The 223,123-nt window shown below is 68.7% G+C and carries 224 protein-coding genes, 2 pseudogenes and 1 riboswitch (2 of these 227 cut by a window edge); of the genes and pseudogenes, 119 read left to right on the forward strand and 107 right to left on the reverse strand.

Features of this window, described 5'->3' with window-relative positions:
* The 8 genes from aztB to ACYQ5L_RS13065 form a co-directional block, all read left to right on the forward strand.
* Positions 1-653, forward strand: the final stretch of a protein-coding gene (gene aztB / locus ACYQ5L_RS13030; protein WP_459957603.1) for a zinc ABC transporter permease AztB. It extends 1,345 nt beyond the left edge of the window; 653 of the gene's 1,998 nt are visible here — the last part of the coding sequence; its start codon lies off the left edge, out of view; it ends in the stop codon at positions 651-653.
* A complete protein-coding gene (gene aztC / locus ACYQ5L_RS13035) occupies positions 650-1,573 on the forward strand; it encodes a zinc ABC transporter substrate-binding protein AztC (RefSeq protein WP_459957604.1) in 924 nt (307 codons plus the stop codon). Before aztB ends, aztC begins: the two co-directional genes overlap by 4 nt.
* Before the next feature lie 35 nt (positions 1,574-1,608).
* Complete coding sequence (aztD, locus tag ACYQ5L_RS13040) at positions 1,609-2,778, forward strand: zinc metallochaperone AztD (protein WP_459957605.1); 1,170 nt, start codon at positions 1,609-1,611, stop codon at positions 2,776-2,778.
* Between the two features lie 536 nt (positions 2,779-3,314).
* Complete coding sequence (locus ACYQ5L_RS13045; protein ID WP_459957606.1) at positions 3,315-3,977, forward strand: hypothetical protein; 663 nt, start codon at positions 3,315-3,317, stop codon at positions 3,975-3,977.
* A gap of 71 nt (positions 3,978-4,048) precedes the next feature.
* Positions 4,049-5,065 carry a FecCD family ABC transporter permease gene (locus tag ACYQ5L_RS13050; protein WP_459957607.1) on the forward strand — a complete coding sequence of 339 codons (1,017 nt, stop codon included), beginning with the start codon at positions 4,049-4,051 and terminating at the stop codon, positions 5,063-5,065.
* Positions 5,062-6,147, forward strand: coding sequence for a FecCD family ABC transporter permease (locus ACYQ5L_RS13055; protein WP_459957608.1), 1,086 nt, complete (start codon positions 5,062-5,064; stop codon positions 6,145-6,147). Before ACYQ5L_RS13050 ends, ACYQ5L_RS13055 begins: the two co-directional genes overlap by 4 nt.
* Entirely contained in the window at positions 6,141-6,962 is an 822-nt protein-coding gene (locus tag ACYQ5L_RS13060; protein ID WP_459963422.1) for an ABC transporter ATP-binding protein, read from the forward strand. Before ACYQ5L_RS13055 ends, ACYQ5L_RS13060 begins: the two co-directional genes overlap by 7 nt.
* Before the next feature lie 62 nt (positions 6,963-7,024).
* Positions 7,025-8,041 (forward strand): ABC transporter substrate-binding protein, encoded by a 1,017-nt coding sequence (locus ACYQ5L_RS13065; RefSeq protein ID WP_459957609.1) that lies wholly within the window; start codon positions 7,025-7,027, stop codon positions 8,039-8,041.
* A gap of 10 nt (positions 8,042-8,051) precedes the next feature.
* Here ACYQ5L_RS13065 and ACYQ5L_RS13070 read toward each other — a convergent pair whose 3' ends face one another.
* Together ACYQ5L_RS13070 and ACYQ5L_RS13075 are read right to left on the reverse strand one after the other, a co-directional pair.
* The gene (locus ACYQ5L_RS13070; protein ID WP_459957610.1) at positions 8,052-9,065 is read right to left on the reverse strand and encodes an NADP-dependent oxidoreductase; all 1,014 of its coding nucleotides are present in this window, start codon (positions 9,063-9,065) and stop codon (positions 8,052-8,054) included.
* A gap of 86 nt (positions 9,066-9,151) precedes the next feature.
* On the reverse strand, positions 9,152-9,790 hold the full coding sequence (locus ACYQ5L_RS13075; RefSeq protein WP_459957611.1) for a TetR/AcrR family transcriptional regulator: 639 nt from the start codon (positions 9,788-9,790) through the stop codon (positions 9,152-9,154).
* 156 nt (positions 9,791-9,946) lie between these two features.
* Between ACYQ5L_RS13075 and ACYQ5L_RS13080 the strand changes: the two genes are divergently transcribed.
* The gene (locus tag ACYQ5L_RS13080; protein WP_459957612.1) at positions 9,947-10,930 is read left to right on the forward strand and encodes an oxygenase MpaB family protein; all 984 of its coding nucleotides are present in this window, start codon (positions 9,947-9,949) and stop codon (positions 10,928-10,930) included.
* Positions 10,931-10,973: 43 nt separating this feature from the next.
* On the opposite strand, the gene ACYQ5L_RS13085 is transcribed toward ACYQ5L_RS13080, so the two are convergent.
* The 6 genes from ACYQ5L_RS13085 to ACYQ5L_RS13110 all read right to left on the reverse strand — a co-directional run bounded on the left by ACYQ5L_RS13085 (position 10,974) and on the right by ACYQ5L_RS13110 (position 16,935).
* Positions 10,974-11,588, reverse strand: a complete 615-nt coding sequence (locus ACYQ5L_RS13085; RefSeq protein ID WP_459957613.1) for a TetR/AcrR family transcriptional regulator — start codon at positions 11,586-11,588, stop codon at positions 10,974-10,976.
* Positions 11,589-11,621: 33 nt separating this feature from the next.
* Positions 11,622-12,647, reverse strand: coding sequence for an agmatine deiminase family protein (locus ACYQ5L_RS13090; RefSeq protein ID WP_459957614.1), 1,026 nt, complete (start codon positions 12,645-12,647; stop codon positions 11,622-11,624).
* Entirely contained in the window at positions 12,644-13,627 is a 984-nt protein-coding gene (locus ACYQ5L_RS13095; protein ID WP_459957615.1) for a nitrilase-related carbon-nitrogen hydrolase, read from the reverse strand. The genes ACYQ5L_RS13090 and ACYQ5L_RS13095 overlap by 4 nt, the downstream gene beginning before the upstream one ends.
* 154 nt (positions 13,628-13,781) lie before the next feature.
* Positions 13,782-15,008 (reverse strand): L,D-transpeptidase, encoded by a 1,227-nt coding sequence (locus tag ACYQ5L_RS13100; RefSeq protein WP_459957616.1) that lies wholly within the window; start codon positions 15,006-15,008, stop codon positions 13,782-13,784.
* 102 nt (positions 15,009-15,110) lie between these two features.
* Complete coding sequence (locus ACYQ5L_RS13105; RefSeq protein ID WP_459957617.1) at positions 15,111-16,274, reverse strand: TDT family transporter; 1,164 nt, start codon at positions 16,272-16,274, stop codon at positions 15,111-15,113.
* Between the two features lie 91 nt (positions 16,275-16,365).
* Positions 16,366-16,935: a DJ-1/PfpI family protein gene (locus ACYQ5L_RS13110; protein ID WP_459957618.1), complete on the reverse strand. Its 570-nt coding sequence runs from the start codon at positions 16,933-16,935 to the stop codon at positions 16,366-16,368.
* A gap of 315 nt (positions 16,936-17,250) precedes the next feature.
* Here ACYQ5L_RS13110 and ACYQ5L_RS13115 point away from each other — a divergent pair, with 315 nt between their 5' ends.
* Positions 17,251-18,630, forward strand: a complete 1,380-nt coding sequence (locus ACYQ5L_RS13115) for an ABC1 kinase family protein (protein ID WP_459957619.1) — start codon at positions 17,251-17,253, stop codon at positions 18,628-18,630.
* Here the strand turns inward: ACYQ5L_RS13115 and ACYQ5L_RS13120 are convergent.
* Entirely contained in the window at positions 18,614-20,167 is a 1,554-nt protein-coding gene (locus tag ACYQ5L_RS13120; protein WP_459963423.1) for a flavin-containing monooxygenase, read from the reverse strand. The genes ACYQ5L_RS13115 and ACYQ5L_RS13120 overlap by 17 nt on opposite strands.
* 167 nt (positions 20,168-20,334) lie before the next feature.
* Positions 20,335-21,819 (reverse strand): ABC1 kinase family protein, encoded by a 1,485-nt coding sequence (locus ACYQ5L_RS13125; protein ID WP_459957620.1) that lies wholly within the window; start codon positions 21,817-21,819, stop codon positions 20,335-20,337.
* A 108-nt stretch (positions 21,820-21,927) separates the two neighbouring features.
* On the opposite strand from ACYQ5L_RS13125, the gene ACYQ5L_RS13130 reads away from it, so the two are divergent.
* Positions 21,928-22,695 carry a GntR family transcriptional regulator gene (locus ACYQ5L_RS13130; RefSeq protein WP_459957621.1) on the forward strand — a complete coding sequence of 256 codons (768 nt, stop codon included), beginning with the start codon at positions 21,928-21,930 and terminating at the stop codon, positions 22,693-22,695.
* Between the two features lie 80 nt (positions 22,696-22,775).
* Here the strand turns inward: ACYQ5L_RS13130 and ACYQ5L_RS13135 are convergent, their stop codons facing one another.
* Together ACYQ5L_RS13135 and ACYQ5L_RS13140 are read right to left on the reverse strand one after the other, a co-directional pair.
* Positions 22,776-22,904, reverse strand: coding sequence for a hypothetical protein (locus ACYQ5L_RS13135; protein WP_459957622.1), 129 nt, complete (start codon positions 22,902-22,904; stop codon positions 22,776-22,778).
* A gap of 5 nt (positions 22,905-22,909) precedes the next feature.
* Positions 22,910-23,893 (reverse strand): SDR family NAD(P)-dependent oxidoreductase, encoded by a 984-nt coding sequence (locus tag ACYQ5L_RS13140; protein WP_459957623.1) that lies wholly within the window; start codon positions 23,891-23,893, stop codon positions 22,910-22,912.
* A 92-nt stretch (positions 23,894-23,985) separates the two neighbouring features.
* On the opposite strand from ACYQ5L_RS13140, the gene ACYQ5L_RS13145 reads away from it, so the two are divergent.
* Positions 23,986-24,912 carry an SDR family NAD(P)-dependent oxidoreductase gene (locus ACYQ5L_RS13145; RefSeq protein ID WP_459957624.1) on the forward strand — a complete coding sequence of 309 codons (927 nt, stop codon included), beginning with the start codon at positions 23,986-23,988 and terminating at the stop codon, positions 24,910-24,912.
* Between the two features lie 58 nt (positions 24,913-24,970).
* Here the strand turns inward: ACYQ5L_RS13145 and ACYQ5L_RS13150 are convergent, their stop codons facing one another.
* Together ACYQ5L_RS13150 and ACYQ5L_RS13155 are read right to left on the reverse strand one after the other, a co-directional pair.
* Complete coding sequence (locus ACYQ5L_RS13150) at positions 24,971-26,230, reverse strand: KasA/KasB family beta-ketoacyl-ACP synthase (RefSeq protein ID WP_459957625.1); 1,260 nt, start codon at positions 26,228-26,230, stop codon at positions 24,971-24,973.
* A gap of 24 nt (positions 26,231-26,254) precedes the next feature.
* The gene (locus ACYQ5L_RS13155) at positions 26,255-26,515 is read right to left on the reverse strand and encodes a hypothetical protein (RefSeq protein ID WP_459957626.1); all 261 of its coding nucleotides are present in this window, start codon (positions 26,513-26,515) and stop codon (positions 26,255-26,257) included.
* Positions 26,516-26,779: 264 nt separating this feature from the next.
* Between ACYQ5L_RS13155 and ACYQ5L_RS13160 the strand changes: the two genes are divergently transcribed.
* The gene (locus ACYQ5L_RS13160; RefSeq protein ID WP_459957627.1) at positions 26,780-28,336 is read left to right on the forward strand and encodes a flavin-containing monooxygenase; all 1,557 of its coding nucleotides are present in this window, start codon (positions 26,780-26,782) and stop codon (positions 28,334-28,336) included.
* 36 nt (positions 28,337-28,372) lie between these two features.
* On the opposite strand, the gene ACYQ5L_RS13165 is transcribed toward ACYQ5L_RS13160, so the two are convergent.
* The 3 genes from ACYQ5L_RS13165 to ACYQ5L_RS13175 form a co-directional block, all read right to left on the reverse strand.
* On the reverse strand, positions 28,373-29,467 hold the full coding sequence (locus ACYQ5L_RS13165) for a lysylphosphatidylglycerol synthase domain-containing protein (RefSeq protein ID WP_459957628.1): 1,095 nt from the start codon (positions 29,465-29,467) through the stop codon (positions 28,373-28,375).
* Between the two features lie 427 nt (positions 29,468-29,894).
* Entirely contained in the window at positions 29,895-30,617 is a 723-nt protein-coding gene (locus ACYQ5L_RS13170) for an SGNH/GDSL hydrolase family protein (protein ID WP_459957629.1), read from the reverse strand.
* A 154-nt stretch (positions 30,618-30,771) separates the two neighbouring features.
* Entirely contained in the window at positions 30,772-31,962 is a 1,191-nt protein-coding gene (locus ACYQ5L_RS13175; RefSeq protein ID WP_459957630.1) for an acyl-CoA dehydrogenase family protein, read from the reverse strand.
* Between the two features lie 207 nt (positions 31,963-32,169).
* Between ACYQ5L_RS13175 and ACYQ5L_RS13180 the strand changes: the two genes are divergently transcribed.
* From ACYQ5L_RS13180 to ACYQ5L_RS13215, 8 genes are read left to right on the forward strand one after another with little or no spacing between them, the layout of a single operon-like run.
* Entirely contained in the window at positions 32,170-33,150 is a 981-nt protein-coding gene (locus ACYQ5L_RS13180; RefSeq protein ID WP_459957631.1) for a pseudouridine-5'-phosphate glycosidase, read from the forward strand.
* Positions 33,140-33,847 (forward strand): HAD family hydrolase, encoded by a 708-nt coding sequence (locus tag ACYQ5L_RS13185; RefSeq protein ID WP_459957632.1) that lies wholly within the window; start codon positions 33,140-33,142, stop codon positions 33,845-33,847. Before ACYQ5L_RS13180 ends, ACYQ5L_RS13185 begins: the two co-directional genes overlap by 11 nt.
* Positions 33,844-34,560, forward strand: coding sequence for a uracil phosphoribosyltransferase (gene upp / locus ACYQ5L_RS13190; protein ID WP_459957633.1), 717 nt, complete (start codon positions 33,844-33,846; stop codon positions 34,558-34,560). The genes ACYQ5L_RS13185 and upp overlap by 4 nt, the downstream gene beginning before the upstream one ends.
* A 16-nt stretch (positions 34,561-34,576) precedes the next feature.
* Entirely contained in the window at positions 34,577-38,383 is a 3,807-nt protein-coding gene (locus tag ACYQ5L_RS13195; protein ID WP_459957634.1) for a non-ribosomal peptide synthetase, read from the forward strand.
* On the forward strand, positions 38,371-38,601 hold the full coding sequence (locus tag ACYQ5L_RS13200; protein ID WP_459957635.1) for a tautomerase family protein: 231 nt from the start codon (positions 38,371-38,373) through the stop codon (positions 38,599-38,601). Before ACYQ5L_RS13195 ends, ACYQ5L_RS13200 begins: the two co-directional genes overlap by 13 nt.
* The gene (locus ACYQ5L_RS13205; RefSeq protein WP_459957636.1) at positions 38,601-39,983 is read left to right on the forward strand and encodes an MFS transporter; all 1,383 of its coding nucleotides are present in this window, start codon (positions 38,601-38,603) and stop codon (positions 39,981-39,983) included. Before ACYQ5L_RS13200 ends, ACYQ5L_RS13205 begins: the two co-directional genes overlap by 1 nt.
* Complete coding sequence (locus ACYQ5L_RS13210; protein ID WP_459957637.1) at positions 39,970-41,172, forward strand: questin oxidase family protein; 1,203 nt, start codon at positions 39,970-39,972, stop codon at positions 41,170-41,172. The genes ACYQ5L_RS13205 and ACYQ5L_RS13210 overlap by 14 nt, the downstream gene beginning before the upstream one ends.
* An 8-nt stretch (positions 41,173-41,180) precedes the next feature.
* A complete protein-coding gene (locus ACYQ5L_RS13215; RefSeq protein ID WP_459957638.1) occupies positions 41,181-42,011 on the forward strand; it encodes a nitroreductase family protein in 831 nt (276 codons plus the stop codon).
* A 62-nt stretch (positions 42,012-42,073) separates the two neighbouring features.
* On the opposite strand, the gene ACYQ5L_RS13220 is transcribed toward ACYQ5L_RS13215, so the two are convergent.
* Positions 42,074-43,684 carry an ABC transporter substrate-binding protein gene (locus tag ACYQ5L_RS13220; RefSeq protein WP_459957639.1) on the reverse strand — a complete coding sequence of 537 codons (1,611 nt, stop codon included), beginning with the start codon at positions 43,682-43,684 and terminating at the stop codon, positions 42,074-42,076.
* Between the two features lie 308 nt (positions 43,685-43,992).
* On the opposite strand from ACYQ5L_RS13220, the gene ACYQ5L_RS13225 reads away from it, so the two are divergent.
* From ACYQ5L_RS13225 to ACYQ5L_RS13240, 4 genes are all read left to right on the forward strand, one after another.
* On the forward strand, positions 43,993-44,952 hold the full coding sequence (locus ACYQ5L_RS13225) for an acyl-ACP desaturase (RefSeq protein ID WP_459957640.1): 960 nt from the start codon (positions 43,993-43,995) through the stop codon (positions 44,950-44,952).
* Positions 44,953-45,055: 103 nt separating this feature from the next.
* Complete coding sequence (locus tag ACYQ5L_RS13230) at positions 45,056-45,364, forward strand: hypothetical protein (RefSeq protein ID WP_459957641.1); 309 nt, start codon at positions 45,056-45,058, stop codon at positions 45,362-45,364.
* A 458-nt stretch (positions 45,365-45,822) separates the two neighbouring features.
* Entirely contained in the window at positions 45,823-47,496 is a 1,674-nt protein-coding gene (locus tag ACYQ5L_RS13235) for an alpha/beta hydrolase (RefSeq protein ID WP_459957642.1), read from the forward strand.
* 184 nt (positions 47,497-47,680) lie between these two features.
* Positions 47,681-48,253, forward strand: a complete 573-nt coding sequence (locus ACYQ5L_RS13240) for a hypothetical protein (protein ID WP_459957643.1) — start codon at positions 47,681-47,683, stop codon at positions 48,251-48,253.
* A gap of 59 nt (positions 48,254-48,312) precedes the next feature.
* On the opposite strand, the gene ACYQ5L_RS13245 is transcribed toward ACYQ5L_RS13240, so the two are convergent.
* Positions 48,313-49,014 carry an NAD(P)-dependent oxidoreductase gene (locus tag ACYQ5L_RS13245; RefSeq protein WP_459957644.1) on the reverse strand — a complete coding sequence of 234 codons (702 nt, stop codon included), beginning with the start codon at positions 49,012-49,014 and terminating at the stop codon, positions 48,313-48,315.
* Positions 49,015-49,116: 102 nt separating this feature from the next.
* On the opposite strand from ACYQ5L_RS13245, the gene ACYQ5L_RS13250 reads away from it, so the two are divergent.
* Both ACYQ5L_RS13250 and ACYQ5L_RS13255 read left to right on the forward strand, forming a co-directional pair.
* Positions 49,117-49,830: a TetR/AcrR family transcriptional regulator gene (locus tag ACYQ5L_RS13250; protein WP_459957645.1), complete on the forward strand. Its 714-nt coding sequence runs from the start codon at positions 49,117-49,119 to the stop codon at positions 49,828-49,830.
* A gap of 928 nt (positions 49,831-50,758) precedes the next feature.
* Positions 50,759-51,220: a DUF2231 domain-containing protein gene (locus ACYQ5L_RS13255; protein WP_459957646.1), complete on the forward strand. Its 462-nt coding sequence runs from the start codon at positions 50,759-50,761 to the stop codon at positions 51,218-51,220.
* 68 nt (positions 51,221-51,288) lie between these two features.
* On the opposite strand, the gene lexA is transcribed toward ACYQ5L_RS13255, so the two are convergent.
* Positions 51,289-51,930, reverse strand: coding sequence for a transcriptional repressor LexA (gene lexA, locus ACYQ5L_RS13260; protein WP_459963424.1), 642 nt, complete (start codon positions 51,928-51,930; stop codon positions 51,289-51,291).
* A 366-nt stretch (positions 51,931-52,296) separates the two neighbouring features.
* On the opposite strand from lexA, the gene ACYQ5L_RS13265 reads away from it, so the two are divergent.
* From ACYQ5L_RS13265 to nrdR, 3 genes are all read left to right on the forward strand, one after another.
* Complete coding sequence (locus ACYQ5L_RS13265) at positions 52,297-52,707, forward strand: hypothetical protein (protein ID WP_459957647.1); 411 nt, start codon at positions 52,297-52,299, stop codon at positions 52,705-52,707.
* 210 nt (positions 52,708-52,917) lie between these two features.
* Entirely contained in the window at positions 52,918-54,201 is a 1,284-nt protein-coding gene (locus ACYQ5L_RS13270; protein ID WP_459957648.1) for a hypothetical protein, read from the forward strand.
* 94 nt (positions 54,202-54,295) lie between these two features.
* Positions 54,296-54,772: a transcriptional regulator NrdR gene (gene nrdR / locus ACYQ5L_RS13275; RefSeq protein ID WP_459957649.1), complete on the forward strand. Its 477-nt coding sequence runs from the start codon at positions 54,296-54,298 to the stop codon at positions 54,770-54,772.
* 12 nt (positions 54,773-54,784) lie between these two features.
* On the opposite strand, the gene ACYQ5L_RS13280 is transcribed toward nrdR, so the two are convergent.
* Positions 54,785-55,051, reverse strand: coding sequence for a hypothetical protein (locus tag ACYQ5L_RS13280; RefSeq protein WP_459957650.1), 267 nt, complete (start codon positions 55,049-55,051; stop codon positions 54,785-54,787).
* A 48-nt stretch (positions 55,052-55,099) separates the two neighbouring features.
* Positions 55,100-59,578: an ATP-dependent RNA helicase HrpA gene (hrpA, locus tag ACYQ5L_RS13285; protein WP_459957651.1), complete on the reverse strand. Its 4,479-nt coding sequence runs from the start codon at positions 59,576-59,578 to the stop codon at positions 55,100-55,102.
* Between the two features lie 137 nt (positions 59,579-59,715).
* Here hrpA and ACYQ5L_RS13290 point away from each other — a divergent pair, with 137 nt between their 5' ends.
* On the forward strand, positions 59,716-60,363 hold the full coding sequence (locus ACYQ5L_RS13290) for a Pr6Pr family membrane protein (protein WP_459957652.1): 648 nt from the start codon (positions 59,716-59,718) through the stop codon (positions 60,361-60,363).
* Between the two features lie 7 nt (positions 60,364-60,370).
* Here the strand turns inward: ACYQ5L_RS13290 and ACYQ5L_RS13295 are convergent, their stop codons facing one another.
* Genes ACYQ5L_RS13295 through ACYQ5L_RS13325 form a run of 7 tightly spaced genes read right to left on the reverse strand, consistent with a single transcriptional unit; the run spans position 60,371 to position 64,862 of the window.
* Positions 60,371-60,826 (reverse strand): GNAT family N-acetyltransferase, encoded by a 456-nt coding sequence (locus ACYQ5L_RS13295; RefSeq protein WP_459957653.1) that lies wholly within the window; start codon positions 60,824-60,826, stop codon positions 60,371-60,373.
* Between the two features lie 30 nt (positions 60,827-60,856).
* Positions 60,857-61,525, reverse strand: a complete 669-nt coding sequence (locus ACYQ5L_RS13300; protein WP_459957654.1) for a 4Fe-4S single cluster domain-containing protein — start codon at positions 61,523-61,525, stop codon at positions 60,857-60,859.
* Positions 61,522-61,749, reverse strand: coding sequence for a hypothetical protein (locus ACYQ5L_RS13305; RefSeq protein ID WP_459957655.1), 228 nt, complete (start codon positions 61,747-61,749; stop codon positions 61,522-61,524). Before ACYQ5L_RS13305 ends, ACYQ5L_RS13300 begins: the two co-directional genes overlap by 4 nt.
* Complete coding sequence (locus tag ACYQ5L_RS13310) at positions 61,746-62,546, reverse strand: ComEA family DNA-binding protein (protein ID WP_459957656.1); 801 nt, start codon at positions 62,544-62,546, stop codon at positions 61,746-61,748. Before ACYQ5L_RS13310 ends, ACYQ5L_RS13305 begins: the two co-directional genes overlap by 4 nt.
* Before the next feature lie 32 nt (positions 62,547-62,578).
* Positions 62,579-62,815, reverse strand: coding sequence for a DUF2997 domain-containing protein (locus ACYQ5L_RS13315; RefSeq protein ID WP_459957657.1), 237 nt, complete (start codon positions 62,813-62,815; stop codon positions 62,579-62,581).
* Positions 62,812-63,252, reverse strand: coding sequence for an apurinic/apyrimidinic endonuclease family protein (locus ACYQ5L_RS13320; RefSeq protein ID WP_459957658.1), 441 nt, complete (start codon positions 63,250-63,252; stop codon positions 62,812-62,814). The genes ACYQ5L_RS13315 and ACYQ5L_RS13320 overlap by 4 nt, the downstream gene beginning before the upstream one ends.
* Positions 63,253-63,311: 59 nt before the next feature.
* Entirely contained in the window at positions 63,312-64,862 is a 1,551-nt protein-coding gene (locus tag ACYQ5L_RS13325; protein ID WP_459957659.1) for an AAA family ATPase, read from the reverse strand.
* 202 nt (positions 64,863-65,064) lie between these two features.
* Here ACYQ5L_RS13325 and ACYQ5L_RS13330 point away from each other — a divergent pair.
* A pseudogene (locus ACYQ5L_RS13330) lies at positions 65,065-65,184 on the forward strand (hypothetical protein); the annotation flags it as partial.
* A 52-nt stretch (positions 65,185-65,236) separates the two neighbouring features.
* The gene (locus ACYQ5L_RS13335) at positions 65,237-65,545 is read left to right on the forward strand and encodes a hypothetical protein (RefSeq protein WP_459963684.1); all 309 of its coding nucleotides are present in this window, start codon (positions 65,237-65,239) and stop codon (positions 65,543-65,545) included.
* A 1-nt stretch (position 65,546) separates the two neighbouring features.
* On the opposite strand, the gene ACYQ5L_RS13340 is transcribed toward ACYQ5L_RS13335, so the two are convergent.
* Positions 65,547-65,942, reverse strand: coding sequence for a hypothetical protein (locus ACYQ5L_RS13340; RefSeq protein WP_459957660.1), 396 nt, complete (start codon positions 65,940-65,942; stop codon positions 65,547-65,549).
* A gap of 422 nt (positions 65,943-66,364) precedes the next feature.
* Between ACYQ5L_RS13340 and ACYQ5L_RS13345 the strand changes: the two genes are divergently transcribed.
* On the forward strand, positions 66,365-67,141 hold the full coding sequence (locus ACYQ5L_RS13345; RefSeq protein ID WP_459957661.1) for a DUF5134 domain-containing protein: 777 nt from the start codon (positions 66,365-66,367) through the stop codon (positions 67,139-67,141).
* A 113-nt stretch (positions 67,142-67,254) separates the two neighbouring features.
* The gene (locus ACYQ5L_RS13350; RefSeq protein ID WP_459957662.1) at positions 67,255-68,481 is read left to right on the forward strand and encodes an aminotransferase family protein; all 1,227 of its coding nucleotides are present in this window, start codon (positions 67,255-67,257) and stop codon (positions 68,479-68,481) included.
* Between the two features lie 79 nt (positions 68,482-68,560).
* On the opposite strand, the gene ACYQ5L_RS13355 is transcribed toward ACYQ5L_RS13350, so the two are convergent.
* From ACYQ5L_RS13355 to ACYQ5L_RS13375, 5 genes are all read right to left on the reverse strand, one after another.
* Positions 68,561-70,195: an MFS transporter gene (locus tag ACYQ5L_RS13355; RefSeq protein WP_459957663.1), complete on the reverse strand. Its 1,635-nt coding sequence runs from the start codon at positions 70,193-70,195 to the stop codon at positions 68,561-68,563.
* 147 nt (positions 70,196-70,342) lie between these two features.
* On the reverse strand, positions 70,343-71,035 hold the full coding sequence (locus ACYQ5L_RS13360) for a PhzF family phenazine biosynthesis protein (protein ID WP_459957664.1): 693 nt from the start codon (positions 71,033-71,035) through the stop codon (positions 70,343-70,345).
* Between the two features lie 21 nt (positions 71,036-71,056).
* Positions 71,057-71,806: an HNH endonuclease family protein gene (locus ACYQ5L_RS13365; RefSeq protein WP_459957665.1), complete on the reverse strand. Its 750-nt coding sequence runs from the start codon at positions 71,804-71,806 to the stop codon at positions 71,057-71,059.
* A gap of 152 nt (positions 71,807-71,958) precedes the next feature.
* A complete protein-coding gene (gene ahpD / locus ACYQ5L_RS13370; RefSeq protein WP_459957666.1) occupies positions 71,959-72,498 on the reverse strand; it encodes an alkylhydroperoxidase, AhpD family in 540 nt (179 codons plus the stop codon).
* 48 nt (positions 72,499-72,546) lie between these two features.
* Positions 72,547-73,134: a peroxiredoxin gene (locus ACYQ5L_RS13375; RefSeq protein WP_459957667.1), complete on the reverse strand. Its 588-nt coding sequence runs from the start codon at positions 73,132-73,134 to the stop codon at positions 72,547-72,549.
* Positions 73,135-73,241: 107 nt separating this feature from the next.
* On the opposite strand from ACYQ5L_RS13375, the gene ACYQ5L_RS13380 reads away from it, so the two are divergent.
* The 3 genes from ACYQ5L_RS13380 to ACYQ5L_RS13390 all read left to right on the forward strand — a co-directional run bounded on the left by ACYQ5L_RS13380 (position 73,242) and on the right by ACYQ5L_RS13390 (position 75,473).
* A complete protein-coding gene (locus ACYQ5L_RS13380) occupies positions 73,242-74,150 on the forward strand; it encodes a hydrogen peroxide-inducible genes activator (RefSeq protein WP_459957668.1) in 909 nt (302 codons plus the stop codon).
* An 85-nt stretch (positions 74,151-74,235) separates the two neighbouring features.
* Positions 74,236-75,012, forward strand: coding sequence for an MBL fold metallo-hydrolase (locus ACYQ5L_RS13385; protein WP_459957669.1), 777 nt, complete (start codon positions 74,236-74,238; stop codon positions 75,010-75,012).
* The gene (locus tag ACYQ5L_RS13390; protein WP_459957670.1) at positions 75,009-75,473 is read left to right on the forward strand and encodes a gamma-glutamylcyclotransferase family protein; all 465 of its coding nucleotides are present in this window, start codon (positions 75,009-75,011) and stop codon (positions 75,471-75,473) included. Before ACYQ5L_RS13385 ends, ACYQ5L_RS13390 begins: the two co-directional genes overlap by 4 nt.
* A 37-nt stretch (positions 75,474-75,510) precedes the next feature.
* Here the strand turns inward: ACYQ5L_RS13390 and ACYQ5L_RS13395 are convergent, their stop codons facing one another.
* On the reverse strand, positions 75,511-75,738 hold the full coding sequence (locus ACYQ5L_RS13395; protein WP_459957671.1) for a hypothetical protein: 228 nt from the start codon (positions 75,736-75,738) through the stop codon (positions 75,511-75,513).
* 27 nt (positions 75,739-75,765) lie between these two features.
* Here ACYQ5L_RS13395 and ACYQ5L_RS13400 point away from each other — a divergent pair, with 27 nt between their 5' ends.
* Complete coding sequence (locus ACYQ5L_RS13400) at positions 75,766-75,900, forward strand: hypothetical protein (RefSeq protein ID WP_459957672.1); 135 nt, start codon at positions 75,766-75,768, stop codon at positions 75,898-75,900.
* Here the strand turns inward: ACYQ5L_RS13400 and sigJ are convergent.
* The 3 genes from sigJ to ACYQ5L_RS13415 form a co-directional block, all read right to left on the reverse strand.
* Positions 75,897-76,796: an RNA polymerase sigma factor SigJ gene (gene sigJ / locus ACYQ5L_RS13405; protein ID WP_459957673.1), complete on the reverse strand. Its 900-nt coding sequence runs from the start codon at positions 76,794-76,796 to the stop codon at positions 75,897-75,899. The genes ACYQ5L_RS13400 and sigJ overlap by 4 nt on opposite strands.
* Positions 76,793-77,983, reverse strand: a complete 1,191-nt coding sequence (locus tag ACYQ5L_RS13410) for an NAD(P)/FAD-dependent oxidoreductase (protein WP_459957674.1) — start codon at positions 77,981-77,983, stop codon at positions 76,793-76,795. Before ACYQ5L_RS13410 ends, sigJ begins: the two co-directional genes overlap by 4 nt.
* 63 nt (positions 77,984-78,046) lie before the next feature.
* Entirely contained in the window at positions 78,047-78,484 is a 438-nt protein-coding gene (locus ACYQ5L_RS13415; protein ID WP_459957675.1) for an RpiB/LacA/LacB family sugar-phosphate isomerase, read from the reverse strand.
* Between the two features lie 16 nt (positions 78,485-78,500).
* On the opposite strand from ACYQ5L_RS13415, the gene ACYQ5L_RS13420 reads away from it, so the two are divergent.
* Entirely contained in the window at positions 78,501-78,635 is a 135-nt protein-coding gene (locus ACYQ5L_RS13420) for a hypothetical protein (protein WP_459957676.1), read from the forward strand.
* A gap of 58 nt (positions 78,636-78,693) precedes the next feature.
* Here the strand turns inward: ACYQ5L_RS13420 and ACYQ5L_RS13425 are convergent, their stop codons facing one another.
* Positions 78,694-79,131, reverse strand: coding sequence for a MarR family winged helix-turn-helix transcriptional regulator (locus tag ACYQ5L_RS13425; protein WP_459957677.1), 438 nt, complete (start codon positions 79,129-79,131; stop codon positions 78,694-78,696).
* 51 nt (positions 79,132-79,182) lie between these two features.
* Here ACYQ5L_RS13425 and ACYQ5L_RS13430 point away from each other — a divergent pair, with 51 nt between their 5' ends.
* Positions 79,183-79,782: a TIGR03086 family metal-binding protein gene (locus ACYQ5L_RS13430; RefSeq protein WP_459957678.1), complete on the forward strand. Its 600-nt coding sequence runs from the start codon at positions 79,183-79,185 to the stop codon at positions 79,780-79,782.
* A 119-nt stretch (positions 79,783-79,901) separates the two neighbouring features.
* The gene (locus ACYQ5L_RS13435; RefSeq protein ID WP_459957679.1) at positions 79,902-80,321 is read left to right on the forward strand and encodes a nuclear transport factor 2 family protein; all 420 of its coding nucleotides are present in this window, start codon (positions 79,902-79,904) and stop codon (positions 80,319-80,321) included.
* Between the two features lie 34 nt (positions 80,322-80,355).
* On the opposite strand, the gene ACYQ5L_RS13440 is transcribed toward ACYQ5L_RS13435, so the two are convergent.
* Positions 80,356-81,339: an aldo/keto reductase gene (locus ACYQ5L_RS13440; RefSeq protein WP_459957680.1), complete on the reverse strand. Its 984-nt coding sequence runs from the start codon at positions 81,337-81,339 to the stop codon at positions 80,356-80,358.
* 321 nt (positions 81,340-81,660) lie between these two features.
* Between ACYQ5L_RS13440 and ACYQ5L_RS13445 the strand changes: the two genes are divergently transcribed.
* Positions 81,661-81,921: a S1 RNA-binding domain-containing protein gene (locus ACYQ5L_RS13445; protein WP_459957681.1), complete on the forward strand. Its 261-nt coding sequence runs from the start codon at positions 81,661-81,663 to the stop codon at positions 81,919-81,921.
* A 317-nt stretch (positions 81,922-82,238) separates the two neighbouring features.
* Here the strand turns inward: ACYQ5L_RS13445 and ACYQ5L_RS13450 are convergent, their stop codons facing one another.
* The 5 genes from ACYQ5L_RS13450 to ACYQ5L_RS13470 form a co-directional block, all read right to left on the reverse strand.
* Positions 82,239-82,790, reverse strand: coding sequence for a YdeI/OmpD-associated family protein (locus ACYQ5L_RS13450; protein WP_459957682.1), 552 nt, complete (start codon positions 82,788-82,790; stop codon positions 82,239-82,241).
* Between the two features lie 110 nt (positions 82,791-82,900).
* Positions 82,901-84,118, reverse strand: coding sequence for an adenosylmethionine decarboxylase (gene speD, locus ACYQ5L_RS13455; protein ID WP_459957683.1), 1,218 nt, complete (start codon positions 84,116-84,118; stop codon positions 82,901-82,903).
* Between the two features lie 8 nt (positions 84,119-84,126).
* Positions 84,127-85,227 (reverse strand): type III PLP-dependent enzyme, encoded by a 1,101-nt coding sequence (locus tag ACYQ5L_RS13460; RefSeq protein WP_459963425.1) that lies wholly within the window; start codon positions 85,225-85,227, stop codon positions 84,127-84,129.
* A gap of 171 nt (positions 85,228-85,398) precedes the next feature.
* A complete protein-coding gene (locus tag ACYQ5L_RS13465; protein WP_459957684.1) occupies positions 85,399-87,909 on the reverse strand; it encodes a DEAD/DEAH box helicase in 2,511 nt (836 codons plus the stop codon).
* A gap of 52 nt (positions 87,910-87,961) precedes the next feature.
* Positions 87,962-88,915, reverse strand: a complete 954-nt coding sequence (locus ACYQ5L_RS13470) for a proteasome assembly chaperone family protein (RefSeq protein WP_379197941.1) — start codon at positions 88,913-88,915, stop codon at positions 87,962-87,964.
* A gap of 338 nt (positions 88,916-89,253) precedes the next feature.
* On the opposite strand from ACYQ5L_RS13470, the gene ACYQ5L_RS13475 reads away from it, so the two are divergent.
* Positions 89,254-89,955 (forward strand): sensor domain-containing protein, encoded by a 702-nt coding sequence (locus ACYQ5L_RS13475; protein ID WP_459957685.1) that lies wholly within the window; start codon positions 89,254-89,256, stop codon positions 89,953-89,955.
* A 1-nt stretch (position 89,956) separates the two neighbouring features.
* Here the strand turns inward: ACYQ5L_RS13475 and ACYQ5L_RS13480 are convergent, their stop codons facing one another.
* Positions 89,957-90,898: a helix-turn-helix transcriptional regulator gene (locus tag ACYQ5L_RS13480; RefSeq protein WP_459957686.1), complete on the reverse strand. Its 942-nt coding sequence runs from the start codon at positions 90,896-90,898 to the stop codon at positions 89,957-89,959.
* Between the two features lie 97 nt (positions 90,899-90,995).
* On the opposite strand from ACYQ5L_RS13480, the gene ACYQ5L_RS13485 reads away from it, so the two are divergent.
* Both ACYQ5L_RS13485 and ACYQ5L_RS13490 read left to right on the forward strand, forming a co-directional pair.
* Complete coding sequence (locus ACYQ5L_RS13485) at positions 90,996-91,403, forward strand: VOC family protein (RefSeq protein WP_459957687.1); 408 nt, start codon at positions 90,996-90,998, stop codon at positions 91,401-91,403.
* A 154-nt stretch (positions 91,404-91,557) separates the two neighbouring features.
* Complete coding sequence (locus ACYQ5L_RS13490) at positions 91,558-92,964, forward strand: DUF4192 domain-containing protein (RefSeq protein ID WP_459957688.1); 1,407 nt, start codon at positions 91,558-91,560, stop codon at positions 92,962-92,964.
* Positions 92,965-92,995: 31 nt separating this feature from the next.
* Here the strand turns inward: ACYQ5L_RS13490 and galE are convergent, their stop codons facing one another.
* Both galE and ACYQ5L_RS13500 read right to left on the reverse strand, forming a co-directional pair.
* Positions 92,996-93,976, reverse strand: a complete 981-nt coding sequence (galE, locus tag ACYQ5L_RS13495) for a UDP-glucose 4-epimerase GalE (protein ID WP_459957689.1) — start codon at positions 93,974-93,976, stop codon at positions 92,996-92,998.
* Between the two features lie 3 nt (positions 93,977-93,979).
* Complete coding sequence (locus ACYQ5L_RS13500) at positions 93,980-94,666, reverse strand: iron-dependent transcriptional repressor DtxR (RefSeq protein WP_379197929.1); 687 nt, start codon at positions 94,664-94,666, stop codon at positions 93,980-93,982.
* Between the two features lie 204 nt (positions 94,667-94,870).
* Here ACYQ5L_RS13500 and ACYQ5L_RS13505 point away from each other — a divergent pair, with 204 nt between their 5' ends.
* The 3 genes from ACYQ5L_RS13505 (at position 94,871) to ppc (ending at position 101,701) form a co-directional block, all read left to right on the forward strand.
* On the forward strand, positions 94,871-96,109 hold the full coding sequence (locus ACYQ5L_RS13505) for an acetoin utilization protein AcuC (protein ID WP_459957690.1): 1,239 nt from the start codon (positions 94,871-94,873) through the stop codon (positions 96,107-96,109).
* A gap of 43 nt (positions 96,110-96,152) precedes the next feature.
* Complete coding sequence (locus ACYQ5L_RS13510; RefSeq protein ID WP_459963426.1) at positions 96,153-98,843, forward strand: bifunctional acetate--CoA ligase family protein/GNAT family N-acetyltransferase; 2,691 nt, start codon at positions 96,153-96,155, stop codon at positions 98,841-98,843.
* A 95-nt stretch (positions 98,844-98,938) separates the two neighbouring features.
* Positions 98,939-101,701, forward strand: a complete 2,763-nt coding sequence (gene ppc, locus ACYQ5L_RS13515) for a phosphoenolpyruvate carboxylase (protein WP_459957691.1) — start codon at positions 98,939-98,941, stop codon at positions 101,699-101,701.
* Here ppc and ACYQ5L_RS13520 read toward each other — a convergent pair.
* Both ACYQ5L_RS13520 and ACYQ5L_RS13525 read right to left on the reverse strand, forming a co-directional pair.
* Positions 101,698-102,177 (reverse strand): DUF4254 domain-containing protein, encoded by a 480-nt coding sequence (locus ACYQ5L_RS13520; RefSeq protein WP_459957692.1) that lies wholly within the window; start codon positions 102,175-102,177, stop codon positions 101,698-101,700. The two genes, ppc and ACYQ5L_RS13520, sit on opposite strands and share 4 nt — an antisense overlap.
* A complete protein-coding gene (locus tag ACYQ5L_RS13525) occupies positions 102,164-102,628 on the reverse strand; it encodes a hypothetical protein (protein WP_459957693.1) in 465 nt (154 codons plus the stop codon). The genes ACYQ5L_RS13520 and ACYQ5L_RS13525 overlap by 14 nt, the downstream gene beginning before the upstream one ends.
* A 233-nt stretch (positions 102,629-102,861) precedes the next feature.
* Between ACYQ5L_RS13525 and ACYQ5L_RS13530 the strand changes: the two genes are divergently transcribed.
* The 4 genes from ACYQ5L_RS13530 to ACYQ5L_RS13545 all read left to right on the forward strand — a co-directional run bounded on the left by ACYQ5L_RS13530 (position 102,862) and on the right by ACYQ5L_RS13545 (position 104,677).
* Entirely contained in the window at positions 102,862-103,416 is a 555-nt protein-coding gene (locus tag ACYQ5L_RS13530; RefSeq protein WP_459957694.1) for a GNAT family N-acetyltransferase, read from the forward strand.
* A gap of 72 nt (positions 103,417-103,488) precedes the next feature.
* Positions 103,489-103,848 (forward strand): VOC family protein, encoded by a 360-nt coding sequence (locus tag ACYQ5L_RS13535; protein WP_459957695.1) that lies wholly within the window; start codon positions 103,489-103,491, stop codon positions 103,846-103,848.
* A complete protein-coding gene (locus ACYQ5L_RS13540; RefSeq protein ID WP_459957696.1) occupies positions 103,848-104,222 on the forward strand; it encodes an ArsR/SmtB family transcription factor in 375 nt (124 codons plus the stop codon). Before ACYQ5L_RS13535 ends, ACYQ5L_RS13540 begins: the two co-directional genes overlap by 1 nt.
* The gene (locus ACYQ5L_RS13545; RefSeq protein WP_459957697.1) at positions 104,219-104,677 is read left to right on the forward strand and encodes an SRPBCC family protein; all 459 of its coding nucleotides are present in this window, start codon (positions 104,219-104,221) and stop codon (positions 104,675-104,677) included. Before ACYQ5L_RS13540 ends, ACYQ5L_RS13545 begins: the two co-directional genes overlap by 4 nt.
* Here ACYQ5L_RS13545 and ACYQ5L_RS13550 read toward each other — a convergent pair.
* Positions 104,674-104,928, reverse strand: coding sequence for a Rossmann-fold NAD(P)-binding domain-containing protein (locus tag ACYQ5L_RS13550; RefSeq protein WP_459957698.1), 255 nt, complete (start codon positions 104,926-104,928; stop codon positions 104,674-104,676). The two genes, ACYQ5L_RS13545 and ACYQ5L_RS13550, sit on opposite strands and share 4 nt — an antisense overlap.
* Between ACYQ5L_RS13550 and ACYQ5L_RS13555 the strand changes: the two genes are divergently transcribed.
* Entirely contained in the window at positions 104,927-105,187 is a 261-nt protein-coding gene (locus tag ACYQ5L_RS13555) for a helix-turn-helix domain-containing protein (RefSeq protein WP_459957699.1), read from the forward strand. The two genes, ACYQ5L_RS13550 and ACYQ5L_RS13555, sit on opposite strands and share 2 nt — an antisense overlap.
* Here ACYQ5L_RS13555 and ACYQ5L_RS13560 read toward each other — a convergent pair.
* Positions 105,184-105,921, reverse strand: coding sequence for an HD domain-containing protein (locus ACYQ5L_RS13560; RefSeq protein ID WP_459957700.1), 738 nt, complete (start codon positions 105,919-105,921; stop codon positions 105,184-105,186). The two genes, ACYQ5L_RS13555 and ACYQ5L_RS13560, sit on opposite strands and share 4 nt — an antisense overlap.
* A gap of 118 nt (positions 105,922-106,039) precedes the next feature.
* On the opposite strand from ACYQ5L_RS13560, the gene ACYQ5L_RS13565 reads away from it, so the two are divergent.
* Complete coding sequence (locus tag ACYQ5L_RS13565) at positions 106,040-107,005, forward strand: GlxA family transcriptional regulator (RefSeq protein WP_459957701.1); 966 nt, start codon at positions 106,040-106,042, stop codon at positions 107,003-107,005.
* A gap of 42 nt (positions 107,006-107,047) precedes the next feature.
* Here the strand turns inward: ACYQ5L_RS13565 and ACYQ5L_RS13570 are convergent, their stop codons facing one another.
* The 3 genes from ACYQ5L_RS13570 to ACYQ5L_RS13580 form a co-directional block, all read right to left on the reverse strand.
* Positions 107,048-107,440 carry a DUF1801 domain-containing protein gene (locus ACYQ5L_RS13570; protein ID WP_459957702.1) on the reverse strand — a complete coding sequence of 131 codons (393 nt, stop codon included), beginning with the start codon at positions 107,438-107,440 and terminating at the stop codon, positions 107,048-107,050.
* A gap of 179 nt (positions 107,441-107,619) precedes the next feature.
* The gene (locus tag ACYQ5L_RS13575) at positions 107,620-108,588 is read right to left on the reverse strand and encodes a sigma-70 family RNA polymerase sigma factor (RefSeq protein ID WP_067547695.1); all 969 of its coding nucleotides are present in this window, start codon (positions 108,586-108,588) and stop codon (positions 107,620-107,622) included.
* A gap of 491 nt (positions 108,589-109,079) precedes the next feature.
* On the reverse strand, positions 109,080-110,597 hold the full coding sequence (locus ACYQ5L_RS13580) for a DUF7782 domain-containing protein (protein WP_459957703.1): 1,518 nt from the start codon (positions 110,595-110,597) through the stop codon (positions 109,080-109,082).
* Between the two features lie 390 nt (positions 110,598-110,987).
* Here ACYQ5L_RS13580 and ACYQ5L_RS13585 point away from each other — a divergent pair, with 390 nt between their 5' ends.
* The 5 genes from ACYQ5L_RS13585 (at position 110,988) to ACYQ5L_RS13605 (ending at position 113,545) form a co-directional block, all read left to right on the forward strand.
* On the forward strand, positions 110,988-111,365 hold the full coding sequence (locus ACYQ5L_RS13585; protein ID WP_379197893.1) for a hypothetical protein: 378 nt from the start codon (positions 110,988-110,990) through the stop codon (positions 111,363-111,365).
* Between the two features lie 92 nt (positions 111,366-111,457).
* Positions 111,458-112,153, forward strand: a complete 696-nt coding sequence (atpB, locus tag ACYQ5L_RS13590) for a F0F1 ATP synthase subunit A (RefSeq protein WP_379198232.1) — start codon at positions 111,458-111,460, stop codon at positions 112,151-112,153.
* 51 nt (positions 112,154-112,204) lie between these two features.
* Positions 112,205-112,453 carry a F0F1 ATP synthase subunit C gene (locus tag ACYQ5L_RS13595; RefSeq protein ID WP_379197891.1) on the forward strand — a complete coding sequence of 83 codons (249 nt, stop codon included), beginning with the start codon at positions 112,205-112,207 and terminating at the stop codon, positions 112,451-112,453.
* 7 nt (positions 112,454-112,460) lie between these two features.
* Positions 112,461-112,970, forward strand: a complete 510-nt coding sequence (locus ACYQ5L_RS13600) for a F0F1 ATP synthase subunit B (RefSeq protein ID WP_459957704.1) — start codon at positions 112,461-112,463, stop codon at positions 112,968-112,970.
* Positions 112,967-113,545, forward strand: coding sequence for a F0F1 ATP synthase subunit B family protein (locus tag ACYQ5L_RS13605; RefSeq protein ID WP_459957705.1), 579 nt, complete (start codon positions 112,967-112,969; stop codon positions 113,543-113,545). The genes ACYQ5L_RS13600 and ACYQ5L_RS13605 overlap by 4 nt, the downstream gene beginning before the upstream one ends.
* A 7-nt stretch (positions 113,546-113,552) precedes the next feature.
* Here ACYQ5L_RS13605 and ACYQ5L_RS13610 read toward each other — a convergent pair whose 3' ends face one another.
* Positions 113,553-114,281: a VOC family protein gene (locus ACYQ5L_RS13610; RefSeq protein WP_459957706.1), complete on the reverse strand. Its 729-nt coding sequence runs from the start codon at positions 114,279-114,281 to the stop codon at positions 113,553-113,555.
* 88 nt (positions 114,282-114,369) lie between these two features.
* On the reverse strand, positions 114,370-115,377 hold the full coding sequence (locus ACYQ5L_RS13615) for a GlxA family transcriptional regulator (RefSeq protein WP_459957707.1): 1,008 nt from the start codon (positions 115,375-115,377) through the stop codon (positions 114,370-114,372).
* A 91-nt stretch (positions 115,378-115,468) separates the two neighbouring features.
* Between ACYQ5L_RS13615 and ACYQ5L_RS13620 the strand changes: the two genes are divergently transcribed.
* Positions 115,469-116,812 (forward strand): MFS transporter, encoded by a 1,344-nt coding sequence (locus ACYQ5L_RS13620; protein ID WP_459957708.1) that lies wholly within the window; start codon positions 115,469-115,471, stop codon positions 116,810-116,812.
* On the opposite strand, the gene ACYQ5L_RS13625 is transcribed toward ACYQ5L_RS13620, so the two are convergent.
* Positions 116,783-117,220: a DUF3099 domain-containing protein gene (locus ACYQ5L_RS13625; protein ID WP_459957709.1), complete on the reverse strand. Its 438-nt coding sequence runs from the start codon at positions 117,218-117,220 to the stop codon at positions 116,783-116,785. The genes ACYQ5L_RS13620 and ACYQ5L_RS13625 overlap by 30 nt on opposite strands.
* A 77-nt stretch (positions 117,221-117,297) precedes the next feature.
* Here ACYQ5L_RS13625 and ACYQ5L_RS13630 point away from each other — a divergent pair, with 77 nt between their 5' ends.
* The 3 genes from ACYQ5L_RS13630 to ACYQ5L_RS13640 are packed head-to-tail and all read left to right on the forward strand — an operon-like array spanning position 117,298 to position 118,886.
* Positions 117,298-117,540: a DUF3039 domain-containing protein gene (locus tag ACYQ5L_RS13630; RefSeq protein ID WP_459957710.1), complete on the forward strand. Its 243-nt coding sequence runs from the start codon at positions 117,298-117,300 to the stop codon at positions 117,538-117,540.
* A gap of 38 nt (positions 117,541-117,578) precedes the next feature.
* Positions 117,579-117,959, forward strand: a complete 381-nt coding sequence (locus ACYQ5L_RS13635) for a hypothetical protein (protein ID WP_459957711.1) — start codon at positions 117,579-117,581, stop codon at positions 117,957-117,959.
* Between the two features lie 39 nt (positions 117,960-117,998).
* Positions 117,999-118,886 carry an LLM class flavin-dependent oxidoreductase gene (locus ACYQ5L_RS13640; RefSeq protein ID WP_459957712.1) on the forward strand — a complete coding sequence of 296 codons (888 nt, stop codon included), beginning with the start codon at positions 117,999-118,001 and terminating at the stop codon, positions 118,884-118,886.
* A 16-nt stretch (positions 118,887-118,902) separates the two neighbouring features.
* On the opposite strand, the gene ACYQ5L_RS13645 is transcribed toward ACYQ5L_RS13640, so the two are convergent.
* A complete protein-coding gene (locus ACYQ5L_RS13645) occupies positions 118,903-119,628 on the reverse strand; it encodes a haloacid dehalogenase type II (protein ID WP_459957713.1) in 726 nt (241 codons plus the stop codon).
* 117 nt (positions 119,629-119,745) lie between these two features.
* Between ACYQ5L_RS13645 and ACYQ5L_RS13650 the strand changes: the two genes are divergently transcribed.
* Positions 119,746-120,300, forward strand: a complete 555-nt coding sequence (locus tag ACYQ5L_RS13650; RefSeq protein ID WP_459957714.1) for a GNAT family N-acetyltransferase — start codon at positions 119,746-119,748, stop codon at positions 120,298-120,300.
* A gap of 65 nt (positions 120,301-120,365) precedes the next feature.
* On the opposite strand, the gene ACYQ5L_RS13655 is transcribed toward ACYQ5L_RS13650, so the two are convergent.
* The gene (locus ACYQ5L_RS13655; protein WP_459957715.1) at positions 120,366-120,986 is read right to left on the reverse strand and encodes a UdgX family uracil-DNA binding protein; all 621 of its coding nucleotides are present in this window, start codon (positions 120,984-120,986) and stop codon (positions 120,366-120,368) included.
* Positions 120,986-121,978 (reverse strand): TIGR03557 family F420-dependent LLM class oxidoreductase, encoded by a 993-nt coding sequence (locus ACYQ5L_RS13660; protein WP_459957716.1) that lies wholly within the window; start codon positions 121,976-121,978, stop codon positions 120,986-120,988. Before ACYQ5L_RS13660 ends, ACYQ5L_RS13655 begins: the two co-directional genes overlap by 1 nt.
* Before the next feature lie 185 nt (positions 121,979-122,163).
* Positions 122,164-122,254, forward strand: a riboswitch (glycine riboswitch).
* A 163-nt stretch (positions 122,255-122,417) separates the two neighbouring features.
* Between ACYQ5L_RS13660 and ACYQ5L_RS13665 the strand changes: the two genes are divergently transcribed.
* A complete protein-coding gene (locus tag ACYQ5L_RS13665) occupies positions 122,418-122,810 on the forward strand; it encodes a glycine cleavage system protein H (protein ID WP_459957717.1) in 393 nt (130 codons plus the stop codon).
* 17 nt (positions 122,811-122,827) lie between these two features.
* On the opposite strand, the gene ACYQ5L_RS13670 is transcribed toward ACYQ5L_RS13665, so the two are convergent.
* Positions 122,828-123,898 (reverse strand): YihY/virulence factor BrkB family protein, encoded by a 1,071-nt coding sequence (locus ACYQ5L_RS13670; RefSeq protein WP_459957718.1) that lies wholly within the window; start codon positions 123,896-123,898, stop codon positions 122,828-122,830.
* Positions 123,899-124,020: 122 nt separating this feature from the next.
* On the opposite strand from ACYQ5L_RS13670, the gene ACYQ5L_RS13675 reads away from it, so the two are divergent.
* Positions 124,021-125,736: a DEAD/DEAH box helicase gene (locus ACYQ5L_RS13675; RefSeq protein ID WP_459957719.1), complete on the forward strand. Its 1,716-nt coding sequence runs from the start codon at positions 124,021-124,023 to the stop codon at positions 125,734-125,736.
* A gap of 178 nt (positions 125,737-125,914) precedes the next feature.
* On the opposite strand, the gene ACYQ5L_RS13680 is transcribed toward ACYQ5L_RS13675, so the two are convergent.
* Together ACYQ5L_RS13680 and ACYQ5L_RS13685 are read right to left on the reverse strand one after the other, a co-directional pair.
* Positions 125,915-126,214, reverse strand: coding sequence for a DUF1905 domain-containing protein (locus ACYQ5L_RS13680; protein ID WP_459957720.1), 300 nt, complete (start codon positions 126,212-126,214; stop codon positions 125,915-125,917).
* A gap of 50 nt (positions 126,215-126,264) precedes the next feature.
* The gene (locus ACYQ5L_RS13685) at positions 126,265-127,032 is read right to left on the reverse strand and encodes an AraC family ligand binding domain-containing protein (protein WP_459957721.1); all 768 of its coding nucleotides are present in this window, start codon (positions 127,030-127,032) and stop codon (positions 126,265-126,267) included.
* 56 nt (positions 127,033-127,088) lie between these two features.
* Here ACYQ5L_RS13685 and ACYQ5L_RS13690 point away from each other — a divergent pair, with 56 nt between their 5' ends.
* Positions 127,089-127,655, forward strand: coding sequence for a class I SAM-dependent methyltransferase (locus ACYQ5L_RS13690; protein ID WP_459957722.1), 567 nt, complete (start codon positions 127,089-127,091; stop codon positions 127,653-127,655).
* A 26-nt stretch (positions 127,656-127,681) separates the two neighbouring features.
* Here the strand turns inward: ACYQ5L_RS13690 and ACYQ5L_RS13695 are convergent, their stop codons facing one another.
* Positions 127,682-128,395 (reverse strand): SDR family oxidoreductase, encoded by a 714-nt coding sequence (locus ACYQ5L_RS13695; RefSeq protein ID WP_459957723.1) that lies wholly within the window; start codon positions 128,393-128,395, stop codon positions 127,682-127,684.
* A 90-nt stretch (positions 128,396-128,485) separates the two neighbouring features.
* On the opposite strand from ACYQ5L_RS13695, the gene ACYQ5L_RS13700 reads away from it, so the two are divergent.
* Positions 128,486-128,908: a winged helix-turn-helix transcriptional regulator gene (locus ACYQ5L_RS13700; protein WP_459957724.1), complete on the forward strand. Its 423-nt coding sequence runs from the start codon at positions 128,486-128,488 to the stop codon at positions 128,906-128,908.
* A gap of 6 nt (positions 128,909-128,914) precedes the next feature.
* Here the strand turns inward: ACYQ5L_RS13700 and ACYQ5L_RS13705 are convergent, their stop codons facing one another.
* From ACYQ5L_RS13705 to ACYQ5L_RS13725, 5 genes are all read right to left on the reverse strand, one after another.
* Positions 128,915-129,493 carry a hypothetical protein gene (locus ACYQ5L_RS13705; protein WP_459957725.1) on the reverse strand — a complete coding sequence of 193 codons (579 nt, stop codon included), beginning with the start codon at positions 129,491-129,493 and terminating at the stop codon, positions 128,915-128,917.
* A complete protein-coding gene (locus tag ACYQ5L_RS13710) occupies positions 129,493-131,217 on the reverse strand; it encodes a DEAD/DEAH box helicase (RefSeq protein WP_459957726.1) in 1,725 nt (574 codons plus the stop codon). The genes ACYQ5L_RS13705 and ACYQ5L_RS13710 overlap by 1 nt, the downstream gene beginning before the upstream one ends.
* A 345-nt stretch (positions 131,218-131,562) precedes the next feature.
* Positions 131,563-131,760, reverse strand: a complete 198-nt coding sequence (locus tag ACYQ5L_RS13715; RefSeq protein ID WP_084530084.1) for a DUF7455 domain-containing protein — start codon at positions 131,758-131,760, stop codon at positions 131,563-131,565.
* Positions 131,761-132,106: 346 nt separating this feature from the next.
* Complete coding sequence (locus tag ACYQ5L_RS13720) at positions 132,107-133,885, reverse strand: acyl-CoA dehydrogenase (protein WP_459957727.1); 1,779 nt, start codon at positions 133,883-133,885, stop codon at positions 132,107-132,109.
* A 91-nt stretch (positions 133,886-133,976) separates the two neighbouring features.
* A complete protein-coding gene (locus tag ACYQ5L_RS13725; protein ID WP_459957728.1) occupies positions 133,977-135,014 on the reverse strand; it encodes an AraC family transcriptional regulator in 1,038 nt (345 codons plus the stop codon).
* Between the two features lie 135 nt (positions 135,015-135,149).
* On the opposite strand from ACYQ5L_RS13725, the gene ACYQ5L_RS13730 reads away from it, so the two are divergent.
* The 4 genes from ACYQ5L_RS13730 (at position 135,150) to ACYQ5L_RS13745 (ending at position 138,671) form a co-directional block, all read left to right on the forward strand.
* Complete coding sequence (locus ACYQ5L_RS13730; protein WP_459957729.1) at positions 135,150-136,475, forward strand: aldehyde dehydrogenase family protein; 1,326 nt, start codon at positions 135,150-135,152, stop codon at positions 136,473-136,475.
* Between the two features lie 48 nt (positions 136,476-136,523).
* Complete coding sequence (locus tag ACYQ5L_RS13735) at positions 136,524-136,904, forward strand: DUF952 domain-containing protein (RefSeq protein ID WP_459957730.1); 381 nt, start codon at positions 136,524-136,526, stop codon at positions 136,902-136,904.
* A gap of 65 nt (positions 136,905-136,969) precedes the next feature.
* Entirely contained in the window at positions 136,970-137,452 is a 483-nt protein-coding gene (locus tag ACYQ5L_RS13740) for a cation:proton antiporter regulatory subunit (protein WP_067547783.1), read from the forward strand.
* Positions 137,453-137,456: 4 nt separating this feature from the next.
* Positions 137,457-138,671: a cation:proton antiporter gene (locus tag ACYQ5L_RS13745; protein WP_459957731.1), complete on the forward strand. Its 1,215-nt coding sequence runs from the start codon at positions 137,457-137,459 to the stop codon at positions 138,669-138,671.
* A gap of 123 nt (positions 138,672-138,794) precedes the next feature.
* On the opposite strand, the pseudogene ACYQ5L_RS13750 reads toward ACYQ5L_RS13745, so the two are convergent.
* Positions 138,795-139,457, reverse strand: a pseudogene (locus ACYQ5L_RS13750) (rhomboid-like protein); the annotation flags it as partial.
* Positions 139,458-139,705: 248 nt separating this feature from the next.
* On the opposite strand from ACYQ5L_RS13750, the gene eat reads away from it, so the two are divergent.
* Genes eat through ACYQ5L_RS13775 form a run of 5 tightly spaced genes read left to right on the forward strand, consistent with a single transcriptional unit; the run spans position 139,706 to position 144,415 of the window.
* Complete coding sequence (gene eat / locus ACYQ5L_RS13755; protein WP_459957732.1) at positions 139,706-141,130, forward strand: ethanolamine permease; 1,425 nt, start codon at positions 139,706-139,708, stop codon at positions 141,128-141,130.
* Entirely contained in the window at positions 141,127-142,533 is a 1,407-nt protein-coding gene (locus ACYQ5L_RS13760; RefSeq protein WP_459957733.1) for an ethanolamine ammonia-lyase subunit EutB, read from the forward strand. The genes eat and ACYQ5L_RS13760 overlap by 4 nt, the downstream gene beginning before the upstream one ends.
* 1 nt (position 142,534) lies before the next feature.
* Complete coding sequence (locus ACYQ5L_RS13765) at positions 142,535-142,723, forward strand: hypothetical protein (RefSeq protein WP_459957734.1); 189 nt, start codon at positions 142,535-142,537, stop codon at positions 142,721-142,723.
* Positions 142,724-142,770: 47 nt separating this feature from the next.
* A complete protein-coding gene (locus ACYQ5L_RS13770) occupies positions 142,771-143,742 on the forward strand; it encodes an ethanolamine ammonia-lyase subunit EutC (protein ID WP_459963427.1) in 972 nt (323 codons plus the stop codon).
* A 25-nt stretch (positions 143,743-143,767) separates the two neighbouring features.
* On the forward strand, positions 143,768-144,415 hold the full coding sequence (locus ACYQ5L_RS13775; protein ID WP_459957735.1) for a YdcF family protein: 648 nt from the start codon (positions 143,768-143,770) through the stop codon (positions 144,413-144,415).
* On the opposite strand, the gene ACYQ5L_RS13780 is transcribed toward ACYQ5L_RS13775, so the two are convergent.
* Positions 144,375-145,967, reverse strand: coding sequence for a Na+/H+ antiporter (locus ACYQ5L_RS13780; RefSeq protein WP_459957736.1), 1,593 nt, complete (start codon positions 145,965-145,967; stop codon positions 144,375-144,377). The genes ACYQ5L_RS13775 and ACYQ5L_RS13780 overlap by 41 nt on opposite strands.
* 73 nt (positions 145,968-146,040) lie before the next feature.
* Positions 146,041-147,171, reverse strand: coding sequence for an MHYT domain-containing protein (locus ACYQ5L_RS13785; protein WP_459957737.1), 1,131 nt, complete (start codon positions 147,169-147,171; stop codon positions 146,041-146,043).
* Positions 147,172-147,523: 352 nt separating this feature from the next.
* Here ACYQ5L_RS13785 and ACYQ5L_RS13790 point away from each other — a divergent pair, with 352 nt between their 5' ends.
* Together ACYQ5L_RS13790 and ACYQ5L_RS13795 are read left to right on the forward strand one after the other, a co-directional pair.
* Entirely contained in the window at positions 147,524-148,891 is a 1,368-nt protein-coding gene (locus ACYQ5L_RS13790) for a DoxX family protein (RefSeq protein WP_459957738.1), read from the forward strand.
* A 48-nt stretch (positions 148,892-148,939) separates the two neighbouring features.
* Positions 148,940-149,569 carry a LysE family translocator gene (locus tag ACYQ5L_RS13795; RefSeq protein ID WP_459957739.1) on the forward strand — a complete coding sequence of 210 codons (630 nt, stop codon included), beginning with the start codon at positions 148,940-148,942 and terminating at the stop codon, positions 149,567-149,569.
* Between the two features lie 9 nt (positions 149,570-149,578).
* Here ACYQ5L_RS13795 and ACYQ5L_RS13800 read toward each other — a convergent pair whose 3' ends face one another.
* Both ACYQ5L_RS13800 and ACYQ5L_RS13805 read right to left on the reverse strand, forming a co-directional pair.
* On the reverse strand, positions 149,579-150,706 hold the full coding sequence (locus ACYQ5L_RS13800; protein ID WP_459957740.1) for a TfoX/Sxy family DNA transformation protein: 1,128 nt from the start codon (positions 150,704-150,706) through the stop codon (positions 149,579-149,581).
* 50 nt (positions 150,707-150,756) lie between these two features.
* Positions 150,757-151,716, reverse strand: a complete 960-nt coding sequence (locus ACYQ5L_RS13805; protein WP_459957741.1) for a GlxA family transcriptional regulator — start codon at positions 151,714-151,716, stop codon at positions 150,757-150,759.
* 110 nt (positions 151,717-151,826) lie between these two features.
* Here ACYQ5L_RS13805 and ACYQ5L_RS13810 point away from each other — a divergent pair, with 110 nt between their 5' ends.
* Complete coding sequence (locus ACYQ5L_RS13810; RefSeq protein WP_459957742.1) at positions 151,827-152,489, forward strand: DJ-1/PfpI family protein; 663 nt, start codon at positions 151,827-151,829, stop codon at positions 152,487-152,489.
* Positions 152,490-152,504: 15 nt separating this feature from the next.
* Here ACYQ5L_RS13810 and ACYQ5L_RS13815 read toward each other — a convergent pair whose 3' ends face one another.
* Complete coding sequence (locus ACYQ5L_RS13815) at positions 152,505-153,167, reverse strand: molybdopterin-dependent oxidoreductase (RefSeq protein ID WP_459957743.1); 663 nt, start codon at positions 153,165-153,167, stop codon at positions 152,505-152,507.
* Between ACYQ5L_RS13815 and ACYQ5L_RS13820 the strand changes: the two genes are divergently transcribed.
* Positions 153,111-153,581: a DUF1330 domain-containing protein gene (locus ACYQ5L_RS13820; protein ID WP_459957744.1), complete on the forward strand. Its 471-nt coding sequence runs from the start codon at positions 153,111-153,113 to the stop codon at positions 153,579-153,581. The genes ACYQ5L_RS13815 and ACYQ5L_RS13820 overlap by 57 nt on opposite strands.
* 388 nt (positions 153,582-153,969) lie before the next feature.
* Here ACYQ5L_RS13820 and ACYQ5L_RS13825 read toward each other — a convergent pair whose 3' ends face one another.
* Positions 153,970-154,329 carry a hypothetical protein gene (locus ACYQ5L_RS13825; RefSeq protein WP_459957745.1) on the reverse strand — a complete coding sequence of 120 codons (360 nt, stop codon included), beginning with the start codon at positions 154,327-154,329 and terminating at the stop codon, positions 153,970-153,972.
* A gap of 237 nt (positions 154,330-154,566) precedes the next feature.
* On the opposite strand from ACYQ5L_RS13825, the gene ACYQ5L_RS13830 reads away from it, so the two are divergent.
* The 3 genes from ACYQ5L_RS13830 to ACYQ5L_RS13840 all read left to right on the forward strand — a co-directional run bounded on the left by ACYQ5L_RS13830 (position 154,567) and on the right by ACYQ5L_RS13840 (position 156,496).
* Positions 154,567-155,148 carry a DUF7691 family protein gene (locus ACYQ5L_RS13830; RefSeq protein WP_459957746.1) on the forward strand — a complete coding sequence of 194 codons (582 nt, stop codon included), beginning with the start codon at positions 154,567-154,569 and terminating at the stop codon, positions 155,146-155,148.
* 149 nt (positions 155,149-155,297) lie between these two features.
* Entirely contained in the window at positions 155,298-155,639 is a 342-nt protein-coding gene (locus ACYQ5L_RS13835) for a hypothetical protein (RefSeq protein ID WP_459957747.1), read from the forward strand.
* A 116-nt stretch (positions 155,640-155,755) separates the two neighbouring features.
* On the forward strand, positions 155,756-156,496 hold the full coding sequence (locus ACYQ5L_RS13840) for a hypothetical protein (protein WP_459957748.1): 741 nt from the start codon (positions 155,756-155,758) through the stop codon (positions 156,494-156,496).
* A gap of 71 nt (positions 156,497-156,567) precedes the next feature.
* On the opposite strand, the gene ACYQ5L_RS13845 is transcribed toward ACYQ5L_RS13840, so the two are convergent.
* On the reverse strand, positions 156,568-157,989 hold the full coding sequence (locus ACYQ5L_RS13845) for an RNA polymerase sigma factor (protein WP_459957749.1): 1,422 nt from the start codon (positions 157,987-157,989) through the stop codon (positions 156,568-156,570).
* 146 nt (positions 157,990-158,135) lie between these two features.
* Entirely contained in the window at positions 158,136-158,894 is a 759-nt protein-coding gene (gene ppgK / locus ACYQ5L_RS13850) for a polyphosphate--glucose phosphotransferase (protein ID WP_459957750.1), read from the reverse strand.
* A 77-nt stretch (positions 158,895-158,971) separates the two neighbouring features.
* Here ppgK and ACYQ5L_RS13855 point away from each other — a divergent pair, with 77 nt between their 5' ends.
* Positions 158,972-159,889: an inositol monophosphatase family protein gene (locus ACYQ5L_RS13855; RefSeq protein ID WP_459957751.1), complete on the forward strand. Its 918-nt coding sequence runs from the start codon at positions 158,972-158,974 to the stop codon at positions 159,887-159,889.
* 93 nt (positions 159,890-159,982) lie between these two features.
* Here the strand turns inward: ACYQ5L_RS13855 and cei are convergent, their stop codons facing one another.
* Entirely contained in the window at positions 159,983-160,663 is a 681-nt protein-coding gene (cei, locus tag ACYQ5L_RS13860; RefSeq protein ID WP_459957752.1) for an envelope integrity protein Cei, read from the reverse strand.
* Between the two features lie 397 nt (positions 160,664-161,060).
* Between cei and ACYQ5L_RS13865 the strand changes: the two genes are divergently transcribed.
* Entirely contained in the window at positions 161,061-161,363 is a 303-nt protein-coding gene (locus tag ACYQ5L_RS13865) for a DUF4193 domain-containing protein (protein WP_379203088.1), read from the forward strand.
* Between the two features lie 105 nt (positions 161,364-161,468).
* Here the strand turns inward: ACYQ5L_RS13865 and ACYQ5L_RS13870 are convergent, their stop codons facing one another.
* Positions 161,469-161,942: a DUF3093 domain-containing protein gene (locus ACYQ5L_RS13870; RefSeq protein ID WP_379203191.1), complete on the reverse strand. Its 474-nt coding sequence runs from the start codon at positions 161,940-161,942 to the stop codon at positions 161,469-161,471.
* 79 nt (positions 161,943-162,021) lie between these two features.
* Here ACYQ5L_RS13870 and dut point away from each other — a divergent pair, with 79 nt between their 5' ends.
* Positions 162,022-162,513, forward strand: coding sequence for a dUTP diphosphatase (dut, locus tag ACYQ5L_RS13875; protein ID WP_459957753.1), 492 nt, complete (start codon positions 162,022-162,024; stop codon positions 162,511-162,513).
* A gap of 3 nt (positions 162,514-162,516) precedes the next feature.
* The gene (locus ACYQ5L_RS13880) at positions 162,517-163,392 is read left to right on the forward strand and encodes a DUF3710 domain-containing protein (RefSeq protein WP_459957754.1); all 876 of its coding nucleotides are present in this window, start codon (positions 162,517-162,519) and stop codon (positions 163,390-163,392) included.
* Between the two features lie 90 nt (positions 163,393-163,482).
* On the opposite strand, the gene ACYQ5L_RS13885 is transcribed toward ACYQ5L_RS13880, so the two are convergent.
* A complete protein-coding gene (locus tag ACYQ5L_RS13885) occupies positions 163,483-164,220 on the reverse strand; it encodes an alpha/beta fold hydrolase (RefSeq protein ID WP_459957755.1) in 738 nt (245 codons plus the stop codon).
* A gap of 164 nt (positions 164,221-164,384) precedes the next feature.
* Between ACYQ5L_RS13885 and ACYQ5L_RS13890 the strand changes: the two genes are divergently transcribed.
* The 3 genes from ACYQ5L_RS13890 (at position 164,385) to ACYQ5L_RS13900 (ending at position 166,430) form a co-directional block, all read left to right on the forward strand.
* Positions 164,385-164,777 carry an OB-fold nucleic acid binding domain-containing protein gene (locus tag ACYQ5L_RS13890; RefSeq protein WP_379203080.1) on the forward strand — a complete coding sequence of 131 codons (393 nt, stop codon included), beginning with the start codon at positions 164,385-164,387 and terminating at the stop codon, positions 164,775-164,777.
* A 5-nt stretch (positions 164,778-164,782) separates the two neighbouring features.
* Positions 164,783-165,571, forward strand: coding sequence for a DUF3159 domain-containing protein (locus ACYQ5L_RS13895; protein WP_459957756.1), 789 nt, complete (start codon positions 164,783-164,785; stop codon positions 165,569-165,571).
* A 160-nt stretch (positions 165,572-165,731) separates the two neighbouring features.
* The gene (locus tag ACYQ5L_RS13900) at positions 165,732-166,430 is read left to right on the forward strand and encodes a sigma-70 family RNA polymerase sigma factor (RefSeq protein WP_459957757.1); all 699 of its coding nucleotides are present in this window, start codon (positions 165,732-165,734) and stop codon (positions 166,428-166,430) included.
* Positions 166,431-166,452: 22 nt separating this feature from the next.
* Here the strand turns inward: ACYQ5L_RS13900 and ACYQ5L_RS13905 are convergent, their stop codons facing one another.
* Positions 166,453-167,142 (reverse strand): potassium channel family protein, encoded by a 690-nt coding sequence (locus ACYQ5L_RS13905; protein WP_459957758.1) that lies wholly within the window; start codon positions 167,140-167,142, stop codon positions 166,453-166,455.
* A 2-nt stretch (positions 167,143-167,144) separates the two neighbouring features.
* Positions 167,145-167,810, reverse strand: coding sequence for a potassium channel family protein (locus ACYQ5L_RS13910; protein WP_459957759.1), 666 nt, complete (start codon positions 167,808-167,810; stop codon positions 167,145-167,147).
* 219 nt (positions 167,811-168,029) lie between these two features.
* On the opposite strand from ACYQ5L_RS13910, the gene ACYQ5L_RS13915 reads away from it, so the two are divergent.
* The 3 genes from ACYQ5L_RS13915 (at position 168,030) to ACYQ5L_RS13925 (ending at position 172,747) form a co-directional block, all read left to right on the forward strand.
* Positions 168,030-170,018: an APC family permease gene (locus tag ACYQ5L_RS13915; protein ID WP_459957760.1), complete on the forward strand. Its 1,989-nt coding sequence runs from the start codon at positions 168,030-168,032 to the stop codon at positions 170,016-170,018.
* A 256-nt stretch (positions 170,019-170,274) separates the two neighbouring features.
* Positions 170,275-171,795 carry a class I SAM-dependent RNA methyltransferase gene (locus ACYQ5L_RS13920; RefSeq protein ID WP_459957761.1) on the forward strand — a complete coding sequence of 507 codons (1,521 nt, stop codon included), beginning with the start codon at positions 170,275-170,277 and terminating at the stop codon, positions 171,793-171,795.
* Positions 171,796-171,940: 145 nt separating this feature from the next.
* On the forward strand, positions 171,941-172,747 hold the full coding sequence (locus ACYQ5L_RS13925) for a hypothetical protein (protein ID WP_459957762.1): 807 nt from the start codon (positions 171,941-171,943) through the stop codon (positions 172,745-172,747).
* Between the two features lie 221 nt (positions 172,748-172,968).
* Here ACYQ5L_RS13925 and ACYQ5L_RS13930 read toward each other — a convergent pair whose 3' ends face one another.
* Together ACYQ5L_RS13930 and glsA are read right to left on the reverse strand one after the other, a co-directional pair.
* Positions 172,969-173,643, reverse strand: coding sequence for an SIMPL domain-containing protein (locus ACYQ5L_RS13930; RefSeq protein WP_459957763.1), 675 nt, complete (start codon positions 173,641-173,643; stop codon positions 172,969-172,971).
* A 152-nt stretch (positions 173,644-173,795) separates the two neighbouring features.
* A complete protein-coding gene (glsA, locus tag ACYQ5L_RS13935; RefSeq protein WP_459957764.1) occupies positions 173,796-175,664 on the reverse strand; it encodes a glutaminase A in 1,869 nt (622 codons plus the stop codon).
* Positions 175,665-175,812: 148 nt separating this feature from the next.
* On the opposite strand from glsA, the gene dxs reads away from it, so the two are divergent.
* Positions 175,813-177,834 (forward strand): 1-deoxy-D-xylulose-5-phosphate synthase, encoded by a 2,022-nt coding sequence (gene dxs, locus ACYQ5L_RS13940; RefSeq protein WP_459957765.1) that lies wholly within the window; start codon positions 175,813-175,815, stop codon positions 177,832-177,834.
* A gap of 117 nt (positions 177,835-177,951) precedes the next feature.
* Positions 177,952-178,755 carry an enoyl-CoA hydratase gene (locus tag ACYQ5L_RS13945; protein ID WP_459957766.1) on the forward strand — a complete coding sequence of 268 codons (804 nt, stop codon included), beginning with the start codon at positions 177,952-177,954 and terminating at the stop codon, positions 178,753-178,755.
* Positions 178,756-178,857: 102 nt separating this feature from the next.
* On the opposite strand, the gene ACYQ5L_RS13950 is transcribed toward ACYQ5L_RS13945, so the two are convergent.
* On the reverse strand, positions 178,858-179,694 hold the full coding sequence (locus tag ACYQ5L_RS13950; protein ID WP_459957767.1) for a class I SAM-dependent methyltransferase: 837 nt from the start codon (positions 179,692-179,694) through the stop codon (positions 178,858-178,860).
* 60 nt (positions 179,695-179,754) lie between these two features.
* Here ACYQ5L_RS13950 and ACYQ5L_RS13955 point away from each other — a divergent pair, with 60 nt between their 5' ends.
* Positions 179,755-180,351, forward strand: coding sequence for a TetR/AcrR family transcriptional regulator (locus ACYQ5L_RS13955; RefSeq protein WP_459957768.1), 597 nt, complete (start codon positions 179,755-179,757; stop codon positions 180,349-180,351).
* Between the two features lie 138 nt (positions 180,352-180,489).
* Here the strand turns inward: ACYQ5L_RS13955 and ACYQ5L_RS13960 are convergent, their stop codons facing one another.
* The 3 genes from ACYQ5L_RS13960 to ACYQ5L_RS13970 all read right to left on the reverse strand — a co-directional run bounded on the left by ACYQ5L_RS13960 (position 180,490) and on the right by ACYQ5L_RS13970 (position 183,109).
* Positions 180,490-180,780, reverse strand: a complete 291-nt coding sequence (locus tag ACYQ5L_RS13960; protein ID WP_379203056.1) for a DUF2277 domain-containing protein — start codon at positions 180,778-180,780, stop codon at positions 180,490-180,492.
* A gap of 111 nt (positions 180,781-180,891) precedes the next feature.
* Positions 180,892-182,151 carry an HRDC domain-containing protein gene (locus ACYQ5L_RS13965; RefSeq protein ID WP_459957769.1) on the reverse strand — a complete coding sequence of 420 codons (1,260 nt, stop codon included), beginning with the start codon at positions 182,149-182,151 and terminating at the stop codon, positions 180,892-180,894.
* A gap of 328 nt (positions 182,152-182,479) precedes the next feature.
* The gene (locus tag ACYQ5L_RS13970; protein WP_459957770.1) at positions 182,480-183,109 is read right to left on the reverse strand and encodes a DUF3000 domain-containing protein; all 630 of its coding nucleotides are present in this window, start codon (positions 183,107-183,109) and stop codon (positions 182,480-182,482) included.
* Positions 183,110-183,183: 74 nt separating this feature from the next.
* Between ACYQ5L_RS13970 and hemE the strand changes: the two genes are divergently transcribed.
* Both hemE and ACYQ5L_RS13980 read left to right on the forward strand, forming a co-directional pair.
* On the forward strand, positions 183,184-184,251 hold the full coding sequence (hemE, locus tag ACYQ5L_RS13975) for a uroporphyrinogen decarboxylase (protein WP_459957771.1): 1,068 nt from the start codon (positions 183,184-183,186) through the stop codon (positions 184,249-184,251).
* A gap of 79 nt (positions 184,252-184,330) precedes the next feature.
* Positions 184,331-185,677: a protoporphyrinogen oxidase gene (locus ACYQ5L_RS13980; protein ID WP_459957772.1), complete on the forward strand. Its 1,347-nt coding sequence runs from the start codon at positions 184,331-184,333 to the stop codon at positions 185,675-185,677.
* 577 nt (positions 185,678-186,254) lie between these two features.
* On the opposite strand, the gene ACYQ5L_RS13985 is transcribed toward ACYQ5L_RS13980, so the two are convergent.
* Complete coding sequence (locus ACYQ5L_RS13985) at positions 186,255-187,205, reverse strand: threonine/serine dehydratase (protein WP_459957773.1); 951 nt, start codon at positions 187,203-187,205, stop codon at positions 186,255-186,257.
* A gap of 119 nt (positions 187,206-187,324) precedes the next feature.
* Between ACYQ5L_RS13985 and ACYQ5L_RS13990 the strand changes: the two genes are divergently transcribed.
* Positions 187,325-187,975, forward strand: a complete 651-nt coding sequence (locus ACYQ5L_RS13990; protein ID WP_459957774.1) for a TetR/AcrR family transcriptional regulator C-terminal domain-containing protein — start codon at positions 187,325-187,327, stop codon at positions 187,973-187,975.
* Positions 187,976-188,042: 67 nt separating this feature from the next.
* Positions 188,043-188,738 (forward strand): hydrogen peroxide-dependent heme synthase, encoded by a 696-nt coding sequence (gene hemQ, locus ACYQ5L_RS13995; RefSeq protein WP_459957775.1) that lies wholly within the window; start codon positions 188,043-188,045, stop codon positions 188,736-188,738.
* 149 nt (positions 188,739-188,887) lie between these two features.
* Here hemQ and msrB read toward each other — a convergent pair whose 3' ends face one another.
* From msrB to ACYQ5L_RS14015, 4 genes are all read right to left on the reverse strand, one after another.
* Positions 188,888-189,328 (reverse strand): peptide-methionine (R)-S-oxide reductase MsrB, encoded by a 441-nt coding sequence (gene msrB, locus ACYQ5L_RS14000; protein ID WP_459957776.1) that lies wholly within the window; start codon positions 189,326-189,328, stop codon positions 188,888-188,890.
* Between the two features lie 144 nt (positions 189,329-189,472).
* Positions 189,473-190,765, reverse strand: a complete 1,293-nt coding sequence (locus tag ACYQ5L_RS14005; RefSeq protein ID WP_459957777.1) for a glycosyltransferase family 87 protein — start codon at positions 190,763-190,765, stop codon at positions 189,473-189,475.
* A 499-nt stretch (positions 190,766-191,264) separates the two neighbouring features.
* Positions 191,265-192,830, reverse strand: a complete 1,566-nt coding sequence (locus tag ACYQ5L_RS14010; protein ID WP_459957778.1) for an alpha/beta hydrolase — start codon at positions 192,828-192,830, stop codon at positions 191,265-191,267.
* A 32-nt stretch (positions 192,831-192,862) separates the two neighbouring features.
* Positions 192,863-193,627, reverse strand: coding sequence for a pyrimidine reductase family protein (locus tag ACYQ5L_RS14015; RefSeq protein WP_459957779.1), 765 nt, complete (start codon positions 193,625-193,627; stop codon positions 192,863-192,865).
* 44 nt (positions 193,628-193,671) lie between these two features.
* Between ACYQ5L_RS14015 and zapE the strand changes: the two genes are divergently transcribed.
* From zapE to ACYQ5L_RS14030, 3 genes are all read left to right on the forward strand, one after another.
* On the forward strand, positions 193,672-194,697 hold the full coding sequence (gene zapE, locus ACYQ5L_RS14020; protein ID WP_459957780.1) for a cell division protein ZapE: 1,026 nt from the start codon (positions 193,672-193,674) through the stop codon (positions 194,695-194,697).
* A gap of 40 nt (positions 194,698-194,737) precedes the next feature.
* On the forward strand, positions 194,738-195,565 hold the full coding sequence (locus ACYQ5L_RS14025; RefSeq protein WP_459957781.1) for a tyrosine-protein phosphatase: 828 nt from the start codon (positions 194,738-194,740) through the stop codon (positions 195,563-195,565).
* Positions 195,566-195,709: 144 nt separating this feature from the next.
* A complete protein-coding gene (locus ACYQ5L_RS14030) occupies positions 195,710-196,180 on the forward strand; it encodes a flavodoxin family protein (protein ID WP_459957782.1) in 471 nt (156 codons plus the stop codon).
* Here ACYQ5L_RS14030 and ACYQ5L_RS14035 read toward each other — a convergent pair.
* Positions 196,173-197,126 (reverse strand): oxygenase MpaB family protein, encoded by a 954-nt coding sequence (locus ACYQ5L_RS14035; RefSeq protein ID WP_459957783.1) that lies wholly within the window; start codon positions 197,124-197,126, stop codon positions 196,173-196,175. The genes ACYQ5L_RS14030 and ACYQ5L_RS14035 overlap by 8 nt on opposite strands.
* Positions 197,127-197,279: 153 nt before the next feature.
* Here ACYQ5L_RS14035 and ACYQ5L_RS14040 point away from each other — a divergent pair, with 153 nt between their 5' ends.
* Entirely contained in the window at positions 197,280-197,951 is a 672-nt protein-coding gene (locus ACYQ5L_RS14040) for a TetR/AcrR family transcriptional regulator (RefSeq protein ID WP_459957784.1), read from the forward strand.
* Positions 197,952-198,074: 123 nt separating this feature from the next.
* A complete protein-coding gene (locus tag ACYQ5L_RS14045) occupies positions 198,075-198,578 on the forward strand; it encodes a hypothetical protein (RefSeq protein ID WP_459957785.1) in 504 nt (167 codons plus the stop codon).
* A 59-nt stretch (positions 198,579-198,637) separates the two neighbouring features.
* On the opposite strand, the gene ACYQ5L_RS14050 is transcribed toward ACYQ5L_RS14045, so the two are convergent.
* The 4 genes from ACYQ5L_RS14050 to ACYQ5L_RS14065 all read right to left on the reverse strand — a co-directional run bounded on the left by ACYQ5L_RS14050 (position 198,638) and on the right by ACYQ5L_RS14065 (position 202,321).
* Complete coding sequence (locus ACYQ5L_RS14050) at positions 198,638-199,147, reverse strand: GbsR/MarR family transcriptional regulator (protein ID WP_459957786.1); 510 nt, start codon at positions 199,145-199,147, stop codon at positions 198,638-198,640.
* Positions 199,148-199,218: 71 nt separating this feature from the next.
* On the reverse strand, positions 199,219-199,998 hold the full coding sequence (locus ACYQ5L_RS14055) for an ABC transporter permease subunit (protein ID WP_459957787.1): 780 nt from the start codon (positions 199,996-199,998) through the stop codon (positions 199,219-199,221).
* Positions 199,999-200,047: 49 nt separating this feature from the next.
* Entirely contained in the window at positions 200,048-200,938 is an 891-nt protein-coding gene (locus tag ACYQ5L_RS14060) for an ABC transporter ATP-binding protein (RefSeq protein WP_459957788.1), read from the reverse strand.
* A 105-nt stretch (positions 200,939-201,043) separates the two neighbouring features.
* Positions 201,044-202,321, reverse strand: a complete 1,278-nt coding sequence (locus ACYQ5L_RS14065; RefSeq protein ID WP_459957789.1) for an ankyrin repeat domain-containing protein — start codon at positions 202,319-202,321, stop codon at positions 201,044-201,046.
* A gap of 292 nt (positions 202,322-202,613) precedes the next feature.
* On the opposite strand from ACYQ5L_RS14065, the gene ACYQ5L_RS14070 reads away from it, so the two are divergent.
* On the forward strand, positions 202,614-204,356 hold the full coding sequence (locus ACYQ5L_RS14070; RefSeq protein ID WP_459957790.1) for an ABC-F family ATP-binding cassette domain-containing protein: 1,743 nt from the start codon (positions 202,614-202,616) through the stop codon (positions 204,354-204,356).
* Positions 204,357-204,664: 308 nt separating this feature from the next.
* On the opposite strand, the gene ACYQ5L_RS14075 is transcribed toward ACYQ5L_RS14070, so the two are convergent.
* Together ACYQ5L_RS14075 and ACYQ5L_RS14080 are read right to left on the reverse strand one after the other, a co-directional pair.
* The gene (locus tag ACYQ5L_RS14075; RefSeq protein ID WP_459957791.1) at positions 204,665-205,207 is read right to left on the reverse strand and encodes a GNAT family N-acetyltransferase; all 543 of its coding nucleotides are present in this window, start codon (positions 205,205-205,207) and stop codon (positions 204,665-204,667) included.
* The gene (locus ACYQ5L_RS14080; RefSeq protein ID WP_459963428.1) at positions 205,204-206,418 is read right to left on the reverse strand and encodes an MFS transporter; all 1,215 of its coding nucleotides are present in this window, start codon (positions 206,416-206,418) and stop codon (positions 205,204-205,206) included. The genes ACYQ5L_RS14075 and ACYQ5L_RS14080 overlap by 4 nt, the downstream gene beginning before the upstream one ends.
* Positions 206,419-206,856: 438 nt before the next feature.
* Here ACYQ5L_RS14080 and ACYQ5L_RS14085 point away from each other — a divergent pair, with 438 nt between their 5' ends.
* Positions 206,857-207,807 carry an OTU domain-containing protein gene (locus tag ACYQ5L_RS14085; RefSeq protein WP_459957792.1) on the forward strand — a complete coding sequence of 317 codons (951 nt, stop codon included), beginning with the start codon at positions 206,857-206,859 and terminating at the stop codon, positions 207,805-207,807.
* A gap of 206 nt (positions 207,808-208,013) precedes the next feature.
* Positions 208,014-208,226: a hypothetical protein gene (locus tag ACYQ5L_RS14090; RefSeq protein WP_459957793.1), complete on the forward strand. Its 213-nt coding sequence runs from the start codon at positions 208,014-208,016 to the stop codon at positions 208,224-208,226.
* A gap of 130 nt (positions 208,227-208,356) precedes the next feature.
* Here the strand turns inward: ACYQ5L_RS14090 and ACYQ5L_RS14095 are convergent, their stop codons facing one another.
* The gene (locus ACYQ5L_RS14095; protein WP_459957794.1) at positions 208,357-209,265 is read right to left on the reverse strand and encodes a helix-turn-helix transcriptional regulator; all 909 of its coding nucleotides are present in this window, start codon (positions 209,263-209,265) and stop codon (positions 208,357-208,359) included.
* Between the two features lie 908 nt (positions 209,266-210,173).
* Here ACYQ5L_RS14095 and ACYQ5L_RS14100 point away from each other — a divergent pair.
* From ACYQ5L_RS14100 to xdhC, 3 genes are read left to right on the forward strand one after another with little or no spacing between them, the layout of a single operon-like run.
* Positions 210,174-211,847 carry a xanthine dehydrogenase small subunit gene (locus ACYQ5L_RS14100; RefSeq protein WP_459957795.1) on the forward strand — a complete coding sequence of 558 codons (1,674 nt, stop codon included), beginning with the start codon at positions 210,174-210,176 and terminating at the stop codon, positions 211,845-211,847.
* Positions 211,844-214,225 carry a xanthine dehydrogenase molybdopterin binding subunit gene (xdhB, locus tag ACYQ5L_RS14105; RefSeq protein ID WP_459957796.1) on the forward strand — a complete coding sequence of 794 codons (2,382 nt, stop codon included), beginning with the start codon at positions 211,844-211,846 and terminating at the stop codon, positions 214,223-214,225. Before ACYQ5L_RS14100 ends, xdhB begins: the two co-directional genes overlap by 4 nt.
* 1 nt (position 214,226) lies before the next feature.
* On the forward strand, positions 214,227-215,042 hold the full coding sequence (gene xdhC / locus ACYQ5L_RS14110) for a xanthine dehydrogenase accessory protein XdhC (RefSeq protein ID WP_459957797.1): 816 nt from the start codon (positions 214,227-214,229) through the stop codon (positions 215,040-215,042).
* A gap of 19 nt (positions 215,043-215,061) precedes the next feature.
* On the opposite strand, the gene ACYQ5L_RS14115 is transcribed toward xdhC, so the two are convergent.
* Positions 215,062-215,937, reverse strand: a complete 876-nt coding sequence (locus tag ACYQ5L_RS14115; protein WP_459957798.1) for a CE1 family esterase — start codon at positions 215,935-215,937, stop codon at positions 215,062-215,064.
* A 207-nt stretch (positions 215,938-216,144) separates the two neighbouring features.
* Here ACYQ5L_RS14115 and ACYQ5L_RS14120 point away from each other — a divergent pair, with 207 nt between their 5' ends.
* The 3 genes from ACYQ5L_RS14120 to ACYQ5L_RS14130 all read left to right on the forward strand — a co-directional run bounded on the left by ACYQ5L_RS14120 (position 216,145) and on the right by ACYQ5L_RS14130 (position 220,545).
* On the forward strand, positions 216,145-217,215 hold the full coding sequence (locus tag ACYQ5L_RS14120; RefSeq protein ID WP_459957799.1) for an extracellular solute-binding protein: 1,071 nt from the start codon (positions 216,145-216,147) through the stop codon (positions 217,213-217,215).
* Positions 217,216-217,312: 97 nt separating this feature from the next.
* A complete protein-coding gene (locus tag ACYQ5L_RS14125) occupies positions 217,313-219,460 on the forward strand; it encodes an ABC transporter permease (RefSeq protein ID WP_459957800.1) in 2,148 nt (715 codons plus the stop codon).
* Positions 219,457-220,545, forward strand: coding sequence for an ABC transporter ATP-binding protein (locus tag ACYQ5L_RS14130; protein ID WP_459957801.1), 1,089 nt, complete (start codon positions 219,457-219,459; stop codon positions 220,543-220,545). The genes ACYQ5L_RS14125 and ACYQ5L_RS14130 overlap by 4 nt, the downstream gene beginning before the upstream one ends.
* Here ACYQ5L_RS14130 and ACYQ5L_RS14135 read toward each other — a convergent pair.
* Positions 220,517-220,819, reverse strand: a complete 303-nt coding sequence (locus ACYQ5L_RS14135; RefSeq protein WP_459957802.1) for a hypothetical protein — start codon at positions 220,817-220,819, stop codon at positions 220,517-220,519. The two genes, ACYQ5L_RS14130 and ACYQ5L_RS14135, sit on opposite strands and share 29 nt — an antisense overlap.
* 183 nt (positions 220,820-221,002) lie before the next feature.
* Between ACYQ5L_RS14135 and ACYQ5L_RS14140 the strand changes: the two genes are divergently transcribed.
* Positions 221,003-221,893, forward strand: coding sequence for a helix-turn-helix domain-containing protein (locus ACYQ5L_RS14140; RefSeq protein WP_459957803.1), 891 nt, complete (start codon positions 221,003-221,005; stop codon positions 221,891-221,893).
* Positions 221,890-222,087, forward strand: coding sequence for a DUF397 domain-containing protein (locus ACYQ5L_RS14145; RefSeq protein ID WP_459957804.1), 198 nt, complete (start codon positions 221,890-221,892; stop codon positions 222,085-222,087). The genes ACYQ5L_RS14140 and ACYQ5L_RS14145 overlap by 4 nt, the downstream gene beginning before the upstream one ends.
* Positions 222,088-222,167: 80 nt before the next feature.
* Here ACYQ5L_RS14145 and ACYQ5L_RS14150 read toward each other — a convergent pair whose 3' ends face one another.
* Positions 222,168-222,401 (reverse strand): EF-hand domain-containing protein, encoded by a 234-nt coding sequence (locus ACYQ5L_RS14150; RefSeq protein WP_459957805.1) that lies wholly within the window; start codon positions 222,399-222,401, stop codon positions 222,168-222,170.
* Between the two features lie 150 nt (positions 222,402-222,551).
* Between ACYQ5L_RS14150 and ACYQ5L_RS14155 the strand changes: the two genes are divergently transcribed.
* A protein-coding gene (locus ACYQ5L_RS14155; RefSeq protein WP_459957806.1) for an HAD-IB family phosphatase crosses the window boundary here: on the forward strand, positions 222,552-223,123 show its 5' portion. Its footprint extends 199 nt past the window's final position; 572 of the gene's 771 nt are visible here — the first part of the coding sequence; its start codon is at positions 222,552-222,554; its stop codon lies off the right edge, out of view.

Genomic DNA, 223,123 nt, shown 5'->3' on the forward strand with positions numbered 1-223,123 from the left:
TGCCCTACGCCGAGAAACTCGTGGTGGTCCGGACGGATTCGGGCCGGGCGGAGATCCGCGACCGTGACGACGCGGCCGTGCGTGCCCTGGGCGAATCCTGCCCGGTCCCGCGTGGATCGGCGGTCACGCGACGAGGGGTCGTGTTCGGTTGCGCCGATGGGGCGCTCGTGGTCTCGCACACCGAGGACGGTTTCGCGGCGGCCAAGATCCCGTATCCGCAACCGGTTCCGGACGGCGAGCGCGCCGCCGCTTTCGCGCACCGGCCGGGCAGCACCACGCTGGTCGCTCCGGCGGGCGCGCGCGGCGTGTGGGTGCTCGATATCCGCGCCAGGACATGGACTTTGGTGGAATCCGGCCCGGCGGTGTCGGCGAATACGGCCGGTGAAGGGTCCGCGCTGCTGGTGCTGACCCGCGACGGCGTCCTGCACGGCTACGACCCCGCGACGGGAGCGCCGACCGGCCGATTGCCGGTGCTGTCCGGACCCGTTCCCGACGGCAGCGCGCCGGTGATCGAGATCGACACCAATCGCGCCTACGTCAACGACCCGCGAGCCCGGGTCGTGCACGAGATCGACTACCGCGACAACCTGCGTGCCGCCCGCACGCTCCCGGTCGAGAGCACGCCGAGCTACCTGGTGGAGACGGGCCGATGAGCACCGCGATCAGAGTCGTCCTGGCGGCGCTCACCCTGACCCTGTCGCTGACCGCGTGTTCGGGCGGCGACGGGCGCGGCGGCGAAATCATGGTCACCACGAATATTCTCGGCGACATCACCAAGGCGATCGTCGGCGCCGCGGCCGAGGTGACGGTGCTCATGCCGCCCGACGCCGATCCGCACCAGTTCGCGCTCACCGCGCAGCAGGCCGCCGGACTGGAACGCGCCGGGCTGGTGGTGCACAACGGGCTCGGGCTCGAAGAGGGCGCCGGGCGCGCGGTGGCCGCCGCCGCGGATGCGGGTGTACCGACGCTGGCCGTCGGTGAACACGTCGATCCGATCAACTACCGGGCCATCGAGAACGCGGCCACCGCCGACCCGCACTTCTGGACCGACCCGGTCCGGGTGCGGCGCGCGGTCGAGGTGATCCGCGACGAGGTCGTCGACCGCATTAACGGTATCGACGCCGCCGCGGTGCGCGCCAATGCCGACCGCTACCTGGGCGAGATCGACCAGCTCACCACCTGGATGACCGAGCGCTTCGCCGCCATCGCGCCCGAGAAACGCAAACTGGTCACCAATCATCACGTATTCGGTTATCTGGCACAGCGATTCGGTTTCGACGTGATTGGCGCCGTCATCCCCAGCGGGACCACCCTGGCCTCGCCCAGCGCCACCGATCTCGCCGGATTGGCCGACGCCGTTCGCGCGGCCGGGGTGAACGCGGTCTTCGCCGACTCCTCCCAGCCCGACAAGCTCGCGCGGGTGCTGGCCGATCAGGTCGGGCTGCACGTGAAAGTCATCGCCCTGCACACGGAGTCGCTCACCGCGCCCGGCGGCGGGGCCGGCACCTACCTCGACATGATGCGCGCCAATACCGACGCCATCGTGCGCGGTCTCACCGCGCCCAAACCCTGAAGTGTGCCGTGAGGGCACGAGAGATGGAGCAGCACATGCAACTACGTTCGCACGCCACCACGGCGGCGGCCGGTCTCGCCACCGTCCTGCTGGCCGTGACCGGTTGTGGCGCAGACGATTCCAAGTCCGGCCACGAGTCCGGGCACCAGGAGATCTCGAATCCGCTCGCGGTCACCTATGACGGCGGCGTCTTCCTGCTCGACGGCGATACCCTCGCCCAGGCGGCCGACCTGAAGCTGGACGGCTTCAACCGCCTCAACCCCGCCGGCGACGACCACCACGTCATGGTCACCCACGGCGAGGGCTTCAAGGTGCTCGACGCGGTGCACGGCGAATTCACCGATATCGAATTCCCGGCCGCCAAGCCCGGACACGTGGTGCGCCATGCCGGCAAGACCGTGCTGTTCGCCGACGGCAGCGGCGAGGTCACCATCTTCGACCCGGCCGCGCTCGAGGACGGCAAGCCGCCGACCGACACCTACAAGTCCGCCGCGCCCCACCACGGCGTCGCCGTGCAGCTCGCCAACGGGAATCTGCTCGTGACCCTCGGCACCGAGGAGAAGCGCACCGGCATCGCGGTTCTGGACAAGGACCGCAAGGAGATCGCCCGCAACGAGGACTGCCCCGGCGTGCACGGCGAAACCATTGCCGCCGATGAGGCCATCGTGGTCGGCTGCCAGACCGGCGCCCTCATCTACCGCGACGGCAAGATCACCAAGGTCACCAGTCCGACCGCCTACGGCCGCATCGGCAACCAGGCCGGCACCGAGATCTCCCCGATCGTCCTCGGCGACTACAAGCAGGACAAGGACGCCGAACTGGAACGCCCCCGGCAGGTCTCCCTGATCGATACCCGCACCGGCACCCTGCGCCTGGTCGACCTCGGCGGAGCCAGCTACACCTTCCGCTCCCTCGGTCGCGGCCCCGCCGGCGAAGCCCTGGTCCTGGGCACCGACGGCAAGATCCACGTCATCGACCCCGGAGCCGGAACCGTCACCCGCACCATCCCGGTCATCGGCTCCTGGGAAGAGCCGCTGAAGTGGCAGTCCCCGCGCCCGGCCCTGTTCGTCCGCGACAACAACGCCTATGTCACCGAACCTGCGACCAACAAGGTGCACAAGGTCGACCTGACCTCCGGCACCATCACGGCCACCGTCGCCCTGCCCGGCGCGGTGAACGAGATCAGCGGCGTCATCGCACACTGACGCCCCTGATCGGCAAGGGCTCGCGGCCCACCCCGGACCGCGAGCCCTTCGCCATGGGCGGAATCGGCCGGCGACCACCGGGCCGTGTGCGATGTGACCAGGGTGCACACGTGACTTCGCGAGCAATACCCTCGTCACCTTCGTCGCCCACGTCATTCCGGCGCGCTTTTGGCCGGAATCCACAGCCTGCCAGGGCGGATCCCGGCCAAAAGCATGCCGGGATGACGACGGGATGACTGGTGACATGCGCGTGCACAGGGTGGTCGTGCATGGGTGCGTTCGGTGTGGAGCGGGCCGGTTCGGTGTGAAAAGGCATCGACCGGGAACTGGTGGCGGGGGCTACTCGCACAATGCCGCCACCAGTTCCCGGTGATCGGCTGTCCATGTCGGCGGCGTGTGGCGTGTGATGGCGTGGCGGGGCGGGAGCCTGTCGCGGGGCGGTTGGTGCGGCGTGGCCGGGGGCGGCATGCCGGGCGGGAGGTTTGGCATGGCGAAAGTCGGCTTGTGGGAAAGGGTTCGGGCCTACCATCTGACGCATGTCTGACCGCCGGGACGACTCGATGATGATCGAGGGGCGGGTGGCGCCTGGATTGGGCGCTTCCAGGGCCCTGCGCATCATGTTTTCCGTGGGGCCGGACGAGCCGTTGGCGGTGGGGGTGCAGGGGGCGGGGAACGGGGTGGGGGCGCGGGCGGCGATCTTGTTCGGGTTGCAGAACGTGGGGGTGGGGCGGCATCTGCTGACCTATACGGACGGGTCGGTGGTGTGGGTGGACTCGCATCGGGAAACGCCCACTGTGGTGTCGCGGGGGGATGGGGCGGCCATCGGGAAGATCGTGCGGGCCGAGACCTCCACGGCCGTGGGGGCCACGGCGGGAACGCTTTTCCACTTCGTGCCGGATCCGGAGCATCGGGATACCGATGATCTGTTCCATCTGCTGGTGCTGGATCGAATGGGCGAGGAGGCCGGGCGGCTGGATGTGGTGCGCACGGTGGCGGGGTGGTCGGCGGGGCGGCTCGCCAATGGGGCGGGGGACACCTTTCTCTGGTGGGATCGGACGGGGCCGCCGCTGCGGGCCCCTGTTCTCGGGACGCGGTTGGTGATCGGGCACGCGCTCGACCGGACCGAGCGGGATGTGCTGCTCGCGGCGTGTGTGGATATCGCCCTCGGATTGCGGCCGTATGTGGGGTCGATGAGATAGCCCACTCGGCGGGCGCGGGGTGAACCAGCGGCTTGACAGACTTAGGCCCGCCTAACCTAAGCTGTCGGCTCGTGACTTTGGTTGACGCGACACGTACCCGTGCCGTGCGCAGACGAATACCGTTGCTCGGCATCGGATTGCTCGCACTGCTGGTCGTGGTCGTGCTGAGCCTGGCCCTCGGGACGCGGTCGGTGCCCGTCTCGACGGTGCTCGGAGCGCTGTTCGGTGATGACCACAGCCGCGACGCGTTGGTCATCACCGGAATGCGGCTGCCGCGGACGGTGGTCGGTATTGCCGTCGGCGCGGCGCTCGGGCTGGCGGGCGCGGTGGTGCAGGGCATCACCCGCAATCCGTTGGCGGCGCCGGTGACCCTCGGCATCAATGCCGGGGCCGGATTCGCCGTCGTGGTGGCGATTTTCGCGCTGGGGCTGTCGCATCCGGTGCAGTACATCGGCTTCGCCTTCGCGGGCGCGGCCGCCGCCGCGGTGTTCACCCTCGCGCTCGGCCGGCGCTCCGGCGATCTCGATCCGGTGCGCCTGGTGCTCGGCGGCACGGTGCTGCAACTGGTGTTGGTGTCGTGGACCTCGGCGGTCATGCTGTTCAGCGAGCGCACCCTGGACGAGGCGCGCTTCTGGCTGGCCGGTTCCATCTCGGAACGCAACTTCGATGTGCTGGTGCCCATGCTGCCCACGCTGATCATCGGCGCCCTCGTGGGACTGGCGCTGGGGCCCGCGCTGAACGCGTTGGCGCTGGGCGACGAATCGGCCCAAGCGCTCGGCGTGCCGGTGGCGCGGATCCGGTTCGCCGGCATGGTGGCGGTGGTGCTGCTCGCCGGTTCGGCGGTCGCCATCGCCGGGCCGATCGCATTCATCGGTTTGGCCGCACCGCATCTGGTGCGCCTGGCGGTGGGCAACGATCATCGCCTGCTCATCCCCGGCTGCCTGATCGCGGGTCCGCTGCTGCTGCTCTCGGCCGATATCCTCGGCCGGGTCATCGCGCGGCCCTCGGAGGTGGAGGTCGGCATTCTCACCGCCTTCCTCGGCGCGCCGCTGCTGGTCGTGCTCGCCAAGCGGGGGAGGGCGCGATGAGCGCTCTCGCAACCGTCGAGCGGGGACCGCGAAAACCGTTCCGCGGCAGCGCGACGCCGCGCACCGGCGCGCCGACCACGACGGCCCGGCGGCGACGGCGCACGATGGCGCTGGGCGCCGCCCTGGTGATCGCCCTGGTGACCCTCACCGCGATCGCGCTGACCTCCGGCGAAATGAACATGCCGGTGGGCGCCGCGCTGCGGGCCGCCTTCGGATTCGGCGACGCCGGTGACGTTTTCGTCGTCCAGGAGTTCCGGATGCCCCGGCTGGCGGCCGGTGTGGTCGCCGGCGCCGCGCTGGCCATCGCCGGTTCGGTGCTGCAACGGCTGCTGCGCAATCCCCTTGCCTCACCGGATGTCATCGGTGTTACCGGCGGCTCCTCGGTGGGCGCGGTCGCGGTGCTGGCCCTCGGCGCCGGGCAGACCCTGGTGCCCTTCGGGGCGGTCGGCGGCGGCCTGTTCGCCGCGCTGCTGCTCGGCGTGCTCGGCCGGGCCGGGCTGCCGATCACCCGACTGATCGTGGTGGGCCTCGCTGTCCAGGCCGGATTGCAGGCCGCGGTGAACCTTTTCATCGTGCGCTTCCCGGCGGAGCTGGCGAGCGCGGCCAAACAGTGGACCACCGGCTCGCTCTACGGGCGCACCTGGACCGAGGTGGCGGGCGCCGCCATCGCCTGCGTGCTGGTGATCGCGCTGCTGTTCCTCCAGTACCGCACCCTCGCGGCCCTCGATCTCGGCGACGAATCGGCGGGCGTGCTCGGCATTTCCGCGTCCCGGGCCCGGCTGCGGCTGCTGGTGACGGCCGTGGTGCTGGCCTCGCTGGCGGCGGCCCTCACCGGCCCGATCGCCTTCGTGGCCCTGGCCGTTCCGCAACTGGTGCGCCTGCTGGTCGGCCCGCCCACCGCCGCCACCATGGCCGTCACCGGGCTCATGGGGGCGACTCTGCTGGTGGGCTGCGATCAATTGGCGCAACACGTGCTGCCCGGCGGGGTGCCGGTGGGCGTCGTCACCGCCACGGTCGGCGCGCCGTGGCTGCTGTATCTCATGCTGCGCGAGAGCGGCCCGGCCCATCGGAGGACATCGTGAGCGACAATGTGCTGGCCACCAAGGATCTGGCGCTGCACTACGGCGACCGGGCGATCATCGACGGGCTGGACCTGGAACTGCCGGGCGGCGCGGTCACCGCCATCGTCGGACCCAATGCCTGCGGCAAATCGACGCTGCTGCGCGCGCTGTCGCGGCTGCTGCGCCCTTCCGGCGGCACCGTGACCCTGGATGGCGCGGACCTGCACCGGATGTCGGCGCGCGCCCTCGCCCTGCGGCTGGGATTGCTGCCGCAGCAACCCATTACGCCCGAGGCGATCACCGTGGAGGCGCTGGTCCGGCTGGGCCGCTATCCGCATCAGCGCATGCTGCGGCCGTGGTCGGAAGTGGATCAGGCGGCCGTCGAGGAGGCCATGCGCCGCACCGGAACCGACGGCCTGCGCGATCAGCAGGTCGATCAGCTCTCCGGCGGTCAGCGCCAACGCGCTTGGATCGCACTGGCTCTGGCGCAGGACACCGAGCTGCTGCTGCTCGACGAGCCCACCACCTTCCTCGATCTGCGCCACCAGCTCGATGTGCTCGATCTGGTCTCGGAGCTGCATGCCGAGGCGGGCCGCACCGTCATCATGGTGCTGCACGATCTCGGGCAGGCGGCGCGCTATGCCGACCATCTCGTCGTCCTGCACGACGGCCGGCTCGCGGCCGCCGGGCCGCCCGCCGAGGTGCTCGACGCCGATCTCGTGCGCACCGTCTTCGGCGTCGACTGCCGGGTGATACCGGATCCGGAAACCGGTACCCCCCTTGTCGTTCCGCGCAGCCGCGCCGCCCGGCACCGTCCCGAACTCAGCCCCGCCTGACCCCCCACACCGTCACCCACACCGGGTGACGTGGCTTCACCCAACGAGAAATGAGGACGATCATGTCCACACGCCGATTCCGCATGCGCGGATTCGCCCGCGTCACCGCCGCGATCTGCGCGGCCGCCGTCGGCATGTCCGGCATCGCGGCCTGCGGAAATGGCTCCAGCACCGGCGATTCACCGGTGTCGGCGGCCGATTCCGCCAGCTTCCCGCGCACCCTCGACACCGTCATGGGCCAGGTGACCATTCCCAAGGCGCCGCAGCGGGTGGTCGTGCTCGATACCGCGGAACTGGATTCGACCACGCTGCTGGGCATCAAGCCGGTCGGCGCGGTGGTTCCGCACACCAAGACCAAGGGCGGCTTCCCGGACTACCTGGCCGACAAGCTCGGCGACGTCACCGATGTGGGCCCGCTGCTGGAGCCGAATCTGGAGCGCATCGCCTCGCTGCAGCCGGATCTCATCCTGTCCTCGAAGGTCCGCCACGAGAAGATCTACGACAAGCTCTCCGGCATCGCGCCCACCGTCTTCACCGAAACCACCGGCGGCCCTTGGAAAGCCAATCTCGCCGTGCACGGTAAGGCGCTCGGGCTGGACCAGCAGGCCGCCGACGCGCTGCGCGCCTACGAGGCCCGCGCCCACGCGCTGGGCGAGGCCATCAAGACCAAGAACAACGGCGCCCTGCCCACCGTCTCGGTGATCCGCTTCCTGGCCGGCCCGACCCGCCTGTACCAGAGCAACTCCTTCAGCGGCGTGGTGCTCGCCGATATCGGCCTGCCGCGCCCGGCCTCGCAGATCTCCAATGACCCCAAGAAGATCATGACCGAGGTCAGCGCGGAGCAGATCGATCAGGCCGACGCCGACATCATCTTCGTCGCCACCATCGACGATCCGGGCAAGACCGAGAAGAACGCCGTCACCACCAGCCCGGTCTGGAAGGACCTGCGCGCGGTGAAGGGCAATGGCGTGGTCGAGATTCCGGACGAGACCTGGATGTCGGGCATCGGCGTGCAGGCCGCCGGCCAGATGCTGGCCGATGTGGCCGAGGCGACCGGCGTGGAGCTGCCGAAGTCCTAGCCGGACACCGTCAGTCGGACACCTTGATGACGAGCTTGCCGAGATTCTTCCCGGTGAGCAGTCCGCGGAAGGCGTCGACGGCCTGATCCAGGCCGTCGACGACATCCTCGAGATAGGTCAGGCGGCCGTCGGCCAGCCAGCGCGCGGCGTCGGGATAGAACTCGCCTGCCTGATCGAGGAATTCGGTCTGGATGAACCCGCGAATGGTGAGGCTCTTGCGCAACACGAGGCCCATGAGCATGCCCAGGCGGTCCGGGCCGGGGGGAAGTTCGGTGGCGTTGTAGCCGGAGATCAAGCCGCACACCGGGATTCGCGCGAACTTGTTGAGGCGGGGGAGCACGGCGTCGAGCACCGCCCCGCCCACATTCTCGAAGTAGACGTCGATGCCGTCGGGCGTCGCGGCCGCCAGCTGATCGACGAAGTCGGGGGCCTTGTGGTCGACGGCGGCGTCGAAACCGAACTTCTCGCGAAGCAGTGCCACCTTCTGCGGCCCGCCCGCGATGCCGACCGCCCGGGCGCCCTTGATCCTGGCGATCTGGCCGACCGTCGCGCCGACCGGTCCGGTGGCGGCCGCGACGACCACGGTTTCGCCGGGTTCGGGCCGCCCGATGGTGAGCAGGCCGGAGTAGGCCGTGAAGCCCGGCATGCCGAGCACGCCGAGTGCGGTGCTGAGTGGCGCGGCCGACAGATCCAGCTTGCGCAGGTATCGGGCCTTTTCCACCGAATGGGTCTGCCAGCCGCCGTACCCGAGCACGTAATCGCCGGGTCGCAGTGCGGGTTCCTGGGATTCGAGCACCCGCGAAACCGTCGCGCCGCACATGGTCTCGTCGATCTCGACCGGGGGCGCATAGGACGGGGCATCGCTCATCCGCCCGCGCATATAGGGATCCAGCGACAGATAGAGCGTCTGGAGCAGCGCCTCACCGGGCTGCGGTGGCGGCAGTTCCACCGTTTCGGTGCGGAAGTTCTCCTGCTCCGGCATGCCGGTCGGGCGGGAGGCCAGGACGATCCGGGTGCTCTTCATCGGCGGTACGACCTTTCGATGGGCGACCGCCCCATTCTCGACCAGTGCCCGGCCCGGATTGCCGGGTTTCACAGGGCGTGTCCCGGTCAGCGGTGTTGCGGTAGTCCGCCCCGCCAGATGTCGAAGCTGGCCATGATGTGGCTGCGGACCGTGCTCCACTCCGGGACGAGCCGGGAGGCCGCGGGTACCGAGGTGGTGAGCAGGACGCCGGCGACGGTGATGAGTGTGATGCGCATCCAATCCCGGGCGCCCGGCCGGTCGGCCAGCTCGCCGAGCACCTGGCGCGCCACCGAGAACACGGTGGTTTCGATATGGGCGACGAGATCGGCTACGGTGCTGGCCATATCCGGATCGGTGCGCGCGGCGGTCAGGAATTCGAATCCCACGCTGATCGGAGCCGCCTGCGCCAGCGCCCACAGCGAGTCGACCAGTTCGGCGACCTGCTCGCGTTCGGATCCCGTTATCCCGGAATGGGTTTCGACCACCGCCCGGGCGGTCTGATCGGCCAGCCGCCGGATGGCCGCGTCCAGCAGGGCGGCGCGGGTCGGGTAATAGTGCTGCACCGCACCCTGACTCAGCCCCGCGAGCTCGGCGACGCCGCGGGTCGAGGTGGCCGCGTGGCCGTGTTCGACGAGGCTGGCCACGGTGGCGTCGAGGATCGCGATGCGCGTGTCCTCCCGCTGGTCGGCCCGGCTGCGTTTGGCTTTTCCCGTTGAGACCGGCACGCCGCCCACGATACCGGTCCGGATACGAACAAGTCACATGACTTGTGAAGTCTCACGACTGGTCAATACGCTTGCTGGACAGCCGAAATAGAAGAATCAAGGCGAAGGGGGTTCGGGGGCAACGCCCCGAGAGCCCCCCGAGAGTTGGGGTAACCCATGGCGAAGCAGGATGTCCGCATCTGGCGGCGCGGCCCCGCGCCCACGCCCGCGGGACTCGATGACAATCACGACTACGGATACTTCGGTCCGGGATCACAGGTGTGGCGGGTGCTGTTGCATCCGGTGGCCGCCACCTTCATCGGGCAGGTGACGGCGCTGCTCGAGCTGACCCACATTCCCCTGCAAGCCGTCCTCGTCGACCACGATCCGCTGGCGGTCCAGGGGCGCGCCCAGCGCCGGATGAGCCCGATCACGGCGGTGCGCCGGGCGCAGCGCACGGTGGGCGTCCCGGTCCCGATCATCTTGGGCGACAAGGCGACCGCCGATCGGGTGGCCGCGCACCTGCGGCGCTACCACCGGTCCATGACCGGAACCATCCCCGGCACCGGTGAGCAGTATTCGGCGCAGAGCGAGGAACTCGTCCTGTTCGCGCATGTGACGATCCTGCAGGCGGCGCTGCTGGTGTACGAGAACCTCGCCTTCGAGGGCCTGCGCCCGCCGCATCGCCTCCCGCCCGCCGAACGCGACCAATTCTGGCTGGAAGCAAAGCAATTCGGCATTCTGATGGGCGCGCGGCCGGAACAGATCCCCACCACTTGCGCCGAGGTGGCGGAGTACTACGCGGGCATCGCCCATCGTTTCGGAGTGATCGAAAGCTTCGGGCCGGACCTCGTGGTCGCCCCGATCGTGGCCATGCTGCGCGGCTTCGCACCCGCTCAGCTGTGTGAGCTCGCTCCGATCCTGTTGACCGCCTTGATCTTTCCGCAGCTGGTGGCCGTCGTTCCCCGGCCCGCCCGCCGCAATCTCGGTGTCCCCGCCGTGGCCGACCCGCTATTGACGCTGTCGCTGTGGTTGACGCGACCGGCCATGCTGGCCTTCGCCTTCCGTCCCTTCGCCGATGCCATGAACCGGTACTTCGGTGGCCCGGATGCCATGCGCTTGGCCGCCCACGCTCGGGAACTGCAAGCGCGGGTCGCGTAATCCGAACCGGGGCGGCATGATTCGCCGTCCCGGTTCGAATGCGTCAGCCGCGTGCGGCCGTGCGCCGAGCCGGGCGCGACCGCGCGGCGGGCTGCGGGAGCAACTTCTGCAAACCCTTGCGCAGATGCTCGCGCGCCGTGTCCGTCTCCAGTTCGCCGCACAGCCAGCGGGAGGACAGGCCCTCGGTCAGCGCGGTGGCGATGAGCCCGGCCTCGTCCGGGTCGACCTCGTCGGCCACCTCGCCGACCGCCTGCGCCAAGCGGATGGTGTCGGCGATCTCCTGATTCCAGCGTCGCGCGGTGCGGGCCAGCGGATCCCGCAGGGCCGGTTCGTAGACGGCGCAGGCGCGCAATTCGTTCCAGGCCAGGGAGATCTCGCGGACCTCGGGATTCTCCTGGATCTCGCCGAGCATCTGGCTGATGAGCCGCTCGCGCGCGGACTCGGAGTGATCGGAGGCGGTGCGGTAGGCGCGGGCCCGGTCGTTGATATAGGTCAGCGCCGCGGCGAGCAGTCCGTCGCGATCCTTGAAGTGGTAGTACAGCAGTCCGGGTGACACCCCGGCCACCTCGGCCACATCGCTGACCCGCAGGCCGCGCACCCCTCGCTCGGCGATCGCTGTGGCGCTGGCCTGCAGGATCGCTTCCCGCCGGCTCGTCATGCCACTACTCCTCGTCCGTTCGCAAAGCTGCGGTCATGCTAACGCAGCGGGTTGCTGCTGGGTGATGCAGTGGATGCCGCCGCCGCGCGCGAAGATCTCCCGGGCGTCGACCGAGACCACCCGGCGGCCCGGGTACGCCTCGGCCAGGATGTCGCGGGCCTTGGCGTCATTGGGATCGTCGAAACCGCAGCAGATGACGCCGTCGTTGACCACGAGGTGGTTGATGTAGCTGTAGTCCACCCAGCCCTCGTCATCGCGAAGCACCTGCGGCGCGGGCACTTCCACGATGTCCCAGGCGTTCCCGTGCACGTCCCGGCTCTCCCGCAGTCCCGCGATGATGTCGGCGGTCACGGCGGCGTCCGGATGCGAGGCATCGGTCTGGGTGTGCACCAGCAGCTTTCCCGGCGACGGGATGGCGGCCACGATGTCCACATGCCCGCGTGTGCCGAAACGCTCGCTGTCGCGGACCAGCCCGCGCGGCAGCCAGATCACCTGGGACACACCGAGAGTGCGCGCCAACTCGGCCTCCACCGCCGCCTTGTCCAGTCCAGGATTGCGGCCCGGATCGAGCTGCACCGTCTCGGTGACCAGCACCGTGCCCAGCCCGTCGACCTGAATGCCGCCGCCCTCGTTCACCAGCGGCGAATCGATGAGCTCCGCGCCCGCCAGACGTGCGACCGTGGCGCCGATGTGCCGATCGTGCTCCCAGCTCGCCCACTCCTGCGCGCCCCAGCCGTTGAACACCCAGTCGACCGCGCCGAGGCGGCCCTCCTCGTCCAGGACGAAGGTCGGCCCGATATCGCGCATCCAGGCATCGTCGAGGGGAGCCTCGACCACGTCGATCGACGCGGAGAGGTACTTGCGAGCGGCGTCCCGGTCGGCCGGATCGACCATCATGGTGACCGGCTCGAAGTCCAGCACCGCGTGCGCGACCGCCGACCAGGCCGTCCGGGCCGCGTGCACCGAGTCCGCGTCCTCGAAGGCGGTGGCCCCCAGCGGCGGGAAGGCCATCCAGATCCGTTCCTGCGGAGCGGTTTCCGCGGGCATCCGCCAGCTCACGAGGCCACCGCCCCGTGCGGCCGGTCGGCGTCCACCGGCGCGGTGAGCGCGGCATAGGTATCGGGCCGGCGGGTGGTGAGGAAGGGGAACAGGTCCAGCCAGTCCCCGCGCTGCGCCAGATCCAGATCGGCCACCAGCACCGCCGCCCGATCCCGCGGCGCCTGCACCAGCACCCGGCCGTACGGATCGGAGATGAACGAGGACCCGTAGAAGTTCACGCTGCCCTCATCGCCGAAACGATTGGGCACCACCATGAACGTCCCCGCGGTGATGCCGTTGCCGACAATGACGTGCTGCCACAGCCGCTGGGTGTCGAACGCCGGGAACGACGGCTCCGAGCCGATCGCCGTCGGATAGACCAGGATCTCCGCCCCGCCCAGCGAGTAGGCCCGCGCCAGCTCCGGGAACCACTGATCCCAGCAGGTCGGCAGGCCGATCGCGGCGCCGTCGAGCGCGTCCGGGCGATACACCGGGTAGGCGTCCTCGGCCGGCCCCTGCCGGAAGTAGGTGTCCTCGTAGTAGCCGTCGCTGATCGGAATGTGCAGCTTGCGGGTGCGCCCGAGCAGTTCGCCCTCCGGCGAGACCAGGATGGCGGTATTGAATCCGAGACCGTCCCCGGCCTCCGCCCGCTCGTAGAGCGAGGCGTGCACCAGCACCCCGTGCTCGCGCGCCGCCGCGGCGGCGAACCGGAAGGTCGGCCCGGTCAGCAGGTCCTCGGCGGTCGCGCCGGGATTCTCCGCGGCCCGCACATCGGCCGGGTACCGCGACAGCGTCAGCTCCGGCAGGAATACCGCGCGAGCCCCCTGCGCCGCCGCCAGCCCGATGCCCTCGCTGAGCTGAGCCCGCAGCGCCTCGGCGTCGGGCAGCCATTGATGCTGCACCAGCCCGACCCGCAGCGGCGCGCGATCGGGCTCGCTCGCCCGCGCGAACGACGGCGGCGGGGTGAGCGCGGTGGCGAGTACGAATTCCGGCTTGACCATGGGGCTTCATGCCTCCCGTGTGGGGGTGTGGGTACGCAGCCACCATAGAAACTGAAAGTTCAGTCAGTCAAGTAGCAGCTTTCCGAAGGCATGAGTCGGTTGTTTCGAGTAAAAACTGAAATCCTAGTCAGACAATGACCGGGTAGCTCGGGATCTACTGCCGCAGCGCGCTGCCCGCCACCCACTGGTCCCACGGCACGCCCCAATCCCCGTTCTGCCACACCTCGAGCGGATCGCCGCCGGTATTGCGGACCTCCACCACATCGCCGATCATCGAGAACTCGTAGAACCACGCGGCATTGTCGCTGCTCAGATTGAGGCAGCCGTGCGAGACGTCGGTGGACCCCTGCGCCCAGACGGTGGAGTCCAGCGCGTGCAGGTAGATGCCGTCGGTGCTGATGCGGGTCGCCCAGTAGATCTTCTCCTTGTACCCGAGGCGCGAATTCGACGGCAGGCCATAGGTGGAGGAGTCCATGATGACCGGGCTGGCCTTGCCGAGGACGGTGTAGACGCCGGGCTGGGTCCAGAACGAAATGGTGCGTCCCCCAACGGTTGTGCTGCCGCCCATCCCCATGGAGGTGGGCATGGTGCGCACCAGGTTCCCGTTCTCGTAGACCTCGATCCGGTGGGTGTTGTCATCGGCGATGGACACATGCGACGGTCCGATGACGAAGCTGGTCCGGGCGTCCTCCTGCCCGAACAGTCCGGGCCCGAGCTCGGCGCCGTAGACGTCGGCCGCGACCGTCACCCGGGTGCCCGGTGCGTAGTACTCGCGCGGCCGCCAGTGCACATTGCGGTTGTCGAGCCAGTGCCAGGAGCCGGTCACCGAGGGAACCGTGGTGACGTGCAGGCGTTTCTCGGCGGCCGCGCGGTCGGGGATGTCCTCGTCGAAATGCGCGACGATCACCGTCCCGACGCCGTAGGTGCCGCCGTCCTGCAGCGGATCCGCGCCGGTGTTGCGCAGCGTCACCTTGGTCTGATTGTCCGGAGTCAGCGTCGAGAAGGTGGAGGTGATCGGCCCGGTCGGCCCGGTGACCGCGAGACCTTCGGCGGTGAGGGTGTAGCTGCGGCCGTAACCGAGTTGCTCGCTGGGTCTCCAGGTGGTCTGGTCGGGGGTCAGCGTGCCGTCGATGATCCGGCCCTCGTCATTGGTGAGGGTGACCCTGGTGAGAATGCCGCTGCTGGTGCTGACCGACACCGGTGCGGCCGGGTCGACCCGCTGTGCGCCGGGCGGCGGCAGCACGGTGATGAGCGGCGGTGGCGGTGGGACGATCTCGGGTGTCCCGCTCGTCGTCGAGGGCGACGAGCAGGCGGTATTCACGAAGATCAGCGCCCCGAGCACTCCGGTGGCGGCGGTGGATCGAAACCGGCGGGGTGGCATGAGCGCTCCCTTCCGTATTCGCCGTGCACCGCACTGCAGCACAGCTCTTGTTACGGCTCAGGCTAGTAGATCGTGCCGGATTTCCGCTGATACGCGCCGTGCTCACCGGGCCGGGCGGAGCAGATTGCCGCGCAGTACACCGTGGGCGGTGCGCACCGCGACCACCGACCAGGCGGCCACCAGCAGGGCGTAGAGCGCCACGGCGACGACGGCGAACAGATCGGCTCCGGTGTGGGCGAACAGCACGGTGCTGCCGGTGACGCAGGTGCCCAGCGGGAAGGTGAAGCCCCACCAGGTCATATTGAAGGGCATGGACTTGCGGGCGTGGGCGGTCACCGCGATGGCGAGGGCCAGCCACAGCATGGCGAAACCCCAAGTGGGAACGCCGAACAGCAGGGCGAACTCGTCCAGGCCGCGGGCATCCTGAGCGGGCAGGGCCAGCGGGGCCACATGGGCGAGCTGCCCGGCGGCGGTGACCGACTGGCCGAGCGGGCCCAGCACCAGCCACACGGTGGCGACCATGCCGGCCGGGGGCAGGCCGTGGTGCAGCAGCCGCGACCAGATCAGGGTGATGGTGACGACGGCGGCGATCAGGGTCAGGCCGAACATGGCGAGGCAGGCGAACAGCAGGGTCAGCCGGGCCTGGCCGGCGGGAGCGTAGGGCACCAGCAGCGCGCCGGTGGCGGCCGACACCATGGGCGGCACGACCGGCATGAGCCAGCCGCCGAAGGCGGAATCGGCATCGAAGTTGTGCCGGGTGATCATGCGGTAGGGAATGGCGGCGGCGGTCATGAGCCCGAGCGCGGTACCGGCCGACCACAGCACCCAGTCGATGGTCAGCGCGGCGGACGGCCCGATCACCTCGCTCCCCAGGGTGAGGGTGCCCGCGCCCACGGTCAGCAGCGCCATCGGCAGTGCGCCGTAGAACTGCATCATGACCGGGTTGGCGCCGTGCGAGCGGGCGGCGTCGGGATGGCGGCGCCACAGCGCGACCCAGGCCCCGGCCAGCACGATCAGCAGCAGCGCGGCCAGGCCCCACACCACGGTGGCGGCGGCGCGCAGGCCCGGGAACTGCAGCGGCAGGGTGGCGGCGGCATTGGCCACGATGCCGGTGCCCATGACGACGGCGAACCAGTTCGGCCCCAGCTGCCGCAGCGAATTGGCGGGTTCCCGGGCCGATTCGGCGGTCTGCCGCGGCGCGGACGCTGCGCGCTTCGCGACGGGTGCGGTGGTGTCGGCGCTGCGGCGGAGGGTCACTGTGGTCATGCATCCAGCATCGGCCGCGGCGGATCCGCCGGGTAGCGGCCGGAAATCGATGGATGCATAGAACGAATCTATGCCCCCGCCGCGCCTGCGCTCAGTTGCCCGCGGGCGGTGCGGCGGCGCGCAGGATCTCGAGGAAGGCGCGCATCCACTGCGGATGGTCGGGCCAGGCGCGGCCGGTGACCAGATTGCCGTCCACCTGTGCGGCGCTGTCCACCCAGCGCGCCCCGGCGGCGGTCATATCGGGTTCCAGCGCCGGATAACTGCTGGTGGTTCGATTCCCGAGCACCCCCGCGGCGGCCAGGATGAGCGGGCCGTGGCACAGCGCGGCAATGGGTTTGCCCGCATCGGCGAAGTGCTGCACGATCATTCGGCAGTCCTTGCTGCCGCGCAGATATTCGGGCGCGCGCCCGCCGGGCAGGACCAGCGCCGCGTAGGCGCCGGGATCGACCTCGTCGAAGGCCAGATCCGCGGGCCAGGTATGGCCGGGTTTCTCGGTGTAGGTATCGAATCCGGGCACGAAATCGTGCACCACGAACTGGAGTTGCTTGCGGGCGGGGGCTGCCACGTCGACCTCGTAACCCTCTTCCAGCAGCCGCTGGTAGGGGTACATCACCTCGAGGTCCTCGGCGGCATCCCCGGTAATCAGAAGTACCTTCGGCATGACGCCACCTCCACTTCGCATGGTAGCCGGGACCGTTGTGGCGGCAGGGGCTTTCGCGCAGTGGCCGGAAATGCCACGGTGTGCTCGAAGTTATCTGAGAACGCCGATGTTCTCCATGAAGCCGGAGTGTGTGCGAGACTACATCGCAGGGGAAACACGATTGGTGCAGGTAGATGGCGGACGAGGACTTCGGGGAGAAGTCGGGGCGGGTGAGCGTTGAGCGGGGATGAGCGGCTGGCACGGGTGATTCCGTTTCCCGCGGGGAGGACATCGCCGCCGCGCCGCTGGACCGGGCCGGGTGGTCCGAGCAGGACCATGCCGACCACACCGGTGGTGCGCGACGTCAAGTTGATCGGTTTGCCCGTCGCCTATCTGGGCCGGCGGGTGAGCGGCCGGGGCCGCCGGCTGCTGGGCCGGTCCGCGGAGGACGTCGAGCAGGACATCCAGCAGCGCACGGCCCGGCACTTTTTCGAGGTGCTGGGCGAGCTGAAGGGCTGCGCGGCCAAACTCGGGCAGGTGGCGGCCATCTATCGGGCGGCGCTGCCCCGGGAGCTCCTTCCCGCCGGTCTGGCCGGTCCGGTCGGCGCGGAGCTGGGCCGGTTGCAGGACTCCGCACCACCCATGCCGGCCGAGGTGGTGCGCGAGGTCATGGCCGCGAACCTCGGGCCGGACTGGCTCGCCGAATTCCGCAGCTTCGACGAGGAGCCCGCGGCGGCCGCCTCACTGGGGCAGGTGCATCGGGCGGTCTGGCACGACGGCCGCACCGTCGCGGTCAAGATGATGTATCCCGGCGCGCGCGAGGCGGTCGCCTCGGATCTGCGGCAGCTGCGCCGGTTGTCGGGATTGTTCGGCGCGCTGTTCGCGGGCGCGGATGTGCAGGCCGTCATCGAGATGCTGTGCGCCAATATCCACGATGAGCTGAACTACCACCGCGAGGGCATGTTCCAGTCCTGGTTCGCCCGTGCCTTCGCCGATGACGCCGAATTCGTGGTGCCCAGGGTCGTGCTGCACAGCGAGGACGTGCTGATCTCCGATTGGCTCGAGGGCGTGCCGGTGAGCCGGGTGATCGAATCCGGCGATATCGCCGAGCGCAATAGGGTGGCCTTCCAGATCCTGCGCTTCGGCCGGGCCGCGCACGAGCGGTGCGGGGCGTTCATGGGCGATGTGCATCCCGGCAATTTCCTGGTGCTCACCGACGGGCGGCTCGGGGCGGTGGATTTCGGTGCGGCCGCGGAGTATCCGCCGCAGCTGCGCGCCATGGTGGCCGATATCGGCGACGCCCTCTACAACGGCACGCCCGCGGAGGTGGAGGAGGTGCTGCGCCGGTACCGATTCATCCGCAACGGTCAGGAGTTCGATGCCGAGGAGCTGGTGCGCGTCGCCACGCCGTTCCTCGACATCCTGTTGCGGCCGGAGCTGCGGTTGTCCGATGACTGGCTGCGGGAACAGGTTTCGGCCATTGCCGAGATCAGGTTGTCGAATGTCTTCCGGCAGATGACGCTCCCGCCGGAGCTCACGGTGACGGGGCGCGCCGTGCTCACCGGGTTCGGCATGCTGTGCCAGCTGGGCACCCGGGATTCCATTCGGGACGAATTCCTGGCCTGGTGGCCGGGATTGGCGGAGGCGGTCCGCCGCCACGAGGCGCGCCGCGGCGGAACGCCGGTCGCGACGCTGCCCGTCAGCCCCGAACGCTGAGCCGGCGCGCACGCAGCAGTTCGGTGAACTCCTCGCGGGTGAACGCCTCCGGAACCGCCTCGGCGTCCGCGCCGGTCCAGGTGGTTCGCAGCGCTCCGGGCACGGTGCTGAAACTGTAGTGCCGGAAGGGGAAATGTTTGTTCCCCCACCACATCTCGAGATGGGTGCTGGGCCGGATCGGGGCCGGGTCGCCCTGGTAGTTGACGTAGTAGGTGTTGGACCCCGCGCAGGCGTCCGACAGCCACATGGTCTGTGAGCCGCGCCGGAGGCATTTGCGGAAGTAGGCGTCGTGCGGTTCCTGCCTGACCTCCACGGCGGTGGCGCCGCGGCGGCGGGCCTCGCCGATGGCGCGGGCGGCGTGCCGGGCCGTGCACTCGATCATGGCGATATAGGAACCGGCCGCGAAACCGTAAGGGCCCGTGATGAGGAACAGATTCGGGAACTTCGGCACGCTCACGCCCTGATAGGCCTGATACCGGTTGCGATGCCAGAACTCGCCCAGATCCAGCCCGTCCCGGCCGCGCAGCGGATACGGCGGCGCGTAGCCCTTCTCCATGACGCGGAATCCGGTGGCGCACACCAGCACATCCAGATCGTGGTGACGGCCGTCGGCGGTGACCACGCCGGTGCCGGTCACCTTGTCGATGGCCTCGGTGACGAGCTCGACGTGCGGGCGGGTGAAGGTGCGCAGATAGCGATTGGACACCGAGGGCCGCTTGCAGCCGGGCGCGTAGTCGGGGGTCAGCCGCCGGGCCAGCTCGCCGTGCCCGGGCAGCCAGGCCCGGTACATGAGCCCGCCGCCGACCTGCGCCAGCTTCACCAGGCCGGGAATCCGACTGTGGAACACGCCGACTCCGGAGATGCCGAAGTCGATGCCGAGCGTGACCGCCGCCCGCACGGCCCGGCGCAGCGGTCCCACATTGACCAGGACATCCTTGGCCAGCGCGGGAATCGGGAAGTCCGGTTTGGGGGCGACCCAGATGGGCCGGCGCTGGAACACGGTCAAATGTGCTGCCACATCCGCTATTTCGGGAATCAGCTGCAGCGCGGTCGCTCCGGTGCCGATGATGGCGATCCGTTTGCCGGTGTAGTCGTAGTCGTGATCCCAGCGCGCGGTGTGCACGATCTTGCCGGTGAAATCGCCGATGCCCTCGAACTCCGGGAGTTTCGGGATCTCCAGCCCGCCCACCGCGCCGACCACGAAACGGGCGGTGACCTCCTGGCCGGTGTCGAGCGTGCCCCGCCACAGATGGTTCGCCTCGTCCCACCGACCGGCGACGACCTTGGTGTTCAACAGGATTCGCGGCCGCAGCCCGTAGGAGTCGACCACCTGGTCGGCGTAGGCCTTCACCTCCGCACCCGGGGCGAACATGCGCGACCACCGTTTGGGCGGTTCATAGGAGAAGCTGTAGTAGATCGACGGAATATCCACCGCCACACCGGGATAGGTATTGGCCTGCCAAGTGCCGCCGATATCGTCGTTCTTGTCGACGATCAGGAAATTGTGTATCCCGGCCTTGCGCAGTTCCACGCCCATGCCGATACCGCCGAACCCGGCGCCGATGACGACGACCTCGAAATCGGGTCGTTCGGGGGTGTGCCGCAGGGGAGTGGGCTGCTGCGCCTCGAGTGCTGTCGACACGGGTCACCTCCGTTGGTGCTGTTCCCCTCGACGGTAGCACTGTCCCAGACAGATGACCAGGCTCAGCTCACGATCGAGAACCGCCGCGCCGCCGGCGTGGCGCGCAGCTGCCGGGCGAGATGCAGATCGGTCGGGTTTGCGCGCCGGTTGTCGAATCGCTCGAAGACCGCCGCCAGCTCCGGTGACCAGCGTGCGAATTCGGCTCGGATCGGTCCCTCGGTGCCGAGCTGACAGGCCACCCCGACCGCGGTCAGAATGGCTCGGGCGAAGGGCGTGAAATCCGCGTCCATGGTCAGCTGGCGATTCGCATTGCTCAGGGTCGGATCCATGAAGCGGCGCACCTGGCGGCGCATCCAGTCGTTGGTCAGCCGGAAGGTCGGCGTCGCGAGCGGTTCGAACACCATGGTCAGGGCCTCGCCGATGGTCTGCACATCGAAGACCCGGTCGCGCTCCACGAAGCCGTGATTGCGCATGGCCAGATCGAGTTCGGCGGGGCCGCCGTTGAACACGGCATCGGTGATGTCGTGCACCAGATCGGTGAAGCCCTCGATGGGCCACGGCGTGCAGGCGCCGAAATCGACCACGCCGAGCCGGCCGTCGGGCAGCACCCGGAAATTGCCGGGATGTGGATCGCAGTACAGCAGTCCGGTGCGCACCCACGACGAGAGCAGGAAACGCAGGATGAGCATGCCGACGCGGCTGCGCTCCTCGGGCGCGCCGGATTCGATGATGCGCGAAACCGGTGTGCCGGCCAGCCATTCGGTGACGATCACATCGCCGCGCTGGGTGATCACGCCGGGGACCGCGAAATCCGGATCGTCGGCGAAGACCTCGGCGAAGCGGCGCTGATGGTCGGCCTCGGCGGCGTAGTCGAGCTCGTCGCGCACACAGGAGCAGATGGCCTCGGTAACGGCCTTGACATCCGCGCCGGGCAGGAAAACCGTGGCCAGCACCGAGATTCGCCGCAGCTGATCCAGATCGGTGAGCACCGCCGCGCGGGCGCCGGGGTACATCACCTTCACCGCGACCGGGCGGCCGTCCTTCCACACCGCGCGGTGGACCTGCCCGATGGAGGCGGCCGCGGCGCGCCGGTCGTCGAATTCCTTGAAGTACCAGCGCCAGCTCTCGCCCAGCCCGGCCGCCATGGCCGTGTGCACGGTGCCCGGCAGCATGATCGGCGCGGAATCCTGCAGTTGCACCAGCGCCGCGCGATAGGGCTCGGCAATGCTGGGCGGTAGCGCGAGTTCGTAGATGGACAGCAACTGACCGAGTTTGGTCGCGCAGCCCTTGAGTTCGCCGAGCACCTCGAAGATGTGCTGGGCGGTCCGCACCTGGATATCCAGGTTGATCTCGGCGGCCGAGCGGCCCAGCGCCCGCTTGCCGACGCCCGCGGCCTGCCGGCCGGCGAAGGCCACCGGCAGGGTGGCGAGTTTGGCGCCGCGCACCAGCTTGCGCCGCGGCGGCGTCCCGGCCGCACTGCCTGGCGGATTGCTCCCCGAAAGTCCCTCGGCGCCCCGCAATCGGCCGCCGATCCGTCGTCCAGACATTGCTCACCTCGTCGTGTCCGCGGCCCACAGGGGGTGCGCACGTGCAGTTTGGCACACGACAGCCTAAACTGTCTGGGACGTATTCGAAAGTTGTCGAAAGGTGACAGGATGGGAGCCCAGACGGTCGTCGCCGACGTCGCGGACGAGCTGGCTCGCCGCGTCGTGACCGGGACCTACGAACCCGGCGATCTGATGCCGTCCGTCCGCCAGGTCGCCGAGGAATTCGAGATGAATCGCGCCACCGCGCAGCTGGTGCTGGGGCGGCTGGAGTCCTACGGATTCGTGGACGCCCATCGCGGGCGCGGATTCACGGTGCGCGATGTCCGCCGCGACGGCGGGGTGGACGTGTACCGCCGGCTGTTCCGATTGTCGCCGCCCGATATCGCCGTCGAGATGTTCCGCGATGTGATCGAGACCGAACGCGCCATCGTGCTGGACGCGCTGCTCGCCTACACCGAGAGCGAGCGGCGAATTGCCCCCGCGCGGCTGGCCGCCCGGATCGACGAGCTCGAAACGCTGGCTCGCGCTGCCGAACCCGATCCGCGCGCCCTGCTGGCCATCGAGGCGGACCTGGTGCGCGGGCTGCTCGGCGAGCTCGGGCACAGCATGCAGCGGGCGGTGCTGAATTCGCTGGCCGAGTTGCTGTTCGAGGTGCCGCAGGCGGTCGAGGCGTACTTCGCGGCCTCGGCGGATCTGCACGTGCTGGTGTGGCGGGCGCTGCTGGCGGTGTGGGAATCCGAGGCCGGTCCCTCCGAGGCGCAGCTGGCCCTGTTCGAGGATCTGTTCGCCATGTACCACGAGAAGGTGCTGGCGCGGTTCGAGGAGCTGGTGCGGGGCAGGGCGAATCCGGGGGTGCGGCACGCGGTCGGCGCGTGACGTAATCCGCTGCGCCCACAGCGATTCGATGCACGCGCAGAGCGTGCCGCCTCGGATCCGCTACCGCGTCGGCGCGGTGTTCAGGGCGCGACGACGGCGGCGGCCGCGCACAGCGCCGTGATGACGGCGATGGCCAGCACCGCCACTATCAGCAGGTTTCCGCGGGTCGGCGGTTCGGCTCCCGGCTGCGGGTTCGGTTGCTCGGCCATGGTGCTCATCTCCTGAGGGGAATCGGCGGGGGCGCCGGTTCGTCGTCGTATTCCGGTGGCTCCCAATATGTTTGCAGACCGCGCCGATGCGGCATGATCTCGGCCGCCTCACGCGCGACGCCGAGCACGGCGGGATGGTCGATGGCGAACCGCAGCACCCGCTCCACCTCGGGGCCGGTGGTGAGCCGCATGACCTTCCGCGAGATCCGCGGGAAGGCCCGCGTGAGCCGGTAGACCAGCGCCGATTCCGCGCGCAGCGGCAGCACGGCGCGATTGCGGCGAATGGCCGTCACGATCTTGTGCCCGGCCTTGTCGGGATTCATGCCCAGCAGCGTCATGCCCTTCACCGTGATCTGCCGCGTAATGGCCACCTGATCGCCGGACATGGAGGCGAAGACGGCGGTCGCGGGCAGATTGGTGGCGATGAGTCCCGGGCACACGGCCGTGACTCCGATTCGGTGCGCGGCCATTTCGGTCCGCAGCGTCTCGCTGAAATGCTTGACCGCCGCCTTGGTGAACGATTCCGGCAGGCCCATCCGGATCGGGACGAACCCGGCCATGGACGACATGTTCACCAGATGCCCGCCCGCGCCGCGCTCGACCATCTGCGCCCCGAACAGCCGGCAGCCGTGCACCACCGCCATCAGGTTCACATCCACCGCGCGCCGCAGATCCGCCGGCCGGATCTCGAAAAACGGCCCCCCGACCAGGATTCCGGCATTGTTGACCACGATGTCGGGCACCCCGTGGGTGGCCCGCACGTACGCCGCGAAATCCTCCAGCGCGGGCACATCGGCCACGTCGAGCGCATAGGGAAACGCCATCCCGCCCGCCGCGCGGATGCGCGCCACGGTGTCCTGCGCCGTCGCGTAGTTGATATCGGCCACGATCACCTCGGCGCCGCGCGCCGCCAGCGCCTTGGCGGTGCCGCGGCCGATGCCGCTGCCGGCTCCGGTCACCACGGCGAGACCCGGATGGAAGGGTTTCATCGGTCTTCTGCTCCTCGGCCTGGGAATCCAGAGTGTACACTGTCTGGGACAGTGAATACCAGCCGTGCTCGCCGCGGCCGCGGGAGGATTCCATGACTGGCTTCGACAACGAGGTTGTCGTGATCACCGGCGCGGGCGGGGGTATCGGCCGCGCCACCGCCCAGCGCTTCGCGCGCAAGGGCGCCCTGGTGATCGCCGCCGACCTGGACAAGGACCGCGCCAATCAGACCGTCGAAGCCATCGAGGCCTTCGGCGGCGCCGCCGCGCCCTACGCGGTGGATGTGGCCGACGCGGCGGCCATGGAGAACTTCGCCGATGACGTCCACGCCGAATACGGCCCCCCGCGCGTGCTGGTCAACAATGCCGGCTACACCACCGCCGGCCCTTTCCTCGACCACACCCTCGACGACTGGGATCGCCTCATGGGCGTCAATGTCTGGGGCCTGATCCACGGCTCCACCTTCTTCGGCCGCCAGATGATCGCCGCCCGCCGCGGCGGGCGCATCATCAATGTCACCTCGGTCGCGGCCTTCACGCCGATTCCCATGTCCACCCCCTACTGCACCACCAAGGCGGCGGCCCAAATGCTCACCGAGGGACTGCGTCTGGAGTTCGCGGGCACCGGCGTGGGCGTCACAGCCATCTGCCCCGCCCTGGTCGACACCGGCATCTACGACGAGGGCGAGCCCGACGGCGCGGACGCGGCGGAAGCCGCCCGCACCCTCAGCGTGGCCTCCCTGGCCGCTCGCCTGGTGGCGCACAGCCCGGACAGTATCGCCCGCACCATCGTTCGCGTGGCCGCCCGCAATCCGGCCGTGGTGCCCACGCCCATCGAGGCCCGCGCGCTGTATCTGGCCACCCGCGTCTCGCCCGGCGGCGCCCGCCTGGCCGCGCGAGTCTTCCAGAGCGACAAGCTCACCGGCCTGCGCGGCCGGCTGCTGCCGCGCGGAGCGCTGCGGCGCATCGACGCCTATCTCGAGCAGAAGCTGGAGTACCCGGGCGGGGACGACCGGGCATGAGTGAGGGCCCGGCATCGGGGAGCCGGGCCCTCGGCGGCGCCGCCGGAACTGTTGCCGATCAGTATTTTCCGAACAGCACCGCGGCATTGTGGCCGCCGAAGCCGAACGAGTTGTTCAGGACGTATTCGACGGGGGTGTGCCGGGGTTTGGCGTGGACGATGTCGAGATCGATTTCGGGGTCCTGGTTTTCGAGATTGAGGGTGGGCGGGATGACCTGGTCGCGCAGGGTCAGGACGGAGATGACGGCCTCCAGCGCGCCGACCGCGCCCACCGAGTGGCCCAGGGCCGATTTGGGGGCGTAGACCGACGGATGGCTGCCGATGGCCGCGGTGATGCCCTTGGCCTCGGCCAGATCGCCCATGGAGGTGCCGGTGGCGTGGGCATTGACGTGGTCGACCTCGGCGGCGGTGACCCCGGCGGTCTCGATGGCCCGGCGCATGGCCCGCGCGCAGCCCAGGCCTTCCGGATCGGGGGCGACCAGATGGTAGCCGTCGGCGGTGAGTCCCGCGCCCAGTAGCCGGGCCAGGGGTTTCGCGCCACGGGCCAGGGCGTGCGCCTCGGATTCGACCAGCAGCAGGGCGGCGGCCTCGCCGAAGACGAACCCGTCCCGGTCGCGGTCGAACGGGCGTGAGGCGCGCTCGGGTTCGCCGACGCGGGAGCTCAGCGCGCGGGCCATCGAGAAGCCCGCGAGGGCAACGGGATTGATATAGCCCTCCACGCCGCCCGCGACGATCATGTCGGCCTCGCCGAGAATGATGGAGCGCCAGGCGTGCACCAGGGCTTCGCAGCCGGAGGCGCAGGCCGAGACCGGGGTGACCAGGCTTGCGCGCGCGCCGATTTCGAGCCCGAGCACGCCGGAGACGCCATTGGGCATGCTCATGGGCACGGCGAACGGGGACACCTTGCGGTAGCCGTGATCGCGCAGGGCGTCATTGGCGGCGACGATGGTGTCCGCGCCGCCGAGGCCGGTGCCGACGCAGACGCCGAGCCGGTCCTTGTCGACCTCGGGTGCACCGGCCGTCTCCCACAACCGTTTTCCCATGACATACGACATTTGCTGCACATAACACATGCGGCGCTTCTTGACCCGGTCGATTTCCTCGGTCGGATCGCGGACGAGCCTGCCGCCGATGGCATTCGGCAACTCCAGCCGAATCGTCTCCGCATCGGTCAGCCGGGTGATTCCGCTGGCGCCGTTCAGCAGGCCCTGCCAGGTTCCCTCGGTATCCGGTGCGAGGGACGTGGTGATCTCCACCGCCGTGATCACCACGGACCGGAAACCGCCGTTGCGAGTGGTGAAGCTGTCGAGCGTCTGCACGTTGGTCGAATCCTTACTGTTGTGTCAGTCCCACAGGCTCGAACACGGCAACGCCGGTGGATCGGGGGAGACGTCGTTGTCTATCGTCGCGTGCAGCGTGGCGGACCAATCGTCAAGCGCGGCAAGGAAATTCTGCGCTTGCGTCAGCGTAGCCCGGAAGTCGAGGACGAGCAGACCGGAATGGATGGTGGTCGTATTCACTTGTTGTTCTCCCTCGATGGTGTGACCGATCATCGGCGTGACCGTGATCGGTGACATCGACCCCGGCCGCCAGAAGGTATGCATTTCCCGTCCCCCGGGCCTTGGCCGGCCATATTGGAACGCGCCATCTGGTTCGACTGTCTGAGACGGGGTACGCTGTTTGGTGCACCCGCCTGACGGGTGCCGAAAGTATTCGGGAGGTTCGACGATGAGCCGCAGGCCGCGATGACCCCAGCGATCGCCGCCTGCGTCCGGCGGTCAAGCGCCGGATCATTCCGGTCACCGGCTCCTCCTCGGCGAGCACACCCACCCCGGGCGGGCTGACCCGGTTCTCGAAAGGCGACACCGATGAGCACCTCCACGATCCCAGATTTCCAGGTCGCCGTGATCGGCGCGGGTCCCGGTGGCATTGCCGCCGGGGTGAAACTGAAGAAGGCCGGCATCGAGGATTTCGTCATTCTCGAACGCGCGGAGGATGTGGGCGGCAGTTGGCACGAGAACCACTATCCCGGCCTCGGCGTCGACATCCCCGCTATCGCCTACCAGTACTCCTTCGCCCGGAACCCCAACTGGAGCAGGGTATTTCCGCGCGGCGCCGAAGTACAGCGCTACCACGCCGACGTGACCCGCCGCTTCGGCCTGTACCCCCACATTCGCTTCGGCACGAATGTGGAGCGCGAGGTCTGGGACGACGCCGGCCACCTGTGGCGCCTGCACACCACCACCGGTGACGTCACCACCGCCCGCTTCCTGATCAGCGCGGTAGGGGCGTTCATCCGCCCCAAGGACGACCCGGGCATCCCCGGTCTCGCCGACTACGCGGGCAAGATCCAGCGCCCGTCGGACTGGGACCACGACTACGACCACACCGGTAAACGCGTCGCCGTCATCGGCACCGGCGCCAGCTCGGTCCAAATAGTCCCCGCCATTGCCGCCGACACCGCGGAACTGGCCGTCTTCCAACGCACTCCCGTCTGGTGCGCACCCAAACCCGACTTCCCGATGCCGAAGTCCGCCCAGCGCATCCTGGCCGTTCCCGGCCTGGTCGCAGCGGGCCACGGGGTCGTCCTGGTAGGTGTGGATCTGGTCCTCCGCCTGGGCACCTCGGTCCCGCTCTGGCTGGCCAAACCCGCCATGTGGACCTTCGACAAGGCCACCATCCGCGGCTACCGCCTCTACCTCCGTGCGATCGTCCGCGACAAGGACACCGCCCGCCGCCTCGCGCCCACCCACGGCGTCATCGCCAAACGCCCCACCATGTCCACCGGCTACATCCTGGCCTTCAACCGCGACAACGTAGACCTCATCACCACCCCGATAGAGTCGTTCACCGAAAAGGGCATTCGCACCCGAGACGGCGTCGACCACGAATTCGACATGATCGTCCTGGCCACCGGCTACGAAGTCTTCTCCGACGCCGAAACCTACCGCCCCGGAACCGTAGTCGGCCGCGACGGCTTCGACCTCGGCCACTTCTACGCCACCCGCGGCCTGCAGGCCTACCAGAGCGTCTCCCTGCCCCAACTCCCCAACCGCTGGACCCTGGTGGGCCCGTACTCCTGGACCGGCACCGGCTGGCACGCCTTCATAGAAATGACCGCCGACCACGCCATCCGCGCCATTCGCGAAGCCACCCGCCGCGGCGCCACCCTCATGTCCGTCCGCCCCGAAGTCCACACCGCCTACCACCACGCCACCTACAAACGCGCCGCCGCCCTCCGCTACTACCTGGCCGACCTGAACGCCCACGTCCCCACCTACTACCGCAACGCCCAAGGCGACACCACCTACATCCGCCCCTCCGGCTTCTTCGAAGCCAGCCGGGGCAACCGTCACTTCCCGCTGGACGACTACCACTACGAGCGCCTCCACGCCGCCGCCCCCCGCCAGGCACTCGGCGCGTAATCGCGTGACCCCACACCGCCGGCGGCGTGGAGATGGTCAGATGGCGCGGCGGCGGGTCAGGTAGCCGACGGCCAGGAGGCCCACGGGGATCTGCGACCAGAAGGTCAGGAGGCGGAAGGCCAGGGCCACGGCCACCGCCAGGGCCGCGGTGACACCGGTGATCGCGGTCAGGCCGGTGATCATGGCGATTTCCTTGGTGGCCACGCCATTCGGGGACGGGATGAGCGGGGCCAGGACGATGGTGAGCAGGTAGACGACGAAGGCGTCCATGGGGGACAGCGGCACGTCGAGCGCGTGCAGGATGGCCAGGAGCGCGGCGATATTGAGGAAGGGCTGGGCGGCGGCGGAGGTCCACAGGAGGGTGGCTCGGACGGGGTGGATTGCGGTGGCGGCTATGGATTTCCAGGAGAAGTCGGCGGGGGTTCGGGTGTGCCGGTGGGTCAGCCGGTGGCGGATCAGGGCGCGCCAGCCGCCACGGCTGGTCGCGTAGCGGTGCGCGAGGCAGGCGGCGGCGAGGGTGAGACCGAGGAGGAGCAGGGCGGCTGTCGCGATGATTGCGGCGCTGCGCCCGGGGTTTTCGGCAATGGCGGTGCGGGCCGAGCCGAGGGTGGCGCCGAGACGGTTCCCGGGGAGGCGGGTACCGGCGCGGTCCATGAGGTTCGGGGTGGCGAGGACGGCAATGAGGATCAGCGGGAGGCGGACGGTGATCACGGCGGCGCCGAGCAGGATGATCGAGGAGAGGGCGGCGGCGTGGCTGAGGCCGGCTCGGCGGAGGAAGCGCAGGCGGAGCAGAAATGGCGCGGCCGGAATGAGACTGACTGCGGTGACCGCCCATTGGACGGCGAAGAGGTGGGCCGTCGGCGGGTTCACGGGCATGGATCCGCGCAGCATCCAGACCGAGGTGGGCCACATTGCCGCTGTCGCGAGCAGAGCAGGCGCGAGCCAGCGCGGGTCGGCGCCGGCGAGGCTGCCGATTCCGGCGGCCAGGGTCTCGCGCTGCCAGACCGCGACCACCACGAGGATGAGGGTGAATACCGCGGTGGGCAGCAGGCGCGAGCGAAACAGGCTGCGGAGCCGCCGAGGCGCGGCGTTCGGCGCTGGTCGCGGCTCATCGTCGATCGGGTCGGCCATCGGTGATAAGGCGGTCGCCTCGCTCGTGGATGGCGCCGCGGTTGTTTCGCCGGCGGGTGGGAAGGCGGGCATTGTCGACAGTGCGGGTGTGGCGGCGCCCGATTGTGGCTGCACCGTGGTCCTCCCTGCCTCCGTGCGCATCAGGTCCGTCCCGGGAATCTACGGAGGCGGGACATCTGTGGGTTCAATGGCGAGTGAATCCCGTGTGAAGCTCGCTTGCCGGCGGGCGCATTCGACCGCGAGGGATTACGCGGTATCAGTGGCGTCGGCCGGGCGCTGGGGTAGACGCGCTGCGTGTCCGGCGAAGGCTGGCAGACCTCGGCGTCTCCTGGCCGACTTTGCGATCCCAGCCAGGAGGACACTGTCCGAGGCAATATGCCCAGATGCTCGCAGCGCGTCGTCCGGCCTGCGGAGACGAGCCGGTGAATCAGTCCAGCAGCGCTGCGGCAACCACTGACGCCAGGTACGCCTGCCCGGCGACATTGGCGTGCAACGGAACCGTCGGCGTGGTCGGGGTCGGCCCGTTGACCCAGTGCGTCCCGGCCGGCTCGCACATGTCGTGCCCCGTCTTGGCGAAGTTGTCGGCGAAGCGGGCGTCGTGCCGCGCCGCGGTCTCCCGCAGCGCATCGGTCAGCCGCTGCTGGCCGCCTTGGTCGACGAGCCCGAAACAGCCTCCGCCCGGCGGGAAATAGCGCAGATAGGTGGTCAGCACGACGGTGGCCCGCGGCGCGCGCTCGTGAATGCCGTCGAGCACCACGCCCACCCGCTGCCGGACGGTGTCGAGCATGGGATCGGTGACGGCATTGACGTTGAAGGCGCCGATATCGTTCGCGCCGATGGTCACCGTCACCAGATCGGTGTCCGGTGTCAGCGCCTCGAACTGCGGCGGATTCGAACCCCCGTCGCCGTACTGCGGCTGGGTGGTATTCGTGGTCTTCGCGCCGCTGCAGGAGGCGTCCGCGAATTCGGTGACCCCGAGCGCCTCGGCCAGGACGGAGGGATAGTTGTCCGCCGCCCGGGTGCAGAACAGCGGGCTGCCCGGCTGTAGCTTGTCGAGCGAGCCGACCGCCGCCGCGGAATCCCCGAGCGCGACATACCTGCCGATCGGGGGAAGCGCTTGCGCGGGTGCCGAAGCCGCGGTCGTGGCCACCAGGGCCGCACCCGTAGCCGCAAACACGGACAAGCGTCGCATTCCCGTAAACACCGAACTCTCCTTCTCGCTCAGACGGTTCCAGATGGCGGTGGCGCACCCTATTAGCGCACGTCCGCAGGCCCCGTGGCAGGAAAAAGCCCGAGCGCACCGGCTAGCGCCGGTCGGCGGGTGGCGTGAAGGAGTTGAGGTATGCGCGCGGAGCGGTGCCGTTGACGGTGTGGTCGCCGATGAGGGCGGCCTTGTAGACGGCGGGGTTGTGGGAGGAGATGGTGCGGGCATTGCGCCAGTGGCGATCCAGGCCGAGCGGGGAGCGGACGGCGGTGGCGCTGCCCGCGTTGAACAGGTGCCAGGAGGCCGAGCCCGCCAGCTCGGTATTGGATATCTGGGTGGCGGCCGATTCGAGCAGGGACCGCTGAGCGGTCGCGGGGGAGGGGGCGGCGTGGAAGGCGTCCAGGGTGCGGGCCAACTGGAGGACATTGGCGCGGGCGGAATAGGCCTTGGCCCAGACCTCGCCGACGATCTGGGTGATCTGCGGATCCGCGGCCGGATCGGGGGTGGAGGCCAGCGGGTAGGAGCGGGTGCGAGATTTGACGAGCGCCGCCAGATCGGTGGCTATGGCGCGGGTGATGCCCGCCTGGGTGGCGGAGAGAACGAATTGATAGAAGGCCTCCATATAGTCGTTGGCCAGCGGGTTGCGGTGGCGCAGTAGGTAGTCCGGATCCACCCGCACGTTCTCGAAGACCGCGCTGCCGCTGGCGGTCAGGCGCTGGCCGAAGCCGTCCCAGTCGTCGAGGATGGTCACGCCGGTGCTGCGGCGGGGCACGATGGCGGAGACGAATTCGCCGTGGTCCACGACCAGGACATTGAGCCAATCCGCGTACAGGCTGCCGGTGGTGTAGAACTTGCGGCCGGACAGGCGGTAGGCGTCGCCGTCCCGGTGCAGTTCGGTGGCCAGCGCGGTGAGGTCGGGGGTGGCCAGCTCGGCGCCCGCGGGGCCGAAGAACTGACCGGCGGCCGCGGCGCGCAGCAGGGTTTCGCGGGCCGGACCGGGCGGGGCCAGGCGCAGGATCTCGGTGAGGCCGAGATGGCCGCGGAAGATCTGCGCGACATTCGAGTCGCCCGCGGCGATATCGATGAGCACCTCCGCCAGATCGGCGACCGCGGCGCCGGAGCCGCCGAATTCGACCGGCACGCGCAGCGCGCCCGCGCCCGCGGACAGCAGCGCCGCGAGCTGGTCGGTGGGCAGTTTGTGCTCGGCGTCGCGGGCCACCGCATCCTCGCTCAGCCCGCCCGTGACCTGGGCGATCGCCACCAGCCGCGTCCGCAGATCGTCGTCAGCCATTACTCCCCGTTCGTCGTGCGGGCACCGCGCGGTGACGCCGCGTCGTGACAGATCGCTCGCGAAAATCACACCGCTCCAACGGGTTTGCCGGAAGACATCGGATCACGGTGGTCGCAACTGTTTCCAACCCGCCGGGGTTCCCGCACGATGGCCAGCGGACCAGGGGGGTTTCCGACAACCAGTTCACTTCTACGAACGGACGTCCACGTGTCTGATGTCGTCAGCGAGCCGCTGATCCGGTACTCCGAGGAGGTGCGCGAGGCGCTCGCCCGGCGCGCGCCGATCGTCGCGCTGGAATCGAATGTGGTGGCGCACGGCTTCCGCCCGCCGGAGAATGCGGCGGTCGCGCGGGAGGTCGAGGCGGCGGTGCGCGCCGGGGGCGCGGTGCCGGCCACGATCTTCCTCGCCGGCGGGCGCATCGTGGTGGGCGCCAGCGATGATGAGCTCGAAACACTCGGCGCCGCACCCGATGTCGCCAAGGTGACCAGTCGCGATATCGCCCTGACGCTGGCCCGCGGGGCGTGGGGCGGCACCTCCATCGCGGCGACCATGGCCATTGCCGACCGGGTGGGCATCGCCACCGTGGCCTCGGCGGGGCTGGGCGGCGTGCACCGGGACGCGCCGACGTCCATGGACATCTCCGCCGACCTCACCGAATTGGCCCGCACCAGGCTGATCGTGGTGACGGCCGGGGTGAAGAAGATCCTCGACGCGGGGCTCACCCTCGAGTTCCTGGAGACCCAGGGCACGCCGGTGCTCGGCTATCGGCACCGCGGATTCCCGGCGTTCTACTGCCGGGAGAGCGGATTCGATACCCAGGCGCGCATCGACGATCCGGCCGCGGTCGCCGCCATCGCCCGCCTGCACCGGCAGCTCAACGATCGCGGATCGGTGCTGGTCACCCATCCGATTCCGGAGGAGGACGCCCTCGACGGCGAACGGATCGAAGCCGCCATCCAGGAGGCGCTGGCGCGGGCCGCGGCGGAGGGGGTCACCGGGCCCGCCGTCACCACCTTCGTGCTGCGGGCCGTGGACGCGGCCACCGGTGGCGCGGCCGCGGCCGCCAATCGCGCCGTCCTGCTCAGCACCACCCGCGCCGCCACCGAGATCGAGGTGGCGCGCAGCGCCGCCGAACGCGCGGCCGCCGATCGAATCATCCACGACCAGGAGGTTTCCCATGCCATCTGAGACCGCGCGGCCATCCGGGACCGCGCACGCGGCGGTGCTGTTCGACCTGGACGGCACCCTGCTCGATACGCCGCGCGCCATTGCCGAACAGTTCTCGATCGCGGTCGAACGCGTGACCGGGGTGCATCCGGGGGAGGAGGCGGCGCGGCGGCTGATCGGCGCGCCGCTGGAGAAGATGGCCGGCTCGCTGTCCGGCACCGACCCGGAATCGGCTACCGCGCAGTCGATTTCGGAGGAGTACCTGACCCGCTACCGGGAGCTGATCGTGCCGAAGGCGGCGGATCTGGTCTTCGACGGCGTGGCGGAGGGGCTGGAACGGCTCGCGCGCAGCGGATTCGCGCTCGCGGTCGTCACCAGCAAGCGCCATCACAGCGCCGAGTTGATTCTCGAAGCGGCCGGTATCCGGGACCTGTTCGCCGCCGTCGTCGGCGCCGACGACGTCTCCCATCCCAAACCGCACCGGGAGAGCGCCGATGTCGCACTGCGCCTGCTGGGCCGCGACGACGCGGGCGCGGCCGGAGCGGTGGTCGGCGACACCGCCGCCGACATCGGCCTCGGCACGGCCATCGGAGCCTTCACCGTGGGCGTCACCTACGGCGTCTATTCGGCGGGACAGATCACCACCGCCACACCGGATTTCATTGCCCACACCTTCGGCGACGTGACCCGCGCCGTGCTGGGCCGGATCGGAGAGTGAGCACCACCATGACCACCTGGACCCGCCCGACCACCGAACCCGTCGACATCGAGGAATACCTCGGCGTCAATGTTTTCGTCCTCCCCGCGCAGCCGGGCCTGATCGCCCTGCACACCGAGGCCCGCGACGCCGGCGCCGATCAGGCGCGCTTCGTCCGCGCCACCCAGCGCATCATCCGGCTGCTGCTGGAAACCGCGCTCTCGCACCTGGAACACCGGCCCCGGCCGGTCACCACCCCCACCGGTTTCGTCTTCGACGGGGTCGAACCGGCCTCGCCCGAGCTGTACGCGGTCTCCATTCCGCGCGCCGGCGACGCTCTGGAGGGCGGCCTGCGCGAAATCCGCCCCGACACCCGTTTCGGCAAGATCCTCATCCAGCGTGACACCGTGACCAAACAGCCGACCCTGCACTACCGCAAACTGCCCGCCGGGATCGCGGGCAACGAAGTGCTGCTGCTGGATCCCACCATCGCCACCGGCGGCACCCTGCTCACCGCCGTCAACGAACTCGTGGCCGCCGGTGTGGAGGAACACCGCATCGTGGTGGTCAATGTTCTGACCTGCCCCGAGGCGCTGGCCACCGTGCTGTCCCGGCGGCCCGATCTGCGGATCGTCACCTCCCACATCGACCAGACCCTCACCGACCAGGCCTTCATGCGCCCCGGCATCGGCGATTTCGGCGATCGCTTCCACGGCACCACCGTCCGGGCGTGAGGAAACGGAGCACAGCGTGAACCTCCTCGACCTGCTCGACGCGCACGTCCGGGATCGCCCGAACGCGGTTGCCGCCATGGATGATTCGAGCAGCCTCAGCTATGCGGAGCTGAGCCGTCGCGCCGATGGCGTGGCCGCGGCGTTGTGCGGTGCGGGCGTCGCACCTGGTGACATCGTGGGCGTCTTCCTGAATCCGTCGACGCACCTGGTCGTCGCGGTCTGGGGCATTCTGCGCGCGGGGGCGTCGTATCTGCCGCTCGCCGTGGACTATCCGGCGGAGCGCATCGGCTACATGGTCGCCGACAGCGCGATCCGGCTGGTGGTCACCGACCCGCGCGGCGGCGAACTCGCGCGGCGGATCCTGCCCGCACGGGTGGACACGCTGTGTGTGACCGAATCGGGCACGGGCGCAGGGAAACCGGAGGCGACCGGTCCGGCCGATACGAGCGCGGTCTACACGATCTACACCTCCGGAACGACCGGCGCACCCAAGGGCGTGGTCATCCCGCATCGGGCCATCGCCAACCAGATGACCTGGCTGGCAGCCGAACTCGGACTGGGGCCGGGCGCGCGAATCCTGCTGAAGACCCCCGTCAGCTTCGATGCCGCGCAATGGGAGCTGCTCGCCAATGCCGTGGGCGCCACCGTGGTCGTCGCGCCCGCGGGCACCCACACCAATCCCGACGACATCCTCGCGCGCGTGGTCCGTGATTCGATCACGGTGCTGCAGTGCGTGCCGACCATCTGGGCGGAACTCGCCGCCCTGCCCGCCATTTCCGCCGCCACCACCCTGCGCACGGTGGCCAGTGGCGGCGAGGCCCTGCCCGGCGCGCTGGCGGAGCGGCTGCGCACCGCCCTGCCGCACGCCCGCGCGATCAACCTGTACGGCCCGACCGAGGCCGCCATCAATGCCACCTGGTTCGACTTCACCACCGCGGACCTGACCGGCACCCCGATCGTGCCCATCGGCGCACCCGTCGACGGCTGCGCCATTGCGATCGTGGACGACCGGGATCGCCCGGTTCCGGAGGGTGAGACCGGTGAATTGCTCATTGCCGGAATCCAGCTCGCCGAGGGCTACCGCAATCGCCCGGACATCACCGCGGACCGTTTTCCCACCCTCGCTCTCGACCCCGGTCACCCTCGACGCTGGTACCGCACCGGTGATCTGGTCCGCCGCCGCCCCGACGGCCTGCTCGTCTTCATCGGCCGCAATGACGAGCAGGTCAAGGTGAACGGCCATCGCATCGAAACCAATGAGGTCCGGGTCTGGATCGAGAAACACGACTGGGTCCGGGCCGCCGCCGTCATCCCCTGGGTGAACGCACGCGGCGCCACCCAATTGGCCGGTTTCGTCGAATTGGACCCCGACGAAGCGCCCCTCATGGACCAGGACCGGGCCGGTCGCCATCATCGATCCAAATCCACCCGCACCCAGGTCACCGCCCAATTGGCCGATCTCGGCCTCCGCGACACCACCACCGAACCCGAAGTCCTGCTCTTCGGAGCGGAGCCCACGGCGGCCCAACGTCGCCGCGTCTTCGCCCGCAAGACCTACCGAACCTTCGCCGACGACCCCGTCGACCTCGCGTCGATCACAGCGATCCTGCGGCAGTTGCCCGGCTACGCCCAGGATCCGGGCGGAACCATCACCGATCTACCGGCGCGTCCGCCCGCGCGAATCACCGCCCAGCGGCTGGGCGTGCTGCTGCGTTGGCTGGGACCGTTCCACAGTCCGGATCGGCTGCTGCCCAAGTACTTCTACGCCTCGCCGGGCGCGTTGAACGCCACCCGGATCTACCTGGAGACCGGCGGGCTCCCCGGATTGGCCGCGGGCGTCTACTACTTCCACCCGATTCGCCACGCCCTCTACCGGGTCGGCGCGGCCGGTCGCGCGGGCGTGCGCCTGCACCTGATCGGCCTGCCCGAGGTGATCGAGTCGGTGTACTCCACCAATGTGCGCGAGGTTCTGCAGTTCGAGGCCGGGCACATCCTGGGCGTCCTCGACGAGGTGAGCGCGGAGTTCGGCTGGCAGGTGCGCACCATACCCGCCGTCCACGGTCTCACCGACGGAATCGCGACCGCCAGCGTCGAAATCGGCCCGCCGGACGCGGTTTCGGCGACGACGGTGGTTTCGGCGACGACGGTGGCTGCCGAGACGCCGGTGGGAATTCATGTGCAGGTGCACGGCGCGGTCGGCGGTGCGCGGCATGGGCTCTACGAATTCACGGATGGGGGACTCGAATTCGTGGCCGACGGCAAGATCGAGCGGCGGCATGTGATCGCCATCAATCAGCGGTCCTACGATCAGGCGTCGTTCGGGGTGGTGCTCGCTGTCGCGGCGGGGACCGGGTGGGATGGATTCACCGCGCTCGGTCGCGCGCTGGCGCATCTGCAGCAGATCGGGAGCCACAACGGCATCGGTTTCATGTCGGCGGGGTACGCGTCGCTGACCGGACGGGACCTGGCCGCGGCGCGGCGCTTCGACGAGATCCGCGGCCGGCGCGCAGTGAGCTACTTCGCGCTGGCCGGGCGGGTCACCCCCGGGCAGGTGGCCGCGACGGATATGGCCGAGGACGCCGTGCACATGAAGGGGCCCGAGGAGCTGCTCAAGGACGATCTGCGGGCGGTGCTGCCGCCGTACATGGTGCCGCCGACCATTCACGTCGTGGAACGTATTCCGCTGTCGCAGAATGGGAAACAGGATCGGACCGCGCTGACGGTGCTGGCTTCCGAACTCGGGTCGCGGGGCGCGCGTGCCAGTGATCCGCCGGTGACGGCGCGGGAGCTCGAAGTGGCGCGAATCTGGTCGGAGATACTCGGATACGAGCCGGTCCATCGCGGGGACGATTTCTTCGTGCAGGGCGGCAATTCCATTTCGGCGCTGCGGCTGATCCGGGCGCTCGGCGCGCGGCTCGGGACGGAACTGCCGGTGCAAACGATCTTCCGGGCGCCCACGGTCGCCGAATTGGCGGCCGCCACGGGCGATTCCGCGCCGGTGTCACGATTGCTGCGGCTGGCCGGGCCGGCGCGGGCCACCGCCACCACGGTGCTGTGGCCGGGGCTGGGCGGTTATCCCATGAGCCTGCGCGCACTGGCGGGCGAGCTGGCCCAGCACGGTCATGCCGTCTACGGGGTGCAGGCGCGCGGACTCAATTCGGGGGAGACGCCGCACGACACCCTCGAGGCGCTGATCGCCGACGATCTCGCCGAACTGCTGGAACTCGAGCTGCCGCAACCGTTCCGGATCGTCGGCTATTCGTTCGGGGCGCGGGTGGCGGCGGAGGTGGCGCAGCGGCTCGTCGCGGCGGGGCACGAGGTCGAGGAACTGGTGGTGATCGCGCCCGGGTCGCCCGTCATACCGGGCCATCCGGACGACGAGGAGGTCCGTTACGACAGCACGTATTTCAAGCGCGTGCTGGCCTCGGTGTTCAGCGCTCGCATCGATCCCGGGTACACCGCGGACCTCGACAAGCTGGTCACCAGCCGCGGCGAGTTCATCGATCTGATCGTGGCGAACGAGCCCGGCTTCGACCGGGAGACGGTGCAGCGCATCGTCGCGGTGGTCGAACACACCTACCGCTTCCGGTCCCGCCCGGCGACCGTCGATCAGGACCTGCTCGATCGCAGCCTCTACCTGCGCGCCCGCGGCGACGGTCCATCCTTCGCCGACATTCCGGTCGCCCCACTGCGATTGCGCACCCGCCCGGTGAGCAATCTGCCCTACCACCACTACGACATCGTCACCGCCGGCGCACTCGACATCGCCGCGGCGGTGCTGGAACAAACCATGAACAAGGAGCTGGTCCGATGCCGCACGTAGAGATCTCGCACTTCCCGGCCGACCTGTCCGCGGATGCCAGGCAACTCCTGGAGGTCGCCATTACCGCGGCGGTGACCCGCGCCTTCGGCGTCGCCGAGGGCGCGGTCTCCATCGGACTCGCAGGCGTCGCCCGAGACGACTGGCAGGAGCGGGTATACCGCCCGCTCATCACCGAACGCGCCGAGGGCGCCGCACTGCTGCGCGCCCCGAACTACTGATGGACATCCGGGATGCAGCCGACGCCGGGCCCGTCTCCGAGGCGTCCGAAGCCGTGACCGCAGCGCCCGAACCGGTTTCGTCCAACCCCGTGGCTCCCGGCGCGGTGGTGTCCGCGGTGGGTGAGGCGCCCTCGGCCCTGGTCCGGCTGGCCGCGCCGGTGGCCGCCGTCGGACTGGTCGCGTTGAACCTGCGGCCGGGCATCACCACGGTGGGGCCCGTGCTGGAAAGGGTCACCGCGCACTACGGCGCGGGGTCGGCGGCGGCCGGCGTCGTCACAGCCGTGCCGGTGGTCGCCTTCGCGCTGATCAGCCTGGCGACACCGCTCCTGCTGGCGCGGATTTCGCTGCGCGCGGGCCTGTACGTGGCGCTGGGCCTGATCACCGTCAGCCTGGCGGCGCGGCCCTGGGGCGATCTCGCGGTCTTCGTGATCGCCACCTTCACCTCGGCGCTCGGCGTCGGACTGCTGTCGGTGCTGATTCCCGCCCTCATCCGGACCACCGGCAGCACCCGGACACTGGTCACCACCTTCACCACCGCGCTACAGGCCGGAGCGGCAATCGGATTCGCGGCCGTCGTACCCCTCGCGCAGGCGGTCGGCGGATGGCGACTCGGCCTCGCGGCCTGGGCGCTGCTCGCACCGATAGGCGCCCTCGCGCTGTGGCGTTCGCCCCTGGCGCAGCGGGCGCCCTCCGCCGATGCGTCCGCGCCCGGCGCCGAGTCCACCGGTCCGGCCGCCTCGCACGCCGACGCGCCGGGCGCCGCACGGGCGGTCGAGAATCCGATCTCCATTCTGCGGCGGACCGGAACGGTCGGGCTCGCGGTGTTCTTCGGGCTGCAGGCCATGCTCGCCTTCGTCGTGATCGGGTGGCTGCCCTCGGTGCTGGGTGACGCCGGTGTCGGCGAGCGGGCCGCCGGTGGACTGCTCGGGTTGCTGACCTGCCTGGCGGTGCCGATCAGTCTTGTCGTGCCGCCGTTCGTGGTCCGCTCCGCGCATCCCGAGCGCTGGCTGGCCGGCTTCAGTTTGTGCAGTGTGCTGGGCATTCTCGGGTTCCTGCTCGCACCGTCGGCGGCGCCGCTGGTGTGGTCGCTGATCCTCGGGGTGGGGCTGTCGGTGTTCTCGCTGGCGCTCACCGTCATTACCGTCCGGGCGCCCACACCGGAGCAGGCGGTCGGATTGTCCAGTGCTGTTCAGGGTGTCGGTTATGTGATCGCCGCGCTCGGACCGTACGGCATCGGCGTCGTCCGGCAATTCGACTCCGGATGGGGTTTCCCGCTGGGGGCCTTGCTGATCACGGCCGTGGTTCAGACGGTCGTCGGCTATCGAGTCGGCGCGGCGCGGACGGCGGATCCGGAAAACGTTCCCACCAATGAAAGGCAGTGATATGACGGCCGAGGCCGTGGCGAAGGTCGCCGATCTGCTCGACGATCGCAGCCACCACATCGAATTCAATGGTCACCTGACGAATCACGTCAAGCACGCCGTCGTGGCGCTGGCCGCGATCGGCGCACCCGAACACGTCATTCGCGACTACTACAAGGGTTATGCCGAGCTGACGCCGTACGGCTTTCCACTCGAACCGCAGCGGCCCTCGGCCGTGGTGATCGATGCGGGCAACTGGCGCGAATTCATCGGACAGCGTGCGCATTTCAGCGCTTACGTCGCCTTCTTCGACGGGGAGGTCGCGGCCAAGGGCATCTCCGGTGCGGTCGCCGAGTACGCCCCGGAACTGCTGGACGGCTGGATCGGCGCCTTCACCCACGCCACCATCCATCTGGGCTGGGCGATCTGGGCCGAACATCCCGGCATGACCGCCGAAGCGCTTGCCTACCTGGCCTTCTCCTTCGTGCGCGTGGCTGATGACGAGCGCACCCCGCCCGCCTCGGACGCCGCCGATCCGCTGGAATCGCTGCTGCGGCTGAGTGCGAGCTGGGCGCAGGACGAGGTATTCCGGAGCGCGGTCGAATCGGTGATCGCGGATACCAACAGCTTCACCGAACTGCACCCGGAATTGAACCGCTCGGGCCTGCAGGCGCGGGTCGCCGGGGTGGCGATCACCGGGATTCCGGAACTGACCGCCGCACCGGCATGGATCCGGGAGCTCTCCGCCGCCGAACGCCGGATCCGGGTCCGGCGCGCGGTCACGCTGCTGTATCTTTCCCAGCCCGGCGATTTCGTGGTGCTGCACCTCATCACCTCGCTGTTCGCGCTCGAGGTCATTGCCGACACCCTGGACTCGCCGACGGCGGAAGACGCCGTGTACGAACTGTTCTGGGCCGGGCTGCGCATCATCGCCGCGGCCGAGCGCAAAGTACCGACCGCGCACAAACTCGGCGAGCTCGCCCGCCTGTACTCCACCGAGTCCAGCGCCGACACCCTCACCGGCGCCGCCGAATTCGAGTTCAGCGCCCGCCGCGCCTGGCTCGAGGACGAGGAGCACAACCCCAAGCTCGTCTTCGTGCTGCGCTCCTGGTGGGACGCCGACCCCTGGAGCGCGCACCGGCACGCGGCCGGTCAGTTCACCCGCACCCCGGACCTGCCCGCCAGTTTCGAAGAACCCCCGAACGAATAGGACCATCCATGACAGAAGTGATCTCGACCGTGCTGCGGGAGCAGCTGCACAAGCGCTACGGCGCGGCCGCCCCGGCGGCCGACGGCATCGGGAACGAGACCTTGGAGGTGCTGCTGCGCCATCGCACCGTGCGCCGCTTCCTGCCCGGCGATATCAGCGAGGCCGAACTGGCGGTCATCATCGCCGCCGCCCAATCCGCCTCCACCTCCGCCAATTTCCAGTTCACCAGCGTGGTCGTAGTGGACGATCCGGACCTGCGGGCGCGGCTGGCGGAGCTGGCGGGCGGGCAGCAGCTGATCAATGACGCCGCCGTATTCCTGGTGTGGCTGGCCGACTGGTCCCGCAATATCCACCTCGCTCGCGCCAACGGGCACACCATCGAGGCGACCGAATACCTCGACAGCGCGCTGTCGAGCGTCATCGACGTCACCCTGTCCGCGCAGAACGCCGCCACCGCGGCCGAATCCCTCGGCTACGGAATCACTTTCGTCGGCGCGCTGCGCAATAATATCGACGCGGTGATCGAGGCGCTGCACCTGCCGGAGCACATCTTCCCGGTGTACGGCCTGGCCATCGGCATTCCCGACCCCGCCGATCCGGCCGATATCAAGCCCCGCTACGGGCAGAGCGTGGTGGTGCACCGCAATGCCTACACCCCGCCCGCGGCCGAGGACGTCGCCGACTACCTGGATCGCATCAACGCCTACTACCGGGAGCAGGAACTCCCCGAGGACTGGGTGAAGAACCGCCTGGCCGGGCGCATCTCGACCAAGGAGAGCCTGCACGGCCGCCAGGGCATCCGGAACACCTTCAACAACCAGGGTTTCCCGCTCAAGTAGCGGGCACAGCGGAACGGCCCGGCTACCTTCGAAAGGTAGCCGGGCCGTTGGTCTTTCGCGGATCAGCCCTGCCGCAGCCAAGCGTCGTAGAACTGCAGCCGCGCCGAAGCCTCGAACTTCAGATCCGATACCTTGTCCGACACCCCGACCGCCTGCGAGAGCTCGATGGTGGGAATCCACAACCCGTTGTCCAATACCAGCTGCTGGGCCTTGCCGATGAGCTGCGCCCGCGCCGCGGTGTCCAGGGTCTGCAACTCCGCCGTGAGTACCTCGTCCAGCGCCGGAATCGGCCCGCGCCCGTTCAGATTCCGCCCGTCCAGCGCGAAGCTGGTGCGCAGGATATCGCCGTCGGCCCGGGTGATGTTGTAGTACAGCGCCTCGAAATTCTTGCTGTTCTGCCGCACCGTGTACTCCGCGTCGGCGAGCGGTTCGAGCCGCAGCTCGATCCCGGCCTTGCGGACCTGCTGCTGGACCAGCTCGAGAATGGCCTGATTCCCGGCGAAGGCACTGGTGAAGGTGACTGTGAAGGACAGCCGGACCCCGTCCTTGACGCGGATGCCGTCACCCCCGGTCACCCACCCGGCCTGCTCCAGAGTCCGGCCCGCGGCCGCGGTGTCGTGGCCGAGCCTGCTCGAAAGGTCGGTATAGGCGGGGGTTTTCGACCCCAAACTGCTGCTGGCCTTCTTGAACTGCGGCCCCAGCACGGTATCGATGAGCTCCTGCCGGTCGATGGCGGTCAGTAGCGCCGCCCGGACCGCCGCATCGGCGAGCACGCCGCGGGTCACATTCGGCTGCAGCCCGAACGGGATACCGGGATTCGAGGTGATCTGCACCCGCCCGCCCGCGGCTTCGATCTGCGGTGCGTCCTGCGGCAGCGCGTCACTGATGGCATCGAGCTGTCCGGAGGTCAGACTGCCCGTGCGGACACCGGATTCCGGCACCACCCGGTACTCGATCCGATCCAGATACGCCTCGCCCTGGTGCCCGAAAACCGCGGAGCCCCAGGCATATCCGGCCCGCTTGGCGAGCACGGCCGACTGACCCTGCTTGTACTCGGCATAGGTGAACGGCCCGGTCCCGATATTGTCGCCGCCGCACCGCTGATCGGCGGACCTGGCGGTGGTCGCCGCGCCCTGGATGCCGAGCTGCGGCGTCGAACTCGCCTGCAGGAACTGCGCATTGGGCCGATCGAACTCCACCCGCGCGGTCAGTGGATCCACCACGGTGGTGCCGGTGTAGCCGAACAGATAGGTGGCCCCCAGCGGCGCCTTGGCGGGGGTGAGCGTCTTGACGATGGCATCGAAGTTCTGCTGCACCGAGGCCGCCGTCAACGGCGTCCCATCGCTGAAGGTCACCCCCGGCTTCAGCTTGAACGTGAAGGTCTTCGCATCCGGGCTCACCTCCCAGCTCTGCGCCAGCCACGGCTTGATCTCGCCGGTCGCCGGGTCCTGATCGGTCAGCGAATCCACGATCTGCCGGGTGACGTACAGGGTCTGGTTGGTGCCGGACTGCGCCGGGTCCGAGCAGGTCGGCGCCAGCGAGAGCCCGTAGCGCAGGGTCCCGCCCGGTTGCGGCGGTCCCGCCGGCTCTCCCGAACTGGTATCGGAGCCGCCACAGGCGGCGAGCGTCGCCGTCGCGGCGAGCGCACCGAACAGGGCCACGGGTCGTTTCATCGAATTCTCCGGATCGACAGGGAACGGTGCGCGTGACGCTATGTCCCGCACACCGCCCTGTCGCCGGTCTGGCGCGCCCTGAATCCAATGCTTGTGATCGGCGCCCCGGTGCACGAATTGGCGCTCGAAGTCCATGCGCTGTCCGGAAAGTAGCCGAGCGTGTGCTACCTGTCTCGACGGCTCATGGCACCGGACCGGCCGCCATCGATACCTCCGACACCGGCAACTCGAACGAGTAGGCTCGCGGAGGACATCGGGGTCGGGCGGCGAACGTCTGAGAACAGCACAGTCTGAGAACAGGACATACTGTGGCGAAAACCTTGACGCCCTGGGTATTGCTGAAAGAGCTGGAACCGGTTGCGGAACAGAATCTCAACCGGCATCTATCGATGGCCAAAGAGTGGCATCCACACGATTATGTGCCGTGGGATCGGGGCCGGAATTTCGCCGCCATGGGCGGAATCGATTGGGAGCCCGAGCAATCCGCGCTCAGCGAGGTGGCCAGGGCGGCCATGGTCACCAATCTGCTCACCGAGGACAACCTGCCCTCCTACCACCGGCTGATCTCGGAATCGTTCAGTCGCGACGGCGCCTGGGGCACCTGGGTGGACCGCTGGACCGCCGAGGAGAACCGGCACGGCATCGTGCTGCGCGACTATCTGGTGGTCACCCGCGGCGTCGACCCGGTCGCCCTGGAACAGGCGCGCATGATCTGCATGTCCCACGGCGTCGACAACCCGACCGGCACCGGCGACAACAGCTTCCTGCACGGTGTCGCCTACGTGACCTTCCAGGAACTGGCCACCCGAGTCAGCCACCGCAATACCGGCCGGGTCTGCGAGGACCCCGTAGCCGACCACATCCTGCAGCGCGTGGCCGCCGACGAGAACCTGCACATGGTCTTCTACCGCAATATCTGCGGCGCGGCCCTCGACGTTGCCCCCGATGACGCTCTGGAAGCCATTGTCGAAATCATCCGAAACTTCCGCATGCCCGGCGCGGAGATGCCGAACTTCCGCCGCAACAGCGTCCTGATCGCCAAACACGGCATCTACGACCTCCGCCAGCACCTCGAAGAGGTGGTCCAGCCCGTCCTGCGCAAATGGAACATCTTCGACCGCACCGACTTCACCGCCCGCGGCGAACAACTCCGCGAAGAACTGGGCGCCTTCCTGGAGCAGATGGCCAAGGACGTCCTGCGCTTCGAAGAACAACGCGACCGCATGCTGGCACGAGAAGCCGCCAAACGCGAACGCGAATCCGCTTGATCGGCCGGTAGCGGTTGTGGACAGCCGAGGGGTTGTCCACAGACTCGCGCTGTACCGCGCGCCGAGGGCTTCGAGCTGTTAGGTTCGGCTCGAAGGAGGGGATATGGGGGACATGCTCCGCGCCGACGTGGAGGCGCTCCGGATCATGGCGGCCGGCCTTCGCGGTGAAGCGGCCGCCATCGCAGCCATCGATCCAGTGGATCAGGTCGCGAAAGTCGCACGTGCCATGCCGAATTCGGCCATCGGTGCGGCGGCCGTAGGAATAGGCGAACCACTACTGGCAGCGCTACGGCAGCTGGCGGGCGAACTGACCGCGGTGGCCGCCGTCGCGGAGTACGGCGCCGTCACCTACGAAGCGGCCGACGAGGCGTTCGAACGCCAGTTGGACGAATACCTGACCGGACCCGAATAACCCGGTGACCTGGCGGTACGGCTCGCCGTGCCGAGCCGCCGGGCCGGTCGACGGCGCATTGCGGCGGATGCGGGATGGCTACGGCGGCTGGACGACTACCTGAACGGGTTCCGTATGCCGCACTGCCAGTGGCGGTTCAGTGCGCCCTGGCCGCCGAGATCGATATGGCGTTCCCTCACGCATGAGCCGGCGGACCCCGTGTCGTCGTCACTTCGTAGGGACAGCTTGCGGCGGCAGCGACAGCGGCCACTGTGGCGTTGGCCGGCGCGGAAGGAGCTGTGGCACTCGAGGAGACGGCGATTCGGCGCTGAGGAGCAGCCGCATGATCGCATGGCACGAGGAGGGCATGGCTCGTGCGACGTATTCACAGCTGGGTGGTTGGCAGGGGCGATTGTGGTGGCGGCTGACAGGGGAGAGCGGCGGCGGGGCGGTGAATGACCGGACGGCATGGGAGGGGCATGTCTCGGGCAATGATGTCGCAGGTTCGCGGATGGCATCCGGAGATCGCGGGCGTTGCCAGTGCGGCTCTGGTGGCGGCGAATCTGCGGTTCGGTGCGGCCATGGGGCAGGTGCGGCGGTCCGTGGATACCGCGCTGAGCGGCTGGCAGGGGGAGGCTGCCGCTGCGGGCTCGTTACGGGCGGTCGCCGCGCAGTTGACGGCCAACCACATTGGTGCGGCAGTGCTGGATATCGCCGATGCGCTGGCCGATGCCGGTGGGTTGGCCGGATTGCGTGCTGCGGTGCTCGCCCTCGAGGCGGAGGCTGTTGCGAACGGATGCGTGGTGGCCGAGGACGGGATGGTTGAGCCACCGCGCGCCGACAGCGGGAATCCCGCATTGGATCTGGCGCTGCAAGCCTGCTTCGACGCCGAGGCGCAGTCGGTGACCGCCAGGCTCATCCCCTTGCTGGATCTGGCCGGGGACACCGATCGTGAGATCGGTGCGCGTCTCACCGAGGCATCGGCGGCACTGGACGCGCTGCGCGCCGCACCGCAGGGCGGACCGCTGGGGAGTCGGGTGGCCGACATCATCGACGGGCGTGCGGTGCTGCCCGAGGAGCCGAAAGCGCTGTGCGCGCTGTGGGAATCGTTGACTCCGGCGGAGAAGGACGCGCTATTCGCCTACGACCCGATGATCGGTAATCGGGACGGCATCCCGGCGGTCGCCAGGGATCACTACAACCGGCTCGGCCTCGAACGGCTGCACACCGACGCGCGGTTCCAGTTGGCGAAGCTCGATGCGCAGCACCCGGACTGGGCGCGGGCGGAGAACCTGCCGACCAGCGCGCCCGACTGGATCCGGTTGCGGGAGTGGGACGCCGACCGGGCGGAGTTGCGGACCCGGATTGCCGGGTACGAGGCTGTCGCCGCTGAGGTCGGCCCGGGTCATCGCGATCGGTTCCTGCTCGCCATCGACAATCGCGGCCACGGAGCCATCGCGCTGTCCAATCCGGACTCCGCACGCCATGTCGCGACCTTTGTGCCCGGGACGGGTGCACCGCTGAGCGGGATCGCGCTCGGGTTGGCGCGCGCCGGGGCGTTGCAGTCCGCGGCCGAGCGCGCGGATCCGATGGCTCGGACCGCGGTGATCGCCTGGTACGGCTATGACACCCCGCCCGGACTGGGGGAGGCCATGTTCGATCACTACGCCGACGCCGGTGCACCCGCGCTGGATCGATTCGCCGACGGGTTGCGCGCCACCCATGACGGCTTGCCTTCGCACAACACTCTGATCGGGCACAGCTATGGCGGCACGGTCATCGGCACGGCCGCCACCGGCGGCGGCTCGCTCGCGGCCGATGAGCTGATCTTCGCGGGCAGTCCGGGCGTCGAGGCCGATGAGGTGTCCGAGCTGCGCCTGGACGGCATTGCGGCGGACGGCAATGCGGCACATGTCTTCGCCACCGCCGACCCCGCCGATCCCATTCCGTTCGCCGGGCGTTTGCCACATGGTCCGGCGCCGACCGATCCGGGTTTCGGGGCAACGGTTTTCGACTCCGCCGGGGCAACATTCGACGTCCTTTTGTTGCGCGACATACCCGTTGATCCGGGTGCGCACGGAAGTTATTGGGATGGCGGCAATCCGGCTTTACAGACCCAGGGCGAGATCATTACCGGCGCCTATCGCCGCTAGTCGCCCGATGACCTGCGCGGCAGTCTCCGGCCTGCGCCTATTGTGCTCGCGGTCAATTAACGCGCTGATAGCGGACGCCACACCCGCGTTGCGCAATCTTGATCTGGGCAAGGGACCAAGTGTGGTTTGAAACGGTTGGTTCCGTGTTAATGTTCCGGGGAACAGAGGTTGGAAGCGGAGACAAATGCGCACAGAGAACATCAATAGGAAGTTCAAACTGCATGACGAGCGCAGGTTAGCCGCCCAACTTCCGGAACAACTGCAGGGTCTCGACGTCGTCGGTTTCGTCCGGGTGGACGAGTTTTCGGAAGAGTTGCTGAACTCCTTCGACGAGGCGTCGAACGCCACCGTCGCACCCCTGAGCCGGATCTACCGCAACGCCCAGCCCAATCGCATCGACGCCTGGGTCCTGGACCTGTTGCGGCACGCCCGCATCGGCGACCGGTTCTACCTGCGCACCGGCCTCGAGTACTTCCCGTGGGCCGACTGCCGTGTTCTGGACCATCGCTGGCTGGAATCCCTGCGCCGCGTCATCGGCACCAATCTGGGCTTCATCGCCCAGGACAAGGCCACGGCCGCCATGACCGTGGGCGCCCAGTACGAGCTGTTCGGCTTCGTGCACCCGGCCGTCGCGCCCCTCCCGGCCGACGCGGACGCCTCGAACCCTCCGGGCGACAACGAGACCACCGTGCTCATGTCGCGCATCGAGGTCCCCGAGGAAGTGCCGACCCGCCCGGTGGGCGACGCCGCCCCGTAGCCGACGCCGCCCGGTCGACCGCGGCCCGCCCTGCCGGACGGCATGGCGGGCCGCTCTGCTCAGTACCCGATCGTGAAGCGCCGCTGCACGAATCGGGGCAGTTCGGCTTCGTCGATCAGCGCGACGGCGGCATCGGCGAAGGAGATCCGGCTGCGCCCCTCGGCGTCTACGATCTCCTGATCGGTCCCGATCCGGTAGCGCCCGGTGCGCTCGCCCGGCCCGATCTCCCCGGCCGGGCTGAGGTAGGTCCACAGCCGATTCGAGGTGCGCAGCGCATCGAGCGCATCCCGATGCCCGCGGACCGCCGCCGCGTATCCCCGCGGCAGCCCGATCTCATCCATGACGGCGAGCAGCCGCTCCTCGTCGTCCACGGTGGTCCGCCCCGGAGCGAACTCCAGACTCCCCGCTCCGCCGATCACGAGCAGCCGGGTGCGCGGGTGGGTCTCGAGCGCCTTCAGCAATGACCGCGCCACGGTGGCGTACACCGTCGGGTCGGCGATCGACTCCGCGACGGTCGCATCGAAATCCCGTGCGGCATTGCCCGGTTGATAACAGCTGATCAGCACATCCATCCCCGGCAACCGCGCCGCCACCGCCTCGGTATCGAACACGTCGAGTTCTGCCCACGTCAGGTGCGGGTGCTCGACGTCCGCCCGCGCGATATCCCGAGTGAACGCGGTGACGTGATGCCCGCGCTCCAATGCCTCACCCAGCACGAGCCGTCCGATATTGCCGGTGGCGCCGATGATCCCGATGAACATCCCTACTCCTGCGATCCAAAATTTGTGCGGCGTGAGAAAACTATATGCTGTGAAGTAATTTGACAATGCTCAGTTTCCTCACGCCGTTGATAGGGTGTTCTCGTGACCAGCGCTACCCCCACCCGCCGCGAACGCCGCCGCTCCGAAACCACCGCGGAGATCAAAGAGGTAGCCCTGCGCCTGATGGCCGAGAGCGGCCCCGGCGCCATCACCCTGCGCGCCATAGCCCGCGACATGGGCATGACCCCCAACGCCGTCTACAGCTATTTCCCCACCCGGGACGACCTGGTCACCGCCCTGATCGCCGAGGTGTACGGCGACCTCGTGGACACCGTGGAAGCCGCCCGCGACGTCCACCCCCAAGACGCCCCCGCCGCCCGAATCATGGCCTGGGCCACCGCCTTCCGCGACTGGGTCATCACCAACAAAGAGGGCTTCCTCCTCATCTACGGCGATCCGGTCCCCGGCTACCGCGCCCCCGAAGGCGGCCCCGCCCCCGAGGCTCTCCACCGAGCCTGCACCGGCCTCGTCGGCCTCATAGCCGGCGCCTGGCCCACCGCCGAACCCCTGTACGCGGACGAGCCCTTCGGCTGGAACGATTTCGACCCGACCCTGGCCACCGTCGCCCGCCAGGAATTCCCGGCCCTCCCTCCGACCGCGATCGCCCTGGCCCTGCGCACCTGGGGCCGCATGCACGGACTCGTCGCCCTGGAAGTCCTGGGCCACCTCCGCACCCAAACCACCAACCCCGCCAACCTCTACCGCACCGAAATGAACCACCTAGTCCGAGAACTCGGCCTCACCCCACCCCCCTGACGTCAGCCGAACCACGCGCCATCCCGCCGGTCCGCGCGCCCGGTCATGCGTCGGTCGGGTCGTCAGCCGGTGTGGTTCCGAGCTGGTGCGGTCGCCAGCTGATGTGGTTCCGAGCTGGTGCGGTTGCCAGCCAGTGTGGTTACCTGCTCGTGCGGTTGAGTGCTTGGCCTACTGCCGGCTGGTCTGATCGCCAGCCGGTCCAATTGCCGGCCGGTCTGATCGCCAGCTGGTGCGGGCGCCAGCGGGTCCGGTCGCTAGCCGGTGCGGGCGCTAGCCGGTCCGGTCGCAAGCTGGTCCGGTCGCTAGCCGGTCCGGTCGCAAGCTGGTGCGATTTCCAGCTGGTGCGGACACGAGCCCGTCTGGTCCCCGGCCGGTGTGCTTGTGTGTTGGTCCGCCGCAGGCGAACTGTCAATGAACGGCAGGGACGACAGTTGGTGGACTCGCTGTGTGGGTTCGGGGCCGTCTCGATACCCCAGCGCGTCGGGTCACGGGCTGGTCCGGTCGCCAGCCGGTGCGGTAGTCGGCCGGTCCGGGTTCCCAGCCCGTCGGGTCCCCAGCCCGTGTGCTTGTGTGTTTGTCCGCCGCAGGCGAACTGTCGATGAACGGTAGGGATGACAGTTGGTGCATCGACTGTGTGGGTTCGGGGCCGTCTCGATTTTGGACTGAGTGGAGCGTGCGTCGGAGCGGGGGAGCGAAGCGGAGGAGCTCCGGCGTGCGCGGAGGGAGGGAAAAATCGAGACTGTCAGGCCCCGAACCCCGCCGGAGCGAAGCGGAGGCAAATCAAACACAGCCACGAGCGTTTCTAGGTCAGACCAGCCCTCGACACTCTCGGCACCCCGCCGTTTCCCTCACATCACAAGCGAACCCCACCCCCTCGACATACGTTGTTCAGGTATCCCCCACCCCCCACCGAATCGAGGGTCCCGCCATGTCGACATTTCGTGGCCTGCCCGCTCACATCCTGCTGGTCCACGGCTTGGTCGTGCTCGTCCCCCTGACGGCGGCACTCGTGATCCTGTGCGCCCTGTGGCCCGCCGCGCGCAGCCGTCTGGTCTGGCCCACCGCGATGCTGGCGGTCGTAGTCGTAGCGCTCACCCCGATCACCACCGAGGCGGGGGAGTGGCTGGAGGACCGGATCGGGTCGACCCCAGCGATAGCGGAGCACACCGAACTGGGGAACGCCATGCTGTACTTCGTTGTCCCCCTGGTGATCGCAGCTGCCCTGGTCGTCGTGACGCACCTGCGCGCGGAGCGGAACCGACCGCTCGGCCGCGCGATACTGGCGGCGATCGCGGCATTCGCCGTCGCGGCCGGAGCGGCGGCGACGGTGCACACCTACCGAGTAGGCGACACGGGCTCCCGGGCGGTCTGGACCGGAGTGGTCCAGTGAGAACGCGACTGTCGTGACCCGGCGCCCGGTCTGCGGGGCGGACGCCGGGTCACGGCAGTGCGGCACGGTCAGATCTTGCGAATAACCGTGACAACCTTGCCGAGAATCTGGGCATCGTTACCCGGAATCGGCTCGAACAGCGGGTTGTGCGGCATCAGCCACACCTGAGACCCGGTGCGCTTGAACGTTTTCACCGTCGCCTCGCCATCGATCATGGCGGCGACAATGTCCCCGTTGTCGGCCACATTCTGTTGGCGGACAACCACCCAGTCGCCGTCGCAGATGGCCGCATCGATCATCGACTGGCCGACGACCTTCAGCAGGAACAGCGATCCCTCGCCGACCAGTTCGCGCGGCAGCGGGAACACATCCTCCACCGCCTGCTCGGCCAGTATCGGCCCACCGGCGGCGATCCGGCCGAGGACCGGGACATAGGTCGGGATCGGGTGATCGCCCGCGGCATCGGCGTCCGCGGACACCGCGCGCAGCTGCGATACGCCGGAGGTGGCGCGTACCGCCGTCTCGTCCAGCCCCCGGACGTCCACGGCGCGTGGACGATTCGGGTCGCGGCGCAGATAGCCCTTGCGTTCCAGGGCGCGTAGCTGGTGCGCCACCGAGGACGTCGACGTCAGGCCGACGGCGTCACCGATCTCCCGGATGCTGGGCGGATAGCCGCGGTCGCTGACCGAGGTGCGGATGACCTCCAGCACCTTGCGCTGCCGGGAGGTGAGATCCGCCCCGGTGCCCGATGGTTCGGTAGTGCCGTCGCCAGCGAGACCGACCGGCCCGTCCTCACCTGCCACACCGCCGTGTTCGCTCACCGCCGCAGTCCTCCGTTCACTGCTGTGTCTCACCGGAATTCGCTCCCCGGACGGCGTGCGTAAGGCCTGCCGGAGAACTCGTGCCTCGACTGTAGTCCGCGCAAGCCCGGTGATCAAACATCTGTTCGACGCATGTCGCGTGGATAGCTGACATTGTCGGCCCGGCGTGGTAGAAATTCGAACATCAGTTCTTCGAACACATGAGCGAGTCAATCGTCCAGTGCAACCGGTCCCGTCCATTTGGAGGTTTGTTCGATGCGCACTGTGGTCAGCGAATTCGATACTCTCGGAAGTGATCTCGGCTTCGACAGCATTCCGTGGGAACTGCGCGCCGGCGGCGCGCCCACCCGCGGCGCCGAGGCCGCGCGGCGGCCCGTGGCCGATCGGCGGCAGTGCACCGCGCGCCCGCATCCGGTCGCCACGCGCGAGCGCGTCCGCGCGGCACGCCCCCATGTCGTCGCGCGACACGCCGGAGGCCGCGCCCATGGCCTCCATCCGCTGACCCGCGTGCAGCGCGCCCAGGCCGGCTTCGCGGCACTCGCCATCACCGCGCTGGTCAGCGCCCTGGCCGTGGCCGGTCTCATCGGCCTGGCGCAATTGCGCACCGGCGACTTCCATTCCGAGACCACCCCCGTGGTCGACATGGTCCCCGCCCCGCCGCGCTAGCCGGTGATCGCGGGCGAACCGCCGCGATCGCACAGGGGATGGTGCGATCGCCGAAGGTTAGCCGCACGACCGATAGGGATGCTCGGCCACCGGTATGGCCGAAAATGCAGATTGAAAACTGAAACCTGTTGTTAGCGTGCCCGAGATGTGACAGCGGCTACATTCGCGCCGGTCCGCAGGGGACCGGCGCGCATCTCGACAGGGGGCGCAATGTCCAATGGCACCGGCGGAATACGGCCGGCACGCGGCAGCTCACTCCGGGCGGGCGGACCGCGCCGGATCTCCGCTTTCCTCCGGCTCGCCGGACTCCTCGCCTGCCTGCTGCTCGGATTCGCCGCGCTCCCGGCGGCACACGCCGAATCCGCCTATGCCGCGTACCTGGATCTGCCCTCGGTCAACGGCGCGGGCGAGAGCGGCGGCGGACTGCACCCGGCCCTGCCCCTGGATGCGGCGGAACTGCGCACCGCCCTCGACGCGGCCCGCGCCGCCGGCCTGCCACCGCAGCGCTACGCCACGCTGCTGCACCAGTATTGGCTGGTCGTCGCCACTGACCGGGCCGATATCGACCTCGCCGCCTGGGATCCCCCGCGCGGCGTCGCGGCGAACACCCGCACCTTCACCCAGGTGTACGTGAACTACCTGCGGCTCAACAATGAGCACCCGGACTTCTTCTGGACGGGCCTGGCCGGTCTGGCCGGCGGCTCGTTCGCCTCCGGATTCTTCGATATGGGCGATGTCTCCGCCCTCATCGGCCTGCCGGGCGTGCATCAGCTCGGCAGTGCGGTCGCCGACCTGCTCCGCGGCACACCGGCCGAACTGGTGGACGCGCTGCCCGCGGACCTCCGGACCCTGGGCCTGGAAGGCGCGCGGCTCACTCCCGCGGACCTGGCCTGGTACCAGACCCGGTTGATGATCATGCAGAAGCACATCTTCATCGACCAGGTCCCCATGCACGAGGCGTACGCGGCCGAGGGCCTGGCCGGAGTCGAGGAGATGTACCGGGCCGGAGTCCTCGACCTGAACGCCATCCTCGCCTGGCGCGGCATCGACGGCGGCACCCCCGCCGGCCTGGCCGACGCCGCCGTGCGCATGACCGACCGCGAACAGAACCAGATCATCGCCGATCAGTGGGACGTCACCGCACAGGGCCGCGGCGCCATGGGCCGGGTCATGACCTATGTCAGCACCATCGCCGGCAAGGCCGCCGTGCCCGGCGTCCGCGCGCCGGGCGTGTTCGCCCCCGTGACCATTGCCTCGGGCACGGCCTCGCTGCGCGCCCCGCTCCCGGATTTCAACTGGGCCGATCGCGACACGCGGTGGCACTACATCACCAATGATCTGCTGCCGCGCTACCTGGAACTCTGCGCCAACGAGGCCGTCGCGAGACCGATTCTGGCCGAGCCGTTCCCGGCCAAACTCGCCACCGGCCGGCTGCTCACCCGGCTGCCGGACCTGCTCGCCGATATGACCCAGCAGTGGCGGGTGACCGTCTGATCGGGCCCCTTGCCCGGGCGGACGCACGGTGACCGCGCCCACCCGGGTATCCTCGAGATTGCTGAGGAGCTCAGGCACCGACGAAGGATTCCGGATGCATTGCCCGTACTGTCGCCATCCCGATTCGAGGGTTGTCGACTCGCGTGAGGCCGAGGAAGGCACCGCCATCAGGAGGCGACGTGCCTGCCCGGAGTGTGGGCGGCGTTTCACCACGGTCGAAACCGCGATTCTCTCGGTCGTCAAACGCAGTGGCGTCACCGAGCCGTTCAGCCGCGAAAAGGTGATCCGCGGTGTGAGCCGCGCCTGCCAGGGTCGCGAGGTCGATTCCGACGCGCTCAACCTGCTCGCCCAGCAGGTCGAGGATGCGGTGCGCGCCAAGGGCTCCCCGGAGGTCCCGAGCCACGAGGTGGGCCTGGCCATTCTGGGCCCGCTGCGCGATCTCGACGAGGTCGCCTACCTGCGCTTCGCCTCGGTGTACCGATCCTTCAGTTCCGCAGAGGATTTCGAGCGCGAGATCGCCGAGCTACGCAAGCACCGCGCGGACAATGCCGTGGGCGCCGGCTCCAGCTGAGCCGCGATCGAATCAGTGCCGCCAGCGGAAAGCCGTGCCGTAACACACGTAGGTGGCCGCCGACCGGCTCACGCCGAAGCCACTGACGCCGGCACTCGTACTGGTGCTGATGCGCGCGCCGACGATGCCATCGGCGTGATCGCGGGCGGCGATGTCCTGCATCATCGCCATGGCCTTGGACAGATCGTTCGCATAGCCCCAGACGATCCAGCCCGCAGCCATCTCGGCATCGGCGGCGCCGGGGACGTGGTCGGTGGTGTACACGCCGGGAAGGGACATGGACCACCATGGCATCCGATGCGAATCCGAGTCCATCCCCGGCGCGGTTCAGCGTCGCGGCGAGGGAGTCTTGCGCACGGCGTCGATGGCCTTCTCGATGCGTTTGACCGACACCGGATACGGCGTGCCGAGTTGCTGGGCGAACAGGCTGACCCGCAATTCCTCGATCATCCACCAGATTTCGACGACATCCCGGCCGCCCTTGCGGCCCTCGGGCAGCGCGGCCACGAGCCGATCGTAGGCGGCGTGCGCGCGATCGAGTTCGAGCATGCCCTGCCGGTCCCGGTTGGCCGATTCCGGTAGCGCCTCCAGGCGCACCCGCGCGGCCTCCAGATACCGTGGCAGTTCCCGCAATCGGGCGGTGCCCCACTCGGAGATGAAGCCGGGGAACACCAGATCGTCGAGCTGATGCGAAACATCCTCGGCCACTTCGCGATTACGGCTGTCGGCCAGCGCCGACCGCACCCGGTGCGCCTCGGCCAGCACCGGCACCACCGCGCGGACGATGGTCGCCACCGCCGTGGTGAACTGCGGCCGCAGCTTCTCCAGCAGCGCCTTGAACTGCTCCGGCGTGCGCACCGGTCCGCCGTTCGCGGCAATGAGTTCATCGGCGGCCGCCGCGCGGCAGTCCTCCACCAGTGCGTCCAGGGACCCATACGGATTCTGGCTGAGCGCCAGGCGATCCGTCGGCGGCAGGCTCGCGGTGACGGAGCGGACCGTGGTCGGCAGCGCGTTGAGCAGCAGGGTGCGGGTGCCCACGCGCATGGCGGCGGCCTGCTCGGCCGGTGAGCTCAGCACGCGGACGGCCACGCCCTCGGGCTCGGCGACCAGGGCCGGGTAGCCGGTAATGGTCTGCCCGCCGACCTGGCGCTTGACCGACGGTTCCAGCGAGCCCAGCGATTCCGAGGTCCACACCGTGGCCGGTGCGCGTTCGGCGGCCGTGTTCGCGCGCGCGACGGATTTCGAAACCTGTTCCGCCAGGCGCGTTTTCAACTCCGCGAGGCTCTTGCTGCGGGCGATCACCGCACCCGCGGGGTCGGTGGCCGCGAAGGTCATGCGCAGATGGTCCGGCAGTCCGGCGGGGTCGAGGTCGGCGGCGGTGATGGTGACCGAGCCCAGTCGCGACAGCTCGCGGGCCAGTCCGGTGCGCAGCGGTTCGGCGCGCGGCGTGAGCTCGGCCAGGGCGGCCTGGGCGAAGTCGGGAGCGGGAACGACCAAGCGCCGCAACTGTTTCGGCAGCGTCTTGATGAGCGCGGTGGCGAGTTCCTCCCGCATGCCGGGCACCAGCCAGTCGAATCCGACGGCCCGCACATGGGCCAGCTGCGCGACCGGAATGTGCACGGTCACACCGTCATCGGCCTGCCCGGGCTCGAACTGGTAGGTGAGCGGGAAGGTCAGCTCACCCTGCCGCCAGCTGTCCGGGTAGGAGGTCGGGTCCAGCAGCGCCGCATCCTCGTTCACCACGGTGGAGGCCGTGAAGTTCAGCAGCTCGGGTTCCTTGCGCTGGGTCTTCTTCCACCAGCTGTCGAAGTGCCGCACCGACACCACGTCCGCCGGAATCCGCCGGTCGTAGAACTCGAACAGCACCTGATCGTCGACCAGGATGTCGCGCCGCCGGGCCCGATGCTCCAGATCGGCCATGTCCTCCAGCAATTCGCGATTCTTGGCGAAGAACTCGTGCTTGGTCTGCCACTCGCCCTGCACCAGCGCATGCCGGATGAACAATTCCCGCGACAGCTCCGGATCGATCCGCCCGAAATCCACCCGCCGCTGCGTCACCAGCGGAATCCCGTACAGTGTGACCCGCTCGTAGGCCAGCGCCGCCCCCCGCTTGGATGACCAATGCGGCTCGGAATAGGCGCGCTTCACCAGATCCCCCGCGAGCCGCTCGGCCCACTCCGGCTCGACCCGTGCCGCCGTCCGCCCCCACAACCGCGACGTCTCCACCAACTCCGCCGCCATCACCCACCGCGGCGGCTTCTTCGCCAGCGACGACCCGGGGAAGATCATGAACTTCGCATTCCGCGCGCCCAGAAACTCCCGCGACTCCGCCTCCCGCACACCGATATGCGACAGCATGCCCGCGAGCAACGCCTGATGGATCGACGTAATGTCCCATGGCAGCGCGTCATCGGCTGCTGCCAGCGCCGCCGGTTTCGCGGACTGGTCGTCACCGCGCCCCTTGCCCGGCCCGCCCTGTGCCGTGGCATTCGCGCCGCGACCCCCGGCCTCGCCGACCCGTGCCCGTAGCGTGCTCCCGGCGCCGGTCCGGCTGCCCTGTGCGGCGGGAACTCCGTGCCGCGCACCGGTATTGCCGTCGCGCCCGCCGCCGTTCCGGCCATGTCCGCCGGAGGTTCCGCCGCGACCGCCACGGCCGGTGCCGCGCTGGCGCGTGCTTTCGCCTTGGGCGCTCGCGCCGAGATCAGTCGCGCTGTCGCCGCGTCCATCGGTCCTCTCGCCATGCCCGCGAGTAGCGCGGCTGCGGCGTGTCCCGCCGTCGTCGCGGCTGTCGGAGATCTCCCCGTCACCGGAGTCGTCGCCGTGGCCTCGGCTGTTCGCTCCGCGCCCGCCGGACTTACCGCTGTCGCGGGTGCTGGAGTCCTCGGGGTCATCCGTATTGTCGCCGGAGCGGTCGGCGGCGGTGGACCAGCCCAGGCCGCGGGTGATGGTGCGGAGCTGGCCGTGCAGGTCCTGCCATTCGCGGATGCGCAGGTAGTGCAGGAACTCGTCGCGGCACAGGCGGCGGAACTGGTTGGCGGACAGGGATTTGCGCTGTTCGCCGAGGTAGTCCCAGAGGCGCAGGTAGGCCAGGAAGTCGGAGCCTTCGACGGTGAAGCGGGCGTGCTTGGTGTCGGCGGCCTGCTGGAATTCGACGGGGCGTTCGCGGACGTCCTGGATGGACAGGGCCGCGACGATAATGAGGACCTCGGCCAGGCAGCCGGTGCGATTGGCCTCGACCAGCATGCGGGCCATGCGCGGATCGACGGGGATCTGCGCCATTTCGCGGCCGATGGGCGTGAGAACCAGTCCGGCGTCGGGGATTTCGGGGCGCTGGGCGGCGTCGTCGGTGCGGCGGGCCAGCGCGCCGAGTTCCTCCAGCAGGGCGATGCCGTCGCGGATGGCGCGATTGTCGGGGGCTTCCACGAACGGGAAGCTCTCGATATCGCCGAGGCCGAGGGCGGTCATCTGGAGGATGACGGCGGCCAGATTGGTGCGCAGGATCTCCGGTTCGGTGAACTGCGGGCGCGATTCGAAGTCGTCCTCGGAGTACAGGCGGATGGCGATGCCGTCGGCGACGCGCCCGCAGCGCCCGGAGCGCTGGCGGGCCGAGGCCTGCGAGACCGGTTCGATGGGCAGGCGCTGCACCTTGGTCCGCATGGAGTAGCGGGAGATGCGGGCGGTGCCGGGATCGATGACGTAGCGGATGCCGGGCACGGTCAGCGAGGTCTCGGCCACATTGGTGGCGAGCACGACGCGGCGGCCGGTGTGCGGGCTGAAGACCTTGTGCTGCTCGGCCGCCGAGAGCCGTGCGTACAGCGGGAGGATCTCGGTGCGCGGCAGTGTCATATCGCGCAGCGTGTCGGCGGTATCGCGAATCTCGCGCTCGCCGGACAGGAATACCAGGATGTCGCCGTCGCCCTCGCCGAGCAGTTCGCGCACGGCGTCGCCGATGGCGTCGGTGGGGTCGCGGTCCACGATTCGAGTGTCCTCGTCATCGGGATCGTCGGAGGTGAGCGGAACCTCCAGCGACAGCGGCCGATACCGGATCTCCACCGGATACGACCGTCCCGACACCTCGACAATCGGTGCGGGCGTGCCGTTCTCCCCGCTGAAGTGCCGCGCGAACAGCTCCGGGTCGATGGTCGCCGAGGTGATGATGATCTTCAGATCCGGCCGCTTGGGCAGCAGCTGCTTGAGGTACCCGAGCAGGAAGTCGATATTCAGACTCCGCTCGTGCGCCTCGTCGATAATGATCGTGTCGTAGCGCCGCAGCAGCCGGTCGCGCTGGATCTCGGCCAGCAGAATGCCGTCGGTCATGAGCTTGACCAGGGTGCGATCCGAGGCCTGATCGGTGAACCGGACCGTATAGCCGACCACATCGCCCAGTTCGGTGCCCAATTCCTCGGCGATCCGCTCGGCCACCGTGCGCGCGGCCAGCCGGCGCGGCTGGGTGTGGCCGATGGTGCCGCGCACCCCGCGCCCCAGTTCCAGGCAGATTTTCGGTATCTGGGTGGTCTTGCCCGAGCCGGTCTCACCGGCCACGATCACGACCTGGTGGGCGGCGATGGCCTCGGCGATATCGTCGCGGCGCGCGGACACCGGTAGCTGTTCCGGATACCGGATGGCGGGTACGGCGGCGCGGCGGGCGTCGACACGGCGCTGGGCGGCATCGATATCGGCTTCGAGATCGGTGAGATCGCCGCCGCGGGCCTTGTCGAGCCGGCGACGCAAACGATATTCGTCGCGGATCGAGAGATCGGCCAGGCGGGTGCGAAGCTCGCGAAAGGTGGCGGCGGTCCTGGTCATTGCACTGTCAAGGGTAGCGAAGCCGGGATCCGTTCCGGTCGGCACGGTCGTGCATACCGCCCAAATGTGATTGCCAGAAGTGTGCTGAATCGGCGTATCGTCCGCGTTCCGGCGCCCGGGCGTGCGACGATTCGATCATGATCGCCACAGCTGGGACGCCCTGGTGGATCCGGGTGCTCCGTATCGCCTTCGGTGTGCTCGGAGTTTTCACGCTGGCTTGGGGCCCGTTGCGCAATCTCGACAACCCCACCTATTCCATCGCGAACTACTTCTCCTACTTCACCATTCAGTCGAACATTCTCGCGGCGGTGGCGTTGCTGGTCGGCGGCCTGCTCGATCCCCGGGACCGGCGCTGGCAGCTGTTCCGCGGTGCGGCGACGCTGTACATGATCATTACCGGCATCATCTACGCCGTGCTGCTGGCCGATATCGACGTCCAGATGCAGGATCAGTGGACCAATACCGTGCTGCACCGGGTCATCCCCATCGTCATGCTGGCGGACTGGCTGCTCGTCCCCGCGGCCATCGGCCTGACCGCACGCCTGATCGGCAGCTGGCTGATCTATCCGATCCTCTACGGCGTCTACACCCTCGTGCGCGGCCCGATCGTCGACTGGTACCCCTACCCGTTCATCGATCCGCGCGAGCAGGGCTACCTGGACATGTCGATCGGCCTGGTGCTGATGGTGCTGTTCTTCCTGGTGCTCGCCCTCCTGGTGGCCGGACTGGGCGTGCTGGTGTACCGCCGCTGGGAAGCGCGGCAGACCCACTACACCCGAGTCTGATCGAGCCTCAGAGCGTGCGCGTCATGAAGATGGAGTACGGATCCTCGGCGTACTCCGCGAACGGCGCGCACCGGGTGAACCCGTGCCGCTCGTAGAGCCGCACGGCCGGCGCGAAGAACTCTGGCGACCCGGTCTCCAGGCTCAGTCGCTCGTACCCGCGCGTCCGCGCCTCGTCGAGGATGTGCCGCAGCAACAGCGAGGCCACGCCCCGCCCCCGCCGGTTCGCGGCCGTGCGCATGGACTTGATCTCCCCGTGCGTCGGATCCAGCTCCTTGATCGCCCCGCACCCGGCCAGCTCGTCACCCTCCCAGACCGACCAGAAGGTGATCTCGGGCTTGCGCAGCCCTTCCAGATCCAGCGCGTGCACGCTGTCCTCGGGTGAATGCTCGTGCATCTCGGCGACATGGGATTCGAGCAGAGTAATGACCGCGGACCCGGACAGGTCGTCGAGAACGATGCGCATGCGGCCAGATTATCGGTACCGATCGGTCGACTATCGGCACGGTTTATCGGCCCTGGTACCGAGATCGGCGAGCAGCGCGTCGAGTGCGTCCACATCGCTCCAGCCGTTCACCGCAACGGTGCCGTCGGCGCCCACCCGCACCTCGACGCGATCCGGCGCGGTGACGAACTCCAGGTCGCGATACCGCTCGGTGAGTGCCCGCAAACCCTGATTGGCCGAGCCCACCCACGGCCGCTCGCGATCGAGCAGATCCGCGCGGAACGGCCCGTCGGCCAGCAGATCGGTCCGCTCGAGCAGATCCCGGATATCGCGCCGCCGTCGAGCCCACTCCTTCAAATCGGCGTATTCGTACCCGGTGAACGTCATGACCGACAGCCCCCGAGCCCGCGCCGCCGCGGCCAGCCGGGCCAGCGGCGCGGCCTGCTCGAACGGTTCACCCCCGAGCAGCGTGATGCCTTCCACCCCGGCTTCCGCCGCATCGTCGAGCACCCGGGGAATCCACTCCGCGACCTGCACCACCGTGCCGCCCGCCGCGGCCCACATGTGCGGATTGAAACAACCCCGACAGCGAATGGAGCAGCCCTGCACCCAGATCGCCGTGCGCCGCCCCGGCCCCTCGGCCTCGGTGACAGTGAGGACGCGGCTCAATCGCACCGAGTGCCCCGGCACCTCACCGGGCCGCGCCGATACCGGAATCATGCGTCCAGCTTCCGGCCGAGCAGCGTGATGCCTTCGACCCCAGCCTCCGCCGCGTCGTCGAGCGCCCGGGGAATCCACTCCGCAATGGACAGCGCCGTACAGCCTTGTACCCAGATCGTGGTGCGCCGCCGCCCCGGTCCCTCGGGCTCGGCGGCGGTGAGCATCCGGCTCGAGCGCAGCGCGTCCCCGGGCGTCTCGCTCGGCGGGGCCGATACTCGAATCACAGGTCCAGCCTCCGGCCCAGAGCGTGCGGCGGCTGCGCGGCGGCGGCCGTCCCGGAGAAATCGAGTCGGTCCGCGATCCGCTGCAGCTCATGCGGTTTGAGCCCCGACGCCGAGGAGAACTGCCGCAGATCGCGGATGCCGCCGCTGTCCCGCGCCTCGAGGACGGCGACCACCGTCCCGGCGTCCAGGCCCAGTGCCGAGAGCTGTTCCGCGGAGGCGGTATTCACCGGCACCCGGCCTGTCGCAGCAATGGCGACCGCGGGCTGCGCGTGCCGGATTTTCGTGGTGACCTGCTGGGAAGTATCGACGGGGGGTCCGGCTCGATAGGCGGGACCGGGCGGGACCGGGTGCTGCGGCGGCGGACCGGATGGTCCCGTCCAGTACTGCTGCGGATCGCCGGTCAGCCATGTCGGTCCCTGCGGATTCCGAATCGGATTGGGGTAGACCGGCATCGGCGGGCGCTGCTGTTGCGCCGTGTGCAGCCGATGCAGATAGTGCGGCCGGGCCAGCAATGCGTGGACGATACCGCCGAGCCAGACCGCGATGAGCGCTCCGCTGCCCCAGTCGCTGATGGTTTCCTGGGTTCGGGTACGCGGCGGAGCCTTCGCGGCGGCGACGTCGGCGTCGGTGGGGCCGCCCAGGCTCAGCAGGACGATCAGCCCCACCGTGGCGGCCGCGTATACGGCCGCGCTGATCAGCCAGCTGCGGTTCTTGGTACGCACGCCGATGTAGAGGAAGCTGGTCCAGGTCAGGAACCCGCACAGGAAGGTCGGGATGATCCACAAGCTGTTCGCCACGCGCCAGCCGTGGGTTCCGGGCAGCGCGCCGTTCACAGCCGGTCGTCCACCCGGGCGGGATCGACGGCCGCATCTCGGTGCGAGACCACTTGGGCCGACTCGGTTTTCCACCAGTCGCCGGTGTACTCGCTGTCGACCGTGGTGGCCTCGAGCAGGTTCTCCAGCACCTGGATGTAGGGCAGGCACTGTGCGCCGACGGTGTCGTGGGTCTGCGCGCTGACCTGGCCGTCGGTGGCGATGGTGACGGTAATGCGGACCGGCTCGTTCACTGGTTGACCTCCAGCACCATGGTCACCGACTCGTCGGTATTGGTGGTTTCGGAGACCAGCGTCATCCCGGCGGCGGGTGCGCGGTCGCGCACCTTCCGCAGGACCTCGGCTTGGACGCGACGGCCGTAGGCGGCGTCGACGGCGAGCACGGCGCCGACGCAGCGCTGCTCATCGGTGGTGCCGGTGAAATGCGCCTGCCAGATGCCGTCGGCATCGCGCCGCAATTGCGCGGCGAGCTCGGCCCATTCGACATCGATGGCATCGGGCCCGGTGACGGTGGCGCGGCCGCCGGTATCGCCGAGGGCGAGGGTCAGCAGCCGCGGGTCCCGCAATCGGGTCGAGACGGTGCACACGTTCGCCGCGGGGGAGCCCTGGGACGCGGCGGCTTTGGCGACCGCGCCGATGGCGAGAGGGAGCAGGATCAGGGAGACGCTCATGGTCGCAAGTATCCGTTCGCCGCTTGTCATCGTCTTATCGATTTCTTCGGGCGCGGACGTTAATCGGCCCCGCCGACAGCCGGATCGAAGGTCGAGGCCGCGACCGCGCGCAGCTTCGCCCATTCCCGCAGCGCGGCGATCTGGGCGTCGTGCAGCGTCGAGAGCGGGACGGTGTTCTCGATGGCGTGGAAGAGGTCGGCCGCGTCGAGGGGCCGCCGCCCGGAGTAGGCGTCGAACAGCCCGGCGATCACGGCCTGCTCGATCTCCGCGCCGGAGAAGTCCTTGGACCCGCGCGCCAGATCGGCCAGCAGCGTGGGCGTGACCTCCAGCCCGGCCGCGGGACCGGTGAGCCGCCGCTCCAGGTGCAGCCGCCAGATCGCCTCGCGCTCACCGGCTCCGGGCAGATCGACGAAGAAGATCTCGTCGAACCGGCCCTTGCGCAGGAACTCCGGCGGCAAGTTCTCGATGGTGTTGGCCGTCGCGATGACGAAGACGGGCCGCTCCTTCTCCTGCATCCAGGTGAGAAAAGTGCCGAAAACGCGTGCGCTGGTACCGGTGTCGCCCGCGGTGCCCGCCCCGGCGAAACCCTTGTCGATCTCGTCGACCCACAGTACGCAGGGCGCGGACGCCTCGGCGGTGGCCAGGGCGGAGCGCATATTGTGCTCGCTCGCACCGACCAGACCCGCGAAGACCCGCCCGATGTCCATCCGGATCAGTGGCAGACCCCATTCGGCCGCAACGGATTTGGCCGTCAGCGATTTACCGCAGCCCGGAACCCCGGTGATCAGCACGCCCTTCGGGACCGGCAGGCCGTAGGCGGCGGCCTCGGCCAGCCAGGAGTCATTGCGTTTGCGCAGCCATGATTTCAGCTCGTCGAGCCCGCCCACATCGGTGAGCGCCAGCTCGGTCCGCACCAGTTCCAGCAGCCCGGACTTGCGAATGGTCTGCGCCTTCTCGGCCAGCACCACCTCCACCTCGGCCTCGGTGAGCCGGCCGTCCTGCACCATGGCCAGTGAGAAGGCGTTCTCGGCCTCGGACAGCGTGAGTCCCAGCGCCGCCTTGATCAGCCGGTCGTGGCCCCGCTCGCCCAGGTCGACGGCGACGGTATCGCGATTGTTCGCGATCATGCCGTGCAGCAGCTCCCGGATCTCCGCCTCCCCGGGCAGTGCGAAATCGACCACGGTGACGTCTTTTTCGAGCTCCGGCGGGATGCGCAGCACCGGCGCCACCACGATCACGGCGCGCGCCACCTGGCCGGAGCGGAAGTCGCGCACCACATCCCGCAGCGCCCGCACCACCGTCGGCTCGGCCGGGCGGGTGCCGTCGCCCAGGAAGGCGTGCAGATCGCTGCACACGAACACCGCCCGCTCACCGACGCGCCGGATGCCCTGCAACATGGCCGCGGGCTCATGGGTATTGCGTTCGGGCAGCCCGCCGGTGCGGCGCAGTCCCTCGGTCGCCGACCAATGCCACAGCGGGCGCGGCGTCTTCAGCGCCGCCAGCGTGGCGCTGATCTCGTCGAGCACCCGCTGTTCCTCGAAGGTCTGGATGTAGAGCAGCGGAAAGCGGGCCTGCAGCAGCTGGGTCAGGGCGCGGCGAAACGGGTGCACAGACGCCGATGGTAGGGAAAATCGCTGGCCGCCGTGCTGCTCTCGACCGTACCGTGATTCCGGCGCGCCGATCGATGGAAAGGACACAGTGGAAGCGACGGTCACGGTGACACCGGATCAGTTGCCGGAGTTGCTGCTGCACGTCGCGGTGGTGCGTCCGGTATTCCTGTGGGGTGCGCCCGGCATCGGGAAGAGTTCCCTGGTGCGCGCGTTCGCCGAGGCGCTCGGCCTGGACTGCGTGACGCTGCTGGGCACCCAACTGGCGCCGGAGGATCTCATCGGCGTGCCGCAGATCATCGAGGATCGCAGCCGGTTCGCGCCGCCGGAGATGATCGCCCGGCCGGAGCCGTACTGCCTGTTCCTGGACGAATTGAATGCCCCGGGCTCGCGATGTCCCTCGCGCCCACGTGGTCTACTGCGATGCCGCCGCCTACGACGCGGGCTACCTCCCCGTCGACGAGATCGCCTCGAAGGCCCGCATCCGCGGCCGCGGCGGCACCGTCCTGCAACCGGGCATCCGCCTGCTGGAACGGGCCGAGGACTTCCCGCCCGACGGTCCGATCCTCATCATCACCGACGGCAGGTGCGACGTTCTGCGCGTCCGCCACGAACACGCCTACCTCATCCTGGCGGGCGCCGCCCTCCCGTTCCGCCCCCGCGGCCCGGTCCTCCGCATGCGCTGATTCACCGCATCACACAGCCGAGCACCTCGCTGCGGTACTCGTCATCCCGATCCAGCGCATCGCGATAGGTCTGACGCACCGTGCACCGCAACCGATCTCCCACCGCGACCTCATCCGGCAACAGGCTCGCGGGCAGCCGATACAGGAACGAGTCCACCAATGCGTCGTCCTCCGCGGACCCGGGCACACTGCGCAGCTCCGCGGTGCCCGACACGAAATCGACCCGCTCCACCACGAACTCCATATGCCCGTCCCACTTCCGCTCCACGTCACGCGGGAAACACCCCACCGCGACCACCGCGGCCATGAGCAGTCCCGCCACCGCCGCGACCACGAACGTCACCACCCGCGACCACTCGCGCCCACCGTCCGACAACCCACGGATCTCCGGCCACATCGGACAACCCTCCCTAGCTGACCCCCACCAGCCATGGTCCCATCGCCCTCACCGCCGTGCCCGCCCGCGCGCACCCGGTTGCCCACCTGAGCCGCAACGAAAGCCATACCGCGATCTCGGTGCTGCCGGATGGCCGCCATCAGCTGCCGCCGCCCGCTCCCGCACCGCCACCAACGGTCGTAACGGATGGTGGCCCGGCGCGCAGTGCGGCCCGACCGGTGCACCGCGAGCGGGTCCTCGGCCGCCACCGTGGCGGCGCGACCGGATGGGCGGCGATCCGGGCGGGGGCGGAGTGGCGCGGGAGTGGCGGTGTTTCGTCCCGGTTCGCTGCCACTGATACGCCGTCGCTGCCCTTTCGGCTGCCTCCGGGCGGGGTCCGGTGCGAGCATGGAGGGATCCGGTCGCCGCGAGAGGTGGTGGGTGTGACGGTATTCGTGCAGGAATACGACGTGCTGCGCTGGATGGTGGTCGCCGCGTTCGGGGTTGCGGTGGTGATCGTGCTGGGGCGGCTCGCGGGGGCGGGGTCGGGGACCGCGGCGGCGGGTGCGGGTGGGTATGTGCTCGGGGACGGTGCTCCCGGGGCGGCGTGCGCACGCGCCGTTTTAACCGGGGGATCGGTGCATTCATCGGTCCCGGACGGAATGCCAGTGGGGCGCGGTGGTTTCCGCGTGGTCGATCAGGAGTCGGATGCCGCGCATCTGCTGATGTGCCTGGTGATGCTGGCAATGCTGGTGTTTCCGGCGGCGGCGGATCCGCGGGCGGTGCGGGGTGTGCTGACGGCGATGACGGTGGTGTTCGCGGGATTGCTGGTGGAGCGGATACTGCAGCGGCACAGCGTGGCTGGGATTCAGGTCGCGCCGAGTCGCGCCGCACGACCGGAGGCGGGCGGCGGATCCGTGGCGGGGGAGAGCGTGACGGCGTTCGCCTATCACGTGCTGGCGGCCGCGGCGATGTTGTACGCGATGAGCGGGCACGAGGTGGGCGGGCATCATGGGAGCGCGCCCGCACCGGGGTTGATGCTGGGGCTGGCGGGGCTGTTCGCGGTGGATGCGGTGCTCATGGCGGCGCCGGGGTCGAGACGGGCATTGCGGCACGTGTTTCCGCATCCGGTGGGTGCGAGCGGGTCGCTGGCGGTGGTGCCGCACGTGGTGATGGATGTGGGGACGGCGTACATGCTGGTGGCGGCCGCCCTGGGCTGAACCGGTCGGTTGGCCAGGGGGTAGTTGCCGCTGATCACCCGGGTGGTGGTGTGATGGTGAGGAGAGGTTCGGGCTGCCACGGGGCGCCCGGTATCGGGTGATGGAGGTGCTGGATGGGTTCGCTGTGGCATGGCTTCGCCGATATGGGCGCGGTCGAGCGGGATGGTGCGTTCGTGGTCGCGCGGGGTGCGGGCGCCTACATCTGGGATGAGGGCGGCACCCAGTACCTGGACGCGACCGGCGGACTCTGGTTCGCCAATGTCGGGCACGGGCGGCGCGAGATCGCGGACGCGGTGGCGGCGCAGCTGAACGATATCGCGCACTATTCGAACTTCGGGGATCTGGCCTCGCCGGTCACCCGCGAGCTGGCCGAGCGGCTCTCCGGCATCGCGCCGGTGCCGGGCAGCAAGATCTTCTTCACCTCCGGCGGCTCCGACGGCATCGATACCGCGGCCAAGCTGGCGCGGCGCTATTGGCACGAGCTGGGCCGGCCGGACAAGACCATCGTGGTCGGCCGGCAGCGCGCCTATCACGGCATGCACGTCGGCGGCACCGCGCTGGCCGGCCTGCCGCCCAACCGCGAGGGCTACGGCGAGTTCATGCCCGATGCGCGGACCATCGAATGGGATCGGGCCGAGGCGCTGACGGCCCTCATCGAGGAGGTGGGCGCGGACCGCATCGCGGCCTTCTTCGCCGAGCCGATCATCGGCGCGGGCGGGGTGTACCTGCCGCCGCGGGACTACCTGACCGAGGTGCGCCGCATCTGCCGGGAGAACGACATCCTGTTCGTGGCCGACGAGGTCGTCACCGGCTTCGGCCGGATCGGCGGATCCTGGTTCGCCTCCTCGCGATTCGATCTGCAACCCGATCTCATGACCACCGCCAAGGGCCTGACCTCCGGGTACATCCCCATGGGCGCGGTGTTCATCGCCCCGCACATCGCCGAGCCGTTCTTCGCCGGCGGCGTCTGGTGGCGGCACGGCTACACCTACGGCGGGCATGCGGCCGCCGCGGCCGCGGCCATGGCCAACCTCGACATCATCGAGCGGGAGCACCTGCTCGATGCCAGCAAGAATCTGGAATCGCTGTTGCACGAGCACTTCTCGCCGCTGGCCGAGCATGCCCGGGTGTCCGAGGTGCGCAGCGGGCTGGGCGCGGTCGCGGCGGTGCAGCTGGCCGATCCGGCGCAGGCGCCCGGCATGGTGAAAACACTGCGCGCGCACGGTGTCTCGACGCGCGCCGCCGGTCAGGGCGCATTGCAGATCTCGCCGTCGTTCGTCATTACCGAGGAGCAGGTCGCCGAGCTGGCGGCGCGCTTCGCTCGCGCGCTGGACGCCTGACGTAGACAGCCGTGCGGCCCGGACACTCGACAGTGTCCGGGCCGCACGCGTATCGGGCAGCTCCGATTGTGACCAGAGGTCAGTGCCCGTCGTGTCCGGGCAGTTCCCCGGCGGGAATGTGCTCGAGTTTCACGAGCGCGATCACCGCGATGGCCGCCGCGGCGACCGTGGCGATCCCGGCGGTCAACTGCACGCCGTCCACGAAAGCTTCCCGAGCCGCCGTCAACACGGCCGATCCGAGCTTCTCGGGCAGCGAATCCGCCACCGCCACCGCCGCACCCAGGGTGTCCCGGATCGACTGGGCAGCCTCCGCGGGCAATCCGGCCGGCAGCGTATCGGCCAGATCGCCGCGGTAGATCGCGACGCTCAGGCTGCCGAGGATCGAAATACCGAGCGCACCACCGAGTTCCGCGCCGGTCTCGGACAATCCCGAGGCCGCGCCCGCCTGTTCCGGCGGAGCCGAGCCGACGATGAGTTCGGTGGTGATGCCGAACACCGGGGCCAGCCCGAGCGAAATGAGCAGGGAGGCAACGATTGCCAGCACCGGCCCGGTGCCCGTGCCGACCTGTGTCAGCAGTGCCAGCCCGATCGCCGCGGTCAGCATGCCGGCGCCGATCAGGTACGCCGGCTTCACCACCCGGACAATGCGCGGCGCGAGCTGCGAACCGACGATGAAGCCCAGACCGGACGGGGACATGGCCAGACCGGCCTGCAGGGGCGACATGCCGAGCACCAGCTGGAAGTACTGGCCGACGAACAGGAAGTAGCCGAAGGCCACGAAGACGCCGATCACATTGATGGCCAAGGCGGTTCGGAACGCGCTCAGCCGGAACAGCCGCAGATCCAGCATGGGATCCGCGCTGGTCAGCTGCCGCCGCACGAACAGCGCGCCCACCGCCAGCCCACCGGCCAGCGCGGCCAGCGCCGCCACCCCGACGCCGTCCTGGGCGATCTTCTTCATGGCGAAGACCAGCGCGATCATGGCGGTCACCGAGAGCGCCGCACCGAGGAGATCCATGCGCCCGGCCTCCGCATCCCGGAACTCCGGCAGCACTTTGGGCCCGAGCACCAGCAGCAGCGCCATGACCGGAACGGCCAGCAGGAACACCGAGCCCCACCAGTAGTGCTCCAGCAGCACGCCGCCCGCGAGCGGGCCGATGGCGCCGCCGGCGGAGAACGCGCCGACCCACACACCGACCGCGACCGAACGCTGACGGGCGTCGCGGAACATATTGAAGATCAACGAGAGGGTGGAGGGAGCGAGGGTGGCGCCGGCGATGCCGAGCACGGCCCGGCAGACGATGAGAATCTCGGCGGTGGGGGCGAAGGCCGCCACCACCGAGACCACGCCGAAGGCCGCCGCGCCGACCATGAGAATGCGGCGGCGTCCGATGCGATCGCCGAGGGTGCCCATGGTGATCAGCAGACCGGCCACCATGAAGCCGTACACGTCGATGATCCACAGCAACTGCGAGCTGGTCGGGTGCAGCTCGGCGCTGATCATCGGCACCGCGAGATGCAGCACCGTGAGGTCCATGGCGTAGACCAGGCAGGCCAGGGCGAGCACGACCAGGCCGATCCATTCCCGCCGCCCGGCCGAGGGCTCGGCGCGGGTGGCCGTGCCCGGCGATAAGGCGGTGTTCTCCACGGCAGAGTCCTTCCGATCGGGAGCGTGCGACTGCCGGTAATGACGGCGCGGTACAGATGATTTCATCGGGCACCGACAGGTCGGGGCAACCGAATTTCCGCGCGAGCACGCCGACTTCAGAGGCAACTGCCCAGCTCAGTGAGCTATTCCTGAAGTCGTCCGATCATCAGATGAGAACTGTACGGTTGGGTGCGCCGGCGCCCGGCCCGGCGGCTAGACGACCACCGGATGATCGGGCACGCAACGCCCGCCGAGGCGGACCCAGCCGTCGGAGTCCCATTCGGTGAACAGCTGCGAGCCTTGACCCTGGGTGATGTGCAGGCCGCGGCGCAGCCGGGCGGTGAGGGCGATGGCGGCCGCGCCGGTGGCCTCGTCTTCCGCGACTCCCATGTCGGGGGCGAACATTCGGCTGCGGACCGCACCCCGGGCTTCATTGGTCCAGCTCCAGACGTAGTGGTGCCCGTCGGTGAAGTCGGCCGGATCGAGGGTCAGCATTTCCTCGGTGTCGGCGAATTCGTGGAAGATGAACTTGGGCGCCCATTCGGATTTGGCGCGGACCCAGGTCATTCCGTCGGTCTGGGCGACCTGCACCGGTCCGGCGGGCACATCCAGCACCTGCACCGGGCGGCCCTGGGTGGCCAGCCACCAGGCGGTGCCGACGGTGGGGTGGCCCGCGAAGGGCAGTTCGACGGCGGGGGTGTAGATGCGCATGCGGACGCGGTCGGCCGCGGGCTCGTCCACCACGACGGTCTCGCTGTAGCCCAAGCGCGCGGCGAGGGCCTGATGATCGACTCCGGCCACATCGCCGGCGCGCGCGATGCCGAGCGGATTGCCGAATCGGCCCGCCGCGTCGGTGAAGACGCGGATCACTTCAACCTGTGTGCCATCGCTTTCCGGGGTACCCATGGTTGCCGAGCTTACCGACGGTTATCGAACGGCGGAGGGTTGGCAGGAATCCAGCATGTCGGCCAGGGCCGACTTCTCGGTGGGCTGCACCGACAGGCCCCAGCGCTCTTTGACCCCGACCCAGCGGCGGGCGTAGTCGCACCAGTACTCGGCGCGCGGCCGCCATTGATCGGGGGTCTTGGAGCCCTTGTCCTGATTGGCCTGTTTCTGGACGGCGAGCAGATTGCCCAGGTCGTTGGCGAATCGCTCGCGCCGTTCGGGATTCCATTCCGAGGCGCCCGAACGCCAGGCATCGCCCAGTGCGACAACATGATCGATCTCGATGCCGGAGGCCTTGAACCGGTCGTAGGGCAGGTGCTCGCCGGTGTACGGGTCGATCAGCGTCCCGGACAGCACCATGCACGAATTGCCGTCCGCGAGGCGCACATCCGTCAGGTCGCGCTTCATGACGTCCTCGCGCGCGGTGCAGCCGTCGGCGAGCTCGGGTTCGCCGCCGCGCCCCGACCAGCCGGGACCGAAGGCGTTGCGCTCGTAGGATTCCCAGTTGCGGTTCCAGGCGACGGTGAGGCGGTCCAGATCGGTGCGCGCCTGCTCGGCGCCGGGTAGCGGGGTGCTGGTCGGGTCGGCGCCCGCGGCATTGCCCGCGGGTTCGGGTTCCCGCGTGTTCAACCACAGGGCGAGCCCGCCCGCCGCCAGCACGATGAGCACGACCGAGGTGGAGAAGAAGCTGCGCCACCGGCGCCGGGCGGTGGTCCGCGTCCGTGTGGGCATGCGGGGGAGTCTAGGACGGGAAACCGGACGATCCGGTCAATGTTGCGGACCGGTGACCCGATTGCAGCTATCTGTTCGCAAATGCGAAAGGGGCTGTGCACCGGATGGTTGCACAGCCCCTGTCGGAGAGCTTGCGATCGAATCGACTCGCTTTAGACGGTCGCGCCCGCGAGCGCCTCGGTGGACGCCACGGCCTGGCCGACACCGGCCACGATCGCGGCGGCACGCAGCGATTCGAAGATCACCTCACGTGAGACGCCGGCCTCGCGCAGGGTGTTCTCGTGCGCCTCCAGGCAGTGCGCGCAGCCGTTGATCGAGGAGACCGCGAACGACCACAGCTCGAAATCGGCCTTGTCCACGCCCGGGGCGCCGATGATCTGCATGCGCAGACCGGCGCGCAGATCGTCGTAGCGACCGCCCAGGAACGCCTTGCCGCGGTAGAACACATTGTTCATGCCCATGATCGAGGCGGCGCCCAGGGCGGCGTCGTACGCCTCCGCCGACAGCACGTCGGCGGCCTCTTCGGCGATCTCCCGCAGCGTGGTGGCCGAGCGGGTGGCCGCGGCCGAGGCGAGCAGGGTGCCCCACAGCTGCTGCTCGGTCAGCACGGTGGTGCGTGCGATCGAGGACAGGTTGAGCTTGAGGTCCTTGGCGTACTCGGGGAGCGAGTTCTTCAGGTTGTCGATGGTCACGCTGGAACTTCCTTAACCGTATCGGGCTGGGATCAGGGTCGAACCGGATCAGACCGAGGCGGTCATGAGCTCGCCGGCCTTGATGGTCGGGTCGCCCTTCTTCCAGTTGCAGGCGCACAGCTCGTCGGACTGCAGGGCGTCGAGCACGCGCAGCACCTCGTCGACATTGCGGCCGACCGAACCGGCGGTCACGGACACGAACTGGATCTCGTTGTTCGGGTCGATGATGAAGGTGGCGCGGTCGGCGACGCCGTCGGCATTGAGCACGCCGGTGGCGGCGGACAGCTCACGCTTGAGGTCGCTCAGCATCGGGAAGGGGAGGGTCTTCAGATCCTCGTGCTGGGCGCGCCACTGGAAATGCACGAACTCGTTGTCGACGCTGGCGCCGAGCACCTGGGCGTCACGATCGGCGAACTCGTCGTTCAGCTTGCCGAACGCGGCGATCTCGGTCGGGCAGACGAAGGTGAAGTCCTTCGGCCAGAAGAAGACGATGCGCCACTTGCCGGCGTAGTCGTCGCTCGAGATCTGGGTGAAGTAATCGTCGGGCTGCTGAGCGTTCACCTTGGACAGATCGCCGCCGATGACAGCCGTGAGGTTGTAGGCGGGGAACTGGTCGCCGATGGTCAGCAGGGCCATGAATGTGCTCCTTCGTAGTCGAATCGATTGTGTCGTGACTTCCGCGAACGATCTTGCCCATCCTCCAGTGAGAGGTAAAGGTGATCAGTCGCACTATACTGATAGGCGTGACTGATCAAACTTATCAGCCGACCCTGTCACAGCTGCGTGCGTTCGTGGCGATCGCCGAATACCGGCATTTCGGCACCGCTGCGACCAGGCTGAATGTGAGCCAGCCAACGTTATCTCAGGCCCTGGCATCACTGGAAAACGGACTCGGGCTGCAATTGATCGAGCGCAGTACGCGGCGGGTGCTGGTGACGCCCGCGGGCAAGCGGTTGCTGCCGCAGGCCATGGCGACCCTGGAAGCGGCGGACCGCTTCGTGGCCTCGGCGGCCGGGTCCGGGCTCGGCGGCACGCTGCGCATGGGGATCATTCCCACCATCGCGCCGTATATATTGCCGACGCTGCTACCCGAACTGCGCAAGCAGCTCCCGTCCCTGGTGCCGCACGTGATCGAGGATCAGACGGCGCGGCTGCTCGACTCGCTGCGCACCGGCGTGCTCGACGTGGCCCTGCTGGCGCTGCCGGCCGATGCCTCGGGACTGCTCGAGATCCGGCTCTTCACAGAGGAATTCGTGCTCGTCGTACCTCGCGGGCACGAGTTCGCCGGACGCACCGATCTGCGGCCCGCCGATCTGGACTCGCTGCCGCTGCTGCTGCTCGACGAGGGGCATTGCCTGCGCGATCAGACCCTGGACCTGTGCCGCTCGCACAATGCGCATCCGGGCGCGGTCGGCGATACCCGCGCGGCCTCGCTGGCGACGGTAGTGCAGTGCGTCGCAGGGGAACTGGGTGTGACGCTCATTCCGGAAATGGCGGTGGCGGCCGAAACCTCGCGCGGGACTTTGGATATCGCGCGCTTCGCCGGTCCCGCGCCCGGGCGCACCATCGGCTTGGCCTTCCGGGCCTCGTCCGCGCGGGCCGAGGACTTCGAGCGGCTCGCCGATATCATTCGCGGTCATCGCCCGGAGTGACGCGCGTGAGTGAGGTCCGTCGCCGCGGACGGCGGCCGGGCGCGTTCCGATTGACCGCCAGGGTGGCGTCTGCGACGCTCGGGCCATGCGGATCCACCATCTCAACTGCGGCACCATGGCATTCGGCGTGATCGACCACTGCCTGCTCATCGAGACCCGTACCGAACTCGTGCTCGTGGATACCGGTTTCGGCCTCGACGCCGTGCGCCGTCCGGGAAAGATGATCGGCCCGAGCCGGTTCGGCATGCGCCCCAAGCTCGCCGAACACGAGACCGCGATCCGCCGGATCCAGGCCCTGGGCTACGACCCCCGCGATGTCCGCCACATCATCCTCACCCATCTCGACCTCGATCATTCCGGCGGCCTGGCCGACTTCCCGGAGGCCACCGTGCACGTGCACGGCCCCGAATTCCGCGCCGCCACCGCCACGCCCACGCTGTCCGAGCGCATGCGCTACCGGGCGGCCCAGTGGGCGCACGGCCCCAAATGGATGGTCAACGAGGTGGAGGGCGGGGAGGACTGGTTCGGCTTCCGCGCCGTGCGCGACCTGCCCGGACTGCCTCCGGAAATTCTGGTGATCCCGCTGGCGGGCCACACCCGCGGCCACGCCGGCGTCGCCATCGACCACGGCTACGGCTGGCTGCTGCACGCCGGCGACGCCTACTTCGTCGAAAGCTCCATCCAGCCCGAGAATCCGCACACCCCGTTCCTGTGGCAGGTCTACCAGTCCGGCGCGATCGTGGGCGACGCCTACAAGGACAATCAGCGCCGCCTGCGCGAACTGAACCGCCAGCACGGCCACGAGGTCACGATCATCAACTCGCACGACGCGGCGGCCTTCGCCCGGGTGGCGGTGCGGTGAGCGCCCGCAACCGCTGGACGCGGCGGCTGCCCGACCCCGCCGACCCTCTGTTCGTCTACGGCACGTTGCGGTTTCCGGAGGTCCTGCTCCCCTTGATCGGCCGCGCACCGGCCGCCGAACCCGCCCGGCTGCCCGGCCGCCGGGTGGCCGAACTCCCCGGGCGGGTGTACCCCGGCCTGGTCGTCGCGAACGACACCGTCGCGCAAGGCTTCCTGCTCACCGGGCTCACCGCGGCGGAATGGCAGGTGCTGGACGCCTTCGAAGACGACGAATACGACCTCGTCCCCGTCTCGGTGCACGCGGGTGAGCGCGAGATCTACGCCTGGACCTACGCGTGGACCGCGGAGGCATCCACTGCCGATTGGTCCGCACCGGATTTCGCGACCGCACACCTGCCGCGCTACGCCGACAACTGCGCGGCCTGGCGCCGGACCCTGGTGCTGCCCGGCGGAGCCGCCTGACACTATCCGCCCGAACTCGACATCGCCCAGGTCGCACTCACTCGAAGAGTTCGACAATGGAAGACGCTGTCATCGCTCGCAGCGTCCATTCCTCGAGCTGATCGAGATCGGTGCAGGAGTCGATCCGAGAACGAATGTCGTCGGGCACCGCAAACCCTCGCTTGTCCAGCACGGCATTCAGCAGCCGCATCGCCTCGATGGAACGTCCCTCGGCTACCAGGTCGCGAAATGTGTCGCTGAGGTATTCACGCCGTGCCGTGGTCATCAATGTCTCCAAGGACAGTCGGGCTGCGTGGGACAGGGTGGACTGAACCAAGTCGTGGTGCCGAAGTTCGTGACCTTCGTCGACGCGCTGCCGAAGAATCCCAGCGGCAAGATTCTCGAGCGCGAATCGCGCTCGGAGTACGCGAATCTCGCCGCTGGCTAGCGGGTGAGGTTGCGGGGCACCGTGATGGCGGTGAGCTTGTCCGGGTTGCGCGTGCAGTACAGGTTGGCGATCTTGTCGTCGGCGATCTCGAGCACGATGGTGGCCTCGAGGCGGTCGCGGTGGAAGATGGCCAGCGCGGGCGCGTGGTTGTAGGTGACCGTGTCGATCCGGATGCCGGGCGCTCGTCCCAGCATGGCGAAGAAGCGGGCCAGCAGGCGGGCCACCGCCCGCGCGCCCTCGGTGCGCAGGCTCACCGCGCTGACCTTGCCGCCGCTGTCGGTGGTCCAGGCCGCGTTCGGGGCGAGCATGGACAGCAGCCCGTCCAGATCGCCGGTGGTGGCCGCGGTCATGAACTGGGCGGTGAGCTCGGCGGTCCGCTCGGAGTCGACCGGGCCGAACCGATTGCGCCGCGCCTGCACGTGTTCGCGGGCGCGGTGCGCCATCTGGCGCACCGCGACCACGGTCTTGCCCACCGCCGTGGCGATATCGTCGTAGTCGAAGCCGAACACCTCGCGCAGCACGAATACCGCCCGCTCATCGGGGGTGAGCGTTTCGAGCAGGACGAGCATCCCCATCGAGACCGATTCGGCGAGCACCACATCCGCGGCCCCGTCGCGCTCCTCGAGCAGCAGCGGCTCGGGCAGCCACGGACCGACGTAGTCCTCGCGGCGGCGGGCGCCGGCCCGCAGGGCGTTGAGCGCCTGCCGGGTCACCAATTGCGCCAGATACGACTTGGTGTCCCGGACGACCGCGAGATCCACCTGCGCCCACCGCAGATAGCTGTCCTGCAGTACGTCATCGGATTCGGTTGCCGAACCGAGGATTTCGTACGCGATGGTGAACAGCAGCGGGCGCAGATGGGTGAACCGCTCGGCGTGCTCGTCGGTCGTGCTCACGAGTGCGCGACCGCCTCGCGCTCGAACCCCGGCTGTGCGGGCCGCTTGCCGTCGCCTTTCATGGTGCTCATCGCGCCGGGCTTGCGGGCCTCCTTGCGGATCGCGGACACCGTGCCCTTGCAGATCATCTCCTTGAGCGAGGCCCCCAACCGACCGCCGACGTAGTACTTCGTCGAGGTGTCGTCCTTGCGGGCGATCTGCATGGTGGCGGCCCGCCGGCCCAGGCTCACGCACGAGGCCACGAATCCGATGTTCAGCGCGGTGGGCCGGTCACCCGCGATCCGGCTGAGCACGGTCTCGGCGGCGTGCACGCCGAGCGGCATGGCGGCCTGGCAGCTCATGCGCAGCGGCTGCCCCGACGGTGCGGCAGCATCCCCGGCGGCCACGATCCGATCGTCGTCGGCGCTGGTCAGCGTCTCATCGGTGAGCAGCCGGCCCAGGGCGTCGGTGCGCAGTCCACTGCGGGCGGCCAGATCCGGCACCCCGAATCCGGCGGTCCAGATGGTGATGGCGCTGGGCGTCACACTGCCGTCGTCCAGTGCGACGGCGTCCGCGCGGACCTCCGCCACCTTGCGGTTCTCGATCACGGCGACCCCGTTCCTGTTCAGCCACTTGGCAATCGACCGCCGCGCCGGATCCAGCAAGCTGGGAGCCAGCCGACCGCCGCAGACGAGAGTAACCGCATGGCCCTGCTCGGCGAGTTCGGCGGCCGTCTCGATACCGGTGAGCCCGCCGCCGACAACGCTGATCCGCCCCTGCGGTGGCATGGCGGCGAGCGCCGTACGCAGCCGTCCGGCGTACTCCCATTCCCCGATGGGATAGGCGAATTCGGCCGCGCCCGGCACCGCGCCCGGTGTCGCCGCCGTGCTGCCGACCGCGTAGACGAGGTAGTCGTAGTCGAGTTCAGCGCCCGACGCCAGCGCCACGGTCCGCGAGTGGGCGTCGATGCGGGTCGCTGCGTCGACGATCACCCGCACCCGGTCCCCGAGCACCGTGCCGAGATCCGAAGCCGCGTCGTAGTTTCCGGCCACGAACTGGTGCAAGCGGATCCGCTCGACGAACTCCGGCCGGGGATTGACGAGGGTGACCTCGACATCGTCGCGCCGCAGCAGCCGGTTGGCCGTGGTGGTGCCCGCGTACCCGCCGCCGATGATGACAACCTTGGTGGTGTTGCTGTTCTCAGTCATGCCCTCGAGACACCGGCGGCCGCCAGGGCGTGACCGATTGTGGCGGGCCTCACGGAAGACCTGTCACCCGATCCGATCCAGGTGCGCGATATTCGCCCGATCCCCGGGATCCTCGCTCGCCGCCCCCGCGAACCAGGCATCCAGGATCTCGGTGAGCAATGCTCGCGAGGTCAACCGCAGACTCAGCGCCAGCACATTGGCGTCGTTCCACTTCCGCGCCCCTTGCGCGCTGTAGGCGTCCACGCACAAGGCCGCCCGCACCCCCGCCACCTTGTTGGCGGCAATCGACGCCCCCGTCCCGGTCCAGCAGCACACCACCGCCTGCTCGGCCCGCCCCTCCGCGACATCCCGGGCGGCGGCCTCACTGGCCCACGCCCAGTCGTCCCGTTCCCCGGGTTCCAGCGCCCCGTGCACCGCCACCTCGTGCCCCCGCCGCCGCAATTCCGCCACGACCTCCGTGGCCACCCCGGTGTCCTCGTCAGCAGCTACCGAAATCCTCATCTGCCCATTGTGGCCCGTGCCAACCGGATCAGAGCTGTTCGGCGGTCGCCAGCAGGCGCAGGTGCGCGGTGGCGTGCAGACGCTGTTCGCCCGGGAGGCAATGAATTTCGGTGATCTCCTCGACCGCGACGGCGTATACCAGCGACTCTAGCGAGCGATACCGACAACGGCACGGCGAAGCTCGAGGGTCCCGATTCGAGCTCGGCCGGTCAGTTCTCCTGCTCCGCCACCGTCGCCGCCAAGATCTGCAAGGAGCGCAGGAACGTTTTCCGATCCGCCGCGGGCAACTGCGACAGCAATTCCTCTTCGTTGCGCTGGATCTCGGCCTGCGCTCGATCGCGCAACTCGCGCCCGGCGGGGGTGAGCGAGACGAGATTGACCCGCCGGTCCGCCGGATCCGGCGCGCGCGTGATCAGTTCGCGCCGTTGCAGATCGTCGAGCACCGCGATGATGCGCGTCTTGTCCGCGCCGATCGCCTTGGCCAGCGCCGCCTGGGTGTACACGGGCTCCCGGCCGAGTCCGAGCAGCACGGTATACGCCCACATGGTGAGCCCGTGCCGTTTCAGCACCGGCATTTCCGCCGCCATGAGCGCCCGGCCGAGCGGTGCGATCATCGCGGCGAGATCGGGGCGGGGGGCTTCGGGCATGGGAAGAAAATACCGCTTGAACGATTATAGGCTCGAGCTTATGATAAGCGCATGCCTACAAATAGCCCGGACCTCGTCGCCCTGAACGCACGAGCGGTCGAGGTCAGCATCGACCTGGTAGCCCGGCTCACCGCCGCCGATCTCAGCAAATCGACCCCGTGCGCCGACTGGACCCTGCACGGCCTGCTGACCCACATGATCGCCCAGCACCGCGGTTTCGCGGCCGCCGCGCGCGGTGCGAACGACCTCGTGGATTGGAAGACCCGCCCGCTCGGCGACGACCCGGTGCGGGGCTATCGGGAGGCCGCCGAGGATGTCATGGCGGCCTTCGCCGCACCCGGCTTGCTCGACCGCGAGGTCGCGCTGCCGGAGTTCAGCGCCACCCACCGATTCCCCGCCGCGCAGGCGGTGGGCTTCCACCTCGTGGACTATGTCGTCCACTCCTGGGATGTGGCGAAGACGCTGGGCATCCCGGTGCACTTCGACGCCGAGGTGCTGGCGGCGGCCCACGAGGTGGCCGCCGCGGTACCCGGCGGTGCGATCCGGGTCGCCCCCGGCGCGGCCTTCGCGCCGGAGGTCTCCTGGTCCGGTGCGGATGCGCTGGACCGGATCGTCGCCATGCTCGGCCGGTCGCCGGAGTGGCCGAAATAATCCGGCCCCCTTGGTGATCGGTCCGGTGAATCCTTGACGCCCGCTCCGCATTCTCGGTGCGAGCGCGACGGCCGAACTCCGCCAGCGCCGGCGGCGGCGACCCTCCACTATCGGTTGGCATGACAACCAACCCACTCGACGTGCTCCGTGGCTTCTACGCGGCGGAGGCCGCCTACCTCACCGAGGGTGCGGAGTTCGCGGGCATGGCTCGATATCTGGCCGAGGATGTCGTGCTGTATCAGGCGGCCGGACTGCCCTACGGCGGTGAGTGGCGCGGTCACGGAGGTATTCGGCGATTCATCGAGACCATGCACGAGGCCTGGGACGCACTGTATTTCGACGAACAGCGGTTCGTGAGCGATGAGCACGCCGTGGTGGCCTACAGCCGGGTGCGATTCCGGGCCCGGCGCACCGGCCGCATGCTGGAAACCTCACTGCTGCAGTGGATCAGCTTCCGCGACGGGCTGGTCACCGAGTTCCGGCCCTACTATCACGACACCCTCGCGGTGGTGGCCGCGCTCGACGGCTCGGCCGCATGAGTCGGGGTGCGGCCGAGCCTGTGGCGCAAGGGATCTACTTCCCGGCCGCGCGGGCGATCTCCGCGGGGTAGCGGTCGCCGGCGAAGGCGTCGGCGGGGGCCGCGGCCTCGATCGTGGCCAGATCCTCCGGGGTCAGGGTGATCGCGGCGGCGGCGACGTTCTGCTCGAGATAGGTGCGGCGCTTGGTGCCGGGGATCGGCACCACGTCCTCGCCGCGGCTCTGCACCCAGGCCAGCGCCAATTGGCCTGCGGTGACGCCCTTTTCCGCGGCGAGCTCACGCAGCGTGGCGACGATGGCGAGGTTGCTGTCGAGATTGCCGTCGGCGAAGCGGGGGAGGCGGCGGCGGAAATCGTCGGCGGGCAGATCCTCGGTGGAGGTGATCGCGCCGGTCAGGAAACCGCGGCCCAGTGGCGAGAACGGGACGATGCCGATGCCGAGCTCGCGGCAGGTGGGCACCACTTCGGCCTCGATATCGCGGGTCCACAGCGACCATTCGCTCTGCAGCGCCGTCACCGGATGCACGGCGTGCGCCCGGCGGATGGTTTCCGGCGACGCCTCGGAAATGCCGAGGTACCGCACCTTGCCGGCGGTGACCAGTTCCGACATCGCACCCCAGGTCTCCTCGATGGGCACACTCGGGTCCACGCGATGCTGGTAGTACAGGTCGATGTGGTCCACGCCGAGGCGGGCCAGCGATTCATCGCAACTCTGCTTCACATAGGCCGCATCCCCGCGCGCCTCCATGCCGCCGTCGCCGGTCCACACGATGCCGAACTTGGTGGCCAGCACGACCTGGTCGCGGCGATCGGCAATGGCCCGCCCCACGAGACGCTCATTGGTCTCCGGCCCGTAGATGTTCGCGGTGTCCAACATCGTCACGCCCAGCTCCAGCGCCCGATGTATGGTGGCGATCGACTCGTCGTCATTGTCGCGCACGCCGTACGCCTGACTCATCCCCATGCAGCCGAGCCCCTGCGCGCTCACGGTCAGCTCGCCGAGTTTCCTGGTCGCGATCATGCGGGAAGTCCTCCTTGGTGACGCCGGATCAGTTGGTGAGCCTCGCTCACGACATGAAGCTACGACTTGGAGCGCACTCCAAGTCAAGCGCGCCTTCCCGTGGCCCGGAGCACACCGCCGCGGGCCTCGCGCACTCCGGCGGGCGGCTGGACGAACGTCCATGCTTCGGGCTAAGGTCGTCTCCGTGACTGCCGGGTCGGCGAATAGCCTTGCACGGACGGGTTTCCCGGCCGAGCTGTGATCATCCGGCGGGCCAGGGGCCCGCCCACCCTCCTTCGCGTCTCTCCGTAATCCATTACGGGACAGCGAAAGGAGGTGAACATGTCCCCATCGGAGAATCCGGAAACCACCTGGCCGGCGTTCGCCGCCGCACACGAGGTCGGATCGACCCTGCAAGCATCGGTCGTATCGATCGTGCCCTTCGGCGCCTTCCTCGAAGTCGCGCCCGGCGTGCACGGTTTGCTGCATCGCAATGAATGGCGAGAGTGGTCGGCCGCGCCGGAAGTCGGTGCGACCCTGACCGTTCGCGTGCTGAACATCGACAACGAGCAGCATCGCGTGGCCCTCGGCGAAGTCCGCTGACCGATTGCGGTGGCGTGCCGGAGCAGTCTCCACCTGCTCCGGCACATCACGCAGCTTAATCCCCGATCAGGCCGATCCGCGGAAAGCGCGGACCGCCTGAGGCCGAGAGCGATTCGCAGCAGCAACAGACCGGTGGCCGCCGCCGGAAGGCCGTAGGTCCCGTTCGCTCGCTCGAGCCGTCGTCGCCCCGGCCCGAACATCATCGAAGCGGTACTGCGCCCGGTGATCTCGACCGTCTTCACCGGGGACCGCCATCGCTATATGCGCTGAGCAGCTCATATCTGCTCGGTCGATCGAGGGAGGGGGCGGTTCAGCGGTCAGTTGTCGGCCGACAGCATTGCGAGGGTGCGGGCGAGGCGGTTGGCGCGGGTGCCGGGGGTGCGGGCGCGCAGGAGATCGAGGACGAGGGCGTATTGGCGGGTGCGGTCGAGGGCGGCGTAAGCGGCTGCGGCGCGGGGGTTTTCGGTGAGGGCCGCGTCGAGGTCGAGGGGGGTGGTGAAGTCGCGCTGGGAGGGGTAGGCGGCGGACCAGCGGCCGTCGGCCTTGGCGGCTTCGACCTCGGCCAGGCCGGGTGGGCGCATGCGGCCCGCGGCGAGGAGTTTCGCGACCTTGTCGACATTGACCCGGGACCAGTGGCCGCGGGGTCGGCGGGGGACGTATTTCTGGAGGTAGTACTTGTCGTCGAGGGCTTTGCGCTGGCCGGAGATCCAGCCCCAGCACAGGCCGACGTCGACGGTTTCGTCTTCGGTGATGGAGGGGATGCCGGAGCCCTTCTTGGCGATCTTCATCCAGACGCCGTCGGAGGCGGCGTGATTGGCGGCCAGCCAGGTGTCGAAGGCGGCGGCATCCTCGAAGTGGATCGGATCCATGTATCCAGCATTCCAGAAAGCTCCGACAGCTTCGGAATTCGTTGTCGCGGGCCACGGAAAGCGAAGCGCCCCGCACGGATTCGTGCGGGGCGCCTCCGACAGGGTGTCGACTAGCCGACGGTCGCGCCGACGCGCAGGGCGTGCGGCTCGATCGCGCCGCGGACCAGGGCCCGCTCGTCGATGGTCTCGGCCTTGTAGGGCAGCGTCGAGAGGGTGGCGGTCATCTTGGCGACCGGATCCTCCAGGGTCTTCGGAGTGCCGAAGATGAAGGTCCACTCGTGCTCGTCACTGACGTACGGGACGACCGTGGGGAACAGGTTGTGGAACCGGGTCCACGACCGCTTCAGGGTCTCGTTGCGCCACATGGTCTGACAGCCGGCCTGCGCGGCGAGCACGCCGCCCTCGGCCAGCAGCGCCTTACAGCGCAGCAGGAACTCGTCCTCGTAGAGGCGGTTGTGCTGGGCGTCCTCGACCCGCTCGTCCGGCAGGTCGATGCAGATCATGTCGTAGCGCACGCCGTCGGCCTCGGCCTTGGCCAGGAAATCCCAGCCGTCGGCGTAGTGCATCTTGATCGGGCCGGTCTGCGCGACCGCCTCGGCCAGATCGGCCTCGGAGTAGCCGTAGGGGAGGTGCTTCGCGCACAGCTCCACCTCCAGCTGATCGATATCGACGTGATCGACGAGCGCGGCGCCCGCGGCCACCGACATCTGCGAGGCGACGCCCTCGCCGGAACCGATGATGAGCACCTTCTCCAGCTTCTCGGCCAGCGCGTACCCCGGGACCAGCATGGCCTCGTGGTAGGTGAGCTGCGAGAACTCGGTGGACTGGCGATCGTCGTCGGAGAACAGGGACACGCCCTGCTCGGTCCGGGCGATCACCATGTGCTGGAACGGGGTATTGGTGTCGACGATGACGTCGGACATGTTCCAGACCCGGGTCAGGCCCTCGCCCACCGGCTCGTGGATCCGGCGGGCGGTGTGGCCGCGCTGGATGACCTCGATGTTCACGCTCTTCGGCGAAAGCTCCTGCTGCAGCAGCTCGACCGCCTTGGTGGCGCCGGAACCGATACTGCCGCAAGTGAATACGTCGACGAAGATGTCACCCGACTCCGGGTAGGTGTGAATCGAGGCGTGCGACTCGGACAGTAGAGCCAGGACGGTGACGCCCTGCGGCTCGAACTTCTTGCGCACGACATCGCAGATGGTCACCCCCGCGGCGACCAACGATTTTCGAAGCGCGGTTTCGAGTCGTTCGAGGTCGTCGCAGAGGGACGCGTCGACACCACCGAACTCGGCCAGCACGTGCCAGCCGGTGAATTCTGCCGTCATGGCTAAACTCACTCTCGCTCAGCGCCAATGACATGCACAGTCAGAGGCGGAAAACCGTTGAAGGACACCGACGAATAGCTCGCCGTATAGGCGCCGGTTTCGAGGATCCGAACGGGATCACCGGCTCGCAACGTGGTCGGAAGAAGGACCCGCGTGCGTTGATACAGTACATCGTCGCCGTCACAGGTCGGACCCGCGACCACCGCCTCGTCCTTCGGATCGGTGTCCCGATCGGTCTGGATCCGGTACTCGATGTACTCGTTCTCGGTCTCGGCCATACCGTTGTAGCGGCCGATATCGAGGTATACCCAGCGCCTCCCGTCGGGCGCCTGGCGAACATTCACCACCTCGGCGTGAATCACGCCGGTATTGCCCACCAGGGCGCGACCGGGTTCGACGACGAGTCCGGTGTGTTCCGGGAGATGGGTGGCCGCCGCCTCGGCGATCACCGCGCCCAGCTCGCTCAGTTCCGGAGCCGGACCGGCGTATGAAATCGGAAGTCCCCCACCGATATTCACCGCAGTAACAGGAATGTCCTTGGCCGCCAGCGCCTCCGCGATGGCGCCGGCCTGCTCGATGCCGATCTTCCAGGCGATCGGATCCAGCTGCTGCGAGCCCACATGGAAGTAGGGCCCGACCACCGTCAGCCCGAGATCGCGCGCCCGCACCAGCAGGTGCACGGCCTCACCGGGCGCGCAGCCGAACTTGGTGCCGAAGGGCGTCTGCGACTGCGGCGCCGCGGACAGGAACCGGCATTCGATCTCCGAGCCCGGCGCATGCTCGGCAATGCGCTCCAGATCGTCCTCGGTATCGCAGGCGAAGCGCCGCACACCGGCCGCGTGGGCCCGGGCGATATGGGCGGCCTTCTTGATCGGATTCCCGTAGCACATGACCGCAGGGTCGACGCCCTGTTCCAGGCAGAGATCGATCTCGCCGACGCTGGCGACGTCGAACTCCGCGCCCTCGTCGTTCAGCAGCCGGATGATCTCCGGCACGGGACTCGCCTTGACGGCGAAGCGAATTCGTGCCGCAGGTAGGGCGGCGTGCAGTGCGCGGTAGTTCGCGCGCACCTTGTCCAGGTCGATGACGAGACAAGGAGACTCGGGCAGGTTTCGATCGGTCAATCTAAGGGAACTCTTTTCGATCGGCCGCAGCGGCGGGATTCAGGCAACCTGCGCGACAATACACGCGTTGTGCCTCGGGAAACGAACCGATGGCCCGGTCGACTTCGTCACTGTTCCGGCCGGACGGTCAGTAGTACCGGACCCGGCCCGTCGCGATCATCCCGCGGTAATGCCGACCTCGTCGAAGACGACCTCACCGGCCGCATCGGACTCGGCCAGATCCACCACGGCGTCGATGGACCAGCCGTGGTCGCCGGCCGGATCGTCGAGCACCTGGCGCACATGCCAGAAACCGTCGCGCACCTCGACCTGGAACAGCTTCGGGCCGCGCGCGTTGGGACCGGTGCCGATCTCGGTGTACTCGGCGAAATAGGGCTCGAGCTCGGTCACCCAGTCCAGGTCGTCGCCGAAGTCCTCCAGGGCCTCCCAGCGGTGCAGGGCGGCCAGCTCCACGCGCCGGAACAGGGCATTGCGCACCAGCACCCGGAAGGCGCGCTCATTGGCGGAGATGGGGCGCACGGTCTCCGCGCCGAAGGCGACCTGTTCGGTATCGGTCTCCGCGCCCGGATTGGTGAGCTGCTCCCATTCGTCGAGCAGGCTGGAGTCGACCTGGCGGATGAGCTCGCCCAGCCATTCGGTGATGTCGTCGAGCTCCTCGGTGCGCGCCTGTTCGGGCACGGTGCGGCGCAGCGCGCGGTAGGCGTCGGCGAGATAGCGCAGCACCACGCCCTCGGAGCGGGCCAGCTCGTAGCCGGAGACGAGTTCGGCGAAGGTCATGGACCGCTCCACCATCTCGCGCACCACGGACTTGGGCGAGGGCTCGAACTCCGACACCCACGGATGCCCGGCCTTGTAGGTCTCGTAGGCGGGCAGGATGAGCTCCTCCGCCAGGGGTTTGGGCCAGGTGACCTCTTCGAGGAGTTCCATGCGCTCCTCGTATTCGATGCCGTCGGCCTTCATCTCCGCGACGGCGGCGCCGCGGGCCTTGTGCTGCTGGGCCATGAGCAGCTGCCGCGGATCCTCCAGGGTGGCCTCGATGAGGGAGATGACGTCGAGGGTGTAGGTGGGGGAGTCCTTGTCGAGGAGTTCCAGCGCGGCCAGCGCGAACGGCGACAGCGGCTGATCGAGCGCGAAGTCGCGCTGCAGGTCCACCATGAGCCGGGCGTGCCGGCCGAACTCGTCGGGTTCGTCGAGCTGCTGCACCACCCCGGCATCGCGCAGCGCCCGGTAGAGCCGGATCGCCTTGAGGATGTGCTTGCGCTGCGCCGCCCGCGGTTCGTGATTGTCCTCCAGCAGATGCCGCATGGCGTCGAAGCAATTGCCCTTGCGCGCGATCACATTCAGCAGCATGGCGTTGGTGACGTTGAACCGCGACACCATGGGCTCGGGCGAGGCCGCGACCAGCCGGTCGAAGGTATCCTCCGACCAGGACACGAAGCCCTCCGGCGGTTTGCGCTTCTGCACCTTCTTCAGTTTCTTGGGGTCGTCCCCGGCCTTGGCGATGAGCCGGGCGTTCTCCACCTCGTGCTCGGGCGCCTGCACCACGACCGTGCCCATGGTGTCGAATCCGGCGCGGCCGGCGCGACCGGCGATCTGATGGAACTCGCGGGCATTGAGCCGGCGGGTGCGCACTCCGTCGTATTTGGTGAGCCCGGTCAGCATGACGGTGCGAATGGGCACATTGATGCCGACGCCGAGAGTGTCGGTGCCGCACACCACCTTCAGCAAGCCGTCCTGCGCCAGTTTCTCCACGAGTCGTCGATATTTGGGCAGCATGCCCGCGTGGTGCACGCCGACGCCGTGCCGGATGAACCGCGACAGCGTCTTGCCGAAGCCGGTGGCGAAACGGAATTCGCCCAGCGCCTCGGCAATGGCGTCCTTCTCCGCCTTGGAGGAGAAGTTCACGCTCATCAGCGCCTGCGCGCGTTCCATGGCCGCGGCCTGGGTGAAGTGCACGACGTAGACCGGCGCGAGCGATGTGGTCACCAGATCCTCGAGGGTCTCGGTGATCGGCGTCTTCACATACGAGAAGCTCAGCGGCACCGGGCGTTCCGCGCCGGAGACGATGGCGGTATCGCGCCCGGTGCGGCGCTTCAGATCGGCGGCGAAGAAGTCGACCTCGCCGAGAGTGGCCGACATGAGCAGGAATTGGGCCTTCGGCAATTCGATGAGCGGCACCTGCCACGCCCAGCCGCGATCCGGGTCGGCGTAGTAGTGGAACTCGTCCATGATCACCTGGCCGACATCGGCCGCCGCACCCTCGCGCAGGGCCAGATTCGCCACGATCTCCGCGGTGGCGCAAATGATGGGCGCGTCCGGGTTCACCGCCGCGTCACCGGTCACCATGCCGACCCGGTCCGCGCCGAACACCTCGCACAGGGCGAAGAACTTCTCGCTCACCAGGGCCTTGATCGGCGCCGTGTAGTAGCTGCGCTGCCCGCGCTGCAGCGCCGCGTAGTGCGCGCCCAGCGCCACCATGGACTTACCCGACCCGGTCGGGGTGGCGAGAATGACGTTCGCGCCGGTGAACAGCTCGAGCAGGGCCTCTTCCTGCGCCGGATACAGCGTCAGCCCCTGCTCGAGGGTCCAGTCCGCGAAGGTTTCGTACAGCCAGTCCGGGTCCACATCGGGTACGGCGCGGTCTGGGATCAATTCGGATAGCTGCACGCCCACCACGTTACTTCGCCGGTCGAGCGGTTATGACCACCGCCGTCCGCCGCTAGCGGAAGTCGCCGCCCTCGGGGCCCTCGCCCTCGGTGAATCCGGACTGCTCGGCCAGGAAGCGCTCGAACTCCGCGCCCAGCTCCTCGCCGGTCGGCAGATCGGCGTCGGGGGCCAGCAGGCTGGACTGGCGTTCCTGGGCGGTGACGAAGCTGTCGTACTGGCGCTCCAGGGCCTGCACGACGGTCTCCACCTCGGAATTGCCGGCAATGTGCTCGTTGACCTGCTCGCGCACCCGCGCGGCCTGTTCGGTGAGCGCCGCCAGCGGCAGTTCCAGGCCCGCGTTCTCGGCCACGCTCTCCAGCAGCGTCTGCGCGGCCTCCGGATAGGCGGTCTGGGTCAGATAGTGCGGCACGTGCACGGAGAAGCCGACCGATTCGTGCCCGTGCTGGGCCATCCGGTACTCCAGCAGCGAGGACGCGCTGCCCGGCACCTGCAGCTCGCCCGGCCAGCGCTGGTGATCGCCGATCAGGTCGCTGTCGCTGGCGTGCGCGGTCATGCCCAGCGGACGCGTATGCGGAATGGCCATGGGGATCGCGCTCAGCCCGATGGTGCGGCGCACGCCCAGCTGCTCGGACAGCAGCCGCACGGCGGTGACGAACTTCTCCCAGCGCAGATCCGGTTCCAGCCCGGCCAGCAACAGGAACGGCGTGCCCGCCGTGTCCTTGAGCGCCCACAGATTCAGTTCCGGCTCGGTGTAATCCGAGAAGTGATCGGTCTTGAACATCATCAGCGGCCGCCGCGAACGGTAGTCCAGCAACTCGTCCATATCGAACGAGGCGACGAGCTCGCTCTCCAGGCTCTCGCGCAAGTGAGTGGTCGCCAAACGCACCGCATGGCCGGCATCGGTGAAACCTTCCAGCCCGTGCACCAGCACCGGACCGGCGCCGTCGGCGGACGACAGCTGCGGAGAGGGGAACTCCAGCTCGTACATTCGCGACTCGTAGTCCATCGCGTACTCCTTCCTGCGTGGCCCACTTGCGCGACCATTCCACATTGTCCCTCATGCGCCGACGGGCCGCGCACGGCCCGCACCCGACCTGCAACGCAGCTGACCCGGACGAGCATTCCCGGTGCGCGCCCGAGGGCGGCGCGCATGGAGTTCCAGGGACGAAGCCGCAGCAAGGCGCCCTTGGGGTTCGGGCGAAGCCCAAGCGTGGCGCTCTCGAGGTTTCGGGCGATACCGCAGCGTGGCGCCTTTGGGGTTTCAGGGGCGAAGCCCCTGAGAGCTCCTGAGAGTTAGGTGTGTCGCAATCGGTGTGATCAGCCGATATTCGGCATAGTGGACGGGTGATCGTGCCGGATTCGCCGTGCCGTAAATCCGTTCGCGCCGTGGGCCTCGTGGTGCTCGGCTGTCTGCTCGCCGCCTGTGGGACGACCATTTCGGGCCAACCCGTGGCGTCGCGCGGACCGGCTGCGACGACGCCGTATACGGATGGCGGACTGGCGCGGCTATTGCCCGATTCGTCCCAGTTTCCCTCGGGTTATCCGGCGGTGGTGCTGCCGAACGATATAGCGAGCCAGGCCGCGAGTGATCTTGACGGCATTCTGCCCGGCGCTCAGGTCGAACCCGGGGCCTGCGTACCGCTGACGCCCACCGCCGGTCCGGTGGTCAGCGTCGGCACCGATGACGACACCCGCGCCACCCTGACGGTCGAACTCGTGCGCACCGACCAGCCGCTGTCGAAACTGCGAGATCAGTTGCAGCGCTGCGGCACCGTGCGCGCGGGGTTCGGCGGGACGACCGCCACCATTACGACCGAACTGGATCCGCCGCCACCGCTGGACGCCGATGACACCCTGGCCCTGCGGCGCACCGTGAGCTCCGAATCCGGTGGGGCGGGCCTGACTCGGAAGATGCAGTCCCTGGTCGGCCAGATCGGGGATGTGCGAATCAACGTGACCTACATGTCCTATTCCGACGGCAGGGCCGACGCCGAGGCCCTCGATTCGCTGTTCACCACCGCAGTGAGCAAGGTCCGCAAGGGCTGACTCAGCGCCGGTACCGTTCGACCAGTTCCTCGCCGAGACGGCACAATTCGTCGCGCACCGAGTCCGGTTCCACCACTTCCAGGTCCGCGCCCCAGCCCGCGAGATTGCGGGCGATATCGAGCGGCGTCGGCGCGGTGATCCGCACGCGGACACGGCCGTCGCCGATCGGGCCGTCCTCGACGCAATGGCGCCCCTGCTGCCTGCGCAGGATCGGCAGCAGGGGAGCCGGAACCAGCACGGTCGCCGACAAGGTCGACCGCTGCCGCTCCACCTCCTCGACCACGCCGGACCACACCGTGGACAGATCGAAATCCGCGGGCCGGTGGGCGGTCTCGCCGGTGATCTCGGCCTCGCTCATGCGGTCCACCCGGAAGGTCCGCTGCCCCCGCTCGGTACCGGCCACCAGATACCAGATGCCGTCCTTGTCGACCAGACCCCACGGATCGACCGTCCGCTCGGAGCGAACGCCTTTGCGCTCGTAGCCGAATCGCACCCGGCGGCGGCGCACCACCGCCTGCTGCAATTCCTCGACCATCGTGGGCGCCTGCGCATCGGGCTCACCCCAGCGCGCCGGATCGACCACCACCGCGCCCGCGGCGGCCTCCGCCGCACCGCGGAAGGTCTGCGGCAAGGCGCGCAACAGCTTCCGCAGCGCGGACTTGGTGGCCGGCGTGCCGGTGGCGACCGGCCCCAGCAAGAGGAACAGCGCCTGGGCCTCACTCGCGGTCAATCCGCTCAGATCCGTGCGCGCCCCGCCGACCAGCGCCCAGCCCCCGCCCCGCCCGGGCTGCGGGTACACCGGAATCCCGGCCGTGGACAGCGCCTCCAGATCGCGTCGCGCGGTCGCCACCGAGACCTCCAGTTCGGCGGCGACCTCGGCCGCGGTCACCCGCCCGCGCGTCTGCATGAACAACAGGGTCGCCACCAATCGGTCCGCTCGCATGGAGAAAACTCTGCCCGAAAAAGTGCTCATTCGGTGAGCACTTTAGGGCGGATCCTTGATTTCAAGAAGTCCGGAACACCGATCGAGGAGAACGACAATGCTGCGTGGAATGGCGACCGCGAACTACTACGCCGACGACCTGGAGGCCGCGAAGGCTTGGTACAGCGAGCTTTTCGGCGTCGAGCCGTACTTCACCGTCCCCGGTGGCTACTACGAGTGGCGCGTCGGCGACTACCAGGGCGAATTCGGCATCATCAACCGCAAGTTCGCACCCAGCCACCCCGACCGGCCCGGCGGCCAGATCGTCAACTGGCACGTCGACGACATCGCCACCGCCTACCAGCGCCTGCTCGCCCTGGGCGCCAAGGAATTCGAGCCCATCACCGAACGCGGCCAGGGCTCCGGCTTCGTCACCGCCTCGGTCATCGACCCCTTCGGCAACGTCCTCGCCATCATGTACAACCCGCACTACGTGGAAATCCTGGCGAAGACCGGCCCCGCGTAGGCCGCGCACGATAGCACCGGCCACCGACAACGCCGTCGTCGCCGGTCACGTGCCACGCCGAATTCCCCACGGCGCGCGCGATTGTCCACAACCGAGCGAAAACCCCAGGTCGGCGTGAGCGGCGGCACCGACGCCGCCGCGCACGCTCGATGTCATGACCACGCCCGCTGAACCCACACCTCCCGACCACCTCGACAGCGCCGTCGAGCCGGCCGACAACGCCGTCGACCCCGAACCCGTACTGCGCCTGCGAGATCAGGCCGCCCTCATCGCGACGGCACCCGCGGCCGGCGATGCGCCACCCACCGAACCCCATCGAGCCGACGAGCCGCGCGCTGTGTCGGTCAGCGCTCGCGACGGGTGCGCCGCCGACGCCGAGTACGCCATCGGTCATATATCCCGCGAGCAGCGGGAGATCGAGGCCGTCGGCAGCTCGGACCGGCCGGGCTCGACGCACGGCGTTTCGCCGCTCGATAGCGACTCGTGCCTGCGGGATCCGGGTGAGTTCATCGCCGCGGTGCCTGCGATGCTCGGCTTCCCGCCGGCCAGATCGCTGGTGGTGACCGCGCTGCGGGAGGATCCCGGTGCGCCGGAGCGGGCCGGTGTGGACGTGGTGGTCAGGCTGGACCTGGACAATCCGGGCCGCGCGGCGACCGCCGAAATCCTGGAGCGGGTGGCGGGGGTCTGTGTGCAGCACAATGCCATTGCCGCGATCGCGCTCATTGTCGACGATCGCGCGACGCCGCCCGCCGAGCACCATCGGGGTGTCCGTGCTCGCCGACATCGGGATCTGATTCATGCTCTGGAGCATCGCCTGGATGCGGACGGCATTCCGCTGGCAGGTGCGTGGGCCGTTACCGGGATCGGCGCGGAGCTGCCCTGGTGGAGTCTGCTGGGATCGGCCCGGAGGGGGCGTCAGCCGGATCCCGCGAGTTCCATGGTCACCCTGCGGCAGGTGCTGGAGGGGCGTCCGCTGCGCGGATCACGCGCCGAGCTGACCGATCTCGTGGCCGTCGATTCCGAGGTCCGGGCGCAGGTCGTGGCGGTCTTGGATGCCGCGACCGCCGAGGCCGCGCGGCAGCTGGCGCGGGCGGTGCGGCACGGCGATCCCGATTCCTACACCCGCGCCGCGCTGCGGAAGGTGTTGTGGCACATCGCGAATGTGGAATCGGGGGCGCGGCCGGACCCGCCGGAGCTCGCGGAACTGGCTGTCACACTGCGCGACAAAGCCGTGCGTGACATGCTGTTCGGGCTCATGCCCGGCAGGCACGCCGATGCCGCCGAATCCCTGTGGCTGCAACTGACCCGAGTGCTGCCGGATCCGGATCGCGCCGAAGCCGCCGCGCTCCTGGGCTATGCCGCCTATGTCCGCGGCGACGGACCCTTGGCGGGCATTGCGCTCGAAGCGGCCTTGTCCGCCGACCCGGAGCATCGCATGGCGGTCCTGCTCGACATCGGCCTGCACACCGGTATGCACCCGAATCGTCTGCACCGGCTGGCCGCCTCCGGCCGCGAAGCCGCCGCGGATCTGGGTATCGACCTGGGGGCCGAGCACCCATGAACCCGCGGCGCGGCTGCGGGGGAGAACCGGCTCAGCGGGCGCTGTGCGCGCGATCGCCGAGCGAGCGCAGGAAATCCCAGGCGTCGGAGACGATCTCGTCCAGATCGGTGTGCTCGGGCCGCCAGCCCAGCTCCGCCATGGCGCGGTCGCTGGAGGCGACGAGCACGGCCGGATCGCCCGCGCGGCGGGGCGCGTCGACCGCATTGATCGGCAGGCCGGTCACCCGGGCACACGACGAAATGACTTCGCGCACCGAGAAACCGGTGCCGCTACCCAGATTGAAGATGCGGTGGACGCCCGGCCGCGACTGCGCCAGCGCCAGCAGGTGCGCCTGCGCCAGATCGCGAATGTGGATGTAATCGCGGACCGCCGTGCCGTCCGGCGTCGGATAGTCCGTGCCGAAGACCGAGATGGACTCGCGCTGGCCCAGCGCGGTCTGCAACACCAGGGGGATGAGATGGGTTTCCACCACGCGGTTCTCGCCGAGACCGGCGTATGCGCCGGCGACATTGAAGTACCGCAGGCTGGTCGCCGCCAGTCCGTGCGCCACCGCGTAGGAGGTGATGGCGTAATCGATGGCGAGCTTGGACGCGCCATACGGATTCGTCGGCGCCTTCGGAGCGTCCTCGACGATCGGCACCTGCTCGGGCTCCCCGTACACCGCCGCCGTGGAGGAGAACACCAGCCGCTGCGTGCCGGCGGCGCGCATGGCCTCCAGCAGGGTGAGCGTCTTCACCACATTGCCGTGCCAGTACTTCTCCGGCTGCTGCACCGATTCGCCCACCAGCGACTGCGCCGCGAAATGCAGCACCCCGTCGAAGTTCTCGGCGGCGATGAGCTCCGCGCCCACCGTGGCGATATCGCCCTCGACGAACTTCGCCCCGGCCGGCACGCCCTCGGCATTGCCGGTGGACAGATCGTCGACCACCACCACCTCGTGGCCGTCCTCGAGCAGCACCTGCGCGCACACGCCACCGACGTAGCCCGCGCCTCCGGTCACCAGAAGCTTCAAATCTCAGACCAACTTCACCTGGACGGCGTGCGCCATCTCGTCGGACAGTTCGAATCCGGCATGCCCGGGCACCAGGATGACCACCGAGCCCGGCTTGGTCTCGACGTTCACGCGGGCGTCCGGCACCACGCCGGCCTCACGCAGCTGATTGATGATCTCCGGATCGGTCTGGATGTGCTCGGACAGCCGGCGCACCACCACCGCCGCACTCTGCCCCGCGGGCAGGTCCGACAGCCGCACCAGCTTCTCCTCCGCACCGGAGCTCGGCTGCACGCCCAGCTCGTCCAGACCCGGAATCGGATTGCCATAGGGCGAGGTCGTCGGGTGGTTCAGCACCTCCACCAGGCGGCGCTCCACCTCCTCGCTCATCACATGCTCCCAGCGGCACGCCTCGGCGTGCACGTTCTGCCAATCGAGCCCGATGATGTCGACCAGCAGCCGCTCGGCGAGCCGATGCTTGCGCATGACCGCCACCGCCATGGACCGACCCTTCTCGGTCAGCTCGAGATGACGATCACCGGCGACGGTCAGCAGACCGTCGCGTTCCATCCGGGCGACCGTCTGACTCACCGTCGGGCCGCTCTGCTCGAGGCGCTCGGCAATGCGCGCGCGCAGGGGCGTCACGCCCTCCTCCTCGAGGTCGTAGATGGTACGGAGGTACATCTCCGTGGTGTCGACCAGATCCTTCACCTGTTAACCCCTTCGTCGGCACGAATTCTACCCATGCGCGGCGGCTGCACCGGGCGACAGCTTATTTCGCGAACGCACGGAGAACACCGAGCACGCGCTGCGTGTTCCCTGCGGGTTTGCGCCGTCACCAGGATGGCGCGGGGGTACGACAGCGTTGCGAGGCAATCAGCCTACGAATGTGTGCAACGCATTAGCGTGGCAGGTATGCCTGACCTAGCGCGTGGCGACGGAACCGTCGTCTGGACCGACAAGTTCCTCGACTACGCGTGGACGCCCGAGCATCCCATGCGGCCGGCGCGGCTGGAGTTCACCATGGCGCTGGCACAGGGACTCGGACTGCTCGACGGGGTCGAGACGCTCACGCCGGGCGCGGCGGGGGAGACGGATCTGCTGCGCGTGCACACCCACGAGTACGTCGAGGCCGTCAAGCACGCGGTGCGGCCGCCGGGCCCGCCGCCGGCGGTGGCGCCCTACGGGCTGGGCACCAGCGACAACCCGGTGTTCCCGCACATGCACGAGGCCGCCTCGGTGATCGTGGGCGGGACCCTGGCCGCGGCGCGGGAGATCGCGGCCGGGCGCACCCGGCGCGCGGTCAGCATCGGCGGCGGCATGCACCACGCCATGCCCGAGTCGGCGGCCGGATTCTGCGTGTACAACGATGTGGCGGTGGCGATTTCGTGGCTGCTCGACAATGGTTTCGACCGCATCGCCTATATCGACGTGGACGTGCACCACGGTGACGGGGTGCAGCGCATGTTCTACGGCGACCCGCGCGTGCTGACCATCTCGATCCACCAGCATCCGGCGACCTTGTGGCCCAATACCGGATGGCCCGAGGAGACCGGCATGGGCAGGGCCGAGGGCACGGCGATCAACCTGCCGATCATGCCCGGCACCCGGGATGCGCTGTGGCTGCGCGGATTCCACGCGGTGGTGCCGGGAGCCCTGGCGGCCTTCCGGCCGCAGATCGTGATCAGCCAGTGCGGGGTGGACACCCACCGCGAGGATCCGCTGGCGGATCTGGAACTGAGCGTGGACGGCCAGCGCGCGGCCTTCCTCGCCATGCGGGAAATGGCCGACACCCATGCCGAGGGCCGCTGGCTGGCGGTCGGCGGCGGCGGTTACGGGCTCATCCGGGTGGTGCCGCGGGCCTGGACGCATCTGCTGGCGACCGCCCTGGACCGCACCATCGATCCCGGCACCCCCGTTCCGCGCGAGTGGAAGGATCGGGTCGGGGCGTACGCGCCGACGGTCGCGCCGCCCGAAACCATGGGCGACGGAGCCGACACCGCCTTCGATCGGTGGGACGGTCCCGGCGGCGGTCGCGAAACCGGCGACGAGCGGGCCGACCGCGCGCGCCGCGCCCTCGACACATCCGTATTGGCAACCCGCCGGGCGACTTTCGGGCTGCTCGGCCTGGATCCGGAGGATCCCCGTGACTGAATCCGCCGATCCCGCAGCCGTCCCGGGCAACGGGGCCGGTGCGGTGAATCCGCCGCTGCCCGCGGACACTCCCGGCACGCCGGTGAATCCGCCTCCGCCGCCGCTGCATTGGTTCGCCGATGTGCTGGCCTCCGACGGCGGCGTGGTGCGGCTGCGGCCCATCACCCCCGCGGACGCCGAGCCGATGGAGCGCTTCCACGAGCGGCTCTCCGACCGCACCCGGTACCTGCGCTACTTCGGGCCCTATCCGCGCATGACGCCGAAGGACCTCTACCGCACCACGCACGTCGACTATCACGACCGGGTCGGCCTGGTCATCGAGCTCGGCGACGACATCATCGCGGTCGGCCGCTACGAGTTCCTGGCCGAGCGGCCCGGGCCGCGCGCCGCCGAGGTGGCCTTCGTGGTCGCCGACGAGCATCAGGGCCGCGGCCTGGGCTCCATCCTGCTCGAGCACCTCGCCGGCGCGGCCGCCGAGAACGATATCGAGACCTTCGTCGCCGAGGTGCTGGCCGAGAACAACGCCATGGTGCAGGTGTTCCGCGATGCCGGGTACCAGGTGCAGCGCAGCCGCGACGGCTCGGTGCTGCACCTGGAATTCGCCATCGACCCCACCGAAGCGCTGCTGTCGGTGCGGGATGCCCGCGAACGCGCCTCCGAGGCGCGCAGCGTCGGCAATCTGCTCACGCCGCGCTCGGTGGCGGTCATCGGCGCCACGCCCTCGACCTCACGGGTCGGCGGCGCGGTCCTGGCCAATCTGCTCTCGGGCGCCTTCCAGGGCCCGGTGTTCCCGGTGAGCCGCAGCCGCACCGCGGTGCGCGGGGTGCGCGCGTACCCGACCGTGCGCGATATTCCGGACGAGGTCGATCTGGCGGTCATCGCCGTGCCCGCCGCCGAGATCGGCTCGGTGCTCGACGACTGTATGGCCAAGGGCGTCAAGGGCCTGGTGGTGCTCACCGCCGGTTTCTCCGAGACCGGGCCCAGCGGTTACGCCGCCGAACGCGATCTGCTCGACGCCGCCCGCGCGCACGGCATGCGGGTGGTCGGTCCCAGCGCGCTCGGCATCGCCAATACCGATCCGGCCGTCGCCCTCAATGCCACCCTCGCCCCGGTGCTGCCCGGCCGCGGCCGCATCGGCTTCTTCTGCCAGTCCGGTCCCCTCGGCGCGGCCATTCTCGGCGAGGCGGCCGCCCGGCAGCTCGGCCTGTCCACCTTCGTCTCGGCCGGTAACCGCGCCGACGTCTCCGGCAATGACCTCATGCAGTTCTGGGATACCGATCCCGACACCGATGTGGTGCTGCTGTACCTCGAGACCTTCGGCAATCCGCGCAAGTTCTCCCGCATCGCCCGCCGGGTGGCGCGCACCAAACCCATTGTGGCGGTGAGCAGCGGGCGCAATACCGCGCGCGTGGAGGGCGAGCAGGATCTGGACCGCTCGCTGGTGCGCAACCTGTTCGCCCAGGCGGGCATCATCCAGGTCGACTCCATTACCGAGCTGTTCGACTGCGCCATGCTGCTGGCCTATCAGCCGCTGCCCACCGGCCGCCGGCTCGCGGTCATCGGCAATAGCGCCGCGCTGAGCTGGCTGGCCGTGGACGCGGCTCGCAGCGAGGGCCTCGAGGTGGGCGAACCCATTCACCTCGGCCCGCAGGGCAGTCCCGCCGACTATCTGACGGCGGTGGCCGCGGCCGTCACCGATCCGCATGTCGACGCCGTCATCGTCATCTACTCCCCGCCGGTGCCGACGGCCGTCGCCGCCTACGCCGAGGCCATCCGCTCGGGGGCCCGATCCGATCCGGGCACACCGGTTCTCACCACCTTCGTCGCCGATCAGGGCATGCCCAACCTGCTCGCTACCCGGGGGCCGGGCGGCATTCTCGAACGCGGCTCCATTCCGTCGTTCGGTGATCCGGAACGCGCCGCGCGCGCCCTGGCCCGGGTCCGTCGCTACGCCGACTGGCGCACCCGCCCCGGCTCACCGATCGCCCGCCCCGACGGCGTGGACACCGCGCGCGCCCGGGAACTGGTCGACCAGTGGATGACCGACGATCCGGCCCACTGGCTGACCGACCTGCAGGCCGCGGAACTGTTGTCCTGCTATGGAATCCGCGTCGTCGACTTCCGTGAAGTGGACGATCCCGATGCCGCCGTCGCCGCCGCCGAGGAGCTCGGCTATCCGGTGGCGGCCAAGGCCACCGGCGAGATGTGGCGCAACCGCCCCGATCTGACCGGCGTGCGCCTGGACCTGTGGCGGCCCGACGCCGTCCGCCGCGCCTACACCGATCTGGCCGAAATCTGCGGTGGCCCAATCCATATCCAGCGCATGGCCACCAAGGGCGTCGGCTGTATGTTCCGGGTCCAGGACGACCCGTCCTTCGGTTCGGTCATCAGCTTCGGTCTCTCGGGCACCATCATCGACCTGCTGGGCGACCGCGTGTACCGGGCGCTACCGCTCACCGAGGCCGAGTCCGCCGAACTCATCGACGCCCCGCGCGCGGCCCCGCTGCTCTCGGGCACCGTCGCCGGTCGCGATATCGGCAAACCGGTCGACCGTGATGCCCTGGCCGAACTGGCGCAACGCATTTCGGCGCTCTGCGATGATCTGCCCGAGGTGCGCGAACTGCAGTGCGAGCCCATCCTCGCCTCGCCGGAGGGCGCGGCGGTGCTGTACGGGCGGGTCCGCATCGGTCCCGAGCCCAATCGGTTCGATATCGGTCCGCGGCGCATGGTCTGACGTGATCGGCATGGTCTGACGTGATCGGCGCGGTGTGACGCGATCGGCCGGGGGTGGAAGGGTCCTGACGGGCGCCGGGTCGATACTGTGGCTGTATGCGCGAAGATCAGATCGAGACCGCGACCGCGCCGCTCCGGGACGATATCCGGTTCCTGGGCGGAATCCTCGGCGAGACGATTCGCGACCATGAGGGCGCGGAGGTCTTCGACCTCATCGAACGGGTCCGGGTGGAGGCGTTCAAGGTGCGGCGCTCCGAGGTGGAGCGCAGCGCCGTCGCCGACATGCTGCGCGAGGTGGACATCAAGACCGCGCTGCCGGTGATCCGGGCCTTCAGCCACTTCCTGCTGCTGGCCAATCTGGCCGAGGATCTGCAGCGCGATCGGCGGCGGGCGGTGCACGTGGCCGCGGGGGAGCCGCCGCAGGATTCCAGCCTGGCCGCCACCTACCGCAAGCTCGACGCCCTCGGGCCGGACGGGGACGTGGTGGCCGAGCTGCTGGCCGGGGCACTGGTGTCGCCGGTCATCACCGCCCATCCGACCGAGACGCGGCGGCGCACCATCTTCGACGTACAGGCCCGCATCACCGAATTGATGCGGCGGCGGCAGCGCTATGCCGAGCACGAGCCGGAGTTCGCGCGCATCGACACCGATATCCGGCGGCAGGTGCTGGCCCTGTGGCGGGCGGCGCTGATCCGGTTGGCGCGGTTGCGGATTCAGGACGAGATCGAGGTGGGGCTGCGGTACTACGACCTCACCCTGTTCGACGTGATCCCGCGGATCAACGATCAGGTGCGCACGGCGCTGCGGGCCCGCTGGCCCCAGCACGAGCTGCTGGCGCGCCCCATCCTGCGGCCCGGATCCTGGATCGGCGGCGACCGGGACGGGAACCCGTTCGTGACCGCGGACGTGGTGCATCGCGCCACCCATCGCGCCGGGTCGGTCGCATTCGAGCGGTATTCGACTTCGCTTGTCGAGCTGGAGAAGTCGTTGTCGCAATCGGCGCGGCTGGTGCCGGTGACGCCGGAGCTGAAGGCCCTGGCCGATGCCGGATTCGACGACTCGCCGCAGCGCGCCGACGAACCGTACCGGCGGGCCATTCGCGCCATCCGGGCGCGCCTGAGCGCGACGGCGCGGCGGGCGCTCGGTGAAATCCCCGCGGACGGAATCGATGTCGAGGCGCAGCCCTATGCGGGACCCGAGGAGCTGCTCGCCGACCTGAACGTGGTCGACGCCTCCATGCGCGCCTCCGGCGACGGCCTGCTCGCCGACGATCAGCTCGCGGCCCTGCGCGGTGCGGTGGAGACCTTCGGATTCCATCTGCAGGGCCTGGATCTGCGGCAGAACTCCGAAATGCACGAGCTGGTGGTGGCGGAGCTGTTCGCCTGGGCCGGAGTGCATTCCGACTACGCCTCCCTCGACGAGGCGCAGCGGGTCGAGCTGCTCGCCGCCGAGCTGACCACCCGCCGCCCGCTCATCGGGCCCAATGCCGCACTCAGCGAGCTGGCCGCCAAGGAGCTCGCGGTCGTGCGCGCGGCCAAGACCGCCCTCGACGATCTGGGCGCGGACACGGTGCCCAACTACATCATCAGCATGTGCACCTCGGTCAGCGACATGCTGGAGGCCGCACTGCTGTTGAAGGAAGCCGGCATTCTCGACCCGGGCGACGCCGCCACCGCGCCGTCCAGTCCGGTCGGCGTGGTGCCGCTGTTCGAGACCATCGACGACCTCCGCCACGGCGCCGACATCCTCACCGCCGCTCTGGAAGTGCCCGCCTATCAGCGGCTGGTGGCCGCGCGCGGCATGCAGCAGGAGGTCATGCTCGGCTACTCCGACTCCAACAAGGACGGCGGCTACCTGGCGGCCAACTGGGCGCTCTACCGCGCCGAACTGGATCTGGTGGACGCGGCTCGCAAGACCGGAATCCGCCTGCGGCTCTTCCACGGTCGCGGCGGCACCGTCGGCCGCGGCGGCGGCCGCAGCTACGACGCGATTCTCGCCCAGCCCGCCGGCGCGGTGCGCGGCTCGCTGCGGCTGACCGAACAGGGCGAGGTCATCTCCACCAAGTACGCCGAATCCGGTACGGCCTACCGCAATCTGGAAGCTCTCGTCGCGGGCACCCTGGAGTCGACCCTGCTGGATGTCGAGGGCCTGGGCGCCGATGCCGAACCGGCCTACGAGGTCCTCGACGAGCTCGCCGAGCTCGCCCGCCAGGCGTATTCGAAGCTGGTGCACGAAACCCCCGGCTTCGTGGACTACTTCCGCGCCTCGACCCCTATTGCCGAAGTCGCCGACCTGAACCTGGGTTCCCGCCCGGCCTCGCGCAAGCCCACCAACTCCGTCTACGACCTGCGCGCCATCCCGTGGGTCATGGCCTGGAGCCAGTCCCGGGTCATGCTGCCCGGCTGGTACGGCACCGGTACGGCCATCGAGCAGTGGATCGGTGACGATCCGGCCCGCCTGGCCACCCTCACCGACCTCTACAACCGCTGGCCCTTCTTCCGCACCGTGCTGTCCAATCTCGCCCAGGTCATGGCCAAGGCCGATATGGATATCGCGGCGGCCTACGCCGATCTGGTCCCCGACGAGTCCTTGCGCGACACCGTCTTCGCCATGATCCGCGCGGAGTACACCCGTACCGCCCGCATGCACGCCGCCATCACCGGCACCGATGAACTCCTCGCCGACAACCCGGCGCTCGCGGAGTCCATCCACAACCGCTTCCCCTATCTGGAGCCCCTCAACCAGCTCCAGATCGAGTTGCTGCGCCGCCGTCGCGCCGGCGACGACTCCGAATTGGTGGAGCGCGGCATCCTGCTCACCATGAACGGACTGGCTACCGCACTGCGCAACTCCGGTTAGGACACGCGCTGGCGCGGGGCCGGGCGCTCGCGGTGGGTGATGGCGTCGACGAAGTCGGTCCAGCCGTCGGCGAGCGCGGCGAGCCGGTACCAAGCGGTATGGACCAGCACGCCGGAGAGGTCGTCGCTGGTATGCAGCAGCCGATTGGCGCGGACCTGTGCGGCGGCCATGCGGTCCACGAAGCCGCCGGGCGAGCTGGGGTGCCGATCCGGCGCGGGACCGAACTCGAGCAGCACCCAATTGTCGATCAGTGCTATCAGTTCGGCTCTGCGGCAATCGATCTCGGAGGCGTGCCCGGGATCCTCGCGGCGATTGCGGTGCAGTTCCGCCAGCCGTGCGGCCGACCGGACCACGGGGTGATCGTCGGGCCGTCCGCCGCGATGGCCGCCGAACGCGGCCAGCAACTCGTGCCAGTCGGGCAGGCCGGGCCGGGTGCGGGCGGCGCCCGCCGCCGGGGTGGTGTCATGCGGAAACATGGTCGGCCCCTTGCAGTATCGCGTCACGGACGGCGCTCAGCACCGTCGTGCGACGCGGTATCAGCAGCGGTCCGGCCGCCGGTTCGCACGCCCAGTGCCAGCCGCCGGGCCCATCGGTGCGCGGCAGCATGATCCGGGTGCCCGGCTGCGGAACCGAGGCGCCGTGGGCGGACAGCCTGCGTTGCAGGGCATCGGGAACGGGCTGATAGGGGATCGGCGGCGCGACGAGGAACCGCCACTGCCGGTCGCGCGGATCGGCGATCACCGGTGTGGCCCCCCGGTGCGCGAGCGCGTCCCGCACCCGGCGTCCCAGCTCGGCGGGCAGGCAGACGGTTTCCACCGTGTTCCCGGTGGTGAGGTACGGCCGATCGGCGAACACCTGCACCGGTAGTCCGTAGCGCACGCGCAGCAGATGGGCCGAGTCATAAGGGGAGCAACATGATTCGAACATCGGATCCTCCGAACGCCGGGGTGGTGTGCACCCGGCGTCGCAGGGGAGGGGCGGTGCCCGGCGCCGGGTGCAGAAGAAGTCTGCGCGGCGACCTTGCCCGGCCGGTGACGCGCCGATGCCATTCGCGTGACCGTCTGTAACGCTGTCGTTCCCGCCCGCGCGAGCGCTTTCGTGAGGTCCCTCACCGCGCAGAATTCATTGTGTTGGAGGAGTTTCCACGTTACGTTGCGTCGATGGCGGCGACATCCGGCGAGTTCACTGTGACGTCCTTGGACGCGGCCGCGGCGGCGCGTCGCCTCCCGGGCTGGGTGCCACTGTACAACGCCTGTTTCCATGGCCCGCCTTGGAATTCACCCGCCCGGGATGTGATGCAGTACACCGCGCAGACCGCCTGGCATCTCGAGCAGCCCGGCTTCACCGCCTTGGAGGGCCGCACCCCGACCGGCGCATTGGCGGGAGTGGCCTACGGCTGGCCCACGCCGGTGCCGTGGCCGGACACCGAGTTCTACCGCGACGTCACCCGCGACCTACCCGCCGACCAGGTCCGGCGACTCCAGTCGCCGGGAACCTTCGAAGTGGTCGAATTGATGGTCGACCCGTCCATGCAGGGCCGAGGCCTCGCCCGGACGCTCCTCGGCGCCCTGACCCACGAGCACCGCCGTGCCTGGCTCGTCACCCTGCCCGAGTCCCCGGCCGCGTCGATGTATCGCCGATGGGGCTGGCAACCGACCGGCGGGTTCTCCACCGAGCTCTATCCGCGACTCGAGACCTTCCTCCTCGACTCGTAGCAAATCCGGCTCAGCGCGTAGGAAAAATCCTACGGTTGACATGTAGGTAAAAACCTACATATAGTCTCGATCATGACGATCTCGCAGATCCAGACCATTACCGCCTTCGTCGACGACCAGGACCGCGCCAAGCGCTTCTACACCGAGGTGCTCGGATTCGCCGTCCGCAGCGACCGGACCATGGGCGACAACCGATGGCTCGAGGTCGCCCCCGGCGACTCCGGCACCGCCATCGTCCTGCACAAGCCGTTCCCGGGCGCGAGCGCCGGAACCCTGGGCGGGGTGATCCTCGCCAGCGCCGATCTCGACGGCACCGTGGCACGGCTGCGCGCCGACGGGGCGCAGGTCGACGGACCGGCCGACATGCCCTGGGGACGGCAGGCCACCTTCGCCGACCCGGATGGCAATTCCTATGTGCTCGTCGCCGCGTAATGCCGCAGCGCCTGAAATCCAGTCTCGCCGACCGGGTGTTCGGCGCGCTGGCCAACCCGACCCGCCGCGACATCCTGGACGCGCTGCTCGACGGTGAGCGGACCGCGGGGGAGATCGCCGAGCTGTTCGATATGGCGCGGCCGAGTGTGTCCGAGCATTTGAAGGTGCTGCGCGACTGCGGTCTGGTCGGCGAGGACAAGCGCGGGCGGCATCGCTACTACCGGGTGGAGCCGCAGCCCTTGCACGATCTGCAGTCCTGGCTGGATCCGTTCGAGCGGTACTGGCGTGACCGCATGCGCGATCTGGGCGCCACCCTCGACGCCATGCCCGACGAGCCGAATGAATCCGATGACGGAACGGAGCCGATGCGATGACCGACGATCCCAGCACCATCGAACTGGACCAGTTCTATCCACATGCGCCGGCCAAGGTGTGGCGGGCGCTCACCACGCCGGCGCTGATGGCGCGGTGGCTGATGGAGCCGGAGGGTTTCGAGCCGGTCGTCGGCACCCGTTTCCGCTTGCGCGCCAAGCCGATTGCGGCGACCAATTTCTCCGGTGAGATCAGCTGTGAGGTGCTGGAGGCGGTCCCGGCCGAACGCCTGCGCATCACCTGGGAGGATGCCGCCGCCACCGCGCCGGCCGGGTGGACCGTCACCTGGGATCTGCACCCGGAGGGCCGCGGTACCCGAGTCGTGCTGACCCACAGCGGATTCGATCCCGATGATCCCACCGCGCAGCTGTCGCGCAGCATTATGCGCGGCGGGTGGCCGGGCATCCTCCGCCGCCTGGAGCAGGCGCTCGGGGACGAGGACTCCGGCGCGGACTAGGCGGGCATCGCCATCAGGAAGGCCGGGGCGTGATCCCACGCCCATTCGGCGTAACCGCGTGGCGCGCGGCCGAGTACGCGTTCGACATCGCCGGTGACGGTGGCATTGCGGCCCGCTCGCGCATAGACCTGACCCGCGAGCGCGCCATCGGCGAATTCCGCCGACATGCCGGAGGCGATCATGTGCTCGCGCGCCACCTCGTGCGGTATGTCGACGACATCGATCGGCCGCTCCAGCGCGACGGGGAGCATGGCCGCCTGCTCGTGCGTGGTGATCGCCGCCGGAATCGGCGACTCGCCCAAGCGCTTCGCCCGCATCGGTCGCGTGCGACGGATCCTGGCGGCCGCGGGCGACACCGCCTGGGCCGAACTCGCCGCGGCCGCTGGATATTACGACCAATCCCATATGACCGCGGATTTCCGGTCCCTCATGGGCGTGACGCCGGACCGATTCCGCAAGGGCGATCTACCGGCCCCGGCGGCCTGCCGGGCGCTCACGCGCGCGGCCTAATCGCCCCAGTTGTTCGTCAGATCCACCGCGCCGATCCCCGCCAGCATCTTCTCCGGATGCCGCTGCTGCACAAGAGCGTTGGCGAGGGTGCCCGGCATCGCTTTGAGCGGGTTGGCCATCGCCTGCGCGTCGACGATATCGGCGAGGGCCCGCCCGCCCCCGAGCCGCGGATACCGCGCGTGCACCAGATCGCCGTACCCGGCCGGCAGATCTCCCGGACCGCCGCCCACATCGATCCCGATGCCCGACACCGCGATCCAGATCTCGGGGCGCCTGCGGCGGCGGAAGACGGGGGAGTCGATGAACCCCAGGGTGTGCACGGCGATCGCGTCCCACACCACGTCCACCCGTTCGCCGGTGACCCCGTTCTCCTCCAGGAACCGCGCCGCGAAATCCGCCCCGTCGACCTCGAACCGCTGATCGCCATTGGCCACGTCGGACAGGCCGATATCGTGCAGCGCGCAGATGAGATAGACCAGCTCGTCGTCGAAGTCCGCCCCCGCGCGCAACCCCTGCTCCTGGGCCAGCCTGCGGCCGAACAAGTATCCGCGCACACTGTGATTGCGGATCGCGGCGGTGAGCGAATCCTCCATCAACTGCTGCGCCTTCGCCGCCAGCGGTGTGGTCGGCAGCGCGAGCGCGTCCTCCTCGGCGCTCGCCCGACCCGGCTGCAGCGCCATTGCCACGCCGGCCAGCCCGGCTCCTGCGAGCGCGTTTCTACGCGAGAACTCCATCGGTATCTCCTTGGATAGCAGCGGTATTCGCCGATGAACGGATGATCGTTCTCGATTTTTCGGCGAACACTCACCACCCGACAGTGGCCAGAATGACACAGTGCGTTAAATTCTGGCCATGCACGTGGTAGCCGTCCTGGCACTCGAGGGCGTGGTCCCCTTCGAGCTGACCATTCCCGGCCAGGTCTTCGGCATGGCCAACTCCTGCGCCCCCGCACCCGCCTATGAGGTCCGCCTGGTGGCGCCGGGCCGGCAGGTCACCGCCGATCTCACCCTCGGCGGCTTCGTCCTGCGCACCGACTGGGACCTTCCCGACCTGACCGCCGCCGACACCGTCATAATCCCGGGTCACGCCAATTTCGCCGCGCCCCAACCGGAACCGGTCCTGACCGCGGTGCGCGCGGCAGCGGCGCGAGGCGCGCGCACAGCCTCGGTGTGCGTGGGCGCCTTCACCCTCGCCGCCACCGGCCTACTGGACGGCCGCCGCGCCACCACCCACTGGCGGCACGCCGACGAACTGTCGCGCCTCCATCCCGGCATCGAGGTGGACCCCGCCGTCCTCTTCATCGACGACGGCCAATTCCTCACCTCGGCCGGCGTCGCCGCCGGCCTCGACCTGTGCCTGCACCTGGTCCGCCGCGACCTCGGCGCGGCCGTGGCCGCCGAAACCTCCCGCGGCATGGTCATGCCCCTCCAACGCGAAGGCGGCCAAGCGCAATTCATCCAGCATCCGATACCCGGCGGCGACGGCAACCACCTCCAACCCACCCTCACGTGGATGGAATCCAACCTCCGGCGCCCGCTCACCCTCGCCGATATAGCCCGCCACGCCAACCTCAGCGTCCGCACCCTGACCCGCCACTTCCAGGAACAGGTCGGCACCACACCCCTGCAATGGCTGTTGTCCACCCGCGTCCGCTACGCCCGCGAACTCCTGGAAACCACCGACCTGGCCATCGAAACCATTGCCCAGCAAGCCGGTTTCGCCACCTCGACCACCCTGCGCCACCACTTCACCCACCGGCTGGGTACCTCCCCCCACCAGTACCGCAGCGCCTTCCGCGCCCGTGAGCGCGCCTCATAGGAAGTCCCGGAACACCGTCCCGGACCGCAGGTGCGCGGCGAATCAGTCGGCGGTGGCCTTCACCCAGCGGGTGGCGAGATCGACGACGGCGGGGAGCTTGGCGCGCACATCGGCCGCGTCGGCGAAGGTGATGAGACCGCGGTCGGGGGAGCGCCAGTCGATCAAGCCGGTGGGGTCGTCGAAGGTGAAGCCGTCGATATCGGCGTCACGTTTCTTGGCGCCGCGGTGGAAGATCAGGGTGACGACGTCCTTGGGCTGGAGTTGGAAGGTGATGCGGTCGTCGCCGTTGACGCAGAAGCTCGGGGCGTTCCACTTGATCTGTTCGGTGAGTCCGGGATTCGCGAGGAGGATGGCGGCGCGCAACTCTTCGATCTCGGCCTTGCGGGGGTGGGTGGATTCGGCGAGGAACTCTTCGACACTCTGCTTCTTGGCCATGGTCACTCCGTCGGCTCGGCAGCATGGAAGGAAATGCCGTGATCGCAGGTGATCCTACGCCGGACACGTAGAAGCCGGTCGGTTCGCGATACCCGGAGGGGGACAAGCGGGTATCGAAAACCGACCGGCGTGGATCGGGCCGGCGCCTCGAAGACGGCCCGATGTCTGGGGGAGAACTATCAGCTGGCGTAGGCACGCAGGCGGTCGGCCCGCTCACCCTTGCGGAGCTTGGACATGACCTCGCGCTCGATCTGGCGGACACGCTCGCGGGACAGGCCGAAGAGCTTGCCGATCTGGTCGAGGGTGCGCGGCTGCCCGTCGTCGAGGCCGTAGCGCAGGCGGATGACCTGCTGCTCGCGCTCGTCGAGGGTGGCCAGCACGGTGCGCACATCGCGGTGCAGCAGACCGGCGATGACGGCGGACTCGGCGGAGGTGGCCTCGGAATCCTCGATGAAATCACCGAGCGGGGCCTCTTCGTCATTGCCGACCGGCATGTCCAGGCTTACCGGATCCCGGCTGTGGTCGAGCAGATCGGCGATCTTCTCCTGCGGAATCCCGGACTCGCGCGCCAGTTCCGCATCGGTGGCCTCGCGGCCGAGCTGCTGGTGCAGTTCGCGCTTGATGCGGGCGAGCTTGTTGACCTGCTCCACCAGATGCACGGGAAGGCGGATGGTGCGGCTCTGATCGGCCATGCCGCGGGTGATCGCCTGCCGGATCCACCAGGTGGCATAGGTCGAGAACTTGAAGCCCTTGGTGTAGTCGAACTTCTCCATGGCGCGGATGAGGCCGAGGTTGCCCTCCTGGATCAGATCCAGCAGCGGCATGCCGCGGCCGGTGTAGCGCTTGGCCAGCGACACCACGAGGCGCAGATTCGCTTCGAGCAGATGCTGCCGGGCGGCCTGACCCTCACGGACCAGGATCGCGAGATCCTTCTTGCGGGCCGCGGACAGTCGTTTGCTCGTCTCCAGCAGATGCTGCGCGTAGAGGCCCGCCTCGATGCGCTTGGCCAGCTCGACCTCGTCGGCGGCCGTGAGCAGCGCGGTCTTGCCGATTCCGTTCAGGTACACACGTACCAGGTCGGCTGCGGGGCTCTGGGCGTCGAGGTCCTGTTCGCTGGTGCGCACGTCAGTGGTGGCGGGGCTTGTCATGACTTGCCTCCTGTCGGTGGTGTCTCGCTCCGTTCAACGGACCCGACATCAGGAAAGTTCCCCGCCGCACCGCGCGTAAACCGCATCTGAGCTGCGGTTTTTACGGCGCACGTCTGAGAAGTTCCTGAGAACGGCGCAGGTCGGGGAACACGGTCGTGGCATGGCCGGTCGCCGGTGTCCGGGCGATTGCCGCCCTCGGATCCGAACTGCCGCCCGCCCCAATCGATTACGTGTCAATGGATCCCCGCCCTGCTACTGGTCCGTCCAGCTGCCGATGCAACGATGCGCAGGTCATCGGCATTCCCCGGATCTTGCGCGGCAAGCCTGGTCTGTGACCGGTATCACTCCGAATTATCGGTCCGGGAGGGTATACGGCCGCTGACCGGGGGAGGTTCTACGCCTTTTGCTGGTATGGTCATACCACTTATGTGGTACGTTCATATCAACAACGAGGGCGAGGGGATGCCGTGGCCGACAGGAGACGCTTTCGCTCAGCGGGGATGGATGAGGCCGTGCCGCACCAGCCCGACCACCACGCCCATTGCGGCGGCTTCGAATTCGGGGGTCGCGGCCTCGCCGGTCGCGCCGAAAGCCAGCAGTTCCACCAGCTCGCTCAGCGGCAGCCCGTCGGGACGCATACCGGCCAGCAGCGCCGCGATGGTGTCGTCGACCTCGTGCTGCCAGCGCGGGCCGTCACCGCGGTGCAGGCGGGCCACCCGCTGGTCCCAGCCGTCCGCGCCGGGCAGGTACACCCGCTCCAGTGCGGTGGCCGGATCCACCTCGAAGCGCGAGGCGAGAATGCGGTCCGGATCGGTGGCCACCGCGCGCAGCCAGGCCGACCGCTCGAAGTAGCGGGTCGCCTCGGCGCCCAGCGGATCGTCGAAGCCGTGCGTGAGGTCCTCGGCGAGCAGTTCGGTCGGGCCGTCGATGGCGCGCAGATAGACGAAGCCGAAACCGATGCCCGCCACATCCGCGGCGGTGAAGGCGTCGAGCCACTGTTCGGCGCGCGCCTGGGCCGCCGGCTCGCGCGGATCCAATCCGGCGTCGCGCAGCCAGGTTCCGACATACAGGGCGGGATCGGCGATATCGCGCTGCACGATCCAGGCATCGACGCCGTGGTCGGGCAGCCAGCTCGACACCCGCGTGCGCCAGTCCTCTCCCTCTATATGCACCCACGACGCGAGCAGCGCCGCGGTGCCGCCCGGATTCAACAGTTCCGGGATGCCGGAGATGACCAGTTCGCTGGCGCCGTCGAGGGCCAGCCCGGAATCGCGGTAGGTGTGCTCGATGCGCGCGGGGCCCACCACGAACGGGGGATTGGCCACCACCTGATCGAATCGGCGGCCCGCCACGGGCTCGAACCAGGAGCCCTCGCGCAGTTCGATATCCAGCTCGTTGAGCGCGGCATTGGCCTCGGCCAGCCACAGCGCGCGCTTGCTCACATCGGTGCCGGTGACGGTGCGGGCGTAGGACTTCGCGTGAATGGCCTGCACGCCGCAGCCGGTGCCGAGATCCAGCACGGTGCCGGCCGGATCGGTCGGCGTCGCGCGCAGCAGCGAGAGCGAGGCCTGGCCGACGCCCAGCACGTGCTCGGCGTCGAGGGTGCGGCGATGCATGGAGTCGTCGAGATCCGACAGCACCCAGCGGGTGCCGGCGCCGAGGTCGAGCGGGCGCAGATCCAGCGCCGCGCGCAGCTGGCCGCCGTCGCGTTCGAGCAGTCCGGCGGCCACCGCGCGGTCCATGTCCACGGGGGCGAGCGCGGCGGCCACCTCGCGTTCGGGCATCGGATCGCCCAGCAGCAGCAGGCGAATCAGGGTGCCGAGCTCACCGGCGTCGCGCGCGGCGTGGCGCACCGGCACCGGCTCGGAGCGGCCGAGGGCGGCGTGCGCGTCGGCGCCGAGGACGTCGAGGAGGGTATCGGCGTCGTAGCCGACGCGGGTCAGCGCGGCGCGCAGGGCGGGCGCGAGGTCGGCGAGCAGGGACGAGGCGGTCGTCTGGTTCGTCGGCATGACTACGAACTCTGCCACCGCAACCCCCGGGCATTGCGCACCGGCCCCTGCTCAGAACACGCGGTGTCCGAGATGCCGGAATACAGCGCAACTCCGGCTATTATTCGCAACAATGCGTTCGGCGTCGGGCCCGTGTTTGCGGGGCTTGATATCCGGGCATACAGACCATTCCGTATTTATTCTTCAAGCCCTCATCGGCGGGGCCGTGACCTGCGACGGCCCCGGCGGGTCGGAAGTTTGCCGGAATCGTGTGGCCGAAAGCCGTTACCGCGATTCAAGATCAACAATTTGAAGATCAGAATTGTTGTCACACAATGTTCTTCGTCTGTGTATGCTGCGATCATGTGCGGCTCCACGACGAGGTGGTATGACGGCGAGGCGGTGTCGTAAGTGGATGTCAACAAGATCCGGCGTCGAACCGCCGCAATTGCGGCGATCCTCGGGGTGCTGGCTCTGATGGTTACTGGCGCGTTGGATCGATTGTTGCTGGGTGTTTTCATAAGCGCCGGGCTCACCCTCGGGTGGGTTAACGCTCAGCTCACCTGGATGTCCATTGTGCGCATCACCGATTCGGAAACGCCGAGTAAGCAAAAGCTCGCGATGTCCTCGGCTGCGCGGCTACTCTCATTGACCGGTCTGGCCATCCTGATCGCCATCTTCACCCGGCCCAACGGCATCGGAATCTTCTTCGGGCTGGCCGTCTTCCAGATCGTGCTGATCTACCACACCGTTGTGCCCGAACTGAAAGGGCTTCGACAGCAATCATGAGCTATACAGTCGCTTCGATCGCCCCGCCGGGCGGTCCCTTCAGTCTGTTCGCGGCAGAGGAGGGCGAGTCCAAGATCCATGTCGGCGAATACATGCAGGCGCATTTGTTCGGCATGACCTTCAACGTCGACACCATCGTCTCCACCGCGGTCGCCGCGATCATCGTGCTGGCCCTGGCCTTCTATCTGCGCGTGAAGATCACCTCCGGCGTGCCCAACGGCGTCCAGCTGTTCTTCGAGGCCGTCACGGTCCAGATGCGCAATCAGGTCGAGGGCGCGATCGGCATGAAGATCGCGCCGTTCGCGCTGCCGCTGGCGGTCACCCTGTTCGTCTACATCCTGCTGTCCAACTGGCTGTCGGTGCTGCCCGTGCAGTACGGCCAGGGCGAATTGATCAAACCGCCCGCCTCTGATATCAACTTCGTCTTCGCGCTGGCGGCCTTCGTCTTCGTCTTCTACCAACTCGCCGGTGTGTGGCGGCGCGGCGCGGGCGGGCATGTCAAGCAATTGCTCAAAGGCCATACCGGCTGGGGGCCAATGGTCTTCATCAACGTGATCGAGGAAGTAGCCAAGCCGCTGTCGCTGTCGCTGCGACTATTCGGCAACATGTTCGCCGGCACCGTGATGATCTCGGTGATCACGTTGTTCCCCTTCTGGATCAGCTGGGGCCCGAATGCCATCTGGAAGGTGTTCGACATGTTCGTCGGACTCATCCAGGCCTTCATTTTCTCCCTGCTGACCATCCTGTACTTCAGCCAGTCGATGGCGGTGGAGCACGAAAAGCACTGATCGACTGCTGATCTCCCTCTTCGACAACGTTTTCACAAAAGGAAGTGACAAATGGAAACTGCGACCATCGTCCAAGGCGCGCTCATCGGCGGCGGCCTGATCATGGCGGGCGGCGCCATCGGCGCCGGCATCGGTGACGGTCTCGCCGGTGCGGCCCTGATCAACGGCGTCGCGCGCCAGCCCGAGGCCGAGCCCAAGCTGCGCGTCAACTTCTTCCTGACCGTCGGTCTGGTCGAGGCGGCCTACTTCATCAATCTAGCGTTCATGGCTCTGTTCGTATTCGCTACTCCCGGCAAGTAGTCCGGTCATGTCTCCGCGAACAGATGTGGTGGCCCAGCAGAATTTCCTGATTCCCAACGGCACCTTCTTCGTCGAGCTCGCGATCTTCCTGATCGTGCTCGGAGTCATCTGGTTCTTCGTGGTCCCGCCGATCCGGAAAGTCCTGGAGGAGCGGGAGGCGCGCATCAGCGAGACGGCGGTGACCGCCAAGGAGGCCGCCGACGTCTTCGCCGAGGCCGAGGCCCGCTACAACACGGCGCTGGAGAAGGCCCGCGCGGAAGCGGCCGAGATCCGCAATCAGGCGCGGGCCGAAGGCAGGGCGATCCTCGAGGAACTGCGCGGCGAAGCCCAGCAGGAAGCCGATCACATCGTCGAGGAGACCACGGCGCAATTGCGCGCCGAGGCCGATCAGGTCGCCGCCGAACTTCGAGAATCCGTTGAACCGCTCGCTCACGATCTGGCCGATCGCATGCTCGGCATGAACATGAACGGTCGTACCCGAACCAGTGCCGGCCATCAGAGAGGACAGGGGTCGTGATCGACGCGTACGACCTGCTCGCCGCCGAAGGCATCTACAACATCACCTGGGATTGGCCCATCTTCTTCAGCCAGCTGTTCGGCTTCGGCGTCATCGTGTGGTTCTTCTGGAAATACATTGTCCCGCCGGTGAAGAGGATCATGACCAAGGCCCAGGAGCAGGTCCAGAAACAGCTGGACGACAGTGAGCGGGCGGCGGACCGGCTGCTCGCCGCGAAGCAGGCCTACGACTCCTCGGTCAAGGAGGCGCAGGCCGAACTCGAGCGCATGCGCGAGGAGGCCCGCGTCGACGCCGACCGCATCATCGCGCAGATGCGCGAGGCCGCCGCCGAGGAGGTGGAGCGCGTCCGCAAACAGGGTCGCGAGCAGATCCTGCAGTTCCGCCGCCAGCTCATCCGCGATCTGGAGGCCGATCTGTCGGCCGCCATGCTCGCCCTCACCGAGGAGAAGATGCGCGAGCACGTCAGCACCCCGCAGGCCCGGGCCGAGAGCGTCGAGAAGTTCCTCGAAGACCTCGAAGCCCTTGCCAATTCCGCACCGGCCGCGCGGCCGGAGCCGCGGACCGGTTGGAACTGAACGAATTTCAGGCAGGCTTCCGGCCGGTCACGCAATAGGGCTGACCGGCCGGATCCGCCAGCACCAGCCAACTGACGCCCGCCGACAGCCGGCGGGCGCCCAGCTTTTCGTGCCAGGCGGCGGTGGCGTGAATATCGGTGCTGGCCAAGTCCACATGGGCCGAGGTCGGCCGGTCCTCGCCGAGCCGCTGCAACAGCATGCCCATGGGCAGCACCGGATCCGGTCGCAGCCGCATGAATTCGTCCTCCGTGGTCGGGACGAAGTTCCAGCCGGTCAGCTCCTGCCAGAACCGCACCTCGTCGTCGAAGTCGGCGGCCCCGATATCCAGGCACACCTGATCGAGCCGACTGCGATCACCCTCCGGCCCGGTCACCGTCGGCGTGAGCTCCCCGCCGCCCCGATCGGCCGGTGTGAGGCAGAAGGTCAGGCCGTGCGGGGATTTCAGCACCACATAGTCCGGATGCTCGAGCACGAGCGTCGCGCCCAGGCCGACGGCCCGCTCGGTCTCGGCCGGAATATCGTCCACATCGAGGTCGAGGTGCACGCGCGGCCCGCCCTCGATGGCTTGCATCTTCACCGTCGGCGCACCGGATTCCGGTAGCAGCGTGACGAATTCGGAGTTCGCTCCGCGCCGCGGCGACACCGTCGAGCCGGTGACCGCGGACCAGAACTCCGCGCATTCGTCGAATTGCGCTGCCGGACGGTCGAGGAACGCCCAGATCCAGCGAATCGTCATGCTGCCTCCCATCACTCGTTGTCTTATTACTCGTGGCTTATTACTCGTGGCCCGCACATCTTCTTACTCGTGGTCCGCACTGCCGACGCTAGTCCCGCAGCGCGAGCTCCGTGTTCGCGATTGCCCGGGCCGGGCCGGAGCGAAACGTCTTGCGGTAGGCCAGCGGTGACACGCCCAGCTCGCCGCGCATGTGGTGGCGCAGCGAGGCGGCGGTGCCCAACCCGGCCGCACGCGCCACCTCGTCCACCGGCAGCGCCGTGGTCTCCAGCAGGTGCCGGGCATGCCGCAGCCGCTGTTGCAGCACCCAGGCGCCCGGAGCCATGCCGGTCTCGGCCTTGAAATGCCGGGTGAAGCTGCGCACGCTCATACAGGCGTGCGCGGCAAGGGTATTCAGGTCCAGATCGCGGTCGAGGTGCCGCAGCGCCCACAGCCGGGTGGCCGCGGTGCCGCCGCCGTCGGCCTCGGGGATGTGCCGTTCGATGTACTGTGACTGCCCACCCTCCCGCCACGGCGGCACCACGCAGTAGCGGGCCACGTCATTGGCCACCGCCGCGCCGTGATCGGTGCGGATCAGATGCAGGCACAGATCGATCCCGGCGGCCAGACCCGCCGAGCTCCAGACGTTTCCGTCCTGAACGAACAACAGGTTCTCATCGAGGCGCACCCGCGGATACATCGAGCGGAACATCTCGGCGAAGCGCCAGTGCGTGGTCGCGCGCCGATCATCGAGCAGCCCGGCCGCGCCGAGCACGAAGGCCCCGGTGCAGATGGAGACGATGCGGGCCTGTGGGCGGATGGTGCCCAGCGCCACGGCCAGCTCCGAGGACAGCGCACCCTCGACGCGCGGCCCGTGGATACGGGTGCCGGGCACGATCACGGTGTCGGCGCGCGCCAGCAGTTCCGGGCCGAATTCGGGAACGATGAAATAGCCGGTGGTGGAGGCGATCCTGTCGGTGTTCACCCCGCAGACGTGCACGTCGTAGAGCGGATTCCCGGCTTCGTCGCGGGCCGAGCCGAGCACCGTCGTCGGGATCGTCATATCGAATCCAACGGTCGGTTCCAACGCGAGAACGGCCACCAGATGGGGTTTCGGCACGGCTTGCTCCTTGCACGGGTTGGCGCGATCTTTACGCATTGTGGCATTCAGGCCACTCGTTCGCGACCGTGATTTCCGGGACGCTCGTGCGGTGACTGAACTTCGGAACGATCCCGCCACGCAATCACGGGGTGGCGCAACGCGATTGCCCGCCGGCAGCCGGCGGCGACTGCATCCGGCCTGGATCGTGGCGGCGGTCGGCTTCGTGACGCTCATCGGCGCGGCCGCCTTCCGCTCGGTGCCCAGCGTCCTGATGGATCCGCTGCACGAGGAATTCGGCTGGTCGCACGGCACCATCGGTGCGGCGGTGTCGGTGAATGTGCTGCTCTACGGCCTGATCTCGCCGTTCGCGGCGGCGCTCATGGATCGCTTCGGCATTCGCCGGGTGGTGGCCGGCGCGCTGGTGCTGGTCGCCGCGGGCAGCGGGCTGACGGTGTTCATGACCCAGGCCTGGCAGCTGGTGATGCTGTGGGGCGTACTGGTCGGCGTCGGCGTGGGATCCATGTCCATGCCGTTCGTGGCAACCATTTCCGGGCGGTGGTTCGTCGCGCAGCGCGGCCTGGTCACCGGTGTGCTCACCGCGGCAGGCGCGACCGGCCAGCTGATCTTCCTGCCGTTGATCGCGGCGCTCGCGCACGATCACGGCTGGCAGTTGCCGTCCTTGCTGGTGGCGGGCATCTCGCTGGCGGTGGTGCCGCTGGTGTGGTTCTTCATCCGCGACTACCCGAGCGATATCGGCGAGACCGCCTACGGCGCGGAACCGGGCAGCCGGGTCGGGGTGCGGGTGACCGTCACGGGCGGTGCGTCGCGTGCGCTGACGGTGCTGTTCACGGTGGCGCGCAAACCGGTGTTCTGGCTGCTGGCAGGCGGTTTCGCAATCTGCGGCATGTCCACCAACGGCCTCATCGGCACCCATTTCGTGAGCGCCGCCCACGATCACGGCATGCCGGCCACCACCGCGGCCGGACTGCTCGCCCTCGTCGGCGTCTTCGATGTGGCCGGCACCATCGCCTCGGGCTGGCTCACCGACCGGGTCGACTCCCGGTATCTGCTGCTGGGCTACTACGCGCTGCGCGGGCTGTCGCTCCTGGCCCTGCCCGCCCTGTTCGGGCCCGATGTGGAGCCGAGCATGTGGGCGTTCATCATCTTCTACGGCCTGGACTGGATCGCCACCGTGCCGCCGACGGTCGCGCTGTGCCGGGAGCATTTCGGCGAGGACGGCCCGGTGGCCTTCGGCTGGGTGTTCGCCTCGCATCAGATCGGCGCGGCCATTGCCGCGGCGGGCGCGGGCGTGATCCGCGACCTGCAGGGCAGCTACAGCCTGGCCTTCTACATCGCGGGCGGATTGTGCGGGGTGGCGGCGCTCATGTCGATCGCCATCCGCCGGCTGCCCGCCGCGGCCCCGTCAGCCGTCGATGGCGCGATGCGGTCGTGATTCGATAGCGGCCTGGTCCTCGCGCCGGCCGTCCCAGCGGCTGGGTTCGTCCTTGCTGCGGGGCGGCCGGTCATTGGCGATCAGCACCGCGATCCACGGCAGCGGCACCGAGATGCCGATGATCAGCAGCGAGATCACCCAGTTCTCCCACACGCTGTAGGCCACCGCCGCCAGCACCAGGCACGGAATCCGGAACGCCATGAGAATCGTGTACCGCCGCACCCGATCGCGATGCTGCTGCTCCAGCGAGGGCGCCGCCTCGGTGATCAGCGCCGGATGTTCCTTCTCCCCCGGAAAATACCCCTCTGACCTGCGCGGCGGGTTCGGTATCGAACCGGCTGGGTGAAATTCGACTTCGGGGCGATCACCGCCACCGACCTCGGCCTCGGAATCGCCGTCGCGCTGCATACCCCGAGTCTTCCACTACAGCCTGTCGAAGTCACATGACGGTGGTTGCGTGCTCCCGCGAGGGGCATCCTGGCATCATGGATCAGGTGAGCGCAGACACCCTGGTACGCCCGGATACGACCACCGACGAGTCGACCGACAACGACAGCCCCAAGTTCTTCCACTACGTGAAGAAGAACAAAATCGCCGAGAGCGCCGTCATGGGCACCCACGTCGTAGCCCTCTGCGGCGAAGTCTTCCCGGTGACCAAATCCCCCAAGCCCGGCTCCCCGGTCTGCCCGGAATGCAAGCGCATCTACGAGATGATGAAGAAGGACTGACCGGTCCCGATCGATATCTCGTCGAATGGTTGGGCGCGATGACCGCGGCACGTGAAGTCCCCGATCCCTGGGCGGACGCACGTGCCGTCACACACTGGGTTCCCGCCCGCGGATTGACCAATGGCCTGCATGCCCGCACCTGGGGCGTCCTCGCGGACCTGCCCGAATCGCAGGTGTACCGAGTGCTTTTCGCCCTCGTCGACGCGGGCGTCGCCGCCTATGTCATGCCGGTACGCGTCACCGTGCTCGAACCCGGCGATCCGGACCTCGCGTGGCGGCTGCGGGTCGACCTCACGCGATTCCGCGCGGCGGAGGACCTGGTGATGGAGTTGCTGCGCTACGGCCGCTCGCGGGTCTCGCCCGGCCGGCCGCTCCCGGCCCGCCGTCGCCGGCTGCGGGTTCCGCTGGTTCGCCGGTGAGGGAGGGCGCGGGGTCGATGCGGCTGGCATGATCGCGGTGTGAACCTACGATTCGGTATTCAGTTGGCGCCGACGGTGTCCGAGTTGCCGCAGTTGCGTGCGATGGCGAAGGTGGCGGACCGGGAGGGCTTGGATCTGCTCGGGATTCAGGATCATCCGTACTCGGGTGGGCTGGCCGACACCTTTGCGGTGATTGCCACGGTGTTGACGGAAACCGAACGGCTGCGGGTGTTTCCGGATGTGGCGAGCCTGCCGTTGCGGGGGCCCGCCATGCTCGGGAAGCAGGCTGCGACCTTGGATCTGCTCAGTGGCGGGCGGTTCGAGCTCGCTGTGGGGGCGGGGGCTTTCTGGCCCGCTATCGGCGCCATGGGCGGGCCGGTGCGGTCGAATCCCGAAGCGCTGCAGGCGCTGGAGGAGGCGACCGCGATCATCCGGGCCATGTGGCATCCGGGGACGAAGGCGAAAGTCGTAGGGACGCACTACACCGTGAAGGGTGTGCAGTCCGGGCCGGCGCCCGCGCATCCGGTGGGGATCTGGTTCGGGAGCGTCGGTCCGAAGGCGAATGCGCTCACCGGGCGCATCGCCGACGGGTGGGCCGCGCCCATTCCGCACTACCTGCCGTACGAGAAATGGCAAGCGACACAGGACATCATCTCCGCTGCCGCGATCGACGCCGGGCGCAAGCCGGGCGATATCATGCGGATGGCACAGCTCGTCGGGACGATCACCGAGACGCCGGGGACGGTCACGCTGCGTGGCGAGGAGCCGATTCGCACCGATGCCGCGGGGTGGGTCCGCATTCTGGCCGACTTCGCCACGGAGACCGGTTTCGACACCTTCGTGTACTGGCCGGAGTCCGCCGACGACACCCAGCTCCGCCGCTGGATCGGTGACGTCGTTCCGGCGACGCGCGCCCTGCTCGACTGACCGGTCGGCGCCGTGGTCAGCAGCCGAGTGCGTCGGCCAGTTCGGTGAAGCTGGTGACGGACAGGTCGCTGGTCACCTCGGCGCTGCGGTCGGCGGGTGTGTGCGGCCCCTTCTCCAGGGGCCGCTCCAGGAAGGCGGTGCGCAGACCCGCTGTGCGGGCGCCGTCGATATCCCAGCCGTGGCAGGCCACCATCAGCGCTTCCGTCGCCTCCACGTCGAGCAACTCGGTCGCCCTCAGGTAGGCGGCCGCGGCGGGTTTGTAGGCGCGCGCCAGTTCCGCGGACAGGATGCAGTCGAAGGGCAGCGATTCGGCCTTGATCAAGGCGGTCAGCAGAGCGAAGCCGCCGTTCGACAGCGCCGCCACCGTGTACTTCCCGCGGAGTCGCTGCAATCCCTCGGCGGCATCCTTCCAGGCGGGCAGCCGATGCCACGCGCGGACCATGCGGCGGCGGGCTTCCTCGTCGAATTCCTGCGCCCAGCCCCGGGTTTCGATCAGATCGTCGAGCGACTCGCGGTGCAGGGCATCGAGATACGCCCACGCCCGTTCGCCGGTATCGACTCGCCGCATGGAGGGCAGATAGCGATCGCGCCAGTCCGAGGCGAACGCGCCGCCGTCCAGCGACACACCGGCCTCCCGCGCGATCTCGGCGGTTTGCGTGCTGACACCGGTGTACCAGTCCACCGTGGTGCCGAAGATGTCGCACAGCACGACACGAATTCCGGTCGGATCGAAACCTGGCATATGCCGACTCCATTCGGACGGTTTCCGCATGCATCGAACGCTCTTGCCCGCCAACCCGTTATATCCCTCTCAGGACACCGTCGACAAGGAGTGGACGGTGCGACGAGAGGGGCGGGAATGAGCGAAGCGGTGATAGTGGCGCTGTCCGAACCGGCCGCGGACGCCTATGCGGTGATCGCGCCGTTGGTGGACGAATACGTGTGGTGGTGCGTGAACGAACTGGCCGAGCGCGGCGCGGTGTTCGAGGACCGTGCGGCTGTGGTCGCACGCCATCGTGTTCTGTTCCGGGACAAGCTCCCGGAGCTGCTGGGCCCGCGGGGGCGGCTGTTGGTCGCCTTCGCGGGAAACGAGCCGGTCGGGGTGGGCGCGCTGGAACCGATCGATGCGGCCGTCGCGGAGATCAAGCGGATGTATGTGCGCCCGGCGGCGCGGGGCGCCGGTATCGCCCGTGCCCTGCTCGACCGGCTCGTGCGCGATGCGGCCGCGCTCGGGTTCGAGACCGCGCGCCTGGAGACCGCGACCTTCATGACCGAGGCCCAATCGCTGTATCTGTCCATGGGATTCGTCGACATCCCACTGTTCGACAATTCCGAGACCAGTCACTCCGGGCTCGAATCGCAGGCGCGATTCATGCACCGGCCACTGTTTTCCGCGGTCGGCGATCGGAGGTAGCGGCGCGGAGCAGGGTGGCCACGCCGTGGCTGCCATCTGATCACGGACAGCAAACCCGTCCCGCCTCAGGCGAGTGCCGCGCGAACCTTCTTCAGATCGGCGACGAACTCGGCGTAGGCGGCGGAGCGGTCGGTGGCGCGCAGCACCGACGCCGGATGCACGGTCGCGATCACGGCGTGCCCGGGCGGATCGGGCGCCTCGACGAGTTGCCCGCGGTGGGCGGTGACCCGGAAGGACGATCCGAGGATGGCTTTCGCCGCGACGCTGCCCAGGCACACCACCAGCCGCGGCCGCACGGCCCGCAGTTCGGCCTCGAACCACGGTGCGCAGGCCACGATCTCGGTGCGGCCCGGCTGCTTGTGAATGCGCCGCTTTCCGCGCTCCTCGAATTTGAAGTGTTTGACCGTATTCGTCAGATACACACGCTCACGGTCGATTCCGGCCTCGGCCAGCGCACGATCCAGCAGTCCGCCGGCGGGTCCGACGAAGGGATGCCCCTCGCGGTCCTCCCGGTCGCCGGGTTGCTCACCGACCATGACGATCTCGGCGCTCGCGGGTCCCTCGCCGAAGATCGTCTGTGTCGCATGGCGATACAGATCGCACCCGTGGCAGTCGCGGGAGGCCTCCCGCAGCTCGCCCAGATCCGCGTCGGGGGGAACGTATTGCGCCGCGCCTGCCTCGGCCATCAGGAATCACCCAGAGCGGCACGGAGTTTCGCGAGCAGCGGGGCGGCGGCCTCGGCGAGGAACCGGTCCTGCTGATCGTCGCCGACCTGCACGACGGCGATATCGGTGTAGCCCGCGTCCCGATAGGGCCGCACCGCTGCCACGATGGCGTCGAGATCGGGCCCGCACGGGATGGTCTCGGCCACGTCCTGCGGGCGCACGAATCGCGTCGCGGCCGCGAAACCCGCCGGCGTCGGCAGGTTCGCGTTCACGTCCCAGCCGCCCGCCGACCATCGGAACTGCTCGTGGGCCCGCTCGATGGCCTTGTCGCGGTCGGTATCCCAGCAGATCAGCAGCTGTCCCGTCACGCGCGACGTCGTCCCGCCGGACTCGTCCGCGCGCACCCGCTGCCAGGCCCGGACCAGTTCGGCCTCGGGCTCGGTGCCGACCATCTCATCGGCCAGCGGCGCGAACCGCCGCACCGATCGGGCCCCGGAGACCGCGACCGCGATCGGCACCGGCTGCCGCGGCACATCCCAGAGCTTGGCGGCGTCGACCCGATACCAGTGGCCGTGCCGGTCGATCGCCTCGCCGGAGAACAGGTCGCGAATAATGCCGATGGCCTCCACGAGGCGATCCTGCCGCTCCTCCAGCCCCGGCCAGCCCGCCCCCACCACGTGCTCGTTGAGACTCTCGCCGCTGCCGAGCCCGAGCGTGAACCGTCCTTCGGCCAGGATCTGCAGGGTCGCGGCCTGCTGCGCGACGACCGCGGGGTGATACCGCATGGTCGGGCACGTCACGTAGGTCATGAGCGGGATGCGCCGGGTCGCCTGGGCGACGGCCCCCAGCGTGGTCCACGCGTGCGGCGCGTGCCCCTGCTCCTCGAGCCAGGGGGCGTAGTGGTCACTACAGACCAGGAAGTCGAATCCGGCCGCTTCGGCGTCGACCGCGTAGCGGACCAGCTCGCGCGGACCGCTCTGCTCGGTCATCAGCGTGTATCCGAATCGGGTCACGGGCACTCCTCGCCGCTCGGTGGGACAGGGGCTGCGGTTTCGGTGTGCCCGGTTCCGGGCCGAATACACGCCGCCGGCCGGATCGCCACGGCGGGGACGCCCCGCGATCACCGGCGCGGTCCGATTTGCTTTCGGCGATCCGACCGGACGCGGTAGTGTCACGGCAGCACAACCGAATACGCCGATGACGCGCGGCGGGAGAGCCTCCCCGAGGAGGCGCCGAAGGAGCAAATTCCTCCCCGGGAATCTCTCAGGCACCAGTACCGCCGCGCCCAGGCAACTCTGGAGAATGGACCCGGCCCGGCCGGTGCGCCATACCGAAGGTGTAGTGCCGCCGCGTACTTCGCGTCGCGGCTGAAGACTCTCAGGTTTCAGGACAGAGCGGGGAGGACCACCGTCCCGTCCGGCCGATGCCGGCCCAGCGATTCCGGAGTCCTCGATGAACGCCTTCCCCGTCGACCGCAGCTACACCGCCGAGCACGAATGGGTCATGCTCGCACCGGGCGCGCCCATGCCGGACGCGCCGGTGCGCGTCGGCATCACCACCGTCGCCGTGGAGGCCCTCGGCGATCTCGTCCACCTCGATCTGCCCGCGGTCGGCTCCACCGTGGCGGCGGGCTCGCCCTGCGGTGAAGTCGAATCCACCAAAGCGGTCTCCGAGATCTACTCCCCGGCCAGCGGCCGGGTCACCCTGATCAACACCGCGGCCCTGGACGACCCGAGCCTGGTCGGCTCCGACCCCTACGGCGCGGGCTGGCTGTTCGCCGTCCTCCCCACCGCCACCAGCGAACTGCTCACCGCCGCCCAGTACGCGGAGAAGACGAGCCAGTAGGCCGTTCGCCGCCGGGCCTACGGGACGATCGGCAGGGAGCGAGGTTTCTTGGCGACCGGCTCGACCGCCGGGGGAGTGGGCGTGTCGTCCGGATCCTTCGGCGTGGTCGCCCTGCGGTGCAGCAGGCGGGTGATCCAGGCCCGGATCGGCAGCAGATGGGCCGAGCGAGCGGGCCAGAATTCCTGCACGCTGGCATTGAACTCGGCGCCGAGAATGACGGCGAAGCCGAGGAAGAAGGTGAACAGCAGGAAGGCGATCGGGGTCGCGAGGGCGCCGTAGCTGATGCCGGTCCTGGTGATCCAGGACAGGTAGCGGCGCAGGCCCTCGCTGGCGGCCATGAAGAACACGCCGGCCACCAGTGCGCCGCCGAAGAGCCGGTGCCAGGGCAGGGTGCGGTGCAGGGCCAGCTTGTAGAGCGTGGTCAGGGCGATGATCAGCAGGAAACCGACGCCCGGATAGTAGAAGCCGTCGATGAGGCGTAGGCCGGGTTCCTTCCAGCCCGAGGGCAGCACCCGGCCGATCATCGACGGGCCCAGCGCCACCAGCGGCAGAATCAGCACCGAGGCGATCAGGAAGCCCACGTACAGCAGCAGGGCGAAGATGCGCTGCCAGACCGGGTGACGAGCGTCGGACTGGCCGTGCGCGGCGGTGATGGCGTCCACGAAGGTGGCCATGGCCGAGGAGCCCGCCCACAGCGAGAGCACGAAGCCGATGGAGACCACGCCGCCGTGGCCGCGCTGCAGGACGTCGGAGACGGTGGGGGCGACCAGATCGTCGACCACACTGGGACTGAACAGCTTCCGGCTGAAGCTGATGATCTTGGAGTTCACGATGTCGACGGTGTCCGGGCCGAACCAGTGCCCGACATAGCCGAGACTGCCGAGCAGGCCGAGCAGCAGCGGCGCCAGCGACAGGGTCTGCCAGAACGCCGCGGCGGCGGATTTGGCGAAGATGGAGTCGTCCCAGGCCTTCACGGCCACGTGGACGACGAGTTGCCGGACCCGGCCCAGGCGTGTGGCGGCGCGCACGCTCGGCCCGCCCGGCGCGGGGGCGTCGGCGTGTTGCCCGGGATCATCGTGCGCGTTCATGGTGGCTACAGCATCGCCTACCAGCGGTTCGAATGGGACAGGACCCGCGATGTGTCGTGCGGCACTCGAAGGGACTGTGTCGGATTGGTGGACTGTCGGTGGGAATCGCTAATCTCTACCGAGTGACTTCGGGTGGTGGCGGTTCATTACGTGCTTGGCAGCGCAGGGCTCTCACCAAGTATCTGACAACCAAGCCACGCGACTTCCTCGCTGTCGCGACTCCGGGTGCCGGTAAGACGACTTTCGCGCTGCGGGTGGCCGCCGAACTGCTCACCGACCGCACCGTCGACCAGGTGACCGTGGTCGCGCCGACCGAGCATCTCAAGCATCAGTGGGCGGCTTCGGCGCAGCGGATCGGCATCCAGCTCGACTCCAACTTCTCCAACTCCACCGGGTCGACCTCGTCGGACTACCACGGGGTGGTGGTGACGTATGCCCAGATCGCCTCGCACCCGTTCAAGCACCGGGTGCGCACCGAGAACCGGCGCACGCTGGTCATCATGGACGAGATCCATCACGCCGGCGACGCCAAGAGCTGGGGTGAGGCGGTCGAGGAGGCTTTCGGCGACGCGACCCGGCGGCTGCACCTGACCGGTACGCCGTTCCGCAGCGACGATTCCAAGATCCCGTTCATCACCTACGAGGTCGACGAATCCGGGTTCGAGAAGTCCCGCGCCGACCACACCTACGGCTACGCCGAGGCCCTCGCCGACGGCGTCGTGCGTCCCGTGGTCTTCCTCGCCTACTCCGGTGAAGCGCACTGGAGAGACAGCGCGGGCGAGGAGTACTCCGCCCGCCTCGGCGAACCCCTCAATGCCGAGCAGACCGCGCGCGCCTGGCGCACCGCCCTCGATCCGGCGGGCGACTGGATGTCGAAGGTCCTGCAGGCCGCCGACACCCGCTTGCGCCAGCTGCGCGCCACCGGCATGCCCGACGCCGGCGGCCTGGTCATCGCCACCGATCAGGAGAAGGCCCGCGACTACGCCGAACTGCTGGAACACATTTCGGGAACCAAACCGGCCGTCATCCTCTCCGACGATCCCGACTCCTCCGACCGCATCGGCGAGTTCTCCAACAACACCGATCCGTGGATGGTCGCGGTCCGCATGGTGTCCGAAGGCGTCGACGTCCCCCGCCTGGCCGTCGGCGTCTACGCCACCAGCGCCTCCACCCCGCTCTACTTCGCCCAGGCCATCGGCCGCTTCGTGCGCGCCCGCAAGAGCGGCGAGACCGCCAGCGTCTTCCTGCCCTCGGTCCCGGTGCTGCTCGACCTGGCCGCCCAGCTCGAACTCCAGCGCGATCACGTCATCGGCAAGCCGCATCGCGAGAAGAGCGATCTCGACGACGAACTGCTCATCGACGCCAACCGCCAGAAGGACGAGCCCGGCGAGGAGGAGAAGAAGTTCATCGCCCTGGCCGCCGACGCCGAACTGGACCAGGTCATCTACGACGGCGACTCCTTCGGCACCGCCACCTTCTCCGGCAGCGATGAGGAAGCCGACTACCTGGGCATTCCGGGTCTGCTCGACGCCGACCAGATGCGCGCCCTGCTGCGCGACCGCCAAACCCGTCAGCTCCAGGAGCGCACGGCCCTGGCCGAGGCCCCCAGACCCGACGGCCCCAGCGTGGCCGCCGCGGCCGAGCGCGCCGCCACCGCCGACCGCCTCTCCGAGCTACGCCGCGAACTCAACTCCCTGGTGGCCATGCACCACCACCGCACCGGCAAACCGCACGGCGTCATCCACGGCGAGCTGCGCCGCGAATGCGGCGGGCCGCCGACCGCTTTGGCCACCGCCGATCAGCTCACCGAGCGCATTGCCGCGCTCCGCCGCCTCTAGAACCCCGCGATCGTCTGCCTCTCGGCCCGGCGCGCTCTCGGCCGGGATCCGCACCATCTGTGCATCAACGGTTTTCGTGGATTCCGGCCAAGAGCACGCCGAATGACAGGGGTCTCTTCGCGAGGCGTTCTGCAGACGGGGCGTTCGAATTCGTGCGAGGGCACGGCCCGGGTGGATGTCAGGCGATCTCCAACTCGACGTGCACCGTGTCACCTGCCTGTAGGTCCTCGGCGACCCGCACCGGCTTCTTCATCGGCAGGATGTAGGTGCCGCGTTTGGTATCGGGGAACAGCGAGGTCGACCAGCGGCTGCCGCCCACGGTGACCTTCACCCGGATCGAGCCGAAACCGGCCGCGCGGTGGGCGTGTAGCTCCTCGATCTCATCGGCCATCGGCTCGGGCAGGCTGACGAAATGCCACGCCGCGGGGCCTTCCCACTCCCAGAGGGTGGCGGTGAACGCGTAGTCCGATGGAGCCATAGGGCGACGGTAGCTCAGCGGTGTGACAGGTTTCGCCGCTGTCGGGCGGGTCAGCGGGTGAAGTAGCGGCCGGGGGAGATGCCCACCTCGCGGTGGAAGGCGGCCACGTAGGCGCTGGGCGTGGCATAGCCGACTCGTTCGGCGATCCGGGCCAGGGGCAGGCCGGCGGCCAGCAGCGGCAGGGAGGCCGCCAGCCGGATCTGGGTTCGCCAGTGGCCGAAGGTGATTCCGGTCTCGGTCAGGAAGACGCGGGCCAGGGTGCGGGGGCTGGTGGCCACCGCAGCGGCGAGCTCGGTGAGGGTGCGGGGGTCGGCGGGACCGGCGAGCAGAATCCGGGCGACCCGGCGGGCGCGCGGGTCTTCGGGGAGCCGTGCGCCGAGCGGGACGACCTCGACCGGGGTGATGAGGTCGAAGACGACGGCTTCGGCGCGCTCACGCTGGGCCGGGGTCGTGGTGTCGGCGGTCAGATGGTCGAACAAATCGTGCAGCAGGCGGCTCACCCGGAGCATGGTCGGCTGCTCGAAGGTGAGCGGGGTGCGCGCCGGATCCAGATAGATGCCGCGCATGATCGCGCCTTCGTAGGTGCCGGTGCGGTGGCGAATTTCGCCGGGGATCCAGAGGGCCCGGGTCGGTGGCAGCACCCAGCGGCCGTCGCCGACCTCGACGGTGATCACACCCTGTGCGGCCCAGGCGATTTGATGCTGCGGATGCTCGTGCTCATCGAACCAGTGGCCGGCGGGGAGGGTGCCCGCGCCGAACACCATGGCGGTGGGGCCCGCGGGGACCGGGAACACCATGGTTTGGCCGTTTGGCGACATGACTTGTCAGCGTAGTCTGTCGTGGTCGAGGCGGTGGATGCCTAGCGTCATACGGCATGGGGATGAACGTTTTTCATCAGTTGTTGTGCCGCTCCTCGCTCTGGGAGCGCAAGAGCGCCACCCGGATCGTGCCGTGGGCGCTGCGCAATGTCGAGCTCGGTGACAGTGCGCTCGAGGTCGGGCCCGGTTACGGCGCGAATGTCCGCACCCTGCACGAGCGGGCGGCCACGCTCACCGGCCTCGAGATCGATTCCGCGCTCGCCGCGAGACTGCGTCGCGAGCAGGGCGGCCGGTTGCGGGTCATAGAGGGCGATGGCACCGCAATGCCCTTGCCGGACAAGGAATTCAGCTCGGTGGTCTGCTTCACCATGCTGCATCATGTGCCTTCGCCGGCGCAGCAGGATGATTTGTTCGCCGAGGCGTTCCGGGTATTGCGGCCCGAGGGCGTTTTCGCGGGCAGCGACGGCCTCGACAATCCGTTCTTCCGGCTCATCCACCTGGGCGACACCTGTGTTCCGGTGCCACCCGCGACGCTGTCCGAGCGGCTCGCGCGCATCGGCTTCACCGATATCGACATCGAAACCGCCGCCACCATGTTCCGCTTCCGCGCCCGACGGCCGTAACGAAGCCCGGCGCGGCACTCCGCCTCTCAGAGCACGGGCACCCCGAGGGTGTTGGAGGAGAGGGCGGATCGCGCGCGGCGCGTGAGATCGTCGGCGAACACTTCGGCAGCGCCGGACTCGACGGCGTCGAGTATGGCCGCCGCGACCTCGGCGGGGGAACTCTTGGGGAAGTCGACCCGGGCCGCCATATCGGTGTCGATGAAGGAGGCGTGCACGCCGACCACCAGCGTGCCCTGTTCCCGCAAGGCCATGCGCAGGCCGTTGGTGAGGGACCAGGCGGCGGACTTGGATGCACAGTAGGCCGGAACCGCCGGCAGACTGGCCCACGCCAGCACCGAGAGCACGTTCACCAGCGCACCGCCGCCGTTCGCGGCGAGAATGGGCGCGAACGCCTGGCTCATGCGCAGGGTGCCGAAGTAGTTGGTTTCCATTTCCTCGCGCGCGGTATCGAAGGTGGTCGCGGCGGTGATGCCGCCCGGCCGGCTGATGCCCGCATTGTTGATGAGCAGCGTGGTGTCGCCGCAGCGTGCGGCCGCGGCCGCCACCGCCGCCGGATCGGTCGTATCCAGCTGCACCGCAATCAGATCCGGATCGGTGACGGTGCTGCGATCGCGCACTCCCGCATACACGGTCGCCGCGCCGCGCTCCGCCAGGGCGCGCGCGATGGCCCGCCCGAGACCGCGGTTCGCGCCCGTGACGAAGGCGGTGCTGCCGTCGATCTTGACGCCGGGTTCGCTCATGACATGCACTCCTTGTGAGTTGGAAATTCCAACCCACTATGGCATGAGGTAAGTTGGAAATCCAGACTTACTGGAAACGAGGAGGTGGCGGTGCCATCGGAAGCCCGCGCGTGCTCGATCGCCAATGCGCTCGAGGTCGTCGGCGAGCGCTGGAGCCTGCTCGCGGTGCGCGAGATCATGCTGGGGGTCAATAGGTTCGACCAGATCGCCCGCAATACCGGGGCGAGCCGCGACATCCTCACCACGCGGTTGCGCAAGCTCGAGGAGGTCGGGCTGCTGGAGCGGACGCTGTACCAGGAGCACCCGCCGCGCTACGAGTACGTGCTCAGTGAATCCGGGCAGGCGCTGCACTGGGTGCTGCTCAACCTCATGAACTGGGGGGATCGCTACGTCACCGAGGGCGCGCCGCCGCTGGTCTTCGAGCACGATTGCGGCGCGGTCCTCGAACCGGTGACGGTGTGCGCGCACTGCCGCGAGCCGGTGCGGCCGACCAGCCTGCGGCAGGTGCGCTAGGTTCCGCTAGGCGACCGGGACCTCGAAAAAGGTTGCGGGATCCAGGGTGTCGACCGGTGTCCAGCGTGGCGCCGGGACGTCGGCCGCGGACTCGTCGCCGGCCGTCTCCCCGCCGCCCCGCAGGATCCGCCCATATCCCTGGAGATCCAGAGCGAGCCAAGGATTCTCGTCGACGGCCCTGGCCACCGCGTAGCAGGTGGCGAGCATGTGCAGACAGCGCTCATTGCGCGCACGACAGGAGCAGTCGATGGCGGACAGCTTGGGCGACACCGCGATTCCAGCGGCGAAGATCGCCGCGCGATGTTCGTCGGTGAGCGTGACCGCATCTCCCGGCACCACCTCCGAGATCGCGCGGACCGCGTCGGCCGGCAGCGGCGCCACCTCGAAATAGGTCACCGAGGCTTCCGCACCGCGATGAATGGTGGCCCGCACCGTGGCGCCGCTGATCTCGGTCTGCACGAGATTGTTGCGAGCGATGCTACGGGCACGGGGGAGCAGCGGCTCGGGCTTGCTCACTGTCAGCGGCTCGGCCAGCCGCACCCAGTCCATACCCCATGTGGTGTAGCCGAATTCGTTGTCGGGCATCAGTTCCCTCGCTTTCGGCGCAGCAGGTCGAGCAGGCGGTCGTCGTCGAGGCGGGCCAGGGCGGCGATGCCGCTGGTGTCGGTCAGGTCGGTCAGCGCCGACTTGCGGTCGTGCATCCCGGCGATGTGCTCCTCGATGGTGGTGCCCGAGGTGAGGGTGGTGACGGTGACCGTCCGGGTCTGCCCGATGCGGTGGGCGCGATCGGAGGCCTGCGCTTCCACGGCCGGATTCCACCAGCGGTCGAAGTGCACGACATCGGCGGCGCGGGTCAGGGTCAGGCCGGTGCCCGCGGCCTTCAGGCTCAGCACCAGAATCGGTGGACCGTCCGGGGATTGGAAGCTCTGCACCAGCTCCGAGCGTTCGGACTGCTTCAACCCGCCGTGGAAGAACGGCGCCGTCACCCCGAACTGCTCCGCGCACTGCCGCACCAGCAGCTCGCCGGTGCGGCGGTACTGGGTGAACACCAGGGTGGGCGACCCGGTGTCGAGGTTGTTGGCGAGAATATCGGTGCACACATCGAATTTCCCGGAGCGCCCGGACAATTCGTCGAGATCACCGGTGACCAGGCCCGGGTGATTGCAGACCTGCTTCAATTCGGTGAGCACCGCCAGCACCCGGGCATTGCGCTGCGCGCCGGACCCGAAGCCCGCCTCCTCCGCCCGCGCCAGCAGCTCGTCGTAGAGCCGCTCCTGCTCGGCGGTGAGATCGCAGATCAGATCGCTGTGGATCTTCGGCGGCAGCGTGGACGCCACGTCGGCCTTGCGCCGCGCCAGCACCACCGGTTCCAGCGCATCCCGCAATCGGATCACCGCCGCCGCGGACCCCTCGTGAATCGGCCGCACGAATCGCCGCCGGAACTGCGCCTTGTGCGTGAACGCCTGCGGCACGGTCAGATTCAGCAAGGCCCACAACTCGTCGAGATGGTTCTCCACCGGCGTCCCGGTGAGCGCGATCCGTACGTCCGCGGTAATCGCCCGCGCCGCCTTCGCCACCTGCGTGCGCGGATTCTTCAACACCTGCGCCTCATCGAAAACCACACTGGTCCACCGCTGCCCGGCCAGCGCCCCGCCGTGCCCCCGCAGTGTCGGATACCCGGTCACCACGATCGTCCCCGCCGCCGCCTCCGGCGCCTCCCCGCCCCGCCAGGTCACCGGCCGCAGCCCCGGCGCGAACCGCTCGATCTCGTGCGCCCAGTTGCCCACGAGGGAGGTCGGGCACACCACCAGCTGCGGCCCCTCCCCGCTCCGCCCCAGCAGATACCCGATCGCCTGCACGGTCTTGCCCAGCCCCATCTCATCGGCCAGCACCGCCCCGCCGTGCGCCGCCCCCGTCTCCCGCAACCAGGTGATCCCCCGCGCCTGATAGGACCGCAGCTCGGCCTTCAAACCGGCCCGCAGCTCCCCGCTCACCGCCACGGTGTCCTGTAGCACCCGCAGCGCCCGCTCGCCCGCCACAATGGCCGTCCCGGCCGCGTTCGGCACCGCGTGCGCCGCGGCCGGCAACTCGCTCGCGGCGATCTCCCCGCTCAGCGCCGCCCGCCACGCCCCGACCGAGGCCCCGGTCTCGCCCAGCTCGAGCCCCGCCAACTGCTCCGGCTCGACCAGCGCGCACTCGACCTCGGCCACCGCGATCCGTCCCTCGGACGGCACGGCCAGCGACAGCGTCTCCAGCTCACCGATCCCGCGCGGCGCGGATCCGGGACCGTTCCCGGTCCACGTCCACAAGGCGAGCTGATGGCGATCGGGCAGGTAGGTGGCGTGTACGGCAGGCAGCTGAACTCCTAGGTCGTAGCGACAGACGACCGTTGTACCCGATTTTCAACCCACCGTGCACATGGCAATTCGCGTGATCCATCCCATGTTGTCCCCACTGGGAAGGCATATCTCCACCCTGCCCGCCAAACGCGACGCCCCGAAAGGCTGTGGCGGCGATCCCGCGATCGCCGCCACGTCCCCCGAAACGACCGCGGCGGGCGCTCTTGCGAGCGCCCGCCGCGGGGTTTTCTGTTGGGAAGATTCAATTGTCGAGCGGACCCCTCGGGATGGCGCACCATCCGCGAGGTGGAGGAGCTATGAAAGCGCCGGTGCCGACTCCGTGTCGATCACGGCTTCGAGCTCACGGAGACGATCCATGTGCTCATTGGCGTGATGCTGGCAGAAGAGCAACTCGCCACCACCGGGAAGGGTCGCACGCACGCGTGCGCCTGCCCCGCAGCGGTCACAACGGTCGACCGCGGTCAGTGGGGTGCTTGTCAGGGTTCCTGGCATGACTCCTCCGTCCTGGCTCCCGGCGCTCGCGCGCCGTTTGCCTGGTGTGGGGCCCACAGTCCACTCTGTGAGCCTCGCTACCGCTACTTCCCAGCAGTGGTTGATGACTACTCTGTCAGACGTTCGGCGAGAGGTCTTTGTTCCCGGGGAGTTTCCCGTGTGTTTTGCCTAACACGACCTGGGGTTTCGCTGAAAGCGAACAGGCCCGGGCGCCAAGGGAAAAACGCCGTGAAGCCCACCGGGCTCTGCGCCGAACACGCTGATCGAGTTGTCTACCGGGAGACTACCCGCGCACCCCGACACCCACACTCCGATTGAGTAACCCTATGAGTACGAGACAGCAAGCTCACAGCCACGATGGATCCAGGTCGAGGGTGGTGCGGTCGCGGGAATCCAGGAGATCGAACAGCGCGGACGTGCGCGGCAATTCCCAGCGGAAGAAGTAGCGGGCGGCGGCGCGCTTGCCCCGGGCGAGGTCGTCGGTTCGCGGGGCGGCGGCCAGGGCTTGTTCGAGCCAGATCCAGGACAGGACCACGTGGCCGAAGGCTTCCAGGTAGGCGGCCGAGTTCGCGAGGGCGATGACGGGGTCGGCATCGCGCCACAGGCCCGCGGTGGTGGTGGCCAGACGGGTGGTGGCCGACTCCAGGGCGTCGGCGAAGGCGGTGAGCTCGGGGTCGGCGGCGGCGCGCACGGTGCGCACGGTGGCGGCCATCGTCTCCAGCAGGGTGGTCAGGGCCGCGCCGTGGTCGAGGGTGACCTGGCGGCCCAGCAGGTCGAGGCTCTGGACGCCGTGGGTGCCCTCGTGGATGGGGTTGAGGCGGTTGTCGCGGTAGTGCTGTTCCACGTCGTAGTCGCGGGTGTAGCCGGCGCCGCCGTGGACCTGGATGGCCAGGTCGTTGGCGGTCAGGCACCACTGGCTCGGCCAGCTCTTGGCAATGGGGGTGAGGATGCGCAGCAGGGTGGCGGCGCGGGTGCGGTCGGCGGGTGCGGGGGCGGTGCGCTGGTCGTCGACGAGTTTGCCGCAGTAGAGCTGAAGTGCCAGTGCGCCTTCGGCATAGGACTTCTGGGCGAGCAGCATGCGGCGCACGTCGGGGTGGTCGACAATGGGGACCTGCGCGCCGCCGCGGGCGCCGACGGGGCGGCCCTGAGGGCGGTTGCGGGCGTAGTCGAGGGATTTCAGGTAGCCGGTGTAGCCCAGTGCGGTGGCGGTGAGGCCGACGCCGATGCGGGCCTCGTTCATCATGGTGAACATCTGCGCCAGACCGTGATTCGGCTCGCCGACCAGGTAGCCGATGGCCCCGGGTTTGCCGCCGGGGGTGAAGTTCCCGTCGCCGAAGACCGGTGCGGTATTGACGGTTCCGCGCCAGCCCATCTTGTGGTTGATGCCCGCCAGTACGATGTCGTTGCGCTCGCCGGTCGAACCCGCTTCGCCCGGCAGGTATTTGGGCACGATGAACAGCGAGATGCCGCGGGTGCCCTCGGGCGCGCCGGGGATGCGGGCCAGCACCAGGTGGACGATGTTCTCCGAAAGCTCGTGGTCGCCACCGGAAATCCACATCTTGCGGCCGAAGAGCCGGTAGGTGCCGTCGTCCTGGGGTACCGCGCGGGTGGTGATGTCGGCGAGACTGGACCCGGCGTGCGGTTCCGACAGGGCCATGGTGCCGAAGTTGCGGCCCTCCAGCATGGGGCGCACGAAGGTGTCGATCTGCTCCGGGCTGCCGTGGGCGGCCAGCAGATTGGCATTGGCGGCGGTGAGCAGCAGATACGAGGTGGTGCCGACATTGGCGGCGTGGAACCACGTCATGCAGGCGGAGTACACGACGTGCGGCAGCTGCATGCCGCCGATGTCGTAATCCATTGCCGCGCCGACCAATCCGGCATCGGTGAAAGCGCGCAGGGCCTTGCCCACCGCGGGGATGATGTGCACGCGCTCGCCGTCGAAGGTGGGCTCGGACAGATCGTTCGCACGATTGTGCGGGGCGAAATAGGTGGTGGCGAGATCCTGGCACAGCCGCAGCACCTGATCGAAGGTGTCGCGGGAGTGGTCGGCGAAACGTTCCCGCTCCGTCAGCGCGGTCACGTCGAGCCAGTCGTAGAGCAGGAACTCGATATCACGGGCGGACATGATCACTGATGGGTTCACTGGGTCCTCGCACGGTCCGATAGGGCTGGTCTACCAGCTGGTCTACCAGACGGTCCGCGGGGAGGCGGAACGGTCAGTGCGCGCGGACGCTGGCCCGGCCGCGGTGTAAACGTCCGAAATGTCCGGGGGACTGTCCCTTCCAGGAGCGGAAGGCCGAGGCGAAGGCGGACACGCTGGAGTAGCCGAGGCGTTCGGCGGCCTGCTCCACGGTCAGACCGGCGATCAGCAGCTCCTCGGCGAGCATGCCGACCGTCTCGGTGCTCAACTCCCGGAAGGTGGTGCCCTCCTCGGCGAGGCGGCGGCGCAGGGTGCGCACGCTGACATCCAGGTCGGCGGCTATGCGGGACTGGTCGGCGGAGCCGCCGTGCCGGATGAGCAGCTGGCGCACCCGCCCGCTCAGGCCGCTGCGGCTGCGGCGGCTCTCCATGAGGTCGGCGCACTGCTGCTCGTAGAACCGTGCGGTGGACAGATTCGCCTGGGGTAGTGGGGTTTCCAAGGTGCTGGCCTGGAAGCTGATGCGCGATTGCGGCATGGAGAACGCCACGTCCTCGACGCCGAAGACCGCCCCGAACATCTCGTAGATCGGATGCGGGTCCACGTACAGCTCCACGCGCACGGCGGGCAGCCGCATGGGCAGCAGATCCTGCTGGATGGTGGCGATGGCGGCGAGGTCGCGCTCCAGGGTGAAGCGGCGGATGTCCTCGGGCAGGGGCGAGTCGTCGCGCACCACCCACACGTGGCTGCCGTGGTCCTCGAGGCGGTGGCGGGCGGCGCTGAAGGACAGGTCGGCGTAGCGCAGCGCGATGTCCATGGCGTGGCGCAGGGTGGAGCTGCTCATGAGGGCGAAGCCGAGCACGCCCATGGACGGCGGATGGCACAGCAGCCCGGCCAGCAGGCCCAGTCCGGGCTCGTCGTCGATGCCGGCGACCACATTGCGCATGACCGAGAATTCCTGGCCGGTGGTGATTTCGAACGACGGGTCGCGCAGATCCACGTCCCGGATGCCGGTCCCCTCCAGGACCGAGCGCAGGGTGAGCCCGCGGCCCAGCGCGAAATCGGCCAGCAGGGCGGTGCTGGTGATGGAACGCAGTTGCCCCAACTCTTCCGTCACTCAGGCAGTCTCGCAAACTTTGGGCGTCCCCGAGGCGTTACCGGCCGGTAAGTTGCCTGGCTGCGGCCCATATTCGTCGGTTCCTGGCCGATTGCAAGCTGGTCGCTCGAAAAGCTCAGCCATACGGTGAGATTCATGCGCACAGCGCTCTCGACCCAGATGAAGGTGCCGGATTCCGGAAAGGTCCGTCCGCCGATGCTCACCGTGATCGCGCCCGCCGACGGCCGGGTGATCGATGCCATCCCCACCGATGATCCGGATCAGGTGCGCACGACGGTGGATCGGTTACGGGACAATGGCGCGCTCTGGCGCTCGCTCGGGGTGGTCGGTCGGATCCATTGGCTGACCTTGTTCCGAAACTGGTTGCTGGACAGTCGCGATGAGCTCGTCGCGCTGCTGGGCCTGGAGACCGGCAAGTCGGAATCGGAGTCCGAGGCGGAGTTCGCGCTCGCGCTCGAGGCTCTCGATCACTACCGCGCCCACGGCGCGGATTTCCTCGGCGGCTATCACCCGCAGGTAGCCGTGCGCCCGGCCGCCTCCATGCAATTGGTACTTGCGAACCATTTGTGCTCGGTGGTGGGGGTGGTCGGGCCGTGGACATATCCCTTGGCGCTGGCGGTATTCGACGCCGTGCCGGCGCTGGCGGCCGGGGCCGCGGTGGTGGTGAAGCCGTCCTCGGAGACGCCGCTGACCATGCGCGCGGTGACCGCGGGCTGGGCGAGCATCGGCGCCCCAGCGGTTTTCGAGACGGTCGCCGGGCACGAGGCCGGACCGGCGGTGCTCGACAGCGTCGACTATGTGCGCTTCACCGGCAGCGCGGACACCGGCAAGGTGGTGGCGCTGCGCGCGGCCGGGCGACTCATCCCGTGCTGCCTCGATATCGGCGGCAAGTCCGCGGCCGTGGTGCTGGCCGATGCGGACCTGGATCAGGCCGCGGCCTGTATTGCCCTGGGCGGGCTGGCGAACAGCGGGCAAAGTTGCAATTGCGTGGAGCGGATCTATGTCGAATCTGCCGTCTATGACGCATTTGTCGGCAAATTGGTGAACGAGGCCGCGGCCTTCGGCCCCCTCGACGGCGATGAGGCGGGCACCGGAGTGATGACCTCGGCGGCCCAGGTCGGCATCGTCCGCGATCAGGTGCGCGACGCCCTGCTCAAGGGCGCCCGGCTGTGCTGCGGCGGCACCGGCTCCGGGCACGTCTTCGAACCCACCGTGCTCGCCGATGTCGATCCGGCCATGTCGGTGCTGACCCGCCAGACCCTCGGCCCGGTGCTGCCCGTGGTGCGGGTCGCCGAGGCCGGCGAGGCCTTCGAGCTCGCCCTGCGCCCGCCCGCCGCGCCCTGCGTGAGCGTATGGACCACCGATGCCGCGGCCGGCGCCCGCGCGGTCGGCCGGTTCGCGCCCGCGCGGGTCGGCCTCAACGACGTCTCGGTGCACATCGCGCGCCCCGCGCCCTTCTGAGGCCGATAGACTGCGGCTTCGGACGAGAACGCGGAGCGGATGGGGATGATGGCGGACACCACACCGGACGATGCGACACCGGACACCTTGGTGCACATCTGCACTCGCGACGATTGGGCGGCCGCGCAGGCGGCGGGGGAGTACCTCGCGCCCTCGCTGGCGGAAGTCGGCTTCATTCATCTGTCCGCGCCGTATCAAGCGCACTTGCCCGCCAACCGGTTGTTCGCCGGGCGGCAGGACCTGGTCCTGCTGTGGCTGGATCCGCACGCCCTCGACGCGCCGCTGCGCTGGGAGCCGGGCGTGCCGTCCGATCCCGAGTCCATGCGATTCCCGCATCTCTACGGCCCGCTGCCGCTCGCCGCGGTGACCGAGGTGACCGACTACCTGCCCGCCGCGGACGGGCACTTCGCACCGCTCACCGCCGAGTGACCGGCGCCCGGCGGCGGGTTGCCCCGTTTCACCGCAAACTGCGCGGTCTGTCCTAATCTGGACCGGTGAACGTCGACGTGACAGCGCTGCCCGGTATCGGTGTACGCAAGGATTTCGAGGTCCGGGCGGGCCGCCGGATAGGGGTGGTGGCGCACCGGGACGGCGGGATCGACCTCATCGTCTCCCAGCTCGACGACCCGGACGCCTGCCTGGCGCAAGTGCCGCTCACCACCGACGAGGCCGCCGTCATGGCCAATCTGCTCGGCGCGCCGCAATTGGTGGAGAGCCTGAAGGAGGACCACCGGGACCTACCCGGGATCACCACCCGGCAGCTACCCATCGGCAGCAATTCGCCGTATCAGGGCCGCATGCTCGGCGAGACCGGGATGCGCACCCGCACCAAGGCGTCCATTGTCGCCATCATGCGCGCCGGGCAGCTGCATCCCTCGCCCGGACCGGACTTCGTGCTCGACTCCGGCGATCTGCTGGTGGTCGTCGGCACCCCGCACGGGCTGGACGCGGCCGCCCGCATCCTGGCCGACGGCTGAGACTGTGGATCCGACCGGTCTAGCCCTCGTCGAGCTCGGCGCGATCTTGTTCGCGCTCGGCATGCTGGGCCGGATCGCCGCCCGCTTCGGCATGTCGCCCATTCCGCTGTATCTGCTGGGCGGTCTCGCCTTCGGCAAGGGCGGCATCGTCGAAATGCAGGCCGCCGCCGAATTCGGTCATCTGGCCGGTGAGATCGGCGTGGTGCTGCTGCTGTTGCTGCTCGGATTGGAGTACACCGCAGCCGAATTGGTGACCGGATTGCGCCGCTCCTGGGTGGCGGGCCTGGTCGACATCGTCGCCAACGCCACCCCGGGCGCGGTGGTGGCGCTGCTGCTCGGCTGGGGCGCGGTCGGCGCGGTCACCATGGGCGGCGTCACCTACATCTCCTCGTCCGGGATCGTGGCCAAGGTGCTCAACGACCTGGGGCGGCTGGGTAACCGCGAAACCCCGGTGATCCTGTCGATCCTGGTGTTCGAGGATCTGGCCATGGCGGTGTACCTGCCCATTCTCACCATGATGCTGGCTGGGCTGAGCTTCGCCGCCGGGGCGAAATCCCTCGCCATCGCGCTGCTGGCCATCACCGTGGTGCTGGTGGTGGCGCTGCGCTACGGCCGCTATGTGTCGGCGGTGGTGGACAGCAACGACAATGAGGTCTTCCTGCTGAAGCTGCTCGGGGCGGCGCTGCTGGTGGCCGGAATCGCCTCGGCGCTCAATGTGTCCGCGGCGGTGGGCGCCTTCCTGCTGGGCATCGCCATCTCCGGATCGACGGCGCACGAGGCGGCGAAACTCCTGGAACCGCTGCGAGATCTGTTCGCGGCCATATTCTTCGTGGCCTTCGGGCTCAATACCGATCCCACCGCCATACCGCCCGTGCTGGGCTGGGCGGTGGCGCTGGCGGTGCTCACCGCGCTCACCAAGCTGGGCACCGGCTGGTGGGCGGCCAAGCGGCAGGGTATTCGCCGGATGGGCCGCGCGCGTGCGGGCGCGGCGCTGGTGGCGCGCGGCGAGTTCTCCATTGTCATTGCCGGACTGGCGGTTTCGATGGGCGGGGTGGACAGCCGGCTGGCGGCGCTGGCCTCGGCGTACGTGTTATTGATGGCCGTGCTGGGGCCGATCGCCGCGCGGCTGGTCGAGCCTGCCGTCCGGCTCTTCCAGCGCATCGGGCGCCCCGCCGATTCGGTCGGACGCACTCCGGGCGGGGATCCGGTCGGGCTCTGAGCCGGCCTCGGTCCGACCTGCCTTGTTCCCGGGCTTCTGTGTCCTGGCCCCGGATGCCTTGCGCGCCATCACCTTCACGAAGCGGCGCGAGAGCGCGACGGCGGCGGCGCCGACCGCCAGCCCGATCAGCAGCGCGAAGAAGTGGCCGTAGTCGGTGAACGTGCGGCCGTCCCACAGCGCGGCTCCCCACCAGATCACCAGTCCCACAGCCCAAATCCAGCGGGCGGCGCCGCGCAGCCGGAAGGTCAGCGCGCCCAGCATGGCCGAGATTCCGTAACTGGGGCCGACATCCGTCGCCACGGTCACGCGCAGCGGGATCAGGCCGTCCTCGAGTCGCTGCGTGAGTCCGTAGGCCACGAGCAGGGTGGCCCCGATATGCCCGGTGGCCACCACCAGAATCCAGCGCAGCGAACCGAGCCAGCGTTCGGCCAGCGCCATGAGCGTGAGCATGATGATGATCTCGCCCCACGGGAAGCCGCCGTCGGTCCAGAACGCGGAGGCGATGAGCACCTGGATCGGATCCCGATGCAGATTGCGCAGATTGGTGGAGGCGGACAGGATCAGCCGGCGGCCGACCATATCGCTGGCCCCGCGCAGCGTCCACCAGGTGACGAACAGGGTGAACGCGTAGGCGATCGAGGCGGGAGTCACCGCCAGCAGGTCGTGATAGGCGCCGAAGGCGCGGCGCAGCCGGTGCGGGCGCCGCCACCAGGCGCTGATGGCGCGCACTTCGTCGTGGATGTCCACGGTGCGCAGCCAGGGCGGCTGATACGCGTCCAAGGCCATGTGCCGGGGTCCGTTCTGCCGTGCGCTACCGGGGTTCGCTGCGTGAACCGACGTCCGATCGGGGCGTCGGGGCAATCGTATCCCGAGGTCAAGCGGGCTCGGAGGTGAGGTTGGGCGTAACTCGTTACGCGCGGTAATGACGCGGGAAAACGACGGTTACAAGCCAGCAACATGGGCCCGGAGGATCTGACGGGTAACCCCTTTCTGGGCGATTGCTCAGTTCCTGTGTGAGGAGTGCGAGTCCCCTTATGACGACTGCGACCCGAACGGCGTCGTCCGCCGAACCCGCCGACGACTATCTCGCCAAGCGAACCCTGCGCCAGGGTTCGGCGGGCTGGGTGCTGCTGGCCGGGCTCGGCGTCAGCTATGTGATCTCCGGTGACTACTCGGGCTGGAATTTCGGCCTGGCCCACGGCGGTTTCGGCGGCCTGCTCATCGCGACCGTGCTCATCGCGGGCATGTACCTGGCCATGGTGCTCGGCATGGCGGAACTGTCGGCGGCGCTGCCCGCGGCCGGGGGCGGCTACACCTTCGCGCGGCGGGCGCTGGGTCCGTGGGGCGGATTCGCCACGGGCGCGGCCGTTCTCATCGAATACGCCATCGCGCCGGCGGCCATCGCCACCTTCATCGGGGCCTATGTGGAATCGCTGCACCTGTTCGGGATCACCGACGGCTGGTGGGTGTACCTCGCGGTGTACGCGATCTTCATCGGCATTCACCTGGCCGGGGCCGGGGAGGCGCTGAAGGTCATGTGCGCGATCACCGTGGTGGCGCTGGCCGGTCTGGTCGTCTTCGTCATCGCCTCGTGGGGCAAGTTCGATCTCGCCAACCTGACCGATATCCCGGCCGATCCGAATGCCGTTGGCAGCTCGTCGTTCCTGCCGTTCGGCGCGTTCGGGATCTGGGCGGCGGTGCCGTTCGCCATCTGGTTCTTCCTCGCGGTGGAAGGTGTGCCGCTGGCGGCGGAGGAGGCGCGGGAGCCGGAGAAGAACGTGCCCAAGGGGATCATCGCGGCCATGCTGGTGCTGCTGGTGACCGGCGGCGCGGTGCTGGTGCTGTCCACCGGAGCCCTTGGCGCGGACAAGCTTTCGCAGTCGGGCAATCCGCTGGTGGAGGCTCTCGGCTCCGGCGGGGCGGCCACCGTGGTCAACTACATCGGCCTGGCCGGGCTGGTGGCCAGCTTCTTCTCCATCGTCTACGCCTACTCGCGGCAGACCTTCGCGCTGTCCCGCGCCGGATATCTGCCGACCGGCCTGTCGGTGACCAACTCGCGCAAGGCGCCCGTGCTGGCGCTGATCGTGCCGGGCGTCATCGGTTTCGGGCTGTCGCTGACCGGCGAGGGCGCGATGCTGCTGAACATGGCCGTGTTCGGCGCGGCGGTCAGCTACGTGCTGATGATGGTGAGCCACATCGTGCTCCGGGTGCGCGAACCCGGCATGAAGCGGCCGTACCGCACCCCCGGCGGCATCGCCACCACCGGATTCGCTTTGGTCGTCGCGTGTGTCGCGGTGGTCGCGACCTTCCTCGTCGATCCGGTCGCGGCGGCCTGGACGCTCGCGGCGTTCTGCGCCTTCATGCTCTATTTCGGGCTGTACAGCCGCCACCGCCTGGTGGCCAACTCGCCCGACGAGGAATTCGCGGTGCTGGCGCGGGCCGAACAGGAGCTGGAATGACCGTCTACCACCAGCACATCGGCGGGGCCACCTACACCTTCGACGGATTGGTGGAGCTGCTGGCCAAGGCCACTCCACTGCGCAGCGGGGACGAACTCGCCGGGTGCGCGGCGCATTCCGACGCCGAACGGGCGGCGGCGCAATGGGCGCTGGCGGAGGTGCCGCTGACCGTCTTCCTGAACGATCCGGTGGTGCCGTACGAGACCGACGAAGTGACGCGGCTGATCATCGACACTCATGATCGCGGTGCGTTCCAAGCGATTTCGCATCTGACCGTGGGCGGGCTGCGTGACTGGCTGCTCGGCGTGGCCGCCACCGAGCACGCCGCGGTGACCCTGGCCGCGGTCGCGCGCGGGCTCACCCCCGAGATGGTGGCCGCGGTGTCCAAGCTCATGCGCAATCAGGATCTGATCGCCGTCGCCAAGGCCACCGAGGTGACGGCGGGCTTCCGCACCACGGTGGGCCTGCCCGGCACCCTCGCCACCCGCCTGCAGCCCAACCACCCCACCGACGATCCCCGCGGCATTGCCGCGGCCGTCCTGGACGGGCTGCTGCTCGGCTGCGGCGACGCGGTGATCGGCATCAACCCCGCCACCGATTCACCGCAGGCCACCGCGGATCTGCTGTACCTGCTCGACGAGGTGCGGCAGCGCTTCGACATCCCCACCCAGTCCTGCGTGCTCTCCCATGTCACCACGACGCTGGGCTTGATCGAAGCGGGTGCGCCGGTGGACCTGGTCTTCCAGTCCATCGCGGGCACCGAGGGCGCGAATTCCGGTTTCGGCGTGAACATCTCGCTGCTGCGCGAGGCCAACGACGCCGGACGGTCCCTCGGCCGCGGAACAGTCGGCGACAACGTCATGTACCTGGAAACCGGTCAAGGCTCGGCACTTTCGGCGGGCGCACACCTGGGCGCCGGCGGAAAACCAGTCGACCAGCAGACGTTGGAGACCCGTGCCTACGCCGTGGCCCGCGACCTGGACCCGCTCCTGGTCAATACGGTGGTCGGCTTCATCGGCCCCGAATACCTCTACGACGGAAAGCAGATCATCCGAGCGGGCCTGGAAGACCACTTCTGCGGCAAACTCCTCGGCCTCCCCATGGGCGTGGACGTCTGCTACACCAACCACGCCGAAGCCGACCAGGACGATATGGACACCCTCCTGACCCTCCTCGGCGCCGCGGGCTGCGCCTTCGTCATAGCCGTCCCCGGCGCCGACGACGTCATGCTCGGCTACCAATCCCTCGCCTATCACGACGCCCTCTACGTCCGAAAAGTCCTGGGACTCCGCCCCGCCCCGGAATTCGCCGCCTGGCTCGACCGCCTCGGCATGATGAGCGCCGACGGCCGTGTGCTGCCGGTGGAGCCCCTGTCCTCCCCGCTACGGGCGCTGGCGAGCTGACATGAACGATCTGCCCACCTGTTCGGCCCTGCCCGGCGTCCGCCCATGGACCGGGAAAACCACCGGCTCCAGCCATGATCGGATCGCCTCGCGGGCGTTGCGCGCGGTGCGTCGTATGGACGGCAGTTGCCGACTGTCCTCGGCGGGCCGCTCCGAAGACGCGGCACGGACCCCGGAGGAAGACCAATGAGCGCGCACGAATCGTCCCGCCCGGCCGCCGTTCTCGCGGGCCGTGCCATCCATCCCGCCGGCCCGGCCCCCGATCACTCCGGAAGCGCGACACCCGATGCCGCCCAGGACTTCTGGGCCGAACTGCGCCGCACCACCCAAGCCCGCATCGGTCTCGGCCGCACCGGCGACGCCCTCCCCACCACCGAGGTCCTCGAATTCCGCGCCGCCCACGCCGCGGCCCGCGACGCGGTGCACAAGCCACTCGACGTGGCCGCCCTGGCCGCCCGGATATCGGCCCTGGGCCTGGGCGATCCCGCCCTCGTCCGCAGCCGTGCCTCGGACCGCTCCGAGTACCTGCGACGCCCGGACCTGGGACGCCTGCCCGCCGGTGCCGAGCCGACCGATCGGCAGCGCGCCGCGCGCCCGGCTGATGCAGCGCCGAGCCTGGAATGCGCTCCCGCACAGGACATCTCGGACAAGGCCGCAGGACGAGGCGGTCCGGGGCGGGCGGGCGTGTCGGAGGACGCGAGCGCTCCGTTCCTTACCGGACTTCCGCGCACAGGCGCCGATATCGGGGTTGTGCTCGCCGACGGCTTGTCTCCGCGCGCCCTCACCGACCACGGGGCGCCCATGCTGGCCGCCCTGATCGAAGCCCTGGGTGATCGCTACTCCTTCGCCCCGCCGGTCATCGCCACTCAGGCCCGTGTTGCCCTCGGCGACCACATCGGCGAGGCCATGGGAGTCACCACCCTGCTGGTGCTCATCGGCGAACGCCCCGGTCTCTCGGTCGCCGACAGCCTCGGCATCTACCTCACACATCTGCCGCGTCCGGGTCGCGCCGACTCCGAACGCAACTGCATCTCCAACATTCACCCCCCGGAGGGGCTTGGTTATGCCCGGGCTGCGCAGGTTGCGGCCGGATTGGTCGACGGCGCGCGCCGCCTGGGGCGGTCGGGCGTGGACCTCAAGGACACGTCCGCCGGTGCCGCGTTGACGGCCGACCCCGCGCTGGTGCTCGAGGTCGCTGATTCGGCGTAAGCACCGGGCCGGTTAGGGTCGGGCCATGCGTCCGCTGCTGGTTGCCCTGCGTGTGCCGCCCCTGCTGGTGCTGGCGGCGCTCATCGCGTTCACGGCTCATGTGCTGGTGTACGCCCGGCGGCCGCAGCGTCCGGGCGCGGACGTCATCGTCGTGCTCGGATGCAGACTGCGGGAGGGCGAGCCCGGCCGGTTGCTGGCGTCCCGCCTGGACCGGGCCGCCGAGGTGTACCGCCGCGAGCGGGAAAGCGGCGCCACGCCACTGCTCGTCACCTCGGGCGGTCAGGGGCCCGGGGACAGCGCGGCCGAAGCCGATGTCATGGCCGACTATCTCGAGGCGATCGGCATCCCGCCCGCTGCCCTCGTTCGTGAGAACCGCTCCCGCAATACCGAAGAGAACCTGCGCTTCACCCGGCGCGAACTCCGCACCCGCGGTCTTGACCCGTTCGCCACCCGAATGACGGTGGTAACCAGCGACTTCCACGTCTTGCGCAGCACCGCCCTAGCCCGCCGGCTCGGTCTGCCCGCCCAGGTCACCGGCGCCCGCACCGCCTGCTTCGCCGTCCGGAAGGCCTTCCTGCGCGAGTTCGTCGCCGTGCTCGCCACCTGTGTCGCCACAGCGGCGCGCTCCCCGCTCAGATCGGCGGGTTTCGGCGGAGGTCGAGGCGGCGCATGACGCGGTCGACCACGTCGGGTGGGATGCCGGGTTCGCGGCGGGCGGCCAGGGCTTCGGCGCGGCCTGCTTCCAGGACGTCGTTGGTGATGGCGCGCATCTTCTTGGTGAAGGCCAGGGCGCGGTCGGTGTTCTCCTTGGCGTTCTTGTCGGCGGCTTCGGGGTCCACTCGGGCCAGGCGGCGTTCGAAGTTGTCGCGGAGGCGTTCGTAGACCTCGTCGGGGAGTTGTTCGGTGGACGAGATCTGTTTGAGGCGGGTGAGTTCGGCATTGAGGACCCGGGTCCAGAGATTGCGTTCGATTTCGCGTTCCAGTTCGGTGTCGGCGTGGACGCCGGTGGCGCGGACCACGGCGGGGAGGGTGGGGCCTTGCAGGAGGAGGGTGAACAGGACCACGGCGAAGGCGGTGAAGAGGATTTCGGTGCGGCCGGGGAAGGGCTCGCCGGTGTCGGTGGTGAACGGGATGGCCAGGGCCAGAGCGACTGTCGCGACGCCGCGCATACCGGCCCACCAGGTGACAATCGTCTCGCGCCAGGTGTAGGGCTCGTCCTTGTCGCGCCGCCGCCACCAAGCCTGGAAGATGGTGGTGGTGCCCAGCAGCCAGATCAGTCGCAGACCCACCACGACGCCGATCACCGCCGCCGCGCCGCCGAGGTAGCGCGGCCAGTCCGGACCGGCGTCGCGCAGCACGGTACTCAGTTCCAAGCCGATGAGGCCGAAAGCGAAACCGGTGACCAGCATCTCGATGATCTCCCAGAAGGAATCACCGACCAGGCGGTAGTCGCTGTCGCCGAAATCGGTTGCCGCGTCGGTGAGGTACAACGCGCACACGAGCACCGCCAGGACGGCCGAACCACCGCGTGACTCCGAGACGCCGTACGCGGCGAACGGCAGCAGCAGCCCGAGCGCCACCTTCCACGGGGCTTCGTCGAGCTGCTGCATGAGTTTGCTGCCGATCCATCCGGCGGCCAGGCCCACGACCAGGCCCACCACCGCGGAGACCGCGAAATCGCGGGCCGCGTGCCAGCCGGAGAAGGTGCCGGTGACCACCGCCTGGATGGCGACCGAGTACAGCACGATGGCGGTCACATCGTTGAACAGGCCCTCGCCCTCCAGCACCGACACCAGGCGGCGGGGCAGCCCGAGCCTGCCCGCCAGCGCCGAGACCGCCACCGGGTCGGGCGGGGCCACCAGTGCGCCCAGCGCGAGCGCCGCGCCGATCGGAACGGCCGGGTACCAGAGGTGGAAGGCCCAGGCCACGGTCACGGTGGTCACCACCACCAGCACCACCGCCCGCAGGCTGATGGCTCCCCAGTTGTCCGCGAACTGCCGCCAGGAGGTGCGCCGGGCCGCGGCGTAGAGCAGGGGCGGCAGCACCAGCGGGAGGATCACGTGCGGATCGATCTGGATCTCGGGCACCTGCGGCAGCAGCGCCAGGACGACGCCGAAGGCGGTCATGAGCACCGCCGGCGCCTGGCCCAGCCGCTTGCCGAGCGGTTGGGCCAGGATGGTCGCGAAGAGGACCAGGAAGATCAGTTCCAACTGGTGGGGCTCCACGGCAGCCAGTTTGCTACCGATATGCCCGAGAGTCGACCAACCGGTCCGTGTTCTCAGCTAGCGGGGTGAAATCTCAGGAACTGCGCCGCTGCCGCCGAGGCAGGCCGATATTCTCTCGCGGCGTGCTCAGGCCGGTCTGCGGAAAGCCCGGCGGTAGCGGCGGGAAGGCGGGCGCCTGCGCCGCCGGAGCGGGCCGCTGTGGCGGCTCGGCGAAACCCGCAGCGGCCGGGGCCGATTCGTGTGGCCGCGCCGCATGCGCGCGGCGGGCCTGTTCGGCGACGTACCGCCGCGCGCCGACGCTGCCGTAGGCCACACCGGAATCGGGCTGTGCCGCACCGAACCCGGGCCGCGGAGCTTCCCGGCCCGCCATGTCGACGCCCGGGTTCACCTGCCGCTCCGCCGGATTCGCCTGCAACGACCACGCCGCATGCCCGCCCGGGTCCGGTTTCTGCGCGGGGCGCTGCACCTCGGTCATCCGACTGGCCTCGTCGACCTCGGTCAGCCCGACGTGGATGAGCAGGATCATGGTCACCATGCTGACGCTGATCATGAGCGGCGCCAGCAACTGCATGGCGCCCGCGCCGGCCGGGACATCCACCGCGTGATCGGCCTCGTGGGCGCTCATGGACGCCATCCCGGTGTAATGCATGCCGCACACCGCCACGCCCATGATCAAGGCCGCGCCGATGGTGGCGAAGATCCCGTTGATGTGCAGCGTGAACCACAGCGCCGCGGTCGCCGCCACCACCGCGATCAGCAGCGATACCGCCACGATGCCCGCGTCGTAGTGCACCACCACATCGGTTTTCATGGCGTACATGCCCGAGTAGTGCATGGCGCCCACGCCGAGCCCGGTGACCGCGCCGCCCGCGATCAACTCCCAGCCCCGCCAGCGCGCGCTCGCCACGATGGACAGCCCGATCCACACCACCCCGATGGCGATCAGCGCCGAGAGCAGCGTAATCGGGATGTTGTATCGAATATTGGCGCCGCGGATCGAAAACCCGAGCATGGCAATGAAATGCATCACCCAGATGCCCGTCCCGCCGATGGCGATCGCCGCGGCGATCAGCCAGCCCTTGCGGCCTTCTCCCGCGCGGGCGCGCGCCGTGCAGCGCAGTCCGAGCAGTGATCCGGTGACGGACATGATGTACGCCAGCACGGGTGTGAGCCACCCGTAACTGAAGTGGTGAATTTCCAGCACACGAACTCCATTGCCAGAACAGGGTTTTCGTCGTCGCGCACCGCGACGTGCGCACCCTACAGCCAGATCGCCCGGATAGGAAATTAAGAGGATTGTTTTCCTCGAAAATTTTCCGAATGGGTTGTTCGGACGTCCTAGCAGGTAGTGGGTGTGCGTAGCGTACGCCCGGAATCCGTTGTGCGCCTCGTGATCTGACAAATAGCCGTTGCGGATGCAATTGCAGCGGAACGGATCCGATTCCCGTGGTTCTCGGGGCACCGGCGATCGGGGCAACGGTTTTGCCGGATACGCCCGGCGTGCTCGCTCTCATAACGTTCCGCCCGCAGGGCAATTGGGAGTGGGAGGAATCGACGTGGTTGCGCAACTGACCTCGGAGGCGGTGCGCCCGGACGCGGAGCCGGAGCGAGACGAGCGGTGGCATCCGCTGGCGCGGGTGCTGTTCCGGTTCGGATTCGTCTGCGTGGGAATCGGGATGGCTGCGGTGTGGCTGGTGCACGCCCTGCTGCGCTCGTTCGGCGTGCCGCAGGAGATGGTGACGGAGCTGGGCCGGTGGACCGCACTGTATCCGCTCACCGACTGGGTGGGCCGCCAGTTCTTCGATGTGCGTGTCGATTACACGCCGACCGGCAGCGGTGACACCGCGACGCACTGGGTCTCGCTGTTCACCCTGCTGCTCGTCTCGGCGGCGGTCACTCTCGTCTGGTCGCTGCTCGATCGCCGCCGTCCCGGCTACCCGCGGCTCTACGCGTGGTTCCGATTGTTGCTGCGCGCCACTCTGGTGAGCGCGCTGTTGCTGTACGGGATGATGAAACTGCTGCCCTCCCAGATGTCGTTCAATCTGGAGCGGCTGGTGCAGCCCTTCGGCGAGATGAGTCCGATGGCCGTGCTGTGGGCGCAGACCTCGCTGTCGGAGCCCTACGAGATCGCGCTGGGCGCAGCCGAAGTCGTCGCCGGCCTGCTGCTGGTGCTACCGGTCTCCGCCGGCCTGGGTTCGATTCTCAGCGTCATCGTCGCCTTGCAGGTATTCCTGCTGAACCTGACCTTCGATGTGCCGGTGAAGATCTTCTCCTTCCAGCTGCTCGCCTACGCGACGATCTTGGCCGCCCCTGATATCCGCCGAATCGTCAAGGCGCTCACCGGTCGAGCCCTTCCGGTCCGCCGTCCCGAGCCCCTGCTCACCACCGTCCGCGGCACCCGGATCCTGCTGGTCGCCCAAGTCGTCCTGGGCGTCTGGCTGCTGATCACCACGTTCCTCGAGTGCCACGACGCCTGGCGTACCCACGGCACCGCCCGCCCGCAGTCACCGCTCTACGGCATCTGGAACGTCACCGAATACACGGTGGCCGACCAGCAATTGCCGGCCTTGGTCGACTACACCGATGCACCGTCCACCTCGGTGCTCGGTGCGAACGACCGATTCCGGCGCATCATCTTCGACATCCCGATCGGTATCACGGTCCAGCGCATGAACGATGCCCTGATCTCCTTCCCCGCCCGGATCGACACCGACCGTCAGATCATCACGATCTCGAAGGATCTGGCCCACCAGTACCCGATCGCGATGTTCGGATACCAGCAGCCGCAACCGAATCGGCTCATCCTCACCGGCCAGGTCGCCGGCCGCCCGGTCCGCATGCAACTGGATCAGGTCGACCTCGACCGCTATCCGGTCGTCTCCCGCGGCTTCAACTGGGTCCAGCCCGCGCCCTACTTCAAGTAGACCGCGAGTTCGCGTCCACCACCGGGAGTCTCGTGCGATGCTCGAATCATGACCTGGTCGATTCTCGGTGGGTTCGCGATCGCCGTGCTTCTGGCGGCCATGGTGCCGGGCCCGACCACCGCCCTGGTGATCCGCCGCAGCGCCCTGGGCGGTACGCGGGCCGCCCTCCCGATCATCGGCGGCATGCAGGTCGGCCTCTACTTCTGGATCGCCGCTTCGGCTTTCGGCCTGTCCGCCCTGGTGGCGGCGAGTGATGTCGCCTACACCGTCATTCGCGTCATCGGCGCGGCGGTCTTGATCTGGCTCGGATTCCAGGCCTGGCGGGCGGCTCGCCGCTCCCACGACGACATTGCGGTGGACGAGCAGGCCGCGCGCGCCAAGACCTGGCGCGCCTGCTCGATCGGACTGCTCACCAACCTCACCAATCCGAAGGTCGCGGTCTTCGCCTTCGCGTTCTATCCGCAATTCGTTGCCCCGGAAGCGAATATCGTCGCGACCACCCTGGCCCTGGGCCTGCTGCAGGTGGCGGTCGATGCGAGCTGGTTCCTGCTCGTCGCCACCTTCGTCGGCCGCGCCCGCGCCTTCTTCTCGCGCACCCGGGTGCGGCAGTGGCTCGAACGGATCACCGGCACGGTACTGGTCGCGCTGGGCCTGCGACTGGCCCTCACCGAAACCTGATGCCCCGCCTCACCGCGGTTGCCGGCGCGGGGCCCGGCGGCGCGGGGCCGCACGGTGACGCCGCGGGATCGGTTGGGCGGCAGGCTCTTCGCCGAGCGCGGCAAGGAGCTCACGACGGCGCTCGGTGCTGATGCTGCGGCGGTCACGGTAGGTGAGCGCTCCCTCCATGGCCCACAGCATCTCGCGATTCAGGCCCTTCACACCGGCGGCGCGCATGCGGCGGTACGCCTCGACCGCGCCGACATCGGCGAGCTCGTCGAGCGTGGTCACCTCGGCGTGCGCGAGCAGGACGGCGGCGGCGCGACCGAGTTGGTGGCCGCTGCCGCGCCATTCGCGAATGCGCAGGTGGGCGTCGCCTCGGACCGCTTCGGCCTCATCCCAGACCGCCCAGCGCAGGGTGGCCGGATCGCGCGGCGCGTCGGCACGCGACAACACTTGCGCGCGGGCCTGGGCGGCCACGTTCACCATGGGGCGGAAGCGCCGGAACACCTGGACTTCGCCGTCGTGTCCTCGATTCCAGCGGTCGAGGTAGAAGTAATCGGTACCGAATCGGTCCGAGGTGTCCAGATCAGCGGCTTGTAGCGCCCATGCGCGGGCTTCTACCGCGGTGCTGGGCGCGAGGATGAGCAGCCCTTTACGGCGGGTGATATGGCTGGTGTGCTCGCGGTGCCGATAGCCATTCCACCAGGCGTCCGTCGCCGCCGGTTCCAGCGTCCGGTCCAGGCCGAAGGTCTGCCAGCGCACGGTGCCCGCCGGATTCGATCGGGGGAACGGTCCCTTCAGCTGCCGGGCCAGATCGTCATCGAAGCCGCTGCACCAGCCGGGCACCAGCACGATGGCGTCGGCCGGATCGGCATCGAACGGATTCGGCACCAGGAACCGGCGATCGATGAACACCACCGTGCCCGGCCGAGCCTGATAGGACAGCCCCCACAGCAATCGCGCCAGCAGCCGCGCCCCATGATCGTCCGACAGCACATGCCAGGTGTTGTGGAACCTGTTCGTGCTGAACCGGGCATGGGTGCCGGGCCGCAACGTGATCACCGTGCGCACACCGTCGCCCGACCGCACCAGGCGCCGGTGCAGTTTGAGACCGTCGGTAATGGATCGGGCCGTACCCGGGCGTTGCTGCTTCATCGCATTCCATGACGCCACACCGGCATCCGCGCGGACAACCGATTTTCGATCTATCCCGCAGCGGATTTCGTGCTGCCGAAGGCGGTGCGGTAGCCCTGGGGTGTGGTGCCGACAATGCGTTTGAACCGGTCGCGGAGGGCGGTGGGGGAGCCGAAACCGGCTTGGGCGGCAATTCTTTCGACGGGTAGATCGGTGGCTTCGAGGAGGTGTTGGGCCCGGCGGACGCGGGCGCGGAGCAGCCATTGCATCGGCGTGGTGCCGGTTTGCTCGCGGAAATGGCGGTTGAGGCTGCGGGGGCTGGTGCCCGCGTGGGCGGCGAGGTCGTCGAGGGTGAGGGGAGCGGCGCAGTTGTCCTCCATCCAGCGCAGCAGGGGTTCGAAGCCGGAGCCGCGCGGGGTGGGCGGACGGTCGTGAATGATGAATTGCGCTTGGCCGCCTTCGCGTTCCAGGGGCATGACCGCTTGCCGGGCGGCGTCGGCGGCGACGGCGGAGCCGTGGTCGCGGCGGACCATGTGCAGGCACAGGTCCAGGCCGGCGGCGGCGCCGGCGGAGGTGAGCAGGTTCCCGTTGTCGACGTAGAGGACGTCCGGGTCCACCTCGATGGCCGGATACAGCTCGGCGAGGGTGCCGGCGGCCAGCCAGTGGGTGGTGGCGCGACGGCCGTCGAGGAGTCCGGTCGCGGCGAGGGTGAAGGCGCCCACACAGATCGAGGCGATTCGGGTGCCGTGCGCGGCGGCGCCGCGGAGGGCGGCGAGGACCTTCTGCGGGATCGGTGCGGTCGGGTCGGTGCAGCCGGGGATGACGATGGTGTCGGCGCCGGACAGGCCGTCCAGGGTCCACGGGGCGTGCAGGGTGAACGGGCCCGCGTCCACCCGTGGCTTCGGCGCGCAGACCCGGATCCGGTAGGCGGGACGGCCGCCGGGGAGCCGGGCGCGGGTGAACACCTCGATCGGAGTGGCCACGTCGAATGCGATCACCTTGTCCAGGGCGAGAACGGCCACCGTGTGCACGAGCCAAGAATAGGTTGGCGAGAATCCGTTGGTAACTGTCGATTTCGCCACTTCTGCGCGGGTCTCCGAGTCCCTACCGTCGAGGACGACCGAACGAGAAGGAGACTCGGATGCTTGCTCAGATCGTGTTGTTCGACGGGTTCGGGCCCATGGATGTCGTTGGGCCCTATGACGTTTTCTGCGCCGGGGCCATGGTCACCGGCGGAGCGCTGGAGGTCGAACTCGTCTCCGCCGAGGGCGAGCGTGAGGTTCCCGGCGGAGTCGGCACGCTGGGGCTGCGCGCCACAACGGTATTCGACCCCCGGCGTGCGGACATAGTCGTGGTGCCCGGTGCGGCGGGCGACATTCCGGAGCCGGGAACGCAGCCGGGCGAGGACAGCATCCCGGCCATCCTGGCCCGCTGCCTCGAAACCCCGCTGCCGGGGCTGCTGAAGCAGGCCCTAGACCAGCCCGGCTCCACCGTGGCCGCGGTCTGCGGCGGTTCGGTGCTGCTGTCGATGGCGGGCCTCATCCAAGGCCGTTGCGCGACAACCAATCACCTCGGCATGGACGTACTCGAAGCCACCGGCGCCCGGCCCGTGCATGCCCGCATCGTGGACGACGGCGACCTGGTGACCGCGGGCGGCGTCACCTCCGGCCTGGATCTGGGCCTGTATTTGCTGGAGCGCGATTTCGGCCCGCAGGTGGCGCTGTCGGTGGAGAAGCTGTTCGAGTTCGAGCGGCGCGGCACCGTGTGGCGCAATGCCGGAGCCGCGCCCGCCAGGCCGTTCTGAACGCGGCTGTGCGGGCTAGACCCGGCTGCCTCGGGCACTGAGCCTGCGGATCGGTGCGATGAGCATCCGGTAGATCGGGCGTACCAGGCGGCCGGGTACGTAGCGGTGACGTTCCTCATGCCAAACCCGCGCCCGCGGGTGCGACACGATGGGTGACCAGCGATCCGGAATCGGGGGCGCGGATGTGTGGAATTCAATGCGGCACAGGTGTTTTGTATTGATGAACCCGTACTGACCCGGGCTGACCAGCCGCAGCGGTGCGCCGTGGTCACTGTTGAGCGGCCGCCCGTCGAGGCGGTCGGCGATCAGCACATCATCGGCCAGGACATCCTCGAGGACCGCGATCGACCGGAACCCGTCGAGCCCCTCGAAAACGACGTGGGTGATGGGCGCTCGCGGGTCGAGAAGTGGCTCGACCCGCTTGCGGTAGAGGGTCTCGAACGAGATCCCCTCCCACAGCAGATCGGTGGCCGACCACCCTGCGACACAGTGAAAGTCGGCATTGAGTTCCCGCCGCGGCAGCTCAGCGAGATCGGCCAGGGTAAGCGTGGCGTTCTCGGTCACCGCTCCACCGATCTCGATAACCGGATCAGCGGGAACCGCCGGCGGCGGATGATGCAAATGGGTACCGAAGCGCGGGAATCCATCGACAGCGCGCTGTCCAGGAGGAAGTGTCATGGCGATCCTCTGCGATCAACTAGTGCAGTCGCTCTATATAGAAGGACCGTACTAGTATGCGGCCCGGTCGCGCAACCCACCTCACCCGTGCCGCCCTCGAATCCGCCTGGTTTGAACCGAGATCCAGTATCTCTACGACCTGACGTCGTAGTCGAGGCCGAGGTTCACGACGAGCAGGTTGGCTTGGCGTACTGGAAGCCGGCCGAGCCCTCGATTCGCCGATACGGCGGGCGATACCTCGTGGCCACCGTGCCCGAGGTCCAGGAGGGCGAATGGCCGGGACGTGTGGTTGTGCTCGAGTTTCCCGATCTCGATCAGATCAGGGCCTGGTACGACTCACCGGAATACCGTGCCGCGCGCGAAGTTCGGAAGTCCGGCGTCACCGTGCGCCTGGTCTTTGCCGAAGGGATGTGAGCAACTCGGCCGCACTGACCGCTGGCGCATGTGAAACGACGGCGACCGGGAACTGGTGGCGGCAAAGCGCGAGAAGGGTCCGCCACCAGTTCCCGGTCGAAGGTATTTCACATCGAGATGCACTCGACACGCACGCTCATACCGATGAGCGCGCCTCTTCGCTGGGCCGGGATACACAAGAAGCGGTCGCGAGTATCGAGGAAGCACCGATGCGCAGAAGGATCAACGACGGGACCGCATCCGGATTGTCGCCGACGAGCGGTCGCAGTAGTAGGAAGATCTCTCCATGCATGTCTTCGCGAGTTCGCGCACCCTCGAGGTCTGGCAATGGGGCACGGGCCACACTGGGCTATTGCTGCGCGCCTGGGGCGGCGCCGATGACGAGCCTCTACTCCGATTCGCCCATCAGAGAATCGAGGTGCTCAATCGCCGAACCCGACAGTTTCGACCGGTCGATCCGGGCAAGCAGGGCCGAGAAATCTGTCTTCGCCGTGCCTGCACCGACAATCGCGCACACGGCGTTCAACTCGGACTCCACCGCACTCGGTGATGTCTCGATCTCTGCCGCGCACAGGAGAACATGGATCAGTGCCGATGCTTGCTGCTGGTCGTAACTACCGGCCCAATCCGTACCGTCGTCAGCAGCGCGTTCCCGTTGTGCTGCCGAGTCGCTGAGCAGGGCCCGAACCAAGTTGAGGTAATCCTCGGTATGGACAGACAAGTCGGCCCTTTCCGGCGTTCCGTGCATGGTCTGGTGGATGCCTCAGATTATTCCGGACCGGTGGGCGTGCATCGCCGAGCGACTCGATTTGGCACATACTGTCCAGGAACGCATTACATTGCCGCTGGTCGTGCGGACCGAGTCGGCCAAGCCGCGCTGCCGGCCGAACGCACTGAACTGCCGAGTTGAGGGCCTCAAACCATGATGGGCGGCGGCTTGGCTTTGTCGGCCTGAGTGTCACTGTGGCTGGTTAGGATTCGCGTCGTGTCACATATCTTGCACGTATACCTTGTCGATTTGGCAGAGGTCGAGGCGGTCATCGGATCCAAGGACGAAGAGTTCCTGAACCGGTTGCTTGCCGAGCGTCCGGATCATGATCCGGAAGTTGGCTGCTGCGAACTGTGCGATCTTCCTGACTGCGAGGGTCCTGACTGTGAAGAGTGCGATCTCTGCGAGGAGGTACAGCAGCCGCAGGCGTTGCGGACGATCTTCGAAGGCGGCCCCTTCGACGAGCACCACGCCCACGCCTACATCTCAGCGCTGGAATTGATCTGTGAAGACCTTGGCCGGGCCATAGGCGATGCGAGCTTCTGGTTCGGCTATGACAGGCTTCCCGATGTGATCCTGGGTCTGGCCAGCAACATGGACGGCGAGGATCCGTTCCCATCCACCGAGGAGAACGGTTGGGGTCATATCGGAAAGGAAAGCTGCGCGGAACAACTGGCCGAGTGGGAGACCATCGCCGCAGGACCCGACGACCACGGCGGCTACGCCGACTGCATCGTCGAGTGGTTCCGCGAATCCAACGCCGCCAACAAGGATCTCATCGGCTTCTGGGCTGGATAGCGTTGACGGATCGGTCTCGAGGACCACGGCGACCGGCGCGTAGCTGCTCATTGCGCCCCTCATGTCGCCGTTCGGAGACATCTTCTTCGATTCCGTGGATGGTGTGTGGATGCTGGATGTGGCCGAGGAGACGTTGGAGTGCGGGTGGGTTGATCTCGAAGGGTGCCGTTTTGGAGTTGCGGTCGGAGGTCCTGGACTTCACCATTCCTCCGCGGGTGGGCGGGGAGCTGGGCCTGGACAACGTTGATGTCATGGATTTCGTCACTGCTGCGGGGATGGCGGGTCAGATCCACGATCAGTTGAGGTTCGCGCCGGAGGGCACAGCGATCCAGTCTGACCGAACCCGCCAGGGCGAAGTGGCGGACGGCGAGGCCGCCTGCGGCACAGAACATGTGAAAGGACATCGACCGGGAACTGGTGGCGGTGAAGGCCGAGGAGGGTCCGCCATCAGTTCCCGGTCGATGGTGTTTCGGATCGCCCAATATCTTTGACTGGCAACTGAAGACGCATGCGTCGATCGGCATCGCAGTTGACTGAGGCTTCGTTCTATCGGTTCCGGATCTGATACGGTGCGCCGATCAGTGGGTGTGCAGAGGTTGGATTCGTCATGGTGATCAGAGACGTCGACGGCTATGTAGACGACCGGGAATCGACGGTGACCGTGTCGGTTTCGGTTACGGTGAACGTGAGTTCGGCACCGCTGCGACAGGAATCTAGTTTCGCGGTGTCGGCGTCGCCGTCCGCTGAATCTGGTCGGGCGCTGTCTGTTGTTCCGTTCCCGTCAGGGGGTGCCGGTCCGTTCGTCACCATGACGTTGGATGGCAGCAGGCTGCCGATCCGTCTGGAATTCAGTTCCGAGTGGCGTGATCGGGTGCCGTCGAAAGAGGTTGGTTGTGAGCTGTTCGAGGCGTACTCGCGGGCACTGAACGAACACGATGGTCGGCATTCGGCCGCGGACGGCGCCGCTGATGGGTGGTATCTGTCCGCTCGGGAGCAGGCGATCATGCTGCTGGAGACCACTACCTGGAACAAGTACTGCCGGGTGCACGACGACCTCCAATCGGACAGTGACTATCTGGTCCGCGGAGCTGCCACGCAGTACGGCAAGGCCGTCGTCTCCATGTCCGGAAACCGGCACGCGATCCATTCGATCACCGTGTCGCCGCTATGGCCCGGCTGCTCGGATTCGCGGGCGCTCGAGGCGGAGGTGCTGTGGTGTGCGGACCAGATTCGCGCGCTGCGCCCCAAGTTCGCCGCCAAGGGGGACTGGACGCGCTACTCCGATGCCGAGCTGTTCGAACTGCAGCGCCGGCACCGGCAACAGCTGATGCGCAACAGCATGTTGTGAACGCCGGGTGGGATCAGATACGAGAACGGGCCTCTGAGCTGCAGCTCAGAGGCCCGTTCTCGGGGTGATCGCTAGTCCAGGTAGTCGCGCAGGACCTGGGAGCGGCTCGGGTGGCGGAGCTTGCTCATGGTCTTGGACTCGATCTGGCGGATGCGTTCGCGGGTGACGCCGTAGACCTGGCCGATTTCGTCCAGGGTGCGGGGCTGGCCGTCGGTGAGGCCGAAGCGGAGGCGGACTACGCCGGCTTCGCGTTCGGACAGGGTCTCGAGGACCGACTGGAGCTGGTCCTGGAGCAGCGTGAAGCTGACCGCGTCGACGGCGACGACTGCTTCGGAGTCTTCGATGAAGTCGCCGAGTTGGGAGTCGCCTTCGTCGCCGATGGTCTGGTCCAGGGAGATGGGCTCACGGGCGTACTGCTGGATTTCCAGCACCTTTTCCGGCGTGATGTCCATTTCCTTGGCGAGCTCTTCGGGGGTGGGCTCGCGGCCCAGGTCCTGGAGGAGTTCGCGCTGGATGCGGCCGAGCTTGTTGATGACCTCGACCATGTGCACGGGGATGCGGATGGTGCGGGCCTGGTCGGCCATGGCGCGGGTGATGGCCTGGCGGATCCACCACGTGGCGTAGGTCGAGAACTTGTAGCCCTTGGTGTAGTCGAACTTCTCGACCGCGCGGATCAGGCCCAGGTTGCCTTCCTGGATGAGGTCCAGGAACGCCATGCCGCGGCCGGTGTAGCGCTTGGCGAGCGAGACGACCAGGCGGAGGTTGGCCTCGAGCAGGTGGTTCTTGGCGCGGTTGCCGTCGCGCATGATCCAATTCAGATCACGGCGCGCCTGCACCGGCAGCTTCTCACCTTTCTCGGTGAGCTCGCGCATCTTCTCCGTGGCGTAGAGGCCGGCCTCGATCCGCTTGGCGAGCTCGACCTCCTCCTCGGCATTGAGCAGCGCGACCTTGCCGATCTGCTTGAGGTAGGCGCGCACCGAGTCGGCCGAGGCGGTCAGCTCGGCGTCCTTGCGGGCCTGCCGCAGCGCCTCGGATTCCTCTTCGTCCCAGACGAAGTCGCCGGAGGCCTTGTCCTTCTCGGAGGGCTCCTCGGCCTCCTCGGCCTCGGCTTCCGCCTCGACCTCTTCGGCCTCTTCCTCCTCGTCGTCGGCGATCTCGACGTCATCGTCGCCGAGCTCGACGTCGTCGACGTCGATATCACCGAGATCGTCGAGTTCCAGCGACTCGTCGTCGCCGATCTCCTCGACGTCGCCCTCGGGGCCGCCGTCGGCCTTCTTGGGGCTCGCCTTCTTCGCCGCGGCCTTGGTGGCCTTGGCCGCCTTGGCGGGCGCCTTCTTGGCGGCGGTCTTCTTGGCCGCGGCCTTCTTCGCCGCGGCCTTCTTGGCCGGGGCTTTCTTGGCGGCAGCCTTCTTGACCGGCCGTGCTGCGGTGGTGTCTGCTGAATCGGCGGCTTCGGCCGAGTCGGCGGTCTCTCGGGTATTCGTGGCTACCACGTACGCCCTTTCGTGACGGTCTCGTGCGGCGTCACGCCAGAGTCAATCCGGCGGAGCGGTCTGTCGGGGGGAACCGGCGCGAGTGCCGGGTTGGTTTCACCGGCTCACCGCCGGACTGTTCCATTGTAACGATCGAACCAGCATGCTCATGGCGCGATACCGGCAGACACGGCCATCGCGGCGCCGACGATGCCGGCGGTGTTCTTCAGATCGGCCGCGACGACCGGGGTTCTGTTGGTGAGCAAGGGAATCCATTCGCGGTAGTCACGACTGATGCCGCCACCGGCCACGAACACATTCGGCCAGAACAGGTTTTCAATGGTGACCAGCACCTTGGAGACCTCCGCGGCCCACTGCTCGTAGGTCAGCTCGTCGCGGTCCTTGATGGAGGCGGCGGCCCGGTGCTCGGCCTCCATACCCCCGACTTCCATGTGCCCGAGTTCGGTATTGGGCACCAGCGTGCCGTGGTACATCACAGCCGATCCGATCCCGGTGCCGAAGGTGAGCAGCACCACCAACCCGGTCAGATCTCTTGCCGCGCCGTAGCGGTCCTCGGCGAGTCCCGCGGCGTCGGCGTCATTGAGCACCGTCACCTCGCGCCCGCCCAGGGCTTCGGAGAACAGATTGCGCGCGTCGGTCCCGATCCAGTTCTTGTCGATATTGGCGGCCGTGCGGACCACGCCGTCGATGACCACGCTCGGCAAGGTGATGCCGACCGGTCCATCCCATTCGGCCTGGGCCACCAGTTTCGCCACCGTCTCCGCCACCGCGTTCGGGGTCGACGGCTGCGGGGTCGGAATCTTGATGCGCTCGTGCACGAGATCCCCGGTGCCCAGATCGACCAAGCCACCCTTGACACCGCTACCACCGATGTCGATCCCGAATGCCTGCCCCCGAGCGGCCATGAAGACTCCTCGTTCTCCCTGATGAGCTGTGTCGTGCACGACAAGCCTAATGCGCGCCGTGCCGGATCTGTGCTGCGATGGACCTCGTGCCGGAATCCGATTTCACTTCCACCGCATCGAACACCACCCCGACCGCCGAGGGGGCCGAGATCGCCGAACTACGGCGCGTAGCGGTGCATCTGGCCGAGACCGCCGCCGCCCATGTGCGCGAGCGCCGGCCCCAGGTTTTCGGCCCGGGCGCGCGCGAGACCGACGCCGTGCGGTCCAAGAGCACCCCGACCGACCCGGTGACCATAGTCGACACCGAGACCGAACAGTTGGTTCGGAAGCTGGTGGCCGAGCTACGCCCCGGCGACCACGTCCTGGGGGAGGAGGACGGCGGCACCCTGGCCGCCGACCCGGACGCCGTGCACTGGGTGGTCGACCCCATCGACGGCACCGTCAACTTCGTCTACGGCATCCCCGCCTACTCGGTCTCGGTGGCGGCCGTGCGCGGCGGCCGCTCGGTCGCCGGGGCCGTGGCCGATGTGGCGCACGGCGTCACCTACAGCGCCGGGCTGGGCCGGGGCGCGCATCGCAGCGCCCCGGGCTCGGAGCCGATCGCCTTGCGCTGCAACGAGGTCGAGTCGGCGGCCATGGCCCTGGTGGCCACCGGCTTCGCCTATGGCAACGCGCGCCGCACCCGGCAGGGCGAACTGGTCGCCCAGGTGTTGCCCCATGTCCGCGATATCCGCCGGATCGGCTCGGCGGCCCTGGATCTGTGCATGGTGGCCGAGGGCCGGGTGGACGCCCACTACGAGCACGGCCTGAACCTGTGGGACTGGGCCGCGGGCGCGCTCATCGCCGCCGAGGCGGGCGCGCACGTGCGCGTGCCCGCACCGGATTCGCCGGGCGCGGCGGGGGAGCTGGTGGTGGCCGCGGCCCCCGGAATCGCGGACGAACTGATTGGTCTGTTCGAACGCCTGGATGTCACCACCCCTATCCCGCAACCGTGACACCCGGGTAGACGGCCCGGGGTGGCCGAAAAGTAATCGCCGCGCCCGAGACGGGCGCGGCGATTCACGGATTGGTTTCGGGCACTGCGGTTTTCAGCACTTGGCGTGCCGGGCGGCCTCGAGCAGCTTGGAGTCGATGGCGGGCGCGCTGCCGGGCGTCGGATTCTTCAGCGACCGCAGCACCTCCTCGGCATCGGTGCTCGGCCGCAGATCACGGAACAGCGACCCCAGCACCAGATCCACGCTGTCGTCGGTGCGCGCATCCTCGATGAGCTCCGCGCACGGCATGACCAACTGCACCGACGCCGCCGCCGGACGGCCGTTCACGCCGAAGCGGATCTGCCCCGCGCACTCCAGATCACCGTTCACATAGACCGGATCATTGCCGACCTGCACATCCGGCGCGCTCGCGAAGCCGAGATCGCCCAGTTCGGAGGCCACGTGCGCGGCCTGCCCGCGCTGCCCGTTGGCATTGAACACCCGCACCTTGGCCTGCGCCAGCGCGGCCGGCTCCACATCACGTAACCGTGACGGCGACACCCGCTGTCCGAGCGGCACGGCCGCGGTGGAGGAGGCGCTCGCGGCCGGGCTGGGCGAGTTACAGGCGATCGCTCCGGTATCGGCCTCGGTCTGCGTCAGTGCGCGAAACCACACTCCGGCGCAGATCAAGGCTATGACGCCCACCATGGCCGCCCACGGCTCCCACCGTCGCCGGATGAACGGCCGCCCGCTGCGGGGATCGGTCGACTTGCCTTGGGTGATCAGTGAAACCACGCCATCACTCTACGAAAACGTCGCGGTCAACGCGCGAAAGGTCTCGGTAAGTCCGGCGAAGGTCTCGGAGTGTTACCTCGCGGGTGACGATTGCCCCTCAGTTTCGAGTCGCGAGTGTTTTGATTGCGACTTTTGCGCAGGGGTCCGCTATTGTCTGGCGGCCCAGATCGTATCGCCCGGGTTGAATCGGGGGGTCGATTTCGGGAACAACGAGGGCATGCCCTGCGTTGACCGAGCGCGATCCGGTGCGGAACTGATGCATCCGGCCCGATCGGTGACCGGCGTACGCGTGACGTACGCCACGGGCGGGGCGGCACACCCGCGCACGGTTCCAGCAGGAACCGGGCACAGGTGCGCCGGTCCGGGATATACGGAGTAAGGACGAGGGGAAGACGACATGGCAACCGACTATGACGCACCGCGGCGCAGTGAAACCGACGAAGTGTCGGAGGACTCGCTCGAGGAGCTGAAGGCTCGTCGCAACGAGGCCGCGTCCGCCGTCGTGGATATCGACGAATCCGATACCGCGGAGTCGTTCGAGCTTCCCGGCGCGGACCTGTCCGAGGAGGTGCTCTCGGTTCGGGTGATCCCGAAGCAGGCCGACGAGTTCACCTGCTCGAGCTGCTTCTTGGTGCACCACCGCAGCCGGCTCGCCAGCGAAGCGGGCGGTCAGCTGATTTGCATGGACTGCGCGGCCTGAGCCCAGGCGCACAGCCCTGAAGAAGGTATATCCGACAGCCCGCGCTCGGTACGCCGAGCGCGGTCAGGATCTTGCCGGGTCTCGCAGCGCGGCCCGGCGGATACCTCAGAGACCCAGCGCTGCCATGATCTTGTCGGGATGACGCGTGCTGACCAGCCAGTACGGGGTCGGATCGTCGGGATCATCGAGGACGAGCAACACCATGGGGCCCACCCAGCCCCGATGCTGGACATAGGCGGCCGGGTCGAGTTGGCGGCCCAGCGCCGCGCTCTTCGCGCTGGCCGGCACCGCCGCCGCCCGGGCCACGAAGGTGGCGGGCAGGTGGGCGCGATCCACGCGCAGTTCCGGGGTGCCGGCCGAGTCGGGCACCACCTCCACCTTGTGCCGCGACATCCACAGCAGCACCCAGACCGCCACCGGGAACAACACCGCGTACGGCAGCCAGGCGCGCAAACCGGGTGCGCCCATGTGGATTTCGGCCGCCATCAAACCGGCGACGCCCAATGCCACCGGCCACCACCACAGCGGCACCCAGAGGCGCTCGGTGTAGCGGGCGGTGGTCTGCTGCTGAGGTTCCATGGTCACCTGAGGGGGCTGGTCGGACACGTCATCAGACTAAGTCAAGGTGTGCGGTGGTGAGCGCGTAGGCTCGGCGTACGTGACCGGTATTCCATCCATCCCCCTGCTGCGGCTCGATCCCGGCATCCCCGTACCGACGCGCGCCCACGAAGGCGACGCGGGCGTGGACCTGTGCACCACCGAGGACGTCATCATCGAACCGGGGGAGCGGGTGCTGGTGGGCACCGGCATCGCGGTCGCGCTCCCGATCGGGACCGTGGGACTGATCCACCCGCGGTCGGGTTTGGCTGCCAAGGCCGGGCTTTCGGTCGTCAACACCCCCGGCACGGTCGACGCCGGCTACCGGGGCGAGATCAAGGTGTGCCTGATCAATCACGATCCGCGCACGCCCATCGAGCTCCGGCGCGGCGACCGGATCGCCCAGCTGCTGGTGCAGAAGGTGGAGCTGGTCGACTTCGTGGAGGTCGGCTCGCTCGACGAAACCGAGCGGGGCGCAGGAGGATACGGATCGAGCGGTGGGCACGCCAGCCTGACCCCGGAGTCGGGTCGAGCGGCCGGCAAGGAGGCATGAGGGATGTTCGGTAGAAAGAAGCGCAAGGGTGGCGCGGAGGAACCCGCGCAGCAGTACGACGACGAGTACTACGACGAATACGACGAGTACGACGAATCCGAGTACGAGGCAGACGAGTACGACGATGCGGACTACGACGAGACGGAGTACGAGCTGCGCGCTCCGTCCGGCGACGATTCGCCGCGCATGGGCCCGCACAACTACGAGGATGTCGCCGACCGCTTGGCCGCCATCGCCGATCAGCGACTGGATCTGGGCTCGGTCATCCTGCCGGTCCCGCCGGGCGGGCAACTGCAGGTCGAGATGACCCCCGAGGGCGCGCCGCAGGCGGTGCACCTGGCCACCCAGCACGGCCGCATCACCGTGGCCGCGTACGCCGCGCCCAAGACCGCGGGCCAATGGCGTTCGGTCGCGGCCGATCTCGCCGACACCCTGCGCAAGGACGGCGCCCAGGTGTCGGTGCAGAACGGTCCGTGGGGCCGTGAGCTGCACGCCGTCACCGAGGGCGCGGATCTGCGCTTCATCGGCGTGGACGGATACCGCTGGATGGTGCGCCTGGTCGCGGCCGGCCCGTCCGGCGCGGCCGACGAGGGCCAGCCGCTGGTGACCGCGGCGCGCGCGATTCTCGGTGAGACCGTGGTCCGCCGCGGTGACGAGCCGCTGCCGGTGCGCGAGCCGCTGCCGGTGGTGCTGCCGCAGGAGCTGGCCGATCAGCTGGCCGCCGCGCATCAGCAGCAGTTGCAGGCGCAGCAGCAGGCCGTGGCCGCGCAATTGGCCGCCATGCAGGGCGGGCCGCAGCCGGGGATTCCCACCCAGTCCCAGGAGCCGCCACGCCGCGGCGCCGACGGCTCGGCCATGCAGCAGCTGGGGCTCAACTAGAAGAACGACCTTCGCCTCCGGTGGGAAGCGAAGGTCGTTTGCTATCCGGGGGATTCGGGGAGCTCTGGGGGATTTCGGGGGATTCGACCGTCAGACGGTTTCGGCGCCGCGCGCGAACAGCGCCGCAATGCCCCGCGCGCCCAGCACCGAGGGGTCCGCGCCCAGCTCGCCGAGGGTGATGGAGTGCAGGTCGGCCCCGGGAATGAGCGCGGCCCACTGCTTCGCCACCTCGAACGGGTGCACCGGATCATCGATCGCGCCGACGATCGACACCGGCGCCGCAATGCCCGCCAGCACCTCGGCCTCCGGCCAGCGATAGGCGGCCGCCTCCGACAAAGCCGCGGGCAGATCCGGCCATTGGGACCGCCACGAGCGCGTGAGCGCCTCCGCGAGCCAGGCCGGGCTGGACGCGCGCATACCGTCGATGACGGCCTCGAGCCCGTCCGCGCGCAGGGCCGCGGCGGTGGCGGCGGCGCTCAGCGCGGCCGGGCAGCCGGTGGTGTCCGCACCCGTCCAGGCGGGCAGCGCCGCCACCACGCCCGCGACCGCTTCCGGGCGCTCGGCGGCCCATTCCACGGCCACCGCCGCGCCCAGCGAGATGCCCGCGATCACCACCGGTCCGTCCGCCGCGGCCCGATCCAGGGCGTCGCGATAGCTGCCGATGACCCGCCGCGGGTCCGGATCCACCGGCAGAAATGTGATTTCCATTGCGGCGCAGGCCGGTCCGAAGGCACGCGCGGCGAAATGGGCATCGGAGCCGGTCCCGGGCAAGGCGACGGCAATTCGCGGGCGCGCGAGGTCGGCCGCCGGAAGTGGTAGATCGGGCACCGGCCGAGCGTACTGCGACGGGCGCGGATGGCGGGTGCGGGCCGACCCCTCTACAGTGGCGGTGTACGGCCACAGCCTCCTTCGGGTGACGAACCCACCCAGGCGTGTGGAAAGAAACAACGACGTGAGACCCACGCCGTCTGCTCTATGGGAGAGCGTGCGAGATGCCATCCACGGGTGGGAAGGACACACCCTCGGGCTATTTCCGGCGGCTGAGCCGCCGATTGACCGAGGACCTGGATCGTCTGGATGCGGAGGAGCTGGCCGAGACGTCGGAAGCGTCGGGCGCCTGTCACGCATCGCAATGCCGGCGGGGTGAGGAAGTCACCATGCTGGGCCGGCTCCGGAGTGTCGAGGCCTGTCCCAAGTCGGCGGGCGCGGAGATCCAAGCCGAATTCTTCGATGGCACCGACAGCGTGTCGCTGGTCTGGATCGGCCGCCGCCGCATCCCCGGAATCGAGCCGGGACGCCGTATCCTGGTCCGCGGCCGCATCGGCGAACGCGCCGGCGGCAAGGTCATCTTCAACCCCTACTACGAACTCCGCGAGAGCTCCTGACACCTATGCCGATATCTGCCAGCAGCAATGACGAGGGCCGCACCGGCCGCCTTGCGAAAGACGAGCCCCCCGACAGCCCCGCCGAGCTGGAAGGCTCCGCGCTGCTGGAGTCCGGACTGGCCGAGGCCGAACGCGAACTGCTCGCCGAGGAGATCGAGGAGGCCCGCGAGGAGGCGGCGGAGCAGACCCTGCTCGAACAGCTCGGCGGTTTCAGCGGCCTGATCTACTCCTCACTGCCCGTACTGGTCTTCGTGCCGGTCAATACCTGGCGCGGGCTCACCACGGCCATCTGGGCCGCCCTGGGGGTTGCTACGGCGATTCTGGTGTGGCGCATCATCCGCAAGGATCCGGTGCAGCCGGCCATTTCCGGATTCCTGGGTGTCGGCGTGTGCGCGTTCATCGCCTATCGCATGGGCGAGGCCAAGGGTTTCTTCCTGTTCGGCATCTACGCCAGCCTCGTGTACGCGGGCGTGTTCCTGGTGTCGCTGCTGGTTCGCTGGCCGCTGGCCGGCGTCATCTGGGGCGTGCTGAACGGGCACGGCCACGATTGGCGCTCCGACCGCCGCGCCGTGCGGCTCTACGATCTGGCGACCGCGGTGTGGGCGGTGGTGTTCGCCGCCCGGTATCTGGTGCAGAACCACCTCTACGACGCCGACAGCACCGGCTGGCTGGCCGCGGCCCGCATCGGCATGGGCTGGCCGCTCACGGCGGTGGCGTTGGTGGTGACGGTGTGGGCGGTGCGCCGAGCGGGCCATTTGCCCGCCTCCAGGTCCGCCGAATCCGCCGCGAACTGACCGTCATCGGCGCTTTATCGCGTTAAACTGCCACCGCGCAACACCTTCGGGGGTATCAGGGGTGAAGAGGGGGTGGCACACCCACCCCTGGGGTGTCTATTTCGGGGGCCTCGATCAAAGCACGATCGTCATGAGACGAAACGGCGAAAGGATCGGGGAGTTGGTTACCGACGGCAAGGCAGTGGCGGAGTCGCAGGACCGTGGCGTGGGGCGCGGTGCGACGACGCAGAGTGCGGCCGCACGCCGGCACCAGGCGGGGCGGGGAAACAAGAACAGCGCGGCGACGTCGGAATCCCGGCGCGCGGCCGCGGAATTGGACAGGCTGATCGGCCCGGCCGCGGGTGGCGACCGGGAGGCGGTGTCGGAGATCCTCAAGATCGTCTACCCGCTGGTGCGCCGCTACTGCGCGGCGCGCATGGGCGGCTCGGCGCATCTGCACGTGACGGCCGACGATGTGGCACAGGAGATCTGCCTGGCCACCGTGCAGGCCATCCCGCGCTACCGGGATCAGGGCAAGTCGTTCCTGGCGTTCGTGTACGGCATCTCGGCCAACAAGGTCGCCGACGCGTTCCGCCGGGCGCAGCTGCACCCGGCCTATCCGGTGGCGGAGTTCCCGGACACCCCGGAGACCGAGGCCGGACCGGAGGAGCGGGCGCTGGCGTCCGAAACCCGCCGTGCCACGCGGGAACTCATGAAGGTGCTGGCGCCGACCCACCGTGAGGTGCTGGTCATGCGCATCGTGCTGGGGTGGACGGCGGCGCAGACCGCCGAGGCCATCGGCACCAGCCCGGGCGTGGTCCGGGTGATGCAGCACCGGGCGCTGAACAAGCTGCGCGCCGAACTGCGGGCCGCCTCGTAATGCCGGTCGGAGGCGCCGAACCTCAGGCGCCCGCGCCGACCGGAGTTCCGAAACCGTTGACGCCGAGGGCCTTCCGCAGATCGTCCTCGGCTTCCACGGAGGCCACGAACAGCAGCTCGTCCTCGCCTTCGAGGGGATCGTCGGCCTGCGGCACGATGACCCGCCCGCCGCGCAGGATGGTCACCAGGGCGGCGTCGCGCGGCAGCTTCAGCTTGCCGACGGCCTTGCCCGCCAAGGGCGTATCGGTGGGCAGGGTGATCTCGACCAGGTTGGCCTGACCCTGGCGCAGGGTCATGAGCCGCACCAGATCACCCACCGACACCGCCTCCTCGACCAGCGAGGCCAGCAGTCGCGGTGTCGACACGGCGACATCGACGCCCCACGAGGTGTCGAACAGCCATTCGTTGCGCGGATCGTTGACCCGCGCCACCACGCGCCCGACCCCGAATTCGGTCTTGGCGAGCAGGCTGAACACCAGATTCACCTTGTCGTCGCCGGTGGCGGCGATGACGACGTCATAGGTTTCCAGGCCCGCCTCTTCGAGCGTCTCCAGCTCGCAGGCGTCGGCGTGGGTCCACACCGCGGTGGGCGCGCTGGCCGGATCGATGTGATCGAGTCGTCGTTCCAACAGCATGACCGCATGACCGCCGCGCAGCAGTTCCTGGGCGATGGATCGGCCGACGGCGCCGGCGCCCGCAATGGCTACCTTCATGATCAGTCCTCGCTCGCGGGGGGATTACCGGCCAGGGCGACGGCCTCGCCGACCGTGCCGGACGTGGCGGCGATGTAGACGACGTCATCGGCCTGCAGCATGGTCTTGCCATTGGGCAGTACGCCCTGCCCGAAGCGGATGAGGAAGGCCACGCGCGCGCCGATGGCGCTTTCCAGGGACTTCACCGTGCGCCCGTACCACTCCTCGTTCAGGACGAGCTCGGTGACCGCCACGGTGCCGGTGGGATCGCGCCAGGTGGTGGTGGATTGATCCGAGACCAGGGTGCGCAGGAACCGGTCGGTGGTCCACGGCACGGTGGCGATGGTCGGAATGCCCAGGCGCTCGTAGACCGCGGCGCGCTTGGCGTCGTAGATGCGAGCCACCACGCGCTCCACGCCGAAGGTCTCGCGGGCCACGCGGGCGGAGATGATGTTGGAGTTGTCGCCGGAGGAGACCGCGGCGAACGCGCCGGCCTTCTCGATTCCGGCGCGGGTCAGCACATCCCGGTCGAAGCCGACGCCGGTGACGCACAGGCCCGGGAAATCGCGGCCCAGGCGCAGGAAGGCGCTGGAGTTCTGATCGATCACCGCGACCTCGTGGCCGATGCGGACCAGGGCGCGCGCGAGTGAGGATCCCACTCGTCCACACCCCATGATCACTACGTACACCGTGCGAACCCCATTCCCGAAAACCGTATGTGCGGTCTGGTTGCTTGTCCGGGCAGCAACCGTACCGTTCGAGTTTTTCCCGAGGCACTTTCCCCCTCCGGTCCTGACTCAAACCGGAAGGGGCAAAAGTCACACTGCTCACATCCCACGGTACGACGTCACCTGCCACGCGCCGCGCCGTGGACGCGAGTGGTCCCGGGCTCCCTTATGCTGCCTAAAGTGTCGAAGTTGACGACGGCTGCCAAACGAATGCTGGTGGGCCGCCCCTTCCGTAGTGATTCGCTGGGGCACACGCTGCTCCCCAAACGGATCGCGCTCCCCGTGTTCGCGTCCGACGCCTTGTCGTCGGTGGCGTACGCGCCCGAGGAGATCTTCCTGGTGCTGTCGATGGCCGGGCTGTCGGCGTACGTGTACGCGCCCTGGGTGGGCATCGCGGTGGCGCTGGTGATGGCGGTGGTGGTGGCCAGCTACCGGCAGAACGTGCACGCGTACCCGTCCGGCGGCGGCGACTACGAGGTGGCGACCAAGAACCTCGGGCCGACCGCGGGCCTGACGGTGGGCAGTGCGCTGCTGGTGGATTACGTGCTCACCGTGGCGGTGTCGATTTCGTCGGCGGCATCCAATATCGGCTCGGCCATTCCGTTCGTGGCCACGCACAAGGTGCTGTTCGCGGTGGTGGCCATTGTGATCCTCACCGCCATGAACCTGCGCGGCGTGCGGGAATCCGGGACCATGTTCGCCATCCCCACCTACGCCTTCATGATCGGCATGTTCGCCATGCTGCTGTGGGGATTCACCCGCATCGGGCTGCTGGGCGAGCAGGTGCACGCCGAGTCCTACGGATTCGAGTTGAAGGCCGAGGAAGAGCATCTGTTCGGAATCGCCCTCGTGTTCCTCATCGCCCGCGCGTTCTCCTCCGGCTGTGCGGCGCTCACGGGTGTGGAGGCCATCAGCAATGGCGTTCCCGCCTTCCGCAAACCCAAATCCCGCAATGCCGCGACCACACTGCTGCTGCTCGGCGGGATCGCCATCACCTTGTTCATGGGCATGATCGTGCTCACCCAGAAGGTGGGCGTGGTGTACGCGCACAACACCTCCGACCTGATCGGCGCGCCCGCGGGCTACGAGCAGAAGACGCTCATCGCACAGCTGGCCGATGCGGTGTTCCAGGGCTTCCCGGCCGGGTTCTACTTCATCACCATCGTCACGGCGCTGATCCTGGTGCTGGCCGCCAATACCGCCTTCAACGGCTTTCCGGTGCTGGGCTCGATCCTGGCGCAGGACCGATTCCTGCCGCGCCAGTTGCACACTCGCGGTGACCGGCTGGCGTTCAGCAATGGCATTCTCTTCCTGGCCGGGGCCGCCATCGCGTTCGTGGTCCTGTTCGGGGCCGAGGTGACCAAGCTCATCCAGCTCTACATCGTCGGCGTGTTCGTATCGTTCGTGCTGAGCCAGACGGGCATGCTGCGGCACTGGACCCGATTGCTGCGCACCGAGACCGATCCGGCGCAGCGGGCGCGCATGAAGCGCTCCCGGGTGATCAATGCCATCGGCCTCACCATGACCGCCACCGTGCTGGTCATCGTGCTCGTCACCAAGTTCCTGGCCGGCGCCTGGATCGCCATCGTCACCATGGCCGGGATCTTCGTGCTCATGAAGATGATTCGCCGCCACTACGACACGGTGGCGCACGAACTCGACGAATCCGAATGGGACGGCGTCCTGCCCAGCCGCACCCACTCCATCGTGCTGGTGTCCAAGCTGCACCTGCCGACCAAGCGCGCCCTCGCCTACGCCCGCGCCACCCGCCCCGACACCCTCGAGGCCATTACGGTCAATGTCGACGAGCCCGACACCCGCGCCCTGGTCCGCGAATGGGAGACCAGCGATATCGCGGTGCCGCTCAAGGTGATCGAGTCCCCCTACCGCGAAATCACCAAGCCGGTGATCGACTACGTCAAGCGCCTCCGCAAGGACGCGCCCCGCGACGTGGTCACCGTCTTCATTCCCGAATACGTGGTCGGCCACTGGTGGGAACAACTCCTGCACAACCAGTCCGCCCTCCGCCTCAAGGGCCGCCTCCTCTTCGAACCCGGCGTCATGGTCACCAGCGTCCCCTGGCAGCTCACCTCCTCCGCCAAAGCCGCCCAACTCCGCACCGTCAACGCCCCCGGCTCCGTTCGCCGCGGCTTCGGAGACGACGCGTGAGTCATCGCCACTCGAGTGCGCCCGGCGTAACCGCGCCGGACTCCTCCGGCACGCCGCCCGCGCACCGGGCCGACGCGATCGGTCAGGAATCAGTGGCGAGCGCAGCCACACCGGGCGCGGCGGCATGCGGTGCGGTGTGGCCGCGGCCACGAACCGAGAGCGTTCGGAGCTGTTCTGCGTCAATCGATGTCATCGCGGTGGGCGGGCCGGATATCGGTGTGCGGCGGCGTATGCGCGTGTCCCGAAAGGTGTTGGTGTGAGCTCCGGAGCGGATTGGCGCGGAACGACTGTCGACGTTCGGCTCGGACCGCCCGGGCACGGTGGGTTCTGCGTGGCGCGGTACGAAGGGCGAGTGCTGTTCGTGCGGCACGGGCTGCCCGGGGAGTTGGTGCGGACGGTTGTCACCGAGGATCGGGGTGGGTCGTTCTGCCGGGCTGACGCGGTCGAGATTCTGGAGGCGTCGGCTGATCGGGTGCCGGCGACGTGTCCGGTGTCGGGGCCCGGTGGTGCTGGATGTTGCGACTTCTCCTTTGCCACACCGGAGGCGCAGCGGGCGTTGAAGGCCGCGGTGGTGGCTGAGCAGCTGCGGCGGCTCGCGGACTGGGAACCCGAGTTCGTGGTCGAGGAGATTCCAGCGCTTGCTGGTTACGGTGGCGCGCCGCTGCGTGAGTCCGGCGGGGCGGGTACCGGATCCGGTCGGGGGCCGGGTGCGCCCGGTAGCGGGCCTGGTCCGCGGCGCGCCGGGTTGGGTGTGGGTGGTGTCGCGCGGGGAGTCGGCTTCGCTGTGCGCGGCATCGGTGATGTCTCGGGAGGCACGGGCGGCACTGCGCCGCTGGCGCATTCGGGCGGGTGGCGGTCGCGGGTGCGGCTGGTGGTCGATGCGCAGGGGCGGGCCGGGGTGCACAAGTATCGGGGGACGGAGGTGATCGCTGATCTGCGGTGTCCGCAGCCGATGGCGGGGGCCATGGCGGGGATCGCGGAGCGGGAGTGGACTCCGGGGGCGGATCTCGTGGTGGCCGTGGATGGGGATGGGGTGCGGCATATCGTCGAACTGGCTCCGCCGGAAGAGGATCGGGGCGGGCACGGCTCGCGGCGCGGCGCGCAGGGTGGTGGCCGGCGGCGGGATCGGCACGGGGGCGGGGATCGGCGGAGTACGGCTGCTCGGCGGGCGGCGGCGCACAGTGCGCGGGACGAGCGGGTGGTCGAGGGGAGTGGGCGGGCTGTTCAGTATGTGTCGGGGCGGCGGTGGGAGCTGTCGGCTACCGGGTTCTGGCAGCCGCATTTCGGTGCGGCGCAGTGTTATTCGGATGTGGTGGGGGAGTGGGCGGATGCGGCGGCCGGGGCACTGGCGTGGGATCTGTATTGCGGGGTCGGCGTTTTCGCGGCGCGGTTGGCGGATCGGGTCGGTGCGGGCGGGGCGGTGCACGGGGTGGAGTTCTCGCGGACCGCTGTGAGCGAAGGGCAAGCGGCGCTGCGGGATCTGGGGGCGGTGGAGTTGCGGGCCGAGCGGGTGGAGCGGTGGATTGTCGAACAGCCGTCTACCGCACCGGATGTGGTGGTGCTGGATCCACCGCGGGCCGGTGCGGGGAAGGATGTGATCAACGCGCTGGCAGAGCGGGGGCCGCGGCGGATCGTTCATATCGGTTGTGACCCGGCCGCTTTCGCGCGGGATGTGGGTCTCTATCGAAGCGCGGGCTATCGACCGGTTGGGCTGCGAGTCTTCGATGCCTTCCCGGCAACGCATCACGTGGAATGCATCGCCGTGCTGGAGCGCTGAGCCCGGTCGCGGCAGCTTCGCGCCAAGTGCATGCATGCGCACATGCATGCAGGGTGCATTCCATTGCCGGAGCGCTGATCTCGGGCTTTCCCACTGAGCACGGGCTGCGCGGCGGCGAAGTTGGGCATCCGTCAAGATGTTGCTCATGACTACGCTGTCCGATCCGACGCTGGTGTCGGTGGCCGAATTGATCTACGGCGATCAGGCCAGGTTTCACTCCCTCGAAGGGCTGCTGCTGAGTGTGGATCTCAAGCGCCCGGAGTATCAGGTCGAGCTGTGGGTGAATGCCGAAAGCTATTGGGGGCGGCTGGTTACACCGGTGTACGGCGCACGGATGGCGGCGCTGGGCGGCAATGCCGACGCGGATCGGGCCCTGCTGAACCTGGTCGAGGTGACGGTCGAGAAGTTCCTGCGCGGCGAATCCGTGGAGCGCAAACAACTCCCGTCCTGGCTGCCCGACCTGCGCGCCGCGCTGCTGGCCGACGGCTACCAACTGCGCATCGAACGCGTCGGCGACGGCCCCGACGCCACCGGCCGCTGCCGCCTGCGCCCCACCAACCGCCTGCCCCTCCCGCTCGCCGAGCAGATCGCCCTCATCGAGACCGAACTCGAATTGCGCGGCCAGCAAACACCTCTCGACCACCTGCAACAGGCGATCGACCGCTACGCCGCCCGCGACTACACCGCCTGCGAGGAAAACCTCCGCACCGCCCTCGAACACCTCACCGCCTACGCCGCGGGCACCCAAACCCTCGACAGCACAAAGAATGTCCGCCACCTCATCGACACCGGCCGCCTAACCGTCCGCGAAGGCACCCGCCTGCTCCGCGACCTGCGCGTCCTCACCTCCGACAACCCGCATCCCCACCGCACCCGCACCGACGCCGCGCGCTTTCGCATCCAACTGACCGCCGCCCGCGCCACCACCCTCCTGGAACACATCGACCTCTGAAGGTCAGAACCCCAACCGTGCGCTCGACCGAGATCCGCTCGTCATTCTCATGGTCCGCCTGCTTGTTCCGGTCCGCCTCGTCAGTCCGGCGCGGTCTTGGCCGGAATCCACCCCACCGCTGGTCATCCCGGCCAACAGCACGCCGGGATGACCAGCGGGACACACTCTGGGATGACCGGCGCACGCGAGCCAACGGGACGAGCGGGCGTTGCTCGGCGTGGTCAGGTGAGTTGCCAGGTGACGCGGACGGTGGCGGATAGCTCGCTTTCGCCCAGTTCGACCGGGATCGGGGAGGCGCCTGCGTACGCGGTGTCGGCGGCCAATTTCATGCGGGGCATGGGTACCGAAGGACCGGAGGTATTTTCGGTGATCTCCAGCACCGGGCCGAGGGCGCGGCGTGCGCGGGCGGCGTATTGCTCGGCCTTGGCGAGGGCGTGGTCCCAGGCCGCGTCGCGGGCGCGGGTGAGGAGGCTCTCTTCATCGGAGACGGTGAGGGTCAGGCCGCCGAGGCGGACGTCGTCGCCGCCCGCGTCGACGGCGTGGGCGATGATCTGCGCCGGACCGCCGTCGGCGGACGGTTTTCCGATGTCGCGCAGCGTCACCGTCAGCGAGGTGCTTGCGACATAGCCGACGAGCTGTTCCCGATTGCCGTCGGTCCATACGGTTTCGGTGCGCACCGACAGGCCACTGGTCGAAATGTCGCGCGGCGCTACACCATCCGCGCGCAGCACCTTGACCACCGCATCGGTGCGCTGCCCGGCGGCGGCGTAGGCGGGCGCCACCGACTCGGCCCGCGTCTCGATGGAGATGGTCACCCGCATGATGTCCGGTGTGGCGCTCGCGCTCCCGGAACCGAAGGTCGTAATGCTGCCGAGCGCACTCTCACTGCTGGTCACGCCATCCTCCTCGTCCGGTTCCGCTATCTCGGCCGATGCTACCGATTCCGGACAATCCGCTGGTCCAACCACACGGTCGGGCGGCTGCGCCCGCGCGCCGCCGAGCGGACCGGCAGCGGTGTGGGCAGAACTGGACGGCGCCCGTCCGGTGGTCAGGCGCCGCCGTGGGCGGCGAGGGCGCGGATGGCGGCGTCGGATTGGGCGTAGGCGGCGGCTGCCAGGCGTTCCAGGAGGGCGAGTTTGATCTCGGGAGCCTCACTGGTGAGCAGGTCGAATTTCTCGGGTGGCAGGACGGCGAGGCGGACGGTGGTTTCGGCGTGGATGTCATTGCTGAAGCGGACGCCGGCGAGCATGGGGATTTCGCCGAAGGACATGCCGGAGGCCAGGGAGACGAGGCGGTGGCGGTGGCCGGTGCGGTCCTCGAAAGTGATGCGGACGCGGCCGTCGAGGATGAGGAACAGGCCCGCGCGGGGGGTGTCGCGGGCGATGATGAGTTCGCCGCGGGCCACCGTGCGGATCTCGAATTCTTTTGCGAGGCGGGCTCGTTCGTTTTCGCCGAGGTCGATCAGGGCGGGATGTTGATCGACGGTGAGGGCGGCGTGGGGGAGTTCGCCGGGCGGGCGGTGTTTGTCCAGGACGAGTTGTTCGCACCATTCGGTGGCGCTGTCGCGGTCGGCGAAGACGCGGCCGCGCGGATCGGCCGGGTCGAGGCTGGAGGAGAAGTGGCCGAGTTTGGCTTCGGGGTCGACCAGGGCGACGCGGCATCCGGTGGCGGCGAGTTCGGCTTGCAGATCGTCGAGCATGCGGACGGCGACGGCGCTGACATCGCCCACCTCGCGCAGGTCCAGGACGAGCGCGTCCAATTCGCCGGGAGTCTCCTCGACGGCCCGCACCGTGGATTCGGCTCCGGCGAACAGCAGGTCGCCGTGCAGTTCGAAGATGCGGGCGTGGTCGCCGTAGCGGCGCAGCACCGCCAATTCGTCCGGATCGCGGCGTAGCCGGGAGGGCGCTTCGGTGACCGAGTACGCGGTGCGGATGGCGGTGTGCGCGGCGCGGGTCACGTGCAGGAAGTGCAGTCCCAGCCGGTGCGAGAGATCGCGGCAGACCTGCACCCCGCGCACGCTGCTGCCGTGCGCGTCCAGGCGCGGCGAGTAGACGGCGATGCCGATCTGTCCGGGCAGCACCGCCAGAATCCCGCCGCCCACACCGCTTTTCGCGGGCAGGCCGACGGTGGTCACCCAGTCGCCGGCGGCGTCGTACATGCCGCAGGTGGTCATGACGCTGAGCACCTGCTCGACCAGCGGCCCGGACAGCGCACGCTCGTGGGTGAGCGGGTTGACGCCATTGTTGGCCAGCGTCGCGGCCATCAGAGCGAGATCCCGGCAGGTGACATCGATGGAGCACTGCCGGAAATACCGATCGACCGCTTCGTCCGGGTCGATATCGATGATCCCCGCCCCGCGCAGCAGATACCCGATGGCCCGATTGCGATAGCCGGTGCGTGCCTCGGAGGCGTACACGGCCTCGTTCATGGTCAGCTCGCGCCCCGCGAATCGGCTGTAGCTGTGCCGGATCCGGGCGAACCGATCGACCGCGTCCCGCCCCTCGATCAGCGACGCCGCGGCTATCGCCCCGGCATTGATCATCGGGTTGCGCGGCCGCTGTGTGCGCGGATCGAGACTGATCTCATAGAAGGGTTCGCCGGTCGGCTCCACATCGATGCGCCGGGCCACTTCCGCGGTCCCGCGATCGGCCAGCGCCAGTGCGTAGGTGAACGGTTTGGAGATGGACTGAATCGTGAAGGCGGTCTCCAGATCCCCGCTCCCGTACACCCGCCCGTCCGCCGTCGCCAGGCAGACGCCGAACGAATCCGGTTGCACAGCAGCCAATTCCGGAATGTAATCGGCCAATTCCCCCGAGGTGTCGGGGCGGAAGCGCCGATAGGTCTCGTCGATGATGCGGGCCACAACGCCATTGGCGGTCGCAGCCGTCCCACGGGTTTCCGCAACGGAGGAGCCCACACGGCCCACTGTATCCGGGTAGTGTGTGTGGAGCCTCACATTCGAAGCGGATGTCGCAGGTGGCGCTTCGTTCCCGGCATCGGGGGCCGGTTGGGGCTCCGTAGACTGTTGCAAACAATCAGGAGACATGCCGGAGGGAGCAATAGCCGTGGGAGTGCTTTCCCGGGTCGACACGCCCGAGGACCTGCGCCGGCTGTCGGTACCGGAATTGAATGAGCTGGCCGAGGAGATCCGCGAATTCCTCGTGCGCAAGGTCGCCGTCACCGGTGGACATCTGGGACCGAATCTCGGCGTGGTGGAGCTCACCATCGCGCTGCACCGGATCTTCGACTCGCCCGCCGACCCGATCATCTTCGATACGGGCCATCAGGCGTACGTGCACAAGATCCTCACCGGCCGCAAGGACGGGTTCGACACGCTACGCAAGCAGGGCGGGCTGTCCGGCTATCCGTGCCGCGACGAGAGCGCCCACGACTGGGTGGAGTCCTCGCACGCCTCGGCCGCCCTGTCCTATGCCGACGGGCTGGCGAAGGCGTTCGCGCTGACCCGGCAGAAGCGGCACGTGGTCGCGGTCGTCGGCGACGGCGCGCTCACCGGCGGCATGTGCTGGGAGGCGCTGAACAATATCGCCGCCGGGCCGGACCGCTCGGTCATCATGGTGGTCAATGACAACGGCCGCTCGTATGCGCCGACCATCGGCGGGCTGGCCGAGCGGCTGGCCGGGCTGCGCATGCAACCCGCCTACGAGCATGCGCTGGACGCCACCAAGCGGATCGTGCAGAGCATTCCGCGGGTGGGGGATTCCGCGTATTCGATGCTGCACGCCATCAAGACCGGGATCAAGGACGCCGTCGCGCCGCAGGAGCTGTTCAGCGATATCGGCCTGAAGTACGTGGGCCCGGTCGACGGGCACGACACCGTCGCGCTGGAGGCCGCGCTGCGCCGCGCCAAGGATTTCGGCGGCCCGGTCATCGTGCACGTGGTCACCCAGAAGGGCCGCGGCTACAAGCCGGCCGAGGATCACGAGGCCGATCAGATGCACGCCGTGGGCCGCATCGATCCGCTCACCGGCGAACCCATGGGCGGTTCCGGGCTGACCTGGACCAAGGTCTTCTCCGATGCGCTCATCGAGCAGGCCGAGCAGCGCGACGATATTGTCGGCATCACCGCCGCCATGCCGGGTCCGACCGGTTTGACGGCCTTCGGAAAGCGCTTCCCGGAGCGCATGTTCGATGTCGGCATCGCCGAACAGCACGCGGTCACCTCCGCGGCCGGTATGGCGCTGGGCGGCCTGCATCCGGTGGTGGCCATCTACTCCACCTTCCTCAATCGCGCCTTCGATCAGCTGCTCATGGATGTGTCGCTGCTCAAGCTGCCGGTGACCCTGGTGCTCGACCGCGCCGGCATCACCGGTGACGACGGCGCGAGCCACAACGGCATGTGGGACCTGTCGGTGCTGGGCATCGTGCCCGGTATCCGGGTGGCGGCCCCGCGCGATGCGGCCACGCTGCGTGAGGAATTGGCCGAGGCCGTGCACATCAGCGACGGCCCGACCGCCATCCGCTTCCCGAAAGGCACTGTCGCCGAGGATATCTCCGCGGTCGAACGCCTCGACGGGGTCGATGTGCTGCGCCTGCCCGATGTCGAGGACGCCTCCGCGCGTTCGGTGCACGGCGACGTGCTGCTGGTGGCCGTGGGCGCCTTCGCCGATCTCGCGCTGAAGACGGCGGAACTGCTGGAGTCCGAGGGCATTTCGGTCACCGTCATCGATCCGCGCTGGGTGCTGCCGGTGTCCGATACGGTGGTCAAGCTGGCCGAGAACTACCGGCTCGTGGTCACGGTGGAGGACAGCGGGCTGCACGGCGGCATCGGCTGTACGGTCTCGGCCCGGCTGCGTGCCGCGGGCGTGGATGTGCCGACGCGCGATCTCGGTGTGCCGCAGCAGTTCCTGGATCACGCCTCGCGGGCGCAGGTGCATCAGGAGCTGGGTCTCACCCCGTCCGATGTCGCGCAGCGCATTACCGGGTGGCTCGGTGACAGCGTGCATCCGGCGGTCGCCGCCGGGTCCGGGAACGGGCGCGCGGAGTCCCATGGCGCGAAGCCGGGCGAGCCGCTGCTGTCCGAACAGTCCCTGGTGCCTCCGGTCGCCGAGAAGGCGCTCGCGGAATAGGTTCGAATCGGCCGCGGTTCGCAGCGTTTTCGCCTGTGGGCCGCGGCTTTCGTATACGGCGGCACGCTTCTCGCGTAGATTCTGTAACCGGTTACAGTTTTCCGGTCAGGAGTCCGCATGTCCTTCGTGCTCGTCGAGAAGCCGCGTCCGCAGATCGCGCTGGTCACCCTCAACCGCCCCGAGCGCATGAACGCCATGGCCTTCGACGTGATGGTGCCGCTACGGGAAACCCTCGAAGCGGTGGCCGCCGACAACGAGGTGCGCGTCGTCGTCCTCACCGGCGCCGGGCACGGCTTCTGCTCCGGCGCGGATCTCCAGCACGCGGGCAAGGTCCCCGGCGTCGCGGGCCTGACCAGGACCAGCGTGGCGCGGCGTTCCATGGACCTGCTCAACAACGTCATGCTCACCATCCGCCGCATGCATCAGCCGGTGATCAGCGCCATCAACGGCGCGGCCATCGGCGGCGGCTTCTGCCTGGCCGTCGGCACCGATATCCGGATCGCCTCCGAGGACGCCTACTTCCGCGCCGCGGGCATCAACAATGGCCTCACCTCGGCCGAACTGGGCATCAGCTACCTGCTGCCCCGCGTCGTCGGCACCACCCGCGCCTACGAGATCATGCTCACCGGCCGCGATGTCGACGCCGCCGAAGCCGAACGCATCGGCATAGTCTCCCGCGTCGTCCCCGCCGACAAACTCCTGGAAACCTGCTACGACACCGCCGACCAGATCATCCGCTGGAGCCGCGTGGGCACCGAGCTCACCAAACGCATGCTGTGGAGCGGCCTGGAAGCCGGCAGCTTCGAATCCCACATGCAGCACGAAGGCATGTCCCAGCTCTACGTCCGCCTCACCACGGACAACTTCGACGAGGCCATCCGCGCCCGCAAGGACCGCCGCCCACCCAATTTCGAGGACTGACGCGCGGCGCGAACCGGTCCGATCTGCCAGGCAATACCACCGCGCTGGAGGACCGCCGCGGCAGCGGGTACTGGTCCGATCCACCGGGTGATGACACCGCGGTCAGGGCCGTCGCGCGGCGGAACCGGTTCGCTCGGCGCTGACCGCGACCGTCGTGAACGGCACCGTGAACCGGCCTCCGATCGCGTCGATGGCGGTTCCCACCGCGGTCAGCAGCGCTGTCAGCGCATCCGGCGGGAGCTGGGCCATCGACCCGAGGGTCGGTAGTTGATCCAGCCACCCGTCGCGAGTGAAGGTCCGCTCGGCATCGAATCGCCACTGCTCGGGCTCGGCGAACCCGCCCGTTTCTCGAAGCCCCGCGGCGGCTTCGGCGGCCATGGCCTGATAGCCCGCGAGCGCCTGCTCGGCCGTCGCCGGAAACCGGAACGAGGAGTCGGGCACGACCCGGTGATAGGCGTCCGTGAAAGCCCGGGTGACTTCGGGCGGCGTGGTGAGCACGTACCAGAACGCCGTGAACCGCCCGCCGACGCGCAGGGCCGCGGCCGCTTTGCGCGCTCCCGCAACGGGATCCACCCAATGCCAAGCCTGTCCCGCTGTGACCGCGTCGAACTCGCGTCCCCCGCGGTCCCAGTCCTCGAAGGTCGCCACCTCGGTCTCGAGCCCGCGCCCGCGCGCGAAATCGGCCATCCGCGAATCGGGTTCGACGCCGAGCACCGTGCAGCCCGCCTCCTGCAGCTGCCGCGCGGCGATCCCGGTCCCACAGCCCACGTCGAGCACCTCGCGCGCGCCGGCGGCGATGCGGCGAATCAGCTCCTCGGGATAGTGCGGCCGAGTCCGGTCGTAACGCTCGACATCGAGGCCGAACGACTCCGCCACCTGCCGCTGCCGATGCGGCTCGGGCACTGCGGGATTCGAATCCTGCGACGGTATAGTGGGCATGCGCCCACCTTAAGTGGGCGCATGCCCACTCGTCAACGAATCCACCCGAGGAGACCGCCAGTGCCGACCGGCGTAGCCATCCGCGACCCCCGCGCGCAGCTGTTCGACGCCGCCGAGCGATTGTTGTTGCGGGAAGGCCCACACGCCTTGACAAGTCGCGCCGTCACCACCGAAGCCGGTTGCGCCAAGGGCGTTCTGCACCGCCACTTCACCGATTTCGACGCCTTCCTGGCCGAACTCGTCCTCGACCGCATCGACCGCCTCGCCGATCAAGCCGCCGCACTTCGCGATTCCGCCGGCACCGGCGACGTCCCCGGCAACCTGACCGCCGCCCTCACCGATGTCTTCAACTCGGTAGCCGTGGCGATCATCGCCTTGATCACCTTCCGCGACGACCTGCGCACCCGCCTGCGCGCCACCCGATCGACCCCGGGCATCCCCCTCGTCTCCGAGGCCACCGCCATGATCAACGACTACCTCGCCGCCGAGCGCGAGCTGGGCCGCCTCACCCCCGATGCGGACATCGACACCCTCGCCCCTACCTTGATCGGTTCCGCGCACCTGCTGTTCGCCGACCGTACGAGCGAACCCCCCACACCGGAGACCATCGCCAAGATGGTGACCGCAGTGACCGCTCCCGCACTGTCCCGGCCATGACGAACACCCGGTGGGATCGACGAGGGCTGCGCGGCCCTCGCCCGCCTCACCGGCCTGCGCAATCCGCCGACCGAGTGAGTTCACGGTGCGCCGCGCCTCGCCCGCAAAGCCCCAGCCGTATTGGACCGATTCGATCGGCTACGGCTGGATCGCTCGCGCCCGAGCCGTCGCAAGCATCCGCGCCCGAACCTCGGGCCGCCGCAACGGAGGCACGGTCTTCGGCGGCACCTTGCGCTCGGGTAGTTCGGCCAGCAGCCGCGTAGTCACAGCAGCGATATCGGCGACCGCAGCGTCCACAATGGCGCGGTTGGCGTCCGAGATGCTCGACAGCCCCCCGACCTTACGGACGTACTGCAAGGCGGCCGCCTGGATTTCCTCGGCCGTCGCCGCGGGCTCCAGCCCACGCAGGGCGGTGATGTTTCGGCACATGAGTCCGACGGTAGCGCGCGGGTGTGACAGCGCCGCTCGAGCGCAGGGAGGACGCCGCCGGGCACTGCGCAGCGGCGCGGGCGCGGCGATCAGGGCCGGAGGGCCGAGGTGCTAGTCGCCGGACTTGTCCGGTGCCGGGTACAGCGCCGCGGCCAGGCGCGGGACCGCGAGGTCGCGTTGCCAGGGGCGCGCGCCACCGGCGGTCAGGAAGTCGTCGATCATGGCCGATGCATCGCCATTGGTCGCGGTGCGCGGGAGGCCGTCCCAGCACATGCGGCGCAGCAGGTCCGGCGTGAGCAGATTCTCGACGGGCACTTCGACCTCGCCGGAGAGTTCGGTCATGGCGGCGCGGGCACGCTGCAGCCGGGCGGCGGCGGCCGGGTCGCGGCGTTCCCAGCGGTTCACGGGCGGGGGTCCGTCGAAGGGCTGGGTCAACGGGGGAAGCTCGTTATCGGGCAGTGCGCGGGCGCGTTCGACGGCGCCCAGCCATTCCCGGGAGTAGCGGCGCTGCCGCGGCCCGCCGAATACCGGCAGCGCCCGCAGCTGGGCGATGGATTTGGGTTCTCCGGTCGCGGCGGCCACGATCGCCGAGTCGGGCAGGATGCGGGCGGGAGCCACATCGCGCTGGCGGGCCAGCCGGTCGCGGGTGGTCCACAGTTCACGCACGATGGCGAGCTGGCGGGTCCGCCGCAGCGTGTGGATCCCGGAGGTGCGCCGCCACCGGTCGGCCTTGGGCGCGGCGGGTTCGGCGGTGCGGACGTGCTCGAATTCCTGTGCGGCCCAATCCGTCTTGCCCTGGTGTTCGAGGTCGACGGCGACCGCGTCGCGTAACTCCAGGAGTAGCTCCACGTCCAGCGCGGCGTAATTGAGCCATTCGTCGGGCAGCGGGCGGGTGGACCAGTCGGCGGCGCCGTGGCCTTTGCGCAGCTCGCGGCCGAGCAGCTTCTCCACCATGGCGGCGAGGCCGACACGCTCGTACCCGGCGAGCCGCCCGCCCAGCTCGGTGTCGAACAGCGCGGCCGGGTACAGCCCGAGTTCGGCCAGCCCGGGCAGGTCCTGGTCGGCGGAGTGCAGCACCCATTCCAGATCGTTGACGGCCGCCGCCAGCGGCGCGAGATCGCCGTCCACCGGAATCGGGTCGATGAGGAACGTTCCCGCGCCCGCGCGGCGCAGCTGAATCAGGTAGGCGCGATTGGAGTAGCGGAACCCGGAGGCGCGTTCGGCGTCGACCGCGAGCGGCCCGGTCCCGGCGGCGAGCAGACGCGCGGCCTCGGCGATTTCGGCAGCGGTGTCCAGTACCGGCGGCACACCCTCCACTGGCGCGAGCAACGGTACCGCGGCAGTGGCTTCGGGTTCTTCTGGTACGGACATGGTCTTGAACTCTACGGGTAGGGGCAGGGCGGTCCGCGTCACGTCCAGTGAAACGGCAGGCCGCGATCTTGGTTCGCGCATGGGGGGCACCTTGCGTTGCGCGCCTCGGGAACACGAATGTGCCCATCTCCGGCACCCGCCGCAAGGCTGTTCGGAATCGTAATCCGCCCGCGCCGATTTCGTTGCGGTACAGAAGTTCTCGATTGCGCCAATCGGTTGCCCGCCGCGCCCGCCCGAGGCTTGCCCGGCGGCCGTTTCGCCAGTATTCGCGCAGGATACGGCGAGTCGGCCGGTACGAATCGGTTCGCGGCGAGGCGGCCGGGAACCGCTATTCCTCGTCCTCGTTGCCGCGCTTGACGTCCAGCCGGGTGACGCCCGCGGGCGGCAGTCCGGCCGCATAGGCGAGCACCTCGCAGAAGGCTTCCACATGCGGCCGCATCTCGGTGTCGCCGACGGTCCACGACGCCCGCAGCTCGAGCTGATGCGCGCGCGGCGGCCCGGCGATATCGCCGTAGCGGACCGAGCTGGTGGAGGTGACCGTCCCGCCGAGCGCGGTGAACGGGGTGCGCGATTCGAGCGCGTCCACCAGCCAGCTCCACGCCACCTCCGGCAGCAGCGGATCGGCCGCCAGCGCCGAGTCGATATCGGCCTGGATGTAGGCCACCAGCCGGAACACCCCGTGCCAGGCTTCCTGGCCGTTCGGATCGTGCAGCAGGATGAGCCGGCCGAACGCGTCGCCGTCGGAGTCGACGGGCACCACATTGGTATCGGGTCGGGTGACTTCCGCGCCGAGTGCGTAGGAGTACGGGGCCAGGCGCTGCGGGGGCCGGATCGGTGCGAGCTCGATTCGAGGATGCACGGTTGCGGTGCCCATCGCATCGACCGCGGCGCGGAACCTGGCGGGTTCTTCTGGTTCCGGGGTCGGTGCGGCGCCGTCGCGGAAGTCGAGCGGTGTCACGAAATGCCACGCTAGACCTCGGAGGCGCGGTGTAGTGAGAGGCGCGCCGCCGGGCCCCTTTACGATGGCTCGTGATGAGCACTCACACCCGCCGCCAGCTGACCGATGCCCCGTTCCTCGTCGCCGCGAACGGCGGCGTGCCGCATCGTCGCCCGGTGTGGTTCATGCGCCAAGCTGGGCGTTCGCTGCCGGAGTACCGCGAGCTGCGCGCCGGCATCGGCATGCTGGAGTCCTGCTTCGATCCGGAATTGGTGTGCGAGATCACCATGCAGCCGATCCGCCGCCACGATGTCGATGCCGCAATCCTGTTCTCCGACATCGTCGTTCCGCTCAAGGCCGCCGGCATCGACCTGGACATCGTGGCGGGTGTCGGTCCCGTCGTCGCCGATCCGGTGCGCACCGTCGCCGACGTGCGCGCCCTCCCGCGCCTGCGCCCCGAGGAAGTGGGCGCGGTCACCGCCGGCATCGGCCTGCTCCTCGACGCCCTGGGGCGGACGCCGCTGATCGGTTTCGCCGGCGCCCCCTTCACCCTCGCCTCCTATCTGGTCGAAGGCGGACCGAGCAAGAACCACGAGCGCACCAAGGCGATGATGCTCGCCGACCCGGAAACCTGGCATCAGCTCCTGGGCGTTCTGACCGACATCACCATCGAGTTCCTCCAGGCTCAGATCGCGGCGGGCGTCGACGCCGTCCAGCTCTTCGACTCCTGGGCCGGCGCGCTGACCCTCGCCCAATACCGCGAATACGTCCTCCCGCACTCCATGCGCGTCTTCGCCGAGGTGGCCGAGGCGGGCATCCCGCGCATCCACTTCGGCGTCGGCACCGGCGAACTCCTCGGCGCCATGGGCGAAGCCGGCGCGGATGTGGTCGGCGTCGACTGGCGCATCCCCCTCAACAATGCCGTCCGCCGCGTCGGCCCCGGAAAAGCCTTGCAGGGCAACCTCGATCCCGCAGTCCTCTTCGCCGGCCCCAAGGCCATCGAATCCGAGGTCCGCCGCATCGCCCACGAAGCCGACGAGGCGATCACCTTGGGCGCCAAGGGCCACATCTTCAACCTCGGCCACGGCGTCCTCCCCAATACCGACCCCACCGTCATCACCGACACGGTCGCCCTCATCCACAGCCTCCCCATCCCGCTCTGAACCCGGCGGGCTGCGCGCTGGGTCACATCGGGCCCGGGAGTAGGTTGCTGGTAGGGGCTGAGTGACTGAGGAGTGGTCGATGCGGATCGCGGTGGTCGGTGGCGGGATCAGTGGGCTCGTCGCGGCGTATCGACTGCGACAGGCCCTGGGGACCGCCGCCGAGCTGATCCTGCTCGAGCGCGCCGAACGCCTGGGCGGCATCCTGCACACCGCCGAGATGGACGGCGAGCCGGTCGATTTGGGCGCCGAGGCCTTCGTCGGCCGCCGCCCCGAAATCCCGGAATTGATGCGGGAACTGGGGATCGAAGATCAGCTGGTCTATCCGGCCGGGAAGCGCCCGCTCATCTGGTCGGAGGGAACCGGCCACCGGCTGCCCGAGAACACCTTGATGGGTATCCCCGCCGCCCCGGAAGCGCTTGCCGGGCTGGTGGATTCGGAGACGCTCGCGCGCATCGCGGGGGAGTCCGAGCGCCCCCTGCACTGGGTGCGCGGCGGCGATATCGCCGTGGGCGCGCTCGTAGCGGACCGCTTCGGCGACCAGGTCGTGCGCCGCAGCGTCGACCCGCTGCTGGGCGGAGTCTACGCCGGACTGGCCGACGCGATCGGTGTCCGCGCCGCACTGCCCACCCTGGCCGCCGCCCTCGACGCGGGTGCGACAAGCCTGACCCGAGCCGTGCGAGACGCCCTCCCCCCACCCTCGACAACCCCGGTATTCGGCGGCATCCGCGACGGCTACCGTGTCCTGCTCGACGCCCTGCGCGCAGCGGCCGACGTGAAGATCCGAACCACCACCGCCGCAACCCGACTCACTCGCACCTCGAACGGCTGGCAGCTCGATCCCGTGGGCGCGGTCGATGCCGTGATCCTCGCCACCCCCGCTCCCGTGACCGCCACTCTCCTGCGTGAGATCGCCCCGGCCGCAGCCGAACTCGCAGCCGGAATCGACCTGTCCTCCTCGGCCGTCGTAGCCCTGGCCCTGCCCCGCGACACCGCACTCCCCGACAACTCCGGCATCCTCGTAGCCACCGGTGAACCCTTGCGCGCCAAGGCATTCACCTTGTCCAGCCGAAAATGGCCGCACCTGGCGGAACGTGACGTCGCCCTGGTCCGCGCTTCCTTCGGCCGCTTCGGCGACGACGCCGCCCTGTCGTGGCCGGACTCGGACCTGATCACCGCCGCGGTCGAAGACCTCACCACCGTGACGGGCGCGGAGATCCACCCCATCCAAGCGCTAGTGCAGCGCTGGGTCGGCGGCTTGCCCCAGTACGCCCCGGGCCACACCGCTCGCACCGCCGACCTGCGCTCGGCCACAGCCGATCTCGAGGGAATCGCCCTGGCAGGCGCATACCTGAACGGGGTTGGGGTCCCCGCCTGCGCCGCCTCGGGCACCGCCGCCGCCCGCCGCATCATCGATCACCTGACCTGAGGTCGAACCGAGAACCAGCGCGTAGCGTCCGAGCGTTTGGTCTTTGACCGTAACCACGGCCATCCGGCCAGGCCGGAACGTGAGTTACGGCTCCCGACCGGGGAGCCGAGGCCGGGTACGGCAGGCGGGGTGACCCCACTGATCGGTTCGTCTTTGCGCACGCCGGCAGTGATGACGAGCTTCGTTGTCCAGAGGTGTATTTCGACCGCACCACGGTTCTGGCCGCGTACGCGCCCAGTGGATGACGGTGTGTCCGCGTCGAGAGACGGTGGGGTCTGAAATACGCCTCGATCCGAGGCCGTGGGTGCGGCTCTGCCGGCGTTCGCAGAGCGAAACGATCGGTGGGGTCGCCTCGTCTGCCCTACCGGGCCTGGGCTCCCCGGTTGGGAGCCGTAACTCACGTTGGGGACGGGGTGACTGGCTGTGGTTGCGTTCAAAGACAAAACCCCAAAACACCCCAAGCGGGCATCCGGATGGCGGGCAAGATCTGAAACGACGCCGACCGGGAACTGGTGGCGGGGTTTTCCGGCGTGTCGCCGCCACCAGTTCCCGGTCGGTGATGTTTCAGATTCTGGGGTCAGCGGGGGACCAGGTCGGAGGGGTCGGTGTTGGCGCCGCAGATGATTACGGCGATTCGCTCGCCTGGGCGGGGGGTGTAGGCGCCGGAGGTCAAGGCTGCCAGGGCGGTGGCGGCGGCGTGTTCTACGGCGAGTCTGCGGGTGTCCCAAAGGTGTTGGCGGGCGGCGATGATCTGGGCGTCGGTGACCAGGATCGAGTGGGTGTCGGCTGCGGCGGCCGCGGTGAGGGACATTTCGGAGACTCGGGTGGCGCCCAGGGCGTCGGCGGCGATGGAGTCGATGTCGACGTCGACGGGGTGGCCCGCGGTGAGGGCGGCGTTGAAGGCGCGGCAGCGCTCCGGTTCGACGGCTACCACGCGGACGCCGTGATGGGCTGCGGCGGTGGCTATTCCGGTGAACAGGCCCGCGCCGCCGACGGAGAGGACGACGGTGTCGAGGCTCGGGAGCTGGGTGACGATCTCCTCCAGGAGGGTCCCCGCCCCGGCGGCGATGTGGGGGTCGTCGTAGGCGTGGGAGCGCAGCGCCCCCGTGGTTTCGGCGTAGCGGGCGCAGTCGGCGGCGGCGTCGGCGTAGGTGGGGCCGCCGGACATGACCTGGGCGCCGAGGGCTTGCAGGCGGGCGACTTTCACGGCGGGCGCGGTGCTGGGCAGGAAGACGGTGGCGGCGGAGCCGACCTTGGCGGCGGCCCAGGCGCAGGCGACGCCGGCATTGCCGCCGGAGGCGATGGTGACGCCGATCTTGGGGAGGTCGCCGCGCTCGCGGTGGGCGAGGGTGAAGTTCATGGCGCCGCGGGCCTTGAAGGTGCCGGTGTGCTGCATGTGTTCGAGCGCCAGCCAGAGGTCGCCGCCGGTGGGGATGGTGGCCGGGTCGGCGGGGGCGAGGACCACCGGGCGGATGTGGCCGGCGATGCGATCGGCGGCTGCCTTCACGTCGGCGTACGTGGGATGCACTGCGATTCCTTCGTGGTTCGTGGTGGATCTGGCCGGTCGTGCCGGGTCGCGGCGGTTCCGGGAGGTGCGATGTCCGGGTCGGCGCACCGGATAGTTACACTGTAACTTACGCTGGTGACATGCCCAGGACATCGAAATCCCTCGAGGAGGCGACGCCGCGCGCTATTGCGCGGGCGGGACTGGCGATCATCGAAACGCGGGGCGCGCAGGAACTGAGCTTCCGCGCCATCGCGAACTATCTGCGAATCTCGCACACCACGGTGGTGCGGCGCGGCGGCGGGGATTTCAACGGCCTGCTGGACCTGCTCGCCGATCACCTGGCCGAGGACCTGCCCGAGATCGCCCCCGGCTCCGCCCCGTGGGCGCGGCTCACCGAGGACCGTTTCGTCGCCTGGCACACCCTGCTCATCGCCCATCCGGGCCTGGTCCTGCTGCGCGGCGCCCGCCCCTGGCTCGGCCCGCGCCTGCTGTCCCGCCTCACCGAACCGCAACTGGCGGACAATCTTTCCCTCGGTATGACCATGGTCGAGGCCATGCGCGCCTACCGCGAGATGTACATCTACACCCTCGGCGCCGCCGCCCTGATCGAGCACCGCGATCCGAAACCCCCGCTGCTGCGCACCCGCGCCGCCGTCGCCGCCCTCGACCCGGACGAATATCCGCTGCTCTCAGCGCATCTGGGCGAGATGACGACGGTCCTGACCGGCGACGACGTCTTCCGCGACGGCCTGCGCCGCCTCATCGATTCCTGGGCCGCAATCACAGCCTGACCGCGCGTGTTCACCATCACCCCGGGCCCCCGCCACCGGGATTCGGCGCGATGGCACGATGGGGGTCATGGCGCGACTCGACTACAAGGCCCTCAACGACACCATCCGCTACCTCATGTTCTCGGTGTTCCAGGTGGAGCCCGGTGAGCTGGGGGACAACCGGACGGCCGCCATCAAGGAGGCCCGGGAGTTCTTCGAGTCCCTGGAGGAGCGCGGCGTGGTGGTGCGCGGCATCTACGATGTGGCCGGTATGCGCGCCGACGCCGATTTCATGATCTGGTGGCATGCGGAGAAGATCGAGGATCTGCAGGCCGCCTACAGCGACTTCCGCCGCGTCACCGAGCTGGGCCAGATCAGCACCCCGGTGTGGAGCAATGCCGCGCTGCATCGCCCGGCCGAGTTCAACAAGAGCCACATCCCGGCCTTCCTGGCCGGTGAGGAGCCGGGCAATTACATCTGCGTGTACCCGTTCGTGCGCTCCTACGAGTGGTACCTGCTCCCGGACGAGGAGCGCCGCAAGATGCTGGCCGATCACGGCAAGGCCGCCCGCGGCTATCCGGATGTGCGCGCCAACACCGTGTCCTCGTTCGCGCTGGGCGATTACGAGTGGATCCTGGCCTTCGAGGCTCCGGAACTGCACCGCATCGTCGACCTCATGCGCGATCTGCGCGCCACCGAGGCGAGGTTGCATGTGCGCGAGGAGATTCCGTTCTTCACCGGTCCGCGCGTGGATATCGAGAAGCTGATCAACTCGCTGCCCTGAGGTAGCCGGACAGCCGGGGGCCCGGCCGCCGACCGGCGGCCGGGCTCCGGTGTTTTCGCTGGTTGTCGGCGTTTCACCGCCGGCGTGCCCGCAGAATTCGGGGCATGCGCGGAATCACATGCGCCCCATAGGGTTTTTGCGACCCCGCTCTATGCGCTGTCCGAGGGGTGCAGTCGCAGCGAGATGGAGTTGATGCAGTAGCGCTTGTCCGTGGGCGTCGGGTAACCCTCGCCCTCGAACACGTGCCCCAGATGGCTGTGGCAGTTGGCGCACAGCACTTCCACGCGGCGCATGCCCAGCGAATCGTCCGCGCGCAGGATCACCGCCTCCGATTTCGCCGGATCGAAGAACGACGGCCACCCGCAGCCCGAATGGAACTTCTCGCTGCTGCGGAACAATTCGGCGTCGCAGGCGCGACAGGAGTAGACGCCCTCGGTCTCGGTGTCGGTGTATTCGCCAATGAAGGGGCGTTCGGTGCTCGCCTCGCGCAGCACCCGGTATTCGTCCGGGTTCAGCTTGGCTCGCCATTCCTGCGGCGTGAGCTGGAGGCGCGGTGCCGGTAGCGAGGTATCAGCATCGGAACTACTCATACATACAAGCTAATACGTTGTCATCGTGGCGGCAGAAGCCGACGCCCCGAGCGGCCAACTCGTCATCCCGGCACGCTTTCGGCCGGGGTCTCCGGCGCCGCGGTGGATTCCGGCCGAAAGCGCGCCGGAATGACGAGGGGTAGGTCAGCTGACGGGCTCGGCGACCGTGTCCTTGGCGCGACCGTTGCGGGCGCCGGGCGCGTCGGCCGCCCATTCCGGATGCATCCACGCCGGATCCAGGGACTTGCCCGCGACCAGTCGCCCTTCGCGCTTGGCGGTCAGGTACCGGTCGCCCAGCACGCAGAACGCCACGATGAGCAGCAGCCCCCACCCGAAGGTGACGCGCAGGTATTCCAGGGTCCGCCCGATGTCCTGCCAGCGGTCCGACAGCCACTTGTCATAGGACATGAACCCGAACACCGCCAGCCACGCCGGCCAGTTCCGCATGACGGAGTTCTTCTGCACCACGGTCAGGATGATCGGGATGAGGAACATCGAGTAGTACTGCTGCCCCAGCGATCCCAGCAGCATGGTGGCCGTGATCAGCACACCGGAGGCGGTGCAGAGGAAGAACACCTCGTCGTCGCGGTAGTACCGGTACAGGATCCACAGCGTCGCCAGCACCATGACGCCCATGGCGATCCGGATGATCCAGGTCAGCCAGTCCGCGACGCCGTAGTACCCGGCATTGCCGACGATGGCGCTGTTGAAGTAGTCGCGCGACTCCAGCAGATACGGCAGCGTGTGCTTCCAGAACTGCGCGTAGTCCACGATGAACGGCCACGCCAGCAGGTTCAGCGCCACCGGCACGCCGAGCGCGGTGAGGAACACCTTCCACTGCCCTCGCACCAGTGCGATGAGCAACAGCGGCGCCAGTAGTGGCCCCTTGACCGCGAGCGTCAATCCCAGCGCCACACCGGCCCATAGGTCACGGCGCTGCAGGAGCAGGTGAAAGAACACCACCATGCACAGGAACAGCACGCCGTTGATATTGCTGAACGCCAGCGTATTGGTGACCGTCTCGGAGGCGAACATGCCCAGCAGCAGCGCCGGCGCGGCCACCGAGCTCAGCGTGAACTTGAACAGCCGCAGCAGCAGATACCCCGCCAGGATGATGGCCGCGGCATTCAGCAGAATGAAGCACCACCGCGACTTCTCCGGGTCGATGATCGCCAGCGGCGCGATCAGCAACGTCCCGCTGGGCATGTACAGGTAGTGCGGATCGGTCGAGTCGAAGTTGGCGTTGTAGATCGGCTGATGGTTCAGAAACGCCAGCGAGGCGTTGTACACCGGCCGATAGTCATCGGTGACATGCCAGTTGATCGCCTCGATGAACACCCGGTGGATCACGGTCATGATCGCGAAGGGCCACAGGGCATAGTTCAGAACCTGGGCGGTGGTTCGCGCGGTGCGAGGCTCGAGCTGGCGAAGGAACACTCGGGCACGGTACACCGGAACACCCCGCAAAGGGTGCGCCGACCCGCCTTTCGCACACCACACCACCCACCAATACCCGCCGCTCTGCCCGCCAGCCGGTCCGTGCGTCGGCTGGTCCGTGCACCGGCCGGTCCGATCACCAGTTGGTCCGTTTGCCGGCTGGTCCGTGCACCAGCCGGTGCGGTGATCAGCTCGTGTGCTTGTGTGTTGGTCCGCCGCAGGCGAACTGTCAATTGACTGTAGGGATGACAGTTGGTGCATCAACTGTGTGGGTTCGGGGCCGTCTCGATTTTGGACTGAGTGGAGCGTGCGTCGGAGCGGGGGAGCGAAGCGGAGGAGCTCCGGCGTGCGCGGAGGGAGGGAAAAATCGAGACCTCCAGGCCCCGAACCCCGCCGGAGCGAAGCGGAGGCAATTAAACACAGCCACGAGCGTCCCCGATCAGACCGGCCTTCCGAACCGGCAGCCAGATCCGCGTTCCCCGCCACAACCCCCCAGCACTCAAGCAGGGCAGGCGGTTCCGTCCGCCGGAAGCTTGGCGTCCTTCAGATACTCCGCCACGGCCTGTTGTGCGCAGCCGGAGTGCGCAATGGTGGGGTGTCCCCACCCCTGCCACACCACGGTCGAGGTGCGGGCCCCGGCCGCGGCGAGCGCCCCGGTCACCGACGGCCGCCCATCCTGCCCCGTGACCGGATCCGCATTCCCGCCGAGCACCAGCACCGGCCGGTCGAGCTTCTCCGGCAGCTTCATCTCCGCCGCCGTAGCGGGCCAGGCCGAGCAAGCCATCAGATCGACGGCGGCCGCCTTGCCGAACACCGGATACTGACCACCCCACTGCGCGACCAGTTCCTTGGCGCGCACCGGGCTCGCAGGCTGATGGTTGTCGCTACACCGATTGACGAACGCCCCATCATTGGCAATAGCCGAGGTCTCACGCAGCACGAACGGCGTAATGGGCCCGCGATCGCCGCGTCCGAGGGCCGAGAGCGCATCGGCGAATTCGGTGACAACCGGATTCTGCACGGCCCGCGGGTCCCCGAGGAAGCCACTCAACGTGGTGACCAGCGTGGCCGCCGACAGGTCCCCGAACTCACCGCCCCCGGCCCGGCTCACCAGCGTGGCGATGGCCGCGCGCGGATCGGCCCCCAGCGCACAGTTCAGCGCCGCGCAGCGTTGCGCGTACGCGGTCAGCGCGGCCTCCGCACCCTTGACCCGCTGCTCGGCGCGCCCGGCCGAATCCAGCCCCACGGCCTGCGGCGAATCCAGCACCAGCCGCCCGAGATGGTCCCCGTACTTGCGCGCGTACTCCAGCGCGACGGTCCCGCCGCTGCCGGTCCCCAGCAGCCCGATGTGCTCCACTTGCCACTGCTTGCGCAGCTGATCGAGATCATCGGCCGCATGAGCCGCGTCGAAGGTGCTCTGCGCGGGCGTCAGGAAGTCCAGGCATTCGATGGTGGCGTCCTGGCTGGCCTCCGCCACCGCGTCCACGGGATCGGTTCCCCCCGCGGTGAATTGGCCCTGATCGGCAATGGTCTTGCGAATCTCGGTGGTCATGCAGCTCACCGGCTGCGAACTCCCGATGCCACGCCGGTCGACGGCCACGATGGGCCGTGAGGCCAGCAACGGATTGGTCGGCCCGGCCGCGAGCGCGGCGAGGGTGGCCGTCGACGCCCGATCCGATCCGGAGGTCAGCACCAGGGGCGCGGCGTCCTTGGGCGTGCTGTCGTAGCGCGCCCGCATGGCCGCGGTCCGGAAGTTGCCGCTCACCGCGCCCGCGATATCCACCTGCGTGGTGTATTCCGCGCATTCGAGCACCAGCCCGCCCGGCGGCGTCCCCAGCGACAGCAGGTTGAACGTCGGCACCGTGCAGTCGTGCCAGGACAGTTCGGTCTTGGGCACCTCGGGCGCGGGCGGTTCGGCCGCACCGGGTTTGGTGGTCTCGACGACCCCGCCTCGATGGGGTCGTTCCACGGCGACGGCCGGCCGGTCCGACGGCCCGGCACCACAGCCGGTGGTCACCAGGATCGAAAGTGTCGACGCCAGCAGAGCGGCCCGAGTCCAGCGCATGCGCTACAGCCTGCCAGGTCCGGCAACCGGTTTCAGCTCTGGGTGTGGCTGCGCTCCCAGCGGGTCAGGATGGTGCCGTCGTCGTCGACGATGAGATGTCGTCGTGTCATGGGTGTCGGCGTTGCCGTGGGGGACACCGCGATTCGCCCGCCCGTACCGGCGACGAGCAGCGGGGAGACGGTGAGGCACAGGTCGTCGACCGCGCCCGCGGCCAGCAGGTCCCCGAACAGCGAGGGCCCGCCTTCGCACAGCACGCGCCGCAGCCCGCGCTCTTCGAGGGCGGCGCGAATGCCGTTCGCGGTGCAGGTCGTGTCCCCGGCCTCGACGATTTCGCCGCCGGCCTCGGCGAGCACCTTCTTGCGGTCGGCGGGCGCGTCCTTGGTGGTGATGATGATCGGCCGCGCCCCGGTGTCGGTGAACAACCGGCTCGCCGGATCCAGCGCCGCGCTGGCGGTGACGACGGCGATCCGCGGCGGCGCGCCATCGGGATGCCCGCCGAACCCGTGATGCCACAGCCGCGTCCGCAGCTGCGAATCGGTGTGCGCCGCCCCGTAATCCTCCGCTCGCACCGTGCCCGCCCCGACCAGCACCACATCGGCCAGATCACGCAGCAGCAGGAACACCTTCCGGTCCGCGGGCGTGCCCAGCCCGCCGGAGCGCCCGTCCAGGGTCACCGCGCCGTCGATGCTGGTGACGAAGTTGACCCGGATCCACGGTCGCGCCGGTCCGGCCGGGTAGGCGTACCAGCGCACCAGATCGTCGCGGCCGAGTTCTGTGAGCTGGATCGCATTGGGCATACGCTGCATGAGTACCGATCACACCACGTCCGTACGCTGCTTGCGTGCAACAACGCCTCGTCGATCGCCACCCGGAGGTTCCGGCAGACCAGCTCGTGGCCCAGATGGTTCCCCCGCCCACCTTCGACGAGGTGAGCTTCGCTTCGTACATCCCGGATCCGAAGGAGCCCACGCAGGCCGCCGCGGTCCGGAAGGCGGAGGATTTCGCGGACCGGGTCACCAAGCTGCACAAGGCCGCCTCGAAGAAGTCCCTGTTCGGTAAGAAGAAGCCGGTCATCGGCATCGGCCTGTACCTGGACGGCGGGTTCGGCGTGGGCAAGACCCACCTGCTGGCCTCGATCTTCCACAGCGTGCCCGAGCCCAAGACCTTCGGCACCTTCGGCGAGCTGACCAATCTGGTTGGCGCGCTGGGCTTCAACAATGCCGTGGAGCGGCTGTCGGGCAACAGCGTGCTGTGCATCGACGAATTCGAGCTCGACGATCCCGGCGACACCATGCTGGTGTCGCGGCTGCTCTCGGAGCTGACCGCGCGCGGCGTGTCGGTGGTCGCGACCTCCAATACGCTGCCGGGTCAGCTGGGCGAGGGCCGTTTCGCCGCGCAGGACTTCCTGCGCGAGATCAAGAAGCTGGGTTCGCTGTTCGAGCCGATCCGCGTGGACGGCCCGGACTACCGGCACCGTGATCTGCCGCCCGCCCCGGAGCCCACCGCGCCCGATCTGCTGGCCGAGAGGGCCGCCGCCACACCGGGTTCCACGCTCGACGATTTCGACGCGCTGACCAAGCACCTGAGCACCCTGCACCCGTCCCGCTACAACGCGCTCATCCAGGACGTGTCGGCGGTGTTCATCTCCGGCGTGCATCCGGTGACCGATCAGGCGGTGGCGCTGCGCGTGGTGGTGCTGGCCGACCGGCTCTACGACGCGGGCACCCCGGTCACCGTGTCCGGGGCCAAGCTGGACCAGATCTTCACCCAGGAAATGCTGGACGGCGGCTATCGCAAGAAGTACCTGCGCGCCATCTCGCGTCTGCTCGCCCTGTCGCGGTTCGAGGCTCCGGCCACCGCGTCCTGATCGCCCGGCCACGAGCCGGGCCTTCGACGAAGGAGTTCGCATGATCCGACCCCGCATGCTCGGCACGTCCCTGGTGCTGGCCGCCGCGCTGTCCTTCGGCGCGGGCCCGGCCGTCGCGCTCGCCGAACCGCCCGCCGCGGCCAGCGTCGCCGCGCCGGCCCCGACCGGCAGCGTGGTGGTGTCCACCGATGCCCGTTCGCTGAACCTGCAAGGTGTGGTGAACGCCCGCGACGCGGGCGGCTACCGCACCTCCGACGGGCACACCGTCCGCACGGGCCTGGTGTATCGCACCGGCGAGCTGAGCAAGGCCACGGATTCGGATCTGGCCGTGTTGACCGGCGACGACGTGAAGTCCGTGCACGATCTGCGCACCAGCTATGAGCAGCAGTTCATGGGCGTGGACAAGGTGCCCGCCGGGGCCACCGCGTTCCACAACGACGTGATCGGCCAGGCCCCGCCGCAGGTGCTGGCCTCCACGCTGACGGCGGGCACCGACCTGTATCGCGCCTTCATCACCGCCCCCGGCGCGAATGAGGCATTCGCCGATGTCCTGCGCGATATCGCCCACAACCCCGGCGCGGTGCTGTTCCACTGCACCGCGGGCAAGGACCGGACCGGCTGGACCAATGCCGTCCTGCTCACCCTCCTCGGTGTGGACCGCGACACGGTCACCTACGACTACCTGCTGTCGAACTACTACCGCAACGCCGCCGACGGCGACATGCTGAACGGGGTCAGCGTCGCGGCCCTGGATTCGGCCTTCGATCAGGCGACCCAGTCCTATGGCAGCTTCGACGACTACGTCCGCGAGGGCCTGAAGCTGACCGACGCCGATATCGCCGCGTTGAAGGCGAAAATGCTTGCCTGACATCGGGTTTCAGTTGTTCGAGTGGGCCCGGCCGGAGGTTTCCGGCCGGGCCCACTCGCCGATTTCACCGGCCGTGTCACGTTTCCGGTGCGGGGGCACTCTTAGGGTTGGCAAGACGAACGACAAGGTTGAAGGGGAATTGTCATGAAAGCTCTGCTCGTGTGCACGTCCGTATCCCACGGCAACACCCGGCGTGTCGCCGACGTTATCGGCGAGGTGCTCGATGCCCGCGTCGTCGCACCCGACGAGGTCGATCCGGCCGAGCTCGCCGGTTACGACCTGATCGGCTTCGGCTCCGGTATTTTCAACATGAACTTCCATCCGCGCCTGCGCGAGTTCATCGGTTCGCTCCCGGCCGGATCGCGCGGGAAGGCATTCGTGTTCTGCACCAGCGGATTTCCGGAACCGCCGATCCTGCCCTACCGGCGCAAGCTGGCCGATCGGCTCGAAGAGAAAGGGCTCGAGGTGATCGGCGGCTTCTCCTGCCGCGGGTTCGACACCTATCTGCCGTTCAAGCTGGTCGGCGGCGTCAAGAAGGGGCATCCGAATGCCGAGGACCTGGCGCAGGCGCGCGCCTTCGCCGAGGCCCTGCGGGTTCAGTTGCCCGCTAACTGATTTCGGCGTGCGCCGGAGCGGTCCCGCGCAGGCTGTAGAGCTCGCGAGCCTGCGCGGGGGTGATCGTCTCGAGTTTGGCGGGCGGTTCGCCCTGCAGATGCTGTTCGAGAATCCGCCCCGCCATCGGGGCGATGAAGGGCGCGGCCTTGCGCAGTCCGAACGAGGCGAACAAGGTGAAGAGCCACACGATGATTCGCGCCGGAATCCGGATGGCGAGGTCGAGGAGGGCGGGGGTGTTGTAGTACGGCCCCAGCGTCCGCATCCAGCGCGGTGTGATGGCCGAGGAGGCCAGCGAAAGCAACCGGCTGCCAAGGGCATAGGAGATTCCGGCGCCATTGCGCGGTGAGGTGCGCAGCAGGTGGCGCATGCCCTCGTCGGCGGCCTCGGAGTTGCACAGGCGCGGGCGCACCCGGGCGAAGTACTCGCGCACCTCGGCGCGGGAGCGCGGCACGTCCTCGGGCTTGCAGGTCTGCAGTTCGGCGGCAATGGCGCACTCCCGCCAGAACTGCGCGTCCTCCTCGGGTGTGAGCGGGCCCGGCCCGAAGACCTCGTAGGCCTTGAGCACCGAATGCCAGCCGGTGATGTGGATCCACAGCTGGGTCTCGGGACTGTTGGCGCTGTAGCGCTTTCCGCTGATCGGCTCGATGCCGGTCATGGGCGCGTGCACCTGCATGAGGTGCTCGGACGCCTGGATGGCGGTGCGCCCGTCGCCGATGGCGGCGATGAGGAAGTAGGCGAAGGTGTTGTCGAGCCGGCTGCGTGGATCGGTGTAGATGCCGCGCGCGTCGGCGACCGCGGCGGTGAGGAACGGGTCGAAATGCTCGAGCACCACCGCGCGCTGGAAGCCGATCACCGCGGTGGGCGCGGTCCAGATCTTCCAGCTCATCGAATCCGGGCCGAAGAATCCGTAGTCATCGCGTCGAAGCGTGGTCGGATCGAACCCCATCGTCACTCCCTTGTGCGTCGGCCGCCCAGCCGGTGCGCTGCAACTCCCGGCGGCGAATACAACGCAACCGTAGCAATTGCTCGAATTGAATACAACGGTCGCGTAGGATTTTGTCGAACAGGGTGCGGTCCAGCAGGCTGACCCGGTGCACCAATGGAGGCGGAACGGGAAGTGACGGAATCACGCGCGGCGACCGGCCGCCCCAGGCGTCGCTACGCGCCGCGGCTTCCGCCCGAGGAACGCCGCGCCCAGCTCTTGGACGCGGCCTTCGACGTGCTCAGCCGCGCGGAACTGCACGAGCTGAGCATGGAGGCCGTCGCCGCCCGAGCCGGAGTCGGAAAACCGGTGCTGTACACCGTGTTCAAGACCCGCGCGGAACTGGTGGCGGCCCTGCTCGAGCGGGAACGCGAACGCGGCCTGGAGCAGGTGGCCGAGACGCTGCCGACGGATCTGCTCGGTGCGGACCCGGTGCTCGCGGCCTCGAAGACGGTCGAGGCGTTCGTCGGCGTGGTGCTGGAGCATCCGATCCGCTGGCGGCTCATCCTGGCCAGTCCGGGCAATGCGCCCGAGGAATACCGTGCGGCCCTGCGTGATTCGCGCACCGGCATCTTCGATCAGGCCGAGGCGCTGATCCGCATGGGCGCGGCCCTCGATTCGCGTTGGGCGGCAGTGGATTCCGCCCTGCTGGCCGATTCGCTGCTCACCATTGCCGAGATGCTCGGCCGCCTCGCCATCAGCGACCCGGAGGGTTATCCGCGCGACCGCCTGGAAGAGTTCGTTCGCTCCATCGTGCGCCTGCTCGGCGGCGGCCCGGTCGAACGGTGAGTGAGGAGACTCTGAGAACCGCTGTCGCGCTGGGGTTTTCCAGCGTTAACAGACGCCGTGCCCCCAATATTGGGGTCCGTTGCGTTTGCTAATGATCGCCGGATCGCCGCCGACGCACTGATCATGAGTACGACACACAGCCCCGCCCGCAAGACTTCGATGCTCCGTCGCGCCGGCGTCGTCGCCACGGCGGCCGCGGCCGCCCTGGTCGGCTTCACCGGTCCCGCCACCGCTCTGCCGAGCGATCCGGCCACCATCTTCTCCACCACCCTCACCCGCGTTCCCGGCCCCAGCTGCGCCGCGATCATCAATGCCACGGTCGTACCCCAGCCGCAATCCGGTGTGTTCGGTGTCCGGGTGCGGATTACCCAGGACGGCGAGTTCTGCAGCGCCTATCGCGTAGCGGTGGTGTGGCGCAATCTGGATTCCGGGTACAGCGACGGGCAGTCGCACCGAGTCAATGAGCGCGGGGTGCTCGAGCACACGCCGGACAACGTGATCACCGGCTTCGGCACGGCGCCCGGCGCGGGCCGGGTGGAGGCTCGGATCGTCGCCCAATACGACGACGGCACCCAGCGGGAACTGGAGGACCAGATCAGCGGCACCGCGACCTTCACGCTGGGCTGATCGCCATACCGGCAGGGCATCGGGGCTCGCCGTCGGCGAGCCCCGATGCCGTACCCGGATTACTTGCGCTGCTCGGCGTCCCAGCGGTCCAGCAGCGCCGGGAGCTGCTTGCCCATCCACACGAAGAAGTCGTGCATATCCCGCACGCGCGCCGCGTCCTCCCCGTTCGGATCGTCGAACAGCGCCAGCCCGCGCGAGGTCATCTCGGTGAGGCTGTCGTACATGCCGCTCTGCCGGCGGGTCAGCTCGGGCAGGATGCCGGGCCGGATCGAGTAGTAATCGCGGCGGTCGCCGGGCTTGGTGGTCTTGTCCACCCAGTGCATGGTGGTCAGCGTCTTGAGGGAACTGGAGATGGAACCCTTGGACGCCTGCAGCGCCTCGGCGATCTGATTGAACGTCTGCTGCGCCGGGTCGCTGACCAGCAGCCAGCCGACGGTGCGGCCGACCATCCGGACCAGTCCCATGCGTTCCAGGACGAGCGCGAAATCCTCCACGAAGGCCAGTTGGGCTTCGGTGGGGCCGTGGGGCTCGGCGGCCGCGCTGCTGGGGTCGGGCGTTGCGCTGGTCATGACTCGAGTATTCCTTCCGGTTGAAACGACCGAACGGGGTGGGTTCGGTGAACCCACCCCGCGGGGGACTGCTACACCGCGAGGTCGCGGCGGTCGAAGACGGTGAGCGCCAGGCCGATCGCGGCGGCGATCAGGACGGCCAGCACCGCCATGTTCCCGGCGTCGAAGCCCTGGACCGCCGGCGCGCCGCCGACTCCGTAGTGGAACGGCGACAGCTTCTGCAGCCAGGCGCCGCCGTCGATGATCCCGCCGATGCTGTTGGCCACGTAGCCGACGACCACGAGCAGTGCTGTCAGGCCGAGGGTCCGGGCGCGCTTGCCGGTGACCGCGCCGATCGCCTGGGTCAGCGCGCCGACCGCGAGGGCGAACAGGCCCAGTCCGAAGTCCGCGGCGAGGATATTGCCGGCCGGGATCCCCATCTGCCCGGCATTGGCTCCGGCGAGCACGCTGAGGCCGAGCACGGTGGTGACGATGGCGATCTGCGCCGCCAGCGCCGCGAACCGCTGCGCCAGGAACGAGGTGCGGCTGATCGGTTGTGCCAGCAGCAGATCCAGCGTCCCATTGTCCTCCTGGGTGGCGGTGCGGGTGCCCATGCTGATCGCGAAGACCAGCATGAGCAGCATGCCGATCAGGGCGAACACGGTGGAGTGCAGATATCCGGCGGCGGTGCCGAAATCGCTCAGCCCCATGGCCGTGTACATGTCGTTCTGCTTGATATCCAGTGACCCTTGCTCTTTGAATGACTGGAAGCTGGGCAGGTAGATCATGGGAACGACGGCGAAGCCGATCGACCAGCCGATGAGGGCGCGGCGCTGTTCGGTGAGGGTGCGGGTGAAAACCGAGGCGGTCATGGCGTTTTCCTCTGTGCGAGAAGGTGAGTGAATGTTCGGAGGAGCGGGTTCAGTGGCGCTCGTAGAGGTCGAAGAACAGTTCTTCGAGATCGGGCTCGGTGGACAGCACGCTCACCAGCGGGTACTTGGCCGACATCTTGAACAGCGCGTCGACCTCGCCTTCGGTGGTGCAGCGCACGGTGTTTCCCTCGATCACGAGGTCGCGCACGCCCGGCAGGCGGGTGAAGTCGTCGGCGAAGACGTTCTCGCCGAACACGATTTCCACCGAGCGCGGCGCCCGGCGGCGCAGATCCTCGACATTCTCGGTGCCGAGCAGGCGACCGGCGCGCATGATGACGGCGCGGTCGGCGGTCTGCTGCACCTCGGTGAGGATGTGCGAGGACATGAACACCGTCTGGCCATTGGCCTTGGCCTCCTGCACCAGGCTCAGGAACCGTTGCTGGAGCAGCGGATCCAGGCCGGAGGTGGGCTCGTCGAGAATGAGCAGATCCGGCGAGTGCATGAAGGCGGCCACGATGCCGACCTTCTGCTTGTTGCCCTTGCTCATCGAGCCGACCTTCTTGGACAGGTCCAGATCCAGCAACTGCGCCAGCTCGTCGATGCGCCCCGCGGGCACGGTCTCGCGCTGCCCGGCGAAGTAGGTCAGCAGTTCCTTGGCGGTATTGCGGCCTTCCAGCGCCAGCTCGCCCGGCAGATATCCGATGCGCTTGCGCAGCTCCGGCCCGCCGGCGCGGGGATCGGTGCCGAACACCTCCACCTGTCCCGAGGTGGGCCGGATGAGGTCGAGCAGGATCCGGATGGTGGTGGACTTCCCGGCCCCGTTGGGTCCCAGGAATCCGAACACCTCGCCCTGCGCGACCTCCAGGTTCAGGTCGGTCAGCGCGACGTTCTTGCCGTAGTGCTTGGTGAGACCTGCGACGCGAATGGCGGGGGCGGTCATCTCTTACTCCTTCGAAGCGGGCTCGCACTCTGTTCTGTTAGTGCGATGTGTTCAGTATCGACTGAACAAACAGAACCTGTCAATACCCGCGTGGAGAATCATCGGTCAGCGTGCCCCGGCCGCCCGCAGCAGCATGACGATCCGGCCCCGTCTTCCGGCGGTAGCGAGAGCCAAAGTTGTTCGGCCAGCGGCTGTTTCGGCATTGATGTCGGCCCCGCCCGCGATCAACTCCCGCGCGGTCGCGAGTTGCTTGCAGCGAACCGCGACGTGCAGCGGGGTATCCCCGTTCTCCGCCCGGGCATCCGGATCCGCGCCCGCGGACAGCAGCTTCCGGGTGGCGGCCACCCGGCCGTGCGCCGCCGCGATATGCAGGGGAGTGCGCCCGGTGTCGTCCCGTGCGTCGATGTCCGTCCCGAACCCGATCAGCAGGTCGATGGCCTTCGCGTCAGCACGCAGCGCCGCCGCGTGCAGCACGGTGCCCTCGGCGCCGCGGATCCCGGTGTCGGCGCCCGCGGCGAGCAGCACGGGCGCCAGCCATGCGCACGACTCGAACAAGGCGACATACAGCGACGTTTTCCCCGACAGCGTCTGCACGTTCGGATCGGCTCCCGCGCCGATCAGCGCCTGCACGACCGGCGCCGTCCCGGCGGAAACCGCAATGTGCAGCGGCGTGATGCCGAGCGAGTCCTGGACATGGGGATCGGCTCCGGCCGCCAGCGCCTCCCGGGCCAGTGCCGCATCGCCCGTGCGTGCCGCGCGCTCCAGCAGCAGGCTCTCGTCCTTGCGCAGGCTGGCCCGCAGCACCTCCGTTCTGCATGCGGCGCACCGGCCTTCGAGGATCAGATCCAGCGGTGTCGGCCGGCCCGGGTCCGCGCCGTGCGCGTGCGGGTCGGCCCCGGCGTCGAGCAGCAGCCGCACGATCTCCGCGCGGCCCAGGTGCACGGCGAGGTGCAGCGGCGTTTCCCCGGTTGTCAGCTGCCGCTGGACGTCGACTCCGGCGGTGAGCAGGTCGCGCACGAGCTCGGGCAGGCCGGCCGTGATGGCCGTGGACAAGGCGGTCTTGCCGGACTTCGACACGGAGTGCGGGTCGGCTCCCGCCCGCACCAGTTCGGCGACCGCGTCGAGGGTTTCGTGCTCGATCGACGAGCGCAGCAAGCGATTCAGCGACAGCCGATACCCCTCGCCCCGGAACAGCGAGTAGCACCCCATCAGTGGCGAGCCCAGGGCGGCCATCGCTCGTTCCCGCTCGATCTCGGCCGGATCGTGGGCGAACGCTCGCAGCGCGCCGCGCTGCCACCCGACCACATGCACTTCCGGGCCACAGTCGATCAAGAACGTCTCGACCACATCCGGTGGCAGGACGGCGGGCCGCTGCTCGATCATCTGCATCCCCCCGGTCAGCGATCGGACAACAGTATTCGGTGTGTGAGCCGGCTCGCAATGGATTCGGGGTTGACGAAGCATCGCGTCCTGGATAGCTTCGTAAACCTCATGGGAACCTTGATTTTCTTCCTGTAATCGCCTCGCCGCGTTGAGCTTCGCTCCGCCGCGAGATCCACCCCACACGTATTCGCCTCCCGGCGTCCCTCTTCGGCATGCACTCCGTCCCCGGTGTTCGCATGCCCTCGTGTGGGTTCCCCAGCGATCCGGCACACGCCGAGAACAGGAGACCCCCTTGCTTACCGCTACTGCCCAACTCACCCTCTCCCACGTCACCAAGCGCTACGACGACCGCGTCATCCTCGACACCGTCGGCCTCTCCATCCGCCCGGGTGAGAAGGTGGGCATCGTCGGCGACAACGGTTCCGGCAAATCCACTCTGCTGCGCCTGATTTCGGGCCACGAGCTCCCCGATAACGGTGAGCTCACCGTCCAATCACCCGGCGGCGTGGGCTACCTCGCCCAAACCCTGGACCTGCCGCCGACCGCCACCGTCGCCGACGCCATCGACGTGGCCCTGTCCGACATCCGCGACCTGGAATCCCGGATGCGCGCGGCCGAAGCAGCCCTCGCCGCCCCCGGACCGCTAGGAGATCGCCTCGACGAATACGCCGACCTGGCCACCCGATTCGAAGCGCGCGGCGGCTACCTCGCAGATCAACGTGTGGAAACCGCCCTGCACGGCCTGGGCCTGCCCGGCCTCGACCGCACCCGCCCGCTCGGCACCCTCTCCGGCGGCGAACGCCGCCGCCTGGCCCTGGCGGCCACCCTCGCCGCCGCCCCGGAACTGCTCTTGCTCGACGAGCCCACCAACGACCTGGACGACAGCGCCGTCGAATGGCTCGAACAACACCTGCGCACCCACCGCGGCACCGTCGTAGCGGTCACCCACGACCGGGTGTTCCTGGAACGCATCACCTCGACCGTGCTCGAAGTCGAAGCGGGCCGAATCACCCGCTACGGCAACGGCTACGCGGGCTACCTGACCGCCAAAGCCGCCGAACGCCGCAGACAGCAACTGGAATACGAGGAGTGGCGGGCCGAACTCACCCGCAACAAGCGCCTGGCCGAATCGAATGTGGTCCGCCTGGAAGCCATCCCCCGCAAGATGGAAAAGGCCATCTTCGGCTTCGGAGCCTTCCGCGCCCGCGGCTGCGCCCACGGCGCCATGTCCCGCATCCGCCAAGCCAAGGAACGCGTTGATCGACTGACCGAAAACCCGGTGGCACCACCTCCCAGCCCACTGCGATTCACCGCGGAGCTGTCCGCGCCGATGTGCGCGGACGAAAAGCGCGCGGACGGAAACACCACCCGTCATTCCGGCGTGCAAAACCCCGCCGGGATGACAAGGGAAGCCTCCCCGGTGACAGGGGAAGCACCCGCTGCGAGGCCACCGGTGGCGGAGCTGACCGGCATCGTCGTCGACGGCCGCCTGCGGCTGGACGGCTTGCGCCTCGGCGCATCCGACCGCCTGCTGGTGACCGGCCCCAACGGCGCGGGCAAGACCACCCTACTGCGCCTGCTCGCGGGTGAACTCACCCCGGACGCGGGCTCGGTGACGATCCGCGGCCGCGTCGGCCACCTACGACAGGAGGAATCCCCTTGGCAGTCGAACCTGACCGTGCTGCAAGCCTTCGCATCCGGTCGCGTCGGCTACCCGGACGAGTACGCCGACCAGCTACTCGCCCTCGGCCTGTTCCGCCCATCGGAACTGACCTTGCGCGTCGGTGAACTGTCCTACGGTCAGCGCCGCCGCATCGAATTGGCCCGCCTGGTAACCGACCCCGCCGACCTGCTCCTCCTGGATGAACCCACCAACCACCTGTCCCCAGGCTTGGTGGAAGACCTGGAGCAGGCTTTGTCCGGATACCCGGGCGCAGTGGTCCTGGTAACCCACGACCGCCGCATGCGCGCCCAATTCACCGGCCGCCGAATGGAACTCCACGCCGGCGAGCGCGCCGACCTCGAGGCCGCATAATCCGCCAGATTCGGCTCCGATTATGAATGCCACCGCCCTCCCGGCACGTTCACTGCGCCCGCCGACGCCTGCGGCGCAGGCTCCCCCTGCCGATTCGCGACCGCAGCCGTGACCGAGATGGCGAAGATTGCGCGACGCTATCCATGAGTTCGCTGTCTGGCAGGGATGGTCCAGTCTCACCGCAATAGTCACAACCATTGCCGCAGTCGGCGCACTCTGGTTTTCCAGCCGGTCATTGCGGACCACTTTGGATGTGGCGGTGACACCGCCGAGCCGCCCGAAACCATGATCGCCGCTGCGTTGTTCGATCAGAACTTCAGGAGCATGACGTAGTCATCGTGGCGTTGTGTACCGACAAGGAAGGTCTTTGTGCCGGTGACAATGAAACCTTGTTTTGTGTAGAAGCGCTGGGCGCGAACGTTTTTCTGGTTCACGCCGAGCCATGCCCCGGCGGCGCCCTCGGTGCGGGCGGCGTCGAGGGCGGCGGTCATGAGCTGTGCGGAGACGCCGCCGCCGTGGTGGTCGGGGAGGACGTAGACCTTGGAGACCTCGATCAGTTTGTCGAGCTCCTCGCCGAGGGCCGCGATGACGTCCGGGTCGGTGGGGGCGAAGGCGTTGAGCAGGGCGTAGCCGATGATTTTGTCGTCGGCGACGGCTTTGAGGACGGTGCGGGCCGGGTCGGTGAGGTATTCGGTGAAGCGTTGGGGAGAGAGGACGTTCGCGATGAATTCGGCGGTGTCCTCCGGTGTGGTTTCGGGTGGGCAGGCCAGGGGGAAAGTGATGGCGGCGACTTCGCTGAGGGTTTCGGCGTCGGCGGGGGTGGCGCGTTCGATGATCACTGGGCTGCTCACTTGTCCAGTGAAGCATGGCCGGGGGCGGGGTGGACCGGCGCGGGCGCGGTGGTGGCGCGGCGGTGGAAGGCGCGCGCGAAGGCGATGAGGATGATCGCGAAGAGGAGGGGCATGGCGAATCCGGCTCGCAGGGTCAGGCCGGCCGCTATGCCGCCGACGACTACGCCGCCGATCAGAGTGCCCGCGTAGTTGAAGAGGTTGAGGCGGGCGATGAGGGAGTCCAGGTTGCGGCCGCTGGTGAGTTGGCCGGCTTCGCTGAAGCACAGGGGGACGATGACCGGGAGGCCGAGACCGGCGACGAGGAATCCGATGATGGCGACCTCGGGGCCGGGTGCGGCTACGACGATCGTGAGGCCGAGGGTTCCGATGAGGGCCGCGGCGCGGACGACGGCTCGCGGCCCGAATCGGCGGACCCAGAGGTCGCCTGTCAGTCGGCCGAGCAGCGATGCGCCTTGGTATGCCGCCAGCGCGAGGGCTGCCGTCGACGAGGTGGCGAGCAGGTCGTCGGTCAGGTAGAGCGCCGACCAGTTGCCTACCGCGAAGTCGATGGCGAAGGCCAGGGCCACCACCGCGCCGAAGGCGAGGAAGATTCGGGTCGGCACGGATCCGGCGGGTTCGGGTTCGGCGGGCCCGGCTTCGGCCTGCTGGGTGCCGAGCAGTCGTGGTCCGGCCGCGAGCCCGGCGGCCAGGACGATCATGGCCGCGGTGAGGATGGAGAGTTCCAGGGAGACGTTCGCGGCTTCGAATATCGATACGAACAGCGCGCCCGCAATGGCTCCGGCGCTCCAGGCCGCATAGAACGACGACAGCACGAAGCGCCCGTAGCCGTGCTGGATGAAGACGGCCTGCATATTGGTGCCCGCGTCCACGATGCCGACGGCCACGCCGTAACACCCGAGCGTCACGAACACGACGACGATATTCGGCGACAGCGCGACGGCGGTTCCGGTGACGGCGATGAGCCCCAATCCGATTCGCAGCGCCGCCCGGCTGGACCAGCGCAGTGCCATGCGCTCGGCGAGCAGGCTGCCGCCGCCTGCGAGCAGGGAGATCATGGCCACGGAGACGACGATCAACGTGTCGGTCAGCCCGAATTTGTCGCGTTGTTGCGGCAGTTCGGTGAGGACGACGGCGAGAAAGAAACCTTGCAGTGCGAAGGCCACCGAGTTCGCGACGCGCGCCCTTCTGAGCAGCGCATTCGGGGCTTGCATGTCGAACATTTCGAAAGAGTAGCGGCGGCAGGGTCCTCGGGCATCCGCATTGGGGATCTCGCGGGTCGGCCGCGAGGATGATTCCCGGCTCGGCCGGGTCGCGCCGCGACGCGCCGTTTCTGTCCCGGACTTTGTTCAGATACTGGTCAGATCCCGCGGATCCGTGCCCGCGATCGGGTGATCTTGCCGATGATGTACGCGCTGTGTCAACCGAACTGTCAAGCGCGTGAACGGATTCAACTGCATGGTATGTGCTTTGCGCGCATCACGATCGGCATCGCCGTTCATTACGTACCGCTCGCGATCGGGTAACGAATCTTGCCGCTTCGCTGTGAAGGGCACTGTTTGCTCGGGCACTCTGGAAGTACGGCGTGGGCTGGTGGTTCCCGGAACAGCGGGGGCGGTCCATGTGGTGGAAGTGGCTGGGGATGTGATCGTGTGAGCACGAGGCGAGTGGAAGTTCCGCATCGGCGGCCGGTGGCGCTCGCCGGGCCGCGACCGAATCGGAAGTCGACCGTTGCGGATTCGCGCGGTCATGCGCCGGGGGAGCGCTGTATCGAACCCGGGTGCGTCGATTGCCGCTGGGATGCTCAGCGCCTGAAGTACTGGTTACGGGGCCGGCTGCTGGCGGCGGGCGCCGAGGAGGCGCAGGTCGATGTGGCTCTCGGTGCTCATATTCCGGATGTGCTGTGGCGCAAGGGTGATCGGTTGGTCGCCGTTCAGGTGTCCAGCGCACCACCGGAGTTGACGCGGGCCCGGGCGCTCACGAACATATTGCGGACCAGTGGTTGTAGCGAAGTGCTATGGATTTGCCCTCCTGGTTTCTGGACCTCGCAATTGCCCGCGCTGGGCATTGACGATTTCGCGGCCGAGGGCTGCGAGTACCGGGCGGTCGGCGGCGTGCTGACCACCGGTCCGGGCGGTGTGGTCACACCCAGCCATGCCGCCTGCGAATTGCGCGATTTCATTTCGGATTGGGTGGCGGAAGAGTTCGCGTACGGCTTCCGCGATGAGCACACGGGAGGTTGGGCCAAGGTGACCGACTGGGAGCGGCACACCCGCACGCAGGCGGCCGTCATCGCACGGCAACGGCAAGAGTTGATGAACCAGCGCACCGCGCTCGCCCTGGCCCGCAAGATCACTCGCGACAAGTCCAAACAGCTGCTCCGCATGACCCATCGCCTCGAACGCGCCGAGCAGGCCGCCCAGGACCAAGCCGACGACCTGGCCCGGGTCCGCCGCCGCCTGGCCGACCACGACCGCGTGGACGCCACCCTGCGCCTGACCGTCGCCAGCCAGCGCTCGGCCGTCCAGCACTGGCAACTCATCAGCTGGTTCGCCCTACTGGTGATCGTCACCTTCATCGTCGCGGGATTGGTGGTGGTCTGACCGCCTACACCGGCGCGGTGGGCCACCACCGATCACGCAGGCACCGGCCCGCGCTGCCCATCGGCGCGGGTGCGCTGTGACGTGTTGATCGAATAGTGTTGGTGCACTACAGTTTACGTGCACGACAAGCAGAGTTCGGCAGGCTGATCGGGCAGCTTCATCTTGGCTCGTGGCAGTCGAGGCATGGAAGCGAGGGGGGATGCACGATGAACAAGAAGAAGGTTGCTGCGTCAGTCATGGCGGGTGCGGTCTGGGCGCTCCTCGGCGTGGGCGTTGCGCACGCTGGAGAATCGTATCGCGACGCGGTTGGTGAATCTGAGGCTGCGAAGCAGGATCAAGACTCGACTGCGGCGGAGTCTGGCGCTGGTCAGTGGGGCCAAGTGAAAGAGTGGGTGGAAAACACGCCGCTGCCGAGGTAGCCGGCGTAATCGTCTGAGGTTTCACTTCGCCGGCGGAGTGACAACGCCGCGTGCTGACCGTCGCTCCAGAACGTCTGGCGCTTCCTGAAGGTCAAGTCCATTGCTGCTCACCGGGTCTCGTGATGCCGGGTCAGGTGCGTAGTGTCTGGCTCGGTGGTATGCCGTAGACCTTGCGGTACCAGGCCGCGAAGCGGGCCGGGTGGGTGAAGCCCCAGCGGGCGGCGATGGCTGCCACGGTTACGCCCTGGGTGGGGTCGGCGGCTTGCAGGTCGTGGTGGGTGTTGGTGAGCCGGACGTGGCGGAGGTAGGTGAGCGGGGTGGTGCCGAGGTGGCGGCGGAATCCGGCTTGCAGGGCGCGGGGGCTTACGCGGACCGCTGCGGCGATTGCGGTTACTGTCAGCGGTTCGGCGGCGTGTTCGTCGATGAACTGGGCCGCGCGCCGGATGACCGCGGGTGTGGTCTGCCCCGGCTCGGGGGTGTAGGCGACGGTCATGGTGGTGTTGGGAAATGTCGCGAGCAAAGCGGTGGCGGTCAGCCTTTTCAACCCGTGCAGCACCAGCGGATTGATTCCGTCGACCCGGGATTCCACCAGCTGGCGGTACAGGAAGGTGGAGGTGTCGGCCCACACCCGCTGCGTGCCCGCCAGCGGGGACAGTCCATGGAATCTCAGCTGCCGGCCGGACAGGTCGCACACCTCGGCGGCATACTCGGCGACCTCGGACAATGGCAGCCGGACCAGGGCGTACACCATGTCGTGCATGTCGGTCTCCCAGCCGCTATCCATCGGCGCCAGGAACGCCCCGCCGACGGTGACCGCCAACTGTTGCTTCGCGGTGGCCAGGCGACCGCGGCCCGCGATCAGCACCGCCACGAGCAGGCGGTCGAATGGTTCGCCGTCGGCGTGATAGCCGATCCCGGAGAAGCGCAGCAGGTCGGCGCCGAGCCCGTCAGCGGTGGCCGACTGCACCTCGACACGCACCCGCTGCGGCGCGGACACGGTGATCCTCGCGCGGTGATCGATCACCAGACTCTTGACCACCGCGATACCCGTATCCGGCTCACAAGCGCGAACTTCGGTTCGGTTGACGGGAACCGTCGCATAACCGGCCACAGTGTCTCCGATCGCAGGCACCCCAGCTCGTTCCATCGCCGCGCGGCCGGCGTCTCAGCCAAGGATATCCGGAATGCGAAGGCGACATACCGAAAACGAATCCTGCTTGCCCACAGCGTATCCGGTCACGGCTTCGGGCACTGATGATAGAGGGAGCGGTCTGCACGAACGGGTTACCGCAACGACGCACCCCGGCAGTGGCAGTGCCCGGGCCCCGCAGGAATCAGCACCCCCGTCTCCCCGGCGGGGCCCACCCCCTCGCCTCCTTATCCCCTCGGCCGAGGCGAGTCAGGTCGGCAGTGCGTTGTTCGTGCCCGAACGCACCGCTATGCCGCACCCGCGCCGATCGTGCTCACCGCACCGGCGCGGGTGCGGTACCCCGTGTCGACGATCCGCACTGAATCGATGATTACTCGAACCGTCTTCCGATGCCGCTTTCGTATTTCGGAAACAATTCGACGGCATTGCGGCGGTAGACAATAATCCAGGCGAATCATTCTCGTGGCAGCGGTGTTTCGTAGGAACATCCAAATCGATCGAGAAGCCCCGGCTGTGATTTGACCCACGCCGACCGGCTGGCGTACTTTCAGCAGCACACCCGGCGCTCAGGACCAGGAAGGAGGCGACCCGGATGTCCACCAGCTCCGATCTCCGTCGCCTCGCCCACCGTACGGTGTGGGTCCCCGGTCGCGTCGCCCACGGCTTCTGACATCCGTTTTCTTTTGATGTCCTGATTCGCGCTCCCGGCCTGTGGGTTTGCGTGCTCGAAGTAGAAAGCGGCCTAGAATGAAAATTCGAGATATAAACATGCCCGGATTCGGAAATGGGGGCGTGTCATGACGGCGCCACAGATCAAAATCAACGGCACGGTTACGCCGATTTCGGCTGCGCCGCACACGTCGATCCTGGACTTCCTGCGGGAGCGCGGTCTGACCGGAGCCAAGGAAGGCTGCGCCGAAGGCGAATGCGGCGCCTGTTCGATTCTGGTGGCGCGTCCCGGCGTCGTGGAGCCCACCGAGTGGGTGGCGGTCAATGCCTGCCTGATTCCGGCGGCCGCGCTCGACGGCCAGGAGATCATCACCTCCGAGGGCCTCGGCACGCCCGCTGAGATGCATCCGGTGCAGCGCGAGATGGCGGTGCGCGGCGGGTCCCAGTGCGGTTACTGCACCCCGGGCTTCATCTGCAGCATGGCGGCCGAGTACTACCGTCCCGACCGCACGCCCGCGGCGTCGATCTGCGGCGGCGCGAACGGCAGCGCCCCCGCCAACGGCAGCGCCCAGGTCAACGGCGGCGCCCAGGTCAACGGCACCGTCAATGGCAGCGTCAGCGTCAATGGCAGCGCCAACGGCAAGGGCAGCGCCAACGGCAAGGGCAGCGCCAACGGCAAGGGCAGCGCCAACGGTCACGGCAGCCCCGAGGGCAACGGCAGCGCCGGCGCCAACGGCCACGCCAAGCCCTGCGCCGCCCACGGCGACGACGCCGAGCACGGTCCGAACGGTTTCGACCTGCACGCGCTCAGCGGCAACCTGTGCCGCTGCACCGGCTACCGCCCCATTCGCGACGCCGCCTACGCGGTCGGCGCCCCGGAGGCCGACGATCCGCTGGCCCAGCGCCGCGCCGAGGCCCCGGCCGAGCCGGTGCCCACCGTGCTCACCCAGGACGGCCGCACCTTCGTCCGCCCCGCCACCCTGGACGAGGCCCTGCGCCTGCGCCGCGAGCACCCGGAAGCGGTGGTCGTCGCCGGCAGCACCGACTGGGGCGTGGAGGTGAATATCCGTTCCCGCCGGGCGGATTACGCCATCGCCATCGACCGCCTCCCCGAATTGCGCGGTCTGCGTGTGGAATCCGATCACCTCGAGATCGGCGCGGCCCTCACCCTCACCGAGATCGAGCGCCGCCTGGACGGCAGCGTGCCGCTGCTGGCCCAGCTGTTCCCGCAGTTCGCCTCCCGCCTGATCCGCAATAGCGCGACCCTGGGCGGCAATCTCGGTACCGGCTCCCCGATCGGCGACAGCCCGCCGGTCCTGCTGGCCCTGGACGCGTCGGTCGTGCTGGCCGACGCCGACGGCGAGCGCGTGGTGCCGCTGGCCGAGTACTTCACCGGCTACCGCCAGTCGGTGCGCCGCCCGGACGAGCTGATCAAGGCCGTCCGCATCCCGACGCCGCTGGCGCCGGTCACCGCCTTCCACAAGATCGCCAAGCGCCGCTTCGACGACATCTCCAGTGTCGCGGTCGCTTTCGCGCTCGATATCGACGACGGCGTGGTGCGTTCGGCGCGCATCGGCCTGGGCGGTGTGGCCGCCACCCCGATCCGCGCCCTCGACACCGAGGCCGCGCTGCTGGGTCAGCCCTGGTCGGAGGACACCGTCCGGCAGGCCGCGCAGATCCTGCAGGCCGCGGGCACACCGATGAACGATCACCGCGCCAGCGCCCGGTATCGCACCGCGATGCTCGGCCAGAGCCTGCTGAAACTGTATGCGGATACCACCGCCGGGAAGGTGCTGTCATGAGCCACCTGTCACAGCGACCGGAGAACCCCGTGGTGGGTGTCGCGATGCCGCACGAGGCGGCCGCGCTGCACGTCACCGGCGCCGCGCTCTACACCGATGATCTGGTGTACCGCACCAAGGACGCGCTGCACGCCTACCCGGTGCAGGTCTTCCAGACCCATGCGCGCATCACCGGCCTGCGCACCGAGCCCGCGCTGGCGGTGCCGGGCGTGGTCCGCGTGCTCACCGCCGCCGATGTGCCGGGCGTCAACGACGCCGGCGTGAAGCACGACGAGCCGCTGTTCCCGACCGAGGAGGTCTGCTTCCACGGTCACGCGGTGTGCTGGGTGCTCGGTGAGACCCTGGAGGCGGCGCGCCTGGGCGCGGCGGCCGTGGAGGTCGACACCGAACCGCTGCCGTCGCTGATCACCATCGCGGATGCCATTGCCGCCGAGGCCTTCCAGGGCGCGCAGCCGCTGGTGCAGCGCGGTGACACCGAGGCCGGTTTCGCCGCGGCGGAGCACGTCTTCACCGGTGAGTTCCAGTTCTCCGATCAGGAGCACTTCTACCTCGAGACGCATGCCGCGCTGGCGCTGGTGGACGAGAACGGGCAGATCTTCGTCCAGTCCAGCACCCAGCACCCGTCGGAGACGCAGGAGATCGTCGCCCACGTGCTGGGCCTGCACAATCACGAGGTCACCGTCCAATGTCTGCGCATGGGCGGCGGTTTCGGCGGCAAGGAGATGCAGCCGCACGGTTTCGCGGCCATCGCGGCGCTGGGCGCGACGCTCACCGGTCGTCCGGTTCGGTTGCGGCTCAACCGCACTCAGGATCTGACCATGTCGGGCAAGCGGCACGGCTTCCACGCCACGTGGAAGGTCGGCTTCGACGCCGACGGTCATCTGATCGCGCTCGACACCACGCTGACCGCCGACGGCGGCTGGAGCCTGGATCTGTCGGAGCCGGTGCTGGCTCGCGCGCTGTGCCATCTGGACAACACCTACTGGGTGCCCAATGCCCGCTTCCAGGGCCGGATCGCCAAGACCAACAAGACCTCCAATACCGCCTTCCGCGGTTTCGGCGGCCCGCAGGGCATGCTCGTCATGGAGGACATCCTCGGTCGCTGCGCGCCGCTGCTCGGCCTGGATCCGATGGAGTTGCGCCGCCGCAACTTCTACCGTCCCGGCCTGGGGCAGACCACCCCGTACGGTCAGCCGGTCCGGCATCCGGAGCGCATCGAGGCCACCTGGGAGCAGGTGATCGAGAACGGCGATATCGAGGCCCGCAAGCGGGAGATCGAGCTGTTCAACGCCACGCACGAGCACACCAAGCGCGCGCTGGCCATCACCGGCATCAAGTTCGGCATCTCGTTCAACCTGACGGCCTTCAACCAGGCCGGCGCGCTCGTCCTCATCTACAAGGACGGCTCGGTGCTCATCAACCACGGCGGCACCGAGATGGGTCAGGGCCTGCACACCAAGATGCTGCAGGTGGCGGCGACCACGCTCGGCATCCCGCTGCACAAGGTGCGGCTGGCGCCGACGCGCACCGACAAGGTGCCCAATACCTCCGCCACCGCGGCCAGCTCCGGCGCGGATCTCAATGGCGCGGCGGTGAAGAACGCCTGCGAGCAGCTGCGCGAGCGCCTGTTGCAGGTCGCCGCAACGCAATTCGGCGTCAACCCGTCGGATGTGCGTATCGCTGACGGCATTGCGCGCCCGCTCGGTCCCGGCGAGAAGCAGCTCGACTGGGATGACCTCTGCCGCACCGCCTACATGCAGCGCGTGCAGTTGTCGGCCTCGGGCTTCTACCGGACCGAGGGCCTGCACTGGGATGCGAAGACCATGCACGGCTCGCCGTTCAAGTACTTCGCCTACGGCTGCGCCGCCACCGAGGTGGAGGTCGACGGTTTCACCGGCGCGTACCGCATCCGCCGCGTGGACATCGTGCACGATGTCGGCGACAGCCTGTCCCCGCTCATCGATATCGGTCAGGTCGAGGGCGGTTTCGTGCAGGGCGCGGGCTGGATGACCCTGGAGGACATGCGCTGGGACGTCAGCGACGGCCCGGGCCGCGGGCGGCTGCTGACCCAGGCGGCCAGCACCTACAAGCTGCCCAGCTTCTCGGAGATGCCCGAGGTCTTCAATGTGACGCTGCTGGAGAACGCCACCGAGGAAGGCGCGGTGTTCGGTTCGAAGGCGGTGGGCGAACCGCCGCTCATGCTGGCCTTCTCGGTGCGAGAGGCGCTGCGCCAGGCGGCCGCGGCCTTCGGCCCGGCCGGGATCAGCGTCGAGCTGGGCGCGCCGGCCACGCCGGAGGCGGTGTACTGGGCGATCGAATCGGCGCGCGGCCGGGTCGAGTCCGAGACCGCGCACGACACGGGCCGAGTCGGTGTCTGACATGACGTGGGTGGCCGCGGTCGCGCGGTTGCGGGCCCGCCGGGAAACCGGCGTGCTCGTCACCGTCGCGACCGTGCGCGGTCACGCACCCCGTCCGGCCGGCGCGAAACTCGTTGTGGGCCGGACGGAATCGTGGGGCTCGATCGGCGGCGGCAATGTCGAGGCCGTCGCCATCGACCGCGCGCGGGAGCTGCTCGGCAAGGCCGATGCGGAGCCCGAGCTGATGGAGTTCGCCTTGAACGACAAGGTGACCAACCGCCACGGCGTGCAGTGCTGTGGCGGTGAGGTCACTGTGCTGCTGGAGCCGCTGCCGGTGGTGCCCGCCGTGGCGATCTTCGGAATGGGCCATGTCGGAATGGAATTGGCGCGCATTCTCGCCCGCCACGATCTGGATCTGCACCTGATCGATTCCCGGGCGGAGATGCTGGAGCCGGAACGCCTGGCGGCGCTGTCGGATTCGGTGGCGCAGGTGCACGTGCACCACACGCCGCTGCTGCCGGAGGAGGTGCTCGAAACCCTGCCGCCGGGCACGCACGTCCTGATCATGACCCACGATCACGCCGAGGACGCCGCCCTCTGCGATGCGGCCCTCCGCAGCGATCACCTGGCCTCCATCGGCCTGATCGGGTCCTCCGCCAAGTGGGCTCGCTTCCGCAAGCGACTCACCACCGAGGGCGGGCATTCGGAGCAGGATCTCACTCGCATCAAGACGCCGATCGGCCTGCCGGATATCGCGGGCAAGGAACCGGCCGTCATTGCCGTGAGCGTCGCCGCCGATCTGCTGCTCGCCTTCGAGAAGCAGCGCGCCAACCACTGAGCTCGCGCCGGCCGCCGAACTAGGGGAGCGGGTTGCTGTTGAACAGCGCCCACATCCGATTCCGTACATCGGCGCCGCGGTCACCGGCGGGCCAGTCGTGCGCCTTGGTCACATCCTCGGGTCCGTCGTAGAGCCGGTAGACGACCTGGATGCCCGCCGCGCAGTCGAAGCGCTGCCCGCGCAGTACGCCGGGCCCGGATTCGCTGTGCTCGGCGCCGCAGCTGTTCATCTCCCGCCAGTGGTCGCGATGCTGTTCGGCGACCCACTGCCAGATGACCGGATCGTTGTCGTTGAGCATCACCCCGAACGCGATCGGGCGGTCGGTGGGGCATTCGTTCGCGCTGGTGTCCCACGCGCCCTTCGCGCCCGCCCACACGGCCGCCGAGGCGATCAGATCCGATGCGTCACACGCCATTCGGGAGGTCATCTGCCCGCCGTTGGAGTGGCCGACGAAATGGATCCGTTCGGAAGCGACGCAATATTTTCCGGTGATTTCCCCGACGACATTGCGCAGGAACGGGACATCCGGCCCGACATTGCGGGCGAACTCCCACGCCCACTTGTCGGTGCCCTCGTTCTTGCTGCCGCGCGGATAGGCCACGATGACCTTGTTGGCACCGGCGAACCCGGTCCACCCGCTCTCGCCCTCGAATTTCGCCGGATTGCTCTGCCCGCCATGCAAAGCCACGATCAGCGGCGCGGGCCCCGACAGCCCCGGCGGCACGAACAGCCGATACGGCCGCCCGCCGATGTCCTCGTCGATGGTGCCGCCGGTGGGTGCGGTCGAGCAGGTCGCGGCAGGTTGGGCCGCCGCCGGTGCGCCCGTCGCCAGGAACGAGGCCGCCGATAATGCCCCCGCTACCGCCAGCACCGGCCATTTGACCCGCAATTTCATGAATGAACCTGTCTATCAGTCACTTTCGCGGTGACTGTAGCCAAGCGGTGCGCGCGCCGGGTGGGTCTCGGGCATTTCCGGGGGGTGGCGCAAACGAGTCGCTCGTACTCGGGCGCGAATTGAGAAACGATTGTGAATTAGTCGAGGCTAATATAGGTTAGCCTAGCTTTTCACGCCGTGAAGGGCATCGCGCCTGAAGGAATGCTCATGAGAAACACCACCCTGCGGATGGCGGCCCTGGCGGCGGTCGCGGCCTTTGCCCTCACGGCCTGCTCCGGCGGCGACGGCGGTATGGACCGCGCCGACGAGGTCGCAGCCAACTGTGACAACTCCGGCGACCCCAATACGGTCACCGTGTATTCGGGCCGCACGGAGAAACTGGTCGCGCCCCTGCTGAACTCGATCGGTCCCGACGTTCTGGGTGCAGGCGTGAAGATCGAGGCACTCTACGACCAAAAGCCGGTCAAGGTCCTCGAGGAGGGCGGGAAGAGCCCCGCCGACGTCTGGTTCGGCCAGGATGCGGGCGAACTGGGCGCCCTGGCGGCGAACGGCTACCTGAGCGAACTCCCGGCGCAGGTCCTGGGGGCGGTGCCCACCCAATACGCCGATCCGGGCAAGCGATGGGTTGCCATCACCCTGCGTTCCCGGGTGCTGGCCTACGATCCCCGCCAGATCCCCGCCGCAGACCTGCCCAGCGGCATCGACGGCCTGGTCGACGAGAAGTGGCGGGGCAAGATCGGATACGCGCCCACCAACGCCTCGTGGAAGAGCTTCGTCACCGCCCTGCGCGTGCTCCGCGGCGAGGACGGTGCCCGCGCCTGGCTGCAGAAGTTCAAGGCCGTCGAGCCCGTCGAATTCGACAAGAACAGCGCCGTTCTGGACGCGGTCGACCAGGGCCGGCTCACTTTCGGCCTGATCAACCACTACTACTGGTTCATGAAGGCCGCCGCCCAGGGAGCCGATAACGTGACCGCCAAGATCCACTACTTCAAGGGCTCCGAAGAACCGGGCGCGCTCGTCAATATCGCCGCCGCCGGCGTCCTCACCTGCTCCGACAACAAGGAAGCCGCCGCCAAACTCGTCGAATTCCTGCACAGCGCCCGCGCCCAGCAGTACTTCGCCGACGAGACCGGCGAATACCCCGTGATCGCGAACATCACCTCCAAGCACAATCTCCCCACCCTGACCGAACTGAGCCCACCCACCATCGACCTGAACCAGCTCTCCTCGGTCTCCGAAACCGAGGCCATGCTCCGGGATGTCGGTCTACTCAAGTGACCCCTCCTCGCGTCGCAGCGACACCGCCCCCTGGGGCGGCGGTTTCGCTTGGTGCCGTGGTGAACGCGCCGCGCGGCGTGAGTGATCGGGCCTCGGCATGGCGGTGAAGGTGTCTCCGGATCTGGTGCGACGAGCGGCGCTGCCGCTCGCGGTGCTGCCGGCGGTCGCCATTGCTCTGCTGCCGTTGGTGTACACGGTGTTGCGCGCCACGGATCGCGGGTGGGCTCCGGTGTGGCGGTACACCTGGTCGGATCGCACCGGGGAGTTGGCGCGGAACACCCTGAGTCTGCTGGCCGTCGTGACGGTGAGCGCCATGGTGCTCGGCGCCGGGGCGGCGTACCTGCTGGCTCGGACGGATCTGCCGTTTCGTCGGATGCTGTTGCCCCTATTGGTGATGCCGCTGGCGATTCCCTCCTATGTGTCGGCATTCTCGTGGCTCACGCATTTCCCAGGGCTGGCGGGGTTCACCGGGTCGTGGCTGGTGCTGGCGACCAGTAATGCGCCGCTGGTGCTGTTGCCCGTGTATGCCGCGCTGCGGGGAGCCGATGCCGCGCCGGAGGAGGTCGCGCGGTCGCTCGGCGCGGGGCCGGTGCGCGCGTTCTTCTCCGCGACGCTGCCGCAGATCCGGTTGGCGTTGCTGGCGGGCGGGCTGCTGGTGGCGCTGTACGTGCTGCACGATTACGGCGCGGTGGCGATGATGCGCTACGAAACCTTCACCAAGGGCATCCATTACGCGTACAACGCCAGTTTCGATCGCACCGCCGCCGGTGTGATCAGCCTGGTGCTGGTCGTACTGGCGCTGCTGTTCGCGGTGGCCGAAGCGCTGGCGCGCGGCCGGGGCGCGACCCGGGTGGGCGGGGGAGTCACGCGCCCCGCCGCCCCGCTGCGGCTGGGCCTCGTGCGGCCGATGGCGTTGCTGGCGTGCGTGATCCTGGTGGCGGCATCGGTGGTCATGCCGCTCGGCGGTCTGCTGCCGTGGCTCACCGGTCGCACCACCGGCAGCCTGGATGTCGGCGAACTCGTTGCGGCGCTGAGCAACACCCTGTCGTTCGCGGGCTGGGGCGCGGTGCTGACCATACTGCTGGCGCTGCCGGTGGGCATTCTCGCCGCGCGCTCCGGGGGACTGTTCGCCCGTGGCGTGGAACTGGCCGCGTACGCCGGATACGCGTTGCCCGCCATCTCGGTTGGGCTGGCGCTGGTGTATTTCGGCATCAATGCGGCGACGTCCTGGTACGGGCGCGGGCAGATGATCGTGCTGGCCTACATCGCCTTGTTCCTGCCGATCGCCATCAGCGCCGTCCGGGCCTCGGTCGCGTCCTCGCCGCGCCAGTTCGAGGAAGTGGCTCGCTCACTAGGGAACTCCGGATTTGTCGCCCTGGCCCGGGTGACGGTGCCATTGGCCGCGCCGGGCATCCTGGCCGGTGCGGCGCTGGTATTCGTCAGCTGCGCAAAGGAATTGCCCGCGACCCTCATCCTGCAGCCGCCGGGCCGGAACACCCTGGCACTGGAGCTGTGGAAGCACGCGGAGGTCATCAACTACACCCAGGCCGCGTGGTACGCGCTGGCGCTGGTAGTCGTGTCGGTGGTCCCGACGGTAGTGCTGCAACGGGTGGCCGAGGGGCGCGGTCGCGCGTCGCGGCTGGGGCCGCCGGGCGCGGGTGGAGTGGTGGGGCTGGGAACGCCGGGCGCGGGCGGGATGGCAGGGCTGGGAACGCCGGGCACGGGCGGCGCGACGGCGCTGAGATCGCCGGGCGCGCCTGGGATGGCGTGGCTGGGGTCGCCGGGTGCGGGTGGAGCGGTGGGGCTGGGGTCGCCGGACGCGGGTGGGGTTGCGGGGCTGCGATCGCCGAGTGCGGGCGGCGCAGCGTGGCCGGACGCGCCCGCCCCTGGGCGCGTAGACAGCAGCTCCGCCCGTGGTCGAGCCGCGAGTCTTACGCGTCGTCTCGCCGTGAGTCTTGCACGTCGTCTCGGTGCGAGTCGTTCACGTCGTCTCGCCGCGAGTTTCGCCCGTCGTCTCGGCGTTGGTCCCGCCCGGCTCCTCGGCAGCGCCGCCCGTCGTCCCGGCAGTTCCGGCCGTTTTTTCGGCAGCGCGGCCCGTCGTCCCGGCATGCTTTTGGCCGGGATCTCGCCCGCCGCGGTGGATTCCGGTCAAAAGCGCGCCGAAATGACGAAAGGGCTGACGAAAGGGCTGGCGAAAGGAATTGCGGGTTCGGGCGGCGGTGCGACGGCGGAGGGATCCCCATGAGCGAGTTGCGGATTCGCGGGCTGGACGCCGGGTACCGGGGTGTCGAGGTGTTGCGTGGGGTGGATCTGGACATTCCCGCGGGGAGCCTGACCGCGGTGCTCGGTCCCTCCGGGTGCGGGAAGACCACGCTGTTGCGGACCGTGGCGGGTTTCCTGCGGCCCACGGCGGGGGAGATCCGGGTGGGTGGTCGCGTGGTCGCGACGGCTACCTCAGTATTGCCGCCCGAGCGGCGGAAGGTGACCATCGTCCCGCAGGAGGCGGCGCTGTTTCCGCATTTGTCGGTGGCGGCGAATATCGGTTACGGCCTGCGCGGCTGGAATGTGACTGCTCGGCGACGGCGGCGTCGGCGGGTGGAGGAATTGCTGGAAGTCGTTGGCTTGCAAGGCTATGCCGAGCGTCGGCCGCACGAGTTGTCGGGCGGGCAGCAGCAGCGCGTGGCCTTGGCGCGGGCGCTGGCTCCCGGGCCCGCGGCGGTGCTGCTGGATGAACCGTTCTCCGCCTTGGATGCCGGATTGCGCGGCCAGGTGCGGGATCAGGTGCGCGAGATTCTCACCGAACTCGGCGCCACCGCGGTGCTGGTCACTCACGATCAGGACGAGGCGCTGTCCATGGCCGACCAGGTCGCGGTGCTGCGCGAGGGCCGGGTGGCGCAGGCCGGGCCGCCGGAGGAGATCTACCGCAGACCGGTGGATATCGCACTGGCCCGCTTCCTCGGCGAAGCGGTCCTGCTCACCGCCACCGCCGACGGCCCGGTGGCGCGCACCGCGCTGGGCGCGGTGCCGCTCACCGCTCCGGCCAGCGGAAACGGCTCACTGCTGGTGCGACCGGAGCAATTGCGCCTGCGCCCGGCGACCGAATCCAATGGGCACGCCACCGCCATCGTGCGGCGGGTCAGTTTCCACGGCCACGACGCGGTCGTGCTGCTACGCGCCGCCGCGGGCGCGGATCTACTGGCCAGGGTGCCGTCACCGCTGCCGGTGCGGCTGGGTGACGAGGTGGTGGTGGAGGTGGCGGGCAGCGCCGTGTTCTACCCCGAGAATTCCGCGGGCGACCCGGTCAGTTCGAGTGCACGATGTGATCTCTGATGATGTCCTCGACCGGTTGCCCGGCAAGGGAATCGGTGGGTTCCGCGCCCTCGAGGATCGTATCGAGAATGTCGGCCCCGTCGAGAGTGGCCGGAAACCTGTGCGCCGCACGGGCACTGACGATGACGGCGTGCAGCACGGTGGCATAGACGCGCGAGCGCGGCGCGGTCAGCCGCCACCCGTGGCGCTCACGTTCGTGCAGCCGCGCCTCGACAATGTTCAGCACATCTTCGATCACACGGATTTCGATCTGGTCGCGCTCGTCGGTGTCCATTACGGGCCTCCGGTCCGGCTGATGTGATGTCGCCGAGCACACCACTGGCATCGCCCTTGTGCACGCAGAATCGGATGTTTGGGACCGAGTGCGGGAAATCGCCAGGAGGAGTTCCGTATTGGACGTACAGTCCGTTCCACGCGGGTATGTGTTTCCGTTCCGAATATTGCGGAGGGTACAGACATGACCAGCGCGGATGAACCGACGAGACTGCCCCGGCGCCAGCTGGGAAGGTTCCTGCGCGAGGCTCGTGAAGGCCAGGGGCTGTCGCTGGAACGAGTCTCGCATCTGATGGAGCTGAGTAAGACCGCGTTGCACCGCATCGAAACCGGCGGGGTCAAGAAGCCTCGCATCCGGGATGTCCAAAGGCTGTGCGAGCTGTACGAACTCAGTTCCAGCGACATCGACCGAGCGGTCGAACTCGCCAAACAGGCACAGGTCGCATCCTGGTACACCGCCGTCGGCGGGCTCTACAGCGATACGACGTTCAACATGTACGTCGGACTGGCCGCCGCGGCGCGGCAGCTGACCGCGTACCACGAGATCGTTCTGGGTATGTTGCAGACCGCTGAATACGCCAAGGCATTGATCGGCGGGTTCTATCGCGATAACAGTCCCGAGGACATCGACCGCCGGGTCGAGCTTCGGCTGAAGCGGCAAACGATTATCACCCGCAAGGCCGACCCGGTGAAACTCGAACTGCTGCTGCATGAGTCAGCGCTGCATCGCATGATCGGTAGTCCGCGCGTAATGGCAGCTCAACTGCACCACCTTGCTGAAGTCAGCAAGTTGACCAACGTCTCGCTGCGCGTTCACCCGTTCGCCAGTGGCTGTACCCACGGCCTCCTGCATGGCCCGTTCGTGATTCTCGACTTCGGTGCCGACGCCAAGCATCACCCGGTCGAGCCATCCCTGGTTTATATCGAAGGAGCCGGAAAGCCGGACATCTACATGGAACACGCCGACGACGTGCGGCGCTACCATGAAATCGCTTCGGCCATACGGCGTACGGCCCTGGACGAGACACAGACGCGAGACCTGCTCCGGCGGGTGGCAAGGAGTTACGCGACGTGAATACCGAACTCTCCGAGGCGAGCTGGTTCAAGAGCACCTATAGCAGCGGTCAAACCGACTGCGTCGAGGTGGCATGGCTACCGGAAGGCATTGTCGGCCTGCGCGACTCGAAAGACCCGAGTGGCCCTGCCCTGCTGTTCTCCGGAAACGATTGGGCCGCATTCACCGCTGCGGTCACCGGTGGGGCCTTCTGATCCAATGTGAAACATCACCGACCGGGAAACTGTGGCGGTCCCTTCTCGCGAAATGCCGCCACAGTTTCCCGGTGATCTTGTTAGCTGACCAGAGTCAGGAACTCGGCGAGGCTGATGCGCTTATCGCCGTCCAGATCGGTCTTCTCCAGGATGGCCAGGGCGGCCTTCTCGGCGTCGGCGTGCGAGAAACCGTACGCTTCAACCGCCTTGGTGTACTCCTCGACGGTGATGTACCCGTCGCCATTGGCGTCGACCTTCTCGAAGACCGCCTTGGCCTCTGCGACGGTGAACGCGCCCATGACCTTCTCCTTCATTCGTTCCGTAACAAACTGCCTCAGTCGTATCACACCCGCGCGTACCGACCGGTACCGCGAGCGGTGATCGACTGCGTGATCAGTGGGTGAACGCTCGGGGCGTTTGTTTTTCTCCGCGTGGCCCGGCGCTGAGTCGATCATCATAGGTGCATGGGTGATCGCGAAGTCGTCATCTTCGACCTGGACGGCACGCTGGTGCGGGGCGACAGTTTCTCCCGCTTCCTCACCGGACTGCTGGTCTCGCGGCCGGTGCGCGGGTTCCTGTCCTCGCTGGTCGCCGCCCCGATGCTGGTGGTGCCGCGGCTGCGGCGGCCCGCGGTGAACCTGTGGTTGTGGTGCGCCACGGTGGGCATGTCGGACGCGCACTACGAGGAACTCGTGGAGTCCTATGTCGATCGCCGCTATCGCCCGCAGTCGGGCCGCCGCATCGAGGCCGCGCTCGACCGGGTGCGCGAGCATCGCGCCGCCGGTCACGAGGTCGTGGTGGTGACCGGCAGCGAGGAGCGCCTCGCCCGCCGGATCTGCCGCCGTCTCGGCCTCGCCGGGGTCGAGGTGCTGGGTTCGACCCTGGTTCGCCGCCGGGGCGCACTGGCCCTGAGCGTGCACTGCTACGGCCCGGTGAAGCTCGCCCGCCTGCGCGCCCAAGGGTTCCTCGGACCCATTTCCTGCGTCTACACCGACAGTTCCGCCGACCTCCCGCTGCTGCTGGCGGCCACCGATCG

Source organism: Nocardia sp. IFM 10818 (genome assembly GCF_054655275.1).

Bases quoted from the DNA above. Each gene is read 5' to 3' on its own strand.
- aztC (WP_459957604.1), top strand. From the start codon at position 650: ATGAGCACCGCGATCAGAGTCGTCCTGGCGGCGCTCACCCTGACCCTG.
- aztD (WP_459957605.1), top strand. From the start codon at position 1,609: ATGCAACTACGTTCGCACGCCACCACGGCGGCGGCCGGTCTCGCCACC.
- ACYQ5L_RS13045 (WP_459957606.1), top strand. From the start codon at position 3,315: ATGTCTGACCGCCGGGACGACTCGATGATGATCGAGGGGCGGGTGGCG.
- ACYQ5L_RS13055 (WP_459957608.1), top strand. From the start codon at position 5,062: ATGAGCGCTCTCGCAACCGTCGAGCGGGGACCGCGAAAACCGTTCCGC.
- ACYQ5L_RS13065 (WP_459957609.1), top strand. From the start codon at position 7,025: ATGTCCACACGCCGATTCCGCATGCGCGGATTCGCCCGCGTCACCGCC.
- ACYQ5L_RS13070 (WP_459957610.1), bottom strand. From the start codon at position 9,065: ATGAAGAGCACCCGGATCGTCCTGGCCTCCCGCCCGACCGGCATGCCG.
- ACYQ5L_RS13080 (WP_459957612.1), top strand. From the start codon at position 9,947: ATGGCGAAGCAGGATGTCCGCATCTGGCGGCGCGGCCCCGCGCCCACG.
- ACYQ5L_RS13085 (WP_459957613.1), bottom strand. From the start codon at position 11,588: ATGACGAGCCGGCGGGAAGCGATCCTGCAGGCCAGCGCCACAGCGATC.
- ACYQ5L_RS13095 (WP_459957615.1), bottom strand. From the start codon at position 13,627: ATGGTCAAGCCGGAATTCGTACTCGCCACCGCGCTCACCCCGCCGCCG.
- ACYQ5L_RS13100 (WP_459957616.1), bottom strand. From the start codon at position 15,008: ATGCCACCCCGCCGGTTTCGATCCACCGCCGCCACCGGAGTGCTCGGG.
- ACYQ5L_RS13105 (WP_459957617.1), bottom strand. From the start codon at position 16,274: ATGACCACAGTGACCCTCCGCCGCAGCGCCGACACCACCGCACCCGTC.
- ACYQ5L_RS13110 (WP_459957618.1), bottom strand. From the start codon at position 16,935: ATGCCGAAGGTACTTCTGATTACCGGGGATGCCGCCGAGGACCTCGAG.
- ACYQ5L_RS13115 (WP_459957619.1), top strand. From the start codon at position 17,251: ATGCCGACCACACCGGTGGTGCGCGACGTCAAGTTGATCGGTTTGCCC.
- ACYQ5L_RS13120 (WP_459963423.1), bottom strand. From the start codon at position 20,167: ATGGGCGTGGAACTGCGCAAGGCCGGGATACACAATTTCCTGATCGTC.
- ACYQ5L_RS13125 (WP_459957620.1), bottom strand. From the start codon at position 21,819: ATGTCTGGACGACGGATCGGCGGCCGATTGCGGGGCGCCGAGGGACTT.
- ACYQ5L_RS13130 (WP_459957621.1), top strand. From the start codon at position 21,928: ATGGGAGCCCAGACGGTCGTCGCCGACGTCGCGGACGAGCTGGCTCGC.
- ACYQ5L_RS13135 (WP_459957622.1), bottom strand. From the start codon at position 22,904: ATGGCCGAGCAACCGAACCCGCAGCCGGGAGCCGAACCGCCGACCCGC.
- ACYQ5L_RS13140 (WP_459957623.1), bottom strand. From the start codon at position 23,893: ATGAAACCCTTCCATCCGGGTCTCGCCGTGGTGACCGGAGCCGGCAGC.
- ACYQ5L_RS13145 (WP_459957624.1), top strand. From the start codon at position 23,986: ATGACTGGCTTCGACAACGAGGTTGTCGTGATCACCGGCGCGGGCGGG.
- ACYQ5L_RS13155 (WP_459957626.1), bottom strand. From the start codon at position 26,515: ATGCATACCTTCTGGCGGCCGGGGTCGATGTCACCGATCACGGTCACG.
- ACYQ5L_RS13160 (WP_459957627.1), top strand. From the start codon at position 26,780: ATGAGCACCTCCACGATCCCAGATTTCCAGGTCGCCGTGATCGGCGCG.
- ACYQ5L_RS13165 (WP_459957628.1), bottom strand. From the start codon at position 29,467: ATGGCCGACCCGATCGACGATGAGCCGCGACCAGCGCCGAACGCCGCG.
- ACYQ5L_RS13175 (WP_459957630.1), bottom strand. From the start codon at position 31,962: ATGGCTGACGACGATCTGCGGACGCGGCTGGTGGCGATCGCCCAGGTC.
- ACYQ5L_RS13185 (WP_459957632.1), top strand. From the start codon at position 33,140: ATGCCATCTGAGACCGCGCGGCCATCCGGGACCGCGCACGCGGCGGTG.
- ACYQ5L_RS13200 (WP_459957635.1), top strand. From the start codon at position 38,371: ATGCCGCACGTAGAGATCTCGCACTTCCCGGCCGACCTGTCCGCGGAT.
- ACYQ5L_RS13205 (WP_459957636.1), top strand. From the start codon at position 38,601: ATGGACATCCGGGATGCAGCCGACGCCGGGCCCGTCTCCGAGGCGTCC.
- ACYQ5L_RS13210 (WP_459957637.1), top strand. From the start codon at position 39,970: ATGAAAGGCAGTGATATGACGGCCGAGGCCGTGGCGAAGGTCGCCGAT.
- ACYQ5L_RS13215 (WP_459957638.1), top strand. From the start codon at position 41,181: ATGACAGAAGTGATCTCGACCGTGCTGCGGGAGCAGCTGCACAAGCGC.
- ACYQ5L_RS13220 (WP_459957639.1), bottom strand. From the start codon at position 43,684: ATGAAACGACCCGTGGCCCTGTTCGGTGCGCTCGCCGCGACGGCGACG.
- ACYQ5L_RS13230 (WP_459957641.1), top strand. From the start codon at position 45,056: ATGGGGGACATGCTCCGCGCCGACGTGGAGGCGCTCCGGATCATGGCG.
- ACYQ5L_RS13235 (WP_459957642.1), top strand. From the start codon at position 45,823: ATGTCTCGGGCAATGATGTCGCAGGTTCGCGGATGGCATCCGGAGATC.
- ACYQ5L_RS13240 (WP_459957643.1), top strand. From the start codon at position 47,681: ATGCGCACAGAGAACATCAATAGGAAGTTCAAACTGCATGACGAGCGC.
- ACYQ5L_RS13245 (WP_459957644.1), bottom strand. From the start codon at position 49,014: ATGTTCATCGGGATCATCGGCGCCACCGGCAATATCGGACGGCTCGTG.
- ACYQ5L_RS13255 (WP_459957646.1), top strand. From the start codon at position 50,759: ATGTCGACATTTCGTGGCCTGCCCGCTCACATCCTGCTGGTCCACGGC.
- ACYQ5L_RS13265 (WP_459957647.1), top strand. From the start codon at position 52,297: ATGCGCACTGTGGTCAGCGAATTCGATACTCTCGGAAGTGATCTCGGC.
- ACYQ5L_RS13270 (WP_459957648.1), top strand. From the start codon at position 52,918: ATGTCCAATGGCACCGGCGGAATACGGCCGGCACGCGGCAGCTCACTC.
- nrdR (WP_459957649.1), top strand. From the start codon at position 54,296: ATGCATTGCCCGTACTGTCGCCATCCCGATTCGAGGGTTGTCGACTCG.
- ACYQ5L_RS13280 (WP_459957650.1), bottom strand. From the start codon at position 55,051: ATGTCCCTTCCCGGCGTGTACACCACCGACCACGTCCCCGGCGCCGCC.
- hrpA (WP_459957651.1), bottom strand. From the start codon at position 59,578: ATGACCAGGACCGCCGCCACCTTTCGCGAGCTTCGCACCCGCCTGGCC.
- ACYQ5L_RS13290 (WP_459957652.1), top strand. From the start codon at position 59,716: ATGATCGCCACAGCTGGGACGCCCTGGTGGATCCGGGTGCTCCGTATC.
- ACYQ5L_RS13295 (WP_459957653.1), bottom strand. From the start codon at position 60,826: ATGCGCATCGTTCTCGACGACCTGTCCGGGTCCGCGGTCATTACTCTG.
- ACYQ5L_RS13300 (WP_459957654.1), bottom strand. From the start codon at position 61,525: ATGATTCCGGTATCGGCGCGGCCCGGTGAGGTGCCGGGGCACTCGGTG.
- ACYQ5L_RS13320 (WP_459957658.1), bottom strand. From the start codon at position 63,252: ATGAGCGTCTCCCTGATCCTGCTCCCTCTCGCCATCGGCGCGGTCGCC.
- ACYQ5L_RS13335 (WP_459963684.1), top strand. From the start codon at position 65,237: ATGCCCCGGGCTCGCGATGTCCCTCGCGCCCACGTGGTCTACTGCGAT.
- ACYQ5L_RS13340 (WP_459957660.1), bottom strand. From the start codon at position 65,942: ATGTGGCCGGAGATCCGTGGGTTGTCGGACGGTGGGCGCGAGTGGTCG.
- ACYQ5L_RS13350 (WP_459957662.1), top strand. From the start codon at position 67,255: ATGGGTTCGCTGTGGCATGGCTTCGCCGATATGGGCGCGGTCGAGCGG.
- ACYQ5L_RS13355 (WP_459957663.1), bottom strand. From the start codon at position 70,195: ATGAAATCATCTGTACCGCGCCGTCATTACCGGCAGTCGCACGCTCCC.
- ACYQ5L_RS13360 (WP_459957664.1), bottom strand. From the start codon at position 71,035: ATGGGTACCCCGGAAAGCGATGGCACACAGGTTGAAGTGATCCGCGTC.
- ACYQ5L_RS13365 (WP_459957665.1), bottom strand. From the start codon at position 71,806: ATGCCCACACGGACGCGGACCACCGCCCGGCGCCGGTGGCGCAGCTTC.
- ACYQ5L_RS13375 (WP_459957667.1), bottom strand. From the start codon at position 73,134: ATGGCCCTGCTGACCATCGGCGACCAGTTCCCCGCCTACAACCTCACG.
- ACYQ5L_RS13385 (WP_459957669.1), top strand. From the start codon at position 74,236: ATGCGGATCCACCATCTCAACTGCGGCACCATGGCATTCGGCGTGATC.
- ACYQ5L_RS13395 (WP_459957671.1), bottom strand. From the start codon at position 75,738: ATGACCACGGCACGGCGTGAATACCTCAGCGACACATTTCGCGACCTG.
- ACYQ5L_RS13410 (WP_459957674.1), bottom strand. From the start codon at position 77,983: ATGACTGAGAACAGCAACACCACCAAGGTTGTCATCATCGGCGGCGGG.
- ACYQ5L_RS13415 (WP_459957675.1), bottom strand. From the start codon at position 78,484: ATGAGGATTTCGGTAGCTGCTGACGAGGACACCGGGGTGGCCACGGAG.
- ACYQ5L_RS13425 (WP_459957677.1), bottom strand. From the start codon at position 79,131: ATGCCCGAAGCCCCCCGCCCCGATCTCGCCGCGATGATCGCACCGCTC.
- ACYQ5L_RS13430 (WP_459957678.1), top strand. From the start codon at position 79,183: ATGCCTACAAATAGCCCGGACCTCGTCGCCCTGAACGCACGAGCGGTC.
- ACYQ5L_RS13435 (WP_459957679.1), top strand. From the start codon at position 79,902: ATGACAACCAACCCACTCGACGTGCTCCGTGGCTTCTACGCGGCGGAG.
- ACYQ5L_RS13440 (WP_459957680.1), bottom strand. From the start codon at position 81,339: ATGATCGCGACCAGGAAACTCGGCGAGCTGACCGTGAGCGCGCAGGGG.
- ACYQ5L_RS13445 (WP_459957681.1), top strand. From the start codon at position 81,661: ATGTCCCCATCGGAGAATCCGGAAACCACCTGGCCGGCGTTCGCCGCC.
- ACYQ5L_RS13450 (WP_459957682.1), bottom strand. From the start codon at position 82,790: ATGGATCCGATCCACTTCGAGGATGCCGCCGCCTTCGACACCTGGCTG.
- speD (WP_459957683.1), bottom strand. From the start codon at position 84,118: ATGACGGCAGAATTCACCGGCTGGCACGTGCTGGCCGAGTTCGGTGGT.
- ACYQ5L_RS13470 (WP_379197941.1), bottom strand. From the start codon at position 88,915: ATGGACTACGAGTCGCGAATGTACGAGCTGGAGTTCCCCTCTCCGCAG.
- ACYQ5L_RS13480 (WP_459957686.1), bottom strand. From the start codon at position 90,898: ATGCGAGCGGACCGATTGGTGGCGACCCTGTTGTTCATGCAGACGCGC.
- ACYQ5L_RS13485 (WP_459957687.1), top strand. From the start codon at position 90,996: ATGCTGCGTGGAATGGCGACCGCGAACTACTACGCCGACGACCTGGAG.
- ACYQ5L_RS13490 (WP_459957688.1), top strand. From the start codon at position 91,558: ATGACCACGCCCGCTGAACCCACACCTCCCGACCACCTCGACAGCGCC.
- ACYQ5L_RS13505 (WP_459957690.1), top strand. From the start codon at position 94,871: ATGCCTGACCTAGCGCGTGGCGACGGAACCGTCGTCTGGACCGACAAG.
- ppc (WP_459957691.1), top strand. From the start codon at position 98,939: ATGCGCGAAGATCAGATCGAGACCGCGACCGCGCCGCTCCGGGACGAT.
- ACYQ5L_RS13520 (WP_459957692.1), bottom strand. From the start codon at position 102,177: ATGTTTCCGCATGACACCACCCCGGCGGCGGGCGCCGCCCGCACCCGG.
- ACYQ5L_RS13525 (WP_459957693.1), bottom strand. From the start codon at position 102,628: ATGTTCGAATCATGTTGCTCCCCTTATGACTCGGCCCATCTGCTGCGC.
- ACYQ5L_RS13530 (WP_459957694.1), top strand. From the start codon at position 102,862: ATGGCGGCGACATCCGGCGAGTTCACTGTGACGTCCTTGGACGCGGCC.
- ACYQ5L_RS13535 (WP_459957695.1), top strand. From the start codon at position 103,489: ATGACGATCTCGCAGATCCAGACCATTACCGCCTTCGTCGACGACCAG.
- ACYQ5L_RS13540 (WP_459957696.1), top strand. From the start codon at position 103,848: ATGCCGCAGCGCCTGAAATCCAGTCTCGCCGACCGGGTGTTCGGCGCG.
- ACYQ5L_RS13545 (WP_459957697.1), top strand. From the start codon at position 104,219: ATGACCGACGATCCCAGCACCATCGAACTGGACCAGTTCTATCCACAT.
- ACYQ5L_RS13555 (WP_459957699.1), top strand. From the start codon at position 104,927: ATGGCCGCCTGCTCGTGCGTGGTGATCGCCGCCGGAATCGGCGACTCG.
- ACYQ5L_RS13550 (WP_459957698.1), bottom strand. From the start codon at position 104,928: ATGCTCCCCGTCGCGCTGGAGCGGCCGATCGATGTCGTCGACATACCG.
- ACYQ5L_RS13560 (WP_459957700.1), bottom strand. From the start codon at position 105,921: ATGGAGTTCTCGCGTAGAAACGCGCTCGCAGGAGCCGGGCTGGCCGGC.
- ACYQ5L_RS13565 (WP_459957701.1), top strand. From the start codon at position 106,040: ATGCACGTGGTAGCCGTCCTGGCACTCGAGGGCGTGGTCCCCTTCGAG.
- ACYQ5L_RS13570 (WP_459957702.1), bottom strand. From the start codon at position 107,440: ATGGCCAAGAAGCAGAGTGTCGAAGAGTTCCTCGCCGAATCCACCCAC.
- ACYQ5L_RS13575 (WP_067547695.1), bottom strand. From the start codon at position 108,588: ATGACAAGCCCCGCCACCACTGACGTGCGCACCAGCGAACAGGACCTC.
- ACYQ5L_RS13580 (WP_459957703.1), bottom strand. From the start codon at position 110,597: ATGCCGACGAACCAGACGACCGCCTCGTCCCTGCTCGCCGACCTCGCG.
- atpB (WP_379198232.1), top strand. From the start codon at position 111,458: ATGCAGGCGCATTTGTTCGGCATGACCTTCAACGTCGACACCATCGTC.
- ACYQ5L_RS13595 (WP_379197891.1), top strand. From the start codon at position 112,205: ATGGAAACTGCGACCATCGTCCAAGGCGCGCTCATCGGCGGCGGCCTG.
- ACYQ5L_RS13600 (WP_459957704.1), top strand. From the start codon at position 112,461: ATGTCTCCGCGAACAGATGTGGTGGCCCAGCAGAATTTCCTGATTCCC.
- ACYQ5L_RS13610 (WP_459957706.1), bottom strand. From the start codon at position 114,281: ATGACGATTCGCTGGATCTGGGCGTTCCTCGACCGTCCGGCAGCGCAA.
- ACYQ5L_RS13625 (WP_459957709.1), bottom strand. From the start codon at position 117,220: ATGCAGCGCGACGGCGATTCCGAGGCCGAGGTCGGTGGCGGTGATCGC.
- ACYQ5L_RS13630 (WP_459957710.1), top strand. From the start codon at position 117,298: ATGGATCAGGTGAGCGCAGACACCCTGGTACGCCCGGATACGACCACC.
- ACYQ5L_RS13635 (WP_459957711.1), top strand. From the start codon at position 117,579: ATGACCGCGGCACGTGAAGTCCCCGATCCCTGGGCGGACGCACGTGCC.
- ACYQ5L_RS13645 (WP_459957713.1), bottom strand. From the start codon at position 119,628: ATGCCAGGTTTCGATCCGACCGGAATTCGTGTCGTGCTGTGCGACATC.
- ACYQ5L_RS13650 (WP_459957714.1), top strand. From the start codon at position 119,746: ATGAGCGAAGCGGTGATAGTGGCGCTGTCCGAACCGGCCGCGGACGCC.
- ACYQ5L_RS13655 (WP_459957715.1), bottom strand. From the start codon at position 120,986: ATGGCCGAGGCAGGCGCGGCGCAATACGTTCCCCCCGACGCGGATCTG.
- ACYQ5L_RS13665 (WP_459957717.1), top strand. From the start codon at position 122,418: ATGAACGCCTTCCCCGTCGACCGCAGCTACACCGCCGAGCACGAATGG.
- ACYQ5L_RS13670 (WP_459957718.1), bottom strand. From the start codon at position 123,898: ATGAACGCGCACGATGATCCCGGGCAACACGCCGACGCCCCCGCGCCG.
- ACYQ5L_RS13680 (WP_459957720.1), bottom strand. From the start codon at position 126,214: ATGGCTCCATCGGACTACGCGTTCACCGCCACCCTCTGGGAGTGGGAA.
- ACYQ5L_RS13685 (WP_459957721.1), bottom strand. From the start codon at position 127,032: ATGTCGCCAAACGGCCAAACCATGGTGTTCCCGGTCCCCGCGGGCCCC.
- ACYQ5L_RS13690 (WP_459957722.1), top strand. From the start codon at position 127,089: ATGGGGATGAACGTTTTTCATCAGTTGTTGTGCCGCTCCTCGCTCTGG.
- ACYQ5L_RS13695 (WP_459957723.1), bottom strand. From the start codon at position 128,395: ATGAGCGAACCCGGCGTCAAGATCGACGGCAGCACCGCCTTCGTCACG.
- ACYQ5L_RS13705 (WP_459957725.1), bottom strand. From the start codon at position 129,493: ATGCCCGACAACGAATTCGGCTACACCACATGGGGTATGGACTGGGTG.
- ACYQ5L_RS13715 (WP_084530084.1), bottom strand. From the start codon at position 131,760: ATGCCAGGAACCCTGACAAGCACCCCACTGACCGCGGTCGACCGTTGT.
- ACYQ5L_RS13720 (WP_459957727.1), bottom strand. From the start codon at position 133,885: ATGTCCGCCCGTGATATCGAGTTCCTGCTCTACGACTGGCTCGACGTG.
- ACYQ5L_RS13730 (WP_459957729.1), top strand. From the start codon at position 135,150: ATGCGCACAGCGCTCTCGACCCAGATGAAGGTGCCGGATTCCGGAAAG.
- ACYQ5L_RS13735 (WP_459957730.1), top strand. From the start codon at position 136,524: ATGGCGGACACCACACCGGACGATGCGACACCGGACACCTTGGTGCAC.
- eat (WP_459957732.1), top strand. From the start codon at position 139,706: ATGACGACTGCGACCCGAACGGCGTCGTCCGCCGAACCCGCCGACGAC.
- ACYQ5L_RS13760 (WP_459957733.1), top strand. From the start codon at position 141,127: ATGACCGTCTACCACCAGCACATCGGCGGGGCCACCTACACCTTCGAC.
- ACYQ5L_RS13765 (WP_459957734.1), top strand. From the start codon at position 142,535: ATGAACGATCTGCCCACCTGTTCGGCCCTGCCCGGCGTCCGCCCATGG.
- ACYQ5L_RS13775 (WP_459957735.1), top strand. From the start codon at position 143,768: ATGCGTCCGCTGCTGGTTGCCCTGCGTGTGCCGCCCCTGCTGGTGCTG.
- ACYQ5L_RS13795 (WP_459957739.1), top strand. From the start codon at position 148,940: ATGACCTGGTCGATTCTCGGTGGGTTCGCGATCGCCGTGCTTCTGGCG.
- ACYQ5L_RS13800 (WP_459957740.1), bottom strand. From the start codon at position 150,706: ATGAAGCAGCAACGCCCGGGTACGGCCCGATCCATTACCGACGGTCTC.
- ACYQ5L_RS13810 (WP_459957742.1), top strand. From the start codon at position 151,827: ATGCTTGCTCAGATCGTGTTGTTCGACGGGTTCGGGCCCATGGATGTC.
- ACYQ5L_RS13820 (WP_459957744.1), top strand. From the start codon at position 153,111: ATGGGTACCGAAGCGCGGGAATCCATCGACAGCGCGCTGTCCAGGAGG.
- ACYQ5L_RS13815 (WP_459957743.1), bottom strand. From the start codon at position 153,167: ATGACACTTCCTCCTGGACAGCGCGCTGTCGATGGATTCCCGCGCTTC.
- ACYQ5L_RS13825 (WP_459957745.1), bottom strand. From the start codon at position 154,329: ATGCACGGAACGCCGGAAAGGGCCGACTTGTCTGTCCATACCGAGGAT.
- ACYQ5L_RS13840 (WP_459957748.1), top strand. From the start codon at position 155,756: ATGGTGATCAGAGACGTCGACGGCTATGTAGACGACCGGGAATCGACG.
- ppgK (WP_459957750.1), bottom strand. From the start codon at position 158,894: ATGGCCGCTCGGGGGCAGGCATTCGGGATCGACATCGGTGGTAGCGGT.
- ACYQ5L_RS13855 (WP_459957751.1), top strand. From the start codon at position 158,972: ATGGACCTCGTGCCGGAATCCGATTTCACTTCCACCGCATCGAACACC.
- ACYQ5L_RS13865 (WP_379203088.1), top strand. From the start codon at position 161,061: ATGGCAACCGACTATGACGCACCGCGGCGCAGTGAAACCGACGAAGTG.
- ACYQ5L_RS13870 (WP_379203191.1), bottom strand. From the start codon at position 161,942: ATGGAACCTCAGCAGCAGACCACCGCCCGCTACACCGAGCGCCTCTGG.
- ACYQ5L_RS13880 (WP_459957754.1), top strand. From the start codon at position 162,517: ATGTTCGGTAGAAAGAAGCGCAAGGGTGGCGCGGAGGAACCCGCGCAG.
- ACYQ5L_RS13890 (WP_379203080.1), top strand. From the start codon at position 164,385: ATGCCATCCACGGGTGGGAAGGACACACCCTCGGGCTATTTCCGGCGG.
- ACYQ5L_RS13895 (WP_459957756.1), top strand. From the start codon at position 164,783: ATGCCGATATCTGCCAGCAGCAATGACGAGGGCCGCACCGGCCGCCTT.
- ACYQ5L_RS13905 (WP_459957758.1), bottom strand. From the start codon at position 167,142: ATGAAGGTAGCCATTGCGGGCGCCGGCGCCGTCGGCCGATCCATCGCC.
- ACYQ5L_RS13925 (WP_459957762.1), top strand. From the start codon at position 171,941: ATGACTACGCTGTCCGATCCGACGCTGGTGTCGGTGGCCGAATTGATC.
- ACYQ5L_RS13945 (WP_459957766.1), top strand. From the start codon at position 177,952: ATGTCCTTCGTGCTCGTCGAGAAGCCGCGTCCGCAGATCGCGCTGGTC.
- ACYQ5L_RS13950 (WP_459957767.1), bottom strand. From the start codon at position 179,694: ATGCCCACTATACCGTCGCAGGATTCGAATCCCGCAGTGCCCGAGCCG.
- ACYQ5L_RS13960 (WP_379203056.1), bottom strand. From the start codon at position 180,780: ATGTGCCGAAACATCACCGCCCTGCGTGGGCTGGAGCCCGCGGCGACG.
- ACYQ5L_RS13965 (WP_459957769.1), bottom strand. From the start codon at position 182,151: ATGTCCGTACCAGAAGAACCCGAAGCCACTGCCGCGGTACCGTTGCTC.
- hemE (WP_459957771.1), top strand. From the start codon at position 183,184: ATGAGCACTCACACCCGCCGCCAGCTGACCGATGCCCCGTTCCTCGTC.
- ACYQ5L_RS13980 (WP_459957772.1), top strand. From the start codon at position 184,331: ATGCGGATCGCGGTGGTCGGTGGCGGGATCAGTGGGCTCGTCGCGGCG.
- ACYQ5L_RS13990 (WP_459957774.1), top strand. From the start codon at position 187,325: ATGCCCAGGACATCGAAATCCCTCGAGGAGGCGACGCCGCGCGCTATT.
- hemQ (WP_459957775.1), top strand. From the start codon at position 188,043: ATGGCGCGACTCGACTACAAGGCCCTCAACGACACCATCCGCTACCTC.
- msrB (WP_459957776.1), bottom strand. From the start codon at position 189,328: ATGAGTAGTTCCGATGCTGATACCTCGCTACCGGCACCGCGCCTCCAG.
- ACYQ5L_RS14010 (WP_459957778.1), bottom strand. From the start codon at position 192,830: ATGCGCTGGACTCGGGCCGCTCTGCTGGCGTCGACACTTTCGATCCTG.
- ACYQ5L_RS14015 (WP_459957779.1), bottom strand. From the start codon at position 193,627: ATGCCCAATGCGATCCAGCTCACAGAACTCGGCCGCGACGATCTGGTG.
- ACYQ5L_RS14025 (WP_459957781.1), top strand. From the start codon at position 194,738: ATGATCCGACCCCGCATGCTCGGCACGTCCCTGGTGCTGGCCGCCGCG.
- ACYQ5L_RS14030 (WP_459957782.1), top strand. From the start codon at position 195,710: ATGAAAGCTCTGCTCGTGTGCACGTCCGTATCCCACGGCAACACCCGG.
- ACYQ5L_RS14035 (WP_459957783.1), bottom strand. From the start codon at position 197,126: ATGGGGTTCGATCCGACCACGCTTCGACGCGATGACTACGGATTCTTC.
- ACYQ5L_RS14040 (WP_459957784.1), top strand. From the start codon at position 197,280: ATGGAGGCGGAACGGGAAGTGACGGAATCACGCGCGGCGACCGGCCGC.
- ACYQ5L_RS14045 (WP_459957785.1), top strand. From the start codon at position 198,075: ATGAGTACGACACACAGCCCCGCCCGCAAGACTTCGATGCTCCGTCGC.
- ACYQ5L_RS14050 (WP_459957786.1), bottom strand. From the start codon at position 199,147: ATGACCAGCGCAACGCCCGACCCCAGCAGCGCGGCCGCCGAGCCCCAC.
- ACYQ5L_RS14055 (WP_459957787.1), bottom strand. From the start codon at position 199,998: ATGACCGCCTCGGTTTTCACCCGCACCCTCACCGAACAGCGCCGCGCC.
- ACYQ5L_RS14060 (WP_459957788.1), bottom strand. From the start codon at position 200,938: ATGACCGCCCCCGCCATTCGCGTCGCAGGTCTCACCAAGCACTACGGC.
- ACYQ5L_RS14065 (WP_459957789.1), bottom strand. From the start codon at position 202,321: ATGATCGAGCAGCGGCCCGCCGTCCTGCCACCGGATGTGGTCGAGACG.
- ACYQ5L_RS14080 (WP_459963428.1), bottom strand. From the start codon at position 206,418: ATGCAAGCCCCGAATGCGCTGCTCAGAAGGGCGCGCGTCGCGAACTCG.
- ACYQ5L_RS14090 (WP_459957793.1), top strand. From the start codon at position 208,014: ATGAACAAGAAGAAGGTTGCTGCGTCAGTCATGGCGGGTGCGGTCTGG.
- ACYQ5L_RS14100 (WP_459957795.1), top strand. From the start codon at position 210,174: ATGACGGCGCCACAGATCAAAATCAACGGCACGGTTACGCCGATTTCG.
- xdhB (WP_459957796.1), top strand. From the start codon at position 211,844: ATGAGCCACCTGTCACAGCGACCGGAGAACCCCGTGGTGGGTGTCGCG.
- xdhC (WP_459957797.1), top strand. From the start codon at position 214,227: ATGACGTGGGTGGCCGCGGTCGCGCGGTTGCGGGCCCGCCGGGAAACC.
- ACYQ5L_RS14115 (WP_459957798.1), bottom strand. From the start codon at position 215,937: ATGAAATTGCGGGTCAAATGGCCGGTGCTGGCGGTAGCGGGGGCATTA.
- ACYQ5L_RS14120 (WP_459957799.1), top strand. From the start codon at position 216,145: ATGAGAAACACCACCCTGCGGATGGCGGCCCTGGCGGCGGTCGCGGCC.
- ACYQ5L_RS14125 (WP_459957800.1), top strand. From the start codon at position 217,313: ATGGCGGTGAAGGTGTCTCCGGATCTGGTGCGACGAGCGGCGCTGCCG.
- ACYQ5L_RS14130 (WP_459957801.1), top strand. From the start codon at position 219,457: ATGAGCGAGTTGCGGATTCGCGGGCTGGACGCCGGGTACCGGGGTGTC.
- ACYQ5L_RS14135 (WP_459957802.1), bottom strand. From the start codon at position 220,819: ATGGACACCGACGAGCGCGACCAGATCGAAATCCGTGTGATCGAAGAT.
- ACYQ5L_RS14140 (WP_459957803.1), top strand. From the start codon at position 221,003: ATGACCAGCGCGGATGAACCGACGAGACTGCCCCGGCGCCAGCTGGGA.
- ACYQ5L_RS14150 (WP_459957805.1), bottom strand. From the start codon at position 222,401: ATGAAGGAGAAGGTCATGGGCGCGTTCACCGTCGCAGAGGCCAAGGCG.